199 protein-coding genes, 1 tRNA gene, 3 pseudogenes and 2 riboswitches (1 of these 205 running past the window's edge) are annotated in these 229,897 nt (G+C 71.3%); of the genes and pseudogenes, 127 read left to right on the top strand and 76 right to left on the bottom strand.

All coding sequences use genetic code 11. From position 1 onward, the window contains the following. Positions 1-149: 149 nt before the first annotated feature. Positions 150-854: a class I SAM-dependent methyltransferase gene (locus ACZ6I3_RS02670; protein WP_469411674.1), complete on the bottom strand. Its 705-nt coding sequence runs from the start codon at positions 852-854 to the stop codon at positions 150-152. A gap of 80 nt (positions 855-934) precedes the next feature. Then, positions 935-1,534: a DUF3043 domain-containing protein gene (locus tag ACZ6I3_RS02675; protein WP_469411028.1), complete on the bottom strand. Its 600-nt coding sequence runs from the start codon at positions 1,532-1,534 to the stop codon at positions 935-937. A 317-nt stretch (positions 1,535-1,851) separates the two neighbouring features. Between ACZ6I3_RS02675 and ACZ6I3_RS02680 the strand changes: the two genes are divergently transcribed. The 5 genes from ACZ6I3_RS02680 (at position 1,852) to ACZ6I3_RS02700 (ending at position 8,357) form a co-directional block, all read left to right on the top strand. Then, a complete protein-coding gene (locus tag ACZ6I3_RS02680) occupies positions 1,852-2,637 on the top strand; it encodes a PspA/IM30 family protein (RefSeq protein ID WP_469411029.1) in 786 nt (261 codons plus the stop codon). Between the two features lie 23 nt (positions 2,638-2,660). After that, the gene (pspAA, locus tag ACZ6I3_RS02685; protein WP_215121952.1) at positions 2,661-2,939 is read left to right on the top strand and encodes a PspA-associated protein PspAA; all 279 of its coding nucleotides are present in this window, start codon (positions 2,661-2,663) and stop codon (positions 2,937-2,939) included. Between the two features lie 235 nt (positions 2,940-3,174). Next, complete coding sequence (locus ACZ6I3_RS02690) at positions 3,175-4,398, top strand: sensor histidine kinase (protein ID WP_469411030.1); 1,224 nt, start codon at positions 3,175-3,177, stop codon at positions 4,396-4,398. Continuing rightward, positions 4,395-5,078, top strand: coding sequence for a response regulator (locus ACZ6I3_RS02695; protein WP_469411031.1), 684 nt, complete (start codon positions 4,395-4,397; stop codon positions 5,076-5,078). Before ACZ6I3_RS02690 ends, ACZ6I3_RS02695 begins: the two co-directional genes overlap by 4 nt. A gap of 159 nt (positions 5,079-5,237) precedes the next feature. Beyond that, on the top strand, positions 5,238-8,357 hold the full coding sequence (locus ACZ6I3_RS02700; RefSeq protein WP_469411032.1) for an efflux RND transporter permease subunit: 3,120 nt from the start codon (positions 5,238-5,240) through the stop codon (positions 8,355-8,357). Between the two features lie 64 nt (positions 8,358-8,421). On the opposite strand, the gene ACZ6I3_RS02705 is transcribed toward ACZ6I3_RS02700, so the two are convergent. The 3 genes from ACZ6I3_RS02705 to ACZ6I3_RS02715 are packed head-to-tail and all read right to left on the bottom strand — an operon-like array spanning position 8,422 to position 12,322. Then, the gene (locus ACZ6I3_RS02705; RefSeq protein ID WP_469411033.1) at positions 8,422-9,372 is read right to left on the bottom strand and encodes a hypothetical protein; all 951 of its coding nucleotides are present in this window, start codon (positions 9,370-9,372) and stop codon (positions 8,422-8,424) included. 9 nt (positions 9,373-9,381) lie between these two features. Next, a complete protein-coding gene (locus ACZ6I3_RS02710) occupies positions 9,382-9,870 on the bottom strand; it encodes a hypothetical protein (protein WP_469411034.1) in 489 nt (162 codons plus the stop codon). Next, the gene (locus tag ACZ6I3_RS02715; protein ID WP_469411035.1) at positions 9,863-12,322 is read right to left on the bottom strand and encodes an SEC-C domain-containing protein; all 2,460 of its coding nucleotides are present in this window, start codon (positions 12,320-12,322) and stop codon (positions 9,863-9,865) included. Before ACZ6I3_RS02715 ends, ACZ6I3_RS02710 begins: the two co-directional genes overlap by 8 nt. 495 nt (positions 12,323-12,817) lie before the next feature. Between ACZ6I3_RS02715 and ACZ6I3_RS02720 the strand changes: the two genes are divergently transcribed. Then, positions 12,818-17,113, top strand: a complete 4,296-nt coding sequence (locus ACZ6I3_RS02720) for a CHAT domain-containing protein (RefSeq protein WP_469411036.1) — start codon at positions 12,818-12,820, stop codon at positions 17,111-17,113. Positions 17,114-17,193: 80 nt separating this feature from the next. On the opposite strand, the gene nadA is transcribed toward ACZ6I3_RS02720, so the two are convergent. After that, positions 17,194-18,378 (bottom strand): quinolinate synthase NadA, encoded by a 1,185-nt coding sequence (gene nadA / locus ACZ6I3_RS02725; protein WP_399019238.1) that lies wholly within the window; start codon positions 18,376-18,378, stop codon positions 17,194-17,196. Between the two features lie 282 nt (positions 18,379-18,660). On the opposite strand from nadA, the gene ACZ6I3_RS02730 reads away from it, so the two are divergent. Beyond that, positions 18,661-19,017 (top strand): HesB/IscA family protein, encoded by a 357-nt coding sequence (locus tag ACZ6I3_RS02730; protein WP_469411037.1) that lies wholly within the window; start codon positions 18,661-18,663, stop codon positions 19,015-19,017. Positions 19,018-19,112: 95 nt separating this feature from the next. On the opposite strand, the gene ACZ6I3_RS02735 is transcribed toward ACZ6I3_RS02730, so the two are convergent. Together ACZ6I3_RS02735 and ACZ6I3_RS02740 are read right to left on the bottom strand one after the other, a co-directional pair. Continuing rightward, a complete protein-coding gene (locus tag ACZ6I3_RS02735; protein ID WP_469411038.1) occupies positions 19,113-21,002 on the bottom strand; it encodes a hypothetical protein in 1,890 nt (629 codons plus the stop codon). Between the two features lie 145 nt (positions 21,003-21,147). Beyond that, positions 21,148-21,357 (bottom strand): hypothetical protein, encoded by a 210-nt coding sequence (locus ACZ6I3_RS02740; protein ID WP_193483837.1) that lies wholly within the window; start codon positions 21,355-21,357, stop codon positions 21,148-21,150. A gap of 132 nt (positions 21,358-21,489) precedes the next feature. Here ACZ6I3_RS02740 and ACZ6I3_RS02745 point away from each other — a divergent pair, with 132 nt between their 5' ends. Further along, a complete protein-coding gene (locus ACZ6I3_RS02745) occupies positions 21,490-22,464 on the top strand; it encodes a carbohydrate kinase family protein (RefSeq protein WP_469411039.1) in 975 nt (324 codons plus the stop codon). Between the two features lie 69 nt (positions 22,465-22,533). On the opposite strand, the gene ACZ6I3_RS02750 is transcribed toward ACZ6I3_RS02745, so the two are convergent. After that, positions 22,534-23,913 carry an aminotransferase class V-fold PLP-dependent enzyme gene (locus tag ACZ6I3_RS02750; RefSeq protein ID WP_469411040.1) on the bottom strand — a complete coding sequence of 460 codons (1,380 nt, stop codon included), beginning with the start codon at positions 23,911-23,913 and terminating at the stop codon, positions 22,534-22,536. A 264-nt stretch (positions 23,914-24,177) separates the two neighbouring features. Between ACZ6I3_RS02750 and ctaC the strand changes: the two genes are divergently transcribed. The 4 genes from ctaC to ACZ6I3_RS02770 all read left to right on the top strand — a co-directional run bounded on the left by ctaC (position 24,178) and on the right by ACZ6I3_RS02770 (position 28,677). After that, positions 24,178-25,143 carry an aa3-type cytochrome oxidase subunit II gene (gene ctaC / locus ACZ6I3_RS02755; RefSeq protein ID WP_469411041.1) on the top strand — a complete coding sequence of 322 codons (966 nt, stop codon included), beginning with the start codon at positions 24,178-24,180 and terminating at the stop codon, positions 25,141-25,143. Further along, entirely contained in the window at positions 25,140-26,876 is a 1,737-nt protein-coding gene (ctaD, locus tag ACZ6I3_RS02760) for an aa3-type cytochrome oxidase subunit I (protein WP_469411042.1), read from the top strand. Before ctaC ends, ctaD begins: the two co-directional genes overlap by 4 nt. Next, the gene (locus ACZ6I3_RS02765) at positions 26,873-27,271 is read left to right on the top strand and encodes a cytochrome c oxidase subunit 4 (RefSeq protein ID WP_469411043.1); all 399 of its coding nucleotides are present in this window, start codon (positions 26,873-26,875) and stop codon (positions 27,269-27,271) included. Before ctaD ends, ACZ6I3_RS02765 begins: the two co-directional genes overlap by 4 nt. A 143-nt stretch (positions 27,272-27,414) precedes the next feature. Next, on the top strand, positions 27,415-28,677 hold the full coding sequence (locus tag ACZ6I3_RS02770; protein ID WP_469411044.1) for a L,D-transpeptidase: 1,263 nt from the start codon (positions 27,415-27,417) through the stop codon (positions 28,675-28,677). A gap of 76 nt (positions 28,678-28,753) precedes the next feature. Here ACZ6I3_RS02770 and ACZ6I3_RS02775 read toward each other — a convergent pair whose 3' ends face one another. After that, complete coding sequence (locus ACZ6I3_RS02775; RefSeq protein ID WP_469411045.1) at positions 28,754-29,155, bottom strand: response regulator; 402 nt, start codon at positions 29,153-29,155, stop codon at positions 28,754-28,756. A gap of 145 nt (positions 29,156-29,300) precedes the next feature. Between ACZ6I3_RS02775 and ctaE the strand changes: the two genes are divergently transcribed. From ctaE to ACZ6I3_RS02805, 6 genes are all read left to right on the top strand, one after another. Continuing rightward, positions 29,301-29,921, top strand: coding sequence for an aa3-type cytochrome oxidase subunit III (ctaE, locus tag ACZ6I3_RS02780; protein WP_328338040.1), 621 nt, complete (start codon positions 29,301-29,303; stop codon positions 29,919-29,921). Positions 29,922-30,001: 80 nt separating this feature from the next. Continuing rightward, the gene (qcrC, locus tag ACZ6I3_RS02785) at positions 30,002-30,814 is read left to right on the top strand and encodes a cytochrome bc1 complex diheme cytochrome c subunit (RefSeq protein ID WP_469411047.1); all 813 of its coding nucleotides are present in this window, start codon (positions 30,002-30,004) and stop codon (positions 30,812-30,814) included. Beyond that, on the top strand, positions 30,811-31,881 hold the full coding sequence (gene qcrA, locus ACZ6I3_RS02790) for a cytochrome bc1 complex Rieske iron-sulfur subunit (protein WP_399020797.1): 1,071 nt from the start codon (positions 30,811-30,813) through the stop codon (positions 31,879-31,881). Before qcrC ends, qcrA begins: the two co-directional genes overlap by 4 nt. Beyond that, positions 31,878-33,500, top strand: a complete 1,623-nt coding sequence (qcrB, locus tag ACZ6I3_RS02795) for a cytochrome bc1 complex cytochrome b subunit (protein ID WP_469411049.1) — start codon at positions 31,878-31,880, stop codon at positions 33,498-33,500. The genes qcrA and qcrB (ACZ6I3_RS02795) overlap by 4 nt, the downstream gene beginning before the upstream one ends. Before the next feature lie 125 nt (positions 33,501-33,625). After that, entirely contained in the window at positions 33,626-34,690 is a 1,065-nt protein-coding gene (trpD, locus tag ACZ6I3_RS02800; RefSeq protein WP_469411050.1) for an anthranilate phosphoribosyltransferase, read from the top strand. Positions 34,691-34,764: 74 nt separating this feature from the next. Then, a riboswitch (SAM riboswitch) is annotated at positions 34,765-34,881 on the top strand. 133 nt (positions 34,882-35,014) lie between these two features. Further along, entirely contained in the window at positions 35,015-36,382 is a 1,368-nt protein-coding gene (locus ACZ6I3_RS02805; RefSeq protein ID WP_469411052.1) for an aminotransferase class V-fold PLP-dependent enzyme, read from the top strand. On the opposite strand, the pseudogene ACZ6I3_RS02810 reads toward ACZ6I3_RS02805, so the two are convergent. Further along, a pseudogene (locus ACZ6I3_RS02810) lies at positions 36,337-36,600 on the bottom strand (glycerate kinase); the annotation flags it as partial. The gene ACZ6I3_RS02805 and the pseudogene ACZ6I3_RS02810 sit on opposite strands and share 46 nt — an antisense overlap. Between ACZ6I3_RS02810 and ACZ6I3_RS02815 the strand changes: the two are divergent. Next, a complete protein-coding gene (locus tag ACZ6I3_RS02815; protein ID WP_469411054.1) occupies positions 36,569-36,778 on the top strand; it encodes a hypothetical protein in 210 nt (69 codons plus the stop codon). The pseudogene ACZ6I3_RS02810 and the gene ACZ6I3_RS02815 sit on opposite strands and share 32 nt — an antisense overlap. A gap of 37 nt (positions 36,779-36,815) precedes the next feature. On the opposite strand, the gene ACZ6I3_RS02820 is transcribed toward ACZ6I3_RS02815, so the two are convergent. Both ACZ6I3_RS02820 and ACZ6I3_RS02825 read right to left on the bottom strand, forming a co-directional pair. Continuing rightward, on the bottom strand, positions 36,816-37,097 hold the full coding sequence (locus tag ACZ6I3_RS02820; protein ID WP_468193596.1) for an Lrp/AsnC family transcriptional regulator: 282 nt from the start codon (positions 37,095-37,097) through the stop codon (positions 36,816-36,818). After that, positions 37,094-37,846: a rhomboid family intramembrane serine protease gene (locus ACZ6I3_RS02825; protein ID WP_469411056.1), complete on the bottom strand. Its 753-nt coding sequence runs from the start codon at positions 37,844-37,846 to the stop codon at positions 37,094-37,096. Before ACZ6I3_RS02825 ends, ACZ6I3_RS02820 begins: the two co-directional genes overlap by 4 nt. A 159-nt stretch (positions 37,847-38,005) precedes the next feature. Between ACZ6I3_RS02825 and ACZ6I3_RS02830 the strand changes: the two genes are divergently transcribed. The 5 genes from ACZ6I3_RS02830 (at position 38,006) to ACZ6I3_RS02850 (ending at position 43,349) form a co-directional block, all read left to right on the top strand. Further along, positions 38,006-38,245 carry a hypothetical protein gene (locus ACZ6I3_RS02830; protein WP_184596435.1) on the top strand — a complete coding sequence of 80 codons (240 nt, stop codon included), beginning with the start codon at positions 38,006-38,008 and terminating at the stop codon, positions 38,243-38,245. 36 nt (positions 38,246-38,281) lie between these two features. After that, entirely contained in the window at positions 38,282-39,631 is a 1,350-nt protein-coding gene (locus ACZ6I3_RS02835) for an NYN domain-containing protein (protein ID WP_469411058.1), read from the top strand. A gap of 247 nt (positions 39,632-39,878) precedes the next feature. Continuing rightward, on the top strand, positions 39,879-40,919 hold the full coding sequence (locus tag ACZ6I3_RS02840) for a C40 family peptidase (RefSeq protein ID WP_469411060.1): 1,041 nt from the start codon (positions 39,879-39,881) through the stop codon (positions 40,917-40,919). Positions 40,920-41,117: 198 nt separating this feature from the next. Then, positions 41,118-42,131, top strand: coding sequence for a C40 family peptidase (locus tag ACZ6I3_RS02845; protein WP_469411063.1), 1,014 nt, complete (start codon positions 41,118-41,120; stop codon positions 42,129-42,131). A gap of 33 nt (positions 42,132-42,164) precedes the next feature. Further along, positions 42,165-43,349 (top strand): hypothetical protein, encoded by a 1,185-nt coding sequence (locus ACZ6I3_RS02850; RefSeq protein ID WP_469411065.1) that lies wholly within the window; start codon positions 42,165-42,167, stop codon positions 43,347-43,349. Between the two features lie 95 nt (positions 43,350-43,444). Here ACZ6I3_RS02850 and ACZ6I3_RS02855 read toward each other — a convergent pair whose 3' ends face one another. Beyond that, positions 43,445-44,680 carry a glycosyltransferase 87 family protein gene (locus tag ACZ6I3_RS02855; RefSeq protein WP_469411067.1) on the bottom strand — a complete coding sequence of 412 codons (1,236 nt, stop codon included), beginning with the start codon at positions 44,678-44,680 and terminating at the stop codon, positions 43,445-43,447. Between the two features lie 120 nt (positions 44,681-44,800). Between ACZ6I3_RS02855 and ACZ6I3_RS02860 the strand changes: the two genes are divergently transcribed. Next, entirely contained in the window at positions 44,801-45,943 is a 1,143-nt protein-coding gene (locus ACZ6I3_RS02860) for a glycosyltransferase family 4 protein (RefSeq protein WP_469411069.1), read from the top strand. Positions 45,944-46,058: 115 nt separating this feature from the next. Continuing rightward, a complete protein-coding gene (locus tag ACZ6I3_RS02865) occupies positions 46,059-47,696 on the top strand; it encodes a GMC oxidoreductase (RefSeq protein WP_469411071.1) in 1,638 nt (545 codons plus the stop codon). Between the two features lie 13 nt (positions 47,697-47,709). Here the strand turns inward: ACZ6I3_RS02865 and ACZ6I3_RS02870 are convergent, their stop codons facing one another. Further along, positions 47,710-49,506 (bottom strand): AMP-dependent synthetase/ligase, encoded by a 1,797-nt coding sequence (locus ACZ6I3_RS02870; RefSeq protein ID WP_469411072.1) that lies wholly within the window; start codon positions 49,504-49,506, stop codon positions 47,710-47,712. 339 nt (positions 49,507-49,845) lie between these two features. Between ACZ6I3_RS02870 and ACZ6I3_RS02875 the strand changes: the two genes are divergently transcribed. The 6 genes from ACZ6I3_RS02875 (at position 49,846) to ACZ6I3_RS02900 (ending at position 54,842) form a co-directional block, all read left to right on the top strand. After that, complete coding sequence (locus tag ACZ6I3_RS02875) at positions 49,846-50,601, top strand: metallophosphoesterase family protein (protein ID WP_469411675.1); 756 nt, start codon at positions 49,846-49,848, stop codon at positions 50,599-50,601. A 111-nt stretch (positions 50,602-50,712) separates the two neighbouring features. After that, positions 50,713-51,150 carry an SRPBCC family protein gene (locus ACZ6I3_RS02880; protein WP_261680591.1) on the top strand — a complete coding sequence of 146 codons (438 nt, stop codon included), beginning with the start codon at positions 50,713-50,715 and terminating at the stop codon, positions 51,148-51,150. Positions 51,151-51,232: 82 nt separating this feature from the next. After that, complete coding sequence (locus ACZ6I3_RS02885) at positions 51,233-52,402, top strand: ArsA family ATPase (RefSeq protein ID WP_469411074.1); 1,170 nt, start codon at positions 51,233-51,235, stop codon at positions 52,400-52,402. A 57-nt stretch (positions 52,403-52,459) separates the two neighbouring features. Next, positions 52,460-52,960, top strand: coding sequence for a DUF5304 domain-containing protein (locus ACZ6I3_RS02890; RefSeq protein WP_469411076.1), 501 nt, complete (start codon positions 52,460-52,462; stop codon positions 52,958-52,960). Positions 52,961-53,031: 71 nt separating this feature from the next. Then, a complete protein-coding gene (locus ACZ6I3_RS02895) occupies positions 53,032-53,985 on the top strand; it encodes an ROK family glucokinase (protein ID WP_215121994.1) in 954 nt (317 codons plus the stop codon). A 110-nt stretch (positions 53,986-54,095) separates the two neighbouring features. After that, positions 54,096-54,842 carry an endonuclease/exonuclease/phosphatase family protein gene (locus tag ACZ6I3_RS02900; protein WP_469411078.1) on the top strand — a complete coding sequence of 249 codons (747 nt, stop codon included), beginning with the start codon at positions 54,096-54,098 and terminating at the stop codon, positions 54,840-54,842. Here the strand turns inward: ACZ6I3_RS02900 and ACZ6I3_RS02905 are convergent. Together ACZ6I3_RS02905 and ACZ6I3_RS02910 are read right to left on the bottom strand one after the other, a co-directional pair. Continuing rightward, the gene (locus tag ACZ6I3_RS02905) at positions 54,839-55,459 is read right to left on the bottom strand and encodes a hypothetical protein (protein ID WP_469411080.1); all 621 of its coding nucleotides are present in this window, start codon (positions 55,457-55,459) and stop codon (positions 54,839-54,841) included. The genes ACZ6I3_RS02900 and ACZ6I3_RS02905 overlap by 4 nt on opposite strands. Beyond that, a complete protein-coding gene (locus tag ACZ6I3_RS02910) occupies positions 55,452-56,249 on the bottom strand; it encodes an alpha/beta hydrolase (protein ID WP_468193556.1) in 798 nt (265 codons plus the stop codon). The genes ACZ6I3_RS02905 and ACZ6I3_RS02910 overlap by 8 nt, the downstream gene beginning before the upstream one ends. A gap of 202 nt (positions 56,250-56,451) precedes the next feature. Between ACZ6I3_RS02910 and ACZ6I3_RS02915 the strand changes: the two genes are divergently transcribed. From ACZ6I3_RS02915 to ACZ6I3_RS02930, 4 genes are read left to right on the top strand one after another with little or no spacing between them, the layout of a single operon-like run. Further along, complete coding sequence (locus tag ACZ6I3_RS02915) at positions 56,452-57,288, top strand: lysophospholipid acyltransferase family protein (protein WP_469411676.1); 837 nt, start codon at positions 56,452-56,454, stop codon at positions 57,286-57,288. Between the two features lie 28 nt (positions 57,289-57,316). Then, positions 57,317-58,543, top strand: coding sequence for a MacS family sensor histidine kinase (macS, locus tag ACZ6I3_RS02920; protein WP_469411082.1), 1,227 nt, complete (start codon positions 57,317-57,319; stop codon positions 58,541-58,543). Continuing rightward, a complete protein-coding gene (locus tag ACZ6I3_RS02925) occupies positions 58,540-59,229 on the top strand; it encodes a response regulator (RefSeq protein ID WP_468193550.1) in 690 nt (229 codons plus the stop codon). Before macS ends, ACZ6I3_RS02925 begins: the two co-directional genes overlap by 4 nt. Before the next feature lie 53 nt (positions 59,230-59,282). After that, positions 59,283-60,311, top strand: coding sequence for a 6-phosphofructokinase (locus tag ACZ6I3_RS02930; RefSeq protein WP_382834119.1), 1,029 nt, complete (start codon positions 59,283-59,285; stop codon positions 60,309-60,311). A 39-nt stretch (positions 60,312-60,350) separates the two neighbouring features. Here ACZ6I3_RS02930 and ACZ6I3_RS02935 read toward each other — a convergent pair whose 3' ends face one another. Both ACZ6I3_RS02935 and ACZ6I3_RS02940 read right to left on the bottom strand, forming a co-directional pair. Continuing rightward, the gene (locus tag ACZ6I3_RS02935; RefSeq protein ID WP_469411085.1) at positions 60,351-62,207 is read right to left on the bottom strand and encodes an anthranilate synthase family protein; all 1,857 of its coding nucleotides are present in this window, start codon (positions 62,205-62,207) and stop codon (positions 60,351-60,353) included. 95 nt (positions 62,208-62,302) lie between these two features. Next, positions 62,303-62,359 (bottom strand): trp operon leader peptide, encoded by a 57-nt coding sequence (locus ACZ6I3_RS02940; protein ID WP_082319877.1) that lies wholly within the window; start codon positions 62,357-62,359, stop codon positions 62,303-62,305. Between the two features lie 96 nt (positions 62,360-62,455). On the opposite strand from ACZ6I3_RS02940, the gene ACZ6I3_RS02945 reads away from it, so the two are divergent. Both ACZ6I3_RS02945 and ACZ6I3_RS02950 read left to right on the top strand, forming a co-directional pair. Then, a complete protein-coding gene (locus ACZ6I3_RS02945; protein ID WP_469411087.1) occupies positions 62,456-63,808 on the top strand; it encodes a class II 3-deoxy-7-phosphoheptulonate synthase in 1,353 nt (450 codons plus the stop codon). Between the two features lie 148 nt (positions 63,809-63,956). Next, positions 63,957-64,199 (top strand): (2Fe-2S)-binding protein, encoded by a 243-nt coding sequence (locus ACZ6I3_RS02950; RefSeq protein ID WP_251057968.1) that lies wholly within the window; start codon positions 63,957-63,959, stop codon positions 64,197-64,199. A gap of 13 nt (positions 64,200-64,212) precedes the next feature. On the opposite strand, the gene bfr is transcribed toward ACZ6I3_RS02950, so the two are convergent. Continuing rightward, positions 64,213-64,689, bottom strand: a complete 477-nt coding sequence (gene bfr, locus ACZ6I3_RS02955) for a bacterioferritin (protein WP_031107638.1) — start codon at positions 64,687-64,689, stop codon at positions 64,213-64,215. Positions 64,690-64,864: 175 nt separating this feature from the next. Here bfr and ACZ6I3_RS02960 point away from each other — a divergent pair, with 175 nt between their 5' ends. After that, positions 64,865-65,515 carry a sulfite oxidase-like oxidoreductase gene (locus ACZ6I3_RS02960; RefSeq protein ID WP_469411090.1) on the top strand — a complete coding sequence of 217 codons (651 nt, stop codon included), beginning with the start codon at positions 64,865-64,867 and terminating at the stop codon, positions 65,513-65,515. A gap of 15 nt (positions 65,516-65,530) precedes the next feature. Here the strand turns inward: ACZ6I3_RS02960 and ACZ6I3_RS02965 are convergent, their stop codons facing one another. From ACZ6I3_RS02965 to thiO, 5 genes are all read right to left on the bottom strand, one after another. Continuing rightward, a complete protein-coding gene (locus tag ACZ6I3_RS02965) occupies positions 65,531-66,409 on the bottom strand; it encodes a deoxyribonuclease IV (RefSeq protein ID WP_469411092.1) in 879 nt (292 codons plus the stop codon). Between the two features lie 59 nt (positions 66,410-66,468). After that, positions 66,469-68,403: a Stk1 family PASTA domain-containing Ser/Thr kinase gene (gene pknB, locus ACZ6I3_RS02970; RefSeq protein ID WP_469411095.1), complete on the bottom strand. Its 1,935-nt coding sequence runs from the start codon at positions 68,401-68,403 to the stop codon at positions 66,469-66,471. A gap of 111 nt (positions 68,404-68,514) precedes the next feature. Next, positions 68,515-69,312: a thiazole synthase gene (locus ACZ6I3_RS02975; RefSeq protein WP_469411097.1), complete on the bottom strand. Its 798-nt coding sequence runs from the start codon at positions 69,310-69,312 to the stop codon at positions 68,515-68,517. A gap of 2 nt (positions 69,313-69,314) precedes the next feature. Next, positions 69,315-69,515, bottom strand: coding sequence for a sulfur carrier protein ThiS (gene thiS / locus ACZ6I3_RS02980; protein WP_391104974.1), 201 nt, complete (start codon positions 69,513-69,515; stop codon positions 69,315-69,317). Then, the gene (thiO, locus tag ACZ6I3_RS02985; protein WP_469411100.1) at positions 69,512-70,681 is read right to left on the bottom strand and encodes a glycine oxidase ThiO; all 1,170 of its coding nucleotides are present in this window, start codon (positions 70,679-70,681) and stop codon (positions 69,512-69,514) included. The genes thiS and thiO overlap by 4 nt, the downstream gene beginning before the upstream one ends. Next, positions 70,679-70,790, bottom strand: a riboswitch (TPP riboswitch). It overlaps the preceding gene by 3 nt. Positions 70,791-70,842: 52 nt before the next feature. Here thiO and ACZ6I3_RS02990 point away from each other — a divergent pair. From ACZ6I3_RS02990 to ACZ6I3_RS03015, 6 genes are all read left to right on the top strand, one after another. Then, positions 70,843-71,193, top strand: coding sequence for an avidin-fold protein (locus tag ACZ6I3_RS02990; RefSeq protein ID WP_469411102.1), 351 nt, complete (start codon positions 70,843-70,845; stop codon positions 71,191-71,193). A gap of 32 nt (positions 71,194-71,225) precedes the next feature. Then, positions 71,226-72,467, top strand: a complete 1,242-nt coding sequence (locus tag ACZ6I3_RS02995) for an NAD(P)/FAD-dependent oxidoreductase (protein ID WP_469411104.1) — start codon at positions 71,226-71,228, stop codon at positions 72,465-72,467. 79 nt (positions 72,468-72,546) lie between these two features. Continuing rightward, positions 72,547-72,912, top strand: a complete 366-nt coding sequence (locus ACZ6I3_RS03000; RefSeq protein WP_469411106.1) for an Rv2175c family DNA-binding protein — start codon at positions 72,547-72,549, stop codon at positions 72,910-72,912. Between the two features lie 575 nt (positions 72,913-73,487). Further along, positions 73,488-74,144 (top strand): thiamine phosphate synthase, encoded by a 657-nt coding sequence (gene thiE / locus ACZ6I3_RS03005; protein ID WP_469411108.1) that lies wholly within the window; start codon positions 73,488-73,490, stop codon positions 74,142-74,144. Positions 74,145-74,248: 104 nt separating this feature from the next. Further along, positions 74,249-75,172 (top strand): methylenetetrahydrofolate reductase [NAD(P)H], encoded by a 924-nt coding sequence (metF, locus tag ACZ6I3_RS03010; RefSeq protein WP_469411109.1) that lies wholly within the window; start codon positions 74,249-74,251, stop codon positions 75,170-75,172. A 56-nt stretch (positions 75,173-75,228) separates the two neighbouring features. Further along, complete coding sequence (locus tag ACZ6I3_RS03015; RefSeq protein ID WP_469411111.1) at positions 75,229-76,176, top strand: SCO2102 family sporulation regulator; 948 nt, start codon at positions 75,229-75,231, stop codon at positions 76,174-76,176. Between the two features lie 28 nt (positions 76,177-76,204). On the opposite strand, the gene ACZ6I3_RS03020 is transcribed toward ACZ6I3_RS03015, so the two are convergent. The 4 genes from ACZ6I3_RS03020 to ACZ6I3_RS03035 all read right to left on the bottom strand — a co-directional run bounded on the left by ACZ6I3_RS03020 (position 76,205) and on the right by ACZ6I3_RS03035 (position 81,645). Further along, positions 76,205-77,725 carry a phytoene desaturase family protein gene (locus ACZ6I3_RS03020; protein WP_469411113.1) on the bottom strand — a complete coding sequence of 507 codons (1,521 nt, stop codon included), beginning with the start codon at positions 77,723-77,725 and terminating at the stop codon, positions 76,205-76,207. 404 nt (positions 77,726-78,129) lie between these two features. Next, the gene (locus tag ACZ6I3_RS03025) at positions 78,130-78,759 is read right to left on the bottom strand and encodes a TetR/AcrR family transcriptional regulator (protein WP_469411116.1); all 630 of its coding nucleotides are present in this window, start codon (positions 78,757-78,759) and stop codon (positions 78,130-78,132) included. A gap of 47 nt (positions 78,760-78,806) precedes the next feature. Then, positions 78,807-80,891 (bottom strand): YhgE/Pip family protein, encoded by a 2,085-nt coding sequence (locus ACZ6I3_RS03030; protein ID WP_469411117.1) that lies wholly within the window; start codon positions 80,889-80,891, stop codon positions 78,807-78,809. Further along, complete coding sequence (locus tag ACZ6I3_RS03035) at positions 80,863-81,645, bottom strand: ATP-binding cassette domain-containing protein (RefSeq protein ID WP_469411119.1); 783 nt, start codon at positions 81,643-81,645, stop codon at positions 80,863-80,865. The genes ACZ6I3_RS03030 and ACZ6I3_RS03035 overlap by 29 nt, the downstream gene beginning before the upstream one ends. A 179-nt stretch (positions 81,646-81,824) precedes the next feature. On the opposite strand from ACZ6I3_RS03035, the pseudogene ACZ6I3_RS03040 reads away from it, so the two are divergent. The 3 genes and pseudogenes from ACZ6I3_RS03040 (at position 81,825) to ACZ6I3_RS03050 (ending at position 84,092) form a co-directional block, all read left to right on the top strand. Beyond that, positions 81,825-82,387: pseudogene (locus tag ACZ6I3_RS03040) on the top strand (SAV_6107 family HEPN domain-containing protein). A 196-nt stretch (positions 82,388-82,583) separates the two neighbouring features. Then, positions 82,584-83,411 (top strand): methyltransferase, encoded by an 828-nt coding sequence (locus ACZ6I3_RS03045; RefSeq protein ID WP_469411121.1) that lies wholly within the window; start codon positions 82,584-82,586, stop codon positions 83,409-83,411. Between the two features lie 279 nt (positions 83,412-83,690). Beyond that, positions 83,691-84,092 carry a DUF3040 domain-containing protein gene (locus ACZ6I3_RS03050; protein ID WP_469411123.1) on the top strand — a complete coding sequence of 134 codons (402 nt, stop codon included), beginning with the start codon at positions 83,691-83,693 and terminating at the stop codon, positions 84,090-84,092. A gap of 124 nt (positions 84,093-84,216) precedes the next feature. Here ACZ6I3_RS03050 and ACZ6I3_RS03055 read toward each other — a convergent pair whose 3' ends face one another. From ACZ6I3_RS03055 to ACZ6I3_RS03070, 4 genes are all read right to left on the bottom strand, one after another. Beyond that, the gene (locus ACZ6I3_RS03055) at positions 84,217-86,610 is read right to left on the bottom strand and encodes a transglutaminase TgpA family protein (protein ID WP_469411125.1); all 2,394 of its coding nucleotides are present in this window, start codon (positions 86,608-86,610) and stop codon (positions 84,217-84,219) included. After that, positions 86,607-87,971, bottom strand: coding sequence for a DUF58 domain-containing protein (locus ACZ6I3_RS03060; RefSeq protein ID WP_469411127.1), 1,365 nt, complete (start codon positions 87,969-87,971; stop codon positions 86,607-86,609). Before ACZ6I3_RS03060 ends, ACZ6I3_RS03055 begins: the two co-directional genes overlap by 4 nt. Next, on the bottom strand, positions 87,971-89,008 hold the full coding sequence (locus tag ACZ6I3_RS03065; RefSeq protein WP_469411130.1) for an AAA family ATPase: 1,038 nt from the start codon (positions 89,006-89,008) through the stop codon (positions 87,971-87,973). Before ACZ6I3_RS03065 ends, ACZ6I3_RS03060 begins: the two co-directional genes overlap by 1 nt. A gap of 290 nt (positions 89,009-89,298) precedes the next feature. After that, a complete protein-coding gene (locus ACZ6I3_RS03070) occupies positions 89,299-89,913 on the bottom strand; it encodes a beta-class carbonic anhydrase (RefSeq protein ID WP_469411131.1) in 615 nt (204 codons plus the stop codon). Between the two features lie 309 nt (positions 89,914-90,222). Here ACZ6I3_RS03070 and rsmH point away from each other — a divergent pair, with 309 nt between their 5' ends. The 16 genes from rsmH (at position 90,223) to ACZ6I3_RS03150 (ending at position 108,362) form a co-directional block, all read left to right on the top strand. Continuing rightward, positions 90,223-91,179, top strand: a complete 957-nt coding sequence (rsmH, locus tag ACZ6I3_RS03075) for a 16S rRNA (cytosine(1402)-N(4))-methyltransferase RsmH (RefSeq protein WP_469411133.1) — start codon at positions 90,223-90,225, stop codon at positions 91,177-91,179. A 49-nt stretch (positions 91,180-91,228) separates the two neighbouring features. Continuing rightward, positions 91,229-91,678, top strand: a complete 450-nt coding sequence (ftsL, locus tag ACZ6I3_RS03080; protein WP_469411135.1) for a cell division protein FtsL — start codon at positions 91,229-91,231, stop codon at positions 91,676-91,678. A gap of 394 nt (positions 91,679-92,072) precedes the next feature. Next, a complete protein-coding gene (locus ACZ6I3_RS03085; RefSeq protein WP_469411137.1) occupies positions 92,073-94,025 on the top strand; it encodes a peptidoglycan D,D-transpeptidase FtsI family protein in 1,953 nt (650 codons plus the stop codon). Between the two features lie 178 nt (positions 94,026-94,203). Next, the gene (locus ACZ6I3_RS03090) at positions 94,204-95,724 is read left to right on the top strand and encodes a UDP-N-acetylmuramoyl-L-alanyl-D-glutamate--2,6-diaminopimelate ligase (RefSeq protein WP_469411139.1); all 1,521 of its coding nucleotides are present in this window, start codon (positions 94,204-94,206) and stop codon (positions 95,722-95,724) included. 28 nt (positions 95,725-95,752) lie between these two features. Next, a complete protein-coding gene (locus ACZ6I3_RS03095; protein ID WP_469411141.1) occupies positions 95,753-97,159 on the top strand; it encodes a UDP-N-acetylmuramoyl-tripeptide--D-alanyl-D-alanine ligase in 1,407 nt (468 codons plus the stop codon). Next, the gene (gene mraY, locus ACZ6I3_RS03100) at positions 97,159-98,250 is read left to right on the top strand and encodes a phospho-N-acetylmuramoyl-pentapeptide-transferase (RefSeq protein ID WP_469411680.1); all 1,092 of its coding nucleotides are present in this window, start codon (positions 97,159-97,161) and stop codon (positions 98,248-98,250) included. Before ACZ6I3_RS03095 ends, mraY begins: the two co-directional genes overlap by 1 nt. After that, entirely contained in the window at positions 98,247-99,671 is a 1,425-nt protein-coding gene (murD, locus tag ACZ6I3_RS03105) for a UDP-N-acetylmuramoyl-L-alanine--D-glutamate ligase (protein WP_469411143.1), read from the top strand. Before mraY ends, murD begins: the two co-directional genes overlap by 4 nt. 145 nt (positions 99,672-99,816) lie before the next feature. Beyond that, on the top strand, positions 99,817-101,181 hold the full coding sequence (gene ftsW, locus ACZ6I3_RS03110) for a putative lipid II flippase FtsW (protein ID WP_469411145.1): 1,365 nt from the start codon (positions 99,817-99,819) through the stop codon (positions 101,179-101,181). Between the two features lie 6 nt (positions 101,182-101,187). Further along, a complete protein-coding gene (murG, locus tag ACZ6I3_RS03115; protein ID WP_189729075.1) occupies positions 101,188-102,285 on the top strand; it encodes an undecaprenyldiphospho-muramoylpentapeptide beta-N-acetylglucosaminyltransferase in 1,098 nt (365 codons plus the stop codon). A gap of 32 nt (positions 102,286-102,317) precedes the next feature. Then, a complete protein-coding gene (locus tag ACZ6I3_RS03120) occupies positions 102,318-103,112 on the top strand; it encodes a cell division protein FtsQ/DivIB (protein ID WP_469411147.1) in 795 nt (264 codons plus the stop codon). Between the two features lie 289 nt (positions 103,113-103,401). Next, positions 103,402-104,595, top strand: a complete 1,194-nt coding sequence (gene ftsZ, locus ACZ6I3_RS03125) for a cell division protein FtsZ (RefSeq protein ID WP_189729071.1) — start codon at positions 103,402-103,404, stop codon at positions 104,593-104,595. A 10-nt stretch (positions 104,596-104,605) separates the two neighbouring features. After that, on the top strand, positions 104,606-105,337 hold the full coding sequence (gene pgeF / locus ACZ6I3_RS03130) for a peptidoglycan editing factor PgeF (protein WP_469411149.1): 732 nt from the start codon (positions 104,606-104,608) through the stop codon (positions 105,335-105,337). A 6-nt stretch (positions 105,338-105,343) separates the two neighbouring features. Beyond that, positions 105,344-106,063, top strand: coding sequence for a YggS family pyridoxal phosphate-dependent enzyme (locus ACZ6I3_RS03135; protein WP_469411151.1), 720 nt, complete (start codon positions 105,344-105,346; stop codon positions 106,061-106,063). Between the two features lie 129 nt (positions 106,064-106,192). Continuing rightward, entirely contained in the window at positions 106,193-106,834 is a 642-nt protein-coding gene (locus tag ACZ6I3_RS03140) for a cell division protein SepF (RefSeq protein WP_184596554.1), read from the top strand. A gap of 59 nt (positions 106,835-106,893) precedes the next feature. Next, on the top strand, positions 106,894-107,178 hold the full coding sequence (locus ACZ6I3_RS03145) for a YggT family protein (protein ID WP_115908676.1): 285 nt from the start codon (positions 106,894-106,896) through the stop codon (positions 107,176-107,178). Between the two features lie 56 nt (positions 107,179-107,234). Beyond that, positions 107,235-108,362 carry a DivIVA domain-containing protein gene (locus tag ACZ6I3_RS03150; protein WP_215122039.1) on the top strand — a complete coding sequence of 376 codons (1,128 nt, stop codon included), beginning with the start codon at positions 107,235-107,237 and terminating at the stop codon, positions 108,360-108,362. A 212-nt stretch (positions 108,363-108,574) separates the two neighbouring features. Here ACZ6I3_RS03150 and ileS read toward each other — a convergent pair whose 3' ends face one another. After that, positions 108,575-111,718 carry an isoleucine--tRNA ligase gene (gene ileS, locus ACZ6I3_RS03155; protein ID WP_469411155.1) on the bottom strand — a complete coding sequence of 1,048 codons (3,144 nt, stop codon included), beginning with the start codon at positions 111,716-111,718 and terminating at the stop codon, positions 108,575-108,577. Positions 111,719-112,333: 615 nt separating this feature from the next. On the opposite strand from ileS, the gene ACZ6I3_RS03160 reads away from it, so the two are divergent. The 6 genes from ACZ6I3_RS03160 to ACZ6I3_RS03185 all read left to right on the top strand — a co-directional run bounded on the left by ACZ6I3_RS03160 (position 112,334) and on the right by ACZ6I3_RS03185 (position 118,895). Continuing rightward, complete coding sequence (locus ACZ6I3_RS03160) at positions 112,334-114,214, top strand: TraR/DksA family transcriptional regulator (RefSeq protein WP_469411157.1); 1,881 nt, start codon at positions 112,334-112,336, stop codon at positions 114,212-114,214. A gap of 89 nt (positions 114,215-114,303) precedes the next feature. Then, positions 114,304-114,960 carry a signal peptidase II gene (gene lspA, locus ACZ6I3_RS03165; protein ID WP_469411158.1) on the top strand — a complete coding sequence of 219 codons (657 nt, stop codon included), beginning with the start codon at positions 114,304-114,306 and terminating at the stop codon, positions 114,958-114,960. 45 nt (positions 114,961-115,005) lie between these two features. Next, positions 115,006-115,950 carry an RluA family pseudouridine synthase gene (locus ACZ6I3_RS03170; RefSeq protein WP_469411159.1) on the top strand — a complete coding sequence of 315 codons (945 nt, stop codon included), beginning with the start codon at positions 115,006-115,008 and terminating at the stop codon, positions 115,948-115,950. Then, positions 115,947-116,417 (top strand): GNAT family N-acetyltransferase, encoded by a 471-nt coding sequence (locus tag ACZ6I3_RS03175; protein ID WP_469411161.1) that lies wholly within the window; start codon positions 115,947-115,949, stop codon positions 116,415-116,417. The genes ACZ6I3_RS03170 and ACZ6I3_RS03175 overlap by 4 nt, the downstream gene beginning before the upstream one ends. A 95-nt stretch (positions 116,418-116,512) precedes the next feature. Beyond that, complete coding sequence (locus ACZ6I3_RS03180; protein WP_469411163.1) at positions 116,513-118,099, top strand: Na+/H+ antiporter; 1,587 nt, start codon at positions 116,513-116,515, stop codon at positions 118,097-118,099. Positions 118,100-118,154: 55 nt separating this feature from the next. Next, complete coding sequence (locus ACZ6I3_RS03185; RefSeq protein ID WP_469411164.1) at positions 118,155-118,895, top strand: SDR family NAD(P)-dependent oxidoreductase; 741 nt, start codon at positions 118,155-118,157, stop codon at positions 118,893-118,895. A gap of 62 nt (positions 118,896-118,957) precedes the next feature. On the opposite strand, the gene ACZ6I3_RS03190 is transcribed toward ACZ6I3_RS03185, so the two are convergent. Next, positions 118,958-120,088: a mechanosensitive ion channel family protein gene (locus tag ACZ6I3_RS03190; protein ID WP_469411167.1), complete on the bottom strand. Its 1,131-nt coding sequence runs from the start codon at positions 120,086-120,088 to the stop codon at positions 118,958-118,960. 108 nt (positions 120,089-120,196) lie between these two features. Between ACZ6I3_RS03190 and ACZ6I3_RS03195 the strand changes: the two genes are divergently transcribed. Beyond that, positions 120,197-120,778, top strand: coding sequence for a dienelactone hydrolase family protein (locus tag ACZ6I3_RS03195; RefSeq protein ID WP_469411169.1), 582 nt, complete (start codon positions 120,197-120,199; stop codon positions 120,776-120,778). Here the strand turns inward: ACZ6I3_RS03195 and ACZ6I3_RS03200 are convergent. The 4 genes from ACZ6I3_RS03200 to ACZ6I3_RS03215 form a co-directional block, all read right to left on the bottom strand. Further along, a complete protein-coding gene (locus ACZ6I3_RS03200) occupies positions 120,763-122,433 on the bottom strand; it encodes an alkaline phosphatase D family protein (RefSeq protein WP_469411171.1) in 1,671 nt (556 codons plus the stop codon). The genes ACZ6I3_RS03195 and ACZ6I3_RS03200 overlap by 16 nt on opposite strands. Before the next feature lie 93 nt (positions 122,434-122,526). Beyond that, on the bottom strand, positions 122,527-123,345 hold the full coding sequence (locus tag ACZ6I3_RS03205) for a thioredoxin domain-containing protein (protein ID WP_469411173.1): 819 nt from the start codon (positions 123,343-123,345) through the stop codon (positions 122,527-122,529). 103 nt (positions 123,346-123,448) lie between these two features. Further along, positions 123,449-124,144, bottom strand: coding sequence for a hypothetical protein (locus tag ACZ6I3_RS03210; RefSeq protein WP_469411682.1), 696 nt, complete (start codon positions 124,142-124,144; stop codon positions 123,449-123,451). Between the two features lie 81 nt (positions 124,145-124,225). Continuing rightward, the gene (locus tag ACZ6I3_RS03215; RefSeq protein WP_469411175.1) at positions 124,226-125,551 is read right to left on the bottom strand and encodes a DUF2252 domain-containing protein; all 1,326 of its coding nucleotides are present in this window, start codon (positions 125,549-125,551) and stop codon (positions 124,226-124,228) included. Between the two features lie 214 nt (positions 125,552-125,765). Here ACZ6I3_RS03215 and dnaE point away from each other — a divergent pair, with 214 nt between their 5' ends. Continuing rightward, positions 125,766-129,308 carry a DNA polymerase III subunit alpha gene (dnaE, locus tag ACZ6I3_RS03220; RefSeq protein WP_469411177.1) on the top strand — a complete coding sequence of 1,181 codons (3,543 nt, stop codon included), beginning with the start codon at positions 125,766-125,768 and terminating at the stop codon, positions 129,306-129,308. A 96-nt stretch (positions 129,309-129,404) separates the two neighbouring features. Here dnaE and ACZ6I3_RS03225 read toward each other — a convergent pair whose 3' ends face one another. After that, on the bottom strand, positions 129,405-129,569 hold the full coding sequence (locus ACZ6I3_RS03225; RefSeq protein ID WP_469411179.1) for a hypothetical protein: 165 nt from the start codon (positions 129,567-129,569) through the stop codon (positions 129,405-129,407). A 222-nt stretch (positions 129,570-129,791) separates the two neighbouring features. Between ACZ6I3_RS03225 and ACZ6I3_RS03230 the strand changes: the two genes are divergently transcribed. The 4 genes from ACZ6I3_RS03230 (at position 129,792) to ACZ6I3_RS03245 (ending at position 133,800) form a co-directional block, all read left to right on the top strand. Beyond that, positions 129,792-131,003, top strand: coding sequence for an NYN domain-containing protein (locus ACZ6I3_RS03230; RefSeq protein ID WP_469411181.1), 1,212 nt, complete (start codon positions 129,792-129,794; stop codon positions 131,001-131,003). Positions 131,004-131,126: 123 nt separating this feature from the next. Next, the gene (locus tag ACZ6I3_RS03235) at positions 131,127-132,101 is read left to right on the top strand and encodes an ABC transporter ATP-binding protein (protein WP_469411183.1); all 975 of its coding nucleotides are present in this window, start codon (positions 131,127-131,129) and stop codon (positions 132,099-132,101) included. 107 nt (positions 132,102-132,208) lie between these two features. Beyond that, the gene (locus ACZ6I3_RS03240; RefSeq protein WP_469411185.1) at positions 132,209-133,030 is read left to right on the top strand and encodes an ABC transporter permease; all 822 of its coding nucleotides are present in this window, start codon (positions 132,209-132,211) and stop codon (positions 133,028-133,030) included. 56 nt (positions 133,031-133,086) lie between these two features. After that, entirely contained in the window at positions 133,087-133,800 is a 714-nt protein-coding gene (locus ACZ6I3_RS03245) for an AAA family ATPase (RefSeq protein WP_469411187.1), read from the top strand. Positions 133,801-133,842: 42 nt separating this feature from the next. Here ACZ6I3_RS03245 and ybaK read toward each other — a convergent pair whose 3' ends face one another. The 4 genes from ybaK to ACZ6I3_RS03265 form a co-directional block, all read right to left on the bottom strand. Then, complete coding sequence (ybaK, locus tag ACZ6I3_RS03250; RefSeq protein ID WP_469411189.1) at positions 133,843-134,352, bottom strand: Cys-tRNA(Pro) deacylase; 510 nt, start codon at positions 134,350-134,352, stop codon at positions 133,843-133,845. A gap of 11 nt (positions 134,353-134,363) precedes the next feature. Next, positions 134,364-135,104 carry an LON peptidase substrate-binding domain-containing protein gene (locus ACZ6I3_RS03255; protein WP_469411190.1) on the bottom strand — a complete coding sequence of 247 codons (741 nt, stop codon included), beginning with the start codon at positions 135,102-135,104 and terminating at the stop codon, positions 134,364-134,366. An 11-nt stretch (positions 135,105-135,115) separates the two neighbouring features. Continuing rightward, positions 135,116-136,147 carry a hypothetical protein gene (locus tag ACZ6I3_RS03260; RefSeq protein WP_469411191.1) on the bottom strand — a complete coding sequence of 344 codons (1,032 nt, stop codon included), beginning with the start codon at positions 136,145-136,147 and terminating at the stop codon, positions 135,116-135,118. A 121-nt stretch (positions 136,148-136,268) separates the two neighbouring features. Continuing rightward, the gene (locus tag ACZ6I3_RS03265; RefSeq protein WP_469411193.1) at positions 136,269-137,846 is read right to left on the bottom strand and encodes an oxidoreductase; all 1,578 of its coding nucleotides are present in this window, start codon (positions 137,844-137,846) and stop codon (positions 136,269-136,271) included. A 178-nt stretch (positions 137,847-138,024) separates the two neighbouring features. On the opposite strand from ACZ6I3_RS03265, the gene hisD reads away from it, so the two are divergent. From hisD to hisF, 8 genes are read left to right on the top strand one after another with little or no spacing between them, the layout of a single operon-like run. Beyond that, the gene (gene hisD / locus ACZ6I3_RS03270; RefSeq protein ID WP_469411195.1) at positions 138,025-139,350 is read left to right on the top strand and encodes a histidinol dehydrogenase; all 1,326 of its coding nucleotides are present in this window, start codon (positions 138,025-138,027) and stop codon (positions 139,348-139,350) included. Further along, complete coding sequence (locus ACZ6I3_RS03275) at positions 139,347-140,462, top strand: histidinol-phosphate transaminase (protein WP_469411197.1); 1,116 nt, start codon at positions 139,347-139,349, stop codon at positions 140,460-140,462. Before hisD ends, ACZ6I3_RS03275 begins: the two co-directional genes overlap by 4 nt. Then, positions 140,459-141,052, top strand: a complete 594-nt coding sequence (gene hisB / locus ACZ6I3_RS03280; protein WP_030248649.1) for an imidazoleglycerol-phosphate dehydratase HisB — start codon at positions 140,459-140,461, stop codon at positions 141,050-141,052. Before ACZ6I3_RS03275 ends, hisB begins: the two co-directional genes overlap by 4 nt. Beyond that, positions 141,049-141,213: a hypothetical protein gene (locus tag ACZ6I3_RS03285; RefSeq protein ID WP_215122065.1), complete on the top strand. Its 165-nt coding sequence runs from the start codon at positions 141,049-141,051 to the stop codon at positions 141,211-141,213. Before hisB ends, ACZ6I3_RS03285 begins: the two co-directional genes overlap by 4 nt. Beyond that, the gene (gene hisH / locus ACZ6I3_RS03290; protein WP_469411199.1) at positions 141,204-141,869 is read left to right on the top strand and encodes an imidazole glycerol phosphate synthase subunit HisH; all 666 of its coding nucleotides are present in this window, start codon (positions 141,204-141,206) and stop codon (positions 141,867-141,869) included. Before ACZ6I3_RS03285 ends, hisH begins: the two co-directional genes overlap by 10 nt. Beyond that, positions 141,869-142,609: a bifunctional 1-(5-phosphoribosyl)-5-((5-phosphoribosylamino)methylideneamino)imidazole-4-carboxamide isomerase/phosphoribosylanthranilate isomerase PriA gene (gene priA, locus ACZ6I3_RS03295; protein ID WP_382827781.1), complete on the top strand. Its 741-nt coding sequence runs from the start codon at positions 141,869-141,871 to the stop codon at positions 142,607-142,609. Before hisH ends, priA begins: the two co-directional genes overlap by 1 nt. Further along, positions 142,606-143,010: a RidA family protein gene (locus ACZ6I3_RS03300; RefSeq protein ID WP_469411202.1), complete on the top strand. Its 405-nt coding sequence runs from the start codon at positions 142,606-142,608 to the stop codon at positions 143,008-143,010. The genes priA and ACZ6I3_RS03300 overlap by 4 nt, the downstream gene beginning before the upstream one ends. Further along, complete coding sequence (hisF, locus tag ACZ6I3_RS03305) at positions 143,007-143,762, top strand: imidazole glycerol phosphate synthase subunit HisF (protein WP_469411204.1); 756 nt, start codon at positions 143,007-143,009, stop codon at positions 143,760-143,762. The genes ACZ6I3_RS03300 and hisF overlap by 4 nt, the downstream gene beginning before the upstream one ends. A gap of 37 nt (positions 143,763-143,799) precedes the next feature. On the opposite strand, the gene ACZ6I3_RS03310 is transcribed toward hisF, so the two are convergent. Then, positions 143,800-144,435 (bottom strand): TIGR03085 family metal-binding protein, encoded by a 636-nt coding sequence (locus ACZ6I3_RS03310; RefSeq protein WP_469411206.1) that lies wholly within the window; start codon positions 144,433-144,435, stop codon positions 143,800-143,802. Positions 144,436-144,518: 83 nt separating this feature from the next. Between ACZ6I3_RS03310 and hisI the strand changes: the two genes are divergently transcribed. The 11 genes from hisI (at position 144,519) to lgt (ending at position 153,222) form a co-directional block, all read left to right on the top strand. Continuing rightward, positions 144,519-144,914: a phosphoribosyl-AMP cyclohydrolase gene (gene hisI / locus ACZ6I3_RS03315; protein ID WP_469411208.1), complete on the top strand. Its 396-nt coding sequence runs from the start codon at positions 144,519-144,521 to the stop codon at positions 144,912-144,914. An 11-nt stretch (positions 144,915-144,925) separates the two neighbouring features. Beyond that, positions 144,926-146,407: an anthranilate synthase component I gene (locus tag ACZ6I3_RS03320; RefSeq protein ID WP_469411210.1), complete on the top strand. Its 1,482-nt coding sequence runs from the start codon at positions 144,926-144,928 to the stop codon at positions 146,405-146,407. Positions 146,408-146,448: 41 nt separating this feature from the next. Continuing rightward, complete coding sequence (locus ACZ6I3_RS03325) at positions 146,449-147,090, top strand: TIGR02234 family membrane protein (protein WP_469411212.1); 642 nt, start codon at positions 146,449-146,451, stop codon at positions 147,088-147,090. A 124-nt stretch (positions 147,091-147,214) separates the two neighbouring features. Next, positions 147,215-147,466, top strand: coding sequence for an HGxxPAAW family protein (locus ACZ6I3_RS03330; protein WP_468193444.1), 252 nt, complete (start codon positions 147,215-147,217; stop codon positions 147,464-147,466). 91 nt (positions 147,467-147,557) lie between these two features. Then, positions 147,558-147,983, top strand: a complete 426-nt coding sequence (locus tag ACZ6I3_RS03335; protein WP_469411214.1) for a DUF2752 domain-containing protein — start codon at positions 147,558-147,560, stop codon at positions 147,981-147,983. 139 nt (positions 147,984-148,122) lie between these two features. After that, entirely contained in the window at positions 148,123-148,932 is an 810-nt protein-coding gene (gene trpC / locus ACZ6I3_RS03340; protein ID WP_189728982.1) for an indole-3-glycerol phosphate synthase TrpC, read from the top strand. Positions 148,933-148,953: 21 nt separating this feature from the next. Continuing rightward, positions 148,954-149,178, top strand: coding sequence for a tryptophan biosynthesis modulator TrpM (trpM, locus tag ACZ6I3_RS03345; RefSeq protein ID WP_469411216.1), 225 nt, complete (start codon positions 148,954-148,956; stop codon positions 149,176-149,178). Positions 149,179-149,237: 59 nt separating this feature from the next. Continuing rightward, positions 149,238-150,524 carry a tryptophan synthase subunit beta gene (gene trpB / locus ACZ6I3_RS03350; RefSeq protein ID WP_469411218.1) on the top strand — a complete coding sequence of 429 codons (1,287 nt, stop codon included), beginning with the start codon at positions 149,238-149,240 and terminating at the stop codon, positions 150,522-150,524. Continuing rightward, on the top strand, positions 150,521-151,339 hold the full coding sequence (gene trpA, locus ACZ6I3_RS03355) for a tryptophan synthase subunit alpha (RefSeq protein ID WP_469411220.1): 819 nt from the start codon (positions 150,521-150,523) through the stop codon (positions 151,337-151,339). Before trpB ends, trpA begins: the two co-directional genes overlap by 4 nt. Before the next feature lie 86 nt (positions 151,340-151,425). Continuing rightward, entirely contained in the window at positions 151,426-152,202 is a 777-nt protein-coding gene (locus ACZ6I3_RS03360; protein ID WP_469411221.1) for a DsbA family protein, read from the top strand. Between the two features lie 84 nt (positions 152,203-152,286). After that, positions 152,287-153,222 carry a prolipoprotein diacylglyceryl transferase gene (lgt, locus tag ACZ6I3_RS03365; RefSeq protein ID WP_469411223.1) on the top strand — a complete coding sequence of 312 codons (936 nt, stop codon included), beginning with the start codon at positions 152,287-152,289 and terminating at the stop codon, positions 153,220-153,222. A gap of 67 nt (positions 153,223-153,289) precedes the next feature. Here the strand turns inward: lgt and ACZ6I3_RS03370 are convergent, their stop codons facing one another. From ACZ6I3_RS03370 to ACZ6I3_RS03395, 6 genes are read right to left on the bottom strand one after another with little or no spacing between them, the layout of a single operon-like run. Beyond that, entirely contained in the window at positions 153,290-154,114 is an 825-nt protein-coding gene (locus ACZ6I3_RS03370) for an HpcH/HpaI aldolase/citrate lyase family protein (RefSeq protein WP_469411225.1), read from the bottom strand. Next, a complete protein-coding gene (locus tag ACZ6I3_RS03375; protein ID WP_469411227.1) occupies positions 154,111-155,322 on the bottom strand; it encodes a CaiB/BaiF CoA transferase family protein in 1,212 nt (403 codons plus the stop codon). Before ACZ6I3_RS03375 ends, ACZ6I3_RS03370 begins: the two co-directional genes overlap by 4 nt. After that, positions 155,319-156,683 carry an ADP-ribosylglycohydrolase family protein gene (locus ACZ6I3_RS03380; protein WP_469411229.1) on the bottom strand — a complete coding sequence of 455 codons (1,365 nt, stop codon included), beginning with the start codon at positions 156,681-156,683 and terminating at the stop codon, positions 155,319-155,321. The genes ACZ6I3_RS03375 and ACZ6I3_RS03380 overlap by 4 nt, the downstream gene beginning before the upstream one ends. Next, a complete protein-coding gene (locus tag ACZ6I3_RS03385; RefSeq protein ID WP_469411230.1) occupies positions 156,671-157,840 on the bottom strand; it encodes an ADP-ribosylglycohydrolase family protein in 1,170 nt (389 codons plus the stop codon). Before ACZ6I3_RS03385 ends, ACZ6I3_RS03380 begins: the two co-directional genes overlap by 13 nt. Positions 157,841-157,847: 7 nt before the next feature. Further along, on the bottom strand, positions 157,848-159,125 hold the full coding sequence (locus ACZ6I3_RS03390) for an ADP-ribosylglycohydrolase family protein (RefSeq protein WP_469411232.1): 1,278 nt from the start codon (positions 159,123-159,125) through the stop codon (positions 157,848-157,850). Further along, a complete protein-coding gene (locus tag ACZ6I3_RS03395) occupies positions 159,122-160,138 on the bottom strand; it encodes an ADP-ribosylglycohydrolase family protein (protein WP_469411234.1) in 1,017 nt (338 codons plus the stop codon). Before ACZ6I3_RS03395 ends, ACZ6I3_RS03390 begins: the two co-directional genes overlap by 4 nt. A gap of 227 nt (positions 160,139-160,365) precedes the next feature. On the opposite strand from ACZ6I3_RS03395, the gene ACZ6I3_RS03400 reads away from it, so the two are divergent. From ACZ6I3_RS03400 to ACZ6I3_RS03410, 3 genes are all read left to right on the top strand, one after another. Continuing rightward, positions 160,366-161,097: a VIT1/CCC1 transporter family protein gene (locus tag ACZ6I3_RS03400; protein ID WP_469411236.1), complete on the top strand. Its 732-nt coding sequence runs from the start codon at positions 160,366-160,368 to the stop codon at positions 161,095-161,097. Positions 161,098-161,481: 384 nt separating this feature from the next. Then, on the top strand, positions 161,482-166,080 hold the full coding sequence (gene gltB, locus ACZ6I3_RS03405; protein WP_469411683.1) for a glutamate synthase large subunit: 4,599 nt from the start codon (positions 161,482-161,484) through the stop codon (positions 166,078-166,080). Beyond that, positions 166,073-167,536 carry a glutamate synthase subunit beta gene (locus ACZ6I3_RS03410; RefSeq protein ID WP_469411238.1) on the top strand — a complete coding sequence of 488 codons (1,464 nt, stop codon included), beginning with the start codon at positions 166,073-166,075 and terminating at the stop codon, positions 167,534-167,536. The genes gltB and ACZ6I3_RS03410 overlap by 8 nt, the downstream gene beginning before the upstream one ends. Positions 167,537-167,637: 101 nt before the next feature. Here the strand turns inward: ACZ6I3_RS03410 and ACZ6I3_RS03415 are convergent, their stop codons facing one another. From ACZ6I3_RS03415 to ACZ6I3_RS03425, 3 genes are read right to left on the bottom strand one after another with little or no spacing between them, the layout of a single operon-like run. Continuing rightward, complete coding sequence (locus ACZ6I3_RS03415; protein ID WP_469411240.1) at positions 167,638-168,594, bottom strand: ABC transporter ATP-binding protein; 957 nt, start codon at positions 168,592-168,594, stop codon at positions 167,638-167,640. Further along, the gene (locus ACZ6I3_RS03420; protein ID WP_469411242.1) at positions 168,591-171,323 is read right to left on the bottom strand and encodes an ABC transporter permease; all 2,733 of its coding nucleotides are present in this window, start codon (positions 171,321-171,323) and stop codon (positions 168,591-168,593) included. Before ACZ6I3_RS03420 ends, ACZ6I3_RS03415 begins: the two co-directional genes overlap by 4 nt. 1 nt (position 171,324) lies before the next feature. Continuing rightward, complete coding sequence (locus ACZ6I3_RS03425; protein ID WP_469411244.1) at positions 171,325-174,660, bottom strand: FtsX-like permease family protein; 3,336 nt, start codon at positions 174,658-174,660, stop codon at positions 171,325-171,327. Between the two features lie 136 nt (positions 174,661-174,796). On the opposite strand from ACZ6I3_RS03425, the gene ACZ6I3_RS03430 reads away from it, so the two are divergent. From ACZ6I3_RS03430 to qcrB (ACZ6I3_RS03440), 3 genes are all read left to right on the top strand, one after another. After that, complete coding sequence (locus ACZ6I3_RS03430; protein ID WP_469411246.1) at positions 174,797-175,528, top strand: ABC transporter ATP-binding protein; 732 nt, start codon at positions 174,797-174,799, stop codon at positions 175,526-175,528. A 13-nt stretch (positions 175,529-175,541) separates the two neighbouring features. Next, entirely contained in the window at positions 175,542-176,267 is a 726-nt protein-coding gene (locus ACZ6I3_RS03435; protein ID WP_469411248.1) for a vWA domain-containing protein, read from the top strand. A gap of 111 nt (positions 176,268-176,378) precedes the next feature. Beyond that, complete coding sequence (qcrB, locus tag ACZ6I3_RS03440) at positions 176,379-178,037, top strand: cytochrome bc1 complex cytochrome b subunit (RefSeq protein WP_469411250.1); 1,659 nt, start codon at positions 176,379-176,381, stop codon at positions 178,035-178,037. On the opposite strand, the gene ACZ6I3_RS03445 is transcribed toward qcrB (ACZ6I3_RS03440), so the two are convergent. Together ACZ6I3_RS03445 and ACZ6I3_RS03450 are read right to left on the bottom strand one after the other, a co-directional pair. Beyond that, the gene (locus ACZ6I3_RS03445; RefSeq protein WP_469411252.1) at positions 178,009-179,061 is read right to left on the bottom strand and encodes an acyl-CoA dehydrogenase family protein; all 1,053 of its coding nucleotides are present in this window, start codon (positions 179,059-179,061) and stop codon (positions 178,009-178,011) included. The two genes, qcrB (ACZ6I3_RS03440) and ACZ6I3_RS03445, sit on opposite strands and share 29 nt — an antisense overlap. A gap of 45 nt (positions 179,062-179,106) precedes the next feature. After that, a complete protein-coding gene (locus tag ACZ6I3_RS03450) occupies positions 179,107-180,246 on the bottom strand; it encodes an acyl-CoA dehydrogenase family protein (protein ID WP_469411254.1) in 1,140 nt (379 codons plus the stop codon). Positions 180,247-180,296: 50 nt separating this feature from the next. Between ACZ6I3_RS03450 and ACZ6I3_RS03455 the strand changes: the two genes are divergently transcribed. From ACZ6I3_RS03455 to ACZ6I3_RS03465, 3 genes are read left to right on the top strand one after another with little or no spacing between them, the layout of a single operon-like run. Then, the gene (locus ACZ6I3_RS03455; protein WP_469411255.1) at positions 180,297-181,085 is read left to right on the top strand and encodes an SDR family oxidoreductase; all 789 of its coding nucleotides are present in this window, start codon (positions 180,297-180,299) and stop codon (positions 181,083-181,085) included. Positions 181,086-181,111: 26 nt separating this feature from the next. Then, on the top strand, positions 181,112-181,750 hold the full coding sequence (locus tag ACZ6I3_RS03460; protein WP_469411257.1) for a TetR/AcrR family transcriptional regulator: 639 nt from the start codon (positions 181,112-181,114) through the stop codon (positions 181,748-181,750). 23 nt (positions 181,751-181,773) lie between these two features. Then, complete coding sequence (locus ACZ6I3_RS03465) at positions 181,774-182,931, top strand: acetyl-CoA C-acetyltransferase (protein ID WP_469411258.1); 1,158 nt, start codon at positions 181,774-181,776, stop codon at positions 182,929-182,931. Here the strand turns inward: ACZ6I3_RS03465 and ACZ6I3_RS03470 are convergent. From ACZ6I3_RS03470 to ACZ6I3_RS03485, 4 genes are read right to left on the bottom strand one after another with little or no spacing between them, the layout of a single operon-like run. After that, positions 182,915-183,967, bottom strand: a complete 1,053-nt coding sequence (locus tag ACZ6I3_RS03470) for an NAD(P)H-dependent flavin oxidoreductase (RefSeq protein ID WP_469411261.1) — start codon at positions 183,965-183,967, stop codon at positions 182,915-182,917. The genes ACZ6I3_RS03465 and ACZ6I3_RS03470 overlap by 17 nt on opposite strands. Then, positions 183,964-184,683 carry a CoA-transferase subunit beta gene (locus tag ACZ6I3_RS03475; RefSeq protein ID WP_469411263.1) on the bottom strand — a complete coding sequence of 240 codons (720 nt, stop codon included), beginning with the start codon at positions 184,681-184,683 and terminating at the stop codon, positions 183,964-183,966. Before ACZ6I3_RS03475 ends, ACZ6I3_RS03470 begins: the two co-directional genes overlap by 4 nt. Continuing rightward, positions 184,680-185,516, bottom strand: a complete 837-nt coding sequence (locus ACZ6I3_RS03480; RefSeq protein ID WP_469411265.1) for a CoA transferase subunit A — start codon at positions 185,514-185,516, stop codon at positions 184,680-184,682. The genes ACZ6I3_RS03475 and ACZ6I3_RS03480 overlap by 4 nt, the downstream gene beginning before the upstream one ends. Then, positions 185,517-186,266: an enoyl-CoA hydratase family protein gene (locus ACZ6I3_RS03485; RefSeq protein WP_469411267.1), complete on the bottom strand. Its 750-nt coding sequence runs from the start codon at positions 186,264-186,266 to the stop codon at positions 185,517-185,519. A gap of 55 nt (positions 186,267-186,321) precedes the next feature. Between ACZ6I3_RS03485 and ACZ6I3_RS03490 the strand changes: the two genes are divergently transcribed. Both ACZ6I3_RS03490 and ACZ6I3_RS03495 read left to right on the top strand, forming a co-directional pair. Further along, a complete protein-coding gene (locus ACZ6I3_RS03490) occupies positions 186,322-187,062 on the top strand; it encodes an SDR family oxidoreductase (RefSeq protein WP_469411269.1) in 741 nt (246 codons plus the stop codon). 1 nt (position 187,063) lies between these two features. Further along, positions 187,064-187,987: an SDR family oxidoreductase gene (locus ACZ6I3_RS03495; RefSeq protein ID WP_469411271.1), complete on the top strand. Its 924-nt coding sequence runs from the start codon at positions 187,064-187,066 to the stop codon at positions 187,985-187,987. A gap of 62 nt (positions 187,988-188,049) precedes the next feature. On the opposite strand, the gene ACZ6I3_RS03500 is transcribed toward ACZ6I3_RS03495, so the two are convergent. Continuing rightward, positions 188,050-188,937 (bottom strand): hypothetical protein, encoded by an 888-nt coding sequence (locus ACZ6I3_RS03500; RefSeq protein WP_469411273.1) that lies wholly within the window; start codon positions 188,935-188,937, stop codon positions 188,050-188,052. Positions 188,938-189,059: 122 nt separating this feature from the next. Between ACZ6I3_RS03500 and ACZ6I3_RS03505 the strand changes: the two genes are divergently transcribed. From ACZ6I3_RS03505 to ACZ6I3_RS03530, 6 genes are all read left to right on the top strand, one after another. Continuing rightward, positions 189,060-189,512 (top strand): GNAT family N-acetyltransferase, encoded by a 453-nt coding sequence (locus tag ACZ6I3_RS03505; protein ID WP_469411275.1) that lies wholly within the window; start codon positions 189,060-189,062, stop codon positions 189,510-189,512. Positions 189,513-189,557: 45 nt separating this feature from the next. Then, entirely contained in the window at positions 189,558-189,908 is a 351-nt protein-coding gene (locus ACZ6I3_RS03510; RefSeq protein WP_469411277.1) for a chorismate mutase, read from the top strand. A gap of 141 nt (positions 189,909-190,049) precedes the next feature. Further along, positions 190,050-190,601: a response regulator gene (locus ACZ6I3_RS03515; RefSeq protein ID WP_469411279.1), complete on the top strand. Its 552-nt coding sequence runs from the start codon at positions 190,050-190,052 to the stop codon at positions 190,599-190,601. 67 nt (positions 190,602-190,668) lie between these two features. Then, a complete protein-coding gene (gene pepN / locus ACZ6I3_RS03520; protein ID WP_469411280.1) occupies positions 190,669-193,161 on the top strand; it encodes an aminopeptidase N in 2,493 nt (830 codons plus the stop codon). A 140-nt stretch (positions 193,162-193,301) separates the two neighbouring features. Further along, the gene (locus tag ACZ6I3_RS03525) at positions 193,302-194,696 is read left to right on the top strand and encodes a pyridoxal phosphate-dependent decarboxylase family protein (RefSeq protein WP_469411281.1); all 1,395 of its coding nucleotides are present in this window, start codon (positions 193,302-193,304) and stop codon (positions 194,694-194,696) included. Next, positions 194,693-196,114 (top strand): lysine N(6)-hydroxylase/L-ornithine N(5)-oxygenase family protein, encoded by a 1,422-nt coding sequence (locus ACZ6I3_RS03530; RefSeq protein ID WP_469411282.1) that lies wholly within the window; start codon positions 194,693-194,695, stop codon positions 196,112-196,114. The genes ACZ6I3_RS03525 and ACZ6I3_RS03530 overlap by 4 nt, the downstream gene beginning before the upstream one ends. A 15-nt stretch (positions 196,115-196,129) precedes the next feature. Here ACZ6I3_RS03530 and ACZ6I3_RS03535 read toward each other — a convergent pair whose 3' ends face one another. Then, positions 196,130-197,938 (bottom strand): bifunctional metallophosphatase/5'-nucleotidase, encoded by a 1,809-nt coding sequence (locus ACZ6I3_RS03535; RefSeq protein ID WP_469411284.1) that lies wholly within the window; start codon positions 197,936-197,938, stop codon positions 196,130-196,132. A 163-nt stretch (positions 197,939-198,101) separates the two neighbouring features. Here ACZ6I3_RS03535 and ACZ6I3_RS03540 point away from each other — a divergent pair, with 163 nt between their 5' ends. Together ACZ6I3_RS03540 and pyk are read left to right on the top strand one after the other, a co-directional pair. Continuing rightward, complete coding sequence (locus ACZ6I3_RS03540) at positions 198,102-198,818, top strand: SIMPL domain-containing protein (RefSeq protein WP_469411286.1); 717 nt, start codon at positions 198,102-198,104, stop codon at positions 198,816-198,818. Positions 198,819-199,000: 182 nt separating this feature from the next. Next, positions 199,001-200,422 carry a pyruvate kinase gene (pyk, locus tag ACZ6I3_RS03545; RefSeq protein WP_469411288.1) on the top strand — a complete coding sequence of 474 codons (1,422 nt, stop codon included), beginning with the start codon at positions 199,001-199,003 and terminating at the stop codon, positions 200,420-200,422. Between the two features lie 3 nt (positions 200,423-200,425). Here the strand turns inward: pyk and ACZ6I3_RS03550 are convergent, their stop codons facing one another. Further along, entirely contained in the window at positions 200,426-201,214 is a 789-nt protein-coding gene (locus tag ACZ6I3_RS03550; protein WP_469411290.1) for a helix-turn-helix domain-containing protein, read from the bottom strand. Between the two features lie 88 nt (positions 201,215-201,302). Then, positions 201,303-201,386, bottom strand: a tRNA-Leu gene (locus ACZ6I3_RS03555). 102 nt (positions 201,387-201,488) lie between these two features. Between ACZ6I3_RS03555 and ACZ6I3_RS03560 the strand changes: the two genes are divergently transcribed. After that, a complete protein-coding gene (locus tag ACZ6I3_RS03560) occupies positions 201,489-202,145 on the top strand; it encodes an ANTAR domain-containing response regulator (RefSeq protein WP_399020495.1) in 657 nt (218 codons plus the stop codon). Positions 202,146-202,213: 68 nt separating this feature from the next. Here the strand turns inward: ACZ6I3_RS03560 and ACZ6I3_RS03565 are convergent, their stop codons facing one another. The 7 genes from ACZ6I3_RS03565 to ACZ6I3_RS03595 form a co-directional block, all read right to left on the bottom strand. Further along, complete coding sequence (locus ACZ6I3_RS03565) at positions 202,214-202,930, bottom strand: ABC transporter ATP-binding protein (protein WP_469411292.1); 717 nt, start codon at positions 202,928-202,930, stop codon at positions 202,214-202,216. After that, a complete protein-coding gene (locus ACZ6I3_RS03570; RefSeq protein ID WP_469411294.1) occupies positions 202,927-203,793 on the bottom strand; it encodes an ABC transporter ATP-binding protein in 867 nt (288 codons plus the stop codon). The genes ACZ6I3_RS03565 and ACZ6I3_RS03570 overlap by 4 nt, the downstream gene beginning before the upstream one ends. A 5-nt stretch (positions 203,794-203,798) precedes the next feature. Further along, the gene (locus ACZ6I3_RS03575; protein ID WP_469411296.1) at positions 203,799-205,613 is read right to left on the bottom strand and encodes a branched-chain amino acid ABC transporter permease; all 1,815 of its coding nucleotides are present in this window, start codon (positions 205,611-205,613) and stop codon (positions 203,799-203,801) included. A 4-nt stretch (positions 205,614-205,617) separates the two neighbouring features. After that, complete coding sequence (locus ACZ6I3_RS03580; RefSeq protein WP_215122119.1) at positions 205,618-206,547, bottom strand: branched-chain amino acid ABC transporter permease; 930 nt, start codon at positions 206,545-206,547, stop codon at positions 205,618-205,620. 137 nt (positions 206,548-206,684) lie between these two features. After that, complete coding sequence (locus ACZ6I3_RS03585) at positions 206,685-207,914, bottom strand: branched-chain amino acid ABC transporter substrate-binding protein (protein WP_469411685.1); 1,230 nt, start codon at positions 207,912-207,914, stop codon at positions 206,685-206,687. A gap of 589 nt (positions 207,915-208,503) precedes the next feature. Further along, entirely contained in the window at positions 208,504-208,992 is a 489-nt protein-coding gene (locus ACZ6I3_RS03590; RefSeq protein WP_189728884.1) for a PaaI family thioesterase, read from the bottom strand. A gap of 57 nt (positions 208,993-209,049) precedes the next feature. Continuing rightward, on the bottom strand, positions 209,050-211,329 hold the full coding sequence (locus tag ACZ6I3_RS03595; RefSeq protein ID WP_469411299.1) for an FdhF/YdeP family oxidoreductase: 2,280 nt from the start codon (positions 211,327-211,329) through the stop codon (positions 209,050-209,052). Between the two features lie 177 nt (positions 211,330-211,506). On the opposite strand from ACZ6I3_RS03595, the gene polA reads away from it, so the two are divergent. Further along, entirely contained in the window at positions 211,507-214,233 is a 2,727-nt protein-coding gene (gene polA, locus ACZ6I3_RS03600) for a DNA polymerase I (RefSeq protein WP_469411301.1), read from the top strand. 331 nt (positions 214,234-214,564) lie between these two features. After that, a complete protein-coding gene (locus tag ACZ6I3_RS03605; RefSeq protein ID WP_469411303.1) occupies positions 214,565-215,023 on the top strand; it encodes a hypothetical protein in 459 nt (152 codons plus the stop codon). Here ACZ6I3_RS03605 and ACZ6I3_RS03610 read toward each other — a convergent pair. Then, positions 214,941-215,798: a DUF4184 family protein gene (locus ACZ6I3_RS03610; protein WP_469411305.1), complete on the bottom strand. Its 858-nt coding sequence runs from the start codon at positions 215,796-215,798 to the stop codon at positions 214,941-214,943. The genes ACZ6I3_RS03605 and ACZ6I3_RS03610 overlap by 83 nt on opposite strands. A 315-nt stretch (positions 215,799-216,113) precedes the next feature. On the opposite strand from ACZ6I3_RS03610, the gene ACZ6I3_RS03615 reads away from it, so the two are divergent. From ACZ6I3_RS03615 to pgfA, 3 genes are all read left to right on the top strand, one after another. Further along, positions 216,114-217,868 (top strand): lytic transglycosylase domain-containing protein, encoded by a 1,755-nt coding sequence (locus tag ACZ6I3_RS03615; RefSeq protein ID WP_469411306.1) that lies wholly within the window; start codon positions 216,114-216,116, stop codon positions 217,866-217,868. 164 nt (positions 217,869-218,032) lie between these two features. Then, positions 218,033-218,167: an SPW_0924 family protein gene (locus ACZ6I3_RS03620; RefSeq protein WP_382827939.1), complete on the top strand. Its 135-nt coding sequence runs from the start codon at positions 218,033-218,035 to the stop codon at positions 218,165-218,167. A gap of 25 nt (positions 218,168-218,192) precedes the next feature. Further along, positions 218,193-219,185, top strand: a complete 993-nt coding sequence (pgfA, locus tag ACZ6I3_RS03625; RefSeq protein WP_469411309.1) for a cell envelope lipid trafficking protein PgfA — start codon at positions 218,193-218,195, stop codon at positions 219,183-219,185. On the opposite strand, the gene hrpB is transcribed toward pgfA, so the two are convergent. Further along, positions 219,175-221,727, bottom strand: coding sequence for an ATP-dependent helicase HrpB (gene hrpB, locus ACZ6I3_RS03630; protein ID WP_469411311.1), 2,553 nt, complete (start codon positions 221,725-221,727; stop codon positions 219,175-219,177). The genes pgfA and hrpB overlap by 11 nt on opposite strands. A gap of 16 nt (positions 221,728-221,743) precedes the next feature. Further along, entirely contained in the window at positions 221,744-222,622 is an 879-nt protein-coding gene (locus ACZ6I3_RS03635) for a class I SAM-dependent methyltransferase (protein ID WP_469411687.1), read from the bottom strand. Between the two features lie 320 nt (positions 222,623-222,942). Between ACZ6I3_RS03635 and rpsA the strand changes: the two genes are divergently transcribed. The 4 genes from rpsA to ACZ6I3_RS03655 all read left to right on the top strand — a co-directional run bounded on the left by rpsA (position 222,943) and on the right by ACZ6I3_RS03655 (position 226,722). After that, the gene (rpsA, locus tag ACZ6I3_RS03640) at positions 222,943-224,445 is read left to right on the top strand and encodes a 30S ribosomal protein S1 (protein ID WP_469411313.1); all 1,503 of its coding nucleotides are present in this window, start codon (positions 222,943-222,945) and stop codon (positions 224,443-224,445) included. Positions 224,446-224,683: 238 nt separating this feature from the next. Further along, positions 224,684-225,622, top strand: a complete 939-nt coding sequence (locus ACZ6I3_RS03645) for a PAC2 family protein (RefSeq protein ID WP_469411316.1) — start codon at positions 224,684-224,686, stop codon at positions 225,620-225,622. A 30-nt stretch (positions 225,623-225,652) separates the two neighbouring features. After that, positions 225,653-226,291 carry a dephospho-CoA kinase gene (gene coaE / locus ACZ6I3_RS03650; RefSeq protein WP_469411317.1) on the top strand — a complete coding sequence of 213 codons (639 nt, stop codon included), beginning with the start codon at positions 225,653-225,655 and terminating at the stop codon, positions 226,289-226,291. 50 nt (positions 226,292-226,341) lie between these two features. Next, the gene (locus tag ACZ6I3_RS03655) at positions 226,342-226,722 is read left to right on the top strand and encodes a tetratricopeptide repeat protein (protein WP_189728861.1); all 381 of its coding nucleotides are present in this window, start codon (positions 226,342-226,344) and stop codon (positions 226,720-226,722) included. A 37-nt stretch (positions 226,723-226,759) separates the two neighbouring features. Here ACZ6I3_RS03655 and ACZ6I3_RS03660 read toward each other — a convergent pair whose 3' ends face one another. Further along, positions 226,760-227,023, bottom strand: a complete 264-nt coding sequence (locus ACZ6I3_RS03660) for a DUF6343 family protein (RefSeq protein WP_469411319.1) — start codon at positions 227,021-227,023, stop codon at positions 226,760-226,762. Positions 227,024-227,182: 159 nt separating this feature from the next. Between ACZ6I3_RS03660 and ACZ6I3_RS03665 the strand changes: the two genes are divergently transcribed. From ACZ6I3_RS03665 to ACZ6I3_RS03675, 3 genes and pseudogenes are all read left to right on the top strand, one after another. Continuing rightward, positions 227,183-227,863, top strand: a complete 681-nt coding sequence (locus ACZ6I3_RS03665) for a class I SAM-dependent methyltransferase (RefSeq protein ID WP_469411321.1) — start codon at positions 227,183-227,185, stop codon at positions 227,861-227,863. A gap of 30 nt (positions 227,864-227,893) precedes the next feature. Next, a pseudogene (locus ACZ6I3_RS03670) lies at positions 227,894-228,878 on the top strand (protein kinase family protein). A gap of 136 nt (positions 228,879-229,014) precedes the next feature. Next, positions 229,015-229,476 carry a DoxX family protein gene (locus ACZ6I3_RS03675; protein WP_469411324.1) on the top strand — a complete coding sequence of 154 codons (462 nt, stop codon included), beginning with the start codon at positions 229,015-229,017 and terminating at the stop codon, positions 229,474-229,476. Positions 229,477-229,558: 82 nt separating this feature from the next. Here ACZ6I3_RS03675 and ACZ6I3_RS03680 read toward each other — a convergent pair whose 3' ends face one another. Continuing rightward, positions 229,559-229,897 carry the 3' portion of an RNA-binding S4 domain-containing protein gene (locus ACZ6I3_RS03680; protein WP_469411326.1) on the bottom strand. The gene runs 186 nt beyond the window's last position, so 339 of the gene's 525 nt are visible here — the last part of the coding sequence; its start codon lies beyond the right edge, outside the window; it ends in the stop codon at positions 229,559-229,561.

Raw genomic sequence — 229,897 nt, forward strand, 5'->3', positions numbered from 1 at the left:
AGGGGGGGGGGGGGGGGGGGGGGGGGGGGGGGGGGGTGGGGGGGGGGGGGGGGGGGGGTGGGGGGGGGGGGGGGGTGGGAGGGGGGGGGGGGGGGGGCTGGGGGGGGGGCCCCCCCCCCCCCCCCCCACCCCCGCATCCTCCGGCCGCGTCAGCCGCGAACGCCGCACAGGTGCAGCAGCGCCGCCACCCCGCGGTACGGATCCGTCCGCCCGGCCTTCTCCTCCACCGCGAGCAGCGCCTGGACGTCGCCCGGGACCTCCGCGCCGTCCGCCGCCGTGTCCGTGAACACGCGCACCCCGTACCAGGCGTGCAGCGGCGCCCCGATCCCCGCGAGCGTCGACGTCAGGTCCTTCAGCCGGTCGGCCCGTACGGGGAGCCCCAGCCGGTTGCGATAGGCGGTCGTGTCGAAGGCGGTCAGCGCGTCGGACCAGGCGCCGGACAGCCCCGGCCGCAGGGCGAGCGCGTCCCCGTTGCGCACGAGCAGGGACAGCAGTCCGCCGTGCGCGAGCATCCGGGCGAGACCCGCCAGCAGCGGGTCGGGCTCCTCCACGTACATGAGCACGCCATGACACAGGACCACGTCGAAGGCGCCCGGCAGGAAGTGCACACCGGTGTCCCGGCCGTCGCCCTCGATGATCCGCATCCGCTTCCGGATGCCCTCGGGTTCCCCCGCGAGGGACTCCCGGGCCACGGCGACCATCCTCGGGTCCTGCTCCAGACCGGTCACCTGGTGCCCGGCCCGGGCCAGCCGCAGCGCCTGCGTGCCCTGGCCCATGCCGACGTCGAGCACGCGCAGCCGCTGCCCTACCGGGAACCGCCCGGATATCTGTTCGTCCAGCTGCCGGGCGACCAGCTCCTGCCGGACCACATCGCGCAGCCCGACCGGCCCGGTCTCCCGGGCATCCGCCGCGCTCTCGGGGAACGGCGTCGTGGTCAGGGCCGCTCTCCGCGCTTGACCTGCGGCTTCGGCAGCCGGAGCCGACGCATCTGGAGGGAGCGCATCAGGGCGTAGGCGACCGCGCCACGCCTGTTCTCGCCGGCGAACCGCTCGGCCAGCTGCTTCTTCAGACGGAAGGCCGACACGAACGAGTCGAGCACGATCAGCACGATCACCACGAGCCACAGCAGCAGCGCGATGTTCTGCAGCGAGGCCACACGCACCATGCTCAGCACGAGGATGACCACGGCCATCGGCAGGAAGAACTCCGCGATGTTGAACCGCGAGTCGACGAAGTCGCGCGCGAACCGGCGGACCGGTCCCTTGTCGCGGGCGGGCAGATACCGCTCGTCGCCGCTGGCCAGCGCCTGGCGCTGGCGCTCCATCGCGGTACGGCGCTCCGCGCGCTGTCGCTTGGCGGCCTCCTTGCGCGTCGTCGACGTGTTGGCCACGCTGCGGCGCTGCGACTGGGCCGCGCTGCGCTTGGGCGTGGGACGGCCCTTGCGGGCCTCGGGGTGACGGGGCTGACTGGAGTCGGTCTCCGGCGCCTTCACGGCGGCCTGGGCCTTCTCATCCTTCGCACGGCTACGGAACACAAAACCCAAGGGTAAGGGCTTCCGGGCATGGACCCCAGCCCCGTGGGGAACGATCCGGCAACACCAGTCGTCTGTATGGGGACAGAGGGGACGTTGTGTACGGCACCGGTCGTTTCCCGGGACGTACGCCTCCGGTAACCCCGGGGATCACCTACTCCCTACGCCGGAGCGGGGCCGTCCGCAGTCGTCCTTGGGGATGAGCGCATCCGTCCCCGAACAGTGCGGTAATGGATGCAGGGCCCGTACTGTGGGTTCTGTCGCAGGAGCAGCTGCCGGAGTCGGTCAGAAGGGGGCGCGCGAAGCCCATGAGCGGTGTCATGAAGCGTATGGGGATGATCTTCCGCGCGAAGGCGAACAAGGCCCTTGACCGGGCCGAGGACCCGCGCGAGACCCTCGATTACTCGTACCAGAAGCAGCTGGAGCTGCTCCAGAAGGTGCGCCGCGGCGTCGCCGACGTGGCGACCAGCCGCAAGCGCCTGGAGCTGCAGCTCGCCCAGCTGAACAAGCAGTCCTCCACCCTGGAGGACCAGGGCCGTAAGGCGCTCGCGCTGGGCCGTGAGGACCTGGCCCGTGAGGCGCTGTCCCGCCGGGCCGCCCTCCAGCAGCAGGTGACCGACCTGGAGACCCAGCACTCCACGCTGCAGGGCGAGGAGGAGAAGCTCACTCTCGCGGCCCAGCGGCTCCAGGCCAAGGTCGACGCCTTCCGTACGAAGAAAGAGACGATCAAGGCGACGTACACGGCGGCCCAGGCGCAGACCCGGATCGGCGAGGCCTTCTCCGGCATCTCGGAGGAGATGGGCGACGTCGGCCTGGCGATCCAGCGCGCCGAGGACAAGACGGCCCAGCTCCAGGCCCGCGCCGGAGCGATCGACGAGCTGCTCGCCTCCGGGGCGCTGGACGACCCCTCCGGCATGCACAAGGACGACATCCAGGCCGAGCTGGACCGGCTCTCCGGTGGTACGGATGTAGAGCTGGAACTGCAGCGGATGAAGCAGGAGCTGGCCGGGGGCCCGGCCGCCGGGCAGCAGGCCATCGAAGGTGGCACGAGCCAGCAGCAGTCGCAGCAGCAGCCGCAGGACACCCCGCGCTTCGACAAGCAGTAGGGGCCCACGCCTAGGAGGGCGACATGATCGTACGGATCATGGGGGAGGGCCAGGTGAGGCTGGCCGACGGCCACCTCACCGAACTGAACAAGCTGGACGACGAGCTCCTGGCGGAAATGGAGAACGGCGACGGCCCGGCCTTCCGCCGCACCCTCCAGGCCCTCCTGACCAGAGTCCGCGACCTCGGCGACCCCCTCCCCGACGACTCCCTGGAACCATCAGAACTGATCCTCCCGTCCCCGGACGCAACCCTGGAAGAGGTCAGGGACTTCCTCAGCGACGACGGCCTGATCCCAGGCTGACCCCACCGCGCGCATGCGCGCCGCCCCCGCTGCGGGCATGCGTGCCGCTAGGGGCGGCACGGGTGGGCGGTGGGGGTCCCCCCGCTCGAGCGAAGCCGAGAGTGGGGGAGGCACCCCGCCACGCCGGGCTGCGAAACCCCCCGCCCCCAGCCCCCACGCCGAGCACCTCACCCCCGACCTCCTGAACCCCGGCCCCCATACCCCCGCACACCCCGCCCAGCTACCGTAAACAGCCGTGAGCACAATCGCGCGGGTCAGAGTCCAGGCCAAGGCACACCCCCTGGCCGTAGACGCCGTCCTGGCCGCTGCCGTCCTGGCCTGCATGGTCGCCGGCTCCTTCGTGGAACCCCGCCACCACGACACCCCCGTCACCTGGGCCCTGCGAACCCCCGACCCCCTCAGCCTCGTCCTGATGGTCCTCGCCGCCGCCGCCCTGGTCTTCCGCCGCCGCGCCCCCATGACGGTCCTCGCCCTCACCGGCACGTTCTCCGTCATCGAGTCCGTCACCGGCGACCCCCGCGCCCCCGTCGCCATGTCCGCGGTCATCGCCCTGTACACCGTCGCCTCCACCACCGACCGCCCCACCACCTGGCGCGTCGGCCTGCTCACCACGACCGTGCTGACCGGCGCCGCCATGGCCGCCGGCCCCCTGCCCTGGTACGCCCAGGAGAACCTCGGCATCGTGGCCTGGGCCGGCATCGGCGCGACCGCGGGCGACGCCGTCCGCAGCCGCCGCGCCTTCATCCAGGCCATCCGGGAACGCGCGGAAAAAGCCGAACGCACCCGCGAGGAGGAGGCCCGCCGCCGGGTCGCCGAGGAACGCCTGCGCATCGCCCGGGACCTGCACGACGTCGTCGCGCACCACATCGCCCTGGTCAACGTCCAGGCCGGCGTCGCCGCCCACGTCATGGACAAGCGCCCCGACCAGGCCAAGGAGGCGCTCTCCCACGTCCGGGAGGCCAGCCGCTCCGCCCTCAACGAGCTGCGGGCCACCGTCGGCCTGCTCAGACAGTCCGGTGACCCGGAGGCCCCCACCGAACCCGCCCCCGGCCTGGACCGCCTCGACGAACTCGCCGGCACCTTCCGCAACGCGGGACAGCGCGTCGAGGTCGCCCGCACCGACCAGGGCACCCCCCTGCCCGCCGCCGTCGACCTGGCCGCCTACCGGATCATCCAGGAGGCCCTCACCAACGTGCAGAAGCACGCCGGGCCGCACGCCAAGGCCGAGGTCAGCGTCGTACGGGTCGGACCGAACATCGAGATCACCGTGCTCGACGACGGCAGCGGCGAGGACGCCGACCCGGGCAGCGGCGGCGGCCACGGCCTGCTCGGCATGCGGGAGCGCGTCACCGCCCTGCGCGGCACCCTCACCACCGGTCCCCGCTACGGCGGCGGCTTCCGCGTCCATGCGATCCTGCCGGTCAAGAACCGCACACCGACCGGGGAGGACCCCGCATGACCATCCGTGTCCTGCTCGCCGACGACCAGGCACTGCTGCGCAGCGCCTTCCGGGTGCTCGTCGACTCCGAGCCCGACATGGAGGTGGTGGGGGAGGCGTCCGACGGCGCCGAAGCGGTGCGGATGACCAAGGAGCAGCACGCCGACGTCGTCCTCATGGACATCCGGATGCCCGGCACCGACGGTCTCGCCGCCACCCGCATGATCAGCGCCGACCCCGAACTCGCCGACGTCCGCGTGGTCATCCTCACGACGTTCGAGGTCGACGACTACGTCGTCCAGTCGCTGCGCGCCGGCGCCTCCGGCTTCCTCGGCAAGGGCGCCGAGCCCGAGGAACTGCTCACCGCGATCCGCACCGCCGCCGGCGGCCAGGCCCTGCTGTCCCCGGCGGCCACCACCGGCCTCATCGCACGCTTCCTCGCCCAGGACCCCACCGACGACGGCGAGCGCGACCCGGCCCGCGCCGAACGGCTCGACTCGCTCACTGGACGGGAGCGCGAAGTGCTCGTCCAGGTCGCCGGAGGACACTCCAACGACGAGATCGCCGAGCGTCTCGAGGTCAGCCCGCTGACGGTGAAGACGCACGTCAACCGGGCCATGGCCAAGCTGGGTGCCCGGGACCGGGCCCAGCTCGTCGTCACTGCGTACGAGTCCGGACTGGTCCGTCCAAGGGTGGAGTGAGCCCGGCCCGGGTGTACTGCGCCCGGAGTATGCGCGGCATAAGGAAATGGACCTGGGGCCTACGAAACCCCGGCCTCCCATGGCTCAGGGTGTAGGGGCGGGTGCTCATCTGCGCGCTCGCTGCCGCTTCTGCCGCTAACAGAAGAGAGACCCTCACCCATGTCCTGGCTGTCGAAATTCAGCCTCGCGCAACGGGCCCTGATAGGGCTGATGTCGATCATCGCGCTCGTCTTCGGGGCGATCGCGATACCCCAGCTCAAGCAGCAGCTGCTGCCCACCATCGAACTGCCCATGGTGTCCGTGCTGGCGCCGTATCAGGGCGCGTCACCGGACGTGGTCGAGAAGCAGGTCGTCGAACCCATCGAGGACAACCTCGAAGCCGTCGACGGCATCAGCGGCGTCACCTCCACCGCCAGCGAGGGCAACGCCGTGATCATGGCGTCCTTCGACTACGGCAACGACACCAAGCAGCTCGTCGCCGACGTCCAGCAGGCCGTCAACCGGGCCCGCGTCCAGCTCCCGGACGAGGTCGACCCGCAGATCGTCGCCGGTTCCACGGACGACATGCCGACCGTCGTCCTCGCGGTCAGCTCCGAGCGGGACCAGCAGGCCCTGGCGGACCAGCTCGACAAGACCGTCGTACCGGACCTCAAGAGCATCGACGGCGTCGGCCAGGTCACCGTCGACGGTGTGCGCGACCTCCAGGTCGCCATCACCCCCGACAACGCGAAGCTCGCGAAGGCGGGCCTCACTCCGCAGTCCCTCATGCAGGCGCTCCAGGCGGGCGGCGCCACCGTCCCGGCCGGCTCCTTCGACGAGGACGGCGCCAACCGCACGGTCCAGGTCGGCGGCGGTTTCACCTCGCTGAAGCAGATCCAGGACCTGATGGTCACGGGCGAGCCCGGCAAGGGGAAGCCGGTGCGCCTCGGCGCCGTCGCCACGGTGAAGCAGCAGGAGGCCCCGGCCGACTCCATCACCCGCACGGACGGCAAGCCCAGCCTCTCCGTCGCCGTCACCATGGACCGCGACGGCAGCGCGGTCGCGATCTCCGAGGCCGTCCAGGACAAGCTTCCCGACCTCCGCAAGGACCTCGGTTCCGGTGCCGACCTCACGGTCGTCAGCGACCAGGGCCCGGCCGTGTCGAAGTCCATCAAGGGCCTGACCACCGAGGGTGCGCTCGGTCTGCTCTTCGCGGTCCTGGTGATCCTGGTCTTCCTGGCCTCGATCCGCTCCACCCTCGTCACGGCGGTCTCCATCCCGCTGTCGGTCGTCCTCGCCCTGATCGTGCTGTGGACCCGCGACCTGTCGCTGAACGTCCTGACGCTGGGCGCTCTGACGATCGCCATCGGCCGGGTCGTCGACGACTCGATCGTGGTCCTGGAGAACATCAAGCGGCACCTCGGCTACGGCGAGGAGCGCCACTCGGCGATCCTCCTGGCCGTCCGTGAGGTGGCGGGCGCGGTGACGTCCTCGACGCTCACCACGGTCGCGGTGTTCCTGCCGATCGGCCTGGTCGGCGGCATGGTGGGCGAGCTGTTCGGCTCGTTCAGCCTGACGGTCACGGCCGCCCTGCTGGCCTCGCTCCTCGTCTCCCTGACGGTCGTACCGGTCCTGTCGTACTGGTTCCTGCGCCCGCCGAAGGGCACCCCGGAAGACGCGGACGAGGCACGCCGCCTCGCCGAGGAGAAGGAGGCCAAGAGCCGCCTCCAGCGCCTCTACGTCCCCGTCCTGCGCTTCGCGACCCGCCGCCGCCTCACCAGCGTGGCTCTCGCGATCGTCGTCCTCGTCGGCACGTTCGGCATGGCGCCCCTGCTGAAGACGAACTTCTTCGACCAGGGCGAGCAGGAGGTCCTCAGCGTCAAGCAGGAGCTGAAGCCCGGCACCAGCCTCGCGGCGACCGACGCCCAGGCGAAGAAGGTCGAGCAGCTGCTCGCCGACACCAAGGGCGTCAAGGACTACCAGGTCACCATCGGTTCGTCCGGCTTCATGGCCGCCTTCGGCGGCGGCACGGACTCCAACCAGGCCTCGTACCAGGTGATGCTGGACGACTCGGTGCCGTTCGAGGACGTCCAGGACGACATCGAGAAGGGCCTGGCCGGTCTCAAGGGCATCGGCACGACCACCATCGCCGCCGGTGACGGTTTCGGCGCCCAGGACCTCAGCGTCGTGGTGAAGGCCGCCGACGCCGATGTCCTGCGTACGGCGTCCGAGGAGGTCCGCAAGACGGTCGCCGAACTCGACGACGTCACGGACGTCACCAGCGACCTGGCGCAGAGCGTGCCGCGCATCTCGGTGAAGGCCAACGACAAGGCGGCCGCGGCCGGCTTCAACGACCAGACCCTGGGCGCAGCCGTCGCGCAGGCGATCCGCGGCACCAACGCGGCCAAGGCGACCCTCGACGACAGCGAGCGCGACGTCGTCATCCGCTCGGCGAAGCCCGCGCAGACCCTGAAGCAGCTTCAGGACCTGAACCTGGGCGCGGTGAAGCTCGGCGACATCGCGACGGTGAAGCAGATCGACGGCCCGGTCTCCATGACCCGGATCGACGGCCAGCGCGCGGCCACCATCTCCGCGAAGCCGACCGGCGACAACACGGGCGCGGTGAGCACCAAGCTCCAGTCCGAGATCAGCGCGCTGAAGCTCCCGGACGGCGCCACGGCGTCGATCGGCGGTGTCTCCGAGGACCAGGACGAGGCGTTCCTCAACCTGGGCCTGGCGATGCTGGCGGCCATCGCGATCGTCTTCATGCTGCTGGTCGGCACCTTCAAGTCCCTGGTCCAGCCGCTGATCCTGCTCGTCTCCATCCCGTTCGCGGCCACCGGCGCGATCGGCCTGCTGATCGCCACCGGTACGCCGATGGGTGTCCCCGCGATGATCGGCATGCTGATGCTGATCGGCATCGTGGTGACGAACGCGATCGTGCTGATCGACCTGATCAACCAGTACCGCAAGCAGGGCTACGGCGTCGTCGAGGCCGTCATCGAGGGCGGCCGCCACCGACTGCGCCCGATCCTCATGACGGCCCTGGCGACGATCTTCGCCCTGCTCCCGATGGCCCTCGGCATCACCGGCGAAGGCGGCTTCATCGCCCAGCCGCTGGCCGTGGTCGTGATCGGCGGCCTGGTGACATCGACCCTGCTCACCCTCCTCCTGGTCCCGACGCTGTACGCGATGTTCGAACTCCGCAAGGAGCGCCGGGCGAAGAAGCGCGCGGCGAAGAAGGGCCTCCCGGCCCCGCGCACGGAGACGGCGGAGGAGCCGGAGCCGGCCGGGGTGTAGGCGACGGAACCGGGAGCGGGGCGTGCTGCACGGCACGCCCCGCCCTGGTGTTCCTGGCCGAGCCTCACTCCGAGCGTTCGACGAAGCGAGGCTCGGCCGCATATGAGCCGCTCTCGAGATAGTGAGACAGCGCGGCGCCGCTTCCGGGTTCATCGGCAGGGGAGGCAGGCAGCGGCCGACGCAAAGCGTCGTACAACAGTTCACGGTGAACGTCGAAGCAGGCCACGAAGAGCTGGCCGTAGAGCACGGCGGCGCCGAGGGCCCGTAGGTAGGCCGTCACGCAGACTGCCAAGCCCAACGGGAGCGCCCACCACGCCCAGGGCGTCCACATGACGACGAGCAGACCCCATAGCCATGTCTGCGCTGTGGCGCCGAAGCACCGCTGGGCCTCGGCCACCTCCTGCTTCGCCGCATCCGGCAGCAGCAGCCACAGGCGCGGCCAGCAGACCTCGGCGTTCAGTCCGTAGCGGGTCCTCGGCCGGTCCTCGAAGGCGCTGAGGATGCTACCGAGACGGGTGGCCGACTGCCGGGAGTGGTCCTGCTGCGTCTGAAGATGACGGCGGTTGAGATCCGAGTAGGCACGGCGCTGCCGCCAGTCCAGAGCCGCATCCGAAAGCGCCGCGAGGTTCCGCAGCCGTTCGGTGTCTGCATCGATGCGTTGACGGCGGCGCTTCAGCAACGGCCCGTGGAGCCAGTCCAGCCACCGTGGCCAGACGCCCGACAACAGCCGCACCACCGGAGTTGTGAGCCGCTGGGCGGCCAGCGCCGACAGGCTGACTACGACGAGGGGTATCACCACGAGGAGTCCCTGGACGACGGCGGGCAGTCCCCGCACCTGGTCGCCCAACTGTCCGGCGACCGCGGCCAGCCCGTCGCGGCGCAGGGAAGGATCCGTGCGCTTCCAGTGCCAGGCGACCGCCCCCACTGTCCAGAAGAAGAGGGCCGGTGACAGCAGAAGGGCGACCCAGCGCTCCGCCAGCCTGCTTCCCAGCCCGTTCCAGAACTGACCAAGCACGGCCGCCCCCTAGTCCTCGGTGCCGGCGGCCCGGAAGACGAGCGCCACCTCGGGGTGGTCGGGGCAGTACTCGAGTGGCGGCCGCGGATCCTCGACGCTGAGCACCGCCCAGGCGTAGCCGTTGTCCACGGGGCAGACGTAGCGGTCCTTCAGAACGGGTACCGCCGGCGAGTACGTCGGCTGCTCCAGTCCCTTCTCCCTGGTGGTGTCGGGCAGGAGTTCGTCCAGACGGCGCCGGCTGGGCTCGTGGGCGGCGAGCAGGGTGTACAGCTCGTCCTCACGGTCCGCCCTGGCCTTGGGGTCGGTCTCCTCGCGCGCCATGCGCACGAGGTCCGCCAGGAGACCGACCCGCATCTCCGGCTCGGGGGACCGCCGCAGTTCGGACAGGATCTGCTCCGCGACCGCGACGATCTCGTCCTCGGCGCCGGTGATCTCCTCGCCGCGCGCCTGCTCGCCCAAGGCATCCCCCTCGCTCATGTTGACTCCCGGTTCACTCATGGCTCCCTCCGTGGCACGCGAGCACCGGGACGAGTGCGGCGGGCACACCGTCGAGGGGGAACTCCGCCAGGACGCGGTCCAGTTCGTCCCAGGCCCCCCGCAGAGCGTCCCTACCCGCCCCCGGCCTCTTGAAGTCCAGCGAGGACCTGTCCAGATGCCGCACCCGCTCGGCCGCAGCCCGGTGACGGGTGGCCAGGTCCCCGGGAAGAGGCCCGGGCAGCCCCCGGGAAGCGTGGACGAGGAGTTCGTGCACGGCGTCGGCACCGGCCGCGGCGGGGGAGCCGTGGAGCTCGATGCGGGTGCGCGACGCCCGCCGTTGCAGCGGGCGGAACCTGTGGGCCGCCTCCGCACCCCCCGCCAGCCAGATCCGTGCCACCCGCAGCGCGGTCGCTCGAGCGTGGTCGATGGCTTCGGCCGCCTCCTCACCGTCCTCCCGAGTGTGCGCCCACACCGCCCAGTCACAGGCGGCGGCGAACCGGGACCGCAGATCTCCCTGCTCGGGGTACCCGGCGGCGAGCCGATAGGCCTGCAGCGCACCTGGGGCGTCCCCACGCGCGCGCCGCGCGTACGCCAGGCTCCGCAGTTGCGCGGGCAGGGCGGGCCACTGTGCGCGCGGCACGGCCACTGCGAAGTCGGCCAGCTCCTCGGCTCGTTCGAGGTCATCCGGCGATCCGCGGCGCCGAAACCGCTCCAGCAGGCCGTGAGCCAGGTCGTCGATCAGCCGGGGGCGGCTCACGTGGCCGGCCCTCAGTGCCCCGAGTGCGTCCTCCCCGGCGGCTATCGCGGTGTCGTGGTCGGCCGTGTCACCCACGACGCGGCACCACCGGACGAGGAGGAGGCACCGCCATGCCTGGACCAGACCGCGGAACGGCGAGTCTGCCGCGTCCTCCGCCGCGCAGCCGTCCACAGCCTCCACCGCTGCGGCCAGCAGGGGCAGTCGCCGGGCGCGAGGTTCGTCCGTGACCATCGCGACCATGGCCTCGGCGAGACTGCGACGACGCTCCCCGCTCACCGTCTGACCGGCGGGGGTCAGGGCCACGGCCCGCCGAAGCAGGCCGACGGCCCTGCGTATGTCCGCCATGTCGCCCAACCGCTCGTGGCGTGTCAGGTGGGCGACGCCGAGGTTGTTGAGCGCGTACGGGTAGTGCTCCGTGTCGGCGGGCCCCGCGGTGAGGACGCGTTCGTGCACGGCGATCGCGCTGTCGAGGTCGCCGGTCCGGCCCAGGTACTCGTAGCGGAGCCGGAGATTGGCGCCCAGGTGGGTCAGCAATGCCAGGGACTCGCGGTCGTCGGGCAGCGGCAGCCCCAGGGCTTCCTGCAGGGTCCGCACCGCTTCGTCCAGGTCGTGTGCGTCCTGCGCGGCCATCGCCCTGTTGCGCAGCGCCACCGCCAGCTGGCCGTGCCGGAGGGCGCGCGTGCCAGGCTCGGCGTCCTCGTAGCCCACCAGCTCCCGGCGGACGTCGATCTGCCTGTCGAGATCGGTTCCGCTGCCCCATCGGTCGTACCGCTCCGCCAGTGCCTCGGCGAGGGCATCGAGGTACAGGACACGATCCGGCGCGGGGCAGGTCTCGGACGTGCTCTGCAGGATCTCGACGACACGGTCCTGTGACTCGGGTGTTCCGGCCTTCGCGCGCATCAGCCGCAGCAACGCCACGTGCTCGCGCCGGGCGTCGCGTTGCATGGTGGCGTCGAATCCGAGCGCCTGGACCATCGCGGCCAGCACCTCCCCGACGGCCTCCAGATCCGCGTAGCGGCCCTCCGCCTCGTACCGCCGCCAATGTGCCCAGCGCAGCCCGCGCCAACCGTAGTTGCGCTCCCCGGACGGGCGGCCCAGACGCTCGGTCAGCTCGATGGTGCGGCGCCAAACTGCTGCGCCGTCCGCCACCGCCTGTTCGGTGGGGGCCGTGGCGATGCGCCGGTGGAGCCGCGCCGCCTCGCGTACGACGGTGGCCAGCTCTTCGGGGACTCGGTCCTCCTCAGGGACCGGTTCTGTGCTGGACACCTTCCACTCCAGGAGCTCGTCGTATGCTTGCTCGACGCCGATCAGCCGGCAGCGCTCGAGCAGGCGCCCGATCTCCCCGAGCGTGTCCTGGGCCTTGGGATGCCGGCCGTACTTCGGCAGCAGCCCGGCCAGCACCTCCGTGGCCGCCTCGCTCATCAGCACAGGATGTGTCAGTGTGCGTTCGCGTGAGCGCCACCAGTCCGGCTCGGTGAGGAGCTCGGCGATCAGCTCCGTCAACTGTCCTTCCAGTAAGGGCGGGACGGTGAAGCGCACACCGCCACAGCAGTCCTGGTACTGGTCACCTCGCTCGCACCAGCACGGGTCACCGGGCTGCGGTGGCCAGTCGCGACGAGTCTCGCAGGGCCCCATCGCGTAGAGAGTGAAGTGGTCCTTGTCCCAGGGATCCAGCTGTTCGGTACTGCACCATTTCACATAGGTGTCGACTGACACCTGTGCGACCTGGAACCGCTCGGCCAGCAAGGCCAGTTCCCGGAAGAATCCTTCGTGGCGCCGGCAGTACGACGCGAAGTCACCGCTCCATTCGGCAGCGAAAGCAGGCCACAGGCGACGCAGACGATGAAATTCCCGTTCCGGAAGCCACCAGGACGTGACAAGCGGAATCGACAGTTCTTCTTCCTGGCCTTCCGGCACCCGTCACTCCCGCCCCCGGTCGACTGCCCTGATGGGCCCTCAAGGTGCGATTCTGTCAGGCATGCTAGGGGTTCGTCCGTGTCTTCGCCACGATGGACGGACTGATCACGAAAGGGGCCGCTTATGGGCCTGTCACTTCCGTTTCCCGAGGGAAGCCGACCCGAAAACATTCGTGTGTATGCCGTTCCGGGTGGGAAGTCGGAGCAGCCTGAAGGGTCCGAGGGTGTTGGTGATTCAGGTGATTCAAGGGAATCCATAGAAGGTGCGACAGAGAGTTCGAACAAGATCCCTGCCGTGTGGCCCGAATTCGTGTTCGTCGGATTCCAGCCCTCACGCCCTCGGCGACAGGACTCTGCGTTCCTCACGACTCTCCTCGCTCTCATCGATTCGTGGCGCGAGGAGCGGGACCGGCTCTCCGAGGACGTTCTGCTCAGAATCCTGACGGAGTCCACGCTCCCGGACCTCACCCCCGGGCAGCGCATCGCCGTGCTGCTGCTGATCGCCGAGACGTTCGGCGCGGTTGAGGCACACACCGGCGAGGTCATATCCGCAGCGGACCGAGCGCTGGGCGAGGCCCGAGCGCTGAGCGGGGCCGGAGGGGGGCTGTCCGCCGAGGTGTCCTTCCGGGCAGGGCGGCTACTGGCGTACCGGGGCGACGTGCAGCACCGGCGGCGGGGGATCGCCGTGCTCGACGAGGCGGCGGCACTGGCCGGCCCGGACCTGCGCCACCGTATGGCGGCCGCTGCCGGCCTGGCACACATGGCCATGTACGAGGAGGACGGGGAACCGGCGAACCTGGAGCAGGCCGTGGCGGCGTACCGCCGGGCGGTAGCGGAAGCGCGGCCGGACTGCGAACGCCGGCGCGAGTACCTGGTGGACCTCGCTGCTCTGCTTGCCCTCCGGTCCCGCGTGGTCGGCTTGCGCCCGGACCTCGTGGAGGCGCTCGATCTCTTCACGGAGGTGCTCGGCCCCGGACACGAGGATCCTGCTCTCCCGGTCGCTCCCGGTGGCCGGGTCCCGCAGGACACCCCACGAGAATGGCAGGGGCTGCTGCTCGACACGATCGGCGAGCTGCTGCGCCGCGCCTCCGGCCCTGCCGACGTGGACCGGGCCATCGGCCTGCTGGAGAGCCTGCTCTCCCGGTCGGCCGATCCGGCACTGAGCGGCGATGCCCGCTACACCCTCGCCTACGCGCTGGAACTGCGATGGTCCGGAAGCGGTGAACTCGCCGCTCTGCGGCGCAGCCGGGACCTCCTCGCAGGGCTCCTCGACGAGAGCGACCCGGACACACCCCCGCCCCCGGACCTGCTCGCCGGGGCCGCCATGGTCGGCTTCCGCTACGCGCAAGCAACCGGCGCCGCACACGACCTGAACCAGTCGCTACGTCTGGTGGACGAGGCACTCGCAGCGTCGGCGGACGACCCCGGGCGTACGGCCGGCCGCCGACGGGACAAGGCCGTGCTGCTGGAGGCCAGGGCGCTTGCGGACGGCGACCCGGCCGATCTGGACGCCGCGGTCGCCCTGCTTGAACAGGCCGCGGGCCATTCCAGCACAGCTCTCGACGCCCTCATCAGCCTCGGTTTCGTCCTCCTCACCCGCTACCGGCGGACCCACCGGACGGCGGACCTGGACCGCGCGGTCCGTGAACTCGACGCCGCCGTCGCCGCGGCGGGCACACCGGCGGACCGGATGCGCGCGCTGCAGGCGATGCACCACGCCACCGGCGTACGCCACACCGCACTCGGCGCCCCCGAGGACCTGGACCGGATGCGCACCCTTGCGCAGGAAGCACGGTCGGCCGCGGCGGAGACACCCGAACTGCGCGACACCGTCTCCCGCTATCTGGCTGAGGCCCTTGAGTCGCGCTTCTCCGCCACCGGCGACCCGGCCGCTCTCGACGAGGCCGTCACTGTCCTGGAGGAGCGCTTGGCCGACGCCGGTCCCGACGAGGCCGCGCTGGACCGCACCAGGCAGGAACTCGCTCTGACCTTGTGGAAGAGGTACCAGAGCGACGGTGACGGCGGGCGGCTGTCCCGGGCCGTCGTCCTGCTTGAGACCACGCTGCCGAGGCAGCCCGCCCACAGCTTCGCCCGTGCCCAGGTCCTGGGGCTCCTGGGCCTGTTCCGGCGCGACCTGTACATCCACGCGGGCGTCGGCGCGGACCTGGACGCGGCGCTCGAGCACCTGAACGAGGCGCTGGCGTATCTGGCGCCGACGGACGACAAGTACGCGGAGATCGCCACGAACTACGGTCTGGCCCTGTGGGACCGGTACGGCCGGGACGGCAATCTCAACGACCTGGACCGGGCGATCGCCGTCATCGACATGGTCCTGGACGGACCAACCGCGGGTGGCGCGGCGCCGGTCATCGGACTCAACCTCCTGGGCGTCGCCCTGCGTGACCGGTACCACGTCACGAGCGACCCACAGGACCTGCATCGCGCCGTGGACGCCTACGAGCGGGCCACGGCGTCACCCTCGATCGCCGACACCTTGTTTCCCGGCGGTGTCCTCAACAACTACGGCGGCGCCCTCATGGACCGCTACCGGCACACCCACGATCTGATGGACCTCACGCGTTCCATCGACGTGTTCGACCGGTCCGTCGACGCCGCCCCGCCCGGCAGCCCCGACCGGCCCAGGTACCTGTTGAACCTCGCCGGAGGGCTGCAGCTGCGGTACGAACGCCTGCACGACCTCGAGGACATCGAACGGGCCGTCCGCCTGCTGGAGGACGCTCTCGCCGCTGCGTCTGAAAGCTGGGTCAACCGCTCCTCCGTGCTCATGGCGCTGGGCAGAACCCTGCGCGTCCGGTACCAGCAGCTCGGCCGGCGTGACGACCGCCGCCGTGCTGTGGAGTCGTACCGCACCGGTTGCCTCTCCGGGCTGAGCACCCAGGCGGGCCCGGCCCTGATCGCCGCCGGGGAGTGGGCGAGATGGGCCTTCCGGGAGGGGGCTTGGTCCGATGCGGCCGAGGCGTGCCGCGTCGCCGTGCGGGCCACGACCAACCTCTACGAGGCTCAGTTCGGCAGGCGTCACAAGGAGAGCTGGCTGCTTACGGCCCAGGGCCTGCCGGCCCTCGCCGCCTTTGCCATGGCCATGCGCGGTGCGCCGAGGGAAGCGGTCGTCGCGCTGGAGCGGGGCCGTGCCCAGCAACTGAGCGAGGTACTGGAACGCGACCGGGCACAGCTCGATGACCTAATCGAGGGCGGGCACGGGGACAGCGTGCGCCGCTACCAGCGAGCCAACAGGGAGTGGAGCGAACGCATCCGTAGCTGGGAGGCCGCTGGGGAAGGCGTCACCATCGGGCCGGCCCCTGTGGCCACCGAAGAGGAGCGGCTTCGTGCCGCGCGCCGCGAGCTCGACACGAGCATCGAGGAGATCCGCCGCGTCAAACCCGACTTCCTGGACGCCCCGGAATTCTCCGACATCGCCGCAGCGGCCACCACGGCACCCCTTGTCTACCTCGCGGCCACCGGCGCGGGCGGTGTGGCGCTGGTCGTGGGCCCGGGCGACGGCTCCGTCGACACTGTGTGGCTGCCCGGGCTGACCGAGCAGGCCGTGACGCGGCGAGCCCACGACCTACGGGAAGCATATGCCGGGCGGAGGCGGGAAGCGGGCATCTGGCGCGGAACGCTGGACGCGGTCACCGCATGGCTGTGGGACGCGGCGATGAAGGACGTGCTCGGCCGACTAGCCCCGAAAACAAGCGCCTTCCTCATTCCGGCAGGCCAGCTGGGCCTGCTGCCCCTGCACGCGGCCTGGACCCTCGACGCCTCGCGTCCGACGCGGCGCCGGTACGCCATGGACGACTGCGTCCTGAGCTATGCACCGAACGCGCGCAGTCTGCGCACCGCCCAGGAGATCGCCGAGCGGGTTCCGATGTCCTCGCTGCTCACAGTCAACGACCCGCTGCCGAGCGGATACCCGCCCCTGGCGTTCGCCGCGGTGGAAGTCGCTGCGGCCCGCGCACACTTCGCCGACTCTCGTGGCCTGTGCCGCACGGCCGCCCGTGTTCAGGAGGTGACGGACGAGCTGGGGCGGCATCAGGTGCACCACTTCGCCTGCCACGGTGTCGCCAACCTCAGTGATCCCTTGGAAAGCGCCTTGGTGCTGGCCGACGACCAGCCTCTGACACTCGGCGATGTGCTGCGGCTGCGGCTGACCGGCCACGGCTCGGGTGGTGTGCGCCTGGCGATCCTGTCCAGCTGCGAGAGCCAGGTGCCCGGGCTGGCGCTCCCCGACGAGGCGGTGAGCCTGCCGACCGGGCTCCTGCAGGCCGGAGTGGCCGGGATCACCGCCACCCAGTGGGCGATCCAAGACCTGGCCTCCTGTCTGCTGATGACCTGCTTCCACCAGGAACTCAGGCGCACGGACTCCACGCCGGCCGCAGCTCTGAGAGCGGCGCAGCGGTGGGTGCGGGACACCACCAATGAGGAGAAGGTGAAGGCCCTCCGAGGAGACGCCGAGTCCCTCCTTCCGCCCGAGGCGACGCGCGCCCTGTGGCGGGCGCTGGTCCGCAGACCAGCCCAGGAGCGGTCCTTCGCCCACGCATCGGACTGGGCGGCCTTCTCCCACGTGGGTCTCTGAGACACGGGCCCCGCCCGAGACCCAGGGGGTACGGGCGGGGGCTGTGTCACCGGGAACGTACGGGTCGGTGGGCGGGCGCCCTACGGCAGCGCCAGCATCCGCTCCAGCGCCAGCTTCGCGAACGCCTCCGTCTCCTTGTCCACCTCGATGCGGTTGACGAGGTTGCCCTCGGCCAGGGACTCCAGGGCCCAGACCAGGTGGGGGAGGTCGATGCGGTTCATCGTCGAACAGAAGCAGACCGTCTTGTCGAGGAAGACGATCTCCTTGCCCTCGGGTGCGAAACGGTTCGCCAGGCGGCGGACCAGGTTCAGCTCCGTGCCGATGGCCCACTTGGAGCCGGCGGGCGCGGCCTCCAGAGCCTTGATGATGTACTCCGTCGAGCCGACGTAGTCCGCGGCGGCCACGACCTCGTGGCGGCACTCGGGGTGGACCAGGACGTTCACGCCCGGGATGCGCTCGCGGACGTCGTTCACCGAGTCCAGGCTGAAGCGGCCGTGCACCGAGCAGTGGCCGCGCCACAGGATCATCTTCGCGGCGCGCAGTTCCTCGGTCGTCAGCCCGCCGTTGGGCTTGTGCGGGTTGTAGAGGACGCAGTCCTCCAGGGACATGCCCATGTCCCGGACGGCGGTATTGCGGCCGAGGTGCTGGTCGGGGAGGAAGAGGACCTTCTCGCCCTGCTCGAAGGCCCAGTCCAGGGCCCGTTTCGCGTTCGAGGAGGTGCAGATCGTGCCGCCGTGCTTGCCCGTGAACGCCTTGATGTCGGCGGACGAGTTCATGTACGAGACGGGCACGACCTGCTCGGCTATGCCGGCCTCGGTCAGCACGTCCCAGCACTCGGCGACCTGCTCGGCCGTCGCCATGTCGGCCATCGAGCAGCCGGCGGCCAGGTCGGGCAGGACGACCTTCTGGTCGTCGGAGGTCAGGATGTCCGCGGACTCCGCCATGAAGTGCACACCGCAGAAGACGATGTACTCGGCCTCCGGGCGCGCGGCCGCGTCCCGGGCCAGCTTGAACGAGTCACCCGTCACGTCGGCGAACTGGATGACCTCGTCGCGCTGGTAGTGGTGGCCGAGCACGAAGACCTTGTCCCCGAGCTTCTCCTTCGCCTTGCGGGCGCGCTCCACCAGGTCCGGGTCGGACGGCGAGGGCAGGTCGCCGGGGCACTCCACGCCGCGCTCGCTCTTCGGGTCGGCCTCACGGCCGAGGAGCAGCAGGGCGAGGGGCGTCGGCTGAACGTCGAGCTCCTGGGGCTGGGCGGTGGTCACCACACGCACCCTTTCTCTTCCGCGACTTTTCGTCGATTTGACGCTATCTATCATAACTGCTTCACGTCACTTTGACGATGGCCATAGCGTCTGTGTGACGTGAATCCCGGTGAGCCGCCGTTCATTCCCGGGAAGACCCGGAAAGAGACGTTTTCCGGTTCCCGGCGCGTGTGCGAGCATGAAACGGAGCCGTAAATCGAGCGCCCGGCCCGGAATGAATCCGCGGCCCCGCCGGTTGCCACTGTCGGCAAGCAGTCTCCGTACAACCCGGGAGAGATGTAGATGTCCGTATCGGACGAGACCACCACCGTCAGCGACGGCATCATCCTGACCGACGCCGCCGCGGACAAGGTCAAGACCCTGCTCGACCAGGAAGGCCGCGACGACCTCGCGCTGCGCGTCGCCGTCCAGCCCGGCGGCTGCTCCGGCCTGCGCTACCAGCTGTTCTTCGACGAGCGTTCCCTCGATGGCGACGTCCTGAAGGACTTCGGCGGTGTGAGGGTCGTCACCGACCGCATGAGCGCCCCGTACCTGGGTGGTGCCACGATCGACTTCGTGGACACGATCGAGAAGCAGGGCTTCACGATCGACAACCCGAACGCGACCGGCTCCTGCGCCTGCGGCGACTCCTTCAGCTGAGCCTGCCGGGCCGCCATCGGCGGCAGCGGACATGACGAAGGCGGCGGCCCCCTCCGACGGGGCCGCCGCCTTCGCGCTGCGTACCTGCGCCGCTCCTACCGCTCCCGCGTCGGGGGAGCCGGAAGCCGTGCGCCCTCACTGGCCAGCGGGACGCCCTTGCCGTCCGAGTCCACGACCGTACGGTCACCCAGCGGCTCGTCCAGCCGCACGGTCTCCTGGAACTGCTTCGCGATCATGATGCAGACCTTGTCCGTCCAGGCGGTGGAGGTCACCTCGACCGTCACCTCGTCGCCCTTCTCGCTCGCCTTCACGTCGTAGTCGGCACACACACCGCCCGTGAAGGTCACGGTCAGCTCGTCACCCTCGGCCCGGTAGCCGTCCACCTCGACGTTGCGCGGACCGGGCGCCGACGTCGGCCTGTCACTCGGCTCGCTCGGCTGGGCAGAGGTCAGATACTTCGGGTCGACCGCCGGGTACGTCACCGTGAACGGGTCCTTCGCGCCCGGCGCCGTCACCTCGAACAGCCAGGACGGCACCAGCGCCTGCCGGCCGTCCACGAAGTGCGAGGCCAGCCCGAACACCGCGTTCTCGACCGTGACCGAGTCCTGCTCCTGCCCCTGCCCCTGCTCGGGACCACCGCTCGCCGACGCTCCGCAGGGCTCCTCCAGCCGGTCCTTCAGCGGCACGGCGCTCGCACAGCCGCCGATGCCCATCCGGTGATCGCTCGTCGGCCGCTCCTCCATCAGCTCCAGCGCCTTCTTGGCACTGACCACGGGGTACGTGTCCCCCTTGGCCGGCACCTTCAGCTGACCGCTGCCGCCGACGACCACGCCCTCGGAGCCGACCGTCACCCCGGTGTTCCAGCCGTGCGTCGGCAGCCCGCCGACCTCGGGAGCGGCGTTCACCACCCGCTGGGCTCCCATGACCTGGCTCGCGTCGAGCTTCGCGTCGTCCTGACCCAGCGCCTTCAGCACGGGCGCGGCGGCCTTCTCGGCCTCCGCCTCGCTCACCGGGGTGCCGCCGGACTGCGGAGCCGTGCACGTGTCGGTGCCCTTGCAGTTGTCGGTGCCCGGGGCATAGCGGTTGAACGTCCAGGCTCCCGGCGCCTGCTTGTTCACCTGGAGGCTCGGCCCGGAACCGTCCTGACCGGCCCCGACCTTCCAGGCCTCGCCCTGTGCCACCGGCGAACCCTCGACCCCGAGGGCCTTCGCCAGCCGGGCCACGTCCTCCTTGGTGACCTCGCCCCGCGCCCGGTACACCGGGGCTTCGCCGGGGCCGTCCGGCAGCGTGCCGCCGAGCTTGTAGGTGGGGCCGTAGGGGTTGGGCTCACCGGGTGCGATGCCGTTGCCCTCGCCGGAGGTCGATTCCGAGTACCCGTCGAGCGCGAGCGGCGGGGGAGTGTCGTCCCCGCCGGGCGCGCCGGACGTCTGTCCACCGCCGGACCCGTCGGCCACGTTCGTGGCGAGCCAGGCCCCGCCCCCGCCGATCAGCAGCACGGCGGCGGCGACGGAGGCGATGATCGCGGGCGTCCGAGGCCGCCCGCCGCCCGGGTGGACCAGGTCCTCGTCGTTGCGGGGCAGGTCATTGTCCGGCGTCGCGGCGGCGTCTTCGCCGGCTTCCGCGTCAGTGGCGGCTTCTGGCTCTGTTGCTGCCTCTCCCTCTCCTTCTGCTTCTGCCGGGGGCGAGCCGGCGTCTGCCGTGTCGTCCTCACGGGGCTCGTCCTCACGGGCCTCGGACTCACGGCCCTCGGACGCCTCGGGAGCCTCAGGGGCTCCGTCGGCGTCGGCGTCGGGGCCCTGCTCCGTCTCGGCGACCCCCGGCGTGTCGACCTCACGGGATTCGGCGGCCTCGGTCACGTCCTCGGCGTCCGCCGAACCCCGTTCACCGTCGGAGACGCCCCCGATGTCCCGGGCAGGGTCGGCGGCGGCTCCGGGGCCGCCCGCTTCCCTGGCGTCGTCGTCGTTGTCGGGTCGCTCGGTGTTCACCGCATCGCTCCTTCGGCTGCACAGCCGCCCCATGGGACCCGGACCGGTCACATATGGGGCGCTGGTGGGTCGTATCCCGCCTCCCCTTTACGGGGGACAGCGATGGGACGCAGCGGGGGAGCACACGGTTCCCGCAGGGGCCCGTTCAGTCCCCGTAGTCCGACATGGCGTCGAGCAGCCGGGCCGACGCCGGGGGTACCGTCACACCATGGATCAGGGCCGGGGAGACCGGTCGGGAGGCGATCCGGTCGGGAGCCGCCCAGTGGGGAGCCATCCGCGCCCCGTCACCCGGCAACGACGCCAGATCGCCTTCGAGATCGACCGGAACGGGTGTCTGGACCTTGAGGTTCGTCATAGCGGCACCGTAGGCACGCTCGAGCTCGCGGAGAAAGATCTACTATCGGGTAGTTTCGTTGCCTTCAGAGCTGCCCCGCCCACCCGATAGCGTGAAGTGTCAAGGCCCGCCTCCCTCAGGAGAATCCACGCCGTGCGCATCGCAGTCACCGGCTCCATCGCCACCGACCACCTCATGACCTTCCCCGGTCGCTTCGCCGACCAGCTCGTAGCGGACCAGCTGCACACGGTCTCGCTGTCGTTCCTGGTCGACAAGCTCGACGTCCGCCGCGGCGGCGTCGCCGCGAACATCGCGTTCGGCATGGGACAGCTCGGTACCCGGCCGATCCTGGTCGGCGCCGCGGGCGCGGACTTCGACGAGTACCGCGCCTGGCTCGACCGGCACGGCGTCGACACCGACTCCGTCCGCATCTCCGACACGCTGCACACCGCCCGCTTCGTGTGCACGACCGACTCCGACCACAACCAGATCGGCTCCTTCTATACGGGCGCCATGAGCGAGGCCCGCCTCATCGAGCTGAAGACCGTCGCCGACCGGGTCGGCGGACTCGACCTGGTCTCCATCGGCGCGGACGACCCGGAGGCGATGCTGCGCCACACCGAGGAGTGCCGCTCCCGGTCCATCCCGTTCGCCGCCGACTTCTCCCAGCAGATCGCCCGGATGAACGGCGAGGAGATCCGCATCCTGCTGGACGGGGCGACGTACCTCTTCTCCAACGAGTACGAGAAGGGCCTCATCGAGACCAAGACCGGCTGGAGCGACTCCGAGATCCTGTCCAGGGTCGGCCACCGCGTCACCACCCTCGGCGCGCGCGGCGTGCGTATCGAGCGGGTCGGCGAGGACCCGATCGAGGTCGGCACGCCGGACGAGGAGCGCAAGGCCGACCCCACGGGCGTCGGCGACGCGTTCCGCGCGGGCTTCATGTCGGGCCTCGCGTGGGGTGTCTCCCTGGAGCGGGCCGCGCAGGTCGGCTGCATGCTGGCGACTCTCGTCATCGAGACGGTGGGGACGCAGGAGTACCAGTTGCTCCGCGGGCACTTCATGGAGCGGTTCACCAAGGCGTACGGGGATGAGGCGGCGACCGAGGTTCAGGGGCATCTGGCCTGACCGTTGTCGGCTGCGGGGGCGTCGGGGGGGCTGGTCGCGCAGCTCCCCGCGCCCCCGAAAGCAGGGCGTTCAGCTCACCCGGCGGACCAGGTACGCCGTTCCCTTGTCCGCCGGCTCCTCCCCTACGTACTCCTGGCCCCTCATCTCGCACCACGCGGGAATGTCGAGCCGCGCCGCCTCGTCATCGGAGAGGACCCGGACCAGACCGCCCACGGTTACGTCACCGATGACCTTGGCCAGCTCGATCACCGGAATCGGGCAGCGCTTGCCGAGGGAGTCCACGATGAGGACGTCCTCCTCGCGGGCGACATCGGAGACGACCGGCGCCCCCAGTTTCTCCCGCACTCCCGCTACCACCCGGGGAAGCACCTCCAGGAAGCGCTCCACATCCTCCTCCGCCGCCCCCAGCGGCAGCGACACCCGCACATTGCCCTCGCTCAGCACGCCCATAGCCCGCAGCACATGGCTCGGCGTCAGCGTGCTGCTCGTGCAGGACGATCCGGACGAGACCGAGAACCCCTCCCGGTCCAGCTCGTGCAGCAGCGCCTCTCCGTCGACATAGAGACAGGAGAAGGTGACGACCCCGGGGATCCGGCGCACCGGATCCCCGACCACCTCGACATCGGGAACCAGCCCCGGCACCCGGGCCCGGATCCGCTCCGTCAGCTCCCGCAACCGCGCGGCTTCCCCGGCCGCCTCCGCGCGCACGGCCCGCAGCGACGCCGCCGCGGCCACGATCGCCGGGATGTTCTCGAAACCGGCCGCCCGCCCCGACTCCCGCTCGTCCACCGGCCCTTGCGCCGAGAACCGCACCCCCTTCCGCACCACGAGCAGCCCGACCCCGGACGGCCCGCCCCACTTGTGCGCACTGGCCGTCAGCAGCGACCAGTCCCCGTCCACCGGCCCCCAGCCGAGCGACTGCGCGGCATCCACCAGCAGCGGCACCCCGGCCTCCCGGCACCGCTCGGCCACCGCCGCCACGGGCTGCTCCGTCCCCACCTCGTGATTGGCCGACTGGAGGCAGGCCAGCGCCGTGTCCCCGCGCAGGGCATCGCCGTACGCCGCCGGATCCACCGCCCCGCCCCGGTCGACCGGCACCTGGGTGACGGAGCCGCCGCCTGCCTCGTGCACCTCGGCCGAATGGAGTACCGAAGAATGTTCGACCGCTGACACGATCAGGTGGCCCCCGATCCGCCGCCGCCCGGCCAGCGCCCCCGCAACCCCCGCATGCACGGCACGCGTTCCGGACGACGTGAACACCAGCTCGTCCGCCCGGCACCCCACCGCCTCGGCAGCGGCCTCCCGGGCGGCGTCCACCAGCATCCGAGCCCGCCGCCCTTCCCTGTACAGCCGCGCGGGATCCGCCCACCCCTCATCGAGGGAGGCCAGCAGAGCCTGCCGGGCAACAGAATGAAGCGGAGCAGCGGAAGCAGCATCGAAGTAGGCCACACGTCAACGCTAGAACGCCCAGCGCGCAGACGTCCCTCAGGGGCGCGGGGAACTGCGCGAAGAGCCACAAACCACCCGCAGCCGCCAATTCAGCGAACCCCTCGGGTGAGTAGGCACCCCTCCTAGAGAACCCCCGGAAGGCGTCGGCTAGGGTTTGGTCCGCATAAACATCCAAACCCCTGCCCGACGCAGGGCGGCGACCGACCAGCGAGAAGGCCAGGCCGCAGCCGATCCGCGCGGGCGAGACTCTCGGGAAGGCGCTACGTGAGTCCCAACGGCTCCGACCGCTCGCCGCGGCGCCCGATGCGGCGGAAGCTGCTGCAAGGCATGACCGCGGGCCTGGTCCTGGCGACAGCCACCGGTTGCTCGTACAACTGGGAAGACTTCCCCCGCCTTGGTATGCCCACCCCGACCACGGAAGAGGCTCCGCGGATCCTCTCCCTGTGGCAGGGGTCCTGGGCGGCCGCCCTCGCCGTTGGCGTGCTGGTGTGGGGTCTGATCCTGTGGAGTGCGTTCTTCCACCGGCGCAGCCGCACCAAGGTCGAAGTTCCCCCACAGACCCGGTACAACATGCCCATCGAGGCGCTGTACACCGTGGTCCCGCTCATCATCGTCTCGGTGCTGTTCTACTTCACCGCCCGTGACGAGTCCGAGCTGCTCAGCCTCAAGAAGAAGCCCGACGTCACGGTCAACGTGGTCGGCTTCCAGTGGAGCTGGTGCTTCAACTACATCGAGCCCGTCGCGGGTTCCACCGGTGACGCCAAGACCTCCAAGGACCTGGACGCGATCCCGGACCGCTTCAAGAAGGCGTTCCCGGACAACGCGGGCGGTGCCTACGACTGCGGTACCCCCGGTACGCGGAACCCGCAGACCAACAACCCCGGTCCGACGCTCTGGCTGCCCAAGGGCAAGACGGTCCGCTTCGTGCTGACCTCGCGTGACGTCATCCACTCCTTCTGGGTGGTGCCGTTCCTGATGAAGCAGGACGTCATCCCGGGCCACACCAACGCCTTCGAGGTGACCCCCAACAAGGAGGGCACCTTCCTGGGCAAGTGCGCCGAGCTCTGCGGCGTCGACCACTCTCGGATGCTGTTCAACGTGAAGGTCGTCTCCCCCGAGCGCTACGAGCAGCACCTCAAGGACCTCGTGGACAAGCAGCAGAACGGTTACGTTCCTGCCGGCATCGCGCAGACGAGCCACGAGAAGAACCGGGAGACGAACAACCTGTGAGCATCCTCAACGAACCCCAGGGTGCCGCGGCAGCAGGGTCCCACTATGCGGACGAGTTGCCGGTCAGGCGCCAGAACCGCGGCAGTGTCGTGGTCAAGTGGCTGACGACGACGGACCACAAGACGATCGGCACGATGTACCTCATTACATCGTTCGCCTTCTTCGTCATCGGTGGCGTGATGGCGCTCTTCATGCGCGCCGAGCTGGCCCGGCCGGGTCTGCAGATCATGTCGAACGAGCAGTTCAACCAGGCGTTCACGATGCACGGCACGATCATGCTGCTGATGTTCGCGACGCCGCTGTTCGCCGGCTTCGCGAACTGGATCATGCCGCTGCAGATCGGCGCGCCCGACGTGGCGTTCCCGCGGCTGAACATGTTCGCCTACTGGCTGTACCTCTTCGGCTCGCTCATCGCGGTCGGTGGCTTCCTCACCCCGCAGGGCGCGGCCGACTTCGGCTGGTTCGCCTACAGCCCGCTCTCGGACGCGGTCCGCAGCCCGGGCATCGGCGCCGACATGTGGATCATGGGTCTGGCCTTCTCCGGCTTCGGCACCATCCTCGGCTCGGTCAACTTCATCACCACGATCATCTGCATGCGCGCCCCCGGCATGACGATGTTCCGCATGCCGATCTTCGTGTGGAACGTGCTGCTGACCGGTGTGCTGGTCCTGCTCGCCTTCCCGGTCCTCGCGGCCGCGCTGTTCGCCCTGGAGGCGGACCGCAAGTTCGGCGCCCACATCTTCGACTCCGCCAACGGCGGCGCGTTGCTGTGGCAGCACCTCTTCTGGTTCTTCGGCCATCCAGAGGTGTACATCATCGCGCTGCCGTTCTTCGGCATCATCTCCGAGGTCATCCCGGTCTTCTCCCGCAAGCCGATGTTCGGTTACACGGGTCTGATCAGCGCGACCATCGCGATCGCGGGCCTGTCCGTGACGGTGTGGGCGCACCACATGTACGTCACCGGCGGTGTGCTGCTGCCGTTCTTCTCCTTCATGACGTTCCTCATCGCCGTACCCACAGGCGTGAAGTTCTTCAACTGGATCGGAACGATGTGGAAGGGCTCGTTGTCCTTCGAGACACCGATGCTCTGGGCGACCGGCTTCCTGATCACCTTCACCTTCGGTGGTCTGACCGGTGTCATCCTGGCCTCGCCGCCGATGGACTTCCACGTCTCCGACTCGTACTTCGTGGTCGCGCACTTCCACTACGTCGTCTTCGGCACCGTGGTGTTCGCGATGTTCTCCGGCTTCCACTTCTGGTGGCCGAAGTGGACCGGCAAGATGCTGGACGAGCGCCTCGGCAAGATCACCTTCTGGACGCTGTTCATCGGCTTCCACGGCACGTTCCTGGTCCAGCACTGGCTGGGTGCCGAGGGCATGCCGCGTCGTTACGCGGACTACCTCGCGGCCGACGGCTTCACCGCGCTGAACACGATCTCGACGATCAGCTCGTTCCTGCTCGGCATGTCGATCCTGCCGTTCTTCTACAACGTGTGGAAGACGGCCAAGTACGGCAAGCCGGTCGAGGTCGACGACCCGTGGGGCTACGGCCGCTCCCTGGAGTGGGCCACCTCCTGCCCGCCGCCGCGGCACAACTTCATCACCATGCCGCGGATCCGCAGTGAATCCCCGGCGTTCGACCTGCACCACCCGGAGATCGCCGCTCTCGACCAGCTCGAGAACGCGGGGCACGGCGAGAAGGCCCTCGCCGGCGGCAAGGAGGCCGGCAAGTGAAGATTCAGGGCAAGATGTTCATGTGGCTGAGCTTCTTCGTCCTCGTCATGGCGGTCGTCTATGGCGTGTGGTCGAAGGAGCCAGCCGGCACCACGGCCCTCTTCCTGACCTTCGGCCTGTGCATCATGATCGGCTTCTACCTCGGCTTCACGGCCAAGCGGGTCGACGTGGGCGCGCAGGACAACAAGGAGGCGGACGTCGCGGACGACGCCGGCGAGGTCGGGTTCTTCAGCCCGCACAGCTGGCAGCCGCTCTCGCTGGCCATCGGCGGCGCCTGCGCCTTCCTGTCGGTCGCCATCGGCTGGTGGCTGATGTACTTCTCGCTGCCGATCATCCTGATCGGCATCTGGGGCTGGGTCTTCGAGTACTACCGCGGTGAGAACCGCACCCAGTAGTACGCGCCGAGCGCTTCAGGGGCCCGGACACTCCGAGAGGAGCGTCCGGGCCCCTGCTTTGTGCCGTCTTTCTGCCGCAATATCTGTCACCCGTACGAGTCTCTCGGCGTGCCGCTGTTGACGGGCCTTCCTAGCGTGAGGTCATGAGCCACACAGCGATATCCCGGCCCCGCACCGTCGTCAGTTGCACGCTGCTGGTGATAGCCCTCAGCGCGGGCGTCATCACCGCCTGCGGCTCGGACGGCAACCCCCTCGCCCACCGCCCCTACGACGCGGCGGACCAGATCTCCTTCAACGGCCCCTCCGAGGGCCGCGAGAAGGCCGACCCGGACAAGCCCCTGGAAGTGGTCGCCGAGGACTCCGACGGGCGCATCACGGACGTCACGGCCTACGACGCCGCCGGACGCCACCTGGCGGGCGAACTCGCCGCCGACGGCAGCCGCTGGCACAGCACCGCACCGCTCGCCGCCAACGCCGGCTACACCGTCCGGGTGAGCACCGAGGACGAGGACGGGGCGCCCGGCCGCAAGGTCCTCACCTTCGACACCGGCAAGCCCACCACCAAGAAGCGCCTGGACGTCGCCTTCGGCCCCAAGGCGGGCACCTACGGCGTCGGCCAGCCCGTCACCGCCGAGCTGAGCCGGCCCGTCAAGGACCCGGCCCAGCGGGCCGTCGTCGAACGCGCGCTCAAGGTCTCCTCCATGCCCGCGGTGGACGGCGCCTGGCACTGGGTGGACGACAAGAAGCTCCACTACCGCCCCAAGGACTACTGGCCCGCCCAGGCCACCGTCCAGGTCCGCAGCAACCTGGAGGGCATCAAGATCGGCGACCGCCTCTGGGGCGGCGGCAAGGCCAAGCCGCTGACGATCAGCACCGCCGACAAGCTCATAGCCGTCACGGACGCCTCGGCCCACCAGATGACGGTCTACAAGAACGACGACATCATCCGCCAGATACCGGTGACCACGGGTATGCCGGGCTACGACACCCGCAACGGCGTCAAGGTCGTCCTGGCCAAGGAAGGCACCGTCCGCATGACCAGCGCCAGCATCGGCGCCTCGGACTTCTACGACCTGATCGTCCACCACTCCGTCCGCGTCACCAACAGCGGCGAGTACGTCCACGCCGCCCCCTGGTCGGTCGGCTCCCAGGGAGCCGCCAACGTCAGCCACGGCTGCACGGGCATGAGCACCGAGAACGCCGCGTGGTTCTACGACACCGTACGCGAGGGCGACATCGTCAAGGTCATCAACTCCGGCGGCGACACCATGGCCCCCTTCGGCAACGGCTTCGGCGACTGGAACCTCGACTGGCAGAAGTGGCGCACAGGCAGCGCCCTCCTGGGCGGCACCCCGGACGGCCCCTCGGCGGCAGACAGCGCCCGCCTACGCCCCCAGAGCGTCTGACCTGAAGGGGCGCGGGGAACTGCGCGACAAGCCACAGACAACCCGCACCCGCCACACAACCGGTCGAACCGAGCCCCTAGGCGTTCAAAGCCGCCTTGTCCCGCAACAGGGAAGCCAGGGCCGCGGCGAACTCCACCGGCTCCACCGGCAAGGTCACCGCCGACTCCGCACGACTCCACGTCGCCAGCCACGCATCCTGCGGCCGCCCGATCAGCAGCAGCACCGGCGGGCAGTCGAACACCTCGTCCTTGATCTGCCGGCAGAGCCCCATGCCCCCCATCGGCACGGCCTCACCGTCCAGCACACAGACATCGATCCCGCCCCGGTCCAGCTCCTTGAGCACCGCGGCCGGAGTAGCGCACTCCAGAAACTCCACCACGGGGACGTCCGGCGCCGGCCGCCGTCCCGTGGCGAGCCGCACCTGCTCGCGGGTGTTGGAGTCGTCGCTGTAGACCAGCACCGTGGCGGTCGGCTGCATTGTTCCTCCGTGACGTCAGCGTCGTAAGGACAGGCCCGATGGGCGGGATGCTACTCCCTTGAAACCCACGTCAACACCGGTACGACAGGCAGAGACACTCCGAACGGTACCCCCCGGAGTGAGGGCGGGATAAGCGACCGACATAATGTCGGTCGTGGCGACAGCAACGACAGCAGAAACCGGGCACGCGCACCCGTCGGTCAACCGGCCGAACCTCACCAGCGTCGGAACCATCATCTGGTTGAGTTCCGAGCTGATGTTCTTCGCGGCCCTCTTCGCGATGTACTTCACCCTGCGATCGGTGACGGGTCCCGATCACTGGAAGGAGATGGCCGGCCATCTCAACTTCCCGTTCTCGGCGGCGAACACCACCATCCTGGTGCTCTCCTCGCTCACCTGCCAGCTCGGCGTCTTCGCCGCCGAGCGAGGTGACGTGAAGAAGCTCCGGATGTGGTTCATCGTCACGTTCGTGATGGGTGCGATCTTCATCGGCGGCCAGGTCCTCGAATACACGGAGCTGGTCAAGGAAGCGGGCCTGTCCCTCTCCTCCGACCCCTACGGCTCGGTGTTCTACCTGACCACCGGCTTCCACGGCCTGCACGTGACGGGCGGTCTCATCGCCTTCCTGCTGGTCCTGGGCCGGACCTACGCGGCCAGCCGGTTCACCCACGAGCAGGCGACCGCCGCGATCGTCGTGTCCTACTACTGGCACTTCGTCGATGTCGTCTGGATCGGCCTCTTCGCGACGATCTACATGATCAAGTAGCAGGCCCGCATCCACGCGTGCTCGACGAAGCGCGCATCCCAGAAGCATCGACGCAGAAGATCCTGACACCGGGGTAATCCGTGAAAAAGCTCTCCGCACGACGACGCCACCCGCTGGCGGCGCTCGTCGTCCTACTCCTCGCGCTGGCATGCACCGGGGGGCTGTATGCCGTGTTCGCACCGACGAGCCCGGCGAAGGCCGACGAAACCGCCCAGTCCCTCACCATCGAGGAGGGCAAGAAGCTCTACGCCGTCGGCTGCGCCAGTTGCCACGGCACCGGCGGTCAGGGCACCTCCGACGGGCCGAGCCTGGTGGGTGTGGGCGCCGCGGCCGTCGACTTCCAGGTGGGCACCGGTCGCATGCCGGCCGCCACCTCGCAGGGCCCGCAGGTCCCGGCGAAGAAGAACATCTACTCGCAGGCCGAGATCGACCAGCTCGCGGCGTACATCGCCTCGCTGGGCGCCGGTCCGTCCGTCCCGACGGAGGAGCAGTACGGCCCCGAGGGCGCCGACATCGCCAAGGGCGGTGAGCTGTTCCGCACCAACTGCGCGCAGTGCCACAACTTCACCGGCAAGGGCGGTGCGCTGACGCACGGCAAGTACGCGCCGACCCTCGAGGGCGTCTCCGCGAAGCACCTCTACGAGGCCATGCAGACCGGCCCGCAGAACATGCCGTCCTTCCCCGACACCACGCTGTCGGAGAAGAACAAGAAGGACATCATCGCTTACCTCGACGCGGTCAACAGCGACAAGACCGAGAGCCCCGGCGGCCTCGAGCTCGGCGGCCTCGGGCCGGTCAGCGAGGGCCTGTTCGGCTGGATCTTCGGTCTCGGCGGACTGATCGCCGTCGCCGTGTGGGTCGCCGCCCGGACCGCAAAGGCCAAGAAGTCATGAGTAGCCAAGACATTCCAGAAGAGAACCTGCCCGCCGAGCACGCGGGACGTGACGAGCACGGGCACGACGCGGTGAGCGTCCCGGACGACAAGCACCCGTTCGCCGACCCGGGCCTGCCTCCCCACGAGCACCGGGTCCAGGACGTCGACGAGCGGGCCGCCAAGCGGTCCGAGCGTACGGTCGCCCTGCTGTTCACGGTGTCGATGCTGGCCACCGTCGCCTTCATCGCCGCGTTCGTGGCGATCCCGGTCGACAAGTCGGTCTTCATCTTCCCGCTGGGTCACATCAGCGCCCTGAACTTCGCGCTGGGCATGACGCTCGGCATCGCGCTGTTCTGCATCGGCGCGGGCGCCGTCCACTGGGCGCGCACCCTGATGTCCGACGTGGAGGTCGCCGACGAGCGGCACGCGATCGCGGCGACGCCCGAGGTCCGCGAGAAGGTCTTCGCGGACTTCAAGCAGGGCGCCAAGGAGTCCGCGCTCGGCCGCCGCAAGCTGATCCGCAACACCATGCTCGGCGCGCTCACGCTGGTGCCGCTCTCCGGAGTCGTGCTGCTGCGCGACCTCGGGCCGCTGCCCGGCACCAAGCTCCGCCACACGCTGTGGTCCAAGGGCAAGCTGCTCGTCAACATGAACACGGACGAGCCGCTGCGTCCCTCGGACGTCGCGGTCGGTTCGCTGACCTTCGCCAAGCCCGAGGGCCTGGAGGAGCACGACCACGACTTCCAGAACGAGATCGCCAAGGCCGCCCTGATGATCGTCCGGATCCAGCCGGAGAACATCAAGGACAAGCGCGAGCTCGAGTGGTCGCACGAGGGCATCGTCGCGTACTCGAAGATCTGCACCCACGTCGGTTGCCCGATCTCCCTGTACGAGCAGCAGACGCACCACGTGCTCTGCCCCTGCCACCAGTCCACCTTCGACCTCTCCGACGGTGCCCGAGTGATCTTCGGTCCGGCCGGTCACGCCCTGCCGCAGCTCCGCATCGGCGTGAACGACGAGGGCTATCTCGAGGCGCTCGGCGACTTCGACGAGCCCGTCGGCCCTGCTTTCTGGGAGCGCGGATGAGCACTGCACAAGAACGCCGCAAGGCGCCCGCCGGTGAGCGGGTCGCCGACTGGGCCGACGGCCGCCTCGGGATCTACTCCCTGGCCAAGGCCAACATGCGCAAGATCTTCCCGGACCACTGGTCCTTCATGCTGGGCGAGATCTGCCTCTACAGCTTCATCATCATCATCCTCACGGGTGTGTACCTGACGCTGTTCTTCCACCCGTCGATGAACGAGGTGGAGTACCACGGCAGTTACGTCCCGCTCCAGGGGCAGCTGATGTCGGAGGCGTTCGCCTCCACCCTGGACATCAGCTTCGACGTCCGCGGCGGTCTGCTGATCCGGCAGATCCACCACTGGGCGGCGATCATCTTCCTCGCCGGCATGTTCGTGCACATGATGCGCGTCTTCTTCACCGGCGCGTTCCGCAAGCCGCGCGAGATCAACTGGATGTTCGGCTTCCTGCTGTTCGTCCTGGGCATGTTCACCGGCTTCACCGGCTACTCGCTCCCGGACGACCTGCTCTCCGGAACCGGTGTCCGCTTCACACAGGGCGCGATCCTGTCCGTGCCGATCGTGGGCACGTACATCTCGATGTTCCTGTTCGGCGGGGAGTTCCCGGGTACCGACTTCGTCGCCCGGTTCTACTCGATCCACATCCTGCTGCTGCCGGGCATCATGCTCGGGCTCGTGGTCGGCCACCTGATCCTGGTCTTCTACCACAAGCACACCCAGTTCGCGGGTCCCGGCCGGACCAACAAGAACGTCGTCGGCATGCCGCTGCTGCCGGTCTACATGGCCAAGGCCGGAGGCTTCTTCTTCCTGGTCTTCGGTGTCATCGCGGCCCTCGCCGGCATCGCGACGATCAACCCGATCTGGGTCCTGGGCCCCTACCGTCCCGACCAGGTGTCGACCGGTGCCCAGCCCGACTGGTACATGGGCTTCGCCGAGGGTCTGATCCGCGCGATGCCGGGCTGGGAGGTCAACTTCTGGGGCCACACGCTCGTCCTGGGCGTGTTCATCCCGCTGGTGCTCTTCGGTGTCTTCCTCGGGATCATCGCCCTCTACCCGTTCATCGAGTCGTGGGTCACCGGGGACAAGCGCGAGCACCACATCCTGGACCGGCCGCGCAACGCCCCGACCCGCACCGGTGTCGGTGTCGCGTGGGTCACCGGCTACATCATCATGCTGATCGGCGGTGGCAACGACATCGTCGCCACGCACTTCCATCTGTCGATCAACGCGGTCACCTGGTTCGTCCGGATCGGGTTCTTCCTGGGACCGGTCCTCGCGTTCATCGTCACCAAGCGCATCTGCCTCGGCCTGCAGCGCCGGGACAAGGAGAAGGTGCTGCACGGCCGCGAGTCGGGCATCATCAAGCGCCTGCCGCACGGTGAGTTCATCGAGGTGCACGAGCCGCTCAGCCAGGAGCAGATGTACACGCTCACCGCGCACGAGCAGTACCAGCCGGCCGAGATCGGTCCGACGACCGACGAGAACGGTGTCGAGCGCAAGGTGAAGGGCTCCGAGAAGCTGCGCGCCAAGCTCAGCGACTCCTACTTCGGTGAGGGCGCCCAGATCCCCAAGCCCACCGCCGAGGAGTACCGGGAGATCACGAGCGGCCACGGCCACCACTGATCGCTGTTTCGCCACGCCACAGAAGGGCCTCGTCCGGTGTTCGGACGGGGCCCTTCGTGGTGCCCGGGGCTGGATAGGGTGGGACCACTGCTTTTACGTGACGTACGAGGACCCAGGAGCGGCTGATGAGCGCTGTGACCCCCGCTGGAGGCGACACCGCGGCGGGCCGCTCCTGGCCCGCCCTGCTGAACGGCCTGCTGGACGGCAGGCACCTGAGCGCGGACGACACCGCCTGGGCGATGGACCTGATCATGCGCGGCGAGGCGACCGAGGCGCAGATCGCGGGCTTCGTGGTGGCCCTGCGGGCCAAGGGCGAGACCGTCGAGGAGATCAACGGCCTCGTCCGGACGATGTACGCGCACGCCAACGTGATCGAGGTACCCGGGGCGACGGTCGACATCGTCGGCACGGGCGGTGACGGCGCCAAGACGGTCAACATCTCCACGATGTCCTCGATCGTCGTCGCCGGCACGGGCGCCAAGGTCGTCAAGCACGGCAACCGGGCCGCGTCCTCGGCGTCCGGGGCCTCCGACGTGCTGGAGAAGCTCGGGGTCAATCTGGAGCTGCCGCTGCACCGGGTCGCAGAGGTCGCCGAGGAGGCCGGGATCACCTTCTGCTTCGCGGTGAAGTTCCACCCGGCCCTGCGCCACGCGGGCGCGGCACGCGGCCAGCTGGGCATCCGTACGGTGTTCAACGCGCTCGGCCCGCTGACCAACCCGGCCCGGGTGCGGTCCCAGGCCGTCGGTGTGGCGGACCCGCGCATGGCGCCGATCGTCGCGGGCGTCTTCGCCGAGCGCGGCAACTCGTCCCTGGTCTTCCGGGGCGACGACGGCCTGGACGAGCTGACCACCACGGCCACCTCCCGGGTGTGGATCGTCCGGGACGGCACGGTCACCGAGGAGCCCTTCGACCCGCGTGACGTGGGCCTCGAACTGGTCCCCGTGGAGGCCCTGCGCGGCGCGGACGCCTCCTACAACGCGGAGGTCGCGCGACGGCTGCTGGAGGGAGAGACCGGGCCGGTGCGGGACGCCGTGGTGCTGAACTCGGCGGCGGCGCTGGTGGCCCTGGAGCCGACGGCGGCGCCCCTGGCCGACCAGGTCCGTGCCGGGATGGCGAAAGCGGCGGAGTCGATCGACTCGGGGGCGGCGAAGCGGACCCTGGAGCGCTGGGTGGCCGCGAGCAACGCGTAGCTGATCCCCTACGGCGTCCCGCGATCCGGACTCGGGTTGCGGGACGCCGATCTTTTCCCGTACGTTCCTGATCAGGTCATGAGTGACAGTCATGAGGCCCCGGCCGACTGTCCGGCAACCCTCCGTCCGTGGCGGGGTGCCCCGGGTGAAGACCAGGCCGCAGGCAGCGAGGTCTGTGGCAAGCGCGTGACGAGGAGCTTCTCGTGAACCAGCGAATGCGATAGGGCCGCAGAGCCCCGCCTCCGCACCCCCTTCTTCCTTCACCCCCGCTTGAGCCGTACGTGCTCGCGGGCGGATTCCACCTGCCTTCACGGGAGTTCCGCCATGTCTGTCTCCACCGCTGCCGCCGCCCCGTCCGTTTGTGCCTCGCTGCCCGTTCTCGGCCGGGATGTCACCGTCCCGCTCGTGACCGGCGGCGAGGTCACCTACGCCGCGCTCGACTACGCCGCCAGCGCCCCGGCGCTCCAGCGTGTCTGGGACGACGTCGCCGCCTACGCGCCGTACTACGGCAGCGTCCACCGCGGTGCCGGGTACCTGTCCCAGCTGTCGACCGACCTCTTCGAGAACGCCCGGCGGACCGTCGCGGAGTTCCTCGGCTGCCGGGAGGGCGACCAGGTGGTGTTCACCCGGTCCACCACCGACTCCCTGAACCTCCTCGCCGCCGCGCTCCCGGACGGCTGCCAGGTCTTCGTCTTCGAGACCGAGCACCACGCCTCCCTGCTGCCGTGGCGGAACGCCCACGTCACCTACCTGGACGCCCCGAGCAGCCCGCGGCAGGCCGTCGAGATCCTGGAGCGCGCCCTCGCCGACCGCGACCCGCACGGGCCTGCCCTCGTCTGCGTCACCGGCGCCTCGAACGTCACCGGCGAGCTGTGGCCCGTACGGGAGCTGGCGGCGGCCGCGCACGCCCATGGCGCCCGGATCGTGCTGGACGCCGCCCAGCTGGCCCCGCACCACCCGGTGTCCGTCGCGGACCTCGACGTCGACTGGGTCGCCTTCTCCGGGCACAAGCTGTACGCGCCCTTCGGCTCCGGCGTCCTGGCCGGCCGGGCCGACTGGCTGCGTGCGGCGGACCCCTACCTCGCGGGCGGCGGTGCCTCGCGGAAGGTGGCGCGGCGTACGGACGGCGGCGTCGACGTGGAGTGGCACGAGAGTGCCGCCCGGCACGAGGCCGGCTCCCCGAACGTCATCGGCGCCTACTCCATCGCCTCCGCCTGCGCGGCGCTCACCGAGGCCGGGTTCGACAACCTGGTCGCGCGCGAGCAGTACCTGATCGAGAAGGTGCGTACCGGTCTCGCCGAGGTGCCGGAGGTCCGGATCCTCTCCCTCTTCGGCGACGATGCCCCGCGCGTCGGCGTCATCTCCTTCGTCGTCGAGGGCTGGAACAGCTCCCACTTCGCCGCCGCCCTCTCCGCCGAGTACGGCATCGGGGTGCGGGACGGGCTGTTCTGCGCGCACCCGCTCCTGCGGACCCTGCTGGGCAGCGACCCGCAGACCCAGGGCGAGTGCGGCGCACCGGAGGCGGCTCCCGGCGAGAAGTCCCTCAACGCCATCCGGGTGAGTTTCGGCGCGGGCACGCCCGACGAGCACGTCGAGCGGTTCGTCGGCGCGGTCAAGGAGCTGGTCCAGGACGGTGCGCGGTGGAACTACCGCACGGAGGACGGCCGTTGCGTCCCGGACACCTCCGCGTGAGCCGGTAGCCGGGCGCCCGGCAGGATCATCCGCAGGGCGCGTTCGGTCGCGTCCGTGAGGAGTTCGGAGGCCCGCGCCAGGGCCTCCGCCAGGGCCAGGACAGGGCGGCCGTGGGGCTTGGCCCGGCGGGCCACCTCGGCCGGGACCTTGCCGCGCGGTGTCTGGTGGTCCAGGGCGCCCTCGGCGGTGACGACCAGGTCGGCGCGGGCCGGCCGGGCGCGCCAACGCGGCTCCTCCGTACGGCAGTTCCCGGCCCTCCTCGTCCGCGTCGGGGTACTGCCGTTCCAGGAACACCGTCAGCAGCTGGTTCGCGTCGGTGAACGGGTGGCCATGGTCACCGAGGCGAGCGCGACCGCCATCACGAGCAGCAGCCAGAGCACGATGAACCCCGGATGAAGAGCTCTTCATCCGGAGCCCGGCGAGCCGGCCCGCTCTAGTTGTCCAGCCCGATCGAGAACGCGGCCTCCAGGTCGTGCTGCGAGTACGTACGGAACGCCACGTGCGTGTCCGTGCCCTCGACGCCGGGGATCTTGCTGATCCGGCCGGGGATGACCTCGGCGAGGTCCTCGTGCTGCTTCACCCGGACCATCGCGATGAGGTCGTAGGTACCGGTGACGGAGAAGACCTCGCTGACGCTCTCCAGCGCCGCGATCGACTCCGCGATCTCGGGGATCCGGTCCACGCTGGTCTTGATGAGGACGATCGCGGTGATCACGGCTGGTTCTCTCCCTCGGGGGCCGGAGCTGGGGCGGTCTTCACTCTAGTGGGGCCGGTGGGACGGCCGTAGCGGACCGAGGCGTAGCAGAAGCCCAGACCGAAGCCGATCAGGTGGGCGAGGTAGGCCACCCCGGGCCCGTCCGAGGCCCGTCCCGCGGCCAGCCACTGCAGTGCCGCCCAGAACGGCAGCACGACCCAGGCCGGGAAGCGCACCGGCAGGAAGAAGAGGAACGGCAGGAGACTGGTCACCCGGGCACGGGGAAACAGGTACAGGAACGCGCCGAGGACCGCCGAGATCGCCCCGGAGGCCCCGACCAGGGGCTGCTCGGAGTCCGCGTTGGCGACGGCGTACCCGAGCAGGGCCAGGTAGCCGCAGCCGAGGTAGAACAGGGTGAACTGCACCCGCCCCATCCGTTCCTCGGTCATCGCCCCGAAGACGTAGAGGAAGAGCATGTTGCCGAGCAGGTGCACCCAGGTGCCGTGGACGAAGAGCGCTGTCGCCGGGGTGAGGGCCGACCCGGGGGATCCTTCGAACAGTTCTGCGGGAATCACGCCCCAGTGCCGGAAGTAGGCCCGCTGCGCGGCGAGCAGATCGTCGCCCGAGCCGTACGCCGGACCGATGCCCGAGGCGGGTCCGGCCAGGAAGACCGTGCAGCACAGGGCGATCAGTGCGTACGTCACCGGCGCCGACGAGCCCCTGATCGATCCGCTCACCCGGCCGATCGACGCGCTCCACTTGCTGATCATGGCTACAGAGCATGACGTAACCGGACGCAACCGCACAGACCGCCTCGCCGCCGTGGACACGCAGGCGACGAGGACCTTGCAGGCCGTAGGGTTACGAGCCACACGCACCGGGGAAGCCGGTGGCGTCACGGACACTAGAAGGAAAGAGAACAGGCCACGATGACGGTTCCCCTGCCGACCGCCGAGACGCGGTGGCGCTGCACCCTCTGCGGCAACCTCACGCGCTTCGACGTGACCCGCTCGTCGAAGGTCGTCGAGTACGTCCACCTCGACCTTGCCGGAGAGGCGAAGGTCGAGGAGCGCGAGGTGCTCAGTGAGACCATCGAGTCGGTGCGCTGCCGCTGGTGCAACGCGGTGGACCAGGTGGAACTCGTGGACAGGCCGGGCGCCGGCTCCTGAGGGGAGCGGGCCCGCACAGGCATTGGGGTGTGACGGATGGTGGAGACCACAGGCGGGGGGCCGGGCGACGGCGCCGCCGAGGTGCTCGACCGTCCGCTGCCCGACGGCGTGCGCCGCAAGGTCGTGCAGATCGTCTCCGACGGCTTCGGAGCGCTGACGGTCGGCGAGCTGCCCGCACAGCTCAGGCAGTACGCCCGGTTCGCCCCGAACCGCAGGGCCAAGTTCGCCGGCAGCGCCATGGCCTCGGCGCTGGAGACCGACCCGCTCTTCCGGCAGCGCATCGGGGAGAAGCTCAGAGAGGCCCAGCCGGAACTGGCCGGCGCCCTCGACTCAGGCTCCCCGCCCCCGGCCGCGGACCCGCTCGACGTGGCGGCCGCGGCCTACGTACTGCGGCCGACCGACTGGGTGAAGCTGGTGACCGCCGCCGGCGAGGAGGCCCAGCGGGCCGACGCCGAGCGCGCCGAGGAGGAGAGCCGGGCCGAGCTGGAGCGGCTGCGCGACGAGCTGGCCCGGGCCCGTGACCACACCCGGGCCGAGACCGAGCGGCTGCGCACGGAGCTGGATTCGGCCAAGAGGGAGTCCGAGTCGCTGCACCGCAAGCTCCGGGCCGCCCTGAGTGACGTCAAGCGCGGCGAGGCCGCCCTGCGCAAGGCGCACGGCGAGATGGAGGCCCTGCGTGCCGAGGGGCACGCCCAGGTGTCCGCCGCCGAGAGCGAGACCCGGCGGCTCAAGGCCCGGCTGGGGGAGACCGAGGCGGCCCTGGAGGCCACGCGCCGGGCGGCCCGCGAAGGCCGCAGCGTCGAGGACATGCGGGTGCGGCTGCTGCTGGACACCCTGCTGGACGCCACCCAGGGTCTCCGGCGCGAACTGGCCCTGCCGCCGGTGTCGGTGCGACCCGCCGAGACCGTGGACGCCGTCGAGCCGGGCCGGATGACCCCGAAGGACATCGCCGCCCGCGCGCTCTCCGACGACGACCCGCAGGTCCTCGACCAGCTGCTGGCGCTGCCGCAGGCCCATCTGGTCGTCGACGGCTACAACGTCACCAAGACCGGCTATCCGCAGATGCCGCTGGAGAAGCAGCGCCTCAGGCTGCTGGGGCAGCTCTCGCAACTGGCGGCGCAGAGCGGTGCCGAGGTGACATGCGTCTTCGACGGCGCCGAACTGGCCGCGCCGGTCCTGCTGGCGCCGCCGCGCGGGGTTCGGGTGCTGTTCTCGAAGCCGGGCGTCACCGCCGACGAGCTCATCCGTCAACTCGTGCGCGCCGAACCACCCGGAAGGCCGGTCATCGTCGCGTCCACCGACCGTGAGGTCGCCGACGGGGTGGCCCGGGCCGGCGCCCGGCCCGTGGCCTCGGCGATGCTCCTCAAGCGGCTTTCGCGCGCCTAGGCGCCGTACGGGCGATGCGTAACGTCCGCGCGTGATGCCCGAATTGATGAGACCTGTGGGCCACGTTAAGTCAAGTGAGTCTCACCGCCTGTGAGTCCAGGGGAAAAGTTGGCTCACTGTGACGCAATTTTTCATCTGAGGATTTGAACTGATCACAGGAAGGTCACTAGGGTCGGGCTCCGAAACCTCCGCTCGGGTGATCACTCATCGGGAGAGACGGCGGAGGGGGCAGAAGGAGCTTTCACCCGTGGCGTCCCACCGTCGTCCCAAGCAGCCGAGCCGCGCACGTGTGACCGTGCTGACCACCGCCGCCGCCGCTGCCGTCGCCTTCAGCTCGCAGGCCGCCAACGCGGCCCCCAGTGAGAAGCCGAGCAAGGACGAGGTCAAGACCAAGGTCGACAAGCTCTACGAAGAGGCGGAGCAGGCCACCGAGAAGTACAACGGGGCCAAGGAGAAGCAGGAGAAGCTCCAGAAGGAGATCTCCACCATCCAGGACAACGTCGCCCGCGGCCAGGAGGAGCTCAACGAGCTGCGCGACAGCCTGGGCCTCGCGGCCGCGTCGCAGTACCGCACCGGCTCGATCGACCCCTCGGTCCAGCTCTTCCTCTCCTCGAACCCGGACGACTACCTCGAGAAGGCCTCCACGCTCGACCAGCTGAGCAGCCAGCAGGTCGAGGCGCTGAAGAAGGTCCAGGAGAAGCAGCGCGAACTCGCCCAGGAGCGCGCCGAGGCCTCCGAGAAGCTCAAGGACCTCGCCTCCACCCGCACCGAACTGGGCAAGAAGAAGAAGGAAGTCCAGGGCAAGCTCGGCTCCGCGCAGAAGCTGCTCAACAGCCTCACCGCCGCCGAGAAGCAGGCGCTCGCCGCCGAGCAGGACCGCGCCAGCCGGGACAGCCAGCGCGACGCCCTCACCGACAACGTCCCGCCGGGCTCCGGCCGGGCCGCCGCGGCCTTCGCCTTCGCCCAGAGCCAGCTCGGCAAGCCCTACGTCTACGGCGCCACCGGCACGAGCTCCTACGACTGCTCCGGCCTCACCTCCCGGGCCTACGCGGCCGCCGGCATGCAGATCCCGCGTACCTCCGAGGCGCAGGCCCAGACCGGCACCAGGATCTCCTCGGTCAGCCAGCTCAAGGTCGGCGACCTGGTCTTCTTCTTCAACGACCTGCACCACGTCGGCCTCTACGCCGGCAACGGGCAGATCATCCACGCCCCGCGCACCGGCACGGTCGTCCGCTACGAGTCGATGGACACCATCGGCGGCCCCTTCATGTTCGGCGTCCGCGTCTGACCTCTTCACGATCGGCCCCCCGTGTCCGCCATTCGGGGGAATCACGTAAGCCTCGAGTAAGCCCACGCCCCGCCGGTGACCTGCGTCAGCGGCGGGGCGTCGTGCCGCGTACCCACGGATGGTCGTTGGCTGCCCCCCGTCCCGGGGCTACTGTCTGCCGCGTTTCCATGTCCGCCAGCGGAAGGAGTGCGGCTTCCCGTGGGGTCCCATCGCCGACTTGCACCGTCCGGGTTCGACCGGGGCGCCGGTGCCGCGGTCGGCTTCCTGTCCGTCGCGGCCACCGCCCTGTGCGCGGTACCGGCCGCGTCCGCACCGCACGACGACACCCGGGCCGAGGTGGACCGCCTCTACGAGCAGGCCGAGAAGGCCACCGAGGCCTACAACAAGGCCGACGAGCGCGCCGACGAGCAGCGCGAGGAGGCCGGTACCGCCCGGGACCGGATCGCCCGGCAGCAGCAGCGCATCAACTCCATGCGGGAGTCGCTCGGTTCGCTCGCCGGCGCCCAGTACCGCTCGGGCGGCCTCGACCCGTCCCTCGCCCTGCTGTTCTCCGACGACCCGGAGGACTACCTCGACCGGGCCGCCCGGCTGGACCGCCTCACCGCCCATCAGGCCGGTGAGCTGAAGGACCTCCAGGACGCCATGCGCGAACTCGCCCAGGACCGCGAGGAGGCCGCCGGGAAGCTCCGCGAACTGGAGAAGAGCCGCAGGACGGTCGCCGTCCACAAGAAGTCCGTCGAGCGGAAGCTCGCCACGGCCCGGCGGCTGCTCAACTCCCTGCCGGAGGCCGAGCGCGCCGCCTACGACCGGGCCTCCCGCTCCGGCCGGGGAGACCTGCCCTACCTCGGGAACGCCACCCCCGCCTCGGGACGCGGGGCCGCCGCCGTCGCAGCCGCCCGCAGCGTGGTCGGCAGGCCCTACGTCTGGGGCGCCAACGGCCCCTCCGGCTTCGACTGTTCGGGCCTGACGCAGTGGTCGTACGCGCAGGCCGGGGTGTCCCTGCCGCGCACCTCGCAGGCCCAGCGGTACGCCGGCCGGCAGGTCCCGCTGTCCGAGGCGCGCCCCGGTGACCTGGTCGTCTACCGGGACGACGCCAGCCATGTCGGGATGTACATGGGCAACGGCCAGGTCATCCACGCGCCCTACCCCGGCGCACCCGTGCGCTACGACCCGGTCGGGATGATGCCCGTCTCCTCGGTCACCAGGGTCTGACCGGCGCGGCCCGGCGCCCGTACGATCGGGAACGTGGCAGGTCGAAGGTCGGGGTCCGCGGTGGTGGCGCTCGTCGTGCTGCTCGTCGTCCTGGTCGGGTGCGGTGGGCGGTCCGCCGCCGACAGCGCCACGGCCGACGTCCAGCGGCTCCTGGACCGGCGGGCCGCCGCCGTCCTCCACCGCGACGAGCGGGCCTGGGAACGGACGGGCACGGGGGTGGATTTCGCCCGGCTGCGCGCGGTGCCGCTGGCCGACTGGTCGTACCGGGTGACCGACGTGCGCCGCACCGGCGACACCGCCACCGCCGACGCCGAACTGCGCTACCGCGTCGCCGGGTACGACCGGGCGCCGGTGACCGCGGGCCGCACCCTGCGGCTGAGCCGGGACGCGGACGGGCGATGGTCCGTCGAAGCGGACCGGCCCGCGAAGAAGTCCGCGCAGCAACTGTGGGACCAAGGCGCGGTGCAGGCCGTCCGGGGCGACCGCAGCCTCGTCCTCGGCGTCGGGCAGTCCGGCCGGTCGCTGCGCGACTTCGCGGACCTGGCCGACCGTGCGGTGCCCGCCGTGTCCGAGGTGTGGGGCACGGACTGGTCCCGGCAGGTCGTCGTGCTCGTGCCGAAGTCACTGGAGGGGATGGCGGGGCTGCTCGGCTCGCCCGCCTCCTCCTACCGGGGGATCGCGGCGGTCACCACCGGAGAGACGGGCGCTCCGGCCCGGGCACCGGCGGACCGGATCATCGTCAACCCGGACGCCTTCACCCTCCTCGGCGGCCTCGGCGAGCAGGTCGTCGTCACCCACGAGACCACCCATGTCGCCACCCGCGCCCACACCGGCGCCGCCACCCCCCTCTGGCTCTCCGAGGGGTACGCCGACTGGATCGGCTACCGCGCCACCGGCCGCGTCCCCTCCGAGGCCGCGCCGGAACTGTCCCGGGCGGTGAGCCAGGGGCAGCTTCCGCAGGCGCTGCCGGAGGACAAGGACTTCGGCTTCACCGGCGACGCGAGCCGCCTGGCCCGGGCCTACGAGAGCGGCTGGACGGCGTGCCGGCTGATCGCCGACCGCTGGGGCGAGTCCCGGCTGGGCGAGTTCTACCGGGCCGTCGGGGAGCACCGGAAGCGGGCCGGGGCGGTGGCGGGGGCGATGCGGGAGGTGCTGGGGACGACGCCGGAGGAGTTCACGGGGCTGTGGCAGGAGTATCTGCGAGCTCAGCTGGGCTGATCGGGCTGTGGCCGGGTGGGGCGGTTCCGCGGCCTGAGCAGGCCGATCGCGCCGTGGCCGGACAGGCCGCCCGCGCTGTTCCGGCGGGCCCCGGCTCAGGAGGAGACGGGGGTCTCGCCGGCGCGGGCCGGCTGAGACGGTGGGGGAGCGGGGGCCGTGCGCGGCACCGTCGCCTTCCACAGGGCGCGGGCCGCGAGGAGGGTGGCGGCCACCAGGAGGCCGTTGCGCAGGAACAGCAGGGTGATGCCGAGGCCGTCGCTGGCCACCACGTTGGCGAAGTAGAGCGGGAACTCCAGCACCGTCACGAAGCACGCCACCAGGACGAGGCCGACCGGCAGCCGCATCCGGCTCCCGGGGAAGCAGAGGCACACCGCGGCCAGCCCGACCAGCCACACCATGTACTGCGGGCTGATCACCCGGCTGGTGGTCGTGAACATGAGCACCGCCACGAAGGCCGCGTCGGCGAGCGTGTGCTCCTCGAAGCGCCGGGCCAGCAGCCGCCACAGCACCAGCCAGCCGAAGGCCGCACCCGTCAGGAACAGTGCGCCCGTGCTCACCTCGCTCACATACGGCCCGAGGAACTCGATCGAGCCGTAGTTCAGCCGCACCTCGCCGTTCCAGCCGAAGTGCCGGGCGACATGGAAGACGAGCGCGCCGAGCGACTCCACCTCGGTGCCCCGGTCGCGCTGGAAGGTGAGGAAGGCGAACCCGCCGGGCATGGCCAGGGCGAAGGCGCCCGTCACCGCGATGCCGGTCACCAGGGCCGACACCCAGGCGCTCCGCCGGCGGGCGGCCAGCAGGAGCATCGCGGGCCAGACCTTCAGCAGCGCGCCGAAGGCCGCCAGCGCCCCCATGGTCTTCGGGTGCCGGACGCCCGCGAGCAGCGCGGCCATCGCCACGGCCGTGACCATCACGTCGTAGCGCGAATACACCGTCGGCCCCAGCAGCGGGACGCCCACCACCCAGACCCAGGCGCCGCGCAGAGTCTTGCCGGGGCGCCGTCCGGCGTACATCAGCAGGGCCAGGACGGCCAGGTCGGTGACGCAGACCAGGACGAAGAACGCGGTCGCGTAGTGCAGGAAGGGCAGCAGCGCGGGGGAGAGGATCGCCAGGGCGGCGGCGGGCGGGTACTGCCAGGTGACGTCGTTCTGAGGGAACGTTCCGGTGCGCAGGACCTCGTACCAGCCCTGGTAGATGACGTGCACGTCGCTCGTCACGTCCGGGCCCGGGAAGACGTACACCTTCAGCACGAACAGCAGCAGCGCCAGCCTCGTGAGACACCAGACCACCGGCAGCCATGCCAGGGACCGCCTCGCGCCCTTCGTCTTCACCTGATCCCTGCCCGTCCGCGTGCTCTGTTCGATGGGGTCATGATGTCCCGGAGAGCTGTGAGCGTGCCATAAGAGCCGCCCCGCACGGCTGTGAGGGTCGGGTTCGGTAGGGTCGGCGGCGTGCGCAAGACCCTGATCGTGACCAACGACTTCCCGCCCCGGCCCGGCGGCATCCAGGCGTTTCTGCACAACATGGCGCTACGGCTGGACCCGCGGGAGCTGGTCGTCTACGCGTCGACGTGGAAGCGGAGCCGGGAGGGCGTCGAGGCGACCGCCGCCTTCGACGCCGAGCAGCCCTTCACCGTCGTACGGGACCGTACGACCATGCTGCTGCCGACGCCCGCCGTCACCCGGCGTGCCGTCGGACTGCTGCGGGAGCACGGCTGCACCTCGGTGTGGTTCGGGGCGGCGGCACCGCTCGGCCTGATGGCACCGGCGCTGCGCGACGCGGGCGCCGAGCGGCTGGTGGCCACCACGCACGGCCACGAGGCCGGCTGGGCCCAGCTGCCCGCGGCCCGGCAGCTGCTGCGCCGGATCGGGGACTCCACGGACACGATCACCTACCTGGGCGAGTACACGCGCTCGCGGATCGCCGGCGCGCTGAGCCCGCGGGCGGCCGCGCGGATGGAGCAGCTGCCGCCCGGGGTCGACGAGAAGACCTTCCACCCGGACTCGGGCGGCGACGAGACCCGGGCGCGGCTCGGGCTGACCGACCGCCCGGTGATCGTGTGCGTGTCCCGGCTGGTGCGGCGCAAGGGGCAGGACACGCTGATCCGGTCCATGCCCAGGATCCTGGCCGCCGAGCCCGACGCCGTCCTGCTGATCGTCGGGGGCGGCCCGTACGAGGGTGATCTGCGCAAGCTGGCCCAGGAGACCGGAGTCGCCGCCTCCGTACGCTTCACCGGCGCCGTCCCCTGGGCCGAGCTGCCCGCCCACTACGGCGCCGGGGACGTCTTCGCCATGCCCTGCCGGACCCGGCGCGGCGGCCTCGACGTCGAGGGCCTGGGCATCGTCTACCTGGAGGCCTCGGCGACCGGGCTCCCCGTCGTCGCAGGCGACTCCGGCGGCGCGCCGGACGCGGTCCTGGACGGCGAGACGGGCTGGGTCGTCCGCGGCGGCTCCCCGGCGGACGCGGCCGACCGCGTCATCACCCTCCTGGGAGACGCCGAGCTGCGCCGCAGGATGGGCGAGCGAGGCCGCGAATGGGTCCAGGAGAAGTGGCGCTGGGACCTGCTGGCTGAGCAGCTGAAGGGCTTGCTGTAGTTGCCTTTAGGGGCGCGGGGAACTGCGCGATCAACCACATCGAATCCGCACCCGCCCACGACGAATAATGGGCACCCCACTAGGCGGAACCCAATAATCCGCCCATGCTGCGCACATGACAGCAAACCTGATACAACGTCAGCTGACAAGACGTCAGATCCTCGGAATGGCGGCACTCCAAACGGCGGCCGCCCTCGGCTTCACCCGCATCGGCCTCCGATCAGCCCAAGCCGCCGAGCCCGACGCAGTCGACAACGCCCCGGCGATCGTGGTCGGTTCCGGCTACGGCGGCGCCGTGGCCGCCCTCCGCCTCGGCCAGGCCGGCATCCGCACCCTCGTCCTGGAAATGGGCCGGCTCTGGAACACCCCCGGCCCCGACGGCAAGATCTTCTGCTCCACCCGCACCCCGGACCAGCGCTCCATGTGGTTCCGCACCCGCACCGAGGCCCCCCTCGGCACCTTCCTCTGGCTCGACGTCGTCAACAAGGACATCGGCCGCTACCCGGGCGCCCTGGACCGGGTGCACTTCGCGGAGATGTCCGTCTACGTCGGCCGGGGCGTCGGCGGCGGCTCCCTCGTCAACGGCGGCATGGCGGTCACGCCGCCCAGGTCCTACTTCGAGCGGCAGTTCCCCACCGTCGACGCCGACGAGATGTACGGCACGTACTTCCCGCGCGCCCGCGCCGCCCTCGGCGTCAACACCGTCGACCCCACCTGGTTCGAGTCGACGGAGTGGTACCGCTTCGCCCGCGTCTCCCGCAAGCACGCCGAGAAGGCCGGCCTGCGCACCACCTTCGTGCCCAGCGTCTACGACTTCGGCCACATGCAGCGCGAGGCGGCCGGCACGGCCCCGAAGTCGGCGCTCGGCGGCGAGGTCATCTACGGCAACAACCACGGCAAGCGCAGCCTCGACAAGACCTACCTCGCCGGCGCGCTCGGCACCGGCAACGTCACCCTCCACACCCTGGAGAGGGTGCGCGCGATCAGCCGGGCGCCGGACGGGACCTACGTCCTGACCGCCGACCGCATCGACGAGACCGGCCGGGTCGTGGAGACGAAGGAGTACGGCTGCACGTACCTCTTCCTCGGCGGCGGCAGCCTCGGCACCACCGAACTGCTCCTGCGCGCCCGGGAGACGGGCACCCTGCCCGGCCTCGACGCCGGTGTCGGTGCCGGCTGGGGCACCAACGGCAACGTGATGCTCGGCCGGGCCAACCACCTGTGGGACACGGTCGGCGCGAACCAGTCGACCATGCCGGTCATGGGCATCGACGACTGGGCGAACGCCTCGAACCCCGTGTTCGCCGAGATCGCCCCGCTGCCGACCGGCCTGGAGCACTGGGTGAGCCTCTACCTGGCGATCACCGGGAACCCGGAGCGGGCGTCCTTCTCCTACGACACCGGCTCGGGCCAGCTGCGGCTCGGCTGGACGAGCGCCCACAGCGCGGCCTCCGTCGCCATGGCCAAGAAGCTGTTCGACCGGATCAACGCGGCCAACGCGACGATCTACCGGTACGACCTGTTCGGCTCCTCCAGCAAGGTCTTCGCCGACGACTTCACGTACCACCCGCTGGGCGGCTGCGTGCTCGGCAGGGCCACGGACGACTACGGGCGGGTGAAGGGCTGCTCCCGGCTCTACGTCACCGACGGCTCGCTCGTGCCCGGGTCGCTCGGGGTCAACCCCTTCGTGACCATCACGGCGCTCGCCGAACGCACGATGGCGCGGGTCCTCGCCGAGGACACCGCGCCATGACGCCGCTCGCGCGCTACTTGGCGTAGATCGCCTCGACCTCGTGCGCGTAGTCCTTCGCCACCACGTTCCGCTTCAGCTTCAGTGAGGGGGTCAGGTGGCCCGACTCCTCCGTGAACTGGGAGGACAGAATGCGGAACTTCCGCACCGATTCCGCCTTCGACACCGCGGCGTTGCCGTCGTCGATCGCCGCCTGGATCGCGGCCAGCAGGTCCGGGTCCTCGCACAGCGACGCCGCGGTGGCACCCGCCGGCTTGCCGTGGTCCGCGCACCAACGGCCCAGGAACTCCTCGTCGATGGTGACCAGCGCGCCCACGAACGGCCGCCCGTCGCCCACCACCATGCACTCCGCCACCAGCGCGTGCGCCCGGATGCGGTCCTCGATCACGGCCGGGGCGACGTTCTTGCCGCCCGCGGTGACGATGATCTCCTTCTTGCGGCCGGTGATCCTGAGGTAGCCGTCCTCGTCGAGGGTGCCGATGTCACCGGTGTGGAACCAGCCGTCGGCCAGCGCCTCCCCGGTCGCGGCCTCGTTGTTCCAGTAGCCCTTGAACAGGTGCTCGCCGTGCAGCAGCACCTCGCCGTCGTCGGCGATCCGGATCACCGAACCCGGCAGCGGCTGCCCGACCGTGCCGATCTTCGTCCGGTCCCACGGGTTGAACGCCGTGGCCGCGCAGGACTCGGTCAGGCCGTAGCCCTCCAGGACCGTGAAGCCGATGCCGCGGAAGAAGTGGCCCAGGCGCTCGCCCAGCGGGGCACCGCCGGAGATGGCGTACTCGCCCCGGCCGCCGAGGACCGCGCGGAGCTTGCTGTAGACGAGCTTGTCGAACGTCTTGTGCTTGATCTTCAGGCCGAAGGACGGGCCCGAGGGCGTGTCCAGCGCCTTGCTGTAGGCGATCGCGGTGTCGGCGGCCTTGTCGAAGATCTTGCCCTTGCCGTCGGCCTGCGCCTTGGCGCGCGCCGAGTTGTAGACCTTCTCGAAGACGCGCGGCACCCCGAGGATCAGCGTCGGGCGGAACGAGGCCAGCTCGTCGGTGAGGTTCTTGATGTCCGGGACGCAGCCGAGCTTGATCGGCGCCATCATCGGCGCGATCTGCACCAGCCGCCCGAAGACGTGCGCCAGCGGCAGGAAGAGGAGCACCGAGCACTCGCCCGTGCGGAAGAGCGGACGCAGCCGCTCCACGATGTTGCCGCACTCGGCGAAGAAGCTGCGGTGGGTGAGCACACAGCCCTTGGGGCGGCCGGTGGTGCCCGAGGTGTAGACGATGGTCGCCGGGTCGTCGGCCTTGGCGATCGAGCCGCGCTCCTCGACCGTGCGGTCGGTGACGTCCTGCCCGAGCCGGCCCAGTTCGTCGAGGCCGCCGCCGTCGATCTGCCACACGTGTTTCAGCGCCGGCAGCCGGTCGCGCACCGACTCGACGGCGGCCGTGTGCGCGTCCGACTCCACGATGCACGCGGTGGCGCCCGAGTCACCGAGGATCCACTGCACCTGCTCCGGCGAACTGGTCTCGTACACCGGCACGGTCACCGCGCCCGCGCTCCAGATCGCGAAGTCCAGCAGCGTCCACTCGTAGCGCGTGCGGGACATCAGGCCCACCCGGTCGCCCGGCTGGACACCGGCGGCGATCAGCCCCTTCGCGGCCGTGTGCACCTCGGCGAGGAAGACGGTGGCCGTGACGTCCTGCCAGGTACCGCCGATCTTGCGGGCGATGACGGCGACGTCCGGGTGCTGCGCGGCGTTTCTGCGGACGATGTCGGTGAGATTTCCGTCCGCAGGGACCTCGTACAAAGCCGGAAGGCTGAACTCGCGCAAGACTGCTGCTCCTCATAGGGCGCCGGCGCCACGACGTTGTGTGCTGCGACGGTGTGGTCCAAGGCTCGGGCAGGTACTCAGGCATTCACTAGTTGAAATGCAGAGCACGACTGGACGGCCCGGACGTTACCCGCCGGTATGGCTTCTGCGACAGGGGGTCCTGTCGAGATGTTCGCTGCGTCACACACTTGGGTATTCCTTCGCGCACAGTAGTCCACGTACTAACTGACTGGCCAGTAACCGCAGGTAGGGCCGCCACTGTTCACAAGGACAGCGCTCGGCCTACTCTTGATCGCCATGGCACCCACACCAGCCCGAAACCACCGGACGCGCGTGCACGTGGTGAGCGACGTGCACGGCAACGCCCGTGACCTGGCCAAGGCCGGCGAAGGCGCCGACGCCCTGATCTGCCTGGGCGACCTCGTCCTCTTCCTCGACTACGCCGACCACTCGCGCGGCATCTTCCCCGACCTGTTCGGCGTCGAGAACGCCGACCGCCTCGTGGCGCTGCGCACCGCCCGCCGCTTCGAGGAGGCGCGGGAGCTCGGGGCCCGGCTGTGGGCCGGGGTCGGCGCGGACCGGGCCTCGGTGATCGAGCAGGCGGTGCGGGGGCAGTACGCCGAGATGTTCGCCGCGTTCCCCACTCCTACGTACGCGACCTACGGCAACGTCGACATGCCGCCGCTGTGGCCGGAGTACGCCGGGCCCGGCACGACCGTCCTCGACGGCGAGCGCGTCGAGATCGGCGGCCGGGTCTTCGGCTTCGTGGGCGGCGGCCTGCGCACGCCGATGCGGACGCCCTACGAGATCAGCGACGAGGAGTACGCGGCGAAGATCGAGGCCGTCGGTGAGGTCGACGTGCTCTGCACCCACATCCCGCCCGAGGTTCCGGAACTGGTCTACGACACCGTCGCCCGCCGCTTCGAGCGGGGCAGCCGCGCCCTGCTGGACGCCATCCACCGCACCCGGCCCCGGTACGCCCTGTTCGGGCACGTCCACCAGCCGCTCACGCGGCGCATGCGGATCGGGGCCACCGAGTGCGTGAACGTGGGCCACTTCGCCGGGACCGGAACGCCCTGGGCGCTGGAATGGTGAGGACGCCCCAGGTCGGGTGAGATCGGCGGGCCCCGTGCGCGGTAGCCTTCACGCTGCACACACGTGCGCACGACGACGTCTTACCGGCCCGTATCTGGAGGAGCCACGGCGATGGCGGAACACACCAGCTCGAGCATCACCATCGAGGCAGCCCCGGCCGACGTCATGGCGGTCATCTCCGACTTCGCCCGCTATCCGGACTGGACCGGCGAGGTGAAGGAGGCGGAGGTCCTCAAGACCGACGAGCAGGGCCGCGCCGAGCAGGTCCGCCTCGTCATGGACGCGGGTGCGATCAAGGACGACCAGGTGCTCGGGTACACCTGGACCGGCGAGAACGAGGTGTCCTGGACGCTGGTGAAGTCCCAGATGCTGCGCTCTCTGGACGGCTCGTACCTCCTCAAGCCGGCCGGGGCGGGGGGTACGGAGGTCACGTACGTGCTGACCGTGGACGTCAAGATCCCGATGCTCGGCATGATCAAGCGGAAGGCCGAGAAGGTCATCATCGACCGGGCGCTGGCCGGGCTGAAGAAGCGGGTCGAATCCGCCTGATCGCGGTCGTCGGCCGAGTGCGGGCCGGTGGGGGGCGTCCGCGCAGTTCCCCGCGCCCCTTCAGGGGCTACCGTTCATTCTCATGCGCACCATCCTGATCACCGGCCCCGGCGGCAGCGGTCGTACCACCCTCGCGGCCGCGACCGCCCTGGCCGCGGCGACGAAGGGCACCAACACCCTCGTCCTGAGCGCCGACCGCACGGACACCCTCGGTGCCGCCCTCGGTGTCCCGACCGGCCCGGCCCCCGTCGAAGCCGCACCGCGCCTCACCGCCTGGCGGCCCGACCCCGCCGAGGAATTCCGCAAGGACCTCACCGCCCTTCAGGACCGTGCCTCCTCCGCCCTGGATCTCCTCGGCGCCTCCCGGCTGGACCCCGAGGAACTCACCCCGCTGCCCGGCGCGGAGGAACTCGCCCTGCTGCGCGCCCTGCGCGACGCGGCCCTGTCGGCGTCGTACGACCTCCTCGTCGTCGACCTGCCGCCGGCGCCGCAGGCCCTCGCCCTCCTCGCCCTGCCCGAGGAACTGCGCCGCTACCTGCGCCGGCTGCTGCCGCCCGAACGGCAGGCCGCCCGTGCCCTGCGCCCCGTCCTGGGACGGCTGGCCGGCGTGCCCATGCCCGCCGAGTGGCTGTACGAGACGGCCGGCCGCTGGGATCTGGAGCTGGCGGCCGTGGAGGCGGTCGTCGCCGACCGTGACACCGTCGTACGGCTGGTCGCCGAGCCCGGCCCGGCCGGTGCCGACGCCGTCCGCACCGCCGGCCTCGGCCTCGCCCTGCGCGGCCTGCGCACCGATGTCGTGGTCGCCAACCGCGTCCTGCCCGAGGCGTCCCCGGACACCTGGCTCGCCGGGCCGGTCGCCCAGCAGCGCAAGACGCTGGAGGAGTGGCGGGAGAGGTACGACGTGCGCGCCGTCGCCCACCTCGGACGCGACCCGCGCGGCGCCGACGACCTCACCGCCCTCGAGGTGCCCGGCGCCGGGCACGCCGCCTCCCCGGCCGAATGGCCCGTGACCGACCGGCTCGGCGAGGACGGTGTGCTCGTCTGGCACATCCCGCTGCCCGGCGCCATACGCGAGGAACTGGACCTCGTCCGGCGCGGCGACGAACTCGTCGTCACCGCGGGGCGGTTCCGCCGTATCGTCCCGCTGCCCTCCGCGCTGCGCCGCTGCACCGTCGACGGGGCCGCCCTGCGCGAGGGCGAACTGCGCATCCGCTTCGCACCCGATCCGAAACTGTGGCCGCAGGCCCGGTGAGCGGGGTACGCCCGTTCGGGTAACGTCGTAGAGACGAACCGTAGTCAGGAGTCCGTCATGAGCGAAGAGCTCCCCCCGTCCGACGCCGCCCGCGAAGAGGCCGTCGACGAGGTACGGGCGACCGACGCCGACGCCTGGGCGACCGCGTGTGCCGAGGACCTCGAGGCGGAGAAGGCCCGCCGCCGCGCCGAGTACGGCCCGCCCCCGGGCTCCGCGGCCGAGGAACTGAAGAAGCTCGTCGACGCCGTCGCGGACAAGCTGTCCGGCCTCGAGTCCCCGCTGTTCGGCGCGGTCGCCGGGCCCGCCGCCCAGCAGGTGGTCCGCCAGGTCGTCCAGCAGGCCAAGGACGCCGTGGAACCCGTCATCGAGCGCAACCCGGACGTCTTCGACCACCTGGCGGCGGCCGGGAACGAACTGCTCGCCGCCTACCGCTCCGCCGTCCAGGCCCAGGAGCGGCGCTGGACCGGCCGCGACGACGAGACCGATCCCCGTGACCAGGACGAACGCCGTGACCGGGGCGACGACGACGGCCCCGGAGAGCGCATCGACCTGGACTGAGCCCCCGGCCGAGCCCCCGGCCTCTCGGGTACCGTTGGCCGTAGCGGGGCTCGACCGAAACTGAGGGATTCATGGGACTCACCATCGGCGTCGACATCGGCGGCACGAAGATCGCGGCCGGCGTGGTCGACGAGGAAGGCAACATCCTCTCGACCCACAAGGTGCCGACCCCGGGCACGGCCGAGGGCATCGTGGACGCCATCGCCTCGGCGGTGGAAGGCGCCCGCGTCGGGCACGACATCGTCGGCGTGGGCATCGGCGCCGCCGGTTATGTGAACCGGCAGCGCTCCGAGGTCTACTTCGCGCCCAACATCCACTGGCGCAACGAGCCGCTCAAGGAGAAGGTCGAGGCCCGCGTGGGCCTTCCGGTGGTCGTCGAGAACGACGCGAACGCCGCGGCGTGGGGCGAGTACAAGTTCGGCGGCGGCAAGGGCCACCGCAACGTCATCTGCATCACCCTGGGCACCGGCCTCGGCGGCGGCATCATCATCGGCAACAAGCTGCGCCGCGGGCACTTCGGCGTGGCCGCCGAGTTCGGCCACATCCGCATGGTGCCGGACGGCCTGCTGTGCGGCTGCGGCTCGCAGGGCTGCTGGGAGCAGTACGCCTCGGGGCGCGCGCTCGTCCGGTACGCCAAGCAGCGCGCCAACGCCACCCCGGAGAACGCCGAGATCCTGCTCGGCCTCGGCAACGGCACGCCGGAGGGCATCGAGGGCAAGCACATCTCCATGGCCGCCCGCCAGGGCGACCGCGTGGCCGTCGACTCCTACCGCGAGCTGGCCCGCTGGGTCGGCGCGGGCCTCGCCGACCTCGCCTCCCTCTTCGACCCCTCCGCGTTCATCGTGGGCGGCGGCCTCTCCGACGAGGGCGAACTGGTCCTCGGCCCGATCCGCAAGTCCTACAAGCGCTGGCTGGTCGGCGGCAACTGGCGCCCGGTGGCGGAGGTAAGAGCCGCCGAACTGGGCAACAAGGCAGGCCTGGTGGGAGCGGCGGACCTGGCGAGGGAACCCGACCCGATCATGTAACGCCCTTTCTTTGTGCTTTTAGGGGCGCGGGGAACTGCGCGACAAGCCACGAACCACCGGCACTCGCGCACAACCCCCGCGCCCCGAGTAATTGGGCGTAAATTGCTCCCATGCCCCTGCTCCCCAACTCGCGTACAGAACCCGACGGTTCCGCAGTCATCAGGGTCCTCAGCTACAACATCCGCTCGATGCGCGACGACAACGCCGCCCTGGCCCGCGTCATCAGAGCCTGCGAACCCGACCTGGTCCTCCTCCAGGAAGCCCCCCGCTTCTTCCGCTGGCGCAAGAAACTCGCCCGCCTGGCCCGCGAGGCCGACCTCGTCGTCCTCACCGGCGGCGCCACCGCCGCGGGCCCGGCGATCCTCTGCTCGCTGCGGGCGACGATCGAGCGCACGGAGGACGTCCTCCTGCCCCTCACCCCCGGCCTGCACCGCCGCGGCTTCGCCACCGCCGTCGTCAGGTTCGCCGGTACCCGGCTCGGCGTCCTGAGCTGTCATCTCTCGCTGCAGAAGGACGAGCGCCACGAGCAGGGCGGCATGCTCCTCGACCGGCTCGCCGGGATGGGCGTGGAGCACGCCATCGCCGGCGGTGACCTGAACGAACGCCCCGACGGCCGCACCTTCCGCCGGCTGACCGCCGCTCTCACCGACTGCCGGGCCGCCACGCCCTGGGGCGGCGAGCACACCTGGCCCCCCGCCGACCCCTACCAGCGCATCGACGCGATCTTCGCGACCAAGGGCATCGAGGTGCTGGGCTGCGGCGTGCCGGCCGGGCTTGCGGGAGTGACCGGGACAGACCTGAGGGCGGCCACGGACCATCTCCCGGTCCTGGCCGCCCTCAGAATCCCAGCCGGCTAGACGACCGCCCCGCGTCCCGGGTCCTCGTCGTCCTCGTCGTCCGTCCGCATCCGCATCACCAGCGTCGCGAACCCGCCGAGGAACCCGCCGATCCCCGCCGTGGCCAGCCACCACGTCATCTCCCAGCCGAGCACCACGGCCAGCAGCAGCAGGACCGGCCCGCCGAGCACGCCCAGCCAGGCGAACTTCGCGGTGGCGTCGGCCGCCGGCAGCGGAGGCGGCTCCGGCGGCACGAAGTGGCCCTCGTCGTCCTCGTCGAAGTCCTCCTCGGCGGGCTCGGGCGCGGCGTAGTCGCGCGGGCCGACGCCGGGCGCGAAGGAGACGGAGCCGCCGAGCGGCTTGGCCGGCTTGTCTCCGGGCTCCTTGACCTCCGGTCCCTCGGGCTCGGAGGGTTTCGCGGCGTCCTTGACCGTCCCGGCCGTGTCCATCCGGTCGTCGTTGGTCGGAGACTCGAGCAGGGCCAGGTCCTCGATCGACTTGAACGGCTTGGCGCCCGGCGGGTCCGGCGGCTCCTCGCCGTACGCGGCGACGATCGAGGCCCAGGCGGCCTCCTCGTCGAACGGCACGCCCTGCTCGTCCGGCTCGCGGTCCTCGCGGTCCGAGTCGTGCTCAGCCACCTGCGGTCGTCCCTTCCTTGCCGAGACCGGGCTCCTTGCCGAGGCCGGACGCGAGCCGGCCGATGAACTCGACGCTCTCCTCGAAGATCCGGTCCGCGTCATGGTCCAACGTGGCGACGTGGTAGCTCTGTTCCAGGATGACCTCTTTCACATCCGTCGAGGAGATGCGGCTGAGGATGCGGGCGGAGTCGGCGGGCGGCACCACATGGTCCTGCGGGCTGCGCAGCAGCAGCACCGGCTGGGTGACCTGCGGCAGCTCGCCGTCGGTGATCTGGAAGAACTGGCGCAGGGAGTGCGCCGCGTGCAGCGGGACCCGGTCGTAGCCGAGCTCCCTGCTGTCCGGCTTGGCGATGTCGCTGGCGATGCCCTTCGTCGCGGGGACGAGGTGGCGGACCACCGGGAGCGCGTGCGCCGCCAGACCGTGCACCTTGTTCGCGGGGTTGACGACCACCACGCCGCTGACGGCGTCGCCGTGCTTCGCGGCGAGGCGCAGGGCCAGGGCACCGCCCATGGACAGACCGGCCACGAACACCTGCTCACGGCGCTCGCACAGAAGGCGCAGCTCGCGGTCCACCTCCGCGTACCAGTCCTGCCAGCCGGTGATCCGCAGGTCCTCCCATCGGGTGCCGTGCCCGGGCAGCAGCGGCAGGGAGACGGTCAGACCGCGCTCGGCGAGGTGCTCCGCCCAGGGGCGCAGCGACTGCGGTGATCCGGTGAAACCGTGGCAGAGGAGAACGGCGACCTCCCCGCCCTCGTGGCGAAACGGCTCGGCTCCGGAAAGGACCGGCACCTTCGGCCTCCTGGTCGTGAGAAGGGACTGACACGATCACGGAATGTCACGGAACGTCATGGAAGGGGTCGCACGTCGTTCGCGGGACCTTCACCGTACGCGACCGCACTGACACCGACCAGGGCCGTCGGCGCCTTTGACAGCACTCCGGGTTAAGGTCTGACCGACACATACAGGAGGCACTCGGTTGTTGTACGGCGCGATGAAGGTCGCTGTTGGGGGGCCGCTGAAGGTCGCCTTCAGGCCCTGGGTGGAAGGCCTGGAGAACGTTCCCGCAGAGGGCGCCGCGATCCTGGCGAGCAACCACCTGTCCTTCTCGGACTCGTTCTTCCTGCCCGCGGTCCTGGACCGCAAGGTCACGTTCATCGCGAAGGCGGAGTACTTCACGACGCCCGGGGTGAAGGGCCGGATGACGGCCGCCTTCTTCAAGGGCGTGGGTCAGCTCCCCGTGGACCGCTCCGGTGCGCGCGGCGCGGGTGAGGCCGCGATCAAGAGCGGCATAGAGGTGCTGGAGCGCGGTGAGCTGTTCGGTATCTACCCGGAGGGCACGCGCTCGCCCGACGGGCGGCTCTACCGGGGCAAGCCGGGCGGCCTCGCGCGCGTGGCCCTCGCCACCGGCGCCCCCGTCCTGCCCGTCGCGATGATCGACACGGAGAAGATCCAGCCGCCCGGCAAGGTCATGCCGAAGCTGATGCGCCCGGGCATCCGGATCGGCAAGCCCCTGGACTTCAGCCGCTACCAGGGCATGGAGCACGACCGTTTCGTGCTGCGCGCGGTGACCGACGAGGTCATGTACGAGATCATGAAGCTCTCCGGCCAGGAGTACGTCGACATGTACGCCACGGCCATGAAGCGGCAGATCGCGGACGCGGCGAAGGCGGACAAGGAAGCCGAGAAGGCGGCGAAGGCGGCGCTCGCGCGGGCGGAGAAGGAACAGGCCGCGAAGGAGAAGGCCGAGCGGGAACAGGCCGAGAAGCATCAGGCCGACAAGGACCAGGCCGAGAAGGACCGGACGGAGCGGCGGCACACCGAGCCCTAGTCGGGGCTCGAAGCCGGGGGGCGGGGAGATGGCCAAGCGCGAGCGCGTCATGAGGATGTCGGTGGAGCAGCCGCTGTGGCGCGCGCTGTCCGGCTACCGGGTGCTCACGATGCTGTACGCGGTCGGCCTGTTCGCCACCGCCTACGAGGAGTTCGCCCGCCCCTGGGTCGCCGTCGCCTACTACGCCGTGCTGGGCGTGTGGACCCTTGCCACCCTGCCCCGGGTCGCGAACGCCGCCGGCTGCACCAAGCGGTTCCTCGCCGCCGACCTCACCATCGCGATCGCCGGCATCCTGCTCACGCCCGTCGCCGACGCCCACGAGCGGGTCCAGGCCGGCGGCCCGACGCTGCCGTCGATCTGGACCGCCGGAGCCGTCCTCGCCTTCGCCGTCAAGGGTGGCTGGCGCTGGGCGGCCCTGGCCTCCGGCCTCGTGGCCGTCGCCAACCTGGTCGAACGCGGCACCCCGGCCCGCGACACCGTCCACAACGTCATCCTCGTCTGCATCGCCTCCATCGCCATCGGCTACGTCGTCGAGGTCGCCCGTGCCTCCGAGCGCACCCTCGCCCGTGCCCTGGAGATCGAGGCCGCCACCAGGGAGCGGGAGCGGCTCGCCCGCGACATCCACGACAGCGTGCTCCAGGTGCTGGCGATGGTGCAGCGGCGCGGTGCGGTGATCGGCGGCGAGGCGGCCGAGCTGGGCCGGATGGCCGGTGAGCAGGAAGTCGCGCTGCGCACCCTGGTCTCCGGCGGGCTCGTGCCCGTCTCCCGGGTCTCGGAGGACGCCGCCGAGGGCGCGGTCGTCCGGACGGTCGACGAGGAGCCGCGGGACAGCGGCCCGGTCGACCTGCGCGCCCTGCTCGCGCCGTACGCCGGGGCCAAGGTCAGCCTCGCCGAGCCCGGCGCGCCCGTGCCGCTGGCCCCGGTCGCCGCCCGCGAAGTGGCCGCGGCCGTCGGCGCCGCCCTGGACAATGTCCGCAGGCACGCCGGGGAGCAGGCGCGCGCGTGGATCCTGGTCGAGGACGAGCCGGACGAGGTGATCGTCACCGTCCGGGACGACGGACCCGGCATCCCGCAGGGCCGGCTCGCCCAGGCCGAGGGCGAGGGGCGGCTCGGCGTCGCCCTGTCGATCCGCGGCCGGCTGCGCGACCTCGGCGGCAGCGCGGAACTGATCTCGGTGCCGGGCCAGGGCACGGAGGTCGAGCTGAAGGTACCGAAGGACGTGACGGACGCACGGGGGAAGGCGGAGCGGCGATGACGGAGAGCAGTGCGGACCGGCGGGACCCGATCAAGGTCATGGTGGTCGACGACCACCCCATGTGGCGCGACGCCGTCGCCCGCGACCTGGCCGAGTCGGGCTTCGAGGTGGTCGCCACCGCGAGCGACGGCGACCAGGCCGTGCGCCGCGCCAAGGCCGCCGCACCCGACGTCCTCGTGCTGGACCTGAACCTGCCCGCCAAGCCAGGCGTCCAGGTCTGCAAGGAGGTCGTCGCCGCGAACCCCGCGCTGCGCGTCCTCGTGCTGTCGGCGAGCGGTGAGCACGCCGACGTCCTGGAGGCCGTGAAGTCCGGCGCGACCGGCTACCTGCTGAAGTCGGCCTCCACCGGGGAACTCCAGGACGCGGTGCGCCGCACGGCCGTCGGCGACCCGGTCTTCACCCCCGGCCTCGCCGGACTGGTCCTCGGCGAGTACCGCCGCCTGGCCTCCGAACCCGCCCCCGCCCAGGACACCGACGAACCGAAGGCGCCCCGGCTCACCGACCGCGAGACCGAGGTGCTGCGCCTGGTCGCCAAGGGCCTGAGCTACAAGCAGATCGCCGAACGCCTGGTCATCTCCCACCGCACGGTGCAGAACCACGTCCAGAACACCCTCGGCAAGCTCCAGTTGCACAACCGGGTCGAGCTGGTCAGGTACGCGATAGAACGCGGCCTCGACGACGAGTGAGGCGCACGTCACACTGACCCTTCGTCAGGCATCTGCGGCGAAGGGACTGTTCCATGCGCGTCGGAGTACTGACCGGAGGCGGCGACTGCCCCGGGCTCAACGCCGTCATCCGGGCGATCGTCCGCAAGGGCGTGCAGGAGTACGGCTACGACTTCACCGGCTTCCGGGACGGCTGGCGCGGTCCCCTGGAAGGCGACACCGTCCGTCTCGACATCCCCGCCGTGCGCGGCATCCTGCCCCGTGGCGGCACCGTCCTCGGCTCCTCGCGGACCAACCCGCTGAAGGTGGAGAACGGCATCCGCCGTATCAAGGAGAACCTCGCCGCGATGGAGGTCGAGGCGCTCATCGCCATCGGCGGCGAGGACACCCTGGGCGTGGCCGCCCGGCTGTCCGACGACCACGGCGTGCCCTGCGTCGGCGTCCCGAAGACGATCGACAACGACCTGTCCGCCACCGACTACACCTTCGGCTTCGACACCGCGGTCGGCATCGCGACCGAGGCGATCGACCGGCTGCACACCACCGCCGAGTCCCATATGCGGGTCCTGGTCGTCGAGGTGATGGGCCGGCACGCCGGCTGGATCGCCCTCCACTCGGGCCTGGCCGGCGGCGCGAACGTCATCCTCATCCCCGAGCAGCGCTTCGACGTCGAGCAGGTCTGCGCCTGGGTGACGTCCCGCTTCAAGGCGTCGTACGCGCCGATCGTGGTCATCGCCGAAGGGGCGATGCCGAAGGACGGCGACATGGTCCTCAAGGACCAGTCGCTGGACTCCTTCGGGCACGTCCGGCTCTCCGGCGTCGGCGAGTGGCTGGCCAAGCAGATCGAGAAGCGCACGGGCAAGGAGGCCCGCACCACGGTCCTGGGCCACGTCCAGCGCGGCGGCACCCCCAGCGCCTTCGACCGCTGGCTCGCCACCCGCTTCGGCCTGCACGCCATCGACTGCGTCCGCGACGGCGACTTCGGCACGATGGTCGCCCTGCGCGGCACCGACATCGTCCGGGTCCCGATCGCCGACGCGACGGCCCGCCTGAAGACGGTGGACCCCACGCTGTACGAGGAGGTCGGCGTCTTCTTCGGCTGACCGGGAACCGGGCGTCCGGGGGCGCCGGCCCCCGGACGGCTACACCGTCGTGTGGCGCAACCGCCCCACCAGCTCCCGCACGACCGCCGCGCCGTTCAGCGTCAGGATCGACTCCGGATGGAACTGCACACCGGCGAACCCGGGCCCGCGCATCGCGTGCACCTCGCCGTTCGCGGCCCGGCTGACCTCGACTCCGTGCGCGGCCAGCTCCTGGTGGGCCTCTTCGTCGCAGCGCGCCACGAAGCTGTTGTAGAAGCCGACGGTCTCACGCCGCCCGAACAGCTCGATCTCCGTCTGCGCGCCCTGGTACGGCACGTCCTTCCGTACGATCTCAAGACCCAGCTCGGCCGCGATCAGCTCGTGCCCGAGGCAGACGCCCAGCACCCCGTGCGCATGGCCGCGGAGGACCTCGGCGGTGAGGCTGCGCAGGATCCGCATCTTGGGGTCGGTGAGATCGGCGGGGTCCCCGGGACCCGGCCCGAGCACCACCGGCCCCTCGTGCGCGAGCACCGCCTCCCGCAGCCCCGCCTCGTCGTACCGCCGGACGGTCACCTCCAGAGCGTTCGACCGCAGCACATGCGCGAGCATCGCCGTGAAGGTGTCCTCGCCGTCGACGACCAGGGCGTGTCCGGCGAGCCCCTCGGACCGCTCCTGCATCCGCAGCCAGAACGGCGCCAGCGACGCCCGGCGCCCGTCGAGCGCGGCACGCACGCGTGGATCGTCGGCGAGCTTAGGCCGCACGGACTCCGCACGCGGCCTGCCCGGCCGTACGCCCAGGGCCGCCAGCACGCCCGCCGCCTTCGCGTGCGTCTCCGCGACCTCACTCTCCGGGTCCGACCCGCGCACGAGCGTGGCGCCCACCGGCACCCGCAGCTCGCCGTCCGCGTCGATGTCGGCGGTACGGATGAGGATGGGGGAGTCGAGGGTCTGCGCCCCGCCGGAATCCCGCCCGAGGAGGGCCAGCGCCCCGGCGTAGTAGCCACGCCCCCCGGCCTCGTGCCGCTCGATCACCCGGCAGGCGTTCTGCACCGGCGAGCCGGTGACGGTCGCCGCGAACATGGTCTCCCTCAGCACCTCCCGCGCGTCCAGCGAGGACTTCCCGCGCAGCTCGTACTCGGTGTGCGCGAGGTGCGCCATCTCCTTCAGCCGCGGCCCGACCACGACGCCGCCCATGTCGCCGACGGTGCACATCATCTTGAGCTCCTCGTCGACGACCATCGACAGCTCCTCGATCTCCTTGCCGTCGGCGAGGAAGCCGAGCAGATGCTCGGGGGTCGGCCCCTCGGCGGGGTAGCGGTAGGTGCCGCTGATCGGGTTCATGACGACCGTGCCGCCGGACATCCGGACATGCACCTCCGGGCTCGCCCCCACCAGCGTCCGGTCCCCGGTGTGCACGACGAACGTCCAGTACGCGCCCCGCTCGCCCTCCAGCAGCCGCCGGAACAGCGCCAGCGCGTCGGCCCGCCCGAACCCGGGGATCTCACCCTCGTACGTCCGCCGGATCACGAAGTTCGCGCCCTCGCCCCGTCCGATCTCCTCCCGCAGCACCCGCCCGACGATCTCCGCGTACTCCCCGTCGCCGACGTCGAAGCCGCCGCCCTCGACCCGCACGTCATGCCCCGGAAGCTGCTCCAGGGCGTCGGCCAGCGGGATCTCGTACGACTCCTCGGGCGTCAGCACCGCCAGGGGCGTGCCGTCGTCGCGGACGTCGAAGCCGCGCTCGCGGATCTGCCGGAAGGGGACGAGCGCGAGGCCCTCGTCGGGGAGGTCGGCGAGACGGTCGTACGTGGCGACCGGGCCGATCAGGACCTCGACCTGATCATGGTCCTGGCCCGGGGTACGGCGGCGCAGCAGGGCGAACGGGCGGGAGTCGTCCAGCAAGCCGTGCAGGTTCATGGGTCCGTGCTCCATCTCGGTGAGAGAGGAACGGACCCCGGAAACACCGAAGGCCGCCCCTCGGGCGGCCTTCGCGAAGTCAGTCGTACGCGCAGTCAGTGGGCCGCCGGATGAGCGGTCCACCACCAGGTCTGGATCGAGTGCGCGAACATGCGAGGGACCTTACCCCATGTCCGAGGGGTGTACGCGGTGTCTCAATTGCTGGGCATGGGTCAGGACGCCCGACACGACCCCGTAATGTTGAGGTCGTGACCGTGAACGCTAAGACCAGCGCGAGTGCTGGCAACACCTGGCGAGACCTGCCCGCGGCGCAGCAGCCCGAGTACCCCGACACCGAGGCTCTGCGCGCAGTCGTTGCGGACCTCGAGTCGTATCCGCCGCTCGTCTTCGCGGGCGAGTGCGACCAGCTGCGCGCCCGGATGGCGTCCGTCGCCAAGGGAGAGGCGTTCCTCCTCCAGGGCGGCGACTGCGCCGAGGCCTTCGACGCCGTGTCGGCCGACCACATCCGCAACAAGCTGAAGACGCTGCTCCAGATGGGCGCCGTGCTCACGTACGCCGCGTCCGTGCCCGTGGTGAAGGTCGGCCGCATCGCCGGCCAGTACTCCAAGCCGCGCTCCAAGGGCACCGAGACCCGCGACGGCGTGACCCTGCCGACCTACCGCGGCGACTCGGTCAACGGCTTCGACTTCAACGAGGCCGCCCGCATCCCGGACCCCGAGCGCCTGAAGCGGATGTATCACGCGTCCGCCTCCACGCTGAACCTGGTGCGCGCCTTCACCACCGGCGGCTACGCCGACCTGCGCCAGGTGCACGCCTGGAACCAGGACTTCGTGAAGTCGTCCCCGTCGGGGCAGCGCTACGAGCAGCTGGCGCGCGAGATCGACCAGGCGCTCAACTTCATGCACGCCTGCGGGGCCGACCCGGAGGAGTTCAAGACCGTCGAGTTCTACGCCTCGCACGAGGCGCTGCTGCTCGACTACGAGTCCGCCCTGACCCGGGTCGACTCGCGCACCGGGCAGCTGTACGACGTCTCCGGGCACATGGTGTGGATCGGCGAGCGCACCCGGCAGCTGGACCACGCGCATGTCGAGTTCGCCTCGAAGATCCGCAACCCGATCGGCATCAAGCTGGGCCCGACGACCACGGCCGAGGACGCGCTGCAGTACATCGAGCGCCTCGACCCGGAGCGTGAGCCGGGCCGGCTGACCTTCATCGTCCGCATGGGCGCCGACAAGGTCCGCGACAAGCTCCCCGAGCTGGTCGAGAAGGTCACCGCCTCGGGCGCCACCGTGGCCTGGGTGACCGACCCGATGCACGGCAACACCTTCGAGGCGGCCTCCGGGCACAAGACCCGCCGCTTCGACGACGTGCTCGACGAGGTCAAGGGCTTCTTCGAGGTCCACAAGGCGCTCGGCACCCACCCGGGCGGCATCCACGTGGAGCTGACCGGCGACGACGTCACCGAGTGCGTGGGCGGCGGCGACGAGATCTTCGTCGACGATCTGCACCAGCGCTACGAGACGGCCTGCGACCCGCGGCTCAACCGCAGCCAGTCGCTCGACCTGGCGTTCCTCGTGGCCGAGATGTACAGGGACCAGTAACGGGCTCGCCTGTTACCCGGGCATGGACTGGGGCGCGGATCACAGGATCCGCGCCCCTCTCCACTTTTGTGGCTCCGGCCCGGCGGGTAAGGTTAGGTTAGCCTCACCGATCAACGGGACGGCACCAGGAAACGAAACCCGCCGGGAGGTGAGCCGCGTGTACATCTGCAGTTGCTTCGGGATCACCGAGCAGCAGGTCAAACAGCACGCGGACAGCGGCGCCTGCACCCCCCGCCAGATAGCCTCCGCCTGCAAGGCGGGCACGGACTGCGGGTCGTGCGTACGCCGTATCCAGGCGCTCCTCGGCAGGGGCGCGTGCCCACGCCGGGACATGGCCGACCGGGGCGAACCGGTGCTCTCGGACCTGTCGGATCTGGAAGACGCCGCCTAGGGCCAGGCGGGTCCTAGCTGGGCTGCTCGATCTGCTGCGCGATGTACAGCGCCTCGCCGAGCTTCTCGATGAGTTCCAGCTGCGTGTCCAGATAGTCGATGTGGTGCTCCTCGTCCTCGAGGATCGACTCGAAGAGGTTCGCGGACGTGATGTCGCCCTTGGTGCGCATCACCTCGATGCCCCGCTTGAGGCGGTCGATCGCCTCGACCTCGACCTGTCGGTCGGCCTGGAACATCTCGGTGACCGTCTGCCCGACCCGGACATGGAAGAGCCGCTGGTAGTTGGGCAGACCGTCCAGCATGAGGATGCGCTCGGTGATCTTGTCCGCGTGCTTCATCTCATCGATGGACTCTTCACGCGTGTACTTGGCGAGCTTGGTCCAGCCTTTGTTGTCCTGGATCCGGTAGTGCAGCCAGTACTGGTTGATCGCCGTCAGCTCGCCGGTCAACTGCTCGTTCAGGAATTCGAGGACCTCGGGGTCGCCCTGCATCGCAGAGGCTCCTTCCACGCGTAAGAACTGGCAGGTTGCGCCGCATGATTCCACCGCGGAAGAAGATCGTCCAGTAAGTCTTCACTTAGTAAGTAAGGGCATGCTTAGTTCTGAATGCCCCGATTTGGAATGGCCCGGGTCAGGGGCATGACCCGGGGTCTGTCAGGATGGACACATGGGTCAGCCGGTGGGACGTGAATCGGGAGAAGGGCGCGATTCAGCGGGAGCGACGCAGCCCGGGCTTCCGCCGGGACAGCGATTGCAGCGCGGCTGGCCGGTCACGCACTACGGGCCCGTCCCCAAGTTCCGGCCCGAGCGCTGGGAGTTCAGGGTCTTCGGCGCCACCGCCGGCGGCGGCAAGCACTGCTGGACCCACGAGGAGTTCACGGCCCTGCCGTACACCACCGTCGTGGCCGATCTGCACTGCGTCACGAAGTTCAGCATGCTGGGCGCCGAGTGGGGCGGGGTCCCCGCGCGCACCATCCTCGACATCGCTCCGCCCGCGGACGACGTCACCCATGTGATGGTGTGGGCCGAGTACGGATTCAGCTCCAACCTCCGGCTGTCCGACTTCGCCTCCGAGCAGGCCCTGTTCGCCACCCACAAGGACGGCGAACTCCTCACCGCCGAGCACGGCTTCCCGCTGCGCCTGATCGTGCCCCACCTGTACGCCTGGAAGGGCCCCAAGTGGGTGCGCGGCGTGGAGTACATGACCGCCGACCGGCGCGGTTTCTGGGAGGAGCGCGGCTACCACAACCTCGGTGACCCGTGGCAGGAACAGCGCTACTCGTACCAGGAGAAGCCCGGGGACGGCCCCGACCTCTGACCCGGCCGTCGGCCGTCAGCAGTCGCGCAGCTTCTTCAGCCGCTCCACGTCCGCCGCGTGCCCTTCCTTGCCGCCCGGCGTCTCGATGATCAGCGGCACGCCCTCGGTCGCGGGGTGCGTCATCAGGGCCCGGAAGGGGTCCTCGCCGATGTGGCCGACGCCGATGTTCTCGTGCCGGTCCTTGTGCGCGCCCGCCACGTCCTTCGAGTCGTTGGCGTGGATCAGCTTCAGCCGTCCCTCGCCGACCGTGTCCACCAGCAGGTCCAGCGTCTGGTGCATGCCGCTGGGGCCGGTCAGGTCGTGCCCCGCGGCGAAGATGTGGCAGGTGTCCAGGCACACGCCCAGCATCGGGTGGGCGTCCAGAGCCTCGAAGTACGGGCCGAAGTCCCAGGTCCGCGAGCACAGCGAGGCGCCCTGGCCGGCGGTCGACTCCAGCAGCAGATACGGGTCGTCGTCATGGGTCAGCTCGTCCAGCAGCGGCAGCAGCCGCTCCCGCACCTGCCGCAGCGCCACGGACCGCTCCCGGCCGCCCGTCGCGCTGCCGGTGTGCACGACCACGCCCAGCGCCCCGATCTCCCGCCCGCGGCGCAGCGAGTGCCGCAGCGACTCCACCGACTTCTCCACGGTCGCCTCGGTGTGCGAGCCGAAATTGATCAGATAGGGGGCGTGGACGTACGCCGGGATCGACTCGGCCTCGCAGGCCGCGCGGAACGCCTCGTCCTGCTTGGGGTTCCCGGCCGGTGTGGCCCAGCCGCGCGGGTTGGCGACGAAGACCTGGACGGTCTCCGCCTTCAGATCACGGGCGTACGACAGACCGACGGAGTGCAGCCCACCGGCCACGGGGACATGGCCGCCCACCGGGTTGCGGGAGGGGCCGGACAGCTGATTGTTCACCCGTTCAGGGTGTCATGCGGCCGGCCCCGCCCCGTCCAGGGGCTCCCGGCCCGCGCCCGTCACCTGATCTTGATGGTGATCGTCGAACCCTTGGGCGCGGACTGGCCGCCCTCGACGGACTGGCCCTTGACCTCGTCGCCGAACAGGCCGAGCAGACCGCGGTCCTCGTCCACCTGGAACCCGGCGCCCTCCAGCGCTTGCGTGGCGTCGTCGACGTTCTGGCCGACCACGTCAGGCACCTCGATCATCTCGGGGCCCTTGGAGAGCGTCAGCGTCACCGTGTCGCCCTCCGCCGCGCGGCCGCCGGGGTTCGGGCTCTGCTTGGCGACCTGGCCCTTGTCGAACTCGGAGGAGTTGACCCGCTCGGTGGCGACCTTCACCTTGAGCCCGGCTTCCTGCAGCTGTGCCCGGGCGTCGGCCTCGTCCGCGCCGGTGACGTCGGGGACGTCGATGGGGCTGCCCTTGCTGACGACGAGCGCGACGGCGGTGCCCGCGCGCACCTTCGTGCCGTCGGCGGGCCGTGCGGAGATCACCGAGCCCTTCGGCACGTCCTCGCTGAACTCCCGGGTGACCATGCCCGGCTGCAGCCCGTCCTCCTTCAGCTGGGCCCGCGCCTTGACGAGCTTCTGGCCGGCCAGGGCGGGCACCCGCACGGTCTCGGGGCCGTCGGAGACGGTGATGCTCACCGTGTCGTTGCCGCGGATGCGCGACCCGGGCTTCGGGTCGGAGCTGATGATCTGGCCCCGCTCCACGGTGTCGCTGTAGGCGTGCTCGACCTTGCCGAGATCCAGCCCGGCGTCCTCCAGCCGGCTCTCGGCCTGGGACTGGGTCTTCGCCAGCAGCGGGGGGACCTCGGTGAACTGGCCCGAGTTGATGTACCAGATGCCCGCGCCGAGGCCCAGCACCAGCAGCACGGCGACGGCGATCGCCAGCGGGCCGCGCCGGGCCCCCGGGCGGCGCCGGGACGGCGGGGGCGGCGGGGACTCGAAACGGCTGGTGCGGTCGAGCGCCGCCTCGGACGTCTCGTCGTCCTCGTTGACCGGCAGCGGGCGCAGGTTGGTCAGCGCGCGCGGGATCACGCTCGTACGGTCGTCGGCGCCGTCGTGCTCGGCGCTGAGCGCCTGCGGCGGCACCGCGTCCAGCTGCTCCTCGCTCAGCCCGGCGCGCCCGTCGCGGACCCGCGCGAGCAGCGCCACCGCGTCGTGCGGGCGGATGTCCGGGGTGCGGGCGGTCGCCGAGGCCACCATCTCGTCCAGCTCGAAGGCCAGACCGGGCACGGCGGCCGACGGCGGCGGGACGTCCTCGTGCAGGTGCTTGTACAGGATCACGGCCGGGGAGTCCCCGTCGTGCGGCTTGTCGCCGGTCAGCATCTCGTACAGCATCACGCCGCACGCGTACACGTCGACGCGGGGGTCCGCGGTGCCGTTCTCTATCTGCTCGGGAGCGAGGTAGGCGACCGTGCCGAGCACGGTCCCTGTGGTGTTCGTCACCGTGTCCACGGCCCGGACGAGTCCGAAGTCGGCGACCTTCACCCGGCCGTCGTCCCCTATCAGGACGTTCTCGGGCTTCATGTCCCGGTGCACGAATCCGGCGCGGTGGGCGGCGCCCAGCGCGGCCAGCACCGGCTCCAGGATGTCCAGGGCGGCGCGCGGCTGCAGGGCCCCGCGCTCGCGCAGCACGTCCCGCAGGGTGCAGCCCGCGACGTACTCCATGGCGAGATAGACGTAACTGCCGTCGGTGCCCTGGTCGAAGACCTGCACCACGTTCGGATGGGCCAGTCGGGCGACGGACTTCGCCTCGCGGATGAACCGCTCGACGAACGAGCCGTCGACGGCGAGCGAGGGGTGCATCACCTTGAGCGCGAGAACGCGGTCCAGCCGGGTGTCCACAGCCCGGTAGACCGTCGCCATCCCGCCGACGGCGATTCGCGCGTCGATGCGATACCGGCCGTCGAGCACCTGCCCGACCAAGGGGTCCTGAAGGGTCGTGTCCACGCAGGCGAGTGTACGAGCCACGACCGACACCCCGCCGCCCCGGCCGTTTCCCGGTGCGGGACTGCAGCCGACCTGTGACGTGTGACCAACCCCGCTGCGGGCATCGCACAGCTACCGGAAAGCAGGCCGCTCCGGATCGAGTACAGCCATCCCCTCACCCGGCGAAGACGCCTCCGCGAAGTGCCGCCGAGGAATCCGCCCGGCTCGATACGCCAACCGCCCCGCTTCCACCCCGTTCCGCATGGCGGCAGCCATCAGCACCGGCTCCTGCGCCCGCGTCACCGCCGAGGCGAGCATCACACCCGCACACCCCAGCTCCATCGCCAGCGCCGCGTCCGACGCCGTACCGGCCCCGGCGTCCAGAATCACCGGCACCCCCGCCCGCTCGACGATCAGCTGGAAGTTGTGCGGGTTGCGGATGCCGAGCCCGGAGCCGATCGGCGAGCCGAGCGGCATGATCGCCGCACAGCCCACGTCCTCCAGCTTCCGCGCCAGCACGGGGTCGTCATTGGTGTACGGCAGCACCGTGAACCCGTCGTCGACCAGCGTCTCGGCCGCCTCCAGCGTCTCGATCGGATCCGGCAGCAGCGTGCGCTCGTCGGCGATGACCTCCAGCTTGACCAGGTCGGTGCCGAGGGCCTCGCGCGCGAGACGGGCCGTGAGGACGGCCTCTCCGGCGGTGAAACAGCCCGCCGTGTTGGGCAGCACCCGGATGCCGAGCCGGTCCAGGACGGACAGCACGGAACCGTGCACCGAGGGGTTCACCCGGCGCATTGCGACCGTCGTCAGCTCCGTCCGCGACGCGACCAGCGAACGCTCCAGCACGTCGAGGCTGGGCGCCCCGCCCGTGCCCATGATCAGGCGGGACGTGAAGGACGTACCACCGAGGACAAACGGATCGTCGGCCATGGTCAGCCTCCTTGGACGGCGGTGAGGACTTCCACACGGTCTCCCTCGGCGAGGGACGTGGACGGCCACCGCGTGCGCGGGACGACGGTTTCGTTGAGGGCGGCCGCCACTCCGGAGGGCGAGGTGGTGAGCGACCTCACTACGGTGTCGAGAGCCGTGCCGGGCCGGACGTCCCGGGGCTCCCCGTTGACGGAGATGTTCATACGGGCTGCTCCGTGAGTGCGGTGATGGTACTGAAGCGCTTGGGGGTGAAGGGACGGGCTTCCTCGGGGAGTTCGCCCGTCGCCAGGACGTGCGCCATGGCGTCGCCGGTCACCGGCGTGAGCAGGACACCGTTGCGGTAGTGCCCGGTGGCCAGCAGCAGGCCCTCGAGACCGGTCGGGCCGAGCAGCGGCGCGTTGTCGGGGGAGCCGGGCCGCAGTCCCGCCCGGGTCTCCGTGAACGGCAGCTCGGTGATGCCCGGGACCAGCTCGTGGGCGTCGCGCAGCAGCTCGTACACGCCGCCCGCGGTCACGGTGGTGTCCCATCCCGTCTCCTCGCTGGTCGCCCCGATGACCAGCTCGCCGCTCTCGCGCGGCACCAGGTAGACATGGCTGCCGCGCACGACCGCGCGCACGGTCCGGCTCAGGAAGGGCCCGTGCCGCCCCGGCATGGTCAGCCGTACGACCTGCCCCTTCACCGGTCGCACGGGAGGCAGCACGTCCTCGGGGACGCCCGCGAGCCGCCCGCTGAGGCTGCCCCCGGCCAGCACCACCTGCCCCGCCTCCAGGGCGGTCCCGTCGGCCGTGACGACGCCGGCGGCCCGGTCCCGTACGACGGTGAGCCGCTCCGCCCACGCCCGGTGGATGACCACTCCTGCCCGCTCGCACGCCGTCACCAGCGCCCCGGACAGCCGCCGCGGGTCGATCTGGTGGTCGCCGTCGACCCGCAGCCCGCCGCGCACGCCCGGCGCGAGCATCGGCTCCAGGCGACGGCACTCCCGCCCCGACAGCCACTGCGAGTCCAGGCCGGACTGCTGCTGCAGGGCGTGCAGTTCACGCAGATGGGCCCGGTCGTCGGCGTCCAGGGCGACGGCGAGGGTGCCGCAGCGGCGGTAGCCGAGGTCGTGGCCCGTGAGGTCGGTGAGCTCGGCCGCGAAGTCCGGGTAGCGCCGGGCGGAGGCGAGGTTCAGGCCGAGCAGGGTCTGCTCGCCGTAGTGCAGTTCCGTGACGGCGGCCAGCATGCCGGCCGCCACCTGTGCGGCCCCGCCGCCCGGCTCGGGGTCCACCACGGCCGTGACCAGCCCGCGTTGTGCGGCCCGCCACGCGGTGACCAGGCCGATGATGCCGCCCCCGATGACGAGGACGTCTGACGTTCGCGTGCGCGACATGGGCGTCCAGCCCCTCCCTTCGCCGGCATGACCCGGATCAGGTTCGTACGGTCGGAGGCCGCCAGCCTCCCTCTCAGCCCGGTGCGTCCGGGCTCCCGCGAGTGCTCTACGTTGGCCACCCTAGCCCGATGCCGTATGTCGCAGTAAGGGAGCCTCCGTCCATGGCCCGATCCCTCGACGGTCTTCTCCTCGCCCCGGTCGCCGACCAGGCGCCGGGCCAGGTGGGGACCCGCACCCGGTTCACGTACCACGAGAAGGACGGCGAGATCTGGGCCGAGTACACGGGCGGCGACGTCGTACGGGGGCATCTCGTGGGTACCCGGGAGGATGACCGGCTGGACTTCCGCTACGTACAGCTCAAGCAGGACGGGACCACGTCCTCGGGGCACTGTGTGTCGACGGTCGTGGAGCTGCCCGACGGGCGGGTGCGGCTGGAGGAGAGGTGGGAGTGGGAGTCCCAGCGGGGCAGCGGGACGAGCGTTGTGGAGCAGGTCACTGCGCATGAGCACTGACTGACAAAACGTCAGGTGTCTATGGTGATCAGGTGAGCGAGCAGACACAGGAACCAGGTCCGTCAGCGCCGCGGCGCGTGGTCGTGGCGGGCGCGGGCATGGCCGGTGTGCAGACCGCGGTCGCCCTGCGGGAGCAGGGATTCACCGGCACCGTGATCCTCATCGGCGCCGAACCCCATCAGCCGTACGACCGGCCCCCGTTGTCCAAGGCCGTCCTGCTCGGCAAGGCCGAGGGCTCCGCCTTCGACCTCGACTTCGAGGCCCTCGGCATCGAACTGCGACTCGGCTGCGAGGTGCTGGGCCTGCGCCCCGGCGACCACGAGCTGGACACCGAGGACGGGCCCGTGCCGTACGACGCCCTCGTCGTCGGGACCGGCGCCGAACCGATCCGGCTGCCCGGCGCGGAGGGCGTGCCGGGCGTGCATCTGCTGCGCACCCTGGACGACGCCGAGCGGCTGCGGCCCGTGCTGGCCCGCAAGCACGACATCGTGGTCGTCGGGGCGGGCTGGATCGGCGCGGAGTTCGCCACGGCCGCGCGCGAGGCGGGCTGCGCGGTGACCGTCGTGGAGGCCGCCGAGCGGCCGCTCGCCGGGGCCCTGCCCGCCGAGGTCGCCGCCCCGATGGCCGGCTGGTACGCCGACGCGGGTGCGGTCCTGCGCACCCACGCGCGCGTGGAGCGCGTCGAGCCCGGGGCGGTGCTCCTCGACGACGGTACGCGGCTGCCGGCGGGAGCGGTCGTGGTCGGCATCGGCGCCCGCCCCGCCACGGCCTGGCTGGCCGGCTCCGGAGTGGAGCTCGGTGCCCAGGGCGAGATCGTGTCCGACCAGCACCTGCGTACGTCGGTGCCGGACGTGTACGCGGTCGGCGACTGCGCCTCCTTCCCCTCGGGGCGGTACGGCGAGCGCCTGCTGGTGCACCACTGGGACAACGCCCTCCAGGGGCCGCGCACGGTGGCCCTGAACATCGTCGGCGGGGCCTCGGGGGAGGCCCCGGCGGTGTACGACCCGGTGCCGTACTTCTGGTCCGAGCAGTTCGGGCGGTTCGTGCAGTACGCCGGGCACCACGCGGGCGCCGACACGACCTTGTGGCGGGGCGACCCGGCAGGGCCGGCCTGGACGGTGTGCTGGCTCCGCGGTGACCGGCTGGTCGCGCTGCTGGCGGTGGGCCGCCCCCGGGACCTGGCGCAGGGGCGTCGCCTGATCGAGTCGGGCGCCGCCATGAATCCGGTGCTGCTGGAGGACCCGGCGAGGCCGCTGAAGGCGGCGACGGCGTAGCCGTCGGGGAGCGCGTTCGTCCGCCCGGGCGGGCCGGGCTGACTTCCGACTGTCAGTGGGGGATGGCAGGCTTGTTTCCGTGACCGAGATTGACGCAAAGATCGATGCTCTCGTCCCCGCCTGGCTCACCCTCCCCGACATCGCCGAACAGTTCGATGTCGAGGTGACGCGTGTGCGGCAGCTGGTCAAGGACGGCCAAGTCATCGCCGTACGCCGAGGTGAGAACCGCGCGCTGCACGTCCCCGCCGCCTTCATCGACGGGGACAAGGTGGTCAAGGGCCTGACCGGGACCCTGACGCTCCTGCGGGACGACGGCTTCACGGACGAGGAGATGCTGGAGTGGCTCTTCACCCCCGACCCGAGCCTGCCCGGCACCCCGGCGCAGGCACTGAGTGAGAATCGCGGCACGGAGGTGAAGCGCCGCGCCCAGGCGCTCGCGGTCTGACCCGACCTCGACGAGACACCGTCCGGTGCCGTGCGAGCGGGGCCGGACCTGAACGACTGCCCGGAGCACGGGCCGCGGTCCGTGGGACCACGGCCCCGGGGTGGCTCGCGCCCTCTCGGGGCGTGGGCCACCGGGCCGGGCCCCCTCCCGGGGTGCCTTGGGCTGCCCGGCCCGGGGCGGTCTCCGCCTCCCGCCGGGGCTCGGCTGCCGCCCGGTCCCGGTGAGAGACTCGGGACCTGCCCGGGCTTGCCGTGGCCCTTGCGGGCAGCGACCGGCAGCGTGGCCTCGCCGCCTGCCGCGCGACTCGGCGGGTATGCCGACGAGGCGGGGTGCCGACTGCCCTGCCGGCACCGGCACGGGGCGCTCCGGCGTCCCTGGTCGCGCCCCTCGCACAAGGGCGCTTCGGCCGCCTGCCCGGCGCATACGGCCGACACGGGCGCCGTGGCGCCCGGCAATTCCACAGGCTCGGGTACGTCGCGTACCCGCCGCCATCGCCACTGGCACGGGTCGCGTACCCGCCGCCACCGCCACTGGCACGGGTCCCGTACCCGCCGCCACCGACACAGGGGACACGCATGCCCGACACCGCCACCACCGCACGGGCTCAGCTCGCCGACGCCCGGGTCTACCTCTGCACCGACGCCCGCAAGCGGCAGGGCGACCTCGTGGAGTTCCTCGACGCCGTGCTGGCCGGTGGGGTCGACATCGTGCAGTTGCGGGACAAGGGCATGGAGGCCGGCGAGGAGCTGGAGCACCTGGCCGTCTTCGCCGACGCCTGTGCCCGGCACGGGAAGCTGCTCGCGGTGAACGACCGCGCGGACGTCGCCCACGCCGCCGGCTCCGACGTGCTGCACCTCGGCCAGGGCGACCTCCCGGTCCCGGCAGCCCGCGCGATCCTCGGCGACGACGTCCTGATCGGCCGGTCCACGCACGCCGAGTCCGAGGCCGCCGCGGCCGCCGCACAGGACGGCGTGGACTACTTCTGCACCGGCCCGTGCTGGCCCACCCCCACCAAGCCCGGCCGCCACGCCCCCGGCCTGGACCTCGTCCGGTACACCGCCGCCCTCGGCACCGAGCGCCCCTGGTTCGCCATCGGCGGCATCGACCTCGGCAACCTCGACCAGATCCTGGAAGCGGGCGCCCGGCGCGTCGTCGTCGTACGGGCGATCACCGAGGCCGACGACCCGGGCGCGGCGGCGGCCGAGTTCGCGAAGAGGCTGCGGGAGAAGTAGTACGCCGGTCGGCCGCATGTCCAAGGGGTGGACAACAAGTACACAAATCGGGCAAATATCGATGCCCGGTTGGGGGACCGACCGCCCCTGGCTAACCTGCCGGTATGGCCCTCGGCACCGCATCCATCAGGTCGGACCACGCACGCACCGTCCGCGACATGCTCGCGTCAGGCAAGACGACGTACTCGTTCGAGTTCTACGCGCCCAAGACCCCGAAGGGCGAGCGGAACCTCTGGAACGCGCTGCGCCGGGTCGAGGCGGTGGCGCCCGACTTCGTGTCCGTGACCTACGGAGCGGGCGGTTCCACCCGTGCGGGCACGGTCAAGGCGACCGAGGCGATCGCCTCCGACACCACCCTCACCCCGATCGCGCACCTCACGGCCGTCGACCACTCGGTCGCCGACCTGCGCAACATCATCGGCCAGTACGCCGACGCCGGGATCCGCAACATGCTCGCCCTGCGCGGCGACCCGCCCGGCGACCCGATGGGCGACTGGGTTCCGCACCCCGGGGGCCTGGCCTACGCCGCCGAGCTCGTCGAGCTGATCAAGGCGTCCGGCGACTTCTGCGTGGGCGTCGCCGCCTTCCCGGCGATGCACCCGCGCTCCAGCGACTGGGACACCGACGTCCGCCACTTCGTCGACAAGTGCCGCGCGGGCGCGGACTACGCGATCACGCAGATGTTCTTCCAGCCGGAGGACTATCTGCGGCTGCGTGACCGGGTCGCCGCCGCCGGCTGCGACACCCCGGTCATCCCCGAGATCATGCCGATCACCAGCGTGAAGTCGCTGGCGCGCATCCCGTCCCTCACCAACGCCGCCTTCCCGGACGCCCTGAAAGAGCGGATCCTCACAGCAAAAGACGATCCGGCCGCTGTACGCTCCATTGGGATCGAATTCGCCACGGAGTTCTGCGCGCGGCTGCTCGCCGAGGGAGTGCCCGGCTTGCACTTCATCACGCTCAACAACTCCACGGCGACCCTGGAAATCTACGAGAACCTGGGCCTGCACCACTCACCGCAGGCCTAGACCGTTCGCACCGGTATACGACACACTGCGTAGCGGCGACTGGGAGAGGGGCGTACATGGGCTGGGCGGTCCTCTACATCGCGTTCGGCATCGTCGCGCTGTGGCTGCTGGGCGAGGTGCTGCTGCAGTACAAGGCGCGGCTGCGCTGGCGGCTGCTCGCCTTCGCCGGCTTCCTCGGCGTCGTCGTCGGTGTCCTGATCCCGTCGGTCGTCGTGATCGGACTGGGCGCGGCCGCCTTCGCGGTCGGGCAGACCTACGTCACCCTGTCGTTCCGCAGCGGCTTCGCGTCCGGCTGGGCGATGAACGCCCCGATGCTGGGCGGCGGCAAGCGCGGCCGCGGTGAGCGGGGCCGCCAGGAGCCGACCCTCGAGGTCTCCGGCATGGAGGCGACGGGCGGCGGCTACGGCGACGAGGGCGGCGAACGTGGCGACTACCGCCGCGACGTCGACTCCTACGGCCACGGCGACGACTACGACCGCGACGACGTCTTCACCCCCGCGCGCCCGCTCCAGCCGACGGCCGCCGAGACCACTGCGGTCTACGAGCCGCAGCCCATCCCGGACGACACCGGCTCCTACGGCGTCTACGGCGACACCGGCTACCCCCAGGACTCCCCCCACGACCAGTACGCCGCCACGGCCCAGGGCACCGACCAGTCCTACGCCTACGACTACTCGGGCTACGGCCAGCAGCAGGGCTACGACGCCACCGGCCAGCAGCAGTACGCCGCCTACTCCGACCCGTACGTCGGCAATCCCACCTACGGCGGCACCTCGTACGACACCGGCTACGGCGACCAGCAGTACTACGGTCAGCAGCAGGGCTACGGCCAGGACCAGTACGCCGGCACCTACGGCGGCGAGACCCCGCCCGGCGGTGCGTGGGTCCCGCAGCAGCGCACCGACGAGTACGGGCAGGAGCTGCCGCCGGAGCAGCCCTACCCCTACCAGGGCAACGGGCAGCAGCCGCAGGGCAACGGCTTCGACGAGCAGTACCGTTTCTGAAGCCTGAGCCCCGCCGGGGTCGGTGGGCTCACTGGGAGCCCCGGAACCCAGGCCCCTCCACGATCAGTCCCGCGACCAGCGCGCCCGACATGCCCGCGTGCGGCAGTCCGCCGCCGGGGTGCGCCCAGCCGCCGACGGTGAACAGGCCGGGCACGCGCGTGCTGTTGGACGGGTGCAGCAGCCGCCCGTCGGCCGCCGCCAGTGCCTGTACCGGCACCGCCCCGCCCTCCGCGCCGGTCTCCTCGGCGATGTCGGCCGGGGTACGCACCTCGTGCCAGAGGAGACGGTCGCGCAGGTCGGGTATGGCGCGTTCGGCGACGCTGATCATGGTGTCGGCGAGGTCGTCGTAGGGCTTGTGGGGCTCGTGGGGCTTGTGGGGTTCGTCGGGCCGGGCGGGCACCACCGTCGTGAGGGTGACCGCCTCGTGATCCCGGTCCGGGACCAGCGCCGGGTCGTCGGGCCGCAGGACCGTGACCGTGGGCTGTGCGTTCGCCGAAGCCGTGCCGAAGAGGGCGTCCAACTCGGTATTCCGGTCCGCCGCGTGCACCACCGTGCGGTGTGCCGTGCCCTCGGGGCGGGCGCCGCGCAGGCCCAGCAGCACCGTGAGCCGACTGGCCGACGCGGGCTGCGGCGGTACCTCGCCGTCACCGCGCACCACCGTGCCCGCCGTCAGCCGGTCCAGGGTGCCGGGCGTGACTCCGGCGACCACGAAGTCTGCCTCCGCGACCGTCCCGTCGGCGAGTTCCACCCCCGACGCCCGCCCGTCCTTCTCCAGCACGCCGGTCACGTCGGCGCCGAAACGGAACTCGACCTTTCTGGCCACGCACCGCTCGTACACCGCCCGCGCCAGCTCGCGCAGGCCCCCGCGCACGTACCAGACGCCGAAGGCGTGCTCCATGTACGGCAGTACGGCCGCGCTCGCCGGGGTGGTCCGGGGGTCCAGGCCCTGGGTGAGGGCGTGGCTCTCGAGGAGGGCCGCGAGCCGGGGGTCGCGCAGCTCCCAGGCGCCGATCTCGGCGAGCGTGCCGGCCCGGCGGGTGCGCAGCAGCCGCTTGTGGGGCACCGCCGGGTAGGGCTCGCGCTCGGCCAGCACCCGCCAGTTCGGCCACAGCGGCTCCTCCAGGAGCGGGCGGCGGGTCCGGTCCCAGGCCTCACGGGCCCGGACCAGGAAGTCGCCCCACCGGTTCCCGGTGCCCGGGCCGAGGCCCTCGTCCAGAGCGGTGACGACACCCGCGCGCGAGGCGTTCGGCAGCGACACCACGGTGCCGTCCGCGAACACGTGCCGGGACGAGGGGTCGACCTGGACCAGCTCGACGCACGCCTCCAGCGGCTCCTTGCCGGTCTTGATGAACAGATCGCGATAGACGGCCGGCAGCGGGAGCAGGCCGGGGCCCGTGTCGAAGGAGAACCCGTCACGCTCGAAGCGGCGCAGCGATCCGCCGTACGTGTCCGTCCGCTCGTACACCGCCACCCGGTGGCCCGCGACGGCCAGCCGGGCGGCAGCCGCCAGCGCGCCCGTCCCGGCGCCGATCACCGCAATCCGTGCCATGCCAAGGACTCTATCCGCCCCCACTGACAGCGCCTTCTGGTGCCGTGTGCGCAGGGCTGAGTACCCGTACCTAGTGGGGGAGTTGAGTACGCGCGCGGATGGGGGAGGGCCGGCGGGGACGAGAGAGTGGAGGCACGGAAAGGGGCACGGCTCCGGCACCGGCGACACGGGGCGCCGGAACGGGGCCGGCCCGCGATCCGCTCCTTCCGCCGGCCGAGTCGGCGGGAGCGAGGCACGGGGGAGAACCGGGGGACGACCGAACGGGGGTCCTGCGGGGGACGCACGGGGGAGCAGGAAACGGGGGAGCAGGAAACGGGGGAGCAGGGAAGGCGCCGGTTCGAGGTGGCCCGCGGGGGACGCGGCCACAGCGGACCGGCGCCTTCACGTCTGCGCCGGGTCCGGCCTCACCGGCAGCCGCTCACCCTCCCCTGGAGCAGCCGGGACAGTGCCGCGTGCACATCGTCCAGGGAGCGCTCCGCCTGGAAGGACTTCCAGTCGAGCGCGGCCACCAGGACCATGCCGACCAGCGCGGACGCCGTCAGCGGGACGTCGATCTCGTCACTGAACTCGCCGCCCTCGACACCCTCGCGCAGTACGTCCTCCACGACCGCGACGGCCTGTTGCCGGACCACCATCAGCGTGGACTGCCACGTCCGGTTGGTGCGCCACAGCTCGGCCACGTACAGCTGGGTGAAGGCCGGGTAGCGGTCGATGAAGACCAGGCCCGCTCGGATCATCGCGTCCAGGGCGTCGACCTTGGTGCCGCCCTCCCGGGCGGTCCGCTCGGCCGCGTCCCGGAGGGAGGCGGTGAGGAGGCCCACTCCGTGCCGCAGCAGTTCCTCGAAGAGGACGGACTTGCTCGCGAAGTTGTAGTAGACCGTGCCCTTCGCGACACCGGCACGCTCGGCGATCTCGTCCACGGTCGTGGCGGAGAAGCCCTGCTCGGCGATGAGCGTGACGGCCGCCTCGTAGAGCTTCTGCCGGGTGGCCTCGCGGCGCGTGCTGCCGCCCGACGTTGCACTGCTGCTTTCCATGGCCCTGATTGTCACAGGAACCTTTCCGGGAGATGTGCCGGTGGGGCTCACAGGCTCAGCTCCGGGTGCAGCCGGTCCAGCGTCCACACCTGGCGGCGCCGGGCCGCCACGGCGGTCAGCGCGAGGGCGCCCGCGGTGAACGCCGTCAGCACCACGCACGCGTGCCACACCGGTTCCAGGCCGCCGCCCGTGATGAGCCTCCTGAGGGCCTCCACGACGTAGCTCATCGGAAGGAAGGGGTGGAGCGCGTTGAAGAAGCCGGGGCTGGTCTGTACGGGGTACGTGCCGCCCGCCGACGTCAGCTGGAGCATCAGCAGGGCGAGGACGAGGATCCGGCCCGCCGCCCCGAAGCGCGCGTTCAGCCACTGCACGATCGCCGCGAAGCACGCCGTCACCAGGAAGAGGAAGCCCACCGTCCCGGCCGCCCGCGCCATCTCCAGGCCGACCGCCCAGTGCAGCACCGACATCAGGGCCACCGTCTGGAGCACCCCGATCGCCACCACCGGCAGCCAGCCGGCCAGCGCGATCCGCCACGCCGTGGCGCCCGCGGCGAGCGCGCGCCGGTTCATCGGCGTGATCAGCATGTACGCCACCATCGCGCCCACCCACAGCGACAGCGGGATGAAGTACGGGGCGAAGCCGGTGCCGTAGTTGGGCGCCTTGTGCAGGTCCTGGGAGGCGAGCCGCACGGGGTCGGCCATGACCTCGGTGCGCTGGTCGCGGTCCTGCTTGCCGTAGTCGGGGATCTGCTCGGCTCCGTCGTGCAGTCCGCCGGCGAGCTTCCCGGAGCCGCCGACGAGCTTGTACATGCCGCCGTTGAGGTCGTCCGCGCCGGTCTTCAGATCGCCGACGCCCTTGTCCAGGTCGGTGGCACCGGTCCTGGCCGTGCCGAGCCCCTTGTGCAGCTTCTTCGCGCCCGCGGCGACCTTGGCCGCCCCGTCGTTCAGCTTGTTGATCTTCTTGACGGCGTCGTCGAGGTCCTCGGAGAGGTGCGGCGCGCGGTCGGCGAGGGCCTGGGACTGCTTCTGGAGGGTGGCGAGGTGCTTGTCGAGCTGGGTCAGGTCGCCGTTCTGGTCCGCGATCAGCGTGTCGAGGTCGTCGGCGATACCGGCCACGTCGGCGGCGGCGTCCTTGGCCTTCTTCAGGTCGGCGCAGGCGGCGTCGGGCAGTACGGGGTCGTCACAGCGCCTGGCATAGGCGCCGTTCAGCGTGTCCGACGCCGTACGGGCGTCCTTGGCGGCGGCCGGGGCCCGCTCCGCCAGGGTGTCCAGGTGCTTGCGGACCGCGCCGGAGGTGTCGGCCACGAACTGGGCCGTGTCGCCGATGGTCTTCTCGTTGCCCTTCAGGAAGGGGCCCACCTTGCCGGCGTTCGTGTTGACCTTGTCGGCGAGCCTCCGCGTGCCTTCCGCGACCTGCTTCGAGCCGTCCTCCAGATCGCCCGCGCCCGTGTGGAGCTTCCTCAGGCCCGTGGACAGCTTCCCGCTGCCGTCCTTGGCGTCCTTCAGGCCGTCGGCGAGATCCTTGGAGCCCTTCTCGGCCTTCCCGATGCCGCCCTTGAGCTTGTCGGCGCCCTTCGCGGCCTTCACGGTCTCGCCGTGGATGTCGGAGAACGACACGAAGATCTTGTCCAGGAAGGATCGCGACGTCTTCGTGGACGCGGCCTGGCGCACCTCGCTGAACACCGTCCGGGAGATCTGTCCGACGATGTAGTTGTTCGCGTCGTTGGTGCGCACCTGGAGGGCGCCGGTCTCCGGGGACTTCCCGGAGCTGGAGGCGATCCGCTCGCTGAAGTCGCCGGGCATGGTGAGCGAGAGGTAGTAGGTGCCGTCCTCGACGCCCTCGCGGGCCTCGGCGGCGCTCACCTCGCGCCAGTCGAAGGTCTTGCTGTCGCGCAGCTTCTCCGTGATGTCGTCGCCCGCCGTGACCTTCTTCCCGTCGGCGGTCGCCCCCTTGTCGTCGTTCACGAGCGCCACGGGGATACGGTCCAGCCGGCCGTACGGGTCCCAGAACGACCACAGGTACAGCGCGCCGTACAGCAACGGCAGCACGAGCAGCGCGACCAGTGCGGCGCGCGGCAGCTTCCCCCGGCCGAAGCGGCGGAGCTCAAGCGCGGCCAGTCTCGGCGAGCGCATCGGCCTTCTCCTTGTCCTCGCTCTGATGGGTGCCCTGCGGGGTTTCCTGACGGGGGCTCTGCCGGGTGGACACCTTGACGGCGCCCTCGGGGGCCTCGCTGCACACCGCCACGACCGTCGTCCCGGCGTCGGCGAGGGACCTGAGCAGGGCCCAGACCTCGTCCCGCTCGCCGTCCGAGAGCTTGAGGTCGGTGTCGTCGACCCCGAGCAGCCGCGGCCGGGCGACCAGGGCGAGAGCGACCGACAGCCGCAGCGCCTCCAGGCGTTCCAGATCGCGTACGGCGGTACGAGGGCCCTTGGGCAGCGCCGCCAGGTCGAGTCCCGCCGCGGCCAGTGCGGTGTCGACCCGCAGTCCGGCCTCGGCCGCCCGCTCGCCGCGGGGCCGCAGCAGCCCGCGCAGGGAGTCGCCGAACCGCCTGTGGAGCAGGGCCCGTTCGCGCAGGTGCTCGCCGACGGTGAGCGCCGGTTCGAGGTCGGTGACCCCGGGCACGTGGGCCAGGGCACTGACGTGGCGCACCGCCGCCATCTGTTTCGGGAGTCCGGCGTCGCCGACCGCCGCGGTGCCCTCCGTGATCTTCATCCGTCCCGTCAGCCCGAGCAGCAGGCACGTACGGCCGGACCCGGACGGGCCCTCGACCGCGATGAGCGATCCCGGCTCGGCGTCGACGGACATCCCGCGGAACGCCCACCCGCGCGGCCCCTTGATCCCAAGGCCTTCGGCGGCGACCCGCACCCCTCCCGTTTGTTCCCCCACGGGGCTCCCCTGAATGTGAGCATGAATTTGAACTGACTGGTCAGTGCAAAAACTACTCCGAACCCACGATCGAAGCAAAACCGCAGGTCAGAACGGATTGTCAGTGCCATACCTCACGATGGGTCACATACGGCACTCCGTGGGAGGAGCCGCCGTCACACGACGACAGGAGGTTCGTCATGGCCAGCAACCACGCAGCAGCCGCCCGCCGGCGCCGCGCCACCGGCCCTGCCCCCTCACTGACCGGCCCGGCGAGCGACGTACACCCCGTGCTGCGCCGGGCCACGGCCCCGCCCGCCGCCCTCGACCTGCTCGCCCAGGCCCGCTCCGGCCTCGAGGAGGCCACCGCCCTGGACACCCCGAACGAGCGCTACGCGACGGCCCACCTCGCCGCCCTCCGCACCGCCGCCGCCGTCCTCGCCGCCCGGGGGAGGCCCGAGACCTCGACCGGGCCCGGACCAAGATCCGGAGCGCCTGGGAAGTGCTCCCCGAGATAGCACCCGAACTGACCGAGTGGAGCGCGCTGTTCGCCGCCGGCGCCCGGCGCCGGGCCCGCGCCGAGGCGGGCATCCGGGGCGCGGCGAGCGGCCGTGACGCCGACGACCTGATACGGGACGTGGCGATGTTCCTCCGCCTCGTCGAGCGCATGCTGGTCCTCCAGCCGGTCCTCCCGCAGCCGCGCCCGGACCAGGACCGGCCGGAGGATCCCGGCGCGGGGAGGGACATGCCGGACGCCGGCTGACCGGGTAGGGGCGCTCCGGATCCGCCCGGCCGGCACCGGCTCGTGTCCGTGCCGGGACCGCTCCTGCGGGCCGCCGCGTCCGAGGCAATAGGGTGGGAGACGCCTGAAGTCTTCCCTCCCCGCAGCCGGGGCCGGGGGAGGCACCCCGTTCGCTCCGCCGCGCAAGAGGCGGTGCCGCGCCGAGGAGTCAACTGCCGTGTCGGACCCGATGCGCCCACCCGTCTCCCCCCACCAGCCTGAACCGACGTCGTTGCGCTCCGGCCCTTCCCGCTCTCGCGCCTCACTCCGTACCGCCGTGGTCTGGGAGATCCTCCAGGACGCCTTGGAACGCCGGGTCAAGGCCACGGGCCGGGAGCAGCTGGACGTCCTCGACACCGGAGGCGGCAGCGGCAACTTCGCGGTGCCCGCCGCCCGCCTCGGACACCGGGTCACCGTCGTCGACCCCAGCCCCAACGCGCTGTTCGCCCTGGAGCGCCGCGCCGCCGAGGCCGGCGTCGCCGACCGGGTGAAGGGCGTGCAGGGCGACGTCCACGGCCTCTTCGACGTGGCCGAGCGCGGCGGCTACGACGTGGTGCTGTGCCATGGCGTCCTGGAGTACGTGGACGACCCCGCCGAGGGCGTCCGCAACGCGGTGGCCGCCCTGCGCCCGGAGGGCGTCCTGAGCCTGCTCGCCGCCGGTCTGGGGGGTGCCGTGCTCGCCCGCGCCCTCGCCGGTCACTTCAAGGAGGCCAAGCAGGCGCTCGACGACCCGAACGGCCGATGGGGCACGGGTGACCCCGTGCCGCGCCGCTTCACCGCCGAGCAGCTCACGGGACTCGTCGAGGGCGCGGGCCTGCGGGTCGGTGCCGTGCACGGCGTGCGGGTCTTCGCCGACCTCGTGCCCGGCGTGCTCGTGGACACCGAGCCCGGCGCCCTGGAAGCGCTGCTGAAGCTGGAGGAGGCCGCGGCCGAACTGTCGGCCTTCCACGCGGTGGCCACGCAGCTGCATGTGCTGGGTGAGACCGGTGGGGCGGTCGAGGCCTGAGCCGCTTCGTGAGGTACCACCCCTGATCAGCGCCTTGACTGTGCATGGAGTACGCCACAGGCCCCCCGAATGGGGGCTTGGCGCCGTATGATCGAGGGAGACCGTTCCGGCATGACGGGTCGGCCGCCGGGGAATGGAAGCCTCAGCGAGCCGGGACGTCCATGGCGGGTTCCGGTTGGTCAGTTGGCGCAGAGGGGCGGGTTTCACGGGGGCGATTCCCTGCCTATCCTGAAGAGACCCCCCGGGTCGCCCCGGCGACTGCACGATGAGGAGGACTCCGTGCCGCTCTCGGAGCACGAGCAGCGCATGCTCGAGCAGATGGAGCGAGCGCTGTACGCCGAAGATCCCAAGTTCGCGACGGCGCTCGAGGGAAGCGGGCTGCGTACGTACACCCGGCGACGGGTCTACCAGGCGGTCGCGGGCTTCCTCGTAGGTATTGCGCTCCTCATGGCCGGTATGGTCGCCAAGCAGGTCTGGCTCAGCGTCGTGGGCTTCCTCGTCATGCTGGGCTGTGCGGTGCTCGCCGTGACCGGCTGGCGCAAGGCCCCCAAGCCGGGCGAGCAGGCGGCAGGCGCCGCCGGACAGCAAGCCCGCCGCCAGGGCGGCCGGCAGCGCCGCTCCATGATGGACCGCATCGAGCAGCGCTGGCAGAAGCGCCGCGACGAACAGGGCGGCCACTAGTCCCCACCGGTCCCGGAGCCGAGTTCTCCGGGACCACGCGAAGACGTGAATCAGGGGGTGACCACCGACCGGGTGGTCACCCCCTGACGCATGCCGTCGACGACTTGCCGTGGGCTCAGCGGGTTCAGCCCTGCTGCCCCGAGGCCTTCCGCCACGTCGGCCGCATGGCCAGGACGCGTTCCCGCACCCCCGACCACCAGGCCGACGCCGTCCACACCACACGCGCGGTGGAGCGTGGGGCGAGGACCGCGCGGAGCCTGGCGCCCCTGCCGACCGCGGCACTCAGACCAGCTGTCGCACTACGGACGTCGTCCGCGATGCCCGCCGTCGGGCGGGGCCGGGGCGCGTACAGGACCTGCTCCACCGCGTTCGCCACCCGGTGCACAGAGGCCGCGGCCGTCGCGTCGAGCCCGCCCAGTCCCACGATGCGGGCGGCCGCCTTGCGCGGGGTCTGTGACTCGTCCGGCGTGATGCCGAAGTCCCACGCGGTGTCGGTCAGCTCCTGCCAGACGGCCAGCGTGTACGGCGCCGCGTCGGCATCGCCCCGGCCATGTGCCCCGAGCCGGACCGTGCGGGTCCGCAGGCGCCACAACATCGGGGCCAGGGGGAGGGCCAGGGCGGCGAGGCCCGCCAGGGCCCAGGCCAGGAGCGCGTACCACTTCGGGCCTTCGTCGTCCGTGGCCAGGGCCGCCTGCGGGGACTCGCTCGCGCACCCGCCGTCCAGCTTCTTCTGCTCCGGCGTGCAGCTCTCGCTCGCCGAGGGCCTCGCGGAAGGCGCGGCGGACGACGTCTCGGACGGACGCGCCACGTCCGGAACCGAGCTGCCCGTGTCGTCCGGCAGCGTGTACGACGGCATCGAGCCGCGGTTCGGAGTCGGCTCGAAGCGGGTCCAGCCGACGCCCTCGAAGTACAGCTCGGGCCAGGCGTGCGCGTCCCGAAGCCCCACCGACACCGAGCCGTCCGCCTGCGGGGAACCGGGTGCGAAGCCCACCGCGACCCGGGCCGGTATGCCCAGGGAGCGGGCCATCGCCGCCATCGCGAAGGAGAAGTGCACGCAGAAGCCCTGCTTGTCCTTCAGGAAGCGGGCGATCGCCTGCGAGCCGCTGCCGACCTGCACCTGGGTGTCGTACTCGAAGCCGCCGGTCACGGCGAACCAGTCCTGGAGCTTGACCGCCTGGTCGTACGGGTCGGCCGCGCCCTCGGTGACCTTGCGGGCCGTGTTCGCCACCACCGACGGCAGCGAGTCGGGCAGCTTGGTGAAATCACGCTTGATGGACGCCGGCGGCTCCGGCGCCGAGGCCAGCTGCTCCGCCGTCGGCTCCACGTCCAGGCTCTTGACCTGGTACGTCAGGCCCCGGGTGTTCTGGCCGTGGTCGCCGACCAGCGTCATGCCCAGGGGTTCGTAGCGCCAGTTGCCCCGGATGTTCACCCCGCTCGGCGGATACGGCATCGGTAGCCAGTCCTGGGCGTACCAGTCGGCCGCGGTGATCGTGGTGTCGACCTCCGTGCGCTTCACGTCCGGGCCGAGGCCGACCGGGGTCGGGAACGTGCCGTCGGGGAGGGCGGTGATGGACCGCCGGGACGGCTTCCAGGTGGTGCCGTCGAAGTCGTCCAGGGACACGATCCGCAGATACAGGTCCGAGACGTCCGGCATCTTGGTCTTCACGGACAGGACCTGCTGGTCCTCGTCCGCGTTCAGGCTGTCGCGCAGCGACACCAGCGGGTTCACCGCGGAGATCGTGCCTCCGCCGCCCGCGCCGCCGCCCGCGCCGGCCCCCACCGAGTCCAGCAGGCCGCCGTTCATCGCGGGCAGACCGAGCGGAACCACCAGGGCGATGCCCAGCGCGACCACGCCGATGCGCCGGCCGGTGCGGACCGGGGCGACCGCGCCGCTCTGCTCCCCTCCGGCCGTGCGCGAGGCCCCGCCGAAGACCCGGCCCCACTGGGAGAGGCGGTCCCGTCCCTCGGCCAGGAGCAGCATCAGATAGCCGGTGGCCGCGACCAGGAACCACAGCCAGTCCGTGCCCCCGTCGGAGAGTCCCGCGGCCACCGAGTACAGCGCGAGCAGGGGCAGCCCGGCCGGGGCGGCGCTGCGGAAGGTCACCGCGAGGGTGTCCACCAGCAGCCCGATGACCAGGACCCCGCCGATGAGCATCAGCCGTATGCCGTCGGACTCCAGCGGGGCCGGGATCGCGTACCGTGCGATGTCGTCCCCGCCCTGCCGGAGCAGGACCGCGAAGCGGTCGAGGGCTTCCGGCCCCGGGACCAGACCGGCGAGGGCCTGTCCACGGGCGAACACGAACGTCAGCAGGAACACCGTGACCAGGGCCTGCGCCGCGACCGTCAGCGGCCGGGCCAGCGGCACCCTGCGGGCCGCGGCACCCACGCCCGCCTGCACGCCCAGCAGGAAGGCCGCCTGCACGATCCACGTGGCCGGTCGGACGAGGGGCAGCAGGGCGCACGCGGCCATCAGCGTGGCCGCCCACGCGCCCAGCGTCAGTCGTATCCGCCCGCTCATCCCGGTCCCTCCCCGCCGCCGGCCGCGGCCACGCCCCTGCGCTCCCGGTCCGCATGTCGCCACAGGTCGTCCAGGGAGGCCCCCCGCGGCACGCCCACAGTCGTCCAGCCCGCCTCGCGCAGCATGCGCAGCCGCTCCTCGCTCCCGTCCGACGGACCGGGCACATCACTCGGTTCCCGCACCCAGGTCTCGCTGTCCAGTACGAAGGCGACCGCGCCTCCGCCGCGTTGCCGCATCCTGGCCACCACGGCCGCCTGTTCCTCGTCCAGATCGCCGAGGAAGGCCACCAGCAGCCCCTCGTTCCCGCCGCGCAGCACGTCGTAGGCCCGGGACAGGCCCTCGCCGTCGGAGTGGTCGATCACCGCGAGGGTGTCCATCATCAGCCCGGCCGCGTCCGCCGACCCCTGGCTCGCGCCCGCGAAGCCGTCGCCGCCCTCGCCGGGCACCGCGCTGCCGGTGTCGGTCAACAGCCTCACCGAGAAGCCGCGTTCGAGCATGTGCACCAGCACGGACGCGGCGCCCGCCACGGCCCACTCGAAGGCCGCGTCCGGGCCCGCGCCCTGGAAGGCGATGCCCCGGGTGTCGAGCAGCACCGTGCAGCGGGCGCGCTGCGGCTGCTCCTCGCGGCGCACCATCAACTCGCCGTAGCGGGCCGTGGAGCGCCAGTGCACACGGCGCAGATCGTCGCCGTAGCGGTATCCGCGCGGGATCACGTCGTCCTCGCCGGCCAGCGCGAGCGAACGCTGCCGCCCGTCGCCGTACCCCTTCGCCTCACCGCTGAGGCGCACCGGCGCCAGCGGCTCCACGCGCGGGATCACCGTCAGGTTGTCGTACGTCGAGAAGGACCGGGTCAGTTCGCACATGCCGAACGGGTCGGTCAGGCGCAGCTGGAGCGGGCCCAGCGGGTAGCGGCCGCGCAGGTCGGAGCGCACCCGGTAGGACACCTCGCGCCGGCCGCCCGCCTCCACCCGGTCCAGCACGAAGCGCGGCCGGGGGCCGAGCACGTACGGCACCCGGTCCTGGAGCATCAGCAGGCCCGTGGGCAGCCGCGAGACGTTGTCCATCCGCAGGTGGACCCGGGCCTCGCTGCCGGCGGGCACGCGCGCGGGGGAGAGCCGGCGGCTGCCCGCGACCCGGTAGCGCGTGCGGTACAGGACCGTCGCGCACACCAGCGGCAGCACCGCCAGCAGCAGACCCACCCGCAGCAGGTCGCTCTGCCCGAGCACATAGCTGCAGACGGCGGCCGCGACGCCGGCGGCCAGGAAGGAGCGTCCGCGGGTGGTCAGACCGGCCAGGGCGGTGCGGATGCCGCCTTTCTCGTCCCGGTCGGCCTCCGCGTGCCCCGTCCCCGCGGTGGTCATCACATCCTCCGCGGCGGCTGCTGGGGATACGCCGGCACACCGCGGCCCAGGCCGCCGAGGCCGGTCTGCTGCGGCGCCGCCGGCACCGGCGTGCGCTGCAGGATCTCCTCGACGACCTGCTCGGAGGTGCGGCGGTTGAGCTGGGCCTGGGCGGTCGGCAGCAGGCGGTGGGCCAGGACGGCGACGGCCAGCGCCTGCACGTCGTCCGGCAGCGCGTACTCCCGGCCGCTGAGGGCCGCGGACGCCTTCGCCGCGCGCAGCAGGTGCAGCGTCGCGCGCGGGGAGGCGCCCAGTCTGAGGTCAGGGTGCGTGCGCGTGGCGCCGACCAGGTCCACCACGTAGCGCCGGACCGGGTCGGCGACGTGCACGCCGCGCACCGCCTCGACCAGCTTGAGGATCTCGTGCGCGTGGGCCACGGGCTGGAGGTCCTCCAGCGGCGAGGCGCCGCCGTGCACGTCCAGCATCTGCAACTCGGCCTCCGCGCTGGGGTAGCCGACCGAGACCCGGGCCATGAAACGGTCTCGCTGGGCCTCCGGCAGCGGGTAGGTGCCCTCCATCTCGACCGGGTTCTGCGTCGCCACCACCATGAAGGGGCTGGGCAGCTCGTAGCTGCTGCCGTCGATGGTGACCTGGCGCTCCTCCATCGACTCCAGGAGCGCGGACTGTGTCTTGGGCGAGGCGCGGTTGATCTCGTCGCCGATCACGACCTGCGCGAAGATCGCGCCCGGCTTGAACTCGAAGTCACGGCGCTGCTGGTCCCAGATGGACACACCGGTGATGTCCGACGGCAGCAGGTCGGGCGTGAACTGGATGCGCCGCACCGAGCAGTCGATGGACCGCGCCAGTGCCTTGGCCAGCATCGTCTTGCCGACCCCCGGGACGTCCTCGATCAGCAGATGTCCCTCGGCCAGCAGTACGGTCAGCGAGAGCCGTACGACCTCGGGCTTGCCCTCGATCACGCCTTCCACCGACTCCCGCACCCGCTCCACCACGGCGGTCAGATCAGTGAGGCTCGCTCGATCGTCATAGGTCGTCACCCGGCCCTCCTCGGCCTTTCCCGTGCTCCCAGGGAGCACGGGATACCCCATTTTCCCGGGCCGACGCCGCATGACGCGCGCCGGCCCACCCCGAATCACGGACACCACGCGTGAAACGCTCAGCGTGACGTCACTCCCGCATTCTTGCTGCCGTTACCGATTCGTGTCACTCGACTGTGGATAACTGGCCGCGATATGTCGGCCTTGCGACCCTTTCGAACGTGTGACTGACAGGATTTCGACAGCTGCGGCAGGCCGGCTCGGGGGTGGTGACGGGGCTGGTGACCAGGTCAGGAGGCGGGGTCGATCTCCCGCAGCAGGCCGGTCCCGACGTCGTAGACGAATCCGCGGACGTCGTCGGTGTGCGGCAGGAACGGCGAGGTGCGCACGCGCCGCATCGACTGCCGTACGTCCTGGTCGACGTCCTGGAAGGACTCCACCGCCCAGGCCGGGCGCTGGCCGATCTCGGCCTCCAGTTCGCCCCGGAAGTCCTCGGTGAGGGTCTCCATGCCGCAGCCGGTGTGGTGGACGAGGACGACGCTGCGCGTCCCCAGCTTGCGCTGGCTGATGGTGAGGGAGCGGATCACGTCGTCGGTGACGACGCCGCCGGCGTTGCGGATGGTGTGGCAGTCGCCGAGCTCGAGGCCGAGCGTGGCGAGCGGGTCGAGGCGGGCGTCCATGCAGGCCACGACGGCCACGTGCAGGGCGGGGGCGGCGGCCATCCCGGCGTGGCCGAAGTCGGCGGCATAGCTGGTGTTGGCGTCGACCATGCGGTCGGTGGCCGTGCCGCTTGCGGCCGTGGCGCTCTCCGAGTCCGTGGGAAATGATGCAGAAGTCGTCATATCCATGACGGTACTGGTCACGGCTGTTCCAGGTCCGCTGTGAGAGAGGACAAAGAACGCCATCGGGCCTTGTGGTGAGGTAACCCACAAGGGTGGTGTGCCCGCTGGTCGCGACGCGCAGGCCGGTTGATTGACCGGGAGACACGGTGGACTAAAGTGACGCGAAGCGGGAGGCGAGACTCTCCCCGCTGGACTGATTTCCCCGGAGACCCGGCGACGCCCGGCGATCTCCCCACGTGCGCGGCGCGTACGTACGGCTCGGCCTCCTCCCGCTCCCGGTCGGCTGACGCTTCCGGCGCCGGCAGGCCTCCCCTTCAGCAGCGGGCGGGGACCCGGCGGTGCGTGGGCTCGTGCCGGATCTGAGAGGCCCCCTTGAGCCAGAGTCGACACGTCCCGGTGATGCTCCAGCGGTGCCTGGACCTGCTGGCACCCGCCCTGGAGGGCCCGGACCCGGTGGTCGTCGACTGCACCCTCGGCCTCGGCGGCCACAGCGAGGCGCTCCTCGAGCGGTTCCCCGAGGCGCGGCTCGTCGCCCTCGACCGGGACAAGGAGGCCCTGCGCCTGTCCGGCGAGCGCCTCGCGCCCTACGGGGAGCGCGCCACCCTCGTCCACGCGGTGTACGACGAACTGCCCGAGGTGCTGGACAAGCTCGGCATCGCGCGCGTGCGGGGTGTCCTGTTCGACCTGGGCGTCTCCTCCATGCAGCTCGACGAGGCCGACCGCGGCTTCGCCTACGCCCAGGACGCCCCGCTCGACATGCGGATGGACCAGACGACCGGCGCGAGCGCCGCCGAGGTCCTCAACACGTACCCGCCGGGCGAACTCGTCCGCATCCTGCGGTCGTACGGCGAGGAGAAGCAGGCCAAGCGGATCGTGTCCGCGGTCGTGCGCGAGCGCGAGAAGGAGCCGTTCAGCAACAGCGCGCGGCTGGTCGAGCTGATCCGGGACGCCCTGCCGCAGGCCGCCAAGCGCACCGGCGGCAACCCGGCCAAGCGCACCTTCCAGGCCCTGCGTATCGAGGTCAACGGCGAGCTGTCCGTGCTGGAGCGGGCGATCCCGGCCGCGGTGAAGGCGCTCGACGTGGGCGGGCGGATCGCGGTGCTGTCGTACCACTCGCTGGAGGACCGGCTGGTCAAGCAGGTGTTCGCGGCGGGCGCCGCCACCACCGCGCCGCCCGGACTGCCCGTCGTGCCCGAGCGCTACCAGCCGCGGCTCAAGCTGCTCACGCGCGGTGCCGAACTCCCCACGGAAGAGGAGATCGCCGAGAACCGGCGCGCGGCACCGGCGCGGTTGCGCGGGGCGCAGCGCATCAGAGAGGACGTCGAGTGAGCCACGTGCAGGGCGGCGGCCGGTGTGTTCCGGACCCGAGGGAGCGTGCGTGAGCGGCAAACCCGAACTGAAGGGGAGGGCGGCACGTCTCGCGCGGCTCCTCCCGGCCGGCACCGCGCAGGCGGCCCGCATGCCGTTCGTGCTCCTCGTGGTCCTCCTCCTCGGCGGCGGCCTCATCGGTCTCCTGGTGCTGAACTCGGCCCTCAGCGAAGGCGCGTTCCAGCTCGACGACCTCCAGCGCGAGACCAAGAGCCTCACCGACGAGGAACAGGCCCTCCAGCGGGACATCGACGCCTACTCCGCCCCCGAGGCCCTCCAGCGCCGTGCCCGCGAGCTCGGCATGGTGCCCGGCGGCGACCCCGCCTTCCTCGACCGCGACGGCACCGTCAAGGGCGTCCCCAGCGCCGCCCCCGGCGTCTGGCAGAGCGCCGCGCACCTCCCCCTGGTCCTCGCCCCCGAGGCCATGCCCAACGGCCCCGCCCCGACCCCCGGCAGGTGACGGAAGTGTCCTTCAGGGAACCCCCGCGCCGCCGGCTACCGGCCCTCACCGGCCCCGGCCGCCCCCGTGATCCCGGCGTTCGTCCGGCCCTCGGTGCGGTTTCCGTTCACGGGCTCGTGGCGGCTCGGGTGTCCGCCGGGCGGTCGCCGTTGCATGCCGTCGGCCTCGAGGCTTGGCCCGGCTGTCCCCGTGATCCCGGTATTCGTCCGGCCCTCGGTGCGGTTTCCGCTCGTGGGCTCGTGGTGGGTCGGGGCTTCGGCCGGGTGGCTCGGGTGTCCGCCCGGCGGGCGCCGCTGTGTGCCGTCGGTCCCGAGGTCCGGTGCCGGCCCGGTCGTGGGCCCGCCGCCGTGTCCGTCCGCCCCCAGACCGCTCCGACCCCCGGCAGGTGACGGAAGTGTCCGACAGGGAACCCCCGCGCCGCCGCGTGCCCGGCCCCGCCAGGCCCGCTCGGCCCGATGCACGGCGGCGTCCCGGGCCAGGTGCCCGTCCGGCCCGGCGGCCGGCGCAACGGCCGGGGGCGCCCCGGCCGTTGCGGCTGGGCAGCCCCCGGCCCCGGCTGCGGCTGGTCGGGCTGGCGCTGACGCTGGTGATGATCGCCTTCGTCGTGCGGCTGTTCCAGGTGCAGGCCGTCGACGCGAGCACGTACGCGGCCAAGGCCGAGCAGAACCGCTATGTCGGGCAGGTGCTGGCAGCCGACCGGGGCGAGATCACCGACCGGTCCGGTGTCGCCCTGGCGACCAGTGAGGACGCCTACGACATCACGGCCGACCCCACGATGTTCGCCCCGGGCCACCTGAAGATCGGTGACGGCCCCGAGCAGGCCGCCGCGCTCCTCGCACCGATCCTCGGCCAGGACCAGGACGCCCTGGTCGAGAAGCTGCGGCCGAAGAACAAGAACCTGCGCTACGCGAAGCTGGCCTCCCGCCAGACCCCGCAGGTCTGGAAGCAGATCAAGGACCTGAAGTCCGCGCTCGCCAAGAAGGAGGAGACGGACAAGTCCGCGCACAACGTTCTCGCGGGAGTCTTCTCCGTCGCCACCAGCAAGCGCGTGTACCCCAACGGCGACCTCGCCGCCGGGATACTGGGCTGGGTCAACGGCGAGGGCAAGCCCGGCGGCGGCATCGAACTCCAGCTGGACAAGCAGCTGGCCGGCAAGGACGGCAAGATCCGCTACGCCCAGTCCGGCGGCCGTCTCGTCCCCACCGTGGGTTCCACCGAGACACCCGCCGTGCCCGGCAGCGACGTCGAGCTCACCATCGACCGCGACATCCAGTGGGCCGCCCAGAAGGCCATCACCGACCAGGTGAAGGAGTCCGCGGCCGACCGCGGCTACGTCATCGTCCAGGACACCCGCACCGGCCAGATCCTGGCCATGGCCAACTCACCCGGCTTTGACCCCAATGACCTGTCCGACGCCGACTCGGCCGCGCTCGGCAACGCGGCCGTCCAGGACGCCTTCGAGCCCGGCTCCACCGCCAAGGTCATGTCGATGGCCGCCGTCCTCCAGGAGAACACCGCCACCCCGATGACCCACGTCGTCGTGCCCAACCGGCTGCACCGCGGCGACCGGCTCTTCAAGGACGACATCGACCACCCGACCTGGTACCTGACGCTCAACGGCGTCCTCGCCAAGTCGAGCAACATCGGCACCATCCTCGCCACCGGCCAGCTCGGCAAGACCCAGGCCCAGTCCAACAAGGTCCTCTACGACTACCTGCGCAAGTTCGGCCTCGGCAGCTACACCGGCCTCGGCTTCCCCGGCGAGACCAAGGGCATCCTCGCCCCGCCCGACAAGTGGTCGACCTCGCAGCAGTACACGATTCCTTTCGGCCAAGGCGTCTCCATCAACGCCATGCAGGCGGCGTCCGTGTACTCGACCATCGCCAACGGCGGCGTCCGTGTCGACCCCACGCTCGTCCGCGGCACCAAGGGCCCCGAAGGCCGCTTCACCCCGGCCGCCGAGCCCGAGAAGACCAGGGTCGTCAGCGCCAAGACGGCGAAGACCCTCGCCCAGATGCTGGAGTCCGTCGTGGACGACGAGGAGGGCACCGGCACCAAGGCGCGCATCCCCGGCTACCGCGTCGCGGGCAAGACGGGCACGGCCAACCGCGTGGATCCGGCCACCGGCAAGTACCACGGCTACACCTCGTCGTTCGCCGGGTTCGCGCCCGCCGACAAGCCCCGCGTCACCGTCTACTGCGCCATCCAGAACGCCACCCAGGGCAGCTACTTCGGCGGCCAGATCTGCGGCCCCGTCTACAAGCGGGTCATGGAGTTCGCACTGAAGTCCCTCCAGGTCCCGCCGACCGGAGCCAAGGCCGCGAAGCTGCCCGTCTCCTTCAACTGAACCCCCAGCCCCTGATCAGCACCGAGCCACCAGGACCGCCCCCGTGACAACGATCACCCCCGACCCCGGGAACCAGAGCAGCGGCGCCCCCTCACTTCGCCCGGAGGCGGGTACGCCCGGTACGCTCACCGCCGTGCCACACGCTGATCAGTCCCAAACCACCCAGAAGGGCCATCCCGTGACATATCCCGGGCCGCCCAGGCCGGTGCAGGTCTCCGCCACACCCCTCGCGGAACTCTCCGACCAGCTGGGTGCTCCCACGCCGGAGAGTGCCGCCGAGGTCACGGGCATCACCCATGACTCCCGCGCCGTACGCCCCGGCGACCTGTACGCCGCCCTCCCGGGCGCCCGGCTGCACGGCGCCGACTTCGTCACGCAGGCCGCCGGCCTCGGCGCGGCCGCCGTGCTGACCGACCCCACCGGCGCGGAGCGCGCCGCGGAGTCCGGGCTGCCGGTCCTCGTCGTCGACGACCCCCGCGCCCAGATGGGCGAGCTGGCCGCCACGATCTACGGCCACCCCGGCCGGGACCTGCTCCAGATCGGCATCACCGGTACCTCCGGCAAGACCACCACCGCCTACCTCGTCGAGGGCGGCCTGAAGACCGTCCGGTCCACCGGCCTGATCGGCACGGTCGAGATGCGCATCGGCGACGAGCGCATCAAGTCCGAGCGCACCACCCCCGAGGCCACCGACCTCCAGGCCCTGTTCGCCGTCATGCGCGAGCGCGGCGTCGACGCGGTCGCCATGGAGGTCTCCAGCCACGCCCTGGTCCTCGGCCGGGTCGACGGCTGCGTCTTCGACATCGGCGTCTTCACCAACCTCAGCCCGGAGCACATGGAGTTCCACTCCGGCATGGAGGACTACTTCCAGGCCAAGGCGCAGCTGTTCACGCCGGAACGCGGCAAGCTCGGCGTCGTCAACATCGACGACGAGTACGGCCGCAGGCTGGCGAACGAGGCCACCGTCCCGGTCGTCACCTACTCGGCCGAGGGCCACCCCGACGCCGACTGGCGCGCCGAGGACGTCGAGGTCGGCCAGCTGGACTCGACGTTCACCGTCATCGGCCCCAAGGGCGAGCGGATCAGCGCCAAGTCGCCGCTGCCGGGCCCCTTCAACGTGGCCAACACCCTCGCCGCGATCGTCGCCCTGGCCGTCGCCGGCCTCGACCCGCACGCCGCCGCCGACGGTGTCGCCGCCGTACCCGGCGTGCCGGGCCGGCTGGAGCGCGTGGACGCCGGACAGCCCTACCTCGCGGTCGTCGACTACGCCCACAAGACGGACGCGGTCGAGTCGGTCCTCAAGGCGCTCCGCAAGGTCACCGAGGGCAAGCTGCACATCGTTCTCGGCTGCGGTGGCGACCGGGACAAGACCAAGCGCGAGCCCATGGGCGCCGCGGCGGCGCGGCTCGCCGACACCGCCGTACTGACCTCCGACAACCCCCGCGGCGAGGACCCCCTCGCGATCCTCGCCACGATGCTCCAGGGCGCGGCCTCCGTGCCCGCGCACGAGCGTGGCGAGGTGCAGGTCTTCGAGGACCGGGCCGCCGCGATCGCCGCCGCCGTCGCCCGCGCCGAGCCCGGCGACACCGTGCTGGTCGCGGGCAAGGGCCACGAGCAGGGCCAGGACATCGCCGGGGTGGTCCGTCCCTTCGACGACCGCCAGGTACTTCGCGAAGCCGTCCAGAAGACCCAGGGATGAAAATCCAGAAGACCCAGGGGATGAACTTGTGATCGCCCTCTCCCTCGCCGAGATCGCAGAAGTCGTCGGCGGGCAGACGCACGACATACCGGATCCGTCCGTCCAGGTCACCGGACCGGTCGTCCGTGACTCCCGTGAGGCGGTGCCGGGCAGCCTGTTCGCCGCCTTCGCCGGCGAGCGCGTGGACGGACACGACTACGCGGCGGCGGTCGTCGAGGCGGGAGCGGTGGCCGTCCTCGGCACCCGGCCCGTCGGCGTGCCCGCGATCGTCGTGGACGACGTCCAGACGGCCCTCGGAGCCCTCGCGCGGCACGTCGTACGACGTCTCGGTGCCACCCTCGTCGCCCTCACCGGCTCGGCGGGCAAGACCAGCACCAAGGACCTCATCGCGCAGGTGCTCCAGCGCAAGGCCCCCACGGTGTTCACGCCCGGCTCCCTCAACAACGAGATCGGACTGCCGCTGACCGCGCTCAGCGCCACCGAGGAGACCAGGTTCCTCGTCCTGGAGATGGGCGCCCGGGGCATCGGGCACATCAGCTACCTCGCCGGTCTGACGCCCCCGAAGGTCGGCCTCGTCCTCAACGTCGGCAGCGCCCACATCGGCGAGTTCGGCGGCCGTGAGCAGATCGCCCAGGCGAAGGGCGAACTCGTCGAGGCACTCCCGGAGGACGGAACCGCCGTCCTCAACGCGGACGACCCCTACGTACGGGCCATGGCCGCCCGTACGAAGGCGAAGGTGATTTTTTTCGGAGAGTCCGGCGAAGCGGACGTTCGGGCCGAGAACGTGCGACTCACGGACACCGGACAGCCCTCGTTCAGGCTTCACACACCCTCCGGTGCAAGTGACGTGACCATGCGCCTGTACGGTGAGCACCACGTGTCGAACGCGCTCGCCGCGGCCGCCGTCGCCCACGAACTGGGCATGTCCGCAGACGAGATCGCCGTGGCGCTCTCCGAGGCGGGCTCCCTCTCCCGCTGGCGGATGGAGGTCACCGAGCGCCCGGACGGCGTGACGATCGTCAACGACGCCTACAACGCGAACCCCGAGTCCATGCGAGCCGCTCTGCGCGCGCTCGCGGCGATGGGCAAGGGGCGGCGGACCTGGGCGGTGCTCGGCAAGATGGCCGAGCTCGGGGACGAGGCTCTCGCCGAGCACGACGCGGTCGGGCGGCTCGCCGTCCGGCTCAACGTCAGCAAGCTCGTCGCGGTCGGTGGCAGGGAAGCCGCCTGGCTGCAACTGGGCGCATATAACGAGGGTTCGTGGGGTGAGGAGTCGGTGCACGTGTCCGACGCACAGGCGGCGGTCGACCTGTTGCGCAGCGAGTTGCGCCCGGGGGACGTCGTGCTCGTGAAGGCGTCCCGTTCGGTCGGCCTCGAGAGCGTGGCGCAGACGCTCGTCGAGTCCGGTGCCGAGGGTGAGGTTTCCGCCCGATGATGAAGCAGATCCTGTTCGCAGGAGTCATTGGCCTTTTCCTGACCCTGATCGGCACCCCGCTGCTGATCAAGCTGCTCGCCCGCAAGGGCTACGGCCAGTACATCCGCGACGACGGCCCGCGCGAGCACGCCGCCAAGCGCGGTACGCCGACCATGGGTGGTATCGCCTTCATCCTGGCGACGGTCGCCGCGTACTTCCTCGCCAAGGTGATCACGGGCTATCTGGACCCGGAGGCCGACGCGGCACCGACCTTCTCGGGTCTGCTGGTGCTCGGCCTGATGGTCGGCATGGGCCTGGTCGGCTTCCTCGACGACTACATCAAGATCGTCAAGCGGCGTTCGCTGGGTCTGCGGGCCAAGGCGAAGATGGCCGGCCAGCTGACCGTCGGCATCGCCTTCGCGGTGCTGTCGCTCCAGTTCGCGGACAACCGCGGCAACACCCCCGCCTCCACGAAGCTGTCCTTCATCACGGACTTCGGCTGGACGATCGGCCCCGTGCTGTTCGTGGTCTGGGCGCTGTTCATGATTCTCGCGATGTCGAACGGCGTGAACCTGACCGACGGTCTGGACGGTCTGGCCACCGGCGCCTCGGTGCTGGTCTTCGGCGCCTACACCTTCATCGGCGTCTGGCAGTTCCAGGAGTCCTGCGCCAACGCGCAGACGCTGACCAACCCGGGCGCGTGCTACGAGGTACGGGATCCGCTCGACCTGGCGGTGGTCGCCTCCGCGCTGATGGGCGCCTGCCTCGGCTTCCTGTGGTGGAACACCTCGCCGGCCAAGATCTTCATGGGTGACACCGGTTCGCTGGCGCTCGGCGGTGTGCTCGCCGGCCTCGCGATCTGCTCCCGCACCGAGCTGCTGATCGCCATCCTCGGCGGCCTCTTCGTGCTGATCACCATGTCCGTGGTGATCCAGGTCGGCTCCTTCCGCCTCACCGGGAAGCGCGTCTTCCGGATGGCGCCACTCCAGCACCACTTCGAACTCAAGGGCTGGTCCGAAGTGCTTGTCGTGGTCCGCTTCTGGATCATTCAGGGCATTTGTGTGATCGTCGGACTAGGCCTCTTCTACGCAGGGTGGGCAGCGGACAAGTGACCTCCTCGGAGCCCTTCGCCTTCCAGGGCAAGCACATCACCGTCGCCGGGCTCGGCGTCTCCGGCGTCCCGGCGGCCAAGGTGCTGCACGGCCTCGGCGCGATCGTCACGGTCGTCAACGACGGCGCCGACGAGCGCGCCCGGGCGCAGGCGGCCGAGCTGGAGGCGCTCGGCATCACCGTGCGCCTCGGCGACGGCGACACGCTGCCCGAGGGCTCCGAACTGATCGTCACCGCGCCCGGCTGGAAGCCGGACAAGCCGCTGTTCGCGGCGGCTCGTGACGCGGGCCTGGAGATCTGGGGCGACGTCGAACTGGCCTGGCGCCTGCGCGGCCCCGACGCCGCCCCCTGGCTCGCCGTCACGGGCACCAACGGCAAGACCACGACCGTCCAGATGCTCGCCTCGATCCTGGAGGCGGCGGGACTGCGTACCGCCGCCGTCGGCAACATCGGCGTCTCGCTCCTGGACGCGGTGCTCGGCGAGGAGCGCTACGACGTGCTCGCCGTCGAGCTGTCCAGCTACCAGCTGCACTGGGCGCCGTCGCTGCGCGCCCATTCGGCCGCCGTGCTCAACCTCGCCCCCGACCACCTCGACTGGCACGGCTCCATGGAGGCGTACGCCGCCGACAAGGGCCGTATCTACGAGGGCAATCAGGTCGCGTGCGTCTACAACGTGGCCGACAAGGCCACGGAGGACCTCGTCCGCGAGGCCGACGTGGAGGAGGGCTGCCGGGCCGTCGGCTTCACCCTGGGCACGCCCGCACCCTCCCAACTCGGTGTCGTGGAGGGCATCCTGGTCGACCGCGCCTTCGTCGAGAACCGGCAGAAGAACGCCCAGGAGCTCGCCGAGGTCGCCGACGTGAACCCGCCGGCCCCGCACAACATCGCCAACGCCCTCGCGGCGGCCGCCCTCGCCAGGGCCTACGGGGTGCCCGCCAAGGCCGTACGGGACGGCCTGCGGGCCTTCACCCCGGATGCCCACCGCATCGCGCACGTGGCCGACGTGGACGGCGTCGCGTACGTCGACGACTCCAAGGCCACCAACACGCATGCGGCGGAAGCCTCGTTGGCGGCCTACGAGCCGATCGTGTGGATCGCGGGCGGGCTCGCCAAGGGCGCCTCCTTCGACGAACTGGTCGCCAAGTCGGCGCCGCGGCTGCGCGGGGCCGTGCTGATCGGCGCGGACCGCGCGCTCATCCGGGAAGCCCTCGCGCGACACGCCCCGGAAGTACCCGTCGTCGACCTCGACCGGACCGACACTGGGGCGATGCTCCAGGCCGTCCAGGAGGCGCGGCGGCTCGCCCAGCCCGGCGACACGGTGCTGCTGGCCCCGGCCTGCGCCTCGATGGACATGTTCACCAACTACAACAAGCGCGGTGACGCGTTCGCGGAGGCGGTTCGCGAACTCGGCGCGGGCACCTGACGGTCGGTCTCGGCCACGACGGGTGCTTCGGGACCCTTGGAGGGACGCGTGACTCGGATGTGGCCCGAGACCAACCGGCGGACACCCGCCGCCGACCGGGGGCCGACGCCCCCACCCCTCCCACGCGCGTCCGCGGGAGCCGTCCATGCCCGGTAGCCGTACCGGAGGGCCACCCGCGCAGCGGCCCGTCCGCCGGCCCGCCGCGCCCCGGGCGTCGCGCGAGAGCGGCGTCCTCGGCCTGTACCTGCGGGCGCGCAGGGGCTGGGACCGGCCGCTGACCGCCTACTATCTGATCTTCGGCGGCAGCCTGCTGATCACGGTGCTGGGGCTGGTGATGGTCTACTCGGCCTCCCAGATCACCGCGCTCCAGATGTCCCTGCCGGGCTCGTACTTCTTCCGCAAGCAGTTGCTCGCGGCGGTGATCGGCGCGGGGCTGCTGTTCGCCGCCTCCCGGATGCCGGTGAAGCTGCACCGGGCGCTGGCCTACCCCATCCTCGCGGGCGCCGTCTTCCTGATGATCCTGGTGCAGATCCCGGGGATAGGAGTGTCGGTCAACGGCAACCAGAACTGGATCGCGGTCGGCGGCTCCTTCCAGATCCAGCCCAGCGAGTTCGGCAAGCTCGCCCTCGTGCTGTGGGGCGCCGACCTGCTCGCCCGCAAGCAGGACAGGAAGCTGCTGACCCAGTGGAAGCACATGCTCGTCCCGCTGGTGCCGGCCGCCTTCATGCTGCTCGGGCTGATCATGATCGGCGGCGACATGGGCACGGCGATCATTCTCACAGCCATCCTCTTCGGCCTGCTCTGGCTGGCCGGCGCGCCCACCCGGCTGTTCGCCGGAGTGCTGTCGATCGCCGCCGTGCTGGGCCTGATCCTCATCAAGACCAGCGCCAACCGCATGGCCCGGCTGCAGTGCCTCGGCGCCACCGAGCCCCAGTCGGGCCCCGTCGACTGCTGGCAGGCCGTCCATGGCATCTATGCCCTGGCCTCGGGCGGAATCTTCGGCTCCGGGCTGGGCGCGAGTGTGGAGAAATGGGGCCAACTCCCCGAAGCCCACACCGACTTCATCTTCGCCGTCACCGGTGAGGAACTGGGCCTGGCGGGGACGCTGTCGGTACTCGCCCTCTTCGCGGCTCTAGGCTATGCGGGTATCCGCGTGGCCGGACGCACGGAGGACCCCTTCGTGAGGTATGCCGCGGGAGGCGTGACCACCTGGATCACGGCCCAGGCCGTGATCAACATCGGTGCGGTGCTCGGTCTGCTGCCGATCGCCGGTGTCCCCCTCCCGCTGTTCTCCTACGGGGGATCAGCCCTGCTGCCGACCATGTTCGCCATCGGGCTGCTGATCGCCTTCGCACGCGACGAGCCCGCTGCGCGGGCGGCGCTTGCGATGCGGCAACCCCGCTTTGGTAGAAAGCGGGGGACTGGGGGCACCGGTTCCATTCGGAGTCCCCGGAGATGGAACACGATGCGACGGCGTGCCTCGGCGGCGCGCTCGTCCGGAGAGCGGTGAATTTCGGTGCATGTCGTACTCGCCGGCGGAGGAACCGCGGGCCACATCGAGCCCGCGCTCGCCCTCGCGGACGCCCTGCGCAGGCAGGATCCGAGCGTGGGCATCACGGCCCTGGGAACGGAGCGCGGCCTCGAGACACGTCTCGTACCCGAGCGTGGGTACGAACTCGCGCTGATCCCGGCCGTTCCGCTGCCGCGCAAGCCCACCCCCGAGCTGATCACCGTCCCGGGCCGGCTGCGCGGGACGATCAAGGCGACCGAGCAGATCCTGGAGCGCACCAAGGCGGACGCCGTGGTCGGCTTCGGCGGCTACGTCGCCCTGCCCGGCTACCTCGCGGCCAAGCGCCTCGGTGTGCCGATCGTCATCCACGAGGCCAACGCCCGCCCGGGCCTGGCCAACAAGATCGGCTCGCGCTACGCCAGCCAGGTCGCCGTCTCCACCCCGGACAGCAAGCTGCGTAACTCCCGTTACATCGGCATCCCGCTGCGCCGCTCCATCGCCACCCTGGACCGGGCCGCCGTACGCCCCGAGGCCCGGGCCGCCTTCGGTCTCGACCCGAACCTGCCCACGCTGCTGGTCACCGGCGGCTCGCAGGGCGCCCGGCGGCTGAACGAGGTCGTCCAGCAGGTCGCGCCCTGGCTCCAGCAGGCCGGAATCCAGATCCTGCACGCGGTCGGTCCGAAGAACGAACTGCCGCAGGTCCACCAGATGCCGGGAATGCCCCCCTACATCCCGGTAAGTTACTTGGACCGGATGGACCTCGCGTACGCCGCGGCGGACATGATGCTCTGCCGCGCGGGCGCGATGACCGTCGCCGAACTCTCCGCCGTCGGGCTCCCGGCCGCCTACGTCCCGCTGCCCATCGGCAACGGCGAACAGCGGCTGAACGCCCAGCCGGTGGTCAAGGCCGGCGGCGGTCTGCTGGTCGACGACGCGGAGCTGACCCCCGAGTGGGTCCAGCAGAATGTCCTGCCCGTGCTCGCCGACCCGCACCGGCTGTACCAGATGTCCCGCAGTGCCGCCGAGTTCGGCCGCCGGGACGCCGACGATCTGCTCGTCGGCATGGTGTACGAGGCGATCGCCGCCAGTCGTGCACATCGCTAGGCCCTGGGACGTATGACGGAAGGCAGGGGAGCGTGGCCGGATCGACCACCGCCGAGCGCGGTGAACGCCAGCAGAGGTCGTCCGGCCCGCCGCCCCGCCCGCGGTCGAGGCGGGCCCGGCTTCGTGTGATTGTCATCCTGGGCCTCGCCCTGGTCTTCCTCGGCTTCCCGACGGTATGGCTGTTCTACGGCTCCGACTGGCTGCGTGCCGAGCGCGTCTCCGTGTCGGGCACCAGGGTCCTGACACCGGCTCAGGTCCGGGCCGCCGCCGACGTTCCCCTCGGGAAGCCGCTGATTTCCGTCGACACCGAAGCGATCGAGACACGACTGCGCCGGAAATTGCCCCGAATTGACTCGGTTGACGTGGCCCGATCCTGGCCCGATGGAATCGGGCTGAAAGTGGTCGAGCGGACTCCGGTTCTGATTGTCCAAAAGGGCGGAAAGTTCGTCGAAGTGGACGATGAAGGTGTCCGTTTCGCCACGGTCTCCGAGGCGCCGAAAGGCGTGCCCGCACTGGAATTGACCCTGTCCCGGTCCAGCTCCGCCGCCGCGAGCCTGCGTCGCTTCGGCGAGTCCCGCCTGGTGCGCGAGGCGGTCGTCGTCGCCCGCGCCGTTCCGGCCGCCGTCGCCCGCGGCACACAGACCGTCAAGGTCCGTTCCTACGACGACATCTCGCTGGAGTTGAGGGACGGCCGCACGGTCGTCTGGGGCAGCAGCGAGAAGGGTGCGCTCAAGGCCCGTACGCTCAGCGCCCTGATGAAAGCCTCGCCCGGCGCGCGCTACTTCGACGTGAGTGTCCCCACCGCGCCCGCGTCATCAGCAAGTTGACGCACATCCGCGCAGGCCAGCACCCTGGTTGGGCAGTGCTACGGCTGATCACATAGGGTGAAAAGAAAAACGGGAGGTTCGGCGTGTTCGTTGAACGTGCGCCACTTGTCGACTTAGTGTCCTGTTCAGAAGACTCCAAGGAACAGACACACTGGTAACCCTAAACTTCAGGGTTAGGGTTCGGGTCGGCGATACGGACCGTCCCATTCGGCATCAGTCGTCGGGTCGCGGGGCGCAGGCGCGTCACGGTGATTCGGCGACACGTAACTCGAGGCGAGAGGCCTTCGACGTGGCAGCACCGCAGAACTACCTCGCAGTCATCAAAGTCATCGGTGTCGGCGGCGGTGGTGTCAATGCCATCAACCGGATGATCGAGGTCGGTCTCAAGGGCGTCGAGTTCATCGCCATCAACACCGACGCGCAAGCTCTGTTGATGAGCGACGCCGACGTCAAGCTGGACGTCGGCCGTGAACTCACCCGCGGACTCGGCGCCGGAGCCAACCCGGCCGTGGGCCGCAAGGCCGCCGAGGACCACCGCGAGGAGATCGAGGAGGTCCTCAAGGGGGCCGACATGGTCTTCGTGACAGCCGGTGAAGGCGGCGGCACCGGCACCGGCGGCGCGCCCGTCGTGGCCAACATCGCCCGCTCGCTCGGCGCTCTCACCATCGGTGTGGTCACGCGCCCGTTCACCTTCGAGGGACGGCGCCGCGCGAACCAGGCCGAGGACGGCATCGCCGAACTCCGCGAAGAGGTCGACACCCTCATCGTCATCCCGAACGACCGGCTGCTGTCCATCTCGGACCGCCAGGTCTCGGTGCTGGACGCCTTCAAGTCGGCCGACCAGGTCCTGCTCTCCGGTGTCCAGGGCATCACCGACCTCATCACCACCCCGGGCCTCATCAACCTCGACTTCGCCGACGTCAAGTCGGTCATGTCCGAGGCGGGCTCGGCGCTGATGGGCATCGGCTCGGCGCGCGGCGACGACCGCGCGGTGGCCGCCGCCGAGATGGCGATCTCCTCGCCGCTGCTGGAGGCGTCCATCGACGGCGCCCGCGGTGTGCTGCTCTCGATCTCCGGCGGCAGCGACCTCGGTCTGTTCGAGATCAACGAGGCCGCCCAGCTGGTGAGCGAGGCCGCTCACCCCGAGGCCAACATCATCTTCGGCGCGGTGATCGACGACGCCCTCGGCGACGAGGTCCGGGTCACCGTGATCGCGGCCGGCTTCGACGGCGGCCAGCCGCCGTCCAAGCGGGACAACGTTCTCGGCTCGTCCTCGGCCAAGCGCGAGGAGCCGGCCCCGGCGCGGCAGACCGAGAGCCGCCCGTCCTTCGGCTCGCTCGGCAGCGTGACCCCGAAGGAGGACCCGGAGCCCGCTCCGGAGCCGGTCAACGACATCCCGGTCGCCCCGCCGGTCCCGCCGGCGCCGCGGACCTACTCGGACAGCGCGGCCGAGGAACTGGACGTACCGGACTTCCTCAAGTGATTCTCCTGACGTGATAGGACAGCGCGAGAGCGTGGGCGGCGCGCACTTCGGCTTCACCGACCGGTGGGGCGGAGTGAGCGCCGCTCCGTATGAGGAGCTCAATCTCGGCGGAGCGGTCGGAGACGACCCCGACGCCGTACGCACCAACCGGGACCTGGCCGCCAAGTCCCTGGGTGTCGAGCCGGGCCGGGTGGTCTGGATGAACCAGGTGCACGGGGCCGACGTGGCGGTGGTGGACCGGCCGTGGGGATCCGCGTCCGAGATTCCGTCGGTCGACGCGATCGTCACGGTGAAGCGGGGGCTCCCCCTCGCCGTGCTCACCGCGGACTGCGTGCCGGTCCTGCTCGCCGACCCGGTCGCCGGGATCGTCGCAGCGGCTCACGCGGGCCGGCCGGGCATGATCGCCGGGGTCGTCCCGGCCGCGCTACGCGCGATGACCGAACTGGGCGCCGAGCCCTCCCGGATCGTCGCCCGCACCGGGCCCACCGTCTGCGGCCGGTGTTACGAGGTACCCGAGGCGATGCGCGCCGAGGTCTCCGCCGTCGAGCCGGCGGCGTACGCCGAAACCAGTTGGGGCACTCCGGCGGTCGACGTGAGTGCCGGAGTGCACGCCCAGCTCGAACGGCTCGGGGTGCGCGACCGGGCGCGGTCTCCGGTGTGCACGCTGGAGTCGGACGATCACTTCTCCTACCGCGGCGACCGCACCACCGGTCGGCTCGCGGGCTATGTGTGGCTGGACTGATGGGACATGACGGACCGTAAGGACGAACTCGCCGCGAATCTGGCGAATGTTGAGCAGCGCATCTCCGACGCGTGCGCGGCCGCCGGCCGGGGACGCGAGGAAGTGACCCTGATCGTGGTCACCAAGACCTATCCCGCGAGCGATGTGCGCGTGCTGGCGGAACTCGGGGTGCGGCATGTCGCCGAGAACCGCGACCAGGACGCGGCCCCCAAGGCCGCCGCCTGCGCGGATCTGCCCCTTACGTGGCATTTTGTCGGTCAACTCCAGACCAACAAGGTGCGATCGGTGGCCGGTTACGCGGACTTCGTGCAGTCCGTCGATCGTTCCAAGCTCGTCACAGCTCTGTCGAAGGAAGCCGTCCGGACCGGACGCGAACTGGGGTGTCTCCTCCAGGTCGCGCTCGACGCCGGGGAGAGCGCGAGGGGTGAGCGGGGCGGCGTGGCCCCCGGCGGGATCGAGGAGTTGGCCGGCCTGGTGGCCGGGGCGCCGGGGTTGCGGCTCGGCGGACTGATGACCGTCGCGCCGCTCACCGGCGAATATGCGGGACGCGAACAGGCGGCGTTCGAGCGGTTGATGGTTTTGTCGACCGACCTGCGCCGGAGTCATCCGGCTGCCACCATGGTCTCGGCAGGGATGAGTGCGGACCTCGAACAGGCCGTGGCGGCCGGAGCGACACATGTACGCGTCGGCAGCGCGGTACTCGGAGTCCGACCCAGGCTCGGGTAACGTCGCCACGAAGTCGGACCACAGCAGAAAATATGGTCATTGCCGCCGATAGGCGGACTCAAGGACCTCGTGGATCGCAGGCACTTGGCAGTCGTCAGCAGATCCACCACAGAGCGGAGGACTCAGAGCATGGCCGGCGCGATGCGCAAGATGGCGGTCTACCTCGGCCTCGTGGAGGACGATGGGTACGACGGCCGAGGATTCGACCCCGACGACGACTTCGAACCCGAACTGGACCCGGAGCCCGAGCGGGACCACCGACGGCACGAGCCGTCCCATCAGCCGCACGTCTCACATCAGCCCCAAAGGGACGAAGAGGTACGAGTCGTACAGCCGTCCGTGCCCCGCGAACCGGCCCCTCGTTCCGCTTCGCTCCCCGCGGAATCCGGACGCCCGGCGCGCATCGCGCCCGTGGCATCCATCACACAAGAACGCGCAAGTCTGGAGAAGAACGCACCGGTGATCATGCCCAAGGTCGTGTCCGAACGAGAGCCTTACCGGATCACCACACTCCACCCACGGACCTACAACGAGGCCCGTACCATCGGGGAACACTTCCGTGAAGGCACTCCGGTGATCATGAATCTGACTGAGATGGATGACACAGATGCGAAGCGACTTGTCGACTTTGCGGCTGGTCTGGTGTTTGGTCTTCACGGCAGTATCGAGCGGGTGACGCAGAAGGTGTTCCTGTTGTCGCCTGCTAACGTCGATGTCACGGCGGAGGACAAGGCCCGCATCGCAGAGGGCGGGTTCTTCAACCAGAGCTGAGACGTACCACCGGAAACAGCAGTACCCAGCACGGCACAGGGGAGAGGGAAGCGCAGGTCATGAGCGTGGTTCTGGATGTCATCTACATCGCGCTGATGTGCTTTCTCATCGTGCTCATCTTCCGGTTGGTCATGGACTATGTCTTCCAGTTCGCCCGCTCATGGCAACCCGGCAAGGCGATGGTGGTCGTTCTGGAGGCCACCTACACTGTCACTGATCCACCGCTCAAGCTTCTGCGGCGGGTCATTCCGCCGCTGCGTCTCGGGGGCGTGGCGCTAGACCTGTCCTTCTTCGTACTGATGATCATCGTCTACATCCTGATCTCGATCGTGAGCCGGCTGTGATGAGCGATGTGACCTACCGTCTTGCCGAATGCCGACGACTACGTTGAGGTGAAGAGATGCCGTTGACCCCCGAGGACGTGCGGAACAAGCAGTTCACGACCGTCCGCCTCCGAGAAGGCTATGACGAGGACGAGGTCGATGCCTTCCTCGACGAGGTCGAAGCCGAACTGACCCGCCTGCTCCGCGAGAACGAGGACCTGCGCGCCAAGCTGGCCGCGGCCACGCGCGCTGCTGCCCAGAACCAGCAGAACATGCGCAAGCCTCCGGAGCCCCAGCAGGATCAGCAGCAACAGCAGCAGCAGGGCATGCGCGGTCCGGGTGGTCCCGTACCCGCCGGCATATCGGGCCCGCCGCAGCAGCAGATGGGTGGCCCCATGGGTGGTCCGCCCCAGCTGCCGAGCGGTGCCCCGCAGCTGCCCGCCGGTCCCGGCGGTCAGGGTGGTCCGCAGGGTCCCGGCCCGATGGGCCAGGGTCCGGGCGGTCCGGGCCCGATGCAGCAGCAGATGCAGCAGCAGATGGGTGGTCCGATGGGCGGCCCCATGGGCGGTCCTCCGATGGGCGGCCCCGGTCAGGGAGGCCCCGGTGGCGACAGCGCCGCCCGTGTCCTCTCGCTGGCCCAGCAGACCGCCGACCAGGCGATCGCCGAGGCCCGTTCCGAAGCCAACAAGATCGTCGGGGAAGCGCGTTCGCGTGCCGAGGGTCTGGAGCGTGACGCCCGCGCCAAGGCCGACGCCCTGGAGCGGGACGCGCAGGAGAAGCACCGCGTGGCGATGGGCTCCCTGGAGTCCGCTCGCGCCACGCTGGAGCGCAAGGTCGAGGACCTGCGCGGCTTCGAGCGCGAGTACCGCACGCGCCTGAAGTCGTACCTGGAGTCGCAGCTGCGTCAGCTGGAGACCCAGGCCGACGACTCGCTGGCTCCGCCGCGGACTCCGGCTGCCGCGTCCCTCCCGCCGTCCCCGGCGCCTTCCATGGCTCCGGCCGGCGCGAGCGCCCCGTCCTACGGCGGTGGCAACCAGACGATGGGCGGCGGCCCGTCGCCGTCCGGTCCGTCCTACGGCGGTCAGCAGCAGATGTCGCCGGCGATGACCCAGCCGATGGCGCCGGTGCGTCCGCAGGGCCCGTCGCCGATGGGTCAGGCGCCCTCGCCCATGCGGGGCTTCCTGATCGACGAGGATGACAACTGACGGCCTGATGGCCAGTAGTACGGCGTAGACATCGGCAGCGTTCAGGGCGAGGCCCCGGGTTGATCCCGGGGCCTCGCCCTTTTGCCAACGCCTGTTCGTGTTGCCGTGCCTGTTCGTCCGTACGCAATCGCGTTCGTGCGACGCAACGCCGAAGGCCCGGTCCCGCCAAGATCTTTGGCGGGACCGGGCCTTCGGGATGTTCGGCCTGAGGGTTACGCCTTGCGCAGGCGGAACGTCAGGGACAGACCCTCGTCGCTGAAGGGCTCGCCGTAGGTGTCGTCCGCCTCGCCCTGGACGAAGTCCGTCGCCAGGACCTCGTCGGCGATCAGGCCGGCGTGGCCGGTCAGGGCCGCGACCGTCGCCGCGTCCGTGGCGGTCCAGCGCAGCGCGATGCGGTCGGCCACGTCGAGGCCGCTGTTCTTGCGGGCCTCCTGGATCAGCCGGATCGCGTCACGGGCCAGGCCCGCACGCCGGAGCTCCTCCGTGATCTCCAGGTCGAGGGCGACCGTGGCACCCGAGTCGGACGCCACCGACCAGCCCTCACGCGGCGTCTCCGTGATGATCACCTCGTCGGGAGCCAGCGTGATGGTCTCGCCGTCGACCTCCACCGACGCCGTGCCCTCGCGCAGGGCCAGCGACAGGGCGGCCGCGTCCGCGTTCGCGACGGCCTTGGCCACGTCCTGGACGCGCTTGCCGAACCGCTTGCCCAGCGCGCGGAAGTTGGCCTTGGCCGTGGTGTCGACCAGGCTGCCGCCGACGTCGCTCAGGGTCGCGAGCGACTCGACGTTCAGCTCCTCCGTGATCTGCGTACGCAGCCCGGAGTCCAGCGTGTCGAAGCCGGACGCGGCGATCAGGGCGCGGGACAGCGGCTGACGCGTCTTGACACCCGACTCCGCGCGCGTGGCACGGCCCAGCTCCACGAGCCGGCGCACCAGCACCATCTGCTTCGACAGCTCCGGGTCGATGGCCGTGAGGTCCGCCTGCGGCCAGGAGGACAGATGGACCGACTCCGGGGCGCCCGGCGTGACCGGAACGATCAGGTCCTGCCAGACCCGCTCGGTGATGAACGGGGTCAGCGGGGCCATCAGCTGCGTGACCGTCTCGACGACCTCGTGCAGGGTGCGCAGCGCCGCCTTGTCGCCCTGCCAGAAGCGGCGACGGGAGCGGCGCACGTACCAGTTCGACAGGTCGTCGACGAACGCGGACAGCAGCTTGCCGGCGCGCTGGGTGTCGTAGGCGTCGAGCGCCTGGGTGACCTGGTCGGTGAGCGCGTGCAGTTCGGACAGCAGCCAGCGGTCCAGGACCGGGCGGTCGGCCGGGGCCGGGTCGGCCTCGGACGGGGCCCAGCCCGACGTACGGGCGTACAGGGCCTGGAAGGCGACCGTGTTCCAGTAGGTGAGGAGCGTCTTGCGGACGACCTCCTGGATGGTGCCGTGGCCGACGCGGCGGGCCGCCCAGGGGGAGCCGCCGGCCGCCATGAACCAGCGGACCGCGTCGGCGCCGTGCCGGTCCATGAGCGGGATGGGTTCCAGGGTGTTGCCCAGGTGCTTGGACATCTTGCGGCCGTCCTCGGCGAGGATGTGGCCGAGGCAGACCACGTTCTCGTACGAGGACTTGTCGAAGACCAGGGTGCCGACCGCCATCAGCGTGTAGAACCAGCCGCGGGTCTGGTCGATGGCCTCGCAGATGAACTGCGCCGGGTAGCGGGCCTCGAAGGTCTCCTTGTTCTTGTACGGGTAGCCCCACTGCGCGAACGGCATCGAACCCGAGTCGTACCAGGCGTCGATGACCTCGGGCACGCGCGTGGCCGTTCTGCCGCACCCGTCCTGCGGGCAGGCGAAGGTGACCGCGTCGATGTAGGGGCGGTGCGGGTCCAGGCCCGACTGGTCGGTGCCGGTCAGCTCGGTCAGCTCGGTGAGGGAGCCGACGCAGGTGAGGTGGTCGTCCTCGCAGCGCCAGATCGGCAGCGGCGTGCCCCAGTAGCGGTTGCGGGACAGCGCCCAGTCGATGTTGTTGTCCAGCCAGTCGCCGTACCGGCCGTGCTTGACCGTGTCGGGGAACCAGTTGGTGTTCTCGTTCTCCGTGAGGAGACGGTCCTTGATCTCCGTGGTGCGGATGTACCAGGAGGGCTGCGCGTAGTACAGCAGCGCGGTGTGGCAGCGCCAGCAGTGCGGGTAGCTGTGCTCGTAGGGGACGTGCCGGAAGAGCAGGCCGCGTTCGTCGAGGTCGGCGGTGAGCTGCTCATCGGCCTTCTTGAAGAAGACGCCGCCGACCAGGGGCAGGTCCTCCTCGAAGGTGCCGTCCGGGCGGACCGGGTTCACGACGGGCAGGCCGTAGGAGCGGCAGACCTTGAGGTCGTCCTCACCGAAGGCGGGGGACTGGTGGACGAGGCCCGTGCCGTCCTCGGTCGTGACGTAGTCGGCGTTGACCACGTAGTGGGCCGGCTCGGGGAACTCCACCAGCTCGAACGGGCGCTGGTACGTCCAGCGCTCCATCTCGGCGCCCGTGAAGGTCTGGCCGGTGGTCTCCCAGCCCTCGCCGAGGGCCTTGGCGAGGAGCGGCTCGGCGACGACCAGCTTCTCCTCGCCGTCGGTGGCGACGACGTAGGTGACCTCGGGGTGCGCGGCGACGGCCGTGTTGGAGACCAGGGTCCAGGGCGTGGTCGTCCACACCAGGAGCGCGGCCTCGCCGGCGAGCGGGCCGGAGGTGAGCGGGAAGCGGACGAACACGGACGGGTCGACGACCGTCTCGTAGCCCTGCGCCAGCTCGTGGTCGGACAGGCCCGTGCCGCAGCGGGGGCACCAGGGGGCGACGCGGTGGTCCTGGACCAGCAGGCCCTTGTTGAAGATCTCCTTGAGCGACCACCAGACCGACTCGATGTACGCGGGGTCCATGGTGCGGTAGGGGTCGTTGAGGTCGGTCCAGAACCCCATGCGGGTCGTGAGTTCTTCGAAGGCGTTGGTGTGCCGGGTCACCGACTCACGGCACTTCGCGTTGAACTCGGCGATGCCGTACGCCTCGATGTCCTGCTTGCCGGAGAAGCCGAGCTCCTTCTCCACCGCCAGCTCCACCGGGAGGCCGTGGCAGTCCCAGCCGGCCTTGCGGGCCACGTGGTAGCCGCGCATGGTGCGGAACCGGGGGAAGACGTCCTTGAAGACGCGGGCCTCGATGTGGTGGGCGCCGGGCATGCCGTTGGCGGTGGGCGGGCCCTCGTAGTACACCCACTCGGGGCGGCCCTCGGACTGCTCCAGGCTCTTGGTGAAGATCTTCTGCTCGTCCCAGAAGGCGAGCACGGTGTGCTCGAGGGCGGGCAGGTCGACCTGGGCGGGCACCTGGCGGTACGTCGGCGATGTCATCAGCGGGCTTCCTCCGGCGGACTTGCTGCCTTCCGTCCGGAGGGACGAGAGCTGTGACTGTGCCTGCGCCGTCTTCGGCGCGCTCCCGCGGTACCACCCTCCTTGGCCCTCCGGTGCGGGGTGTGCGCCGGTGAGCCCCCTCATTAGGGTCGCGATGCCGGTTCTACCGGCCGCTGCTGTTCGGCTGCGGCTTTCCTCCGGCGGCTCCGGGGTGATCTTCACGTCGCGCTCGCCCCCGGGCTTCCACCGTCCCCGGGTCGCTCTGGGCTGCGTACGCCGCTACTCGTCCCCATCCACGCTTTTCGCTCCGCCCAGTGTACGGCGCCGGGCGGACAGCGGCCGACCGCTTTTCGGGGCCGTCGGGGACGGGGTGATGTGGGAGGTGCGGTTTGGGTTTGATGACCCGAATGGCGAGGTATGGGTGTTCGGATCCTGGGACGTCCGGCTCGGCGGATTACCGGGCGGGGAGCTGGGCACAACGGATGCAGGTTCGCCGCGCGGCATGCGCGAGGCGGGCGAATCGGGCGGTGTGCCCCGTTGCCGCGGGACTCAAGTCGATTTATCGTCCCAGCACGATTCGCGAGCAAGGTCACAATATGTGAAGGGGCCGCGGCCATGGTGGCGAAGAAGACCGCCGTACAGCAGCCGGCGTCCGGCAGGTCCGCGGAGGCCTCCGGCGGTGCGCCCAAGGACCCGGGTGGGAAGAAGACCACCCGGGGAGGCTCGGCGGGGCGGGCGGCGAAGGGGGCGACCGAGAAGGCGACCGGGGGTACGAAGGCGGCTGTCACCAGGACCAAGGCGGCGGTCAAGAAGGTGACGGCCAAGAAGACGGCGGCGGGAAAGGCCGTGGCCAGGAAGGTCGCGGCCAGGACGACGGCGGCCAAGGGGCCGAGCGAAAAGGCTGGGGCCGAAGGGGCTGGGGCCGAGAGGGCTGGGGCCGAGGAGGCTGAGGTCGAGAAGGCCGCGGTTGAGAGAACTGCGGCCGAGAAGCCTGGGGTGGTCCAGGAGTCTGGGGCCCAGGAGTCTGAGGCTGAGAGGGCTGAGGCTGAGAAGGCGGCGGCCAAGCCGACGGCAGCCAAGAAGGCGGCGGCCAAGAAGGCTGCGGGAGCGAAAGCCGCTGCCGAGGAGGCTGAGGTTGCGAGGGCGGCAGCCAAGACGACGGCAGCCAAGAAGGCCGCGGCCGAGAAGGCTGCGGGAGCGAAAGCCGCTGCCGGGAAAGCCGCGGGTAAGAAGGCAGCGGCCGACAGGGCTGCTGCCGGTGAGGCGGCGGGGCAGAAGGCCTCCGGCGGGAAGGCCGCAGTCGGTGGGGCGGTGGAGCGGAAGGCCTCCGGCGGGAAGGCCGCAGTCGGTGGGGCGGTGGAGCGGAAGGCCTCCGGCAGGAAGGCCGCAGCCGGCGGGGCGGCGGGGCAGAAGGCTGTGGGCAGGAAGGCCGCAGCCGGCGGGGCGGCGGGGCGGAAGGCCTCCGGCGGGGAGGCCGCAGCCGGCGGGGCGGTGGAGCGGAAGGCATCCGGCAGCAAAGCCACAGCCGGCGGGGCGGTGGAGCGGAAGGCCTCCGGCGGGGAGGCCGCAGCCGGTGAGATGGCGGAGCGGAAGGCCTCCGACAGCACGGCCGCAGCCGGCGGGGCGGTGGAGCGGAAGGCATCCGGCAGCAAAGCCGCAGTCGGCGGGGCGGTGGAGCGGAAGGTCGTCGGTAAGAAGGCGGCTGCCGGTGAGGCGGCGGGGAAGAAGACGGCTGTCGGCGAGAGCGCGGGGAAGAAGGCAGTGGCCAGGAAGGCCGCCGCCGGTGAGGTCGCGGAGAAGAAGGCCGCGGTCAAGAGGGCGAAGGCCGCCAAGGCCGTCGCCGCGGGGAAGAGCGTCGGGGCCGAGGGCACGCGCGCCGGAGGCAAGAGCACCACCACGAAGAGCGCGACCGGAAAGGGCACTGCCCGGACCGGCGCGGTCACACAGGACAAGGCCGGGAACAGCACGGCCGAGAAGGCGGGCGCGGCCGAGGCCGCGACGCAGACGGGAGCGACCACGGTGGGTGCGAAGAAGACTCCTGGCACGGCGACGGCGGCCAAGACCGCCGTTCCGAAGGCACGGGTCGCCGCGGCGGAGCCCGGTGAGCTCGCGGTACGCCCCGGGGAGGACCCCTGGACGGAGGCGGAGGTCGAGGAGGCGCGTGCCGAGCTGACGTCCGAGGAGACCCGGCTGCGTGAGGAGATCACGTCGTCGGAGCGCTCGCTCGCCGGTCTGATGCGCGACTCCGGGGACGGCGCGGGCGACGACCAGGCGGACACCGGCTCCAAGAACATCACCCGCGAGCACGAGCTGGCCCTGGCCGCCAACGCGCGGGAGATGCTCACCCAGACCGAGCGCGCCCTGGACCGCCTCCACTCGGGCACCTACGGCCTGTGCGAGAGCTGCGGCAACCCCATCGGCAAGGCCCGGATGCAGGCCTTCCCGCGGGCCACGCTGTGCGTGGAGTGCAAGCAGAAGCAGGAGCGCAGGTACTGACCGGCGGCCGAATGCCTCCTGAGCACGTGGGGGGCACGGGGTGTGTCGTACCCTCGTCCTCAGTCAAGGACCTAGGTTGAGGGACTCACGTGGCAGAGGCGGAGCGCATCATCGGTACGCCGGACACACCGGATGCCGCCGGGGACGGGCGGGAACGGCCCGAGGACGCGGCGTCGGGCGAGCGCGCCGACTCCGAGGGCACCCGGGCCACCGGAGAGCCCGGCTCGGGTGAGCCGGAGCCCACGGCCCCGCAGCCCCGGGGCAAGCGCCGTATCGCGGTCCTGTTCGCCGTCGCCCTGTTCGCGTACGCCCTCGACCTGAGCACCAAGATGATCGTGGTGGCCAAGCTGGAGCACCACCCGCCCATCGAGATCATCGGGGACTGGCTGAAGTTCGAGGCGATCCGCAACGCGGGTGCGGCCTTCGGCTTCGGCGAGGCCTTCACGGTGATCTTCACCATGATCGCGGCGGCGGTGATCGTGGTGATCGCCCGGCTCGCCCGCAAGCTCTACAGCCTGCCCTGGGCGCTCGCGCTCGGACTGCTGCTCGGCGGTGCGCTGGGCAACCTCACCGACCGGATCTTCCGTGCGCCGGGTGTCCTCGAGGGCGCCGTCGTGGACTTCATCGCGCCCAAGCACTTCGCCGTCTTCAACCTGGCCGACTCGGCGATCGTGTGCGGCGGCATCCTGATCGTGCTGCTGTCGTTCAAGGGGCTCGACCCGGACGGCACCGTCCACAAGGACTGACAGGCGCCGTACGGGACTGTCGGACCCGTCCGGCATACTCGACGGGTGAGCACGATTCCCGAGATCCGCACCCTGCCCGTGCCCGACGGACTGGAGGGCGAGCGCGTCGACGCCGCCATCTCCCGCATGTTCGGCTTCTCCCGGACCAAGGCGGCCGAACTCGCCGCCGCGGGAAAGGTCGCGGTCGACGGGTCGGTGGTCGGAAAGTCGGAGCGCGTGCACGGCGGCGCCTGGCTGGAGGTCGAGATGCCACAGGCGCCCGCGCCGGTGCAGGTGGTGGCCGAGCCGGTCGAGGGCATGGAGATCGTGCACGACGACGATGACGTGGTCGTGATCGTCAAGCCGGTGGGCGTCGCCGCGCACCCGTCGCCGGGCTGGACCGGGCCGACCGTCATCGGAGGCCTGGCCGCCGCCGGGTACCGGATCTCCACCTCCGGGGCCGCGGAGCGCCAGGGCATCGTGCACCGCCTCGACGTCGGCACCTCCGGGCTGATGGTCGTCGCCAAGTCGGAGCGCGCCTACACGTCGCTGAAGCGCCAGTTCAAGGAGCGCACGGTCGACAAGCGGTACCACACGCTCGTCCAGGGCCACCCCGACCCGACCAGCGGCACCATCGACGCGCCCATCGGCCGCCACCCCCACCACGACTACAAGTGGGCGGTCACCGCCGAGGGCAAGGCGTCCGTCACGCACTACGACCTCATCGAGGCCTTCCGCGCGGCGTCGCTCCTCGACGTGAAGCTGGAGACCGGCCGCACCCACCAGATCCGCGTCCACATGGCGGCCCACCGGCACCCCTGCGTCGGCGACCTGACCTACGGCGCCGACCCGACCCTCGCCAAGCGCCTCGGCCTGACCCGCCAGTGGCTGCACGCGGTGCGCCTCGGCTTCGAGCACCCCGGGGACGGTCAGTGGGCCGAGTTCTCCTGCGACTACCCGGAGGACCTGCAGAAGGCCCTGGAGCAGGTCCGGGAGGAGACGTACGCGTGAGCAGCTCGCGGTATGCGGTGCGTGTCGCGGAGGACCTCGCCGACCGTGAGGCGTGCTTCGCGGTGCGCAAGGAGGTCTTCGTCGGCGAGCAGGGCGTGCCGGAGGACCTCGAGTACGACGCGTACGACGCGGAGGCCGTGCATGTGCTGGCCGTCCGGGAGGACGGCGTGCCGCTCGGGACCGGGCGGCTGCTGTACGGCGAGGCGGCCGCGGCGCAGACCGGAGCCGGCCCGTCCGTGGGCTCCCTCGGCCGGCTCGCCGTGTCCGGCGAGGCGCGCGGCCTCGGTGTCGGGGTCGCCCTGGTGCGGGCCATCGAGGACGCGGCACGCGCCCGGGGGCTCGCGGCCGTGGACCTGCACGCCCAGACGCACGCGCTGGGCTTCTACGCGCGGCTCGGCTACGAGGCGTACGGGCCGGAGTATCTGGAGGCGGGTATCCCGCACCAGGGGATGCGGCGTTCGCTGTAGCCGTCCGCCGCGGGTGCCGAAACGGTTTGTCCGTGGAGTTGCGTGGCAGGCTTGAGTTCAGTCGTGTGACCGTCTGACCTCCCGGAGCGCTGACCGTGGATCAGTTGGCCCTGTTGTTCGTGCTGCTGCTCGGGGCCGTGATCAGCGTCCCGGTCGGGGACCGGCTGGGGATGCCCGCGCCGGTGCTGATGACGCTCCTGGGCATAGTCCTCGCGCTGCTCGAGTTCGTACCGAACGTCGAGATCCCGCCGGACCTCATCCTGCCGCTGCTGCTGCCGCCCCTGCTGTACGCCGCCGTGCGGCGCACATCGTGGCGGCAGTTCGCGGCGAACAAGAGACCCATCTTCCTGCTGGCCGTGGCGCTGGTGTTCGTCACCATGGCCTGTGTGGCCGCCACGGCCGACGCGATCGTGCCGGGGCTGCCGCTCGCCGCGGCGTTCGCGCTCGGCGCGCTGGTGGCGCCGCCGGACCCGGTCGCCGCGACCGCGGTCGCCGGGCAGCTGGGGCTGCCGCGCCGGCTGGTGTCGATCCTGGAGGGCGAGGGGCTGTTCAACGACGTGACGGCCATCGTCCTCTACCACGTGGCGATCGCCGCCGCCGTCAGCGGGACGTTCTCGCCCTGGCAGGCCGGCCTCGATCTGGTGCTATCGGCCGTGGTGGGGGCGGCCGTGGGCATCGCGCTGGGCTGGGGCGCGAACAAGCTGATGGAGCTGCTCGGGGACGCGACCCTGCAGATCGGGCTGACGCTGCTGGTGCCGTACGCCTCGTACGTCATGGCCGAGGAACTGCACGGCTCCGGCGTGCTCGCCGTGCTCACCACGGCGGTGTTCCTCGCGGAGTACGGGTCCGACGCCGACGACGTCATGACACGGCTGGCCGGGCACACGTTCTGGAACATCGTCGACACGCTCGTCACCGGCGTCGCGTTCGGGCTGGTCGGTCTCGAGCTGCACAACGCCATTCGCACCGCGTCCGGCCGGTGGGGCGAGCTGCTCGGCTGGGCGGCGGTCGTGGTGGTCGTCGTCGTGTTCGTACGGCTGTTGTGGCTGCTGCCGGCGACCTGGCTGACCAAACGGCTGCACGCGCGGCGGGACTACGACGAGGACATCCCGGTGAGCTGGCGCGAGACCGTGGTGATGTGGTGGTCGGGGATGCGCGGGGTGGCCTCGGTGGCGTTGGTCCTGGCCATTCCGCTGGAGACGGACGCGGGGGCGCCCTTCCCCAACCGGGACGAGCTCATCTTCATCGCGTTCGGGGTGATCGTGGCGACGCTGGTGGTGCAGGGGCTGACGCTGCCGTGGCTGGTGCGGCGGCTGGGCGTGAAGGCCGACACGGACCACGAGAAGGAACTCGCCAAGGAGCTGGCGATCCGGGCGTCCAAGGCGGCGAAGCGGAGGCTGCGCGAGATCGAGGAGGAAGAAGAGCTCCCCGAGGAACTGTCCGAGCAGATGCTGCGGCGGGCCTTCGACATCGGGATCCGGATCAGTCCCGAAGTCGCGGAGGACGAGCGGCGGGAGGCCTCCCGGGAGCGCGCGCGGCGGCTGAAGCGGGTGCGGCGGATCCAGCAGGAGATGCTGAGCGCCGCGCGGCACGAGGTGCTGGCGGCGCGGAGTGAGCCGGGGGCCGATCCGGAGGTCGTGGACCGGGTGTTGCGCCATCTTGATGTGCGCTCGATGCGGTGACCGGATCCCGGCGGGGTCTTCGCCGTCGGCGGCTGACGGGTCGTAGGGTCACCGTATGGCTCGGAATGTGGTGATCAGTGGTGGGGGGACCGGGATCGGGCTCGCGGCGGCCCGGGCGTTCGCCGCGGGCGGGGACCAGGTCCTGTTGCTCGGGCGGCGGGCCGAGGTGCTGGAGAAGGCCGGGGTGCCGGGGGCGCGGACGTATGCGGCGGATCTCACCGAGCCGGCGGACGTGCGGGGTGTCGCCGGTTTCGTGGAGCGGGAGTTCGGGGCCGTCGACGTGCTCGTGCACAGCGCCGGAGGCAACGGGCTGCTCGAGCCGGACCCCGGGAGCGACGATCCGCTAGAGGCCGTCGCGCACAGCTGGACCGTGAACTTCCGGCTCAACACCCTGACCGCCGTGCTGCTCACCGAGGCGCTGAAGCCGCGCCTCGCCGAGCCCGGCGGGCGGGTGCTGTTCCTCGGATCCATCGCCGCCTACCGGGGATCCGGGAGCGGCGCCTACGCGGCGGCCAAGGCGGGTCTGCATCCCTACGCCCATGATCTGGCCCGGCAGCTGGGGCCGCGCGGCATCACCGTGAACGTGGTCGCGCCCGGCTATGTCGAGGACACCGAGTTCTTCGGGGACGCGATGAGCGAGGAGCGGCGGGCGCGGCTCGTCGAGGAGACCTCCAACGGGCGGGCCGGGACCCCCGGTGACGTCGTCGAGACCCTCCACTGGCTGGCCTCTTCGGGTGCCGGGCACATCACCTCCCAGATCATCCAGGTCAACGGCGGCGCCGAACGCGGTCACTGACCGCACGAGGAGGGGGCTGCCCGTACCGCGGGCAGCCCCCTCCTTTCGGTCAGCTCGCGTCGTCAGCGCTCCGGCCGCGCCGAGCCGTGGTAGCGGCGCTGCTGGTTCGGGACACCGTCCGAGGACGGGCGGTGGCCGTTGCCGTTCCAGGACGGCGGCAGGAGCGCGTCCGCCGTGTTGACCCGGGGGAGGGCGTACGGGTGCTCCTCGGCCAGCCAGCGGACCATCTCCTCGCGGACCGTGACCCGTACCGTCCAGATGTCGTCCGCGTCCTTGGCCGTCACCAGGGCCCGCACCTGCAAGGTGCTCGGGGTGGTGTCCGTGACGCACAGGTTGTAGGCGCGGCCGTCCCAGGCCGGGCACTCGCGCAGGATGTCGCGGAGCTTCTCGCGCATCTCCTCCACGGGGGCCGTGTGGTCGACGTGCCAGAAGACGATGCCGGTCATCTGCGGGGTGCCGCGCGACCAGTTCTCGAACGGCTTGGACGTGAAGTACGAGACCGGCATGGTGATCCGGCGCTCGTCCCAGGTGTGGACGGTCAGGAACGTCAGCGTGATCTCCTCGACCGTGCCCCACTCGCCGTCCACCACCACGGTGTCCCCGATGCGCACCATGTCGCCGAAGGCGATCTGGAAGCCCGCGAACATGTTGCTCAGCGTGGACTGGGCGGCGACACCGGCGACGATGCCGAGGATGCCGGCCGAGGCCAGCAGCGAGGCGCCCGCCGCCCGGAACGCCGGGAACGTCAGCAGCATGCTCGCCGTGGCCACCACGCCGACGACCGCGGACACCACCCGCATGATCAGCGTCACCTGGGTGCGCACGCGGCGGACCCTGGCCGGGTCGCGGTGGGCCCGGGCGCTGGCGTACCGGCTGTAGGACGTCTCGACGATCGCCCCCGCGATACGGATCACCAGCCAGGCCGCCGACCCGATGAGCAGCAGCGTCAGCGCCTGGCCCAGACCCTCGCGGCGGTCCTCCAGCAGTTGCGCCTCGTCGTACGACCCTCTCAGGAGGGCGGCGAAGAGCACCAGCTGGTAGGGAATGCGCCCGCGGCGGAGCAGGCCCCACAGCTGGGTCTCGTGATGTCGTTCGTCGGCCTTGCGCAGAAGGAAGTCGGTGGCCCAGCCGATCACCAGCGTGAGCACGACCGAGCCACCGACCACGATCAGCGGTCGCAGCAGGTTTTCCATGCCCCCGAACCTAACCGGCCATGGGCGGGCATGAACATGTGACTTCCGTCCGGTCGCGGGTACTGCCGCGATCTCGTGCTGTCACACCCGGCTGGCACCATGGGTTTCATGAACATCATGCTCTTTCACTCGACCCAGGGGCTGCGGCCCGCGGTGCTCCAGGCCGCTGACCGGCTGCGCACGGCCGGACACGAGGTGTGGACGCCCGACCTCTTCGAGGGGCGCACCTTCGAGGCGGTCGAGGAGGGCATGGAGCACCAGGAGAAGATCGGCAAGGACGAGCTGCTGAAGCGGGCCGTGCTGGCCGCCGCGCCCTACTCCGAGCGCGGGCTGGTGTACGCGGGATTCTCGCTCGGCGCCTCGATCGCCCAGACCCTCGCCCTGGGCGACGACAAGGCGCGCGGGCTGCTGCTCCTGCACGGCACGTCGGACATCGCGCCGGACGCCACGGCGGACGACCTGCCGGTCCAGCTGCACGTGGCGGAGCCGGATCCCTTCGAGACGGACGACTGGCTCAGCGCCTGGTACCTCCAGATGGGCCGGACCGGCGCGGACGTCGAGGTGTACCGGTACGCCGGGGCCGGCCACCTCTACACCGACCCCGACCTGCCGGACTACGACGAGGAGGCCGCAGAGTCCACCTGGCGGGTGGCGCTCGGCTTCCTCGACTCGCTTCAGACCGGGTCGTAGACCCGCTCGAGCTTCTGTGTGCCGCTGCGGGTGCGGTAGGAGCGGGTCCACTTGGTGGTCGCGTCGCGGTTCGCGCGGTCGGAGAGGACGTAGTAGTCCATCTGGGCGCGCTCGGCCGTGATGTCCAGGACGCCGTAGCCGTGGCGGTCGGTGTCGACCCAGTGGACGTGCCGGTTGGCGGCGCGGATGACGGGTGAGGCGACCGCGGAGACCGTGCCCTCCGGGACCTTGACGATGTCGTCGAGGTTGTCCGAGGTGACCGAGGTGACGACGAACTCCGTGGCGGCGGACGGGGACAGCGGGTACGTGCCGGCGTCCACCGGTACGTCGTTGGCCCAGGCCATGTGGATGTCGCCGGTGAGGAACACCGTGTTGCGGATCGCGTTCGCGCGCAGGTGGGCGAGGATCTCGCGGCGGTCGTCGGTGTAGCCGTCCCACTGGTCGGTGTTGAGGGCCAGGCCCTCCTGCGGCAGGCCGAGCAGCTTGGCGAGGGGCTTCAGCAGGTCGGCGGAGAGCGAGCCTATGGCGAACGGCGAGATCATCACCGGGTTGCCGACCAGCCGCCAGGTGGTGTCGGACGACTTCAGCCCCGCCTTGAGCCAGTCGAGCTGGGCGCGGCCGGTGAGCGTGCGGTCCGGGTCGTCGACCTCGCCGTTGCCCACCTTGACCTGCTGCGAGCGGAACGACCGCAGGTCCAGCAGCGAGAGGTCGACCAGCTTGCCGAAGCGCAGCCGGCGGTAGGTGGTGCCCGCGATCGCCGGACGCACCGGCATCCACTCGAAGTAGGCCTGCTTGGCGGCGGCCTGGCGGGCGGACCAGGCGCCCTCCGCGCCCTCCGTGTGGTTCTCGGCACCGCCCGTCCAGGCGTCGTTGGCGAACTCGTGGTCGTCCCAGATCGCCACGACCGGGGCCGTGGTGTGCAGGGCCTGGAGGTCCGGGTCGGTCTTGTACCGCGCGTGCCGTATGCGGTAGTCGGCGAGCGTGACGATCTCGTGGGCCGGGGCGTGCGGGCGTACGACCTTGCCCCGCGTGCCGTACTCGCCGGTGCCGTACTCGTAGATGTAGTCGCCGAGGTGCAGCCAGGCGTCCAGGTCGCCGCGGGCCGCGAGATGGCGGTACGAGGAGAAGTACCCGGCTTCCCAGTTGGCGCAGGAGACCACGCCGAAGCGGAGGTTCGTGACGGCGGCGTCGTGCGCGGGGGCCGTGCGGGTGCGCGCGGCGGGGGAGTCGGTGCCGCCGGAGGAGAAGCGGAACCAGTAGTCGGTGGCCGGCCTGAGGCCCCGGATGTCGGCCTTCACCGTGTGGTCGGAGGAGGCCTTCGCGGTGGTGGAGCCCTTGGCGACGATCGTGCCGAACGCCCGGTCCTCGGCGACGACCCAGCTCACCTCCGTGTCCGGGCCGAGACCGGAGCCGGGTATGGCCTCCGGGACGGGCGTCACGCGGGTCCACAGCAGGACGCCGTCGGGCAGGGGGTCACCGGAGGCGACGCCGTGCAGGAAGGCGGGAGCCTGATCGGCGGCGCGCGCGGGCAGGGAGGCGGCGAGCGGCCCGGCCAGGACAGCGGTCGCCGCCGCGGCCTTGACGACCGTACGGCGGCGGGGGTTGAGGGAGTTGAGGCCCTCGGATGTCTTCGATGATCTGTATCGACTGGTCACGGTCGATCAGGTTACTGATCAGTATGCACCAGAGCGGGCGAACTCCGGAAAGTTCGCCCGCTCTTCACGCCGTGGCCCGTACCGGACCCGCCGTCACTTCTTGAGGGCCTCGCCGACCACCCTGTTGAAGTCGGCCACGGTCATCAGCGGCGTGCCCTGGTTGTCGGCGGTGAGCTGCTTGCCGTCCATGGCGAAGCCAGGCGTGCCCTGCACGCCTTCCTTGTTGTCGTCGAAGGTCTTCGACATGGCCATCGCCCAGGCGTCGTAGGTGCCCTTCTCGACCGCGTCCTGGAACTTCTTGTTGCCCTTCAGCTCGGGGACGCTGTCCGCGACCTTGATCAGGTAGCTGTCGTCCTTGAACTTGTCGGTCGTCTCCTCCGGGTGGAACTTCGCCGAGTACAGGGCGGCCTTGTAGTCGAGGAACGCCTTGTCGCTCACGTTCAGCGCGGCGCCCATGGCGCTCAGGGCGTTCTTGGAGCCCTCGCCGTTGTCCTTGTTGTCGATGAAGGTGGCGCCGACGAACTGCATCTTGTACTTGCCGTCGTCGATGTCCTTCTTCACGGTCGGGCCGACGGTCTGCTCGAACTGGGCGCACACGGGGCAGCGCGGGTCCTCGAAGACCTTCAGGGTCTTCTTCGCCGAATCCTTGCCGATGACGACGGTGGTGCCCTTGGCGCCCGTGGTGTTGGCCGGCGTGGCGACCTTGGCGTCCTCCAGGCCCTTCCAGTAGCTGGGCTTGTTGGCCTGGACGACCGCGTAGCCGATGCCGCCGGCTATCGCCAGCACGCCGACGATGGAGCAGGCGACGACGACCTGCCGCTTGGCCTTCGCGCGCTTGGCCTCGCGCTCGCGCTCGACGCGCAGCCGCTCGCGGGCCGCCGTCTTCGCCGCCTGGGTGTTCCGCTTGCTCATGGTGATGTTCTCCGTAAGGGGACGCGCACACGTGGGTGTGCGGAATGCGTAGGGGGACTGCCTGTGCTCGAAGAGCTCGAAGGCACGAAAAGTGCGGGATGCCTCAGACGAGGGCGGGCGAGCACGGCGGTCCACGCCGTCCCAGGGAGTACGTGAGGATCCGGTCGCGGGCGGTGGGCGTGCGGTCGGCGGCGCGCGACGGCAGACACCGCCCGGCCGGAGCCCGCCCCACCGCGACCGCGGCGACCGCCAGCAGCAGTGGCCGGAAGGTCGTGGCCCCCACGGCCCGCAGCAGCTGGGCCAGGGCCCGCTCGCCGCGGCGCAGCCAGACGGCGGCGACCAGCCCCACGCCGATGTGCGCGCCGAGCAGCAGCCAGGCGGTGGCCGGGTCGGCGTGCGCGACCGCGGCCGCCAGCCGGTCGGTGCCGGTGGCCCCGGCCATGCGCGCCAGCGGGGTGCCCACCTCGCCGCCCCCGCACAGCACATCCAGGCCGACCGAACGCAACGGACCGGCGACCGGGCCGCCCGCCTTGCCGTAGCAGGCGTGCTGACCTGCGGTGAACACCGTGTCGGCGGCCAGTTCCAGCGGGATCAGCAGGGCCGCGATCCTCCCGAAGGAGCGCTCGCGGCCCGCCAGGGCGTACGCGATCGCGAACACGGCGGCGGCGACCGCGGCCACCGTGCCCACCGGGAGGGGGACCTGGGACAGCAGCACGTGCGACGCGGTGCTGAGCGTCACGACCACGGCCGTGAACAGCGCCGCGCGTACGGCTCTGAGCTGGATCCCGGATATGTCCATAGCGAAGGGAGAGTCTGTCATGGGGGCCTGTAAGGGACCCCTAAAGGATGCCTGTGAGGGTGCGGATGGCAAAAGCCCCGGCTACAGGCCCGGGATCCGGCCGTTGCGGAACAGGTCCACGAAGGTCTGGTGGTCGGCACGCGCGCGTGCGCCGTAGCCGTGCGCGAAGTCGACCAGCAGCGGCGGGAAGCCGTCCTCGTCGGCCGCGATCGCCGCGTCGATGGCCCGCTCCGTGGAGAACGGCACCAGGGACTCCCCGGACTGGTCGTCCGCCGCCGAGTGCATCGTGGCCGTCGCCCGGCCGAGGTCGGCCACCACCTGGGCGATCTCCTCCGGGTCGTCGATGTCGCCCCAGTCGAGATCCACCGCGTACGGCGAGACCTCGGCGACCAGCTGGCCCGAGCCGTCCAGCTCCGTCCAGCCCAGCCACGGGTCGGCGTGGGCCTGGAGGGCGCGCTGGGAGATGACCGTGCGGTGCCCCTCGTGCTGGAAGTAGTCCCGGATCGCCTGGTCCGTGATGTGCCGGGAGACGGCCGGGGTCTGGGCCTGCTTGATGTAGATCACGACATCGTTCTCCAGGGCGTCGCTGTGGCCCTCCAGGAGGATGTTGTACGACGGCAGCCCTGCCGAGCCGATGCCGATGCCGCGCCGGCCGACGACGTCCTTCACGCGGTAGGAGTCCGGGCGGGCCAGCGAGCTGTCCGGCAGCGTCTCCAGGTAGCCGTCGAAGGCGGCGAGGACCTTGTAGCGGGTGGCCGCGTCCAGCTCGACGGAGCCGCCGCCCGGCGCGAAGCGGCGCTCGAAGTCGCGGATCTCCGTCATCGACTCCAGCAGGCCGAACCGGGTCAGCGAGCGGGCGTCACGCAGCGCGTCCAGCAGCGGTCCCTGCGCGGTGTCCAGCGTGAACGGGGGCACCTCGTCGCTCTTCGCACCCGTGGCCAGGGCGTGGATCCGCTCGCGGTACGCGACCGCGTAGATCGTCACCAGCTCGGAGATCTGCTCGTCGCTGAGCGCCTTCGCGTACCCGATCAGCGCGATGGACGCGGCGAAGCGCTTCAGGTCCCAGGTGAAGGGGCCGACGTAGGCCTCGTCGAAGTCGTTGACGTTGAAGATCAGCCGGCCGTTGGCGTCCATGTACGTGCCGAAGTTCTCCGCGTGCAGGTCGCCGTGGATCCACACGCGCGAGGTGCGCTCGTCCAGGTACGGCCCGCCCCGCTTCTCCGCCTCGAGGTCCTTGTAGAAGAGGCACGCCGTGCCCCGGTAGAAGGCGAAGGCGGAGGCCGCCATCTTCCGGAACTTCACACGGAACGCGGCCGGGTCGGCGGCCAGCAGCTGGCCGAAGGCGGTGTCGAAGACGGCGAGGATCTCCTCGCCGCGGTGCTCGTCGTCGAGCGGCGGGAACGACATCGCTGGGTGCCTCCTGGTGCAGATGTTCAGGGCGGCAGGTCCGCCCCCTGACTAACGTGCGGCGGGTCGCGGGAGTGCCCGCGACCCTCGCATGAAGGTACGCGGGTCAGCCCTCGGAGTGTCAGTGCCGAGGCATAGACTTCGACGCTGTCCCCCAGACTGCGCGCAGCCTGCCGGACCCCGATCGATCTCGTTTCCTCTGGAGGCCGAAACCGTGTCAAAGCCGCCGTTCACGCACCTGCACGTCCACACCCAGTACTCGCTGCTGGACGGTGCCGCGCGGCTGAAGGACATGTTCAACGCGTGCAACGAGATGGGCATGTCGCACATCGCCATGTCCGACCACGGCAACCTCCACGGGGCGTACGACTTCTTCCACACCGCGCAGAAGGCCGGGGTCACGCCGATCATCGGCATCGAGGCGTATGTCGCGCCCGAGTCCCGCCGCAACAAGCGCAAGATCCAGTGGGGCCAGCCGCACCAGAAGCGGGACGACGTCTCCGGTTCCGGTGGCTACACCCACAAGACGATGTGGGCGGTGAACAGCACCGGTCTGCACAACATCTTCCGCCTGTCCTCCGACGCGTACGCGGAGGGCTGGCTCCAGAAGTGGCCCCGGATGGACAAGGAGACCATCTCCCAGTGGTCCGAGGGCATCGTCGCCTCCACCGGCTGCCCCTCCGGCGAGGTCCAGACCCGGCTGCGCCTCGGCCACTTCGACGAGGCCCTCAAGGCCGCCGCCGACTACCAGGACATCTTCGGCAAGGAGCGCTACTTCCTGGAGCTGATGGACCACGGCATCGAGATCGAGCGCCGGGTCCGCGACGGCCTGCTGGAGATCGGCAAGAAGCTCGGCATCCCCCCGCTGGTCACCAACGACTCGCACTACACGTACTCGCACGAGTCGGTCGCCCACGACGCCCTGCTGTGCATCCAGACCGGCAAGAACCTCTCCGACCCCGACCGCTTCAGGTTCGACGGCACCGGCTACTACCTGAAGTCCACCGACGAGATGTACGCCATCGACTCCTCGGACGCCTGGCAGGAGGGCTGCGCCAACACCCGGCTGGTCGCCGAGATGGTCGACACCACGGGCATGTTCGAGAAGCGCGACCTGATGCCCAAGTTCGACATCCCCGAGGGGTACACCGAGGTCACCTGGTTCAAGGAGGAGGTCCGCCGCGGCATGGAGCGCCGCTTCTCGGGCGCCGTCCCCGACGACCGCCAGAAGCAGGCCGAGTACGAGATGGACACCATCATCTCGATGGGCTTCCCGGGCTACTTCCTCGTGGTCGCCGACTTCATCATGTGGGCCAAGAAGCAGGGCATCGCGGTCGGCCCCGGCCGAGGCTCCGCGGCCGGCTCGATCGTCGCCTACGCCATGGGCATCACCGACCTCGACCCCATCCCGCACGGACTGATCTTCGAGCGGTTCCTCAACCCCGAGCGCGTCTCCATGCCCGATGTCGACATCGACTTCGACGAGCGCCGGCGCGTCGAGGTGATCCGGTACGTGACCGAGAAGTACGGCGCCGACAAGGTCGCCATGATCGGCACGTACGGCACCATCAAGGCCAAGAACGCGATCAAGGACTCCGCGCGTGTGCTGGGCTACCCGTACGCGATGGGCGACCGCCTCACCAAGGCCATGCCCGCCGACGTCCTCGGCAAGGGCATCAACCTCGACGGCATCACCAACCCCGAGCACCCCCGCTACTCGGAGGCGGGCGAGATCCGGGGGATGTACGAGAACGAGCCGGACGTGAAGAAGGTCATCGACACCGCCAAGGGCGTCGAGGGCCTGGTCCGCCAGATGGGTGTGCACGCCGCCGGCGTGATCATGTCCAGCGAGACGATCACCGACCACGTGCCCGTCTGGGTCAGGCACACGGACAAGGTGACCATCACCCAGTGGGACTACCCGAGCTGTGAGTCGCTCGGCCTGCTGAAGATGGACTTCCTCGGCCTGCGCAACCTGACGATCATGGACGACGCCGTCAAGATGGTGAAGTCCAACAAGGGGGTCGACATCGACCTCCTGAGCCTCCCGCTCGACGACCCCACGACCTTCGACCTGCTCCAGCGCGGCGACACCCTCGGCGTCTTCCAGTTCGACGGCGGCCCGATGCGCTCCCTGCTCCGGCTGATGAAGCCGGACAACTTCGAAGACATCTCCGCCGTGTCGGCCCTGTACCGTCCGGGCCCGATGGGCATGAACTCCCACACGAACTACGCCCTTCGCAAGAACGGCCAGCAGGAGATCACGCCCATCCACAAGGAGCTCGAAGAGCCCCTCAGGGAGGTCCTGGACGTCACCCACGGCCTGATCGTCTACCAGGAGCAGGTGCAGAAGGCCGCCCAGATCATCGCCGGCTACTCGCTCGGCGAGGCCGACATCCTCCGCCGCGTGATGGGCAAGAAGAAGCCCGAGGAGCTGGCGAAGAACTTCGTCCTCTTCCAGGAGGGCGCCCGCAAGAAGGGCTACAGCGACGAGGCCATCCAGGCCCTGTGGGACGTGCTGGTGCCGTTCGCCGGCTACGCGTTCAACAAGGCGCACTCCGCCGCGTACGGCCTGGTCTCCTACTGGACCGCCTATCTCAAGGCGAACCACCCCGCCGAGTACATGGCCGCCCTGCTCACCTCGGTGAAGGACGACAAGGACAAGTCGGCCGTCTACCTCAACGAGTGCCGCCGTATGGGCATCAAGGTGCTCCCGCCGGACGTCAACGAGTCGATGTCCAACTTCGCGGCCCAGGGCGACGACGTGATCCTCTTCGGCCTCTCCGCCGTCCGCAACGTCGGCACGAACGTCGTCGAGTCGATCATCAGGTGCCGCAAGGCCAAGGGGAAGTACGTCTCCTTCCCGGACTACCTCGACAAGGTGGAGGCGGTGGTCTGCAACAAGCGCACCACCGAATCGCTGATCAAGGCCGGCGCCTTCGACGCCATGCACCACACCCGCAAGGGCCTGACCGCGCACTACGAACCGATGATCGACAACGTGGTGGCGGTCAAGCGCAAGGAGGCCGAGGGCCAGTTCGACCTCTTCGGCGGCATGGGCGAGGCGGCCGAGACCAGCGAGCCGGGCTTCGGTCTCGACGTGGAGTTCTCCCCCGACGAGTGGGACAAGACCTATCTGCTCGCCCAGGAGCGGGAGATGCTCGGTCTGTACGTCTCCGACCACCCGCTGTTCGGGCTGGAGCACATCCTGTCCGACAAGGCCGACGCGGGCATCTCCCAGCTGACCGGAGGTGACTACTCCGACGGCTCCGTGGTGACCATCGGCGGCATCATCTCCGGTCTCCAGCGCAAGATGACCAAGCAGGGCAACGCCTGGGCCATCGCCACCGTCGAGGACCTCGCCGGCTCGATCGAGTGCATGTTCTTCCCCGCGACCTACCAGCTCGTCTCGACGCAACTCGTCGAGGACGCCGTGGTGTTCGTCAAGGGCCGTCTCGACAAGCGTGAGGACATCCCGCGGCTCGTCGCGATGGAGCTGATGGTGCCGGACCTGTCGAACGCGGGTACCAACGCGCCCGTGATCCTCACCATCCCGGCCACCCGGGTCACCCCGCCCCTGGTCAGCCGCCTCGGTGAGGTGCTCAGCCACCACAAGGGCGACAGCGAGGTCCGGATCAAGCTCCAGGGGCCGACCAAGACCACCGTGCTGCGTCTGGACCGGCACCGGGTGAAGCCGGACCCGGCGCTCTTCGGTGACCTGAAGGTGCTGCTCGGGCCGTCCTGCCTGGCCGGCTGAGGGCTCTCGACGCGCGTGAGGGGCGTACCCGGTACCGGGTACGCCCCTCACGCATATGCGCAAGTGGGTGGGTCTCAACGACCCGTCACGCAGATGTCAGTTGTGGCCGAAGCTGCGCTTGCGCTTACGGGTCGCCAGGTCGCCGGGGGCGGCCGCCTCGACCTCGGGCTGGGGCTCCGTCTGCGCCGCGGGGCTGCGGTCCGCCCGCTGGCCACGCTCGGTGGGACGCTGCTTGCGTTCACGGTTCTTGTTCTTGGCCATGGTGGTGCCTCCTGTGGGGGATCTAGGGGCCAGGGCCGGGACCAGATTCACACAGGCCGACAACGATCGCATGTCGGACAATTACCGTGCGTGACAGGGCCGGTCGGAGCGGGAACTCCCGAAACGCCACGCCGAAGATCGAGTTCCGGCCGTTAACCTCCGCCCCGTCGGGCAGACTCGAAGCAAGCCCGAAGCAAACCTCCTGGGAAGAGGGTGAGTCGTGTGGACCGCTGCATCGTCCTGGTGGACGCGGGGTATCTGCTGGGAGCCGCGGCGAGTCTCCTCGCCGGGGAGCCCTCACGGTCCCGCATCACCGTCGACCACACGGCCCTCATCCAGGGGCTGCGCGAACGCGCCGAGTCCGATACACAGCAGCCCCTGCTGCGCATCTACTGGTTCGACGGCGCCCCCGACCGCGTCCCGCAACCGGAGCACCGCCGGCTGCGCGTGATGCCCCGGGTCACCGTCCGGCTCGGTGCCCTGACCCGCAGCGACGGGCGCTGGGCGCAGAAGGGCGTGGACGCCGCGATGCACGCCGAGCTCACCGAGCTGGCCCGCAACCGCGCCTGCTCCGACGTCGTCCTCGTCACCGGCGACGGCGACCTGCTGCCCGGCATGATGGCCGCCAAGGAGCACGGCGTCGCCGTCCACCTGTGGGCCGTCCAGGCCGCCGACGGCGACTACAACCAGTCCGAGGACCTGGTCGCCGAGGCCGACGAGCGGCGCGTCCTGGACCGGACGTGGATCACCAAGGCGGTCCGCGCCAAGGAGTACACCGGCGTGTGCGCCCCGCAGCCCGTGCCGCGGCCCGAGATCGCCGCGATCCTCTCCGCGCCGCTGCCCGAGTCCTCGCTGGCCGCCACGGCCGAGCGGACCGCCCCGCCGCCCCCGCACCCGGCGGCCGGCCCCGGGCAGAACGGCACCGAGGAGCGGGTCCCGGCCCCCAAAGGCGTCCCCACGCCCAAAGACCTGGCGGCCCTGCGCGCCCCCGGAACCCAGCCCGCCCAGCCCCCCGCCTCCGCCACCCTCCGCTGGTCCTCCGACAAGGGCTGGGTCGACCGGCCCACGGCCGAGCCCCCAGAAGCCGCCTCGATGCCGACGCTCGCCCAGCTGACCACGGCCGAGCAGCGGTGGGCCGACCGCGAGGAGGACATCACCACGGTCGGCGGCGACCCGTACGAGGTCGGGCAGGTCTTCGCACGGCGCTGGGTGGAGCGCCTCGGCGACCAGGGCCAGCTGCCGAAACTGTCCGGGATGTACCCGCGCATCCCGCACCGGGTCGACGGGGAGCTGCTGCGCTACGCCGCCCGCTTCGGCCTGCTCGCCCACAAGGACGACCAGATCGACGAGCGGGACCGGTACGCCATCCGGGCCGGTTTCTGGCGGGAGATCGGCGTGCGCACGGGCGTGGAGCACACGCCCGTCGGCGACTGAGATCCATGCGAGCGGATTTCCTGGAATGGACCGACCCGAGAACCGGCCGGGGTTCCCGACCCCGTAGTCTCGTCCCTTGTGAGTAAGCGCGCGGCACAGGCATTTCGGCACGATGGTGACGTCGTGTGCGCGGTCCGCGGGCTGACCAAGACCTATCCGGCGGTCCGGGGCCGACGCGGCGCACCGGGAACTCCCGAGGTCCGGGCCACGGACGACGTACGGCTGGACATCCGGCGCGGCGAGATCTTCGGCCTGCTCGGGCCGAACGGCGCCGGCAAGTCCACCCTCGTACGGCAGCTCACCGGGCTGATGCGGCCCGACCGCGGCAGCGTGGAGATCCTCGGGCACGACATCGTGCGCCACCCGGAACGGGCCGCGCGCATCCTCGCCTACCTCGGGCAGGAGTCGACCGCCCTGGACGAGCTGACCGTGTCGCTCGCCGCCGAGACCACCGGGCGGCTGCGCGGTCTGGATGTACGGGCCGCGCGGGCCGAGCGGGACGATGTACTGGACGAGCTGGGGCTCGCGCCCCTCGCCGGGAGGCCGCTGAAGAAGCTCTCCGGGGGCCAGCGGCGCCTGGCGTGCTTCGCCGCGGCACTGGTGGGGGAGCGCTCGCTGCTCGTGCTCGACGAGCCGACCTCCGGCATGGACCCGGTGGCACGGCGGGCCGTGTGGTCCGCCGTCGACCGGCGGCGCGCCGAACGGGGGACGACGGTCCTGCTCGTCACCCACAACGTCATCGAGGCCGAGACCGTACTGGACCGGGTGGCCGTCCTCGACCGGGGAAAGGTGATCGCCTGCGACACCCCGGCCGGGCTCAAGGAGCAGGTCGCCGGTGAGGTGCGGGTGGAGCTGGTCTGGCGGGACTCCCCGCCGCTGCACGTCCCCGAGGTGGCCGCGCTGCGGGACCGCGTCGTGGAGTCGGGCCGCCGCTGGACGCTCCGGCTCGGGCCCGAGGAGGCCCGGGCGGTCGTCGCCACCGTCACCGGCGGGGCCGCCTTCGCCGCACTGGACGACTTCACGCTGGCCACGCCCAGCCTGGAGGACGTGTACCTGGCCCTGGGCGGTGCCGTGCAGCAGGGGCTGGTGAAGGCGTGAGGAGTACCGGGGCCTTGAGTGCGGGCGGCTTGAGTACACAGGCCGCCGCATACGTACCGAACAGGGCGACTGCCGCAGTGGACCCGAGCGAAGGGGAGCAGCGCGACGTGAGTGTCGTACCCGCCGATGTCCTGCCGGGCAGTGCCCTGGCCGTGGAGGAGCCCGCCGCGTGCGCGGCCGAGCTCGGGCCCAGGGCGCGGCTGTGGCCTTCGCTGGCGGCCGTGTACCGGGCCCAGTTGTCCCGGGCGCGGGTCGCGCGGATCCCGCTGCTGTTCGTGGCGACCTTCCAGTCGGTCGGGATCATGATCCTGATGCGCGGGGTCGTGGACGACGGGGCGGAGGCGCAGGCGGTCGTGGCCGGGTCTTCGGTCCTGGTCGTCGCCTTCGTCGCGCTGAACCTGCTCGCTCAGTACTTCGGGCAGCTGCGGGCCAGCGGCGGACTCGACCACTACGCGACCCTGCCGGTGCCGCCGGCGGCGGTGGTGCTGGGCGCGGCGGGCGCGTACGCCTCGTTCACCGTGCCGGGGACCATCGTGACGGCGGTGTTCGGCTGCGCGCTGTTCGGGCTGCCGCTGGCCCATCTGTGGGTCCTCATGGCCGTCATCCCGCTCGCGGGCGCCGCGCTCGCCGGACTGGGGGCGGCGCTGGGGCTGCTCGCGCCCCGGCCGGAGCTGGCCACGCTGCTCGGACAGCTGGGCATGTCGGCGGCGCTGCTGCTGGGCGTGCTGCCGGCGGACCGGATGCCGGAGGTCGTGCGCTTCGCGCGGGACCTGCTGCCGTCGACGTACGGCGTCGAAGCTTTCGCGCGGACGTTCGATCCCCATCCCGACTGGGCCTTCGTGCTCGGTGACCTCGCCGTGTGCGGTGTGGTGGGCGTCGTCTCGCTGGCCGTGGCGACCTGGGCGTACCGCAGGGCAGCCGTCCGGTGAGCGCGGAGCGGTCGTCCGGTGACGCGGCGCACAGGCGGGACTGGCACGATGGCAGGGTGACCGCACCACTGACTCCGCCACCGCCACCGCATGAACGTTCCGCGCAGGACGCGTGGCAGCCGCCGGCCACCGGGCCCGGGGCGAACGGGCCCCAGGCTCCCGGGTCTCAGCATGCCGAGTACGCCGAGTATGCCGGGCACGGCTGGTACGGACAGGACGGCCCCGGCATGAAGACCGAAGTGCGGGAAGCCGCCGTGATCTCGCTGGCCGTGGCGCTCGGCGGGGTGCTGCTCGGAGTGCTGTGGTGGTGGCTCGCGCCGCACGTGCCGCTGGTGGGTGACGTGGCGGAGGGCAACTGGGTCGTCTTCCTCAAGGACACCGAGGGCGAGCAGGCCGTCGGTGTCGACGGCGTGTTCACGCTGCTCGCGCTGGGCTTCGGGGCCGTCAGCGCGCTGGTCGTGTTCCTGCTGCGGCGGCGCGGGGGTGTGCCGCTGGTGGTGGGGCTGGCCCTCGGCGGGCTGCTCGGGTCGTTGCTGGCGTGGCGGCTCGGGGTGTGGCTCGGGCCCGCGGAGGATGTCATCGCGCGGGCGAGGGATGTGGGGCGGGGGGTGACGTTCTCCGCGCCGTTGAAGCTGGGCGCGAAGGGGGCGTTGCTGGCCTGGCCGCTTGCCGCGCTGGTGTTGCACCTGGGGCTCACGGCGTTGTTCGGGCCTCGGGATCCGGAACCGGAGTTTCCCGAGGGGCCGTATCAGGCGCCGCCTGCCGCGTAGGTGCTCGGCGGTGGGGCTGGGCGCGGCCGGGCAGGCTGGGCGCTAGGCAGTCGCGCGTCCGATGGGAGCCAGGACCCCTTCTGTGAGCTTCTGGAGGGCCTCCGGGGACAGTTCCACCTCCAGGCCCCTGCGGCCCGCCGAGACGCAGATCGTCGGGTGGGTCGAGGCCGAGTCGTCGAGGACCGTCGGGAGCCTCTTGCGCTGGCCCAGGGGTGAGATGCCGCCCCGCACGTAACCCGTGGTGCGTTCCGCCAGGGTCGGGTCGGCCATCGTGGCGCGTTTGCCGCCGACCGCTGCCGCCAGGGCCTTGAGGTCCAGCTGGCCCGCGACCGGGACCACCGCGACCGTCAACGCGCCGTCGACGTCCGCCACCAGGGTCTTGAAGACCCGGTCCGGTGAGACGCCCATCGCCTCGGCCGCCTCCTCGCCGTAGGACGGGTGGGCGGGGTCGTGGTCGTAGGAGTGGACGGTGAAATCCACGCCCGCCGTCGTGAGCGCGACCGTGGCGGGCGTGCCCCCCGGCTGCTGTTGCTTCTTCGACTTCTTCGCCATGCCGGTCCGCTTCAGTTGAGGCTCATCGGGCCGCGCGTCAGTTCCGACGCCGGCAACGACGGCAGATTACGGATGATGGCCGTCTCCGAGCGAAGGAGTTTCAGCTCGTCGCGCAGGCGGGACGCCGTGTCGGGGGACTGGAGCAGGCGTTGCTTGGACGGGGTGTCCAGCATCATCGCCGCCGCCACCAGATACGACACCACGCCCGGCTCGTCGGGCAGCTCGGCACCGGTCGCCAGGGAGCGTTCCCGCGCGCCGGCCAGCCGCTTCTGGTACTGGCGGAAGGACCGCAGCACCCCCTCGGCCAACGGCGCGGCCTCGTCGCCGGGCTCCTCGGGCAGCGTCTCCAGCTCGGCCGTCAGGAAGGGGCCGGAGGCGTCGACGGACAGCAGCCGCACCCGGGAGGTGCCGGTCGCCAGCACTTCGAAGGAGCCGTCGGTCCGCTCCCGGATCGTCGCCGCGTCCGCCACACAGCCCACCTTGTGGAACGCCTTGACCGGGTCCGCGCCGAAACCGGCCAGCGGGCCCTTCTCGGGCAGGGCCGTCGGGTCGGGCAGGCCGGGCGAGCTCAGGGCCACCTCGTGGCCGTCGCGGATCGCCACGACGGCGAACCGGCGCGGCTCGTCCTCCGGGGTCTTCAGCAGCTCGCGCATCATGGCGCGATACCGCTCCTCGAAGACGTTGAGCGGGAGCACGAGCCCCGGGAACAACACCGAGTTCAGGGGGAAGAGGGGGAGCCGGACGGTGGTCACGACGCAAAAGCCTAATGGTCGCCGGAGCGGACTCGTCCGCCCCGTTCACTCCGTGGATGCCAGAACGGCCGGCCGGCCGTCGCGGCCCGGACGTCGTCGCGCACCCGCAGGAAGTGTCCGAGCGGGTCGTCCGACTCCTGGTCCCAGGGGAACGAGGTGGCGTACGGGCCGTTCAGACGCAGCTGCTCGGTGGCGTCCGGCCAGCGTTCCAGGCGCACCAGGACGAAGATCAGCAGGTTCCGCATCCGGGCCGGCCAGGGGTCGGCCGCCGGCAGCAGCGGGGACAGCGCGATCGCCCGGTCGGCGGCCGCGTCCAGCCGCTCGCGCGGCACCTCGGGCCCGCAGCCGTCGGTCAGGTAGCCGAAGGCCGCCCGCAGCGGGAGTGCCTGGGCGAGCGCGTCCGCGGGCGCGTCCTGTGCGGCCCGGTCGGCGAAGTCGAAGCACTCCAGATGCGAACCGTGCCAGAAGGCGGCCAGATAGCGCAGGGCGGCCACATGGCAGCCGTAGTGGTGCGGGGCACGGCGTACGGCCGCCGCCCACAGCTCCTCGAAGTACTTGTGCCCGGCCTGCGCGCCGCGCGCGTGGTCGAGCGCGAGCCGCCACGGCACCGGGTCCCGCTGGTCGCCCCGGGCCGCGGCCGTGAGGAGCGGTCTCACCTCGCGCAGCAGCTCGGTGCGGGCCGGTGAGAGCCAGGCGCGGTCCACGGCCAGCTGGGCCCCGACCAGCAGCGCGTCGGGGTCGTGCGGGGCGGTGGCGAGCCAGGCGTCCAGCCATTCGGGGCGTGAGCGGGCGAAGGCGGCCAGCCGGGTCACGTACCGGTCGCGCCGCTCCCACTCCGCCGCCGCGCGGGTGGCGTGGAGCAGCGCGGCGGCCGGCCCGTGATCGCCGCGGGCGGCGGCGACCAGGGCCGGACTCAGCCGTGCGTCGGGCGCGTCGAGCAGCACCTCGTCGTCGGCGCACGGCCCGCCGACGGGGTGGGGGGAGGTCCTTGTCATCCGGCTCGCGCGGATGAACGGGAGCTGCAGAGCCATGGTGTCGACCATTGAAAGACCGCTGGTCACAGCGGCGCCAGTGGGTTCATGGAACCCACGGAAAGTTGTACGTCCGATGGTCAAGAGAGCGTAAAGCCGTGACAGTTCAACAACTGTGGTCACAGGAACACCATCAGTTGCGCCGCAGCAGTCGCGTGGCCCCCGCCGCCACCGTCGTCGCCAGGATCCAGCCCAGCAGGATCATCGCCGTCGCCAGCCACTGCCAGCCCCCGCGCAGCTGCCAGAAACCCACCTGGCCCAGGTCGATGACCGGCAGCAGCAGATCGAGCGTGAAGAGCGTGGGGCTCCACTCCGGATGCTCGCCCCGCTTCAGCGGCGGATGACCGGCCTGCGCGAAGGCGAACGAGCCCGCCGCCCACAGCACCGCCATCCACACCGCGGCCCGGCCCGGCCGGTACCCGTAGGCGACCGTCCAGTCCTGCACGTAGCCCCACAGCTTGGCGGCCGGTGGCAGGCTCTCGCGGTGCCGGCGCTGCTTGGCGAGCAGCACCTCACGGGCGTCCTGGTCCTCCCCGCCGGCCCGCAGCACGGACGCGAGACGCTCGTACGGCTCCGGGTTGTACTCGGCGGTCGCCGCCGCCACCCAGTCCAGCCGCTCGGCCGGCGGGAACGGGCCGCGCGGCACGAGGTTCTCGTAGGCGAAGCCGCCCATGTGCAGCCGCCCCGGGCCGGGCCAGGCGTCCGCCCGGTCCATCAGGTTGATGACCTTCGCCCCCGACAGCACCACCCGCCCACGTGCCGGATGCTCCCCGAGAAACCGCAGCTCGGGTGTCTGGACCCGGCGCAGCGACAGCTCCTGGTCGTCGGTGAGGGCGAACCGGGCCCGCTCGAAGTCGACGGCGTCGCCGAACCGCCCGTCGTCGAGCCGTATCCCGCCCTCGCACTCGAACCGCTGGATCCGCGTGCCGCGCGCCGGGGTCATCCCGCTCATCGCCTGGGCGCCGACCCCCGCCGGGGTCAGATACAGGCTGCGCTCGACGGTCAGCTGCGGGGCGTTCAGCGCGAGCCGCTCGCAGGGGTTGGCCAGGCGCGCGCCGCGCAGGCTCAGCGAGACGCCGACGGTGGCGGCGCGCAGGCTCAGCTCGCCGTGCGACTCCAGCAGCTCGGCCTGTAGGTCCTGGCCGACGGTCAGGCCGTCCGCCGCGATCGACCGGCCGCTGCGGTCCCGGTGCACGATCGACTGGTTGAGCATCAGGTCCGTGCCGATCTGCGCGTCCGTGATCCGGATGCCGCGGTGGAAACGGCAGCGCGGCAGATGCAGATCGCCCTCGGTGTGCACCCGGGCCGCCTCGAGGCGCGGCACCGAGCAGTCCACCATCCGCAGGGTCGTGAAGCGGGCCTCCGGCAGCAGCACGTCCTGCTCGAACCGGCACTGGCGCATCTCGACGTACGGCACCACCGTGCCGCCCGCGAGGTCCAGCGAGCCGCTGATGCGTATGCCGGCCAGCTTCAGCGCCGACACCCGGCCGGCCAGGGCGGGCGGGCCGTCGAGCAGCAGCCAGCAGACGATGCGGGCCCGCACGGTCCGCTCCTCGCCCCACGGCACGCCGCCGTGCGGATCGTCCACTAGCGGGTCGCCGCTGCTCAGGTCGTACACGCTGCCGTTGCGGAAGGCCTGCCACATGCCGGCCTCGGCCGCGGTCAGGTCCTCGGGCACATCCCCGGCACGCACGCCGGCCCCCTCGGTCACGTTCTTCCCTTCCTCCCCGGGTACTCGCGGGTTGGTCTCTTCGTACAACAGTTCATGCCCGCTGGGTGACGCCCCGAACGCGAACGGTGAAGGGGATCTTCCGCCTGCCCGCGGCGTTCTGTATCAGCCATTGATACGCGCGGACGACGCCTGACCCAGGTCTGAGAGAATTGAGCACGTGATCTCCCGAATCGATCTGCGCGGCGACGCCCTCCCCGAGGGCACCGCCCTGCGTGACCTGCTGCCCCGAGCCGAATTCGACGTAGCGGCCGCCCTGGAGAAGGTGCGTCCGATCTGCGAGGACGTGCATCATCGGGGCGACGCGGCGCTGATCGACTTCGCCGAGCGGTTCGACGGGGTCAGGCTCGACCGGGTGCGGGTGCCGGCCGCCGCGCTCACCCGCGCGCTTCAGGAGCTCGACCCGGCCGTGCGCGCGGCCCTGGAGGAGTCCATCCGCCGCGCCCGGATCGTCCACCGCGCCCAGCGCCGCGACACGCACACCACCCAGGTCGTGCCCGGTGGCTCCGTGACCGAGAAGTGGGTGCCGGTCGACCGGGTCGGGCTGTACGCGCCCGGCGGCCGCTCGGTGTACCCGTCCTCCGTGATCATGAACGTGGTGCCCGCGCAGGAGGCAGGCGTCGAGTCCATCGCGCTCGCCTCGCCCGCCCAGGCCGAATTCGACGGCCTGCCGCACCCCACCATCCTCGCCGCCTGCGCGCTGCTCGGCGTCGACGAGGTGTACGCGGCAGGCGGTGCCACGGCCGTCGCGATGTTCGCCTACGGCACCGAGTCCTGCGCGCCCGCGAACATGGTCACCGGCCCCGGCAACATCTGGGTCGCCGCCGCCAAGCGCTACTTCACCGGCAAGATCGGCATCGACGCCGAGGCCGGCCCGACCGAGATCGCGGTCCTCGCCGACGACACGGCCGACCCGGTGCACGTCGCCTCCGACCTGATCAGCCAGGCCGAGCACGACCCGCTGGCCGCCGCCGTCCTCGTCACCGACTCCGTCGAGCTGGCGGACGCCGTGGAGAAGGAGCTGGAGCCACAGGTCGCGGCCACCCGGCACGTCGACGACCGGATCGTCCCGGCGCTGACCGGCAAGCAGTCCGCGATCGTGCTGGTCGACGGTGTCGACGAGGGCCTGAGGGTGGTCGACGCGTACGGCGCCGAGCACCTGGAGATCCAGACGGCCGACGCCGCTGCGGTGGCCGACCGGGTCCGCAACGCCGGGGCGATCTTCATCGGCCCCTGGGCCCCCGTCTCCCTCGGCGACTACGCGGCCGGCTCCAACCACGTCCTGCCCACCGGCGGCTGCGCCTGCCACTCCTCGGGCCTGTCCGTCCAGTCCTTCCTGCGCGGCATCCACATCGTCGACTACACGCAGGACGCGCTGGCCGAGGTCGCGCACCATGTGGTGACGCTGGCGGAGGCGGAGGACCTGCCGGCACACGGTGCGGCGATCAAGGCGAGGTTCGGCTGGAAGGTACCCGGAAGCAAGTGACAGGCATCGACGATCTCCCCGTACGGGACGAGCTGCGCGGCAAGTCCCCCTACGGCGCGCCCCAGCTGGACGTCCCCGTACGGCTGAACACCAACGAGAACCCCTACCCGCTGCCCGAGCCGCTGGTCGAGCGCATCGCCGAGCGGGTCCGTGAGGCGGCCCGGAACCTCAACCGCTACCCGGACCGGGACGCGGTCGAGCTGCGCACCAGGCTCGCCGAGTACCTGACGGACACCTCCGGCCACCAGGTCGGCCTGGCCAACGTCTGGGCCGCCAACGGCTCCAACGAGGTCATCCAGCAGCTGCTGCAGACCTTCGGCGGGCCGGGCCGTACGGCGATCGGCTTCGAGCCGTCGTACTCGATGCACGGGCTCATCTCGCGCGGCACGGGCACGGGCTGGATCTCCGGTCCCCGCAACGAGGACTTCACGGTCGACCTGGAGGCCGCCGAGAAGGCGATCGCCGAGCACCGGCCCGACGTCGTCTTCGTCACCACCCCCAACAACCCCACGGGCAACGCGGTCCCGCCCGAGACCGTCCTCGCGCTGTACGAGGCCGCGCAGGCGGCCAAGCCGTCGATGGTCGTGGTCGACGAGGCGTACATCGAGTTCAGCCACGGCGACTCGCTGCTGCCGCTGATCGAGGGCCGTCCGAACCTCGTCGTCTCCCGCACGATGTCGAAGGCGTTCGGCGCGGCGGGCCTGCGCCTCGGCTACCTCGCCGCGCACCCGGCCGTCGTGGACGCCGTCCAGCTCGTCCGGCTGCCGTACCACCTGTCGGCCGTCACCCAGGCGACCGCCCTGGCCGCCCTGGAGCACACCGAAACGCTGCTGGGCTACGTCGAGCAGCTCAAGGCCGAGCGGGACCGGCTGGTGCGCGAACTGCGCGCGACCGGCTACGAGGTCGTCGAGTCCGACGCCAACTTCGTGCAGTTCGGCCGATTCGACGACGAGGGCGGCTCGCACACGGCCTGGCAGAAGATCCTCGACCAGGGCGTTCTGGTCCGGGACAACGGCATCCCCGGGTGGCTGCGGGTGTCGGCCGGGACCCCCGAAGAGAACGACGCGTTCCTCGACGCGGTACGTGCACTGAAGAAGGAGCAGAGTTCATGAGCCGCACCGGACGCGTGGAGCGGACGACCAAGGAGACCACGGTCCTCGTCGAGATAGACCTCGACGGCACCGGCAAGACGGAGATCTCCACCGGCGTCGGCTTCTACGACCACATGCTCGACCAGCTCGGCCGGCACGGTCTGTTCGACCTGACCGTGAAGACCGAGGGCGATCTGCACATCGACTCGCACCACACCATCGAGGACACCGCCCTCGCGCTCGGCGCCGCCTTCAAGCAGGCCCTCGGCGACAAGGTGGGCATCTACCGCTTCGGCAACTGCACGGTCCCGCTGGACGAGTCCCTCGCCCAGGTCACCGTCGACCTGTCCGGCCGCCCCTACCTCGTGCACACCGAGCCCGAGAAGATGGCGCCGATGATCGGCGAGTACGACACCACGATGACGCGGCACATCCTGGAGTCCTTCGTGGCCCAGGCCCAGATCGCGCTGCACGTGCACGTGCCCTACGGGCGCAACGCGCACCACATCGTCGAGTGCCAGTTCAAGGCGCTGGCCCGGGCCCTGCGCTACGCGTCCGAGCGTGACCCGCGCGCGGCCGGCATCCTCCCGTCCACGAAGGGCGCCCTGTGAACGGCATCTCGACCCTGCTGATCGTCGTCGGCCTGTTCCTCGCGGGCGGGATCTACTCCTTCGTCAAGCAGAAGATGCCCAAGGGCCTGATCGTGCTGCTGTCGATCGGCGCCGCGATGTGCCTCGTGGCCGGTGTGATGCGGCTGGAGGTGTGGAATTGAGCGCCCCTCAGAAGAAGGCCCCGCAGAAGAAGGTAGTGGTCTTCGACTACGGCTTCGGCAACGTCCGCTCCGCCGAGCGTGCCCTCGCGCGCGCGGGAGCCGACGTCGAGATCACGCGTGACTACGACAAGGCCATGAACGCCGACGGACTGCTCGTCCCCGGCGTCGGCGCCTTCGCCTCCTGCATGAAGGGCCTGCTCCAGGCGCGCGGCGACTGGATCGTGGACCGCAGGCTGTCCGGCGGCCGCCCGGTCATGGGCATCTGTGTCGGCATGCAGATCCTCTTCGCGCGCGGCATCGAGCACGGCGTGGAGACCGACGGCCTCGACGAGTGGCCCGGCTCGGTCGAGCCGCTCCAGGCCGACGTCGTGCCCCACATGGGCTGGAACACCGTGGAGGCCGCGCCCGGCTCGCGGCTCTTCGCCGGCCTGGACGCGGACGCCCGCTTCTACTTCGTGCACTCCTACGCCGTCCACGACTGGTCGCTGGAGACCCACAACCCGGCCCTCGAACCCCCCAAGGTGACCTGGTCCACGCACGGCAAGCCGTTCGTCGCGGCCGTCGAGAACGGCGCCCTGTGGGCCACGCAGTTCCACCCCGAGAAGTCCGGCGACGCCGGAGCGCAGCTGCTGAACAACTGGATCGGAACCCTCTGATGTCCCCGAAGTCTTCCGTGAAGCTCGAACTCCTCCCCGCCGTCGACGTCCGTGACGGCCAGGCGGTCCGCCTGGTGCACGGCGAGTCCGGCACGGAGACCTCCTACGGCTCCCCGCTGGACGCCGCCCTCGCCTGGCAGCGATCCGGCGCCGAGTGGCTGCACCTGGTGGACCTGGACGCCGCGTTCGGCACCGGGAACAACCGTGAGCTGATCGCCGAGGTCGCGAAGGCGATGGACATCAAGGTGGAGCTGTCCGGCGGCATCCGCGACGACGACACCCTCGCCGCCGCCCTGGCCACCGGCTGCACCCGGGTGAACCTCGGTACGGCCGCCCTGGAGACCCCCGAGTGGGTCGCCAAGGTCATCGCCGAGCACGGCGACCAGATCGCCGTCGGCCTCGACGTACGCGGCACCACCCTGCGCGGCCGGGGCTGGACCCGCGACGGCGGCGACCTCTACGAGACGCTGGCGCGCCTCGACAAGGAGGGCTGCGCGCGGTACGTCGTCACGGACATCGCCAAGGACGGCACACTCCAGGGCCCCAACCTGGAACTCCTGAAGAACGTCTGCGCGGCCACCGACCGCCCGGTCGTCGCCTCCGGCGGCGTCTCCTCGCTGGACGACCTGCGCGCGATCGCGGGTCTCGTCCCGGCCGGTGTCGAGGGGGCCATCGTCGGGAAGGCCCTGTACGCGAAGGCGTTCACCCTGGAAGAAGCCTTGGAGGCTGTGGCGTCATGACATCCGAAGCCGTACGGCGCGTGCAGAGCGGAAGTCCCTGGGAAGAGTCCTTCGGTTTCGCACGGGCCGTGGCGGCGGGTGACCTTGTCATCGTGGCGGGCACGACCGCCTTCAAGGGCGACGTGCTGTACGGCGACGGTGACCCGTACGAGCAGACCAAGGTGGCCTTCGCCAGTGCGGTCGAGGCGATCGGTGAGTTCGGGCTCGGCATCGAGTCCGTGATCCGGACCCGTATGTGCCTGGCACATTCGCGTGATGTCGATGCGGTGGGCCGCGCCCACAAGGAGTTGTTCGACTCCGTGCGCCCGGTCACGACCCTGCTGGTCGTGGAGGGCTTCATCGACTCGCGGGTCCTGGTGTCAGTCGAAGTGGAAGCGTATAGAGGAGCCGTGGATTCATGACCCTGGCGGTCCGAGTCATCCCCTGCCTGGACGTGGACAACGGCCGGGTCGTCAAGGGCGTCAACTTCCAGAACCTGCGCGACGCGGGCGACCCCGTCGAGATGGCCAAGGTGTACGACGCCGAGGGCGCCGACGAGCTGACGTTCCTGGACATCACCGCCTCGTCGGGCAACCGCGAGACGACGTACGACGTGGTGCGCCGCACGGCCGAGCAGGTGTTCATCCCGCTCACGGTCGGCGGCGGTGTGCGCACGGCCGAGGACGTGGACAAGCTGCTGCGCGCGGGCGCGGACAAGGTGGGCGTCAACACCGCCGCCATCGCGCGTCCCGAGCTGATCCGCGAGATCGCCGAGCGCTTCGGCCGGCAGGTGCTGGTCCTCTCGGTGGACGCCCGCCGCACCGAGTCGGGCTCCTTCGAGGTGACCACCCACGGCGGCCGGCGCGGCACCGGCATCGACGCCGTCGAGTGGGCACACGAGGCCGCCGAGCTGGGCGCGGGTGAGATCCTGCTCAACTCGATGGACGCGGACGGCACGAAGGACGGCTACGACCTGGAGATGATCCGGGCCGTACGCAAGCACGTGACCGTCCCCGTCATCGCCTCGGGCGGCGCCGGCAAACTGACCGACTTCCCCCCGGCCGTCGCGTCGGGCGCGGACGCGGTGCTGGCCGCCTCGGTCTTCCACTTCGGGGACCTGCGCATCGGCGAGGTCAAGGAGACGCTGCGGGAGGCGGGTCACCCGGTGCGGTGACCCGCTCGCCCCGGCCCCTTCGCCGGGAGCCCGTGCCTCAGATGCCCAGCTGCTTCGTCTCGTGCAGCTTCGCGATCGCGTCCTCGTCGCCGTCCAGGTCGACCTTGGCAGCGCTCTGCCGGCCGTAGGAGAACAGGACCAGCTCGGACGGCTCGCCGGTCACCGTGACCACGGGGGTGCCGCGCTGGGCGACCGTCGTCTGGCCGTCGGGGCGGCGCAGGACCAGGCCCGTCGGGACGCCGCGGCCCATCAGCCGGGCGGTGCGCTCCAGACGGGACCACAGGGCGTCCTGGAAGACCGCGTCGAGCTCGCGCGTCGACCAGTCGGGCTGGGCGCGCCGGACGTCCTCCGTATGGACGTAGAACTCGACGATGTTCGACATCTCGTCGACCGGCTTCAGGGCGAAGGGCGAGAAGCGCGGCGGGCCCGTACGGATCAGCTGGATCAGCTCCTCGTACGGCTTGCCGGTGTACTCGGCCATCATCCGGTCCAGGCGCGACGCGAGCTGCTTGATCAGTATCCCGCCGGCGGCGTCCGGGCGGCGCTCGCGCACCACCACGTGCGCGGCGAGGTCCCGGGTCGTCCAGCCCTCGCACAGGGTGGGCGCGTCCGGGCCCGCGGTCTCCAACAGATCGGCGAGGAGAAGTCGTTCACGCTTGGCATGGGTCGACATGCGGCCAGCCTACGACCGCGCACCTGGTCCGGACAGTGGACACTCCACGAGGCCTGTCAGTGGCGCGCGGCACAATGGACGGCATGACCAGTACCACCCCCCGGCCCAGCCGCCTCGACCCGGAGATCGCCGCGCGCCTCAAGCGCAGCGCCGACGGCCTCCTGCCCGCCATCGCCCAGCAGTACGACACCGGAGAGGTGCTGATGCTCGGCTGGATGGACGACGAGGCACTGCATCGCACCCTGACCACCGGCCGCTGCACGTACTGGTCCCGCAGCCGCCGGGAGTACTGGGTCAAGGGCGACACCTCCGGCCACTTCCAGTGGGTCAGGTCCGTCGCCCTGGACTGCGACGCCGACACCGTGCTCGTCAAGGTCGACCAGGTCGGCGCCGCCTGCCACACCGGAGCCCGCACGTGCTTCGACGAGGACGTGCTGATCAAGGACGGCGGTTCGGACCCCGCCGCCGCGGATCAGTAGGGTCAGCCGCCATGGACCTCGAGACGTTCCGCAAGCTCGCCACCGACCGGCGGGTCATCCCGGTCACCCGCAAGCTCCTCGCCGACGGCGACACCCCGGTCGCGCTCTACCGCAAGCTCGCCGCCGAGCGCCCCGGCACCTTCCTGCTGGAGTCCGCCGAGAACGGCCGCTCCTGGTCCCGGTACTCGTTCGTCGGAGTCCGCAGCGCCGCCACGCTGACCACCCGTGACGGACAGGCGCACTGGCTCGGCACCCCGCCCGTCGGCGTCCCCACCGACGGCGACCCGCTCGCCGCCCTGCGCGCCACCATCGAGGCCCTGCACACCCCGCACCAGGAGGGCATGCCGCCCTTCACCGGCGGCATGGTGGGCTATCTCGGCTACGACATCGTCCGCCGCCTGGAGAAGATCGGCCCCGGCGAGCGCGACGACCTGAAGCTGCCCGAGCTGACCATGCTCCTCACCAGCGACCTCGCCGTCATGGACCACTGGGAGGGCTCGGTCCTGCTGATCGCCAACGCGATCAACCACAACGACCTCGACACCGGCGTCGACGAGGCGTACGCGGACGCGATCGCCCGTCTGGACGCCATGGAGGCGGACCTCTCGCGCGCGGTGGCCCAGCCCCCGGCCGTCCTGCCGCCCTCCGAACTCCCCGAGTACTCCGCGCTCTGGGGCGGCCCCGACTTCCAGGAGGCCGTCGAGGACATCAAGGAGCGCATCCGGGCCGGCGAGGCCTTCCAGGTGGTGCCCTCCCAGCGCTTCGAGACGCCCTGCACGGCGAGCGCGCTGGACGTCTACCGGGTCCTGCGGGCCACCAACCCGTCGCCCTACATGTACCTGTTCCGCTTCGACGGGTTCGACGTCGCCGGCTCGTCCCCCGAGGCCCTGGTCAAGGTCGAGGACGGGCGGGCCATGGTCCACCCCATCGCCGGCACCCGCTGGCGCGGCGCCACCCCGCAGGAGGACCAGGCCCTCGCCGACGAACTCCTCGCCGACCCCAAGGAGCGCGCCGAGCACCTGATGCTCGTCGACCTGGGCCGCAACGACCTGGGGCGGGTCTGCGATCCCGGCTCGGTCGAGGTCGTCGACTTCATGTCCATCGAGAAGTACTCGCACGTCATGCACATCGTCTCGACGGTGACGGGCCGCGTCGCCCCGGGCCGCACGGCCTTCGACGTCCTCACCGCCTGCTTCCCGGCCGGCACCCTCTCCGGCGCCCCGAAGCCCCGCGCCATGCAGATCATCGACGAACTCGAACCGTCCCGGCGCGGGCTGTACGGCGGCTGCGTCGGCTATCTCGACTTCGCGGGCGACTCCGACACCGCCATCGCCATCCGCACGGCCCTGCTGCGCGACGGCACCGCCTACGTCCAGGCGGGCGCGGGCATCGTCGCCGACTCCGACCCGGTCGCCGAGGACACCGAGTGCCGCAACAAGGCGGCGGCGGTCCTGCGGGCCGTCCACACGGCGAACCGGCTGGGAAAGGCCTGAGATGAACCCCGGGTGACGGTTCGCCCGGGGTTCAGGCGATAGTGGGGTACGTGACTGCTGTACCGCACCCACGTTCCCAAGCCCCCGGATCCGCCCGGGCCGGCCGCCTGAGCCTCGCCGTCGCCCTGCTGTGCGGCGCGCTCGGCGCTGCCGTGGCGCTGCTCGCCACCCGGCAGAGCTGGTCGGAGGGCACCGCGACAGTGGCCGGAGGCGCCTTCCCCCTGACCGCCACGGGCAGCGACGTCACGGGCGTCCCCGCCGCGCTCGCCGTAGTGGGCCTCGCCGCGCTCGTCGCCGTCTTCGCCGTCCGCCGGAGCGGCCGCGTCGTCGTGGCCGCCCTGCTGGCACTCTCCGGCGCGGGCACCGTCGCCGCCGCCCTGCTCGGCGCCTCCGACAGCTCCGCACTCGACGAGAAGGCCGCCGAGGCCTCCGGCGACACCTCCGCCACCGTGACGGCCCTCAGCCACACCGCCTGGCCCTACGTCGCGGCCGTCGGCGGCGTCCTGCTGCTGCTGGCCGGACTGCTCGCCCTGCGCTACGGCCGGCTGTGGCCCGCGATGTCCGGCCGCTACGAGCGGGACGGCACACCCCGGCCGCGCCGCAAGGCCCCCGCCGTCGACCCCGACCGGCCCGAGGACCTGTGGAAGGCACTCGACCGGGGCGAGGACCCGACCGGGGCGTGAACCGCACGGTTGCGCGCGGCACGAGAAGCGGAGGGAGTACCCCCGCTCACCGGACGCGCGCACGTGCGGGACAATGGGCGCGAGCGTCCTGCTCAGACACGCACACAGCAACGAGGAGCAAGCAATGGCGGGCAGCAGCCACGGTCACACCCCGGCCGCCTGGACCGGTGTCACGATCGCCTTCATCGGTTTCTGCATCGCGGGCGCGTTCATGGTGTTGGACCAGCCGCTGGGCTTCTGGGCGGGCATGGTGGTCGTGCTGCTCGGCGGTGTCGTCGGCGCGGCCATGCGGGCGATGGGCATGGGCCAGCCCAAGGACCTGCACCAGCCGCACGCCATGACCGGCGACCGCGAGCCGGCGCGCGCCGAGGGCTGACCCCCGGAACACACCGCGTAGTCGCGTGAGGGGCGGCCGGCACTCGGATGCCGGGACCGCCCCTCACGCGCGTGCGGGGCACAATGCAACCGTGAACGCCGACAGCCGAAGGGTGACGCGCAGCGTCCCGAGCCGCCTGGCCGTCCCCGCCGGGGTGCTGGCGGCCGTCGCCGCCGCCTTCGCCTACGTGGGCACGGTGGACCCCAACGAACCCGGCCACTACCCCGTCTGCCCCCTGCTGCGCTACACCGGCCTGTACTGCCCCGGCTGCGGCGGACTGCGCAGCGCGCACGCCTTCGCCCACGGCGACGTCGCGGCGGCGTTCCAGGACAACGCGCTCGCCGTCCTCGGCTATCTGGGCTTCGCCGTACTGTGGACCGTATGGGTGGTCCAAGCGGTCCGCGGGCGCCCGCTGCGGATCGATCCCCGGCCGGCGCAGGTGTGGAGCCTCGGCGCGTTGCTGCTGGTCTTCACGGTTGTCCGGAACCTGCCCTTCGGTGGCTGGCTCCACCCTTGATCAACGGGCAGACGTCCAGGTAGTGGGACCGGCGTCAACCGGATGTGAGGCCTACGCCCCGCTGCGGATACCATCGCAGTGACCATCGGTTTTCGACTGGTCGCTGGAACTGTCAACCGTCTGGAAGGGGGCCGCTCGCGTGAGTGTGCTCGACGAGATCATCGACGGAGTCCGTGCCGACCTCGCGGAGCGGCAGGCGCGCGTCAGCCTCGACGAGCTCAAGGAGCGCGCGGCGAAGGCTCCCGCGGCCAAGGACGGCGCGGCGGCACTCCGCGGCGACGGCGTCAAGGTCATCTGCGAGGTCAAGCGCTCCAGCCCGTCCAAGGGCGCGCTGGCCGCGATCGCCGACCCGGCCGGGCTCGCCGCGGACTACGAGGCGGGCGGCGCTGCCGTCATCTCGGTGCTCACGGAACAGCGGCGCTTCGGAGGCTCGCTCGCCGACCTCGAGGCGGTCCGCGCCCGTGTCGACATCCCGGTCCTGCGCAAGGACTTCGTCGTCACGTCGTACCAGCTCTGGGAGGCCCGGGCCTACGGCGCCGACGTCGTCCTGCTGATCGTCGCGGCCCTCGACCAGCCCGCCCTGGAGTCCCTCATCGAGCGCGCCGAGTCCATCGGGCTCACCCCGCTCGTCGAGGTGCACGACGAGGACGAGGTCGAGCGGGCGGTCGACGCCGGAGCCCGTGTGATCGGCGTCAACGCGCGCAACCTCAAGACCCTCGAGGTCGACCGCGGCACCTTCGAGCGCCTGGCACCCGAGATCCCCGACCACATCATCAAGATCGCCGAGTCCGGCGTCCGCGGCCCGCACGACCTCATCGCCTACGCCAACGCCGGCGCCGACGCGGTACTGGTCGGCGAGTCCCTCGTCACCGGCAAGGACCCCAGGACGGCGGTCTCCGACCTGGTGGCGGCGGGCGAACACCCCGCACTCCGGCACGGCCGGGGCTGACCTCCCGCTAGGCTTGCCCCGATGACTCTCACCATGACGACCGTGGACCGGTACGCCCGCCTCGCGCGCGGCTGCCGCCCCCGCGGCTGCCGAGCCCCGGCCCGCCGGGTCCACGGCCGCCGGGTCCGCTACGTCATCGGTGATGAGCCCGGGCAGGTCAACGGCATGCGATGGCAGCGCCCCTCTTTTGCTTTTGGGGGCGCGGGGAACTGCGCGAACGGCCACAGCGGTCCCGCAGTCGACTGACAACCCTTGCCCCCACGGCGACTAGTGCATTCCACACACACTCACCGTGAGGTACACGCATGCCCAGTCAGTTCTTCATCCCCGACCCGGAGGGTCAAACCCCCAGCCCCGAAGGCTACTTCGGGGCCTTCGGCGGCAAGTTCATCCCCGAAGCCCTCGTCGCCGCAGTCGACGAAGTAGCCGTCGAATACGACAAGGCCAAGCACGACCCGGAGTTCGCCAGGGAACTCGACGACCTCCTGGTCAACTACACCGGCCGCCCCTCGGCGCTCACGGAGGTCCCCCGCTTCGCCGCGGAAGCGGGCGGCGCCCGGATCTTCCTGAAGCGGGAAGACCTCAACCACACCGGCTCCCACAAGATCAACAATGTCCTCGGCCAGGCCCTGCTCACCAAGCGCATGGGCAAGACCCGCGTCATCGCCGAGACGGGCGCCGGCCAGCACGGCGTCGCCACCGCCACCGCCTGCGCGCTCTTCGGCCTCGAGTGCACGATCTACATGGGCGAGATCGACACCCAGCGCCAGGCCCTCAACGTCGCCCGCATGCGCATGCTCGGCGCCGAGGTCATCGCCGTGAAGTCCGGCAGCCGCACGCTGAAGGACGCCATCAACGAGGCCTTCCGCGACTGGGTCGCCAACGTCGACCACACGCACTACCTCTTCGGTACGGTCGCCGGCCCGCACCCCTTCCCGGCCATGGTCCGCGACTTCCACCGGGTCATCGGCGTCGAGGCCCGCCGCCAGCTCCTGGAGCGCGCCGGACGCCTCCCCGACGCGGCCGTCGCCTGTGTCGGCGGCGGCTCCAACGCCATCGGTCTCTTCCACGCCTTCATCCCGGACACGGACGTACGCCTCATCGGCTGCGAGCCGGCGGGCCACGGCGTCGAGACCGGCGAGCACGCGGCCACCCTGACCGCCGGCGAGCCCGGCATCCTGCACGGCTCGCGCTCGTACGTCCTCCAGGACGAGGAGGGCCAGATCACCGAGCCCTACTCGATCTCGGCAGGCCTGGACTACCCGGGCATCGGCCCCGAGCACTCCTACCTCAAGGACTCCGGCCGCGGCGAGTACCGCGCGGTCACCGACGACGCGGCCATGCAGGCCCTGCGCCTGCTGTCCCGCACCGAGGGCATCATCCCGGCCATCGAGAGCGCCCACGCGCTGGCCGGCGCCCTGGAGGTCGGCAGGGAACTGGGCAAGGACGGGCTGATCGTGGTCAACCTGTCCGGCCGCGGCGACAAGGACATGGACACCGCCGCCCGCTACTTCGGCCTCTACGACACCGACGCCGAGGTCGCCGCCGACGCGGACACCGACACCGCCGAGATCGAGGGGGACGCCAAGTGAGCGGCAACATCGAGCTGTTGAGCGACACCCTCGCAGCGGCGAAGTCCGAGGGCCGGTCCGCCCTCATCGCCTACCTCCCGGCCGGGTTCCCGACCGTGGACGGCGGCATCGAGGCCATCAAGGCCGTCGTCGACGGCGGCGCCGACATCGTCGAGGTGGGCCTGCCGCACAGCGACCCCGTCCTCGACGGCCCCGTCATCCAGACCGCCGACGACATCGCGCTGCGCGGCGGCGTGAAGATCGCCGACGTGATGCGCACGGTCCGCGAGGCCCACCGCGCCACCGGCAAGCCCATCCTGGTCATGACGTACTGGAACCCCATCGACCGCTACGGCGTCGAGCGGTTCACCGCCGAACTCGCCGAGGCGGGCGGCGCCGGGTGCATCCTGCCCGACCTGCCCGTGCAGGAGTCGGCGCTGTGGAGGGAGCACGCGGAGAAGCACGGCCTCGCCACGGTCTTCGTCGTCGCCCCCAGCAGCAAGGACGAGCGGCTCGCGGACATCACCGCCGCGGGCAGCGGCTTCGTCTACGCCGCCTCCCTCATGGGCGTCACCGGCACCCGCGCGACCGTCAGCTCGCAGGCCGAGAACCTGGTGGAACGCACCCGCGCCACCGGCACCGGCCTGCCGGTCTGTGTGGGGCTCGGCGTCTCCAACGCCACCCAGGCCGCCGAGGTCGCCCGCTTCGCCGACGGCGTGATCGTCGGCTCGGCGTTCGTCAAGGCCATGCTGGACGCGCCGGACGACGCGGCCGGTGTCGAGGCCGTCCGCGCGCTCGCCGGCGACCTCGCGAAGGGCGTGCGCCGGCAGGCGTAAGAAGCCGGGAAGTCATACCGGTCCCTCGTACGGGTGGACCTGGGGCCGGGGAGGCGCGGTGCGCCTCCCCGGTTCGTTTCCGGGGTGTGAGCGAGAAGAACCGTGAGGGAAAGCGCACCGCCCGGGAGAAGCTGGCGGTCGAGCGTGAGAAGCAGAAGTCCGCGGACAAGCGCCGGCGCGCGCTGATCGTGGGCGGGGCCGTCGTCGCCGTCCTGGGTCTCGCGGCGGTGATCGGCGTCGTCGCCGCCAACGCCGGCAAGGAGGACGACAGCGAGGCGTCGGGCCCGGTCGTGGCCCCCTCGGGAGCGCAGGGCAAGGACGGCCTCGCCATCCCCGTCGGCAAGGACGGCGCCAAGTCCACGCTCACGGTGTGGGAGGACTTCCGCTGCCCGGCCTGCAAGTCCTTCGAGACGACGTACCGGCCGGTGATCCACGAGCTGACCAAGGCCGGCGAGCTGAAGGTGGACTACCACCTGGTCACCCTCATCGACGGCAACATGGGCGGCACCGGCTCCCGCAACGCGGCCAACGCCGCGGCCTGCGCCCAGGACGCCGGGAAGTACCCCGCGTACCACGACGTGCTCTTCGACAACCAGCCCCCCGAGGTCGAAGACACCTACGCCGACAACGACAAGCTGATCGAACTGGCCGGCAAGGTCGACGGCCTGGACACCCCCGCCTTCCGCAAGTGCGTGCAGAACGGCACGCACAACGGCTGGGTCGCCAAGTCGCATCAGGCCTTCAACAAGGGCGGCTTCTCGGGCACGCCGACCGTGCTGTTCAAGGGCGAGAACATCTACCAGGACCGGGCGATGACCCCGGCGAAGCTGAAGAAGATGGTGCTGGACGCGAACAAGGGCTGAAGGCCTTTCCCACGCCCCCGTTATGGACCCGTAGCCGGGCTGCCTGCCGTGGGCCCGGTGCGGCAGGGTAGCGTCGACCTTGCCATGGAACTTGCCTTCATTCCCAGCCCGTCGCGCGGGGTGCTGTACCTCGGCCCCATTCCGCTGCGCGGCTACGCGTTCTGCATCATCATCGGCGTCTTCGTTGCCGTCTGGCTCGGCAACAAGCGCTGGGTCGCCCGGGGCGGGCGGGCCGGCACGGTGGCCGACATCGCGGTCTGGGCCGTGCCCTTCGGCCTGGTCGGCGGCCGGCTCTACCACGTGATCACGGACTACGAGCTGTACTTCAGCGAGGGCCGTGACTGGGTGGACGCCTTCAAGATCTGGGAGGGCGGTCTCGGCATCTGGGGCGCGATCGCGCTGGGCGCGCTGGGCGCGTGGATCGGCTGCCGCCGCCGGGGCATCCCGATGCCGGCCTACGCCGACGCCGTCGCCCCGGGCATCGCCCTCGCCCAGGCCATCGGCCGCTGGGGCAACTGGTTCAACCAGGAGCTGTACGGCAAGCCGACCGATCTGCCGTGGGCCCTGGAGATCACGTCCTCGTCGGACGGGCGGGTGCCGGGCACCTACCACCCGACGTTCCTGTACGAGTCGCTGTGGTGCATCGGTGTCGCGGTCCTGGTCATCTGGGCCGACCGCCGCTTCCGGCTCGGCCACGGGCGGGCGTTCGCGCTGTACGTCGCCGCGTACTGCGCGGGGCGCGGGTGGATCGAATACATGCGCGTCGACGACGCCCACCACATCCTGGGTCTCCGGCTGAACGTGTGGACCGCGATCCTGGTGTTCCTGCTCGCGGTCGCCTACCTGGTGATCTCGGCGAAGAAGAGCCCCGGCCGGGAAGAGGTCGTGGAGCCCGGCGCGGAGACCTCCGGCGGTGAAGCCGACGGGGGCGAGAAGGCCGCCGCCGACGCCGGCAAGGACGCCGACGAGGCCAAGGACGACGGGGCCAAGGACGGCGCCGGGTCGGCCAAGAAGACCTGACCGTCCGCCGTACCTGTACGTGTGACCGAGGGCGCCCGGAGACATGTCCGGGCGCCCTCGGTGTGTCTCAGCGGCGGCGGGCCAGGGACAGTGTGCGCTGGGCCGCCGTCACCACCGCCGCGTCGACGAAGCAGCCGTCCGCGAGAGCCTGGGCGCCCTGCTGTGTCGCCGCCGCCTTGAGGATCGTCTCCGCCTGTTCGATCTCCTCCTCGGTGGGCAGATAGGCGCGTTCGATGACCGGCAGCTGACGGGGGTGGATCGCGGCGCGGCCCAGGAAGCCCAGGGCGCGGCCGTGGGCGCAGGAGTCCCACAGCCCCTCCAGGTCGCGGATGTCCGGGTGGACCGACTGCGCGGGCGGGGACAGGCCCGCCGCCCGGGCGGCCACGATCACCCGGGAGCGGGACCAGTCGAGACTCGCGTCGTCCCGTACGCCCAGGTCGGCCCGCAGGTCCGCCTCCCCGAGCGCGATGCCCCGCAGCGACGGGTGGGCGCCGGCGACGGCGTACGCCTGTTCCACGCCGAGGGCCGTCTCCAGCAGGGCGTACAGGGGCAGCCCCGGGGGGACTGCGCGCTCGGCGGTCCGGACGACCTCGGCGGGTGAGGTGATCTTGGGGAGCCGCAGGGCGCAGAGGCCGGGAGCGCGGGCCACGGCCGCGATGTCCGGCGCGGCCCAAGGGGTGTCCAGGGCGTTGACGCGGACGTGGACCGGGACCGGCGGCAGGCTGCCGAGCAGGTCGGCGGTGGCGGCGCGGGCGTAGGCCTTGCGGTCCGGGGCGACCGCGTCCTCCAGGTCGACGACGACGATGTCGGCGCCGGAGGTGAGGGCCTTCGCCACCACGTGCGGGCGGTCGCCCGGGGCGTAGAGCCAGGTGAGCGGGTACGCCGCCGTCACAGGGCGCCCTCCGCGCGCAGCGCCGTGAGGTCGGCCGGGGTGAGGCCCAGCTCGGTGAGGACCTCGTTCGTGTCGGCGCCGTGCGGGCGGCCGGCCCAGCGGATCGCGCCGGGCGTGGCGGAGAGGCGGAAGAGGACGTTCTGCATGCGCAGGGGGCCCAGTTCCGGGTCGTCGACCGTGGTGATGGTGTTCAGGGCCTGGTACTGCGGGTCCGCCATCACGTCCCGGATGTCCTGGACCGGGGCCACCGCCGCCTCCGCCTTCTCGAAGGCCGCCAGGACGTCCGTGCGGGTGCGCGCGGCGATCCAGGAGCCGACCGCCTCGTCGAGGAGGTCGGCGTGGCGGGCGCGGTCGGCGCCCGTGGCGAACCACGGCTCGTCGATCAGCTCCGGGCGGCCCACCAGGTGCATCACGCGCTCCGCGACCGACTGGGCCGACGTCGAGACGGCGACCCAGGTGCCGTCCGCCGTGCGGTAGACGCCGCGCGGGGCGTTGTTGGGGGAGCGGTTGCCGGTGCGGGGCTGGACGTGGCCGAGCTGGTCGTACCAGAGGGGCTGGGGGCCGAGGGCGGCCAGGATCGGTTCGATCAGGGCCATGTCGACGACCTGGCCCTCGCCGGTGCGCTCGCGTGCCGCCAGCGCGGTCATCACCGCGTACGCCGTCGTCAGGCCCGCGATGGAGTCGGCCAGGCCGAACGGCGGGAGGGTCGGGGGTGCGTCCGGTTCGCCGGTGATCGCGGCGAAGCCGCTCATCGCCTCGGCGAGGGTGCCGAAGCCGGGGCGGTGCGCGTAGGGGCCGAACTGGCCGAAGGCGGTGACGCGGGCCAGGACCAGGCGTGGGTTGGCGGCCGACAGCTCCGGCCAGCCCAGGTCCCACTTCTCCAGGGTGCCGGGGCGGAAGTTCTCGATGACGACGTCGGCGGTGGCGGCGAGGCGCAGGAGGGTGGTGCGGCCGCCGGGCTTGGACAGGTCCAGGGTGACGGTGCGCTTGTTGCGGCCGAGCGTCTTCCACCACAGGCCGACGCCGTCCTTCGACGGGCCGTGGCCGCGGGAGGGGTCGGGTTTCGACGGGTGCTCGACCTTGACGACCTCGGCGCCGAAGTCACCGAGCAGGGTGGCGGCGAGCGGGCCGGCGAAGAGGGTGGCGAGGTCGAGGACGCGGAGGCCGGTGAGGGGAGCGGTCATGGGCGCGGTCGTGGCAGCGGTCATGGGCGGTGGGTCTCCCGGTGCGTGAGGTGGGCGAGAGCGTCGAAGCCGATGCCGTCGAAGTCGCCGACGGAGGTGGAGAGACGGTTCTTCAGGGGAGCCGTCCAGCGGTCGGGGAGTGCCGCGGGGTGTCCGGCCAGCAGACCGGCGACGCTGCCGGCCGTCGCGCCGTTGGAGTCGGTGTCCCAGCCGCCGCTCACGGCACGGCAGACGGAGCCGGAGAAGTCGCCGTTCGCGTGGGTGAGGGCGGCGGCGATCAGGGCGGTGTTGGGGACGGCGTGGACCCAGTGGTGGGTGCCGGCGTGGGTGGCGTGGAGCGCGTCGACGACCGTGTCGAAGTCGCCGTGCTCCCGGGCCAGTCGGACGGCGTGGCGGACGGCTCGGGCGAGGCGGGAGCGTGGGGGGACGACGGTGAGGCCGGTGCGCAGGCAGGCGTGGATGTCGTGTTCGCCGGTCGCGGCGGTCGCGAGGGTGGCCGCCGCGAACATCGCCGCGTAGACGCCGTTGGCGGTGTGGGTGAGCGTGGCGTCGCGGTGGGCCCGTTCGGCGGCTGCGGCCGGGTCGCCGGGGTGGGTCCAGCCGTGGACGTCGGCGCGGATCAGGGCGCCGATCCATTCGCGGAACGGGTTGCGGTGGCGCGCGGTGTGCGGGGGCTCCAGGCCGGAGAGGAGGTTGCGGTAGGCGATGCGCTCGGCGGTGAAGGCGCGGCCGGCGGGGAGTTCGTCGAGCCAGGTGCGGGCCACGTCCGTGGTGGTGAAGGCGCTGCCGTGGCGTTGGAGGACGAGGAGGTTGAGGAGGGGGTAGTTGAGGTCGTCGTCCTCGGGCATGCCGTCGATGTTCTCGGCGAGGGAGGTGGTCGCCGAGCGGCGGTTCCAGGGGTGCTTCCGGAGGAGGTCTTCGGGGGCGCCCTTGGCTGTGAAGTAGGTGGTGAGGGGCCAGTTGCCGGTGGATCGGGCCAGTTGGCGGATGGCTTCGAGGGGGAGTTTCTCCACTGGTTTGCCGAGCAGGCAGCCGACGGCTCGGCCCAGCCAGGCGGCTTCGAGGTGCTGCGGCGTGGTGGCGGCGCGACCGCCCGCAGGCTCTGGCCAGTCCGGGCACAGGAGCCTGATCTCCTCCAGGTCCGTTGGTTCGTCGTCGGACAAGGTGCTCGGCAGGTCCGCCAGTTCGTCCAGGAGGTCTTCTGCCAACTGGCGGAGGTAGCGGGACGCGGGGGTCGGGGACGCGCCTGCTGTGAGAGGGGCCTCCGGGCCGCCTGCCGCTCGCCAGCGGGCCGCGATCGCCTTCGGCTCACGGCCGTCCTGGGACGCCTGGCGGAGTTCGTGGCCGATCAGGTCCTCCGGCTGGACCCAGGTCAGTCGGAGCACGCCGGGCCTCCGAGCGACGCGAAGGCCTGTTCGTGGGTGCGGCGGCGGGACACGTCCCGGGCGAAGATCTCGCGGGTCACGGCCGTGAGGGTCGTGGCCGGTTCCCACAGGTCCAGGCGGCTGGCCTCCGCGACCGTCTTGGACCAGTCCTCGGGGACCGGCGAGCCGAGGGCGCCTGCCATGGCCCCTGCCATCGTGGCGATGGAGTCGCAGTCGCGGCCGTAGTTCACCGCGCCGAGGACCGCGTGGCGGTAGTCGCCCCGGGCCACGAGCAGCATGCCCAGGGCTACGGGGAGTTCCTCGATCGAATGCAGGCGGGAAGGGCGGCGGGCGCCGAGGGAGGGAGACCGGTAGTCGGGGCCCACCGTGTCGTAGGGGGCCACCGCCTCGCGCAGGGGCCGCAGCGCCGATTCGAAGTCCGTATACCTGGAGGCCGCCTCGCAGACCCGCTCGATGGCGGTGCGGGTGCCGTCCTTGGCGAGGGAGAGGCACGTCGAGACGATCGAGTCCGGGGTCGCCCCGGGTGTGCACGCCGCCGCCACCGCCGCGGCCAGGACGCCCGCCGCCTCACGGCCGTACGACGACTGGTGCGCGCCGGCGATGTCGAGTGCCTCGGCGTACGCCGCCGCCGGGTCGGCCGCGTTGACCAGGCCGACCGGGGCCATGTACATCGCCGCGCCGCAGTTGACGATGTTGCCGGTGCCGGCCTCGCGCGGGTCGGCATGGCCGTAGTGGAGCTTCGTCACCAGCCATTTCTCCGCCAGGAAGATCCGTTGGAGGGGGAGGGCCTCGGTCTCCAGTTCCGGGATCCAGCGCGGCTCGGTCATCAGGTCGGGGACGAGGTGGTCGGCGACCGCGTAGGCGTCCAGGTGGTCGCGGACCCGGGCGTAGACGCGGACCAGGGCGTGGGTCATCAAGGTGTCGTCGGTGACGTGGCCGTCCCCCTTGTGGTACGGGGCGAGGGGGCGGGCCGTGCGCCAGGCGTCGCCGTGCCAGGGGCCGACGACGCCGTGGACGCGGCCGCCGTGGCGTTCGAGGATCTGCTCGGGCGCGTACCCCTCGACGGGGCCGCCCAGGGCGTCGCCGACGGCGGCCCCGGTCAGGGCACCGGTGATCCGCTCGTCCAGTGGGGTGTTTTGGTGTGGTTCGGGGTGCATGGCCGCATCATCCACCTGGGCGGGCCGGTTGTACGGCTTCGAGGAGTTCGGCGAGTTCTACGAGGTCGGTGCCGGTGAGACGGGGCAGGGCGCAGCCGGAGAGCGTGCGGCAGGTCTCCCGCCAGGAGGCCGGGATCGAGGCGCCGCCGCCCAGCGCGCCGGTGAGGGCGCCCGCCAGGGCCGGGGCGGAGTCCGCGACCCGGGACAGACAGGCCGCCGCCGGGACCGCCTCCGCGATACGGCCGCGGGCGGCGGTGGCCAGGGCGAGGGCGACCGGGACCGTTTCGGCGGCGGCGATGCCGTAGCTGTAGACGTGGTCGACGATCTGGTGTTCCAGGGGCGGGACCAGGGCGAAGGCGCTGTCCGCGGCGGCGGCGAGACGCAGGGCGTGCCGGGCGTTGCGGCCGATCTCCGTCTCCTCGGGGAGTTCGGCCAGGGCCGCCGTGACGCAGGCGTCGACGTTCGCCCCGGCCAGGGCGAGGGCGAGGGCCGCCGCCATCGCGCGGGCGCCGTGCACGCCGTCGCCGTCCTGGGTGTAGCGGGCGTCGAACTCGGCGAGTGCGGCGGCGCGGCCGGGGTCGCCCGGGTGGGCCATGGCCAGGACGCAGGCGCGTACGCAGGCCGCGTCGTCGAAGTAGTGCGGGTTGTCGTGGCCGGTGGCGGGCGGTCGCAGGCCGGTGGCGAGGTTGCCGAGGCCGGCGCGGACGGAGATGCGGGCGCGCAGGGGGAGGACGGCGGACTCGATCTCGGGGGCGCGGTCCGCCGCGGCGGCGACCTCGCTGGCGATGGCGTTCCAGGTGAGGTCGATCGCGGCGCGGGTGCGGCGTTCCCGGCTGAGGTCGTTCAGGACGGTGTCGTCGCCGGCGCGCAGGAGGGCTTCGGCGGCGAAGGCCGCCCATTCGGCGTCGTCGGAGGGGCCGAGGCGGAGGGGTTCGGGGGGTTGGTTCAGGGCGATGGGGACGGGGAGGGTGGTCGTCGCGTTGTGTTCGGCGAAGGTGTCCAGTTCGCGGGTGAGGCGGCGGGTCCAGTCGGGCATGCGGGCGGCTCTGTGGCGGGCGGCGGGCCAGCCGGCGGCGTCTCCGGCGGCGAGTCCGAGCAGGAGGCCTTCGGCTCTTCTTGTGGCCTCGGCTTCGCCTTCGGCCCCTTTGTCTCCCACCCGCGCACCGCCCGTAACTGTCACCCGAGCGGTCCTGGTCTCCCGTGGGGCGCTGTCGCCGTCGGCGGCTGCGGGTGGCCCCTGTGAGTGCTTCTCGCCGTCCGCGGCCGACGGTGTCAGGGGGGTCATGCTCGTACCTCCGTCTCGCTGTCCGCTGTCAGCAGGTCCGCCACGTCCCGTACGTGGTAGCCCGCCATCGCCGGGAGGCAGCGGCCGCGGACCGGGCCGATGGGGGTGGTCCAGGCCTCCGGGATCGCCGAGACTCCCCGTGTCGCGCCCGCCAGGGCCCCGGCCACCGCCGCCGTCGTGTCCGCGTCGCGGCCCATGTTCACTGCGGTCAGGACGGACTGCTCGAAGTCGCCGTCGGCCGCCGCGTACGCGCCGAAGGCGAGGGCGACCGCCTCGGGGGCCAGGTCGGTCCAGGGGTAGCCGCCGATGACGACCGCGGAGCGGACCGCCCGTTCGCCGCGGTGGGCCACCGCGACCGCGCGGCGCAGACTGCGGGCCGTCCACGAGTCGTCGGGCACGACCGCGAGGGCGGCGGCCACGACCGCGATCGCCGGGGCGCCCGCCATCGCCGCCGCCACACCCGCCGCCACCGCCTGGCCGCCGTAGATGCCCTCGCCGTCGTGGCTCACCGAGCCGTCGATGGCGACCAGACGGGCCGCTTCCGCCGGGCGGCCCGCCGCGAACACCCCGAAGGGGGCCGCGCGCATGGCCAGGCCGTCGCTCCAGGCGTGCCGGTGCTGGGCGGAGATCGGGGCGGCCAGGCCCCTGCGCAGGTTCTCCAGCGTGCCGCGTTCGCTGAAGCCGGCGCCCCGGAAGGGGCCCTCGTCGCGGTCGGCGATCCACTCGTGCCAGGCCGCCTCGACATGCGCCGGGGTGAGTGCGGAGCCGTGCCGGGCGAGGAGGAGACCGGAGAAGATCGCGTACTCGGTGTCGTCCGTGCCGGACGGGTTATCAGTGACGTAGCCGGTGATACGGCCCCACCGGGCGCGGATCTCGGAGGGCTTCATGTTCTCGGCGGGGGCGCCGAGGGCGTCTCCGACGGCCAGGCCCAGCAGTGCGCCCCGTGCCCGTTCGCGGAGCGCGGCGGCGTCCCCGGGCGCCGGGACGGAGGGGATGCAGGCGATCGATGCCATGGGGGATGTGTCCCACTCCGGCGAGCGGCCCGAGCCTCAGGAGCCTCAGCATCACCCGGTCGACATCTGCGCAGGGCCGTGATCAAGTGAGCGGGAATGGGTAAAACCGCAGGTAAGCCCAGCCTTTCCTTGCTGGCGGCGCCGGAATTCACGGCGTACTTTGGGTGTTGTAAAAATCTGGAACTTGTCCAAAGAAGCCGTTGAAGCAAGGGAATCGGGGATCTTTCATGGCCATCATCGAGACCGAGGCGACGCTGCACGAGGCGCACCGGGACAACCACACGCACCGGGACGTGAACGGCGGCTGGCTGCGTCCCGCGGTGTTCGGCGCGATGGACGGCCTCGTCTCCAACCTGGCTCTGATGACCGGTGTCGCGGGCGGGGCCGTGAGCCAGAACACCGTGGTCCTCAGCGGACTCGCGGGTCTGGCCGCCGGCGCGTTCTCCATGGCCGCCGGCGAGTACACCTCGGTGGCCTCGCAGCGTGAGCTCGTCGAGGCGGAGCTGAACGTGGAGCGGCGCGAGCTGCGCAAGCACCCGAAGGACGAGGAGGCCGAGCTGGCCTCGCTCTACGAGGCGAGAGGCGTCGAGCCGCGGCTGGCCCGGGAGGTCGCCCGGCAGCTGTCGAAGGACCCCGAGCAGGCGCTGGAGATCCATGCCCGCGAGGAGCTGGGCATCGACCCCGGCGACCTGCCCTCGCCCACGGTGGCCGCGGTGTCGAGCTTCGGCTCCTTCGCGCTGGGCGCGCTGATCCCCGTACTGCCGTATCTGCTGGGTGCGAGCACCCTGTGGCCCGCCGTGCTGCTGGCGCTGCTGGGGCTGTTCCTGTGCGGTGCGGTGGTGGCCAGGGTGACGGCCCGCACCTGGTGGTACAGCGGGCTGCGGCAGCTGTTCCTGGGAGGTGCGGCGGCCGGTGTGACGTACGCCCTGGGCACCCTGTTCGGAACGGCCGTAGGATAGGTCGGCTCGAACTTATACGTTGAGGCGTATAAGTAGCCGTTACTCGTTGGTTTCGAACGCGCAACCACGGGGCATGAGCCGTAAGCGCTGCGGGCAACGACGCTCGTGCGCACCCCCAGCGGGACGGGCGAAGGCGCCTGTTCCCGCCATCGGGCCCGTCGGGCATCGATCTCACCCGGTCGTTCCGCGCAGGCCCCCCATAGCTTCCACCGTCGGCGCGGTACCCCCGCCGTGAACCGTCGGTGTCCGCATGCTGGAACGGATTATCTTGCTTTCCGAGAACCACTCCATCATGTAACCTGCACGAAATTTTGCGATCACGCAGAGGGCCAACGTCGTCCCTCGGCACCTTGCATATGCCACATGACGACGACGGGAGAGCCGATGCGTACGCCGCGCCAGCCGTCCCAGCACTCCGCGAATGGCCAGAACTGGTCGTTCATGGATGCTCGCCCTGCTGCGCAGGGTATGTACGACCCCCGCAACGAGCACGACGCCTGCGGCGTCGGCTTCGTCGCCACCCTCACAGGCGAGGCGTCCCACACGCTGGTCGAGCAGGCTCTGACCGTCCTGCGCAACCTCGAACACCGCGGTGCCACCGGCTCCGAGCCCGACTCCGGCGACGGCGCCGGCATCCTGTCGCAGGTCCCGGACGCCTTCTTCCGTGACGTGGCCGGATTCGAGCTGCCCGAGGCCGGCGGCTACGCCGTCGGTATCGCCTTCCTGCCGGAGGACTCCACCGCCGACGCCGTCTCGAAGATCGAGACGATCGCGTCCGAAGAGGGCCTCACCGTGCTCGGCTGGCGCGAGGTGCCGGTCGCTCCCCAGCTCCTGGGTGCCACCGCCCGGTCGACCATGCCGGTCTTCCGCCAGATCTTCGTCGCCGACGGCGCTTCGGAGGGCATCGCCCTCGACCGCAAGGCGTTCGTGCTGCGCAAGCGCGCCGAGCGCGAGGCCGGCGTGTACTTCCCGTCGCTGTCCGCGCGGACCATCGTCTACAAGGGCATGCTGACCACCGGCCAGCTGGAGCCCTTCTTCCCGGACCTGTCCGACCGCCGCTTCGCCTCCGCGGTCGCGCTCGTGCACTCCCGGTTCTCGACGAACACGTTCCCGTCGTGGCCGCTGGCCCACCCCTACCGGTTCGTCGCGCACAACGGTGAGATCAACACCGTCAAGGGCAACCGCAACTGGATGGTGGCCCGCGAGTCGCAGCTCGGCTCCGAGCTGTTCGGCTCCGACGACAAGGCCATAGAGCGGATCTTCCCGGTCTGTACGCCGGACGCCTCCGACTCCGCCTCCTTCGACGAGGTCCTCGAGCTCCTGCACCTGGGCGGCCGTTCCCTGCCGCACTCCGTGCTGATGATGATCCCGGAGGCGTGGGAGAACCACGACTCCATGGACCCGGCCCGGCGCGCCTTCTACCAGTACCACTCCACGATGATGGAGCCCTGGGACGGCCCGGCCTGTGTCACCTTCACCGACGGCGTCCAGGTCGGCGCCGTGCTCGACCGCAACGGCCTGCGCCCCGGCCGCTACTGGGTCACCGACGACGGCCTCGTCGTCCTCGGCTCCGAGGTCGGCGTCCTGGACATCGACCCGGCCAAGGTCGTCCGCAAGGGCCGCCTCCAGCCCGGCCGGATGTTCCTCGTCGACACCGCCGAGCACCGCATCATCGAGGACGACGAGATCAAGGCCGAGCTCGCCGCCGAGAACCCGTACGCGGAGTGGCTGGAAGCCGGCGAGATCGAGCTGGGCGACCTGCCCGAGCGCGAGCACATCGTCCACACCCACGCCTCGGTCACCCGCCGCCAGCAGACCTTCGGCTACACCGAGGAGGAGCTGCGCGTCCTCGTCGCGCCGATGGCCAAGGCCGGTGCCGAGCCGATCGGCTCGATGGGCACCGACTCGCCGATCGCGGCGCTCTCGGACCGCCCGCGGCTGCTCTTCGACTACTTCACCCAGCTCTTCGCACAGGTCACCAACCCGCCGCTGGACGCGATCCGCGAGGAGCTCGTCACCTCGCTGCGCTCCGCGCTGGGCCCGCAGGGCAACCTGCTCGACCCCAACGCGGCCTCCTGCCGCAGCGTCCTGCTGCCCTTCCCGGTCATCGACAACGACGAGCTGGCCAAGCTCATCCACATCAACGCCGACGGCGACATGCCCGGCTTCAAGGCCGCGACGCTGTCCGGCCTGTACCGGGTGCACGGCGGCGGTGACACGCTGGCCGCGCGCATCGACGAGATCTGCGCCGAGGCCGACGCCGCGATAGAGAACGGCGCCCGGCTGATCGTCCTGTCGGACCGCCACTCGGACGCCGAGCACGCGCCGATCCCGTCGCTGCTGCTCACCGCGGCCGTCCACCACCACCTCATCCGCACCAAGCAGCGCACCCAGGTGGGCCTGCTGGTCGAGGCCGGCGACGTCCGCGAGGTCCACCACGTCGCCCTGCTCATCGGCTACGGCGCCGCCGCCGTCAACCCGTACCTGGCGATGGAGTCCGTCGAGGACCTGGTCCGGGCCGGCACCTTCCTGCCCGGCATCGAGGTCGAGCAGGCCATCCGCAACCTCATCTACGCCCTCGGCAAGGGCGTGCTGAAGGTCATGTCCAAGATGGGCATCTCGACCGTCGCCTCCTACCGCGGCGCCCAGGTCTTCGAGGGCGTCGGCCTGGACGAGGCCTTCGTCGAGAAGTACTTCAACGGCACGGCCACCAAGATCGGCGGCGTCGGCATCGACGTCATCGCCAAGGAGGTCGCCGCCCGCCACGCCAAGGCCTACCCGGCCTCCGGCATCGCCCCGGCGCACCGCGCCCTGGAGATAGGCGGCGAGTACCAGTGGCGCCGCGAGGGCGAGCCGCACCTGTTCGACCCGGACACGGTCTTCCGCCTCCAGCACTCCACGCGCGCCGGCCGCTACGACATCTTCAAGAAGTACACCGAGCGCGTGAACGAGCAGTCCGAGCGGCTGATGACGCTGCGCGGTCTCTTCGGCTTCAAGACGGGCCGCGAGCCGATCTCCATCGACGAGGTCGAGCCGGTCTCCGAGATCGTCAAGCGGTTCTCGACGGGCGCCATGTCGTACGGCTCCATCTCTCAGGAGGCGCACGAGACCCTCGCCATCGCCATGAACCAGCTGGGCGGCAAGTCCAACACCGGTGAGGGCGGCGAGGACCCGGAGCGCCTGTACGACCCGGCCCGCCGGTCGTCCATCAAGCAGGTCGCCTCCGGCCGCTTCGGTGTGACCTCCGAGTACCTGGTCAACGCGGACGACATCCAGATCAAGATGGCCCAGGGCGCCAAGCCCGGCGAGGGCGGCCAGCTGCCCGGCCACAAGGTCTACCCGTGGGTCGCCAAGACGCGTCACTCGACGCCGGGCGTCGGCCTCATCTCGCCGCCGCCGCACCACGACATCTACTCCATCGAGGACCTGGCCCAGCTGATCCACGACCTGAAGAACGCGAACCCGCAGGCGCGGATTCACGTCAAGCTGGTCTCGGAGGTCGGCGTCGGCACGGTCGCCGCGGGTGTCTCCAAGGCGCACGCGGACGTCGTCCTGATCTCCGGCCACGACGGTGGTACGGGTGCCTCGCCGCTGACGTCGCTCAAGCACGCCGGCGGTCCCTGGGAGCTCGGCCTCGCCGAGACCCAGCAGACGCTGCTGCTCAACGGCCTGCGCGACCGCATCGTCGTGCAGACCGACGGCCAGCTCAAGACCGGCCGTGACGTGGTCATCGCCGCGCTGCTCGGCGCCGAGGAGTTCGGTTTCGCGACCGCGCCGCTCGTCGTCTCCGGCTGCGTCATGATGCGCGTCTGCCACCTGGACACCTGCCCGGTCGGCATCGCCACCCAGAACCCGACGCTGCGCGAGCGCTACTCCGGCAAGGCCGAGTACGTCGTGAACTTCTTCAAGTACATCGCCGAAGAGGTCCGCGAGATCCTCGCCGAGCTGGGCTTCCGCTCCATCGAGGAGGCCGTCGGCCACGCCGAGGCCCTCGACGTCACCCGCGCGGTCGACCACTGGAAGGCACAGGGCCTGGACCTGGAGCCGCTGTTCCACGTGCCCGAGCTGCCCGAGGGCGCGGTCCGCCACCAGCTGATCGCCCAGGACCACGGTCTGGAGAAGGCGCTCGACAACCAGCTGATCAAGCTGGCCGCCGACGCCCTGTCCGCCTCGGACGCCACCGAGGCCCAGCCGGTCCGCGCCCAGGTGCAGATCCGCAACATCAACCGCACGGTCGGCACCATGCTCGGCCACGAGGTGACGAAGAAGTTCGGCGGTGCGGGCCTGCCCGAGGACACCGTCGACATCACCTTCACCGGCTCCGCCGGCCAGTCCTTCGGCGCGTTCGTGCCGCGCGGTGTCACGCTGCGCCTGGAGGGCGACGCCAACGACTACGTCGGCAAGGGCCTCTCCGGAGGCCGGGTGATCGTCCGTCCGGACCGGGGCGCCGACCACCTCGCCGAGTACTCGACGATCGCGGGCAACACCATCGCCTACGGCGCGACCGGCGGCGAGCTGTTCCTGCGCGGTCGCACCGGCGAGCGGTTCTGCGTCCGCAACTCCGGCGCCACGGTCGTCTCCGAGGGCGTGGGCGACCACGGCTGCGAGTACATGACCGGCGGTCACGCGGTGGTGCTCGGCGAGACGGGCCGCAACTTCGCGGCCGGCATGTCCGGCGGTATCGCGTACGTCATCGACCTGGACCGCGACAACGTCAACGTCGGCAACGTGGACGCCGTGGAGCCGCTGGACGACACCGACAAGCAGTGGCTGCACGACGTGGTCCGCCGCCACCAGGAGGAGACGGGCTCGACCGTCGCCGAGAAGCTCCTGGCCGAGTGGGACACCGCCGTCGAGCGCTTCAGCAGGATCATCCCCAGCACGTACAAGGCAGTGCTCGCCGCCAAGGACGCCGCCGAGCGAGCCGGTCTCTCCGAGACCGAGACCCACGAGAAGATGATGGAGGCGGCGATCAATGGCTGACCCGAAGGGCTTTCTGAACCACGGCCGCGAGGTCGCCAAGTCCCGTCCGGTCGAGGAGCGCCTCAAGGACTGGAACGAGGTCTACGTCCCCGGCTCCCTGCTGCCCATCATCAGCAAGCAGGCCAGCCGCTGCATGGACTGCGGCATCCCGTTCTGCCACAACGGCTGTCCGCTGGGGAACCTCATCCCCGAGTGGAACGACTACGCCTACCGCGAGGACTGGGCCGCCGCCTCGGAGCGGCTGCACGCGACGAACAACTTCCCGGAGTTCACGGGCCGGCTGTGCCCCGCTCCCTGCGAGTCGGCGTGTGTGCTCGGCATCAACCAGCCGGCCGTCACCATCAAGAACGTCGAGGTCTCGATCATCGACAAGGCGTGGGAGACCGGGGACGTCGCCCCGCAGATCCCGGAGCGCCTGTCCGGCAAGACGGTCGCGGTCGTCGGCTCGGGCCCGGCCGGTCTGGCCGCCGCCCAGCAGCTCACCCGGGCCGGCCACACGGTCGCCGTCTACGAGCGCGCGGACCGCATCGGAGGCCTCCTCCGCTACGGCATCCCCGAGTTCAAGATGGAGAAGCGGCACATCAACCGCCGTATCGAGCAGATGCGCGCGGAGGGCACCCGCTTCCGTACGGGCATCGAGATCGGCCGCGACCTGAAGGCGACGGACCTCAAGAAGAGGTACGACGCGGTGGTCCTGGCCGTCGGCGCGACCACGGCCCGTGATCTGCCGGTGCCCGGCCGCGAGCTCCAGGGCATCTACCAGGCCATGGAGTACCTGCCCCTGTCCAACAAGGTCCAGGAGGGCGACTTCGTGGCGCCCCCCATCACGGCCGAGGGCAAGCACGTCGTGGTCATCGGCGGCGGCGACACCGGCGCGGACTGCGTGGGCACCGCCCACCGCCAGGGCGCGGCCTCCGTCACGCAGCTGGAGATCATGCCCCGTCCGGGCGAGGAGCGGAACGCGGCCTCCCAGCCGTGGCCGACCTTCCCCATGCTGTACAAGGTCACCTCCGCGCACGAGGAGGGCGGCGAGCGGGTCTACTCCGTCTCGACGACCCACTTCGAGGGCGACGAGGACGGCAACGTCCAGTGGCTGCACCTCACCGAGGTGGAGTTCATCGACGGCAAGCTGACCCCGAAGCCGGGCAGCGAGCGCAAGATCCCCGCCCAGCTGGTCACCCTCGCCATGGGCTTCACCGGCACCGACCGCGACAACGGCCTGGTCGACCAGTTCGGCCTGGACCTCGACGAGCGGGGCAACATCGCCCGCGACGCCGACTTCCAGACCAACGTGCCCGGCGTGTTCGTCGCCGGTGACGCGGGCCGCGGCCAGTCCCTCATCGTGTGGGCGATCGCGGAGGGCCGCTCGGCCGCACGCGGGGTGGATCGCCGCCTCGCGGGCGCCAGCGAGCTGCCGGCTCCGATCCGCCCGACGGACCGTGCGCTGATGGTCTGACGCGCACTCCCCAGAACGTCCCGTACAAAGGCGTACGGAACACAGATGGCGCCTGCCCCTTGTCCCCGACCGGACGAACGGGCAGGCGCTGTCGCACGTTCTCAGCCGTTCCCGTCCGGCCACACCTGGATGTGGTCCTCCTCCAGTTCCAGCAGCACCCGGTCCGCCATGCCCAGTGCCGTCGTGTACTCGTCCGGCAACTGGAGGCGGCCCGCGCGGTCGAGCATCGCGTACTCGCGGGCCACCAGGGACTCCTCGCCCGCCTCGTCGATCTCCGTGCGGCGCAGTACCTCCGTGGAGGTGCGGCCGTCGCGGATCGCGACCGTGCGGCGGACCTCGCCCGCGACGGCCTGGTCGTGCGTGACGATGAGGATCGTCGTGCCCAGCTCCTCGTTGGCCCGGCGGAACGCCGCGAAGACCTGCTGGCCGGTCGCCGAGTCCAGTTCGCCGGTCGGCTCGTCGGCGAGCAGTACGGCGGGGGAGTTGGCCAGGCCGACGGCGATCGCGACGCGCTGCTGCTGACCGCCGGACATCTGGTGCGGACGCCGGTCCCGGCAGTCGGCGACCCCGAGCATGGCCAGCAGCTCGTCCGCCCGTCCGGCGCGCTTCCTCTTCGAGCCGCCCGCCAGTTGCATGGGCAGGGCGACGTTCTGCGCCGCCGTCAGATACGGCAGCAGATTGCGTGCCGTCTGCTGCCAGACGAAGCCGACCACCTCGCGCCGGTACCGCAACCGCGCCTTCGCGTCCATCGCCAGCAGATCGCGGCCCGCGACCCTCGCGGCGCCCGCGGTCGGGACGTCCAGGCCCGCGAGGATGTTCATCAACGTCGACTTGCCGCTGCCGGACGCCCCCACCAGGGCCATCAACTCGCCCTCCCGCACCAGGAGATCGAGCCCCTGGAGCGCCTGCACCTCCATGGCGTCACCGCCGCCGCGCTTGGCGAAGATCCGCACCAGCCGGTCGCAGGCGATCAGGGCGTCGTGCCCGTACGCGGGCCGGTCGCGGTGCCGTGTCGCCCGTTGCTCCAGTTCCGCGAGCGACTCCGTCGTACCGGTCATCGCATGTCTCCTGCCCTGAGGTGAGTGATCGGTGTCCGGCGGCCCGCCCACCAGGCCTGCGCGACGGCCACCGCCCCCGCCGGCAGCACCGCCCCGACGGCGGGCAGGGCCAGCGCCCAAGCGTCGGCCCGCAGCGTGACGCGCCCCGGTGCCGTGACTCCGGACGCGCCGGCCAGGGCGAGCCGCTCCAGGTCGATACCGGGGGCGAGCAGCACCACAGCGGCCCAGCCGACGGCCATGCCCCCGCCGGCCGCGAGCAGCGTCTGGGGCAGCGCCTCCAGGCCCAGCAGCCGCCGCCCCTGGCGGGCCGTCAGGCCCAGGGTGCGCAGCCGGGCCAGCAGCGCCGCCCGTTCCGGTGCCGACCGCAGCAGCCCCAGCACCAGGGCGAGCAGGGCGTACCCCGCGCTTCCCGCGACGGCCCAGACGTAGATCCGTTCCGCGCCCGACTGCAACGGCGAGTCGGACAGCGCCGCGCGTGCCTCGCCGCGCAGTTCCACGGAGAGGTCCGGCCCGGCGCCCCGCACGGCCGCCCGCAGCGCCTTCGCGTCCAGCCCGGCACCGGCCGCCAGCAGGACCGTGGGGCGGCCGAAGTCCTTCAGCCCCGCCGCGTCGACCAGCAGGAACTCGCCCTCGGGGACGGCCGGGGTACGGGCGCGCACGGCGGTGATCCGCACCGTGACGGCTCCGCCCGGCAGCACGATCCGGCGCGGCTCGCGCCCGAGCCGCTCGGCGACCTCGGGGGAGGCGACGGCGTCCCGCACCCCGCCCCCGGACCGCAGCCGGTCGGCCTCGAACCCCCCGAGCCCCATCTGCCGGGCCAGCCCCGCGTAGGAGTCCGGCTCGGCCCCGACCACCGTCAGCGACCGCGTCGTGTCGGACGGGCGCTCCGAGGCGAACCCGACGCCGACGGGCACGACCTGCCCCACCCCCGCCACCTCTCCCACCGCCCGTGCCAGCCCCGCCGGGAGCGGGCCGCCGTCGGTCGTGGAGATCCGTACGTCCGCGCCCGTCTCCAGCAGCGCGGCCCGGTCCCGGGCGTCCGCCACGCCCGACAGCACGGACCCCCCGAACGCGGCAGTCGTCAGGGCCGTCAGCAGGGCCAGCAGCGGCAGCGTGGCGACCGCCGCCGGGGAGCGGCCCGCGTGGGCCAGCGACAGGAACCCGACCACGCCGCGCAGCCGCCCGGCCGGGCCGGCGGCCCACCGCAGGGGCAGCGGGTACAGCCGTACCAGGACCAGCGCGGCGACCAGCCCGATGAGCACCGGGGCGGCGCTCACCAGCAGGTCGCCCGTCGTCTCCGTACCGCGTCGGCGCAGCGCCGCCACCGAGCCCACGGCCAGCACCAGCAGGGTCAGTTCGGCGACCGTGCGGCGCGCGCCCGGCCTGGCGTGGGCGAGGTCGTCGCGCTCCTGGTGCGCGCGCGGCCTGCGATGCGCCACGACCGCGCGCGCCGGCAGCACGGCACAGGCGAGCAGGGCCACCGCGCCCGCCCCGAGGACGGCGGGCAGCGGCCGGCCCTCGTCCACGACGAGCACCGCGAGCAGCAGACCGCACGCCGCCGCGGGCACCGCCGGCACCGCGGCCTCGGCCAGCAGCCGCCCGGCGATCCCGGGCAGGGAGCCGCCCCGGGCCCGCAGCAGCGCGAGTTCGGCGTCCCGGCGGGCGGCGGCCAGGCCACCGCTCATCACCAGGACGACCACGGCGACCGCGGCGATGCCGAAGGCCGCGACGGCGACCACGGGCGTGATCGCGTCAAGGGTCTGGGTGTAGGAGCCGGCGATCTGCTCCAGGCCGGTGGACACCTGCGCCGTCGGACCGGCGGCCCCGCGCATCCGCACCAGCCCGGGCCCGTCCTCCAGGGAGGCGACCGCCTCGACGAGCGCCGAGGTGTCCGACCCGGTGAGCCGCCCGGTCGCGGGCGCGAACCGCCAGTACTTCTCCGGCTCGCCCTGCCCGCCGAGCAGCGCCGGCGCGGCCCCCGGCGCCAGCAGGACGCCCGCCTCCCAGTAGTACATCGGGGGACGGCTGCCGGTGGAGGTCAGGCCAGGTGTGCGCAGGACCGGCTCGGCGGACCAGTAACTCCGCTGCGGGTGCCGGGGTTCGACGATGCCGGTGATCCGTACGGTCAGCGGCCCGTCCAGGAAGTCGGCCAGGGTGAGAGTGGAGCCGGTCCGCAGTCGCAGCGTGCGTGCGGTCTCGGCGGTCACGGCTCCTTCCACCACCCTGGTGTCCACGGTGACCGGTGTCTTCGCGGCCGGCAGCCTGCCCTCCCGGACGGTGGCGTGACCGGCCAGCCCCGACTGCGTGGCCAGGGTGAAGCGGGGCGGCAGCCCGTCGGGCCGGGGCAGCGACGCCTCCTGTGCCTCCAGGCTCTTCGCGGTCCGCACCCCGTACGCCGACTCGGCCGGGTCCGCCCGCAGCGGTGCGGGCAGCAGGGCCCGCGCCGCGCCGTCGACGGCCTTCAGCGCCTTCGGCAGGACCTCCTCCGCACGGTCCTTCTCCGGAAGTTCGAGACCGGGCTGCACCGCCTTCAGCTCCAGCACGGTGGACTCGGGGGAGGCACCGGCGACCGCCGCGCGCAGCCCGTCCGTCTCATATGCCTCGACGGCCCGGGGCAGGACGGCCGCGAGGAACGCCGTGACCAGCACCAGCACACCGAAGGCGACGGTGGCCACCGGCGCGGCCCGCATCCGTGTCCGCACCCAGGGCGCGTGTTCCCTCGGCGGCATCTCAGTCCTCCCCTTGATGGCGCAGCGCGACCGCCGGCTCGGCACGGCGCAGCGCCGACGCGGCGGTGATCAGCAGGAGCGGGGCGGCCACTCCCGCGAGGAGCAGGGCCACTCGATGCGGCGGGAGTTCGACGAGGACGGACGGGACCGGCCGCGCGGCACCGGAGGTCAGCACGATCAACGGCACGACGGCCCGGGTCAGGACGGTGCCCAGACCGAGCCCGGCGAGCAGGCCGACCCCGATGAGCAGGCTCTGCTCCGTCGCCACCAGCCGGGCGAGATCCCGGCGGGGCGTGCCCAGGGCACGCAGCACCGCGAACTCCGCCGACCGCTCCCGGCGCGCCCCGGCGGCGCTCACCGCGAACCCCCCGGCGGCGAGTGCCACGGCGGCCACCGCGACGGCCGTCAGCGCCGAGCGCGGCCCGGCGCCGAGCGGATCGCGCAGCAGCTCGGCGGCGGTCTCGTCCCGCACCAGCACCTGCCGCGCTTCGAGGTCGGGGCGCGCCCGCAGCTCGGCGGCGACCTCGGCGGCCTTGCCGGGGGCCGCGCTCACCCACCACTCGGTGGGGTCGAGCGGCGCACTGCCCCGCTGGGCCAGCACGGCGTCGACGGCGCGCAGATCGAGCAGCAGGGCCCCGCCGTCCACGGCCTTTCCGTCCAGGCCGGTGGCGGTGGTCGGCAGCTCCTCGACCACCCCCGCGATCCGCACCCGCAGCTGTTCCCCGGACAGCGGTACGTCGATGCTGTCCCCGGCCTCGGCCCCCGACGCCCGCAGGAAGTCCCGGGTGGCGACGGCGGCGAGGACCCGCGGCGCCCTCGCCCCGGCGGTGGCGACCCGGACGGTGTAGACCGGCGGCGTTCCGAAACTCTCGACGCCGCCGGAGCCGGTGCCGTACGACACGGTCAGCGGCGCCGTCCCGGACACGGCGGGCCGCGCGGCCGAGCGGTCGACGACTTCGCCGTTCTCCGTCACCGACCACACGCCCCGCCAGCCCGTGCCGGCCGGCACGGGCACGGTCCGGGCGGAGCCGTCGCGGCCGGTGGCGAGCAGCCGTTCGACGGTGAACCGGTGCTTCTCGGCGTCGCCGGCGGGAGAGGTGTCGTCGAGCTGAAGTCCGGTCAGCCGCAAGGGCCCGGCGGGGGCGGCGCGCAGGCCCGTCGCCGTCCGGTCCAGGTCGAGCGTGACCCGGTGGACCCGGCCGTCCACCGGGACGGTCCCGGCGCCCAGCCGGTACCCGATGCCGTACCGGTCCTCGACGACCGAGGTGAGCTGGGGCGCGCGGGCGGAGGGAGAGCGTCCCTTCCGGGCGGCCATGTCGGTGATCCGCACGTCGAGCGCGAGCCGCCGGGTGCCGTCGGGCAGCCGTATCGCCCGGTCCTCCTCCCGCGCGGGCGGGGCCAGTGCCCGCAGCAGCTTCGCCGGGGGCTGGTCGGCGAGATCGCCGCGCATCAGCATCCCCCGCCCGGCGTGGGAGGTGTCCAGGGCGAGGGCGGTCGCCTGGCGGCCGCCGGAGAGCGCCAGAGTGGTGCGGTGCGCGGGGGCGGTGTCCCGGGCCCCGGGGAGCCCGGTGTAGAGACCGGACTGCCCCGGACTGCCGGGCCGCTGGTCGAGGACCCGTACGGAGGCGCCCGCCCGGAAGTCGGCCTGGTCGTCCTGCGACCGGTCCCAGGACGCGCCGTGCCCGATCGCCAGCATTCCGGTCGCCACGGCGATGACCAGCAGGAGCACCGGACCCGCCCCGCGCAGCGGACGCCGGCTGAACTGCCACCCCGCCAGAGCCGTCGGCAGCCCGCGCCCGCCTGCGGACCGCCGTTCCGCGAGCCGGGCCGCGAGCGGCAGCAGACGCAGCGTCAGGACGGTGCCCGCCAGCAGCGCCAGCGCGGGCGCCGCGACCAGCAGCGGATCGATGCCCAGCTCCCCGGCCCGGTCCCGGCTCAGCACCCCGCCGCCGGTCGCGTCGGTCTGCCGGTCGAGCTGCCAGTACGCCAGGCCCGCGATCAGCAGCAGCCCCACATCGGCTCCGGCCCGCACCGGAGCCGCCGATGTCGCGGCCCGCACCCGACGCAGCCTCGCCGGTGTGCCCGCCGTCGCCGCCAGCGCGGGCGCCACGACCGCCAGCGCGCACGCCGCCGCCACTCCGCCCGCGACCAGCCAGACCAGGCCCACCGGGGCGGTGTCGAGCCGCAGTCCGATCCGGTCGAGCGAGGACCACCGGGCGAGCAGCCGGGCCAGCGGGCCGGACAGCAGCGCGGCACACACAGCGGCCGGTACCGCCAGCAGCAGCGCCTCCTGCGCGGCGAGTGAGGCGATCCGGCGGCGCGATCCGCCCCGGGCCCGCAGCAGTTCGGTCTCGCCGGCCCGCTCGCTGTCCAGCAGCCGGGCCACCAGCAGCAGCGCGTACCCGGCGAGCAGCACCAGCTGCACCGAGACGATCATCAGGGTGGACCGGGACACCAGCAGGGCCCGCCCGGTCCCGTCGAGCACCTCGGGCAGCCCCGTGCGCACGTCCGCCTCGCCCCCGAGCGCCGGGTCCTCGCGCAGCGCCCCGGCGGCGCGGACGATCGCCACGCGGAGCGCGCCGATGCCGTCGGTGGTCAGGGCCCGGTAGTCGGCCGTCGCCACCCAGCCGGTGCCGTCCTCGGAGGTGCGGCCGGAGGCGAGCACCGACTCGTCCGCCAGCAGCGGCCCATAGGTGGTGAAGGCGACGGTGCGCACACCCTGGCCGCCGAGGGTGTCCGCCTGCCAGTAGGGATCGGAGCTGTCGGCCGCCCGGTACACGCCGGTCACCCGAACCCGCAGCGGCTCGCCGCCCAGCCGGTCGGTGAGCGTGACGCGCGCCCCGGGCCGCAGCTTCAGCCGGTCGGCCGCCGCCTCCGGCAGGGCGACGGGCACGGCGGCCGAGCGCTCCGCCGGGGCCGGGCCCGGCGGGCTGCCCGAGACCATCCGGATCCGCGACCGGTCCAGGGCGGCGAGATGCGTGAGGTCGGGCGTTCCGGCCCGCGCGTCGGCGTCCTGGAGGGAGCGGGGCAGCGCGTACGGACCGGACCGCTCCAGAGCCCGCACGGTCACCGGCAGCCCGCCGAACGCCTCACGCGCCCCATGTTCCACCGCCCGCCGCGCCGCGTCCCGCCGCTCCCGGGGCACGTCCGCCTCGACGAGGAGGGAGGCGGAGGCCGCGTCCCGTCCGCCCAGGGCGCCGCGCAGCGCCGCGTCCCCGACGGAGCCCGAGAAGGCCGCGAGGGCGGCGAGCACCGAGGTGGTCAGCAGTACGGCGAGCAGGGCAGCCACGAGGAGCAGCCGATGCGCACGCAGGCGCAGCAGCAGTAAGCCGGTCACGCTTCCCCCACCCGAGCCGAGCCGCATTTCCCCCAACCCGGCATGCATATCACGGAGTTACCGATCAGGCACATGAGTTCGAATACGGGTTGTTCCACTCTTGACCATCCGGACCGGTTCCGTATGGGATGCGGTGATGACCGAGAACAGCAGCCCGGCGTCCGGCGCCGCCCTCGCCGCCGACGCGTCCGACGAGCCGATGCTGCGGGTGGCGGACCTGCACCATTCCTACGGCACGGGCGCCGCGACCGTGCACGCGCTGCGCGGGGCCTCCTTCGCCGTCCGGCGCGGGGAACTGGTCGCTCTCAAAGGCCGTTCGGGCTCCGGCAAGACGACCCTGCTCCATATGATCGGCGGCCTGGACTCCCCGCGGAGCGGCCGTGTCGTCGTGGGCGGCACCGACCTGTCGGCGCTGAGCGGGAGCGAGCTGCTGGAACTGCGCCGCGACCGGATCGGTTTCGTCTTCCAGTCCTTCGGACTGATCCCCATCCTCACCGCCGCCGAGAACGTGGGCGTGCCGCTCAGGCTGCGCCGGGCCGAGCCGCGTGAACGCGAGGAGCGGGTGGCGCTGCTCCTGGCCCTGGTGGGCCTCGCCGGCCACGAGACACAGCGGCCCGCCGAGCTCTCCGGCGGGCAGCAGCAGCGGGTCGCCATCGCCCGGGCCCTCGCCAACCGCCCGGCCCTGCTGCTCGCCGACGAGCCGACCGGCCAGCTCGACGCCGCGACCGGCCTGGCGGTGATGGAACTGCTGCGGGCCGTGGTCCGCAGCGAGGGCGTCACGGCCCTCGTCGCCACTCACGACCCCCAACTCCTCGGCCTGGCCGACCGGGTGCTGGAACTGAGCGACGGAGTGGTCACCGAGGAGTGAGAGGGTGAGGGCCATGGTCGCGATCAGTCTGAGCAAGGTCCAGGAGACCGCTCCCGCGCTGGTGAACCTCTACAAGAGCGCCGGTGTGTCCCTCACGAAACACGGCCTCGACGGGCTGCGGGCCGCGGTCTACCTCGTGGTCGACTACTCCGGCTCGATGCGGCCGTACTACAAGGACGGCACCGTGCAGGCGCTCGCCGACCGGGTGCTCGGGCTCTCGGCGCACCTGGACGACGACGGCACCGTGCCCGTCGTGTTCTTCTCCACCGATGTCGACGCCGAGACCGAGATCGCCCTGGCCGGCCACCAGGGGCGGATCGAACGGATCGTGGCCGGGCTCGGGCACATGGGCAAGACCAGCTACCACCTGGCCATGGACGCCGTCATCGACCACTACCTCGACAGCGGGGCGACGCAGCCCGCCCTCGTGATCTTCCAGACCGACGGCGGCCCCATCAGCAAGCTCGCCGCCGAGCGGTATCTGTGCAAGGCGGCGAAGCTTCCGCTGTTCTGGCAGTTCATCGGCTTCGGCGACCCGGACAGCAAGCAGTTCGACTTCCTGCGCAAGCTGGACGATCTCGCCGTACCGGGCAAGCGGATCGTCGACAACGCCGGGTTCTTCCACGCGGGCGAGGATCCACGGAGGGTGCCGGACGCCGAGCTGTACGACCGGCTGGTGGGCGAGTTTCCGAGGTGGCTGGCCGCCGCCCGGGACCAGGGGATCGTGCCACCGGCCTGAGCCCGGCCCGGTCAGCCGCTCGTCTCCTTGGCCTATCCGTCCTTACGCCCCATTTGCACCGTCGCGCTGCCGTGCCACGCTGGGAAGGATCCGACGGGGAGGCGACGACGTATGGGCGACGACGGCGCACGACGGGTGTACGGGACGGACTCCGCTCGCAGGAGACCACCCGTCGGCAAGGGCGAGCAGCTCGCCGACTGGGCGGACGGACGGCTCGGGCTCTACGGGCTGGCCAAGGCCAACATGCGCAAGGTCTTCCCCGACCACTGGTCCTTCATGCTGGGCGAGGTCACCCTCTACAGCTTCATCGTGCTGATCCTCACGGGCGTCTACCTCACCCTGTTCTTCGAGCCGAGCATGCAGGAGGTCGTCTACAACGGCTCCTACACGGAGCTCAACGGCGTGCTGATGAGCAAGGCCTTCGAGTCCACCCTGGACATCAGCTTCGACGTGCGCGGCGGGCTGCTGATCCGGCAGATCCACCACTGGGCGGCGCTGGTCTTCATCACCGGCATGCTGGTGCACATGATGCGGGTGTTCTTCACGGGCGCCTTCCGCAAGCCGCGCGAGCTCAACTGGGTCTTCGGCTGGACCCTGCTGATGCTCGGCATCATCACCGGCCTGACCGGCTACTCGCTCCCCGACGACCTGCTCTCCGGCACCGGCATCCGCTTCGCGCAGGGCGCGATCCTGTCGATCCCGATCGTCGGAACGTATCTGTCGTTCTTCCTCTTCGGCGGGGAGTTCCCGGGCGAGGACATCATCTCGCGGCTGTACCCCGTCCACATCCTGCTGCTGCCCGGGATCATGCTGGGCCTGGTCGCCGCCCATCTGATCCTGGTCTTCTACCACAAGCACACCCAGTTCCCGGGCCCCGGACGCAAGGAGCGGTCGGTCGTCGGCATGCCCTTCCTGCCGGTCTACATGGCCAAGGCGGGCGGCTTCTTCTTCCTCGTCTTCGGCGTCCTGACGGTGATGGGCGCGGTCGCCCAGATCAACCCCGTGTGGGCGTTCGGCCCCTACCGCCCCGACCTGGTCACCACGGGCGCCCAGCCCGACTGGTACCTCGGGTTCTCCGAGGGCCTGATCCGGGTGATGCCGGGATGGGAGATCAACCTCTGGGGGCACACGCTCGTCCTGGGCGTGTTCATCCCCTTCTCGCTCTTCCCGCTGATCCTGCTCGCCCTCGGCCTCTATCCCTTCATCGAGGCCTGGATCACCGGCGACAAACGCGAGCACCACATCCTGGACCGGCCGCGCAACGCGCCCGTGCGCACCGGCCTGGGCGTGGCCTGGCTGACGCTGTACGCGGTACTGCTGATCGGCGGCGGCAACGACATCGTGGCCACCCATCTGCATCTGTCCATCAACGCGATCACCTGGTTCGTGCGGATCGGCGTCTTCGTGCTGCCGGTCGTCGCCTTCATCGTCACGAAGAAGATCTGCATGGGCCTGCAGCGCCGCGACCGCGCCAAGGTGCTGCACGGCAGGGAGACGGGCACGATCAAGCGGCTGCCGAACGGCGAGTACATCGAGGTGCACGAGCCCCTCGCGCAGAGCGAGCTGTTCACCCTCACCCAGCACGAGCAGAACCCGCCGTACGAGATCGGGCGGGAGGTCGACGCGGGAGGCGTCCGCCGCAAGGTCAAACGGTCCGAGCGGCTGCGCGCCCGGCTCGCGAAGGCCATGTTCGGGCTCGACGCGCGGATCGAGAAGCCGACGGTGGAGGAGTACCGGGAGATCACCAGCGGCGATCACCAGCCGCACTGACGACCAGGGCCCGGCACTCCTGGGGGTCGCCCCAGGCGGTGCGCAGGGCCCGGGCCTTGGTCAGCCACAGCGACAGGTCGCACTCCGCCGTGTAGCCGATCGCGCCGTGCAGCTGCAGCGCGGTACGCGCGGCGCCGTACGCCGCCTCGCACGCGGCGACCTTGGCGGCGGCGACAGCGGCGGGACGCATGGTCAGCGCGGCGCCGAACACCAGCGGGCGCGCGAACTCCAGGGCGATCTTCGTGTCGGCCAGCCGGTGTCCGACCGCCTGGAACGAGCCGACCGGCACCCCGAACTGGCTGCGCTGCTTGACGTACGCGACGGTTCTGTCGAGCAGCGCGAGGCCCACGCCGAGGGACTGGGCGGCGGTGGCGAGCCGGGCCCAGACGAGGGCGAGGTCCGTGGCGGTGTCGAGGACTTCGCCGCCGGGGGCGAGGGGCGTGAGGCGACGGGCCGGGTCGAGGGAGGGGCGGACGGGGCCGTGACCGGGGGAGAGGCGTATGCCCTCGGGTGCCCAGGCGAGCCGGAGGGCGGCCGCGTCGCCGTCCAGGGCGTACGGGCCCTGCGGTGGCTGCGGCCGGGGCGGCTGGTGAGGTTCATGCGACGCACGCGGTCCGTGCCCGCGGAGCCGCCCCCGTGGCGCGCCCGGGCCGGGTGGGGCCACCGTCGCCATCGTCCCGCCGGACGCCAGTGCCGGCAGCAGCCGCTTGGCGAAGCCCGGGTCGGCTCCCGTGAGGAGTACCGCCGCCGTGACCGTCTCGACCAGCGGTCCCGGTACCGCGTGGCGGCCCAGCTCCACGAACGCGACGGCCAGTTCGACCGGGCGCGGGCCCAGTCCCTCGTACGCCTCCGGGACCGCCAGCGCGAACACCCCCGCCTCCGCGACCCGGGACCACAGCGCCCGCCCGCTCGCATGGTCACCCCGGCTCCAGGCCCGTACGACCGCCGGTGTGCCGGCGTGAGTGAGCAGGGCGTCCAGCGACGCGGCGAAGGCGCGTTGCTCGGGATCGAGGAGGAAGCGCATGGTGCCCTTTCGGTGTCAGCCGGGTCGGCCGGGTCAGCCGCTCCATCAGCGGCGGCCCTTCGGCAGGCCGAGCAGGCGCTCGGCGATGATGTCGCGCTGGATCTCGTTCGTGCCCGCGTAGAGGGGACCGGCGAGCGCGAAGACGTACCGCTCCGCCCAGTCGGTGTCCGCCAGCTCGCCCTCCGGGCCGAGGAGGTCGAGGGCCGTCTCCTGCAGCGCGATGTCCAGTTCGGACCAGAAGACCTTGTTGAGACTCGACTCCGGGCCGACCGCCTCGCCGTCCAGGAAGCGGGCGGCCGCCGCGTACGTGAAGAGCTGGTAGGCCCGCGCGCCGATCAGGGCATCGGCCACCCGGTCCCGCGCGGACACCGGACCGCCCCGCTCCCGCCACAGCCCCTCCAGTCGCCGCGCGGCGGCGAGGAACCGGCCGGGGGAGCGGAGCATCAGCCCGCGTTCGTTGCCCGCCGTCGACATCGCGATCCGCCAGCCCTGGCCCGGGGCGCCGATCACGTCCTCGTCGGGCACGAAGACCTCGTCCAGGAACAGCTCCGCGAACGCCGGCTTGCCGTCGAGGCGGGCGATCGGGCGGACCGTGACACCGGGGGCGCGCAGGCCGAACATGAGATACGTCAGGCCCTGGTGGGGTTTCGGGGCCTCAGGGTCGCTGCGGAACAGGCCGAACGCGCGGTCGGCGAACGCCGCGCGCGACGACCAGGTCTTCTGGCCGCTCAGCAGCCAGCCGCCGTCCGCGCGGACGGCCTTCGCCCGCAGCGACGCCAGGTCCGAACCGGCCTCGGGCTCCGACCAGGCCTGCGCCCAGATCACCTCGCCGCAGGCCATCGCGGGCAGCACCCGGGCCCGCTGCTCCTCCGTGCCGTGGTCGAGGAGGGTCGGCGCGAGCAGCTGGATGCCGTTCTGGCCGACGCGCCCCGGGGCGCCCGCCGCGTAGTACTCCTCCTCGAAGAGCAGCCACCGCAGCAGACCGGAGTCCCGTCCGCCGTACCGAGACGGCCAGTTGACCACCGACCAGCGGTCCGCGGCCAGCTCCGCCTCCCAGGCGCGGTGCGTGGCGAACCCCTCCGCCGTCTCCAGCGAGGGCAGCGGCACGCGTGGCACATGCGCGTGCAGCCACTCCCGTACCTCGGCGCGGAACGCCTCGTCCGCCGGGGAGAACGCGAGGTCCACGACGACCACCCTCCTTCCCTAACAAGTGTTTGGTAGGTTAGCGTGAGCCCATGACAGACGTCGAGAGTCCGTCGTACGTGCCCGGTCACGGCCTGCTGGCCGGCCGGACCGCCGTCGTCACCGCGGCAGCCGGAGCGGGGATCGGCGGGGCCACGGCGCGGCGCCTTTTGGAGGAGGGCGCGCGCGTGCTGATCAGCGACGCGCACACGCGGCGGCTCAAGGAGCACGAGGCGGAGCTGGCCGCCGAGTTCGGGGCGGCGTCGGTCGCCGCCGTGCCCTGCGACGTCACCGACGAGACTCAGGTGAGCGCGCTCTTCGACACGGCCGTGCGGGAGCACGGACGCCTCGACGTCGTGGTCAACAACGCCGGTCTCGGCGGCACCGCGCAGCTCGTCGACATGACCGACGACCAGTGGTCCCGCGTCCTGGATGTGACGCTGAACGGCACGTTCCGGTGCGTACGGGCCGCACTCCGCCACATGAAGGAGAACCATGGCGGCGTGATCGTCAACAACGCCTCGGTCGTCGGCTGGCGCGCCCAGGCCGGACAGGCCCACTACGCTGCCGCCAAGGCCGGCGTGATGGCGCTGACCCGCTGCGCGGCCATTGAGGCCGCCGACTACGGCGTGCGCGTCAACGCCGTGGCCCCCAGCCTCGCCATGCATCCGCACCTGGTGAAGGTGACCACACCCGAACTGCTCGCCGAACTGACCGCACACGAGGCCTACGGGCGGTACGCCGAACCCTGGGAGGTGGCCAACGTGATCGTGTTCCTGGCCTCCGGCTACTCCTCGTACATGACGGGAGAAGTGGTCTCCGTCAGCAGCCGGCACGCCTAGAAGGGCCCTGGGACGACAATGGACCCGTGCCTCCTACGAAGAAGAAGCCCCAGGTGACCGCCACAGAGCCCCCCGCGGCCGCCGCCGCTCGCGACCGCCGTGGCGAACTCCTCGGCACCGCCGCCGAGGTCTTCGCCGAGCAGGGCTACAACGCCACCACCGTCCGCAAGATCGCGGACCACGCGGGCATGCTCGCGGGCAGCCTCTACTACCACTTCGACTCCAAGGAATCGATGCTGGAGGAGATCCTGCGCACCTTCCTCGACGAGCTCTGGGACGGCTACGACGCCGTCCTGGACGCCGGGCTCGGCCCCCGCGAGACGCTTCAGGCCCTGGTCACCGAGTCGTTCCGGGAGATCGACCGGCATCGCCCGGCCGTCGCGATCTACCAGAAGGAGAGCAAGCAGCTCGTGGCGCAGGAGCGGTTCGCGTTCCTCGCCGAGTCACAGCGCAGGTTCGAGAAGGCGTGGCTGTCCACCCTGGAGCGGGGCGTCGCCGAGCGGGCCTTCCGCGCCGACCTCGACGTCCGGCTCACCTACCGGTTCGTGCGCGACACGGTGTGGGTCGCCGCGTCCTGGTACCGCCCGGGCGGACAGCACAGCCCGGAGGAGATCGCCCGGCAGTACCTGTCGATGGTGCTGGACGGGATCGCCGTACGCGCATAGCCATTGTCTGCGAGGGAGTTGTCATGGCCGAGGCCTACATCGTCGAAGCGGTGCGGACGCCCGTCGGGCGGCGCGGGGGAGGACTGAGCGCGGTCCATCCGGCCGACCTCGGCGCGCACGCGCTGGGGGAGCTGATGCGCCGCTCGGGCGTCGACCCGGCCGCCGTGGAGGACGTCGTCCTCGGCTGTCTGGACGCCGTGGGGCCGCAGGCCGGGGACATCGCGCGGACCTGCTGGCTGGCGGCCGGGCTGCCCGAGGAGGTGCCGGGCGTGACCGTCGACCGGCAGTGCGGCTCCTCGCAGCAGGCCGTGCACTTCGCGGCACAGGCCGTGCTCTCCGGCACGCAGGACCTGGTGGTCGCCGGCGGTGTGCAGAACATGTCGATGATCCCCATCGCCTTCGCCACCCGGCAGGCCGCCGAACCCCTGGGGCTGACCCAGGGGCCGTTCGCCGGCAGCGCCGGCTGGCGGGCACGGTACGGGGACAAGCCCGTGAACCAGTTCGTGGGCGCCGAGACGATCGCCGCGAAGTGGGGGATCAGCCGGCGGGACCAGGAGGAGTTCGCCCTGCGCTCCCATCGGCGGGCGGCCCGGGCGATCGACGAGGGCCGCTTCGACCGCGAGACCGTGCCGTACGGGGAGGTCACGGCCGACGAGGGCCCGCGCCGGGACACCTCCCTGGAGAAGATGGCCGGGCTCAAGCCGGTCCTCGACGGCGGCACGATCACCGCCGCCTGCTCCTCGCAGGTCTCCGACGGGGCGGCGGCGATGCTGCTGGCCTCCGAGCGGGCGGTGCGCGACCACGGCCTCACCCCACGCGCGCGCGTGCACCATCTCTCGGTACGCGGCGAGGACCCGATCCGGATGCTCACCGCTCCGATCCCGGCCACCGCCCACGCCCTGAAGAAGACCGGCATGGCCATCGACGACATCGACCTCGTCGAGATCAACGAGGCCTTCGCCCCGGTCGTCCTGGCCTGGCTGAAGGAGACCGGCGCGGACCCGGACAAGGTCAACGTCAACGGCGGTGCCATCGCCCTGGGCCATCCGCTGGGCGCCACGGGCGTGAAACTGATGACCACCCTGCTGCACGAACTGGAGCGCACCGGCGGCCGGTTCGGCCTGCAGACCATGTGCGAGGGCGGTGGACAGGCCAATGTGACGATCATCGAGAGGCTGTGAGCCGCGTCAGCGTCTCGTCCGCCTCCTTCATGATCCGCTCCACCAGTTCCGCGCACGACGGCAGGTCGTCGATCACTCCGGCGACCTGCCCGGACGCCATCACTCCCAGGTCCGTGCGGCCGTCCACCATCGCGGACCTCAGCAGCATCGGCGTGTTCGCGGCGAGCAGCACCTGACTCCACGACAGGTCCTTGCCGTGCCTCATGGCGAGGCCGTCCCTCAGCATCCCGCGCCAGGTCGTGCCCGACAGCCGGCGGAATCCGGACGCGTGGCGCAGCGCCCGCAGCAACGCGCGTGCCCGCCCTGCCCGCTCCAGGGCACCGACGAACTCCGTCCGCAGCATGCGGTGCGGCAGCCCGTCGACGGCTCTCGTCACCGTCACATCCCGCACCGTCGCGGCCAGATACCGCGCCTTCACCGCGTCCGGCACGGTCGAGTCCGAGGTGAGCAGGAACCGCGTGCCCATCGCCACCCCCGCCGCCCCGTAGGCCAGCGCCGCGACCAGCCCGCGCCCGTCGACGAACCCGCCCGCCGCCACGACCGGTATGTCCACGGCGTCCACCACCTGCGGCAGCAGCACCGTCGTCGCCACCTCGCCCGTGTGCCCGCCACCCTCCGTGCCCTGGACGAGCACCGCGTCCGCGCCCCACGCCGCGACCTTCTCGGCGTGCCGCCGCGCCCCCACGGTCGGCATGACGACGACGCCGGCCTCCTTGAGCTCGCCGATCAGCTCCCGGGACGGGGCCAGGGCGAAGGAGGCGACCTGGACGCCCTCCTCGACCAGGATCCGGACGCGGTCGCCCGCGTCCGCCGCGTCGGCGCGCAGGTTCACCCCGAACGGCGCGTCGGTGCGGGCCCGGACCTCCCGTACGGCCGCGCGCAGCTGGTCGGGCGACATCGTCGCGGAGGCCAGGATGCCGAGGGCGCCCGCGTTCGCCGTGGCGCTGACCAGGCGCGGTCCCGCCACCCAGCCCATCCCGGTCTGCACGATGGGATGGCGGACACCGGTCAGCCGGGCCAGCGCCGTCTCCCTCACGAGGCGACCTCCCGGGCACGGGTGCCGGCCGGGTCGACGACCTCGCGGATCAGCCGCAGCTCCTCGGCGGTCGGTTCACGGGTCGCCGGCACCTCGTCCGGGACGGTCAGCTCGAAGCCCGTCGCCTCCCTGACCTGCTCCACCGTGACACCCGGATGCAGCGACGCCAGCCGCATCGAGCGGTCGGGGGTGGCGAAGTCGAAGACGCCCAGGTCGGAGACGACCCGTGGGATGCGGTGGTGCCGCGCCCCGGCCGCGTGGTCGTACCCGACGCCGCAGACCATGTCGACCCGCTCGACGAAGACCCGCCGGGAGTGCCTCGGGATCCAGTAACTGGTCGGATTGTTGAGCGTGTTGACCGGCGCCCCACGCACCCCGAGCAGCTGCCGCTTCGGCCGCTCCCAGTCGCCGATGCAGGAGATGTTCTGGTTGCCGAACCGGTCGATCTGGCTCGCGCCCATCATCACGTGCCGCCGGCCGCCGGTGACCCAGGCCAGATGCTGCCGGTACGGCAGCCAGCCCTCCGTCGTCCCGTCCGGGCGGACGAGCAGTGCCTCGCCGTCGGTCAGCAGCAGGTCCGGCGCGAAGGTGAGCCGGGCGAGCCGGGCGCCGACCGAGGGGATCAGTCCCATGGGACTGGCGAGCACCTCGCCGTCGTCCCGCCAGGTCTCGGCGCAGGCGATCACGCAGTACTCGGCGCGGGTGGGTCCGGTCATGTCCCCTCCCGCACGGCCGACTGGTACGCCTGCTCGTCCCCGGCGAGGAACCGGGCCGCGAACTCCGGCCAGGCAGTGGTCGCGTAGGTCTTCTGGAAGGCCTCGTCCCGGCCGTAGTCGGGCGCGCAGGAGGTGAAGTGCGCGCCGTGCGGGGCCTCGACGACCCCGGTGACCGTGTGCCGCTTGACCAGCAGGGTCTGAGGCGGACCCGCCTTCGTCAGCTCGGCCGTGTCGACGATCCGTTCGCAGCTGACGTACGCGGTGTCGGCCGCCTCGCAGAACAGGTCGTCGAAGTAGGGGTCGGGGCCCAGGTACTGGCCGTTGCCCGACCGGTCCGCGCGGTTGACGTGCACCAGGGCCGCGTCGAGCCGCAGGGCGGGCATCGCGACGAACGTCTCCCCGTCCTCGTACGGCGAAGTGACCGTCCGCAACCCCGGGTTGACCCGCATCACGTCCGAACCGAGCCCGGCCCGCACCGGCAGGAACGGCAGCCTGTTCGCCGCCGCGCGCAGCCCCCACATGAACATCGCCTCGTCGACCTCCGTCAGTTCGAAGGCCCCCCGCTCGCGGGCCGCGCGGTAGTGCGGCTCCAGAGGGATCGAGTCGAGGGTGACGAAGGCCGTGACCAGCTTCCGGACGCGCCCGGCGGCGGCCAGCAGGCCCACGTCCGGGCCGCCGTACGAGACGACGGTGAGATCGGTGATCTCCGACCGCAGCAGTGCTCTGACCAGGGCCATCGGCTTGCGGCGCGAGCCCCAGCCGCCGATGCCGAGGGTCATGCCGCTGTGCAGCCGGGAGACGACCTCGTCGGCGGTCATCGTCTTGTCGCTCACCTACGCACCCTCCTTCTCCTTCCCGAAGCCGGCCCGCACCCGGTCGGCCACCCCGCTGAGGTTCGCCTCGAAGGTGAAGCCCTGCTCGAAGCGGTAGCTGCGGCGCACGTCGACCGGATCGATGCCGTTGATGGCCGCCTTGGCCAGGCGCAGCAGCTGCCCGTCCTTCGCGGCGATCTCGCGCGCCAACTCCAGCGCCGAGGCCGTCAGTTCCTCGCGCGGTACGACCCGCCACACCGAGCCGTGCGCGTGCAGCTCTGCCGCGCTCGCCGTGCGCGAGGTGTAGTACAGCGCGCGCATCAGGTGCTGCGGGACCAGCCGGGCCAGATGCGTGGCCGCGCCCAGGGCCCCCCGGTCCAGCTCGGGCAGCCCGAACACCGCGTCCTCGCTCGCCACGATCGCGTCCGCGTTCCCCACCAGGCCGATACCGCCGCCCAGGCAGAAGCCCTGCACCGCCGCCACGACCGGCACCGCGCAGTCGTACACCGCCGCGAAGGCCTCCGCGCAGGCGCGGTTGGCGCCGATCAGCGCGCTGTTCCCGTCCCGCTGGATCTCCTTGATGTCCACGCCCGCGTTGAACCCGCGCCCCTCGGCGGCCAGCACCACGCACCGCACCTCAGGGTCGCGTCCGGCCGCCCGCACCGCGTCGGCCAGCGCGAACCAGCCGGCCACCGGCAGGGCGTTCACCGGCGGGAAGTCGACCGTGACAACCGCTATGCCTTTTTCCACGCACGAGGTGGAGACACCCATGGCCGCATCAGCTACCTTTCCACCAAACGTTTGTTAGGTGGAAAGGTAGCAGCGCATGGAGCTGGACGGGAAGGTCGCCGTCGTCACGGGCGGCACCCGGGGCGTCGGCGCCGGCATCGCGCGTGCCTTCGTGCGGGCCGGTGCGAAGGTCGTGGTCTGCGCCCGCCGGGCCCCGGAAGTGCCGCGGCACGGGACCGAGTTCGTGCCGCTGGACGTCCGTGACCCCGAGGCGGTCCGCCGCGTCCTCGCCGAGCTGCCCCGGATGGACGTCCTGGTCAACAACGCGGGCGGCGCACCGCACCGGCTGCTCACCGCGGCCGACGCCGAGCGGCACGCGCGCGTGGTGGAGCTCAACCTGGTGGCTCCCCTGACCGTGTCCCTCGCCGCGCACGACCACCTGCGGCGCACCAAGGGCTCGATCGTCATGATCGGCAGTGTCAGCGGGGGCCGCCCCACGCCCGGCACCGCCGCCTACGGTGCCGCCAAGGCCGGCCTGGAGAGCCTCGCCCGCTCGATGGCCGTGGAGTGGGCGCCCGACATCCGGGTCAACACCCTCGTCGTGGGCATGGTCCGCACCGAGCTGTCCCACCTCCACTACGGCGACCGGGACGGCGTCTCCGCCGTCTCCCGCACCGTCCCGCTCGGCCGTCTCGCCGAGCCGTCCGACGTCGGCGCGGCCGCGGTGTTCCTCGCCTCCGACGCGGCCGCCTACATCAGCGGGGCGAGCCTGCTCGTCCACGGGGGCGGGGAGCGCCCCGCCTTCCTGGACGCCGCGACCGCGAACAAGGAGCTGTGAGATGAGCGCACTCTGCGACGGCCGGGTCGTCGTCGTCACCGGCGCCGGGCGGGGACTCGGCCGCGCGCACGCCCTCGCGTTCGCCGCCGAGGGCGCCCGGCTCGTCGTCAACGACCTCGGCGTCGGCCTCGACGGCACACCCGGGGGCGACGGCACACCCGGCCCCGGCAGCCCGGCGGCCCTGGTCGCCCAGGAGATCCGCGCGGCGGGCGGCGAGGCGGTGCCGCACGGCGGCGACATCGCCACGACCGAGGGCGCCGCCTCGCTGATCCGGACCGCCCTGGAGACCTACGGCCGAATCGACACGCTCGTCAACAACGCGGGCTTCCTGCGCGACCGCATGCTGGTCAACCTCGACGAGGACGACTTCGACGCCGTCGTACGCGTCCACCTCAAGGGCCACTTCCTGCCCCTGCGGCACGCCGCCGCGCACTGGCGGGCCGAGGCCAAGGCGGGCCGCCGGACCGAGGCCCGGATCGTCAACACCAGCAGCGGCGCCGGGCTGCTGGGCTCCGTCGGGCAGGGCAACTACAGCGCCGCGAAGGCCGGGATCGTCGCCCTGACGCTGGTCGCGGCGGCCGAACTGCACCGCTACGGCGTCCAGGTGAACGCGATCGCCCCCGCCGCGCGGACCCGTATGACGGAGCGCACCTTCGCCGACACCATGGCGGCACCCGACGCGGGCTTCGACACGATGGCCCCGGAGAACGTCTCACCGCTGGTCGTCTGGCTGGGCTCGGCGGCGAGCGCGGGGGTGACGGGCCGGGTCTTCGAGGCGGAGGGGGGCCGGATCACGGTGATGGAGGGGTGGCGGCCGGGACCGAGCGCGGACAAGGGCGGGCGGTGGAGCCCGGCGGCGGCGGGGGAGACGGCACGGAAGCTGCTGGCGGAGGCAGGAGAGCCCGGGACCGTCTACGGGGCGTAGGGGACACAAGGCCGGGGCCCGGGGGCGGAACCCCCAGCGCACACCCGCGCACCCGCCCACCCCTACGTGTCGCACTCCAGCACACTCCCGCACAACGCACACCGCGCCCGAACCCGCCCCCGCACCGGCACCCGAATCCGCTGATGACAGGTAGGACACGGAAACGACACCCGCAACCGCCCACCCCCGTCGGGAGAGAACCGGTACCGCACACCCGGCTGCGGCGGACCCGCCGGCGCGTGCCGCCGGTCCCGGGCATACCGCCGCCGCCCCGCCCACCCCGCCGCGGTCAACGGCGGCTGCCGCTCATCGCGCCGGGCCAGCTCCATCCCCTTCGCATACGCCGTGTACGCCTGAGCGCTGGTGAACCACACCGACGGGTCCTCCCCGAAGACCAGCGCCCGCTTGGCCAGCACGTACCCGAACTCCTCCGGCGTCAGATAGCCCAGCTTCTGCGACGACGCCCCGTCCTCCCGGAACGCGTCCAGCAGCAGCCAGCCCGCCCCCAGATACGTCGTCGCCGTGTCCGTCAGAATCTCGTTGTCCCGGACGCCCGGGAAGGACAGGTCGAGTCGGTGCAGGTACACATGCATCACCTCGTGGGCGAGGGCCGCCCCGATGTCCCGCCGATGCGTACGGAACCGGTCGTTCAGCTCCACGAAGTACTCCGGCCCGGCCGCGAGCTCGACATTCGCCGCGTGCCGCATCTCCCGGAAGCTCACGATCAGCCGGGCGTCCGGAAGCCGGTAGTGCCGCACCAGCTCGTGCGCCACCCGCTGCGCCCCCAGATGCAGGTCGTCGGTGTCGCAGAACGCCACATCGGCGGGGACCACACTCGTCGCGAACGTCTGGACGGTGTCGTACGACAGCCGCCTGTACAACGCCGTGATGGCGGCCCGCACCGTCTCCAGATGCGGGTAGCCGTGCTCGACCGGCCCGTCGTTCGCCACGCCTCACCCCCAAGACGCCCCTGAACCCGGTTCCACTGTACGAAAGTGTGACGGCCACGGGACCGCGCCGCTCCGCCAAAAACCGGTCGTCCCGCCCGGGCCCCGCTGGCACAATCCGGGCCGTGACCAGCGAACAGCACACCGTCGCCACCGGTCTCCGGGTGGGCGGCCACGACGACGACCTCGAAACGCGGCTCGACGAGGAACTGACCGCCTTCAACACCGCCGCCGCCGACGGCGCCGTCACCGAGCCCCTCTCCGTCCGCGCCACCGACGACACCGGCGAGCTGATCGGCGGACTGACCGCCTGGACCTGGGGCAGCCTGTGCTCCGTGGACATGCTCTGGGTACGGGAGGACCAGCGGCACGGCGGCTGGGGCGGCCGGCTGATGCGCGCGGCGGAGGCCGAGGCGGCCCGGCGCGGCTGCACCGACATGATCGTCTCCACGTACAGCTTCCAGGCGCCCGGCTTCTACCCGCGGCTCGGCTACCGGGAACGGGCCCGCATCCAAGGCGTGCCCGGCGGACACGAGGACGTCTACTTCCACAAGCGGCTCGGCCCGGCCGAGGAGTGAGACGACGTACGGCCGCCCGGCGTGATCCCCGTAGGCTGACGCCCCATGACCACCAGCAACACCGGTACCGGTGACGTCGACGCCGCCGTCCGCGAGGAGCTCGGCCGGCTGCGCGACAGCATCGACAACATCGACGCGGCCGTCGTCCACATGCTCGCCGAGCGCTTCAAGTGCACCCAGCAGGTCGGCCACCTCAAGGCCAGGCACCAGCTGCCGCCCGCCGACCCGGCCCGCGAGTCCCGCCAGATCGACCGGCTGCGCACACTCGCCGAGAACGCCAAACTGGACCCGGCCTTCGCCGAGAAGTTCCTGAACTTCATCGTCGCCGAGGTCATCCGCCACCACGAGCGCATCGCCGACGAGACCCTCAACGGCTCCACGCCCGGCGGCAACTGACCCCCGGCAACCGCTCCCAGGGGAGTGACACGGCCCTCCGCGCGGGGCATGCTGCGCTGTGCACAGCATGTCAGCTGACGAGCACTGCGCGTCAGTGTCCCGGACTTACTCTGGTCCTCCACGAGGGAGGGGCGTCGGGCCATGCCGTCGGATACCAGGATCCTCATCGTCGACGACCACGAGGACACGCTGTACGCACTGGAGAGCGCCCTCGCCCCGCTGGGCTATCTGCTCGGCCGGGCCACCAGCGGCGACGAGGCGCTCAAGCAGGTGCTCCGCGGCCAGGTCGGCCTGCTGCTCCTCGACGTGCGCATGCCCGGCGTCAGCGGCCTGGAAGTGGTGCGCTACATGCGGCGCGTCGAACAGACCCAGCACATCCCCGTGATCCTGCTCACCGGCTTCGGCGCCGACCACGAACTCACCACCGCCGCCTTCCGGCTGGGCGTCGCCGACCTCGTCATGAAGCCCGTCGACCCCTGGGCCCTGCGCACCAAGGTCCGCTACCTCTACGACGCCCAGCAGCGGCACCTCGCCCTGGAGCGGGAAGTGCGCCGGCTGCGCGCCCTCGTACGGGAGCACTCCGAGGCCGCCGCACACCCCGCGCGCCCCGCGCTGCCGCATCCCGACGCGCGCGTACCGACCCAGCGACCCATGGGGGCGCACGCCGGGGAACTGGAAAAAGACCGCACCTAGACCGGACATTGGGCACGTACCGATCCGCCTCTGTGCCTTGCCAGTGCGATCAGGCAGCATGTCAAGCATGTCCGTACTGACGCGCGACGAAGCGCAGACCCGAGCAGAGCTTCTCGACGTGCACCGCTACACGATCGAGCTCGACCTGACCACCGGCGACGAGACCTTCGACTCCCGCACCCTGATCAGGTTCAGCGCCCGCACCGACGGAGACACCTTCGTCGAGGTCAGGCCGGACGAGCTGCGCTCCGTCACCCTCGACGGACACCCCCTGGACCCGGAAGCCCTGGACGGCAACCGGCTCCCCCTGAAGAACCTCACCGCCGGCGAGCACGAACTGCGCGTGCACGCGCTCATGCGCTACTCCCGCACCGGCGAGGGCATGCACCGCTTCACCGACCCCACCGACGGCGAGACCTACGTCTACACCCAGCTGTTCCTCGACGACGTCCAGCGCGTCTTCGCCGCCTTCGACCAGCCCGACCTCAAGGCCGTCTTCGAGCTGTCCGTCCAGGCCCCCGAGGGCTGGACCGTCCTCGCCAACGGCATCACCGAACAGACCGGCGGCGTATGGAAGGCGGCACCCACACCGCTGATCTCCACCTACCTCGTCGCCGTCGCCGCCGGCCCCTGGCACTCCGTACGCACCGAGCACAGCGGGCTGCCCTTCGGCCTGCACTGCCGCCGCTCCCTCGCCCCCTACCTGGACGCCGACGCCGACGAACTCCTCGACATCACGCGCGCGTGCTACGACCGCTACCACGAGAAGTTCGACGAGCCCTACCCCTTCGACTCCTACGACCAGGCCTTCGTCCCCGAGTTCAACGCGGGCGCCATGGAGAACCCCGGCCTCGTCACCTTCCGCGACGAGTTCGTCTACCGCTCCGCCGTCACCGACACCGAGCGGCAGACCCGCGCCATCGTCATCGCGCACGAGATGGCCCACATGTGGTTCGGTGACCTCGTCACCCTCAAGTGGTGGGACGACATCTGGCTGAACGAGTCCTTCGCCGAGTACATGGGCTACCAGATCCTCACCGAGGCCACCCGCTTCTCCGACACCTGGACCGACTTCGGCGTCACCCGCAAGTCCTGGGGCTACGACGCCGACCAGCGCCCCTCCACCCACCCCGTGGCCCCCGAGGCCGTCGACGACACCGCCTCCGCACTGCTCAACTTCGACGGCATCTCCTACGCCAAGGGCGCGAGCGTGCTGCGGCAACTCGTCGCCTGGCTCGGCGAGAAGGACTTCCTCGCCGGCATCAACACCCACTTCGCCCGGCACAAGTTCGCCAGCGCCACCCTCGCCGACTTCATCGACTCCCTCGCCGGCGCCACCGAACGCGACGTCCACGCCTGGGCCGACGCCTGGCTGCGCACCACCGGCGTCGACACCCTCACCCCCCAGGTCGCCCCCGGCGAGAACGGCACCTGCGCCCTCACCGTCGACCACGCCGGCAGCCGCCCCCACCACATCGCCGTCGGCCTGTACGACCGGGACCTCGGCGACGACGGCGGGCACCTCGTCCTGCGCGAACGCCTCCACCTGGACCTGCCGCGGGGCGACGCCCACCCCATCGGCAAGCGCCCGGCCCTGCTCCTCCTCAACGACGGCGACCTGACCTACGCCAAGGTCCGCTTCGACCCGGAGTCCTTCGAGACCATCCGCAAGGAGCTGTCCGGCCTGCCCGAACCACTCACCCGCGCGGTCGTCTGGAACGCCCTGGGCGACGCCGTCCGCGACGGCGAACTGGCGCCCGCCGCCTACCTGGAGACCGCCCGGGCCCACCTCCCCCTCGAGACGGACCTCGCCGTCGTCCAGGGCGTGCTCGCCTTCGCGTCCACGTACATCACCGACCACTACCTCACCCCCGAGGAGCGGCCCGCCGCGCTCGCCACCCTCTCCGACCTGTGCCGCGACCTCATCCGCCGCACCGAGGACGGCGACAACCCCGGCCTGCGCCTGATCGCCGTACGCCACCGCATCGACGTCGCGGCCCACCCCGACACCATCGCCGCCTGGCTCGCCGACGGCACCGTCCCCGGCGGCCCGGAGCTCGACCCCGAGCTGCGCTGGCGCCTCCTCGCCAGGCTCGCCGTCCTCGGCGCCACCGACGAGGCCGCCATCGCCGCCGAACTCGAACGCGACCCCAGCGCCACCGGCCAGGAGGGCGCCGCCCACTGCCGGGCCGCGCTGCCCGACCCGGAGGCCAAGGCCCGCGCCTGGCAGGCGATGTTCGGCTCCGACGACCTGTCCAACTACCTCTTCACCGCCACCGCCGCGGGCTTCTGGCAGCCCGAACAGGCCGATCTGGTACGCGATTACGTACCGCGCTACTACACCGACGCGGTGGCCGTCGCCGAACGCCGCGGCCCCGCCATCGCCACCGCCGTCGGCCGCTCGGCCTTCCCCGCCCACGCGGTCGACGCGGAAAACCTCCGCCTGGGCGAGGAGTGCCTGCGCGACGCCGAACGGATCCCGGCGCTGCACCGCAAGCTCGTCGACCAACTGGACGACCTGGCAAGGGCGTTGCGCGTGCGGCAGGTCCCGCGGGCGTAGCGCCGGCGGCGCCGGCCGAGCGCCGCCGCCAGGACTGAGACGACCGGACCCCAACAGGTTTTCCCCGTACGGAAGTACCTCCACCCGGGTCCGGTCGTTGGGCTTCACGGGCGCGTCGCCCCGCTCCCCGGAGGACGCCCATGAGCACGCCGCCCCTCGCCTCAGGTCCCGAAGGCCCACGCGCCCTGCGGCCGTTGCTCGACACCGTGCTCGACGCCCTGGAAACCGGCGCCCGGGCACGCGGCGGACCGCTGCCGGCGGGCGGACCGGAGGCGGTCGCGGCCCGCGTGCGCGAGACGGCGGGAGAGATCCTCCCCGACCAGGGCGACCCACACGCCCTGCGCACCCTGGTCCACACCTTCGCCGAAGGCGCCGCCGACCCCGCACACCCCCTGTGCGCCGCCCACCTCCACTGCCCACCCCTGGCCCTCGCCACAGCCGCCGACCTGGCCGCCTCCGCCCTCAACCCGTCCCTGGACTCCTGGGACCAGGCCCCGGCGGCATCGGAACTGGAGACACTGGTGACGGCGGCGCTCGCCAGGGAGATCTACCGGCGCGGCGCGAACCCCGACTCCCTCATCACCACCGGCGGCACCGAGTCCAACCAACTCGCCCTGCTCCTCGCCCGGGAGGCGTCCGGCGGAACCGTACGGCTGGTGTGCGGGGCGAACGCCCACCACTCGCTGCCCCGCGCCGCCTGGCTGCTCGGGCTGCCCGAACCCGTCGTCGTACCCGCCCCCGCCGGGACACTCGACCCCGCCGCACTCGACGAGACCCTCACCCGCCTGCCCGGCCCGCTGCTCGTCGCCGCCACCGCCGGCACCACCGACGCCGGCCTCATCGACCCGCTGCCCGAGATCGCCACCCGCTGCGCCGCCCACGGCGCCCGGCTGCACATCGACGCCGCCTACGGCGGAGGCCTCCTCTTCAGCACCCGGCACCGCACCGCGCTCACCGGACTCGACGCCGCCGACACCGTCACCCTCGACCTGCACAAACTCGGCTGGCAGCCCATCGCCACAGGCCTCCTCGCCGTCAAGGACCCCCACGACCTCACCGCCCTGCGGCAGCGCGCCGACTACCTCAACGCCGCCGACGACACCGAGGCCGGCCTCCCGGACCTGCTCGGCCGGTCCCTGCGCACCACCCGCCGCCCCGACGTCCTCAAACTCGCCGTCACCCTCAAGACCCTCGGCCGCCGCGGCCTCGGCACACTCGTCGACCAGGTCTGCGCCCGGGCCCGGGAGTTCGCCGCCCTCGTCCACGACCACCCCGGCTTCGAACTCCACGCCCCGCCCGGCATCAGCACCGTGCTGTTCCGGCCCTCGGGCGCCACCGACGCCGACGTGGCCGCCGTACGCCGCGCGCTCCTCACCGACGGCCGTGCCGTCCTCGGCCGGACCCGCCTCGACGGCCGGCTCTGGCTCAAGGCCACCCTCCTCAACCCCGCCACCGGGCCCGACGACCTCGCCGCCCTGCTGCACCTCGTGGCAGCACGCCGAGCCACACTCGTGGAAGGACACACCCCCCGATGAACCCCGCGCCCACCCCCCACCCGCACCACCAGCCCGACGCCCCCCGCGACCTGGTCGGCATCGGCATCGGCCCCGCCAACCTCTCCCTCGCCGCCCTCGCCCACCCGCTCGGCGAACTCGACACCGTCTTCTACGACCAGCGCCCCGCCTTCGGCTGGCACTCCGGCCTGCTCATCGAAGGCGCGACTATCCAGGTCCCGTTCCTCGCCGACCTCGTGAGCCTCGCCGACCCCACCAGCCCCTGGACCTTCCTCAACTACCTCAGGTCCCGCGAGCGGCTCTTCCCCTTCTACTTCGCCGAACGCTTCCACATCCAGCGCGCCGAGTACGACGCCTACTGCCGCTGGGTCGGCGAGAGCCTCCCCGACCTCCACTTCGGCCACCAGGTCGACGCCGTCCACTGGAACCCCGAACGCGACGTCTTCGAGGTCGACTTCACCCAACTCGACGCCGACGGAGAAGCCGAGGCCCTCGGCCGCACGTACACCCGCAACGTCGTCCTCGGCATCGGCACCGAGCCCTACGTCCCCGAACCCCTCAAGCCCCTCGCCCAGGCGCCCGGCGTCCCGGTCGTGCACGCCGCCGACTACCTCGACCACCGCGCCACCCTGCTCGCCGCCGAGCACGTCACGGTCGTCGGCATCGGACAGTCCGGCGCCGAGATCTTCCTCGACCTGCTGCGCAACAGACCGGCCGGCCAGGAGAAACTCCACTGGCTGGGCCGCACGGAAGCCTTCGCGCCCATGGAGTACTCCAAGCTCGGCCTGGAACACTTCACCCCCGACCACACCCGCTACTTCCACGCCCTGCCCGAATCAGCCCGCGACCGGCTCCTCACCGGCCAGTGGCAACTGCACAAGGGCATCGACACGGCCACCGTCGCCGCCATCCACGACGAGCTCTACCGCCGCACCCTGCACGGCGGCTGGCCCGACGCCGTCCTCACCCCCGGCGTCCACGTCCGCACCGCCGGCCGCGTCGCGACGACCAAGGTGGAACTGCACCTGGAACACGGCGGGCAGGACAGCCGCTCCCGGCTCACCACCGACGCCGTCGTCCTCGCCACCGGCTACCGCGAACGCCCCCTCGACCGCGTCCTCGCCGGCCTCGACCCCTACCTGCGCCGCGACAGCCGGGAACGCCCACGCGTCGACGAGGAGTACCGCCTCGTCCTCGACCCGTCCGTCACCGGCACGGCCTACGTCCAGAACGCCGAGACCCACACCCACGGCGTCGGCGCCCCCGACCTCGGCCTCGCCGCCTGGCGCAGCGCGATCATCCTCAACTCCCTGACAGGAAGGGAGGCGTACGCCCTCCCACGCCGCACCGCCTTCACCACCTTCGGCCTCACACAGCGGCAGCAGGTCCCGCCGGCCCGTGAGACACCGGCGCTGACCCCGCTCGTGGACCGAAGGTGATGAAGCTCAAGGCGCTCAGAAGACGGGCGTGCCGTTCCGCGTGAGCTTCCAGTCCACCGCCGCGAACTCGGCCGGGTCGACGGCCCCCTTCGCCTTCACCCAGGCGATCATGGTGTTGCGGATCTCGTCCGAGTTCGACCACAGCAGCTTCGAGGCGGCGACATGCGGGAAGTTCCCGCCGCCATTGGCCCGGTAGTTGTTCACCGCGAACACGAACTTCGCGTCGTCCGCGAGAGGCTGCCCCTCGAACCGCACATTCGTCACCCGCGAACCCGCCGGCTTGGCGATGTCGATCTCATACGCCAGACCGCTCACCACGTCATAGTTGTAGTCCGGCGTGCCGTTCGCGTTCGTCAGCTTCGCCGGATCCACCTGCGCGCCCGGCGCCGTCTGCACGAAGTAGTTCGCCGAGAACTCCAGATACGCCTTCATCTGCGCACCCGTCATCAGACGCGCCTCCAGCGTGTTCTCGAAGACGTACAGACCCGCCACGTCCCGGATCGTCACCTCACCCGCCGGGATCCGGGCACTGCGCGAGAAGCACGCCGCCTGCGACAGCACCGGCAGCGCGGCGTGCTCCGTGCCCGCCAGCGCCCGCTTCACCGTGTCCGCCTGGATGTGGTTGATCAGATCGATGATCGGCACGTCCTTGTACGGCGCCTCGGCCGACGTCATCTCCGCCGCGTTCGTGCCGATGACCTGGTTGACGTACGCCACGACCTTCTCGTGCTCGTCCGACAGCAGCCGCACGATCTTCCGGTCCTCCTCCACCGTGTTGGAGTTCAGGACCTTCGCGCCCACCTTCTCGACCTTCCAGCAGCCCTTCGCCCAGACCAGCTCGAAGTCGAACAGCGTCAGCCGCTGTCCCCACTTCAGCGGCTCCGACAGCACGACCTGCTTGCCGGTCTTCTTGTTGGTGACGAAGTACTCGGCGATCTCCGTGTGCGCGTGCCCCACCAGGATCGCGTCGATCCCCGGCACCTGCTCCGCCACCAGACCGGCCGCGTTCTCGATGTACGGCAGCTGGTCACCGTAGGACGACGTCCCCGACGAACCGCTGTGCGCCGACACGATGACGACGTCCGCGCCCATCGACCGCAGCCTCGGCACCCACTTCGCCGCCTGCTCCTCCAGACCCGGGAACGTCATCTTCCCCTGCACGTTCGCCTTGTCCCAGATCGCGATCCCCGGGTTGGTCAGCCCCAGCACCGCCACCTTCACATCACGCCCGAACGGCGTACGCAGCCGGTGCATGCTGTACGGCGCGAACGCCGGCCGCAGCGTCTTCGCGTCCAGCGCGTTCGCGCCCAGCAGCGGGAAACGGCACTGCTCCTCGAACTTCCGCAGCACCGGAATGCCGTAGTTGAACTCGTGGTTGCCGAGCGCCGCCGCGTCGTAGTCCATGGCGTTCATGGCCTGCGCCATCGGGTGCACCGGGCCGCCCTTGGCGGTGATCGGGTCGACCTTGGCGTAGTAGTACGACAGTTGCGTGCCCTGGATGGTGTCGCCCGCGTCGATGAGCAGCGTGTTGCGGCGGCCCTTCTCCGCACGGATCCGGTTCACCAGGGTGGAGACCTTCGCGAGACCGATGTCGTTGTGGTCCTTGTCGTCGAACTCCTTGTCCGTGAAGTAGTCCCAGTTGAAGACGTTGCCGTGCAGGTCCGTCGTCCCCATCACGGTGAACGCGTACCGCTTCTCGCGCCGCTTCGTCTCGCCCCGAGCCTCGGCCGCCTGAGCACCCGGCGCCGTGACCGCACCGGCCAGCGCCACCCCCGCCCCGGTCACGGCGGACTTCCCCAGGAACTTCCGGCGGTTCAACGGCATGTCTGGCTCCCCTTGCGGAATCTGTGAACGACGCGCGTAGATAACGCGCGTAGATTCTGACCCGGTCATGACCGGCCGCAACAGCCCCGCCAGGTTGCGATCTGATGACTCAGTCCGCCGACTCCACGCCTCCGGCCAGCCACAACATGACAGAGTGGGGCGTATGACCGCGCCCACCGGAGACTCCTCCCAGCCCGCAGTCCCCTACGGAACACCCGACGCCCCGCGCATCGCCGTCCGCGGCGAGGCCCGCCTCGAAGTCGACCCGGAGATCGCCCGCATCGGCATCACCGTCGCCGCCCGCGGCCGCGACCGCCGCTCCGCCCTCGACGACCTCACCCGCCGCAACGCGGGCGTCCTCGACCTGGTCAAGTCCTACGGCGACGCCGTCGAACGCCTGGAGACCGGCGCCTTCTCCATCACGCCCGAACTCACCAAGCACGGACGCGGCGAACGCATCCGCACCTACCACGGCCGCGTCCATGTCACCGCCGAACTCACCGACTTCACCGCTCTCGGCGAACTCACCACCCGCCTCGCCGACCTCGAACTCACCCGCGTCGACGGCCCCTGGTGGGCCCTGCGCCCCGACTCTCCCGCCCACCGCGAGGCCAGGAAGAAGGCCGTACGAGAAGCCGTCCAGCGCGCCCGCGAGTACGCCGAGGCTCTCGACACCACCCTCTCCGCCCTGGTCGAACTCGCCGACATCGGCGCCGAGAACGCCCCGCCGGCCTACCCCCAGGCCCCCGGCCGCATGCGCTCCGCCGCCTACGCCGGCGCCGAGGACACCGCGGCGGCACCCCTCGACCTCGAACCCCAACGCCAGCGGGTCCACGCCCAGATCAACGCCCGCTTCACGATGGTGCCGCCGCGGCTGTAGCCGGATATCCGGAGGCCATTTCGAAAACGCGACCGAAAGATTTCTGCGGCAGAGATTCCTGGCGCTCATCGGAGCGCCCCGCCGCACAATTCAACACTCGGCCATAGCGCTTCATTCAAAGTCTGTTGAGTAGTCACCCACGACCAATTCTCTACCGGCCGGTAACTCATAGGCTCACCCTTATGCGCCGAGCAAAGATCGTCTGCACACTGGGCCCCGCCACCGACTCGTACGACCAGATCAAAGACCTGGTCGAAGCCGGAATGGACGTAGCCCGATTCAACCTCAGCCACGGCAGCCACGCCGAGCACGAGGAGCGCTACCACCGGGTGCGGAAGGCCGCCGACGAGACCGGCCGCAGCGTCGGCGTCCTCGCCGACCTTCAAGGCCCGAAAATCAGGCTCGGCCACTTCACCGAAGGCCCCGTACTCCTTGAACGCGGCGACACCTTCACCATCACCGTCGAAGAAGGCGTCGAAGGCGACGGCCGAATGTGCGGCACCACCTACGCCGGCCTCGCCACCGACGTCACCCCCGGCGAACACATCCTCGTCGACGACGGCAAGGTCTGCCTCGAAGTCACCGAGATCGACGGCCCCCGCGTCCACACGAAGGTCCTCGAAGGAGGCGTGATCTCCGACCACAAGGGCCTCAACCTCCCCGGCGTCGCCGTCTCCGTCCCCGCCCTCTCCAAGAAGGACGAGGACGACCTCCGCTGGGCCCTGCGCACCGGCGCCGACATCATCGCCCTCTCCTTCGTCCGCACCGGCCGCGACATCCAGGACGTCCACCGCATCATGGACGAGGAAGGCCGCCGCCTCCCCGTCATCGCCAAGGTCGAAAAACCGCAGGCCGTCGAGAGCATCGAAGAAATCGTCGCCGCGTTCGACGGCATCATGGTCGCCCGCGGAGACCTCGGCGTCGAAATGCCACTGGAACAGGTTCCGATCGTCCAGAAACGCGCCATCAAACTGGCGAAGCGCAACGCCAAACCCGTCATCGTCGCCACCCAGATGCTCGACTCGATGATCGACAACGCCCGCCCGACCCGAGCGGAGGCCTCCGACGTCGCCAACGCCGTCATCGACGGCACCGACGCGGTGATGCTGTCCGGCGAGACCAGCGTCGGCAAACACCCCATCGAAACGGTCCGCACCATGGCCCGCATCGTCGAAGCGGCGGAGGAGGACATCCTGGCCAAAGGCCTCCCGCCGCTCACCGAACACAACAAACCCCGCACCCAGGGCGGCGCCGTGGCCCGGGCGGCAGCGGAAATGGGCGACTTCCTCGGTGCGAAGTTCCTGGTCGCCTTCACCCAGTCCGGCGACACCGCCCGCCGCCTCTCCCGCTACCGCTCCCCGATCCCCCTCCTCGCCTTCACCCCCGACCAGGCCACCCGCTCCCAGCTCAGCCTCACCTGGGGCGTGGAAACCTTCCTCGGCCCCTGCGTGGACTCCACCGACGCGATGGTCGACCAGGTCGACGAACTCCTCCTCCGCTACGGCCGCTGCCGCAAGGGCGACACGGTCGTCATCACGGCGGGCTCCCCTCCCGGCGTCTCCGGCTCGACGAACCTGGTCCGCGTCCACCACATCGCCGAGTAGCCGTCAGTACTTGGGTCCGACGTGGGCGTCCATGAGGGTTACGGAGGCTTTGCGGGCGACGGAGATGTTGAACGGATTGCCGTTGCGGGTGCAGTGCGTCCACTCCACGCCGAGCTTGTCGAGGGTGTCGGTGCAGAGGCGCCGGATGTCGTCGGAGACATTGGTGAAGAAGTACCGGGGGTACTCGTAGCGCTTGCGCGCACCCGCGACCATCCGGGTCGTCCAGTTGGTGATCCGGCAGCCGTCGGAGTGGATGAGACCGCGGATGAACTCCCAGGGGTGGGCGTCGACGATGGCTTGCTGCCAGAGTTCGAGGGCGATGCGGCGCTCGTGCTTCTTGCCGGGGCCGTGCTGCGGGAAGAGACAGTGCAAGTGCTTCGAGTAGACCTTGACATTGCGGCAGCCGGTCTTACGGACACGGCAGGTCGCGTTCTCGGGAAAGACCGCGCGCATAGCCGCTTCGCAGTCGTCCATGAGACCGGGCCATGACTCCGAGCAGGTGATCATGAGGTTGGGCACGCGGTGCTCGGAATAGTGGCTGATATGTCCATCACCTAGATACAAGCCCAGCAGATAGGCATAGGCGGGCTCGTCCAGGTCTCGCCCGTCGCACCGGGGGCACTTCGGATCGTGGCGACCGGGACACTCGCCGCGTTTCGCCCGGTCCAGGTGTTTCCAGTAGCCGATCGTCCCCAGTGGCACGTTGAGGCTTCGGGCCACGTCCGCGTTCCTCGCGCCGCCGCGCAGCAGCGTGAGAGCTTTCTGTCGTACGTCAGTGCCATGGAAGTTCATGTGACCACTGTGTGTCACTGACAGTGACCATGAGCGGCAAAAAGCGGAGGACCACGCGAACGTGATCCTCCGCTTACTGATCTTGTTGTGCCCGGTGTGGGATTCGAACCCACATGCCCAAAGGGCACGGCATTTTGAGTGCCGCGAGTCTGACCAGTTCCTCCAACCGGGCAGGTCTGGGGACCGACCAGCAGTGTACCGGTTCCCCGTGCGCCCTTGCTGCTAGGTACGCTCTTGGGAGCAGTACCGGCCTGCCCCGTACCAAGGAGCCCACGTGAGCGCCCCCGAGTCGCCCCAGCCTGTTGACGTGCCCGATGACGACAAGTCGCACGTGCCTCCGCTGACGACCCGTGTCGTCATCGCCGAGGACGAGGCCCTGATCCGGCTCGATCTCAAGGAGATGCTGGAGGAGGAGGGGTACACCGTCGTCGGTGAGGCCGGGGACGGGGAGCAGGCCGTGGAGCTGGCCCGTGAGCACCGGCCGGACCTCGTGATTCTCGATGTGAAGATGCCGAAGATGGACGGTATCTCCGCGGCCGAGAAGATCGCCGAGGAGAGCATCGCGCCGGTGCTGATGCTGACGGCGTTCTCGCAGCGCGACCTCGTGGAGCGGGCCCGGGACGCCGGTGCCATGGCCTACCTGGTGAAGCCGTTCAGCAAGACCGACGTCGTACCGGCGATCGAGATGGCCGTCTCGCGGTTCACGGAGCTGAAGGAGCTGGAGAAGGAGGTCGCGGACCTCACGCTGCGGCTTGAGACGCGCAAGCTGGTGGACCGGGCGAAGTCGATTCTCCAGACGGAGTACGGGCTGACGGAGCCGAACGCCTTCCGGTGGATCCAGAAGACGTCGATGGACCGGCGCATGTCGATGCAGCAGGTCGCGGAGGCGGTCATCGAGGACGCCGAGGAGAAGAAGTCCGGCAAGGGCTGATCAACCCCGCGCAGCACACGAGGCCCGCACCCCACCCGGGGCGCGGGCCTCGTCGCGTGATCGGGCGGTCAGTCCTCGCCGAGGTACGCCTTGCGGACCGACTCGTCGTGCAGCAGGTCCTGTCCCGTGCCGGAGAGGGCGATGGTGCCGACCTCCATGACATGGCCGTGGTCGGCCAGGGAGAGCGCCGCCTGGGCGTTCTGCTCCACGAGGAGGATGGTCGTGCCCTGGGACTTGAGCTCCGAGATGGTCGCCATGATCTTCTGCATCATGATCGGGGAGAGGCCCATGGAGGGCTCGTCGAGCATGAGCAGCTTGGGCTGGGACATCAGGGCGCGGCCCATGGCGAGCATCTGCTGTTCGCCGCCGGAGAGGGTTCCGGCGGCCTGCTTGCGGCGTTCCCCGAGGATGGGGAAGAGGTCGTAGGCCCGCTGGATGTCCTTCTCGATGCCTTCCTTGTCCTTGCGGAGAAACGCTCCGAGCTGGAGGTTCTCCGCGATGGTGAGGCGGGGGAAGATGTGCCGGCCCTCGGGGGAGTGGGCGAGGCCGAGGGCGACGATCTTGTGGGCGGGGACCCCGCTCAACGGCTTGCCGTCGAAGAGGACCTTTCCGGACGTCGGCCGCAGCAGGCCCGAGAGGGTACGCAGCGTGGTGGTCTTTCCGGCGCCGTTGGTGCCGATGAGGGTGACGACCTGGCCGGCTTCGACGCTGAAGGAGATGCCTTTGACGGCTTCGATCTTGCCGTAGGAGACCCGGAGGTCCTCGACCTCGAGGAGTGCGGTCACTTGGCTTCTCCCTTGGTGCTGCTGGTGGTGCTGGGTGCCGCCTCCGCGGCGGCTTCCGCGGCCTCGACCTCGGCGACTTCGGCCTCCCCGGGATCGCCTTCGAAGGGTTCACCCAAGTAGGCGGCGATGACGCGTTCGTCGGCCTGGACGACCTCGGAGGTGCCCTCGACGAGCTTCTCGCCCTGGACGAGGACGGCGACGCGGTCGCTGAGGTTGAAGACGAAGCGCATGTCGTGCTCGATGAGGAGGACGGCGATGCCCTTGTCGCGGATGGCGAAGACCAGTTCCTCGGTCGCCCGGGTCTCCTGGGGGTTCATGCCGGCGGTCGGCTCGTCGAGCAGGAGCAGGCCCGGCTCGCTTGCCATGGCCCGCGCGATCTCCAGCTTGCGCTGCTCGCCGTAGGGGAGGTTGCGCGCCAGGTGGTCCCGCTTGTGGGAGAGGCCGATGAACTCCAGGAGTTCCATGGCTCGTTCCTCGCTGGCGCGTTCGGCCTTCTTGAAGCCGGGTCCGCGCAGCAGGGCCGACCACAGGCCCTCCTTCGTCCGCGTGTGGCGGCCGACGAGGACGTTTTCCAGGACCGTCATGTTGGCGAAGAGCCGGATGTTCTGGAAGGTGCGGGCGATGCCGGCCTGGGTGACCAGGTGGGGCTTCGGGGGGAGGACGGTGCCCTTGTAGGAGACCGTTCCCTCCGTCGGGACGTAGAGGCCGGTCAGGCAGTTGAAGAAGGTGGTCTTGCCGGCGCCGTTGGGGCCGATGAGTCCGACGATCTCGCCGGCGTTGACCGTGAAGTCGACGGAGCGGACGGCGGTGAGGCCGCCGAAGCGCATCGTGACATCGCGTGCTTCGAGTACAGGTGTCGTCATGATTCTTACGCCCCCGCCTTGGTGACGGCCGGTTCGTCGGTCAGCGTGGTCTGTTTCGGTACGTCGAGTTGGCCGGTCTCGTGGAATTCGAGCTGGCGCCGGCGGTTGGCGATGATGCCTTCGGGGCGGAAGCGCATCAGCAGGATGAGCGCGACACCGAAGGCGAGCAGTGACTTGTCCTGGAGGAACACCAGCTTCTCGGGCAGCAGGTAGAGCAGGGCCGCGCCGAGGAGGGGACCGGCGACGGTGCCCATGCCGCCGAGGACGACCGCGGCCAGGAGGAACGCGGAGTTGGGCGGTGTGGAGCCGGCGAACTGGTACGGCGTGGGGACCACGCTGTAGGTGACGTGGGCGCTGACCGTGCCGGCGAGGCCTGCCAGGGCGGCGCCGAGGGCGAAGGCGATGAGCTTGACGCGGAAGCCGTTGATGCCCATGGCGGTCGCGGCGGTCTCGTCCTCGCGGATGGCGATCCAGGAGCGGCCGATGCGGGAGTCCGCCGCACGCGTGTAGACCAGGACCACGATGGCCATGATCAGCACCATCAGCAGGTAGTAGTTGGCGAAGCGGCCGAGGGTGAACCCGCCGATGTCGTGGGCCTGGCCGAAGTTGAACCCGAAGAGGTTCAGGTCGGGGATGGCGGGGATGCCGTTGGGGCCGTTGGTGACGTCGGGGCCGGAGTCGCCGTCCATGTTGTTGACCGCGATACGGAAGATCTCTCCGAAGCCCAGCGTCACGATCGCCAGGTAGTCGCCGCGCAGGCGCAGGGTCGGGGCGCCGATGAGGACGCCGAAGACCAGGGAGGCGGCGGCACCGGCCAGGGCGGAGGCCCAGAACGGCAGGTGGACGCCGGAGATGGTGGAGAACTCGGAGCCGGAGACCAGGGCGGCGGTGTAGGCGCCGACGCCGAGGAAGGCGACGTATCCGAGGTCGAGGAGTCCGGCGAGGCCGACGACGATGTTGAGGCCGAGGGCGACGGTCCCGAAGATCAGGATGTTGACGCCGATGTTGGCGTAGTGGTCGTCGGTCTGGGTGAAGGGGAAGGCGATGGCCGCGGCGAAGCCCATGGCGAGGGTGAAGCTGCGGTTGGCGGCGACCAGCGACGAGAACCGGTCCATGAGGCCGGCGGTGTGCACGGCCCACATGGCGAAGGTGACGACGAAGAGGTAGCCGATGAAGAGTTCGCCGTACTCGGTGTCGATGCCGTAGGTGAAGACGCCGAGGCCGATGATCGTGACGACCGTGATGACGGCCCGCTGGACCCAGGGCGCGGTGGCCTCGGGGGCGGGGATGCGGTCGGGCTTGGCGATGTAGGCCTTGAGGGCCGCCTTGGTGCCGTCGGTGCCGGTGCGCTCCTGGGGGAGGGCGAAGGCGCCGAGGACGGGCAGGAGGCTGGCTATGGCCGCGATCCAGCCGCCGGGTTCGAGGTTGACGACGCCGCCGAGCTTGGCGCTGATGGCGATGACGGTGAACCAGGTGACGGTGAAGCCGCCGAGTGCGGTGAGGACGAGCGGCGCGTTGTTACGGGCGGGCAGCAGCCAGCCGAGTCCGCGGATGCCGTAGGAGGCGAGGGCGAACAGGGTGGTGAGGATGCCGGCGGTGAAGGTGAGCCACTGCAGGCCGCCGGGGTAGCCGTAGTAGGTGAGTTCGCCGGGGAACTCGTTGGTCCAGGTCCAGGCGAGGTACGTGGAGGCCGCGGTGGCGATGCCGCCGGCGAGGAGCAGGGCGCGGGCGGCCGCTGCGGGCAGCGGGATGAGGCCGCGGAGTGCGGGCGCCGGGGTGGGGGCGGCGTCCGGGGCGGGGGTCTTGGTCGTCTCGGTCATGTCGTCACGCCCTGTCCGCGACGCGCTCGCCGAGCAGGCCTTGTGGCCTGAAGAGGAGCACGAGGATGAGGAGGCCGAAGGCCCAGACGTTGGCCCAGCTCTGACCGCCGAGCTGCTGCATGCCGGGGATCTCGTCGATGTAGGCGGAGGCGAGGGTTTCGGCGATGCCGAGGACGACGCCGCCGAGCATGGCGCCGTAGATGTTGCCGATGCCGCCGAGGACGGCCGCGGTGAAGGCCTTGAGGCCCATCAGGAAGCCCATGCGGTAGTCGACGTTGCCGTACTTGAGTCCGTAGGCGACGGCGGCGACGGCGGCGAAGAAGCCGCCGATGGCGAAGGCGATGACGATGATGCGGTTGGTGTCGATGCCCATGAGCTGCGCGGTGTCGGGGTCCTGCGCGGTGGCCTGCATGGCGCGGCCGGTGCGGCTGCGGCGCACGAAGATCGCGAGGGCGGCCATGCAGACGACGGCGGCCAGGATGAGGAAGATGTCGGCGTCCTTGATGGTGATGGAGCCGATGTCGTGGGTGGCGTCGAGGCCGGGGAAGGCGCGGGCGCGGTCGGCGCCGGGGTAGAAGTTGCGGACGACTTCCTGGAGGGCCAGGGAGAGGCCGATGGCGGTGATGAGCGGTGCCAGGCGTGGTGCTCCGCGCAGTGGCCGGTAGGCGAATCGTTCCGCTCCGACGGCGATGAGGATGGCCACGAGGGCGCCGCCGAGGAGCATGAGCGGTACGGCGAGGGCCATCGAGGTGCCGTCGGGCAGGATGTAGAAGTAGACCGTGAGGGCGCCGAACGCCCCGGTCATGAAGATCTCGCCGTGCGCGAAGTTGATGAGCTGGACGATGCCGTACACCATCGTGTAGCCGATGGCGATCAGCCCGTACATCGAGCCGAGAAGCAGCCCGTTGGCCAGCTGCTGCGGCAGGGTGTTCACCGCATGGCCTCCATGTCGCTGGTGGTCGTGTGCACTGGATGTGTGCGTGGTCGTGTGCTGTGGGGGGTGTGGAAACGGGCCGCGCGGTCGGGGTCTTCCTTCCGCGCGGCCCGTGGTGCGGCGTTGTGGCGGGCCGACTACTTCAGGTCGGCGGTGCCGGTCTCCACGTCCTTCCAGGCACCCTTCTCGACCTGGTAGACCGTCAGCTGCTTGTTGGTGGTGTCGCCGTACTCGTCGAAGGAGATCTTGCCGGTGAGGCCTTCGAAGTCGGACTTCTGGACACCGTCGACGACCTTGGAGCGCAGGTCGTTGATGTCGGTGGGCACCTTGCCGCCGTTGGCGTCGGCGGCGGCCTTGACGGCCTTGATGATGGCGGTGGTGGCGTCGTAGGCGTAGGCACCGTAGGCGCCGTAGTCGCCCTTGTAACCCTTGTCCTTGTACGTCTGGATGAACTGCTTGGCGGCGGGCAGGGTGTCGGCGGGGACACCGATCGCGGTCGCGAGGTCGCCCTCGGAGGACTTGCCGGCGGCCTCGATGTAGGTGGAGGCGAACATGCCGTCACCGCCGAACAGCGGGATCTTGACGCCGGTGTCCTTGAGCTGCTTGGTGATCAGCGCGGACTCGTCGTACTGGCCGCCGTAGTAGACCAGGTCGGCACCGGAGTTCTTGATCTTCGTGGCGAGCGAACCGAAGTCCTTGTCGCCGGTGTTGACGTGGTCGGTCGCGACGACCTTGCCGCCCATCTTCTTGTACTGCTCGGCGAAGATCTTCGCGAGGCCGGCGCCGTAGGTCTGCTTGTCGTCGACGACGAAGGCCTTCTTCTTCTTGAGGCCGTTGTACGCGTAGCCGGCGGCGAAGCTGCCCTGCAGTTCGTCGGTGGTGGCGGTGCGGAAGTACGTCTTGTAGGGACGCTTCTTGTCCGTCTGCCAGTTCTTGCCCTGGGTCAGCTCGGGGTTGGTGTTGGCCGGGGAGATCTGGACCATGTTGGCCGAGGCGAACACCTGCTGCATCGTCTGGGCGACGCCGGAGTTCAGCGGGCCGACGGCGCCGACGGCGGTCTTGTCGCCGACGATGCTGGTGGCGTTGGACTGGCCGGTGGCGGGCTGCGCCTTGTCGTCCAGGGCCTTGAGCTTGAACTTCACGCCCGGGACCCAGTTGTTCTTGTTGGCGTCGTCGACGGCAATCTGGGCGCCGTACTGGATGCCGAGGCCGGTGGTGGAGTTCTCACCGGACAGGGGGGCGTCGACGCCGATGGTCAGCGTGGTGCCGCCGCCGCTGTCTCCGCTCTTGTCGCCGCTGTCGTCTCGGGACCCGCAGGCGGTGAGAGTCAGAGCTCCGGTCGTCAGAACGGAGGTAAGAATCACCAAGGAACGCTGTCGCACGATCAGTCCTTTCACAGGCAGGCCCGCCCTTGGTCGGGGGGTAGTGCCGCGCTGGTACCGAACTCCCGATGGAGCGGTGACTGGCCGTGACTCTAAGCCCGGTGTGGAGGCAGGGTCAGCGGCGTGGGACGGCTTGTGACTTTCTTGTTATGACGCGGTGGATGCCCGGCTTCTCCGGTGGGCCATCTCGGCGGATTTGACCGTTTTTCTCCGAAGTCCGCATTCTGAGAACCCGCACTTCCGGTTGGCCATGGCCGAGATCGTGCGGTCGACGTGGCGCAGGCGGGGAGGGCGGGATCGGAAAGGTCCCGGGGGCGGGCGCGGCCGAAGAGGGGGCCGAGGTGTTGTATTGCGCGCGCGTTACGGAGCGTTACGCCGAGAAAGGGGCGGCCCGTTTCCAGGGGGAGTTCCGAACAATTGGAAACAGTTAATTCCACCGTGATGTCACGGTGAACCGGAACCTGCCTGTTTCGACGGGGGAGTTGAGTCGTCCGGTTATGTGTCCACGCGCGGACGCCGCCGCTCGGGTGTTCCCTCGCGACGGCGTCGAGCCGGAATGTGTGGGGCGGCCGGATCAGCGCGCGGCGCGGATCAGTTCCTCGTCGCCCGGGTTCACGTCGCGCAGCATGCAGGTGAGGCGGGCGGTGCAGACCCTTTTGTCGCTTTCGTCCGTGATGACGATTTCGTAGGTGGCGGTCGAGCGCCCCCGGTGCACGGGTGTGGCCACGCCGGTGACGAGGCCGGAGCGTGCCCCGCGGTGGTGGGTGCAGTTCAGGTCGACGCCCACGGCGATCTTGGAGCTGCCGCCGTGCAGCATGGACCCGACCGAGCCGAGTGTCTCGGCCAGCACCGCGGAGGCCCCGCCGTGCAGCAGTCCGTAGGGCTGGGTGTTGCCCTCCACCGGCATCGTCCCGACGACCCGGTCCGCCGACGCCTCGAGGATCTGGACGCCCATCCGGGTCCCGAGGTGGCCCGCGGAGAACAGGGCCAGGAGGTCCACGCCGAGCGCGGCGTACTCGTCGATGACCTCTTGCGGGAACTTCACATGCTGCTGCTCACCCATGGGGCCGGGCTCCGTTCGTCCTGGTCACTGCGGCTGGCTCTGTGGCTGAGCAAACGCTCAGTCGGTGGCCGATTGTTCCAGACGCACCACGACGGACTTGCTGGCCGGGGTGTTGCTGGTGTCCGCCGTGGCGTCCAGCGGCACCAGTACGTTGGTCTCCGGGTAGTACGCGGCGGCACAGCCCCGGGCCGTCGGATAGTGCACGACCCGGAAGCCCGGCGCCCTGCGCTCCACGCCGTCCTTCCACTCGCTGACCAGGTCGACGTAGGAGCCGTCCGCCAGCTTCAGCGTCCGCGCGTCCTCGGGGTTGACCAGCACCACCCGGCGGCCGTTCTTGATGCCCCGGTAGCGGTCGTCGAGGCCGTAGATCGTGGTGTTGTACTGGTCGTGCGAGCGCAGCGTCTGCAGCAGCAGGCGGCCCTCGGGCAGCTCCGGGTACTCCACGGGCGCGGCGGTGAAGTTGGCCTTGCCGGTGGCGGTGGGGAAGCGGCGCTCGTCACGCGGGGCATGTGGGAGGGCGAAGCCTTCCGGACGGGCCACGCGCGCGCTGAAGTCCTCGAAGCCGGGGATCACGCGCGCGATCCGGTCCCGGATCGTCGCGTAGTCCTTCTCGAACTCCTCCCAGGGTGTGCGGCTGTTCTCGCCCAGCACGCCGCGGGCCAGGCGGCAGACGATGGCCGGCTCGGACAGCAGGTGCGTGCTCGCGGGCTCCAGCCGGCCCCGGGAGGCGTGCACCATGCCCATCGAGTCCTCGACCGTCACGAACTGCTCGCCGCTGCCCTGGAGATCGCGTTCGGTACGGCCGAGCGTCGGGAGGATCAGGGCACGCGCGCCCGTGATCGCGTGCGAGCGGTTCAGCTTCGTCGACACGTGCACGGTCAGCCGGGCCCGCCGCATCGCCGCCTCGGTGACCTCCGTGTCGGGGGACGCCGAGACGAAGTTGCCGCCCATGGCGAAGAAGACCTTCGCCTCGCCGTCGCGCAGCGCCCGGATGGCCCGTACGACGTCGAAGCCGTGCTCGCGCGGCGGCGCGAAGCCGAACTCCTTCTCCAGGGCGTCCAGGAACGCCGGGGCGGGGCGCTCGAAGATGCCCATCGTGCGGTCGCCCTGCACGTTCGAATGGCCGCGCACCGGGCAGACGCCCGCGCCCGGGCGGCCGATGTCGCCGCGCAGGAGGAGGAAGTTGACCACTTCCCTGATCGTGGGGACCGAGTGCTTGTGCTGGGTGAGGCCCATCGCCCAGCACACGATGGTGCGCTCGGAGGCGAGGACCATCCGCAGGGCGTCCTCGATCTCCTTCCGGGTCAGCCCGGTGGCCGCGAGGGTCTCGTCCCAGTCGGCGGCGCGGGCGGCCTCGGCGAACTCCTCGTAGCCGTGCGTGTGCTCCCGGACGAACGCCTCGTCGACCGCGCCCTCCGTACCGAGGATCAGCTTGTTGAGGAGACGGAAGAGGGCCTGGTCGCCGCCGATGCGGATCTGCAGGAACAGGTCGGTGAGGGCGGCGCCCTTGAGCATGCCCTGTGGGGTCTGCGGGTTCTTGAAGCGCTCCAGGCCCGCCTCGGGCAGCGGGTTGACGCTGATGATGCTCGCCCCGTTGGCCTTGGCCTTCTCCAGGGCGGACAGCATGCGCGGGTGGTTCGTCCCCGGGTTCTGGCCCGCGACGATGATCAGGTCGGCCTTGTACAGGTCCTCCAGCAGGACACTGCCCTTGCCGATGCCGATCGTCTCCGACAGGGCCGAGCCGGACGACTCGTGGCACATGTTCGAGCAGTCGGGAAGGTTGTTCGTGCCGAGCTCGCGGGCGAACAACTGGTAGAGGAACGCGGCCTCGTTGCTGGTGCGCCCGGAGGTGTAGAAGACGGCCTCGTCCGGGGAGGCGAGGGCGGTGACCTCCTCGGCGATGATGCCGAAGGCGCGCTCCCAGGTGACCGGCTCGTAGTGCGTGCCCCCTTCGGGGAGGTACATGGGGTGGGTGAGGCGCCCCTGCTGTCCCAGCCAGTAGCCGCTGCGGCCGGCGAGATCGGCGACCGGGTGCGCGGCGAAGAACTCGGGCGTGACCCGGCGCAGCGTGGCCTCCTCGGCGACCGCCTTCGCGCCGTTCTCGCAGAACTCCGCCTTGTGCCGGTGCTCCGGCTCGGGCCAGGCGCAGCCCGGGCAGTCGAAGCCGTCCTTCTGGTTCACGCTCAGCAGCGTCAGCGCGGTGCGCTTCACGCCCATCTGCTGCTGGGCCATGCGCAGCGTGTGCCCGATCGCGGGGAGGCCCGCGGCCGCGTGCTTCGGCCCGGCGACCTGCGGCGCGTCCTGGACCGGATCACTCTTGGGCGGCTTCGTCGCCATCGCACGCTCCCCTTCGACTGTGCTGTGAGACAGGTCTCCTGCGCTGTGAGACAGGTCTCCGATCCTCGCACGGGGTGGTGACATCGAGTGGGGGCGGGCCCGGGGGACATCCGGCCCCGGAGCCCGCGGGGCCGGGGCCGGGGCCGAGTGTCAGTGGGGCGTGGCAGGATCGGGGGCGTGGCAGAGACAGCATCGAAGACGACCGACAAGACCTCCGGCGGCAGCCGCCCGCGACTGATGCTCATGGACGGGCACTCGCTGGCCTACCGTGCGTTCTTCGCGCTGCCCGCGGAGAACTTCACCACCGCGACGGGCCAGCCGACGAACGCGATCTACGGCTTCGCGTCGATGCTGGCCAACACGCTGCGCGACGAGGAGCCCACGCACTTCGCGGTCGCCTTCGACGTCTCCCGCAAGACCTGGCGGTCCCAGGAGTTCACGGAGTACAAGGCGAACCGCTCCAAGACCCCGGACGAGTTCAAGGGCCAGGTCGAGCTGATCGGCGAGCTCCTCGACGCGATGGGCGCCGCCCGCTTCGCGGTGGACGGCTTCGAGGCGGACGACGTCATCGCGACCCTCGCCACCCAGGCCGAGGCCGAGGGCTTCGAAGTGCTGATCGTCACCGGCGACCGTGACTCGTTCCAGCTGGTCAGCGAGCACACCACGGTGCTGTACCCGACCAAGGGCGTCTCCGAGCTGACCCGCTTCACCCCGGAGAAGGTATTCGAGAAGTACGGGTTGACGCCCGCGCAGTACCCCGACTTCGCGGCCCTGCGCGGCGACCCGTCCGACAACCTCCCCGGCATCCCCGGCGTCGGCGAGAAGACCGCCGCGAAGTGGATCAACCAGTTCGGCTCCTTCGCGGACCTCGTCGAGCGGGTCGAGGAGGTCAAGGGCAAGGCCGGCCAGAACCTCCGCGACCACCTCGAGGCGGTCAAGCTCAACCGCCGGCTCACCGAGCTGGAGCGCCAGGTGGAGCTCCCCAAGGGCGTCACCGAACTGGAGCGGGCCCCCTACGACCGCACGGCCGTCGCGGTGGTCCTGGACACCCTGGAGATCCGCAACCCCTCCCTGCGCGAGCGGCTCTTCGCCGTCGACCCCGGCGCCGAGGAGGCCGAGACCACCCCGGTCAGCACGGAGGGCGTGGAGCTGGACGGCACGGTGCTCGGCACCGGCGAGCTGACCGGCTGGCTCACCGAGCACGGCACGCAGCCCCTCGGTATCGCCACGGTCGACACCTGGGCGCTCGGCACCGGCTCGGTCGCCGAGATCGCGCTCGCCGCGCCCGGCGGACCGGCCGCCTGGTTCGACCCCTCCCAGCTGGACGAGGCCGACGAGACGGCCTTCGCCGCCTGGCTCGCCGACGCCGAGCGGCCCAAGACCTTCCACAACGCCAAGGGCGCGATGCGGGTCTTCGCCGAGCACGGCTGGAGCGTCGAGGGCGTCACCATGGACACCGCGCTCGCCGCCTACCTGGTCAAGCCGGGCCGCCGCTCCTTCGACCTGGACGCGTTGTCCCTGGAGTACCTGCACCGCGAGCTGACCCCCGCCGCCGCTGCCGACGGCCAGCTCGCCTTCGGCGCGGACGAGGGCGCCGAGGCCGAGGCCCTGATGATCCAGGCCCGCGCCGTCCTCGACCTGGGCCAGGCCTTCGAGAGCCGCCTGGAGGAGGTCGGCGCGGCCGACCTCCTGCGCGACATGGAGCTGCCCACGTCCGCGCTGCTCGCCCGCATGGAGCGGCACGGCATCGCGGCCGACCGGGCCCACCTGGAGGCCATGGAGCAGATGTTCGCGGGCGCAGTCCAGCAGGCGGTGAAGGAGGCCCACGCGGCGGCCGGGCACGAGTTCAACCTCGGCTCGCCCAAGCAGCTCCAGGAAGTCCTCTTCGGCGAGCTGGCCCTGCCCAAGACGAAGCGGACGAAGACCGGCTACACCACGGACGCCGACGCCCTCGCCTGGCTCGCCGGCCAGACGGACAACGAGCTGCCGGTGATCATGCTCCGCCACCGCGAGCAGGCCAAGCTCCGCGTCACCGTCGAGGGCCTGATCAAGACGATCGCCGCGGACGGCCGGATCCACACCACCTTCAACCAGACGGTCGCCGCCACCGGCCGCCTGTCCTCGACGGACCCGAACCTGCAGAACATCCCGGTCCGCACCGACGAGGGCCGCGCCATCCGCCGCGGCTTCGTCGTCGGCGAGGGCTTCGAGTCCCTGATGACGGCCGACTACAGCCAGATCGAGCTGCGCGTGATGGCCCACCTCTCCGAGGACGAGGGCCTGATCGAGGCCTTCACCTCGGGCGAGGACCTGCACACCACCGCCGCCTCCCAGGTCTTCGCGGTCGAGCCGACCGCGGTGGACGCCGAGATGCGCCGCAAGATCAAGGCCATGTCGTACGGCCTGGCCTACGGACTGTCCGCCTTCGGCCTCTCCCAGCAGCTGAACATCGAGGCGGCGGAGGCCCGCGCCCTGATGGACGCCTACTTCGAGCGGTTCGGCGGCGTACGGGACTATCTGCGCCGCGCGGTCGACGAGGCCCGGGCGACGGGCTACACGGCGACGCTCTTCGGGCGCCGCCGCTACCTCCCCGACCTCAACAGCGACAACCGCCAGCGTCGTGAGGCGGCGGAGCGGATGGCCCTCAACGCGCCCATCCAGGGCACGGCGGCCGACATCGTGAAGATCGCCATGCTCAAGGTGGGCGACGCGCTGAAGGAGGCCGGGCTGGAGTCCCGGATGCTGCTCCAGGTGCACGACGAAATCGTGCTGGAGATCGCCCCGGGGGAGCGCGCGGCCGCCGAGGAACTCGTCCGCCGCGAGATGGCGGACGCGGTGCACCTCCGTGTCCCGCTGGGCGTCTCGGTGGGCGCGGGGGCGGACTGGGAGTCGGCGGCACACTAGGCGCCGCGCCGCGCTGCGCTGCTTGGGCCGGGCTGGGTCGGGCCGGGCTGGGCAGGGAGCAGGGGCGGGGTGGTGCTTCGGGACCGGGGCTCGTCGGGCGGCCGGAGAAGGCCGGCCCGGCTCCGTCCCGCCTCCGCCGAGGTACCGGACCTGGCTCGGTCCCACCCTGGCCCCGGTCCCACCCTGGCCCCGATCCCACCCCGGCCCCGATCCCATCCGGGCCCCCACCCCGGCCGAGCAGGGCCCGCCCTGGGCCCAGCCCCACCAAAACCATCACTCGCGTGGCCCCCGTGAAGGCGCCCCCGCCCCCGACCGTCGCAAGGATGCGGGCATGGGTATACGCACGCTCCTCGGCCGCACGGCACCAGGCGTGGCACTTGCGCCGGTCCGGGTCTACGCGGCCGACTCAAGCACGCTCCGCGTCCCCGAGACCCGCGCCACGGCCCTGCGCCGGACGACGGCGGGTCTCCGTAACCGCCTGGCCTTCGGACGCCGGCCCACCGACTCCGCCGGCCTGCTCACTGCGCTCTCGGAGACCGGCGACCTGCCCGGCAGTCCCGGGACACCCGGCGAAACCGGCGGAGCCACCCCCCGCCGGGCCTGGTCCGACCGGGCGCGCGGCTACCTGACCCTCGTCCTCACCCTGCTTCCGCGGCCGCGCCCCGCGCACACCACCATCACGGTGTACATCGCGATGGCCGAGCCCCTCAGCGAGCGGCCGGACGGCTCGGCTCCGTATCGCCGGTACGGCCAGGACCGCCGGGGGCCGGAACCGGGCGCCGCGCCCTGACCACCACGGCGTACAACAGCAGCGCCGGGACGAGCCCCGCCCCCGCGCCGAAGCACACCGTCGGAATGATCTCCCACGGCTTCGCGGCCGAACCCCAGTAGGCCCACCACCGCGCCGCCCGCTGCACCGCCCCCACCAGCGCGAAGCCGCCGATCACGGCCCCGGCCGCCCAGCGGTCCCGTGCCGCCAGCACCGGGACCCCCACCGGTTCGCGCACGGGCATCCGCCGCAGCGCGCGCACCACGAACACGGCGATCACCACCGCGGCAACCGCCGAACCGCCGTACTGCAGGTACCAGTACAGCGGCGAGCCCGCCACCTCGCGGCCCAGCACCGGAAACAGCCGCATCCCCCACCGGTCGAGGTGCGTGAACGCGTCCCACACGACGTGCGTCAGCGCACCGAGCACCGCGGACACGTACCACCGCGCCACCAGGGCGGGCGTCACCCGCGCGCGGGGCGCCCCGCATCGCACCAGGGCGGCCACCCGACCCTGCCGGGCCCGCGGCAGCAGCGCCACCAGTGGCTCACGCATCAGCAGCCACAGCCCCACCAGCGCCCAGGCGATGAGCACATCGACCGTGAACACGCCCCGGAACGCGTGCGTGACGTCACCGAACTCCATCGCCCCGGACAGCACACTCGCCGCGTAGTAGGTCATGTCGGGCGCGAGGGAACCCGCCACGAGGACGGCGGGGACCAGCGGGCCCCGGCCGGTCCCGTCGGTGCGTACGGCGGGCAGCACGGCCGCCGCGTGGCTCAGCGTGAACGGCAACTCTGCTCCTGGTGACGGTCGTTGCCCAGCGATCGGACCGCCCAGTATGCGGGATGCCGAACATCGGCCGCCCGCCGAACTCGCCCCATGACCAACCGGTGAAAACCGGGCACGAACGGGTGCCCGAGCAAAGGAAGTTGCCGTAGGGTCGCCAGGGTCACCGTGCCGGGGACGAGAGACATGCCTGCCGGAGGGCAACCACTCGGGCCGGTCGATCGTCACAACAGAGCGAACGCAACAGAAGAGCGCGAACGCAACAGAAGTGCGCGACAGGCAGAGACGGGCGCTGGAGCGTCCACGGGAGGGGTTCACTCTATGGCGGCGCAATTCGGCAGGAGGCTGCGCAAGGGGGCGGCAACCACCGCCGTGGCCGCGGTAGCGGTCGCGGCACTGTCCGCCTCCCAGGCTCCGGGCGTGAACGACCACGGCAGACAGACCGCGGCGGACGCCACGCCCTCACCCGACGCGAGTGCCTCCGAGGGCAGCGCCACCGGCAACTCGCCGTACTACACGGACCTGCCGCCGCTCAAGAGCCCGAACCCGTCCCCGAGTACCGGAACGGGCCCCGCCGCCCCCGGTACCGCCGAGGCGGGCATCCCCGCGACGGTCCTCGACGCCTACAAGAAGGCCGAGACCGCGCTGAACGAGGCCAAGCCGGGTTGCAACCTGCCCTGGCAACTCCTCGCCGCCATCGGCAAGGTGGAGTCGGGCCAGGCCCGCGGCGGCCGGGTCGACGCCGACGGCACGACGATCTCGCCCATCCTCGGCCCGCAGCTCGACGGCAACGGCTTCGCCCTCATCCGGGACACCGACGACGGCGCCTACGACGGCAACAGCTCCTACGACCAGGCCGTCGGCCCCATGCAGTTCATCCCGTCCACCTGGAATTGGGCCGGCCGCGACGGCAACGCCGACGGCAAGAGGGACCCCAACAACATCTACGACGCGGCGCTCGCCGCCGGGCACTACCTGTGCCGCTTCGACTGGGACCTGTCCGACCAGGACGACCTCGACCGCGCGATCCTCAGCTACAACAACTCGCGGGAGTACCTGAACCTGGTCATGCGCTGGGTGGAGTACTACCGCAAGGGCACGCACGAGATCCCCGACGGCACCGGCACGCTGCCCGGCAACCGCAGCGACGACGGAGCCGGGTCGAGCCCTTCGCCCTCCACGCCGAGCACCCCGAGCACCCCGAGCACGCCGACCACCCCGGGGCCGGGTGGCTCGAAGCCCAAGCCCGGCCCCAAGCCCGAGAAGCCCGGCGGCGGCTCGACGACCCCGAAGCCGCCCACCGACCCCGGCACCACCCCGACCCCACCCCCCTCGACGCCTCCCACCAACACCGACACGGTGGACCACCTGGAGGACGCCGGAACCGCCAAGCTCACCGCCATGGCCGGAGACGCGTTCACCAAGCGGATCAGCACCCGCGCCGAGACGAAGGCCGGCAAGGCCGTCGGCAAGGTCAGGGTCCGCTTCACGATCATCGGCAGCACGGACACCACCTTCACCGGCGGCGAGAACATGGCCACGGTCGCCACCAACAGCTCCGGCGTCGCCGTCGCTCCCGCACTCCAGGCGGGGGAGAAGACGGGTGAGGTCACCGTCCGCGCCACCGTCGTGGGCCGCACGGTCGCCGGCCTCGACTACACGGCCACCGTCACCGAGCGCGCCGCTGACGTGCTGGCCCGCACCGGTGACACCGCGCTGACCTGCGCCCCGGGCGGCGAGTTCGCCGACCAGGTCGAGGTGAAGGCCACGTACAAGGGCGCCGTCGCCGACGGCGTCGCGGCCACCGCCACGCTGATCAAGTCGGCGGACGACCCGACGGCCAACGACAAGGGCCCCTACTTCAAGGACGCCGACGGCAAGGCCGTACGCACCCTGAAGGCCCTGAAGACGGATGCCAAGGGCCTGCTGAAGCTGCCGAAGCTGTACGCGGACGACGCCACCGGCACGTTCCTGCTCCGCGTCAACACCGCGGGCGGAGCGACACTCACCGTCGAACTGACCGTGGCGGCGGCCGAGACGTCCTCGCCGAGCCCGTCCACGAGCCCCGGCGCGTAGTTCTCAGGTAGTACGGACGACCAGTACGGACGACCAGTACGGACGACGCCCCTCTTACGGGAGGGGCGTCGTTGTGTGTGCAACGTGTTCTCATCTCCGCCGCGCGTTGCTACGGTGCGGACAAACCTGACGGTGCATCAGCTCAACCGTGGGGAGGCCCCCGTATGCGCACCCTCGTCGCCGCCGCCACCGGTCTCGCCCTCGCGTTCGCCGTGGTCCTGACGCTGACCGCCCTCGGCTCCCCCTCGGGCGGGACGTCCCCGAAGCCGCTGCTGACGACGGTGCCCGCACACCCCTGACCGCCCGCCCGGGACGGAGGCCGAGATGCGTCGCAAGGCCGCTCTGATCCTGCTCGCCCTCGCCGTGTTCTGCACGGCACTGTCCCCGCTGCTGCGCTGGTACGCCTTCCCGCGCCTTGCCAAGGTCCCCGCGAACCAGTACCAGGACATGGTCCTGGAGGCCCGCGACGCCACCCTCCTGGACTACGGCACCATGCGGGCGAAGAAGGTCCCCAAGGTCACCATCGTCCAGACCCTCAAGGGCAACGTCGAGGCCTCCGAGAGGATCGAGGAGTCGGCGGGCCGGGACGTGGTCGTCTGGGACGGCCTGTCCTACGTCGTCGGCCCCGACGGCGAGATGGTGTCGAAGATCCCCGAGCGCTACATCTTCGACGCCCACACCCAGGAGCCCGTCCACGCCACCGGCGAGTCGGTCGACGGCGACCCGGTGCGCCGCGAGGGCATCGAGTTCAAATGGCCCTTCCTCACGGAGAAACGGGCCTATCAGTACTTCGACGCCCAGGCCCGCCTCACCGCCCCCATCCACTACCAGGACACCCGCACCTTCCGAGGCCTGGAGGTCTACTACTTCGAGCAGACCATCCCCTGGACCAAGGTGAAGATCCCCAAGACCCTCCCCGTGGAGGGCCTCACCCCCGAGTCGGTCGCCCAGACCGGCACGACCCGCTGGTACACCACGGTCCGCAAGTTCTGGGTCGAGCCCCTCACCGGCGCCCCCGTCTACGGCGAGGAGATCCACAAGGAGGAACTGCGCGGCGGCGCCCTCCTCGGCGACCGCGACAAGGTCACCGCGTTCGCCGGCCACGTGAAGATGCGCGAGGACTACATCACGCACACGGTCGACCTGGTGAAGTCCCAGCGCCTGCTCATCCTGCTGATGACGTCCTACCTGCCGTGGGGCTCGCTCACCCTCGGCGTCCTCCTGCTGGCCCTCGCGCTGTACCTGGAGGCTCGCGGCCGCCGCCCCTCCGGCCCGGCTCCGAGAGCGTCGGAGGAGCCCTCACAGGTCAGCGCCTGAGCCGGGCGTTGGTGTACCGGGTCGGCTCGGCACCCGCCGGGTCCTCGGGCCACGGATGCTTCGGATACCGCCCGCGCAGCTCCGCCCGCACGCCCTTGTAGCCGTCCCGCCAGAACGAGGCGAGATCGGCCGTGACTGCGGCCGCCCGCCCCGCCGGGGACAGCAGATGCACGAGCAGCGGCACCCCGGCGACCCGGGGCGACTCCTGCAGCCCGAACATCTCCTGCAACTTCACCGCGAGCACGGGCTGCTCGGGCCGCGCATAGTCGACACGGATCCTCGACCCGCTCGGCACGGCCATCCGCTCCGGGGCCAGCTCGTCGAGCCGCCCGGCCTCCCCGGAGGCCCAGGGCAGCAGCCGGGCCAGCGCCTGACCGGCGTCGATCCGCGCCAGATCGGCCCGCCGCCGTGCCCGGCTCAGCTCCGGCTCCAGCCACTCGTCCACGCGCGCGTGGAGCGCGTCGTCGGCGACATCGGGCCAGGGCTCACCGAGGTGCAGCCGCAGAAACGCGAGCCGCTGCCGCAGGACCTCGGCATCCGCCGACCACCGCAGCAACCCGAGCCCCTCCCGCCGCAGCCCGTCCAGCAGCGCACCGCGTACGAGCCCCGGATCGGGGTCCTTCAGCGACCGCACGGCCAACTCCACGGCCCCCAGCCGCTCCACCCGCCGCGCCACGACGTCCCCACCGTCCCAGCACACCTCGTCCCGCTCGTCCAGCAGCGCCCCCGCGGCGAGCCGGGCCACCCTCTCGTCGACCACGGCCCCCGACTGCACACGCGCGTGCCCCTTGCCGACAGGCCGGTCCGCCACGGCGACGGCGACCCAGCCGGCCCCTCGCAGCGCGCTGCCCTCGCTCATCTCGGCCCGGGTCCCGGACACCATGAGGCACGACCCACCGTCGGCCCTTGCGACGCGCTCGGGATAGGCGAGAGCGGCGACGAGCCCGACCTGCCGGTCCTCCGAGGCATCCGCCCACGCCTCGGCCTCCGTCTTTTCCTCTGCCAGTGGAGGGCGGTTACGGGTGAGTGGGTGGGAAATCTCAGAGCCGAGGGCCCGCAGCCGCCGAACCTCGCGACGCCACCGTGTGGCATAGGCGTCACCCTCACGCCGAGCACGACGCAGCGCACCCGCCAGATCATCGCCGTACTCCCGAGGTGCCTCCTCGCTCAGCAAGGCGACCACCTCCGAGGCCCGATCGACCCCCACGAACGGCACGGAGTCGAGCAACGCCCGCCCCAGCCGCGGATGCAGCCCCAGCCGCGACAGGGCAACTCCCCGCTCGGTCGCCCGCCCGACGGAGTCGACCGCCCCGACAACGCCCAGCACATCCCGAGCCGCAGCCATGCCCCCGGAAGGCGGTGGATCCAGCAACGCCAGCCCGGACGCGTCAGGATCCCCCCAGCACGCCACCTGCAGCGCGAACGCCGTCAGGTCGGCCACCTTGATCTCCGGCGAAGGAAAACGCGGCAGACGCGCGTCCTCGGCCTCCGCCCAGCAGCGGTACACCGCCCCCGGCGCCTCACGCCCGGCCCGCCCCGCCCGCTGCCGCCCGGCCGCCTGCGACGCCCGTACCGTCGTCAACGCGCTCAACCCGCGCGCGTGGTCGACCCGCGGCTCGCGCGCCAGCCCCGAGTCCACGACGACCCGCACGCCCGGCACCGTCAACGACGACTCCGCCACCGACGTGGCCAGCACGACCCGCCGCCGTGCACCCGGGGCGAGTACCGCGTCCTGCACGGCGGCCGGCGCCCGCCCGTGCACCTGCAGCACTTCGACGTCCCCAAGGCCCCCGAGCTGCCCGGCCACCCGGGCGATCTCGCCCACGCCCGGCAGAAAACACAGCACGTCCCCGTCCCGCTCGGCCAGGGCCCGCCGCACCACCGACGCCACATGCGTCAGCAGCGCCGGATCGACACGCATCCCGTGCGGCGGCCGTACGGGATGCACCGGCGGCGTCCACACCACCTCCACCGGATACGCCGCCCCCTGGGCCTCCACCACCGGAGCGTCGCCCAGCAGCGCCGCCCACCCCTGCGCGTCGGTCGTCGCCGAGGCGGCCACCAGCCGCAGCTCGGGCCGCAGGGTCTGCCGCACGTCCCACAGGAACGCCGCCGCCGTGTCCGCGTCCAGATGGCGCTCATGGCACTCGTCGAGCACCACCACGTCGACACCGGTCAGCTCCTGGTCCCGCTGCAACCGCTGCACCAGCACACCGGTCGTGACGACTTCCACGCGCGTGTGCCGCCCGACGACCCGTTCCCCGCGCACGGTGTGGCCGACGCTCCCGCCGGGCTTCTCGCCCAGCAGCCACGCCATCCGGCGCGCCGCCGCCCGGGCCGCGATCCGCCGCGGCTCGGCCACGATCACCCGCCGCTCAGGCCCCTCCCCGAGCAGCCCCGCGAGGGCCAGCGGCACCAGCGTCGTCTTGCCGGTGCCGGGCGGCGCCACGAGGACGGCGGTGCCGTGCCCCTCCAGAGCGTCGTCGAGGGCGGGCAGGGCACCACGTACGGGCAGGGCGTCCAGGGCGTCGTAGCGGATCACGCACTCAGTCTCTCCCTCAGCCTCCGGCCGGGGGTGTCCCCATCTCGCTTCGCTCGCACACGAAGATGGCCGTCCCCGGGATCAGGTTCCCGCGCAGCGGCGACCAGCCGCCCCACTCGGAGGTGTTCCAGGCCGGCCACTCCGGCTCCACCAGGTCCACCAGGTGGAAGCCCGACACCGCGACGTCCCGGACCCGGTCGCCGAGCGTCCGGTGGTGCTCGACGTAGACCGCGCGGCCCTCCTCGTCCTGCTCGACGTAGGGCGTGCGGTCGAAGTACGACCCCGACACCGACAGCCCCTCAGGCCCGGGCTCGTCCGGGAAGGCCCAGCGGATCGGATGCGTCACCGAGAAGACGAGACGGCCCCCGGGCCGCAGCACCCGGCGCACCTCCCGCAGGACAAGGCGCGGGTCGGCCACGAAGGGCAGCGCCCCGTACGCCGAGCAGACGAGGTCGAACGAGCCGTCCGCGAAGGGCAGCGCACCGGCGTCGGCGCACACCAGGGGGACCGATCCGCCGATGCGCAGCGCGTGCTGCAACTGGCGGTGCGAGATGTCCAGGGCGACCGGCCGGGCACCCTGGCCGGCCAGCCAGCGCGAGCACTGCGCCGCGCCCGCGCCGATCTCCAGGACGTCCTTGCCCTTCAGGTCCTCCGGCGGGCCGAGCAGCTCGGCCTCCACCTCGTCGAGGCCCTCGGGGCCCCACACGAATCGGTCGTCGCCGAGGAATGTGCCGTGCTCGACCTGGTACTCGTCCGCGTTGCGGTCCCACCAGCCACGATTGGCGCGGGAACTCTCCGTGACCCCGGCGGAACGCCGGGTCGCCTCGGGTTCGGACGCTTCGAACTCTTGGATGATCGGCTCCCTCGTCGTACTCTTCCGTCCAGCCCGTCCCAGAGGCGTCGCGAAGGGGTGCCGTACGGCCCGCGTGGCCTCGCAGGACAGGACTTGTGCCGGTTATGCGGCGATCTGCCCCGGGTGGGCGGCTTCGCGCATTGACCCTGCCCGGCTGCCCCCGTATGCTACAAGTTGCGCTGCGGGCTTGCGCACCTCAGACGTAGCAGGCTGCGCTCGCACTGTATGTATGTCCCCTCGGTTGTCGAGGCGCCACCGGTTTTGTGTGGCGCTTCCTTGGCTGTCCGGCTTCTGCAGAGCGAAACGGGCTCCGGCGTAGCAGTACCTACGACTTCAATGTCCGTACCGGAGCCCTTTCCCACATGACGAGCAGCACCGAGACCACCGCAACGACCCCGCAGGTTGCGGTCAACGACATCGGTAACGAGGAAGCCTTCCTCGCCGCGATCGACGAGACGATCAAGTACTTCAACGACGGCGACATCGTCGACGGCGTCATCGTGAAGGTCGACCGGGACGAGGTCCTGCTCGACATCGGTTACAAGACCGAAGGCGTTATCCCGAGCCGCGAGCTCTCGATCAAGCACGACGTCGACCCCAACGAGGTCGTCGCCGTCGGTGACGAGATCGAAGCCCTTGTTCTCCAGAAGGAGGACAAGGAAGGCCGCCTGATCCTCTCGAAGAAGCGCGCCCAGTACGAGCGTGCCTGGGGCACCATCGAGAAGATCAAGGAAGAGGACGGGATCGTCACCGGTACCGTCATCGAGGTCGTCAAGGGTGGTCTCATCCTCGACATCGGCCTCCGTGGCTTCCTCCCGGCCTCCCTGGTCGAGATGCGCCGCGTTCGCGACCTCCAGCCCTACGTGGGCAAGGAGCTCGAGGCCAAGATCATCGAGCTGGACAAGAACCGCAACAACGTGGTCCTGTCCCGCCGTGCCTGGCTGGAGCAGACCCAGTCCGAGGTCCGCCAGACGTTCCTCACCACCCTCCAGAAGGGTCAGGTCCGTTCCGGCGTCGTCTCCTCGATCGTCAACTTCGGTGCCTTCGTGGACCTGGGTGGCGTCGACGGTCTGGTCCACGTCTCCGAGCTGTCCTGGAAGCACATCGACCACCCCTCCGAGGTTGTCGAGGTCGGCCAGGAAGTCACCGTCGAGGTCCTCGACGTGGACATGGACCGCGAGCGTGTCTCCCTGTCGCTGAAGGCGACCCAGGAAGACCCGTGGCAGCAGTTCGCCCGCACCCACCAGATCGGCCAGGTCGTGCCCGGCAAGGTCACGAAGCTGGTTCCGTTCGGTGCGTTCGTCCGCGTGGACGAGGGCATCGAGGGTCTGGTCCACATCTCCGAGCTGGCCGAGCGCCACGTGGAGATCCCGGAGCAGGTCGTCCAGGTCAACGACGAGATCTTCGTCAAGGTCATCGACATCGACCTCGAGCGTCGCCGCATCAGCCTCTCGCTGAAGCAGGCCAACGAGGCCTTCGGTGCCGACCCGGCCACGGTCGAGTTCGACCCGACCCTGTACGGCATGGCCGCGTCCTACGACGACCAGGGCAACTACATCTACCCCGAGGGCTTCGACCCCGAGACCAACGACTGGCTCGAGGGCTTCGAGTCCCAGCGTGAGGTGTGGGAGAACCAGTACGCCGAGGCGCAGACCCGCTTCGAGCAGCACCAGGCGCAGGTCATCAAGTCCCGCGAGGCCGACGCCGCTGCGGCGGCCGAGGGCGGCGACACCGCGGGTGCGGCTCCGGCCGCGAGCGGTGGCGGCGGTTCGTACTCCTCCGAGGGCCCGGACAACTCCGGTGCGCTGGCCTCGGACGAGGCGCTGGCCGCGCTGCGCGAGAAGCTGGCCGGTGGGCAGAGCTGAACGCCCACTGAGCTGTAGCTCTTGACTGAGGGGCCGTACCTTTCGAGGTGCGGCCCCTCAGCGCTGCTCGGGAGCGGCGGTCGGGGGTCGGCTGCCGGCCCGGTGGGGGCTTGTCGCGCAGTTCCCCGCGCCCCTTCGGGGTGTTGTCCCCCGTGGCAAGATCATGATTCTCCTCCTCCGGGAATGCCCGTGGCCGTAAGGGCGTTGTGGCGTATGAACACGAGGAGGAGCGGTCACTGTGCTTGATCCGCAGGGTTTGTACGCATGGGAGCCGAAGGGGCTGGCTGTCGTCGACATGGCGCTCGCCCAGGAGTCGGCCGGTCTTGTCATGCTCTACCACTTCGACGGATACATCGACGCGGGGGAGGCGGGCGACCAGATCGTCGACCGGCTGCTCGACTCGCTGCCCCACCAGGTCGTCGCCCGCTTCGATCACGACCGGCTCGTGGACTACCGGGCCCGCCGCCCGCTGCTGACGTTCAAGCGCGACCGCTGGAGCGACTACGAGGAGCCCGCCATCGAGGTGCGGCTCGTGCAGGACGCCACCGGAGCGCCGTTCCTGCTGCTGTCCGGCCCCGAGCCGGACGTGGAGTGGGAGCGCTTCGCCGCGGCCGTGAAGCAGATCGTGGAGCGGCTCGGCGTCCGCCTGTCCGTGAACTTCCACGGCATCCCCATGGGCGTCCCGCACACCCGGCCCGTCGGCCTCACCCCGCACGGCAACCGCACCGACCTGGTCCCGGGCCACCGCAGCCCGTTCGAGGAGGCGCAGGTCCCCGGCAGTGCCGAGTCCCTCATCGAGTACCGCCTGCTCCAGGCCGGACACGACGTCCTCGGTGTCGCCGCCCATGTCCCGCACTACATCGCCCGCTCCCCGTACCCGGACGCGGCCCTGACGGTCCTGGAGGCCATCACGGCGGCGACCGGACTGGTGCTGCCCGGTATCGCCCACGCCCTGCGCTCCGACGCCCACCGCACCCAGACGGAGATCGACCGGCAGATCCGCGAGGGCGACGAAGACCTCACCGCCCTCATCGAGGGCCTGGAGCACCAGTACGACGCCGTCGCGGGCGCCGAGACCCGCGGCAACATGCTCGCCGAGCCGGTGGACATCCCGTCGGCCGACGAGATCGGCAAGGAGTTCGAACGCTTCCTGGCGGAGCGAGAGGGCGACACCTGACCGGCAGAGGGAGCGTCTAGGCTTCCGGGCATGGTGAAGGTTGGTCTGACCGGCGGCATCGGTGCCGGCAAGAGTGAGGTGTCACGGCTGCTCGTCGCATGCGGGGCCGTGCTGATCGACGCGGACCGCATCGCGCGGGAGGTCGTCGCGCCGGGGACCCCGGGTCTCGCCTCGGTCGTGGAGGCCTTCGGCGAGCAGGTGCTCGCCCCCGACGGCAGCCTTGACCGCCCCAAGCTGGGCTCCATCGTCTTCGCCGACGCGGCGAGACTCGCCACCCTCAACGCGATCGTGCACCCGCTGGTCGGCGCCCGCTCCCGTGAGCTGGAGGAGGCCGCCGCCGAGGACGCGGTCGTCGTCCACGACGTCCCGCTCCTCACGGAGAACGGCCTCGCACCGCTGTACGACCTCGTCATCGTCGTCGACGCGGCCCCCGAGACCCAACTCGACCGGCTCGTACGGCTGCGCGGCATGACCGAGGAGGACGCACGGGCGCGGATGGCCGCCCAGGCGACGCGCGAACAGCGCCGGGAGATCGCGGACGTCGTCGTCGACAACGACGTCCCGCTGGAGGAACTGGAGCGCCGCGTGAAGGACGTGTGGGCCGAGCTGGTACGCAGGTCCCACGCGTCCCGGCCGGACGCTCAGGGCCGAGCGGCCCCTCAGGAATAGCGGCACCCCGAGGGGGCGTTGAACCTTTCCAGTGAGGGAAGGACTCTGCCGTGCCCGAGACCAGCGGTTCCACCGGACGTACCCCGGAGACGCATGTCATCGACTTCCGCGCCGCCGAGCAGCTGCTCGCCGCGCGGGACCCGCGGGGCGCGGTGAAGCTGCTCGACGGAGTCATCGCCGCGCACCCGGAGAACACCGCCGCGCGACTGCTGCGCGCGCGTGCCTTCTTCGCGGCGGCGCAGCTGCGGCCGGCCGAGCTGGAGTTCTCGATCGTCCTGGAGCGAGAGCCGGACAACGCGTTCGCCCACTTCGCGCTCGCCCGCACCTATGAGCGGCAGAACCGCCCCGACCAGGCGAAGCGCCATTTCCGCCTGGCGGCGGCGCTGGACCCGAACCCGCAGTTCCAGAAGGCCGCGCGCTTCGACTCGTGAGCGGCCGTCCCCGTCCGCCTCGGCTGCCCCGGCTGTCTCAGGGGTGGTCCTCGGGTGGCCGGTAGGGCGGGATGTCGGGGCCCGGCTGCCAGTGCGGGCCCTGGCGGATGTGCCTGAGGACGACGACCAGGTCGATCGTGACGACCAGCAGCAGCACCCCGCAGGCGATGGCCCAGCCGGGCCGGCCGGCGAGCGTGAACGCGACCGTCCCGAAGAGCGCCCAGACCAGCCCCCACACACTCAGCCAGAAGCGCGCCCGCAGGGCACTGCGCGCAGTCGCCGGTTCACTGCCTGTACGCATCGCGATCTCCACTCCTGCTTGCAACGTACTCCCCGCTACGGACGCGGACCACCGGGGGGCCGGGGCCCGTGCGGGACATCGTTCACCCGGTCGGGTGAAGGCGGCCGGGAGAGGAACTGGCGTGCGGGCGTGAGCCGTTGGACCGGCATGGAGATGAAAATGCGTGAGGGGTACGAGGGGACGGGACCCGGGGCCATCACCCCGGACGGCTGCGCGGTGGAGCTCTACTCGCGACTGCCCGTCGGGGACGAGCCGGACATCATTGCCGCAGCGGTGCCCAAGGGCGCGAGCATCCTGGAGCTGGGCAGCGGCGTCGGCCGCATGACCCGTGGACTGCTGGAGCGCGGGTTCACGGTCACAGCGGTGGACGAGTCCGCCGAGATGCTGGAGCGCGTGCGCGGGGCCCGGGCGATATGCAGCCCGATCGAGGCCCTGGACCTGGGCGAGACCTTCGATGTGGTGCTGCTCGCGTCGTTCCTCGTGCACGCGGGGGATGCCGAGGTGCGGCGGGGCTTGCTGCGCACCTGTGCGCGCCATGTCGCGGAGGGCGGCAGCGTGCTGATCCAGCGGGAGGGCGCGGACTACCACACGAACCTGCCGCGCGAGCGCGTGGACCCCAGCGGCTTCACCGTGCGGATCGTGTCGGCGGAGCCGGTCGGCGACGGGGTCAACTCGGTGCGGGCGGAGTACGAGTTCCCGGACGCGGTCTGGACACAGACGTTCCGGGCACGACCGCTGACCAAGGACCAGTTCGAGGAGGCGCTGGAGGAAGCGGGCCTGAAGGCGGACCGGTATCTGACGGAGGACGGGACATGGGTGAGGGCGGTGCGGGCGGCCTAGGAGACCGAGGTGCGTGAGAAGGCGGATGGAGTGGCGGAGCCCGGGCGTCTCGTCGGCTACGACACGGTCTCGACGTCCCTGGCGCTGCTCGGTGACGCCGAACTGCGCGAGCTGGTCGACGCGGCCACACCGCTGGGCACCGGCATCGGAGGGAAGTCGGCCCGGCTGGACGTGTCCGGCACGCCGGTCTTCGTGAAGCGGGTACCCCTGACGGACCTGGAGCGGCAGACGCAGCACCTCCGGTCCACGGCCAACGTGTTCGGGCTGCCGATGGTCTGCCAGTACGGCGTCGGCGGGCCCGGGTTCGGGGCGTGGCGGGAGGTCACCGTCCACACCATGACCACGAACTGGGTGCTCTCCGGGCAGTTCCAGGGCTTCCCCCTGATGTACCACTGGCGGGTCCTGCTACTGGGGAGGGAGCGCGGCGGTACGGCGGCGTATCGAGGCCCTGCAACAGTCCTCGGCGAGTGTCGCCCTGTTCCTGGAGTACGTCCCCCAGACGCTCCACGCATGGCTGACGGCTCAGGTGCGAGCCGGTGGCGAGGCGCTCGACCGGGCGTGCTCCCTGGTGGAGAAGGAACTGCGGGCCGGCACGTCCTTCATGAACAGCCGCGGGCTGCTCCACTTCGACGCCCACTTCGAGAACATCCTGACCGACGGCCGGCGCCTGTACTTCGCCGACTACGGCCTCGCCCTGTCCACCCGTTTCGACCTCTCGCACACCGAGGCCGAGTTCTACGACCGGCACCGCACCTACGACCGTTGCTACACGGCCAGTTGGCTCGTGAACTGGCTGGTCACCGCCCTGTACACGGGCGAATGGGAGGAGCGTGGGGCACTGATACACGCATGGGCCGAAGGGCGAAAGCCCACGGGCGCGCCACCCGGGACGGCGGAGATCCTCAGCCGCAACGCCCCGGTCGCGGCCGTGATGACGGACTTCTACCGTCGGGTCCAGGGGGTGAGCAGGACGACGCCCTACCCGGGGGACAGGCTCCTGCGACTCTGCCCGTGACGGGCGGGGCCGAGCGGGCATCGAGGTGAAGAGAGGCTGGGAGGGCAGAAATTCCGCTGGGCGGCGATGAGTTCGCGGGCGAGCGGCGGTCTACCTCTTCGACACCACCACGGACCGCTTCCCCCAGGAGACCTTCATGTCCGAGACCACCCCTCCCGTCACCGCCGCTTCCGCTTCTGCCGGCGTCGTCGTCGCCGAGTCCGCGACCGCTCGCGGGCGGCGCGCCCGGCTCGCCCTGCGCGGTCTTCAGGTGCTGCTCGCCCTCTTCTACGCGATCCCGAGCGCCCTGCCCAAGCTGATCGCGCACCCGTCCGCCGCCGAGTCCTTCGAGAAGCTCGGCTGGGGCAGCGCGGGGATGTACACCATCGGGGTGCTCGAACTGGCCGGAGCGATGGCCCTGTTGATCCCGGTGCTCCAGTCGGTGGCGGCGATGGCGTTGAGCGCGTTGATGGTGGGCGCGTTCGTCGTGCAGGTAGCCGTGTTCGACGGGCAGTACGCGGCGACGCCGCTCATCCTGATCGTGCCGCTCGCCCTCATAGCCTGGGCGCGGCGGGGGCACAACGCGGAGCTGCTGCGACTGCTGCGGCGACGGGCGTGACCGGGTGACACCGTGCCGCGTGCGACGCCGACGGTGTCCGGGGCGAGCCCAGGGGCTCGCCCCGGACGTCGACGTGTTGCCCTCAAGACGTGGGCTTGCCGACGTCGCTGCCGAGACCGTCGCCGTCGCCCGGGCCGGTCAGTCCGCGCAGGCGTTCCATTTCGCGGCGGTCCCGCTTCGTCGGGCGGCCCGCGCCGCGGTCGCGGATGCCGGCCGGGGCGACGGCCTCGCGGGGCGGGGGCGGCGGGGAGTTGTCGATGTAGCACTGTGCGGCGACGGGGGCGCCGACGCGCTTGCGGATCAGGCGCGTGACGATCACGACTCGCTCCCGGCCCTCGTGCCGCAGGCGCACCTCGTCGCCGACGCGTACGGCGTGTGCGGGTTTCACGCGGTCGCCGTTGACGCGGACGTGCCCGCCGCG

It is taken from the genome of Streptomyces sp. NPDC041940, assembly GCF_055589465.1.

Bases quoted from the DNA above. Each gene is read 5' to 3' on its own strand.
- thiO (WP_469411100.1), bottom strand. From the start codon at position 70,681: ATGTCGCGCACGCGAACGTCAGACGTCCTCGTCATCGGGGGCGGCATC.
- ACZ6I3_RS03205 (WP_469411173.1), bottom strand. From the start codon at position 123,345: ATGAGCAAGCGGAACACCCAGGCGGCGAAGACGGCGGCCCGCGAGCGG.
- ACZ6I3_RS03675 (WP_469411324.1), top strand. From the start codon at position 229,015: ATGTCCGAGACCACCCCTCCCGTCACCGCCGCTTCCGCTTCTGCCGGC.
- ACZ6I3_RS02700 (WP_469411032.1), top strand. From the start codon at position 5,238: ATGTCCTGGCTGTCGAAATTCAGCCTCGCGCAACGGGCCCTGATAGGG.
- hisF (WP_469411204.1), top strand. From the start codon at position 143,007: ATGACCCTGGCGGTCCGAGTCATCCCCTGCCTGGACGTGGACAACGGC.
- ACZ6I3_RS02805 (WP_469411052.1), top strand. From the start codon at position 35,015: ATGTCTGTCTCCACCGCTGCCGCCGCCCCGTCCGTTTGTGCCTCGCTG.
- ACZ6I3_RS03430 (WP_469411246.1), top strand. From the start codon at position 174,797: ATGACCGAGAACAGCAGCCCGGCGTCCGGCGCCGCCCTCGCCGCCGAC.
- ACZ6I3_RS03140 (WP_184596554.1), top strand. From the start codon at position 106,193: ATGGCCGGCGCGATGCGCAAGATGGCGGTCTACCTCGGCCTCGTGGAG.
- pspAA (WP_215121952.1), top strand. From the start codon at position 2,661: ATGATCGTACGGATCATGGGGGAGGGCCAGGTGAGGCTGGCCGACGGC.
- ACZ6I3_RS03415 (WP_469411240.1), bottom strand. From the start codon at position 168,594: ATGACCGGTACGACGGAGTCGCTCGCGGAACTGGAGCAACGGGCGACA.
- ACZ6I3_RS03135 (WP_469411151.1), top strand. From the start codon at position 105,344: ATGACGGACCGTAAGGACGAACTCGCCGCGAATCTGGCGAATGTTGAG.
- ACZ6I3_RS03590 (WP_189728884.1), bottom strand. From the start codon at position 208,992: ATGGGTGAGCAGCAGCATGTGAAGTTCCCGCAAGAGGTCATCGACGAG.
- ACZ6I3_RS03145 (WP_115908676.1), top strand. From the start codon at position 106,894: ATGAGCGTGGTTCTGGATGTCATCTACATCGCGCTGATGTGCTTTCTC.
- ACZ6I3_RS03510 (WP_469411277.1), top strand. From the start codon at position 189,558: ATGACCACCAGCAACACCGGTACCGGTGACGTCGACGCCGCCGTCCGC.
- ACZ6I3_RS03620 (WP_382827939.1), top strand. From the start codon at position 218,033: ATGCGCACCCTCGTCGCCGCCGCCACCGGTCTCGCCCTCGCGTTCGCC.
- ACZ6I3_RS03530 (WP_469411282.1), top strand. From the start codon at position 194,693: ATGAACCCCGCGCCCACCCCCCACCCGCACCACCAGCCCGACGCCCCC.
- ACZ6I3_RS02925 (WP_468193550.1), top strand. From the start codon at position 58,540: ATGACGGAGAGCAGTGCGGACCGGCGGGACCCGATCAAGGTCATGGTG.
- ACZ6I3_RS02680 (WP_469411029.1), top strand. From the start codon at position 1,852: ATGAAGCGTATGGGGATGATCTTCCGCGCGAAGGCGAACAAGGCCCTT.
- ACZ6I3_RS03375 (WP_469411227.1), bottom strand. From the start codon at position 155,322: ATGACCGCTGCCACGACCGCGCCCATGACCGCTCCCCTCACCGGCCTC.
- ACZ6I3_RS02975 (WP_469411097.1), bottom strand. From the start codon at position 69,312: ATGGCCGACGATCCGTTTGTCCTCGGTGGTACGTCCTTCACGTCCCGC.
- ACZ6I3_RS02960 (WP_469411090.1), top strand. From the start codon at position 64,865: ATGGGTCAGCCGGTGGGACGTGAATCGGGAGAAGGGCGCGATTCAGCG.
- ACZ6I3_RS03455 (WP_469411255.1), top strand. From the start codon at position 180,297: ATGACAGACGTCGAGAGTCCGTCGTACGTGCCCGGTCACGGCCTGCTG.
- ACZ6I3_RS02865 (WP_469411071.1), top strand. From the start codon at position 46,059: ATGACAGCAAACCTGATACAACGTCAGCTGACAAGACGTCAGATCCTC.
- ACZ6I3_RS03615 (WP_469411306.1), top strand. From the start codon at position 216,114: ATGGCGGCGCAATTCGGCAGGAGGCTGCGCAAGGGGGCGGCAACCACC.
- ACZ6I3_RS02695 (WP_469411031.1), top strand. From the start codon at position 4,395: ATGACCATCCGTGTCCTGCTCGCCGACGACCAGGCACTGCTGCGCAGC.
- ACZ6I3_RS03575 (WP_469411296.1), bottom strand. From the start codon at position 205,613: ATGACCGAGACGACCAAGACCCCCGCCCCGGACGCCGCCCCCACCCCG.
- ACZ6I3_RS02890 (WP_469411076.1), top strand. From the start codon at position 52,460: ATGAGCGAAGAGCTCCCCCCGTCCGACGCCGCCCGCGAAGAGGCCGTC.
- ACZ6I3_RS03160 (WP_469411157.1), top strand. From the start codon at position 112,334: ATGGTGGCGAAGAAGACCGCCGTACAGCAGCCGGCGTCCGGCAGGTCC.
- ACZ6I3_RS02710 (WP_469411034.1), bottom strand. From the start codon at position 9,870: ATGAGTGAACCGGGAGTCAACATGAGCGAGGGGGATGCCTTGGGCGAG.
- ACZ6I3_RS03320 (WP_469411210.1), top strand. From the start codon at position 144,926: ATGGACCTCGAGACGTTCCGCAAGCTCGCCACCGACCGGCGGGTCATC.
- priA (WP_382827781.1), top strand. From the start codon at position 141,869: ATGTCCCCGAAGTCTTCCGTGAAGCTCGAACTCCTCCCCGCCGTCGAC.
- ACZ6I3_RS03420 (WP_469411242.1), bottom strand. From the start codon at position 171,323: ATGCCGCCGAGGGAACACGCGCCCTGGGTGCGGACACGGATGCGGGCC.
- ACZ6I3_RS03070 (WP_469411131.1), bottom strand. From the start codon at position 89,913: ATGGCGTTCTTTGTCCTCTCTCACAGCGGACCTGGAACAGCCGTGACC.
- trpM (WP_469411216.1), top strand. From the start codon at position 148,954: ATGACTCTCACCATGACGACCGTGGACCGGTACGCCCGCCTCGCGCGC.
- hisI (WP_469411208.1), top strand. From the start codon at position 144,519: ATGACCAGTACCACCCCCCGGCCCAGCCGCCTCGACCCGGAGATCGCC.
- qcrB (WP_469411250.1), top strand. From the start codon at position 176,379: ATGGGCGACGACGGCGCACGACGGGTGTACGGGACGGACTCCGCTCGC.
- ACZ6I3_RS03515 (WP_469411279.1), top strand. From the start codon at position 190,050: ATGCCGTCGGATACCAGGATCCTCATCGTCGACGACCACGAGGACACG.
- ACZ6I3_RS03385 (WP_469411230.1), bottom strand. From the start codon at position 157,840: ATGCACCCCGAACCACACCAAAACACCCCACTGGACGAGCGGATCACC.
- ACZ6I3_RS03055 (WP_469411125.1), bottom strand. From the start codon at position 86,610: ATGAGCGGGCGGATACGACTGACGCTGGGCGCGTGGGCGGCCACGCTG.
- thiE (WP_469411108.1), top strand. From the start codon at position 73,488: ATGCCCGACACCGCCACCACCGCACGGGCTCAGCTCGCCGACGCCCGG.
- rpsA (WP_469411313.1), top strand. From the start codon at position 222,943: ATGACGAGCAGCACCGAGACCACCGCAACGACCCCGCAGGTTGCGGTC.
- ftsW (WP_469411145.1), top strand. From the start codon at position 99,817: ATGCCCGGTAGCCGTACCGGAGGGCCACCCGCGCAGCGGCCCGTCCGC.
- metF (WP_469411109.1), top strand. From the start codon at position 74,249: ATGGCCCTCGGCACCGCATCCATCAGGTCGGACCACGCACGCACCGTC.
- ACZ6I3_RS03300 (WP_469411202.1), top strand. From the start codon at position 142,606: ATGACATCCGAAGCCGTACGGCGCGTGCAGAGCGGAAGTCCCTGGGAA.
- ACZ6I3_RS03310 (WP_469411206.1), bottom strand. From the start codon at position 144,435: ATGTCGACCCATGCCAAGCGTGAACGACTTCTCCTCGCCGATCTGTTG.
- thiS (WP_391104974.1), bottom strand. From the start codon at position 69,515: ATGAACATCTCCGTCAACGGGGAGCCCCGGGACGTCCGGCCCGGCACG.
- lgt (WP_469411223.1), top strand. From the start codon at position 152,287: ATGGAACTTGCCTTCATTCCCAGCCCGTCGCGCGGGGTGCTGTACCTC.
- ACZ6I3_RS03595 (WP_469411299.1), bottom strand. From the start codon at position 211,329: ATGGCGACGAAGCCGCCCAAGAGTGATCCGGTCCAGGACGCGCCGCAG.
- ACZ6I3_RS02900 (WP_469411078.1), top strand. From the start codon at position 54,096: ATGCCCCTGCTCCCCAACTCGCGTACAGAACCCGACGGTTCCGCAGTC.
- bfr (WP_031107638.1), bottom strand. From the start codon at position 64,689: ATGCAGGGCGACCCCGAGGTCCTCGAATTCCTGAACGAGCAGTTGACC.
- trpB (WP_469411218.1), top strand. From the start codon at position 149,238: ATGCCCAGTCAGTTCTTCATCCCCGACCCGGAGGGTCAAACCCCCAGC.
- ACZ6I3_RS02880 (WP_261680591.1), top strand. From the start codon at position 50,713: ATGGCGGAACACACCAGCTCGAGCATCACCATCGAGGCAGCCCCGGCC.
- hisB (WP_030248649.1), top strand. From the start codon at position 140,459: ATGAGCCGCACCGGACGCGTGGAGCGGACGACCAAGGAGACCACGGTC.
- ACZ6I3_RS03330 (WP_468193444.1), top strand. From the start codon at position 147,215: ATGGCGGGCAGCAGCCACGGTCACACCCCGGCCGCCTGGACCGGTGTC.
- ACZ6I3_RS02740 (WP_193483837.1), bottom strand. From the start codon at position 21,357: ATGACGAACCTCAAGGTCCAGACACCCGTTCCGGTCGATCTCGAAGGC.
- ACZ6I3_RS03540 (WP_469411286.1), top strand. From the start codon at position 198,102: ATGACCGCGCCCACCGGAGACTCCTCCCAGCCCGCAGTCCCCTACGGA.
- ileS (WP_469411155.1), bottom strand. From the start codon at position 111,718: ATGACATCGCCGACGTACCGCCAGGTGCCCGCCCAGGTCGACCTGCCC.
- ACZ6I3_RS03570 (WP_469411294.1), bottom strand. From the start codon at position 203,793: ATGACGACACCTGTACTCGAAGCACGCGATGTCACGATGCGCTTCGGC.
- ACZ6I3_RS03025 (WP_469411116.1), bottom strand. From the start codon at position 78,759: ATGGAAAGCAGCAGTGCAACGTCGGGCGGCAGCACGCGCCGCGAGGCC.
- ACZ6I3_RS02990 (WP_469411102.1), top strand. From the start codon at position 70,843: ATGGCCCGATCCCTCGACGGTCTTCTCCTCGCCCCGGTCGCCGACCAG.
- ACZ6I3_RS03660 (WP_469411319.1), bottom strand. From the start codon at position 227,023: ATGCGTACAGGCAGTGAACCGGCGACTGCGCGCAGTGCCCTGCGGGCG.
- ACZ6I3_RS03185 (WP_469411164.1), top strand. From the start codon at position 118,155: ATGGCTCGGAATGTGGTGATCAGTGGTGGGGGGACCGGGATCGGGCTC.
- ACZ6I3_RS03020 (WP_469411113.1), bottom strand. From the start codon at position 77,725: ATGGCACGGATTGCGGTGATCGGCGCCGGGACGGGCGCGCTGGCGGCT.
- ACZ6I3_RS02885 (WP_469411074.1), top strand. From the start codon at position 51,233: ATGCGCACCATCCTGATCACCGGCCCCGGCGGCAGCGGTCGTACCACC.
- ctaE (WP_328338040.1), top strand. From the start codon at position 29,301: ATGTCGGTCGTGGCGACAGCAACGACAGCAGAAACCGGGCACGCGCAC.
- macS (WP_469411082.1), top strand. From the start codon at position 57,317: ATGGCCAAGCGCGAGCGCGTCATGAGGATGTCGGTGGAGCAGCCGCTG.
- ACZ6I3_RS02825 (WP_469411056.1), bottom strand. From the start codon at position 37,846: ATGATCAGCAAGTGGAGCGCGTCGATCGGCCGGGTGAGCGGATCGATC.
- ACZ6I3_RS02895 (WP_215121994.1), top strand. From the start codon at position 53,032: ATGGGACTCACCATCGGCGTCGACATCGGCGGCACGAAGATCGCGGCC.
- ACZ6I3_RS02935 (WP_469411085.1), bottom strand. From the start codon at position 62,207: ATGAACCTGCACGGCTTGCTGGACGACTCCCGCCCGTTCGCCCTGCTG.
- ACZ6I3_RS03015 (WP_469411111.1), top strand. From the start codon at position 75,229: ATGGGCTGGGCGGTCCTCTACATCGCGTTCGGCATCGTCGCGCTGTGG.
- pgfA (WP_469411309.1), top strand. From the start codon at position 218,193: ATGCGTCGCAAGGCCGCTCTGATCCTGCTCGCCCTCGCCGTGTTCTGC.
- mraY (WP_469411680.1), top strand. From the start codon at position 97,159: ATGAAGCAGATCCTGTTCGCAGGAGTCATTGGCCTTTTCCTGACCCTG.
- gltB (WP_469411683.1), top strand. From the start codon at position 161,482: ATGCGTACGCCGCGCCAGCCGTCCCAGCACTCCGCGAATGGCCAGAAC.
- pepN (WP_469411280.1), top strand. From the start codon at position 190,669: ATGTCCGTACTGACGCGCGACGAAGCGCAGACCCGAGCAGAGCTTCTC.
- ACZ6I3_RS03390 (WP_469411232.1), bottom strand. From the start codon at position 159,125: ATGACCCCCCTGACACCGTCGGCCGCGGACGGCGAGAAGCACTCACAG.
- ACZ6I3_RS03605 (WP_469411303.1), top strand. From the start codon at position 214,565: ATGGGTATACGCACGCTCCTCGGCCGCACGGCACCAGGCGTGGCACTT.
- ACZ6I3_RS03030 (WP_469411117.1), bottom strand. From the start codon at position 80,891: ATGCGCTCGCCGAGACTGGCCGCGCTTGAGCTCCGCCGCTTCGGCCGG.
- ACZ6I3_RS03260 (WP_469411191.1), bottom strand. From the start codon at position 136,147: ATGGTCGACACCATGGCTCTGCAGCTCCCGTTCATCCGCGCGAGCCGG.
- pyk (WP_469411288.1), top strand. From the start codon at position 199,001: ATGCGCCGAGCAAAGATCGTCTGCACACTGGGCCCCGCCACCGACTCG.
- coaE (WP_469411317.1), top strand. From the start codon at position 225,653: ATGGTGAAGGTTGGTCTGACCGGCGGCATCGGTGCCGGCAAGAGTGAG.
- ACZ6I3_RS03210 (WP_469411682.1), bottom strand. From the start codon at position 124,144: ATGGACATATCCGGGATCCAGCTCAGAGCCGTACGCGCGGCGCTGTTC.
- ACZ6I3_RS02835 (WP_469411058.1), top strand. From the start codon at position 38,282: ATGGTGGAGACCACAGGCGGGGGGCCGGGCGACGGCGCCGCCGAGGTG.
- ACZ6I3_RS03400 (WP_469411236.1), top strand. From the start codon at position 160,366: ATGGCCATCATCGAGACCGAGGCGACGCTGCACGAGGCGCACCGGGAC.
- ACZ6I3_RS02775 (WP_469411045.1), bottom strand. From the start codon at position 29,155: ATGCAGCCGACCGCCACGGTGCTGGTCTACAGCGACGACTCCAACACC.
- ACZ6I3_RS03215 (WP_469411175.1), bottom strand. From the start codon at position 125,551: ATGTCGTTCCCGCCGCTCGACGACGAGCACCGCGGCGAGGAGATCCTC.
- ACZ6I3_RS03190 (WP_469411167.1), bottom strand. From the start codon at position 120,088: ATGGAAAACCTGCTGCGACCGCTGATCGTGGTCGGTGGCTCGGTCGTG.
- ACZ6I3_RS03195 (WP_469411169.1), top strand. From the start codon at position 120,197: ATGAACATCATGCTCTTTCACTCGACCCAGGGGCTGCGGCCCGCGGTG.
- ACZ6I3_RS03475 (WP_469411263.1), bottom strand. From the start codon at position 184,683: ATGACCGGACCCACCCGCGCCGAGTACTGCGTGATCGCCTGCGCCGAG.
- ACZ6I3_RS03435 (WP_469411248.1), top strand. From the start codon at position 175,542: ATGGTCGCGATCAGTCTGAGCAAGGTCCAGGAGACCGCTCCCGCGCTG.
- ACZ6I3_RS02830 (WP_184596435.1), top strand. From the start codon at position 38,006: ATGACGGTTCCCCTGCCGACCGCCGAGACGCGGTGGCGCTGCACCCTC.
- ACZ6I3_RS03665 (WP_469411321.1), top strand. From the start codon at position 227,183: ATGCGTGAGGGGTACGAGGGGACGGGACCCGGGGCCATCACCCCGGAC.
- ACZ6I3_RS03535 (WP_469411284.1), bottom strand. From the start codon at position 197,938: ATGCCGTTGAACCGCCGGAAGTTCCTGGGGAAGTCCGCCGTGACCGGG.
- ACZ6I3_RS03465 (WP_469411258.1), top strand. From the start codon at position 181,774: ATGGCCGAGGCCTACATCGTCGAAGCGGTGCGGACGCCCGTCGGGCGG.
- ACZ6I3_RS02915 (WP_469411676.1), top strand. From the start codon at position 56,452: ATGAAGGTCGCTGTTGGGGGGCCGCTGAAGGTCGCCTTCAGGCCCTGG.
- ybaK (WP_469411189.1), bottom strand. From the start codon at position 134,352: ATGGCGAAGAAGTCGAAGAAGCAACAGCAGCCGGGGGGCACGCCCGCC.
- ACZ6I3_RS03410 (WP_469411238.1), top strand. From the start codon at position 166,073: ATGGCTGACCCGAAGGGCTTTCTGAACCACGGCCGCGAGGTCGCCAAG.
- ACZ6I3_RS03060 (WP_469411127.1), bottom strand. From the start codon at position 87,971: ATGACCACCGCGGGGACGGGGCACGCGGAGGCCGACCGGGACGAGAAA.
- qcrA (WP_399020797.1), top strand. From the start codon at position 30,811: ATGAGTAGCCAAGACATTCCAGAAGAGAACCTGCCCGCCGAGCACGCG.
- ACZ6I3_RS03445 (WP_469411252.1), bottom strand. From the start codon at position 179,061: ATGCGCTTCCTCCTCGATCCCGAGCAACGCGCCTTCGCCGCGTCGCTG.
- ACZ6I3_RS03150 (WP_215122039.1), top strand. From the start codon at position 107,235: ATGCCGTTGACCCCCGAGGACGTGCGGAACAAGCAGTTCACGACCGTC.
- ACZ6I3_RS02730 (WP_469411037.1), top strand. From the start codon at position 18,661: ATGTCCGTATCGGACGAGACCACCACCGTCAGCGACGGCATCATCCTG.
- ACZ6I3_RS03395 (WP_469411234.1), bottom strand. From the start codon at position 160,138: ATGGCATCGATCGCCTGCATCCCCTCCGTCCCGGCGCCCGGGGACGCC.
- ACZ6I3_RS03225 (WP_469411179.1), bottom strand. From the start codon at position 129,569: ATGGCCAAGAACAAGAACCGTGAACGCAAGCAGCGTCCCACCGAGCGT.
- ACZ6I3_RS02930 (WP_382834119.1), top strand. From the start codon at position 59,283: ATGCGCGTCGGAGTACTGACCGGAGGCGGCGACTGCCCCGGGCTCAAC.
- ACZ6I3_RS03490 (WP_469411269.1), top strand. From the start codon at position 186,322: ATGGAGCTGGACGGGAAGGTCGCCGTCGTCACGGGCGGCACCCGGGGC.
- qcrB (WP_469411049.1), top strand. From the start codon at position 31,878: ATGAGCACTGCACAAGAACGCCGCAAGGCGCCCGCCGGTGAGCGGGTC.
- ACZ6I3_RS03525 (WP_469411281.1), top strand. From the start codon at position 193,302: ATGAGCACGCCGCCCCTCGCCTCAGGTCCCGAAGGCCCACGCGCCCTG.
- ACZ6I3_RS03550 (WP_469411290.1), bottom strand. From the start codon at position 201,214: ATGAACTTCCATGGCACTGACGTACGACAGAAAGCTCTCACGCTGCTG.
- ACZ6I3_RS03495 (WP_469411271.1), top strand. From the start codon at position 187,064: ATGAGCGCACTCTGCGACGGCCGGGTCGTCGTCGTCACCGGCGCCGGG.
- trpD (WP_469411050.1), top strand. From the start codon at position 33,626: ATGAGCGCTGTGACCCCCGCTGGAGGCGACACCGCGGCGGGCCGCTCC.
- ACZ6I3_RS02770 (WP_469411044.1), top strand. From the start codon at position 27,415: ATGAGCCACACAGCGATATCCCGGCCCCGCACCGTCGTCAGTTGCACG.
- ACZ6I3_RS03485 (WP_469411267.1), bottom strand. From the start codon at position 186,266: ATGGGTGTCTCCACCTCGTGCGTGGAAAAAGGCATAGCGGTTGTCACG.